A 230,686-nucleotide genomic window follows, 5' to 3' on the forward strand; every position below is an offset into this window, starting at 1 on the left:
AGCTGAGACGCCATCTAAGTTGGTGCAAGATGGTGCAAAACTGAATCTTGTTTCCGATATGTTTTCGTTTACCGAGGGGCCTGCTGTTAATAAAAGCGGCGATGTATTTTTTACAGATCAGCCCAACGATAGAATAATGAAGTGGTCGGCTTTAGACAATACAGTGTCTGTTTTTATGCAGCCAGCGGGACGTGCTAACGGCCTTTACTTCGACCATGATGACAATTTGTTGGCCTGCGCCGATGAGCAAAATGAGCTATGGAAGATTGATTTAAATGGTGAAAAGACAGTACTTGTCGACCAATTTAATAGCAAGCGATTAAATGGCCCAAATGACTTGTGGCTAGATGCAAAAGGGGGAATCTATTTTACAGACCCTTTTTATCAGCGCCTTTATTGGCAGCATGAAGAGCAAGAAATTACAGAACAAAATGTTTATTATATTAGTCCTGATTCTACTTCAATTGTGATAGCTGCGAGTGAGCTAGTGAAGCCAAATGGAATTATTGGCAGTGCGGATGGTAAAAGCTTATTTGTTGCAGATATCGGCGCTGATAAAACCTACAAATATGATATTGGTGAAAATGGTAAGCTGAGCAATCGACGATTGTTTACCGAGCTTGGCTCAGACGGCATGACTATCGATCAGCAAGGCAACCTATATCTTACCGGGAATGGCGTCACAGTATTTAACCCACAAGGTAAAAAAGTACTGCATATTCCAGTCCCTGAAGATTGGACAGCTAACGTGACCTTTGGTGGTTTAAATCAACGCACATTGTTTATTACTGCGATGGATTCAGTGTATACCTTACAAATGAACAGCAATGGTGTTCGTTAACTCTAATGTGTTTATACCCGAAAATACTGCTAACTTAGAATAACTATTCATCTGCAACTGCGGCTTGGATTAGCTCATATAGATCGTTTCGCAGACTAGAGTACTCACTTGCACTAGCCACAGGCCAGTTGGCGTTTATGGCTATAACAAGGTCATTTTTAGGGTCAATATAAATACCCTGCCCAAAAATGCCTCGACCGTCAAAGCTACCGTTGGAGTATATCCACCATTGATAGCCATAACTAAGAGTATCAGAACCAAAATCTGCTTGCTGACTCGTTGCTTTTGCTAAGTAGCCATCAGCAAGAATACTCTCGCCGTCGACCATTGCTCCTTGCGAAATAAAATGACCAAATCGTGCATAGTCACGAGTGGTAGCCTGAATACAACAACCGCTTATTTCATGTCCAGTGGTGTTTAGTAACCAAGAAGCGTCTTTTTCTGCACCAATATGCTGCCATACCTTTTCTGATAAATATTCAGTCAGTGGTTTTCCTGTCGCTTCGCTTACTACTAAGCCAATAAGATTAGTTTCTCCGGTGCTATAACGATACTCACTCCCCGCTATTGTGGCTCTTGGCAATTTACGCATATAACTTGCAACAACATCAATCCCATCGTCGGGTACATGCGTGTTAAAAAGGTTTACGTCTGAATTAGGGTCAGTATAACTTTCATTCCACGCCACGCCCGAGGTCATGGTTAGCAGTTGTTCAATGGTTACATCGTCGTATGCACTACCACGCATATCTGTAACGTAATTGGTCACCTTGTCATCTAAACTGTTAATGTAGCCGTCTTTAATCGCCGCACCTACCAAAGTTGAGGTGAAAGACTTTGCAACCGAAAAACTAGTCCATTTTTCTTCTACGGTAAAATCCAAGCCGTATTTTTCGAAACGCAACTCGCCTTTGTGCAATACCACAAGGCCAGACGCACGTAATTTAGAGAATAATCGCGCTAAAGTATCATTGTCGATATTCAAGGCAGGGCCATTTTTTAGAGGTGTTGTTTCACCCTTTTTTATGATTCGTAGAGGCAATATTTTGAGTTGTTCAGTTGCCCTAAATGCGGCATCTCGTTGCTCAGTCGTCCAAAAAAGCGGATTGTCTGAGCTGGGTTGATTCATTATCAAATAGCGAACGCTCTTATCAAGGCTAAACCAATAAGCGCTTACCCCTAGAATAAGCACAACAAAAAGACCAGCTATCCATTTCCACATAGTAATTATCCTAAGTTGTGTAATTAGCTTTTTTCGAGACGTCGCCTTTGCGATATAGCATACCTCTCACGTATATTAATAAAGGGAATTTCAACAATTCTATATAATCCTTCTGCTACCAAGAGTGTCAGGCTAAATGCCACTAAATAGTATACCGCCATAGGGGCGTCGGGTATCAAACGTTTGCATATGGCCAAAACATCCGGATGAAGCAAATAGATCGAATAAGAGCGGGTTGATATATGCATAATCAAACGATGCGCAAAAGGTAAACGCGTAATTGGTGAGTTGACAGCAGTGTAAACAAAGCCACCAAAAACAAGTGCTAACACTAGTGTAGATGGGTCAACGTAGTTTTCTACCGGGGGAAACCATCTGAAGAGGAAAAAACTAATATACAGCCCTGCGCATACTGTACAAATTACGGTTTTATACTTGGCAAATCGGTCCCATGTTTGTCGATATTGTTTTTGCATGTACGCGAGCAAGACTCCCATCAAACAGCAGTCCCATCGCACATGTGTTTGATTAAGTGACGTGTACATTTCTAAAAACCTAAATAAAGAAGGGAGCAATAAGAATAGGACTAAGGCCAACAGTGCAAACCAAGGACGTTTGAAAAATAATAATAGAGCGGTTAATGGAGCTATTACAAAGTAAAACTGCTCTTCAACAGCCAATGACCAACTCACATAAAAGTAAGGTAAATCAGAATAGTTTTGGGTAAACGTAAAATACGGTAATGGCGAAGCAACATTGTCTTTGGTCAAGTATAGTTGCAGCAATGTAAGCAGGAGCACGGTAAAATAGGCAGGCATAGTGCGTAGCCAGCGACGTACCCAGAATTTTCTAATATCGATGTTGCCGAATTTATGGTGCTCAGAAAATAACTGACTTCCTATTAGCCAGCCAGAAAGTAAAAAGAATAAATCGACCCCAGTGCCGCCAAACTGAAAGCCACTGCTAAATTCAGTGGCGCCATAACTTAAAATGGTATGTCCATTAAACACCAGCAATATGGCAATGGCTCTGAGAAGGTCCAGATAATAGATTCTTTCGCTAGGATTCATTTATTCGTTTTCTATTTCTTGTTTATGAGGGCATATAGTGCACCCTCGATATTGCTTTTACTAATGTTAGCTTGCAATTGATAATTAATAAACAGCTATTTCCTAGCTGGAATGGTTCTGCTTACATTGCAGATTTTTGTATGGTATGAATCCGTAACTTAAAGTAGTGCTGACTGCCATATTTTCAAAAGGTTTGCTTCACTAGCATAGAGTTTTTACCTCTTCATTAATATTACTCAAAGTATTCTTGGGGGTAAATGTGCTGGCATCGGCCTCCGCAAAATCGATTTCATATTTACTGGGGACTTTGTCTGTTAAAAATCCGCCTATTTCCATATGTGGAAATATTTCGTCATACCGTTTTACTTGTTCTTGGCTAACGCGTCTAAAAATATGTGTACGATTTAAGTTGCAAGGTGCTTTTAAGCCAGCGGAAGATACAATGTCTAAAGTAGCTTGCACCGTTTTGTGTTGAAATTGCTTTACCCTAACAGCCTTGTCTTTAGCCACTAAACCTTTTGATAATTCCGGGTTTTGTGTAGCAACCCCGGTCGGGCATTCATTGGTATTACAAGATAGCGACTGCACACATCCTAGTGCCAACATCATGCCGCGAGCACTGTTGCAGATATCAGCGCCTAAAGCCAAGTTTTTCACCAAATGAAAGCCTGATATTATTTTACCTGAAGCTATCACTTTGACTTCATCTCGAAGACCAAAACCGACTAAACAATCGTCAACAAAAGCTAAGGCTTCACGTAAAGGAGACCCAATAGAATTGGAGTATTCCAAAGGAGCTGCGCCTGTTCCACCTTCACCACCATCTACAGTCACAAAATCGGGTGTTATCCCAAGTTCTACCATGGCTTTGCAAATTGCCATAAACTCGCTGCGACGACCAATAGCGAGCTTAAAGCCAATCGGTTTACCCCCGCTAAGTTCTCTTAACTGTTGGACAAATTTAATTAGACCAATAGGTGAATCAAAAGCTGAGTGAGCAGGTGGCGAATCGACTTGTGTGCCCGGCTCTACACCTCGAATTTCTGCAATCTCTATGGTATTTTTGTTTGCTGGTAATATACCACCATGACCCGGTTTTGCTCCTTGTGATAGTTTTATTTCTATCATTTTGATATTGTCATGCTTTGCTTGGCTAGCAAATTTGTCTGCGTCAAAAGACCCTTCATCATTGCGACAACCAAAATACCCCGTACCAATTTGCCATACAACAGCAGCACTATGCTCTAGATGATAAGGGCTAACACCACCTTCGCCAGTATTATGATAAAACCCGCCGTCGCTAGCACCTTTATTTAAGGCTAATAAAGCTGGTTTGCTAAGTGAACCAAAACTCATAGCAGAAATATTGAGGATGCTAGCAGAATAAGGTTGTGAACAGTGTTTACCGCCAATATGCACGCGTGGTAGTTCTTCCATTTCAGAAATACTAAGGGCAGACAACGAATGCCCTATCCATTCATACCCAGTCTTATAGGTATCTATTTGCGTACCAAATGGAATGGTATCGCGACTGTTTTTTGCACGTTGATAGGCAATACTTCGGAACATGCGACTTATTGGCGCACCGCCGGTATCTGGTTCAATAATGTACTGCTGAATAAACGGGCGGATATCTTCTATTATCCAGCGAGCACGACCTACTAATGGGAAGTTACGCAAAATGGCATGCTTTTCTTGTTGGCTGTCGTAAAGCGCAATCAATAATAAAGGCAGGCTAACAATTAAAAGCCACATCAATGGTGTGAACAAGAAGCCTAAAATAACAACGCCCACGTTAACACCAATCAACCATTTGAATATTTTAGTGCGCATTTATACCTCATTTATTAGTAGTTAAGAGCTATGGTTAAAGCGGCAGTATGCATGCAATAAACTAGGCTCATATTTTTTCTTCGTTCAACAATAAAACAGACCGTCTATAAGTGCAAAACATTGCAAGACCATAAAAGTTATACTGCTGAGCTGAAAGTGTCATGCCTAGATTCACTTTTATCAGTTTTTTTTCTTTGGGTTTGACACGCAGTAGACAAGTATTCTAATCTGCTGATGAGAATTACTCGTCATTACAACGCTATAACAAGAATAAAGGCGTAACCAAGGTCTTCAAATGAAAAATATTACTAAAAATTCACGAGCGTTAACGCTTGTTGCTTTAGGTATTGCGGTTTCACTTAACAGCATCAACGTAAGTGCAACTATTGGGCAACAAACAACAGTTAACGTTGATACTCCCAAAGTGAAAATTATTCAGCCGGGAGCACCTGGTCAAGCTAGTAGGTCGCTTACCGCTGAAGATGCGATTGATATCGCAGACACTAGTTTTACATCAGATGATGTGAGTTTTATGCAAGACATGATACCGCATCACGCGCAGGCAGTTGAAATGGGTTTATTAGTAGATGGTCGTACTAATAATGCACAAATCATCGATATTGCGGGGCGTATAATGCGCGCGCAAGAGGACGAAATTGCCTTTATGCGATCGTGGCTTGAGGACAGAGGTCAAGCGACGGAAGGCCCCCATCACAATCATGTTGCTCATCATCTAGCTATGGGCATGGCAACGGCTGAACAAATGTCGCAACTGGCACAATCAGAAGGTGTTGAATTTGACCGACTCTTTTTGAATTTAATGATCCCGCATCACGAAGGCGCGGTGAATATGGTTGATGAGCTGTTAGAAAAATCAGGCTCGGCTTACGACCCTATATTGTACAACTTTGTGATTGATATCGTTAACGATCAAGAAGCCGAAATTGCACAAATGGACGCGATGTTAGCAGATCTATCGAGTGATGAACGAGTTGGGTTAACAGCGGGTTTTAGAGACGCTGGCGAAGCCATTTCAAATTTGAATTTACTTGCGTCTTTGCCCAAACCAGCTGGTTTTTTTGATCCTGAAAACCCTTCAAATTTGCCGCCTGTAGATGAAAGTGGCAGCGTTGACGGAGATGCCAATGACGAAGACGCCGAGGATTTAGAAGGCGGCGATATTAAAACCGAGTGGGGTGAACGTTGGCCTTTATTGAGCTTTTGGAATACCGATATGGCATTTTCAAAAGACATCTTAGCGGTGGGTAATTATCACGGTTTTAACCTTTACAAGCTAGATACGTCGGGTCTGCCCGAATTGACAAGTTCTATAGTGTGTCCTGGCGGTCAAGGCGATGTATCTATTGTCGGCGACTTACTGATCATGTCGGTTGAGCAAACCCGCGGCCGACTTGATTGTGGGTTGCAAGGTGTAAACGAAGACGTGAGCGACGAACGTTTCAGAGGTTTACGTATATTTGATATTTCTGACTTGTCTCAACCTATACAAGTTGGCGCCGTACAAACTTGTCGTGGTTCTCACACACATTCAGTTGTGTCTGCGAACGACAAGCGCATTGTGGTTTATAATTCAGGTACCGCTGGTGTGCGCGATGGTGACGAATTGGAAGGCTGTGTTGGTAATGTACCAGGGGATGAGCGTACCGCACTTTTTAGAATTGATATCATTGAAATTCCTGTTAAAAACCCTGCGCGTGCACGCATTACTTCTAGTCCAGGTGTGTTTGCTGACGACGACGGTCGTTTAGCGGGTTTATGGTTAGGTGGTGATCATGGTGAGGGCACACAAAGTACTAATGTGACCAACCAATGCCATGATATAACGGTTTTTCCCTCGGCTAAGCTTGCAGCTGGCGCATGTTCGGGTAACGGCATTATTTTAGATATTTCTAATCCTAAAAAGCCCAAAAGAATTGACGACGTGACCGACCCAGGCTTTGCATATTGGCATTCAGCAACCTTTAACAATGATGGCACAAAAGTGTTGTTTACCGATGAATGGGGCGGTGGCACACAGCCACGTTGCAGAGCATCTGATCCTGTCACATGGGGTGCCAATGCGATTTATGAAATCGAAGACGGCAAACTGGAGTTTAAGAGCTACTACAAAGTACCTGCTCCACAAACTGATACAGAAAACTGTGTTGCACACAACGGCTCTATTATACCGGTACCGGGTCGCGATATATTTGCTCAAGCGTGGTATCAAGGTGGTTTGTCGTTAATGGACTTTACCGATGCAGCAAATCCAATAGAAATCGCATATTTTGACCGCGGACCTATCCACGAAGAACGCATGGTAATTGGCGGTTATTGGTCAACATATTGGTATAACGGCAAAATTTATGGCACGGGTATTGTGCGTGGTTTAGATGTGTGGGAGTTAACACCTAGTGAATACCTAAGTGAAAACGAAATAGCGGCGGCTCAGATGGCCGATATGGGCGATACTTTTAATCCTCAGCAGCAGTTTCCTGTATCGTGGCCAGCCAATCCGGTCGTTGCTCGTGCTTATTTGGACCAATTGGCGCGACATAACGCTTTGTCAGATGCACAGCATGAGAGTGTAAAGTCGTTGTTGGCAAAAGTCGAAATCTTGTTAAATAACAATGATAGCGATCGTAAAACTTCACGCGCGCTAACTAAAATAGCTAAAACATTAGTAAGCGACAAAAGTGCAAAGGCTTCAAAAACAATCAGGGCCTTAAGCGATACGCTTAAACAAATGGCAAAAGAAATTTAAATGATAAGTAACGCCACCGGCTCTCGTTGCCGGTGGCGTTTCATTTTTAGACTCAATGACTACTTCATGCGCTCACGAACTTGATTGAAGTGCAAATAGGCCGGCACAATCACAAACGCGGCCATAGTGATTAATATCCATTGATAGTGTTCACCAAATACAGTCATATTTGACAGTGCATTGGCTGCTTCATTATTCACTTCAGAAGCATATGCAACTGGCCCAATAGCGGCTTCTTTCGCCATTGAAAAACCATTACTAAAAGCGCTTTCCCATCCCAAAGCAGATAACGAAGCATAAGCTTTATAGGCAACCGCCGACGCGCCAAAAGCAACAATACCAATAGCTACCGTGCCAATACTGAAGATGCCAACGCCCACAGCACCACAAGTAATTACGCCGACCGAAATTATACCTACACTAACTGGCGCTACTGCCAAGCCACCCCAGGCAAAAAGCAAACCATAAGCCTTACTCCCGCCAGCTATCCAGCCTTTTGCTGCAGGCTCATTAATTTCAGGTGTACCAAATTTAAAATGCACAAGCGGGTATCCAAATATGTGCAAGCTGCTTTTGTATTCGCGCTTTTTTGAAGATTGTTTATCCACTTCACGGGCAAAAGCTTCCGGATAAAAAATGCGCTCTTGTGCTCGTAATTCGGCAACTGTTTTGAATATCATTGACATCAACATTAAATAGCTAATAACAAATCCAAGCACTAATATTTGCGAGCTAACAGCAAAGGCTAGGTTGTAGTGTTGATAACTTGCCGATAAAAATTGCAGGCCATACATTGAGCCCACAAAAATTGCTGCAAAACTCATAAATAGCATAAATACTTTTTTTGCTAATTTGCGTTCGTTTTCTGTGCGTGATTGGTACAGACTAGCCTTTAAGCCAAAAAATGAACTGATAACCCCAGAAAACGCAGCAAAGATGGTAATTAGGCTAGTTGATTTAAAAAATGAACTGGTTTTAATAGAGCTTGCGCCTATAACTGCGGCCGCAGTGTGTTTCGACACATCTTCAAGCACAATAAACACACCTGCGGTAAATACCGCACCTGGTTTACTTTTCTCGAGGGCTTCTTCCATAATTGAGGTCATGGCTTTTTTCAATAATTTACGGCCCCTTGATAACCTTTGCTTGGCTGTATCAATATTCAAATCTAGCTGATTGGCGACATTTTCGACTGATTGTTGCTCACGATAAAACAACACTAAGGGTTCCCGATAGTTAACATCGATAGTACTAAGAGTATTCCACAATAGATTTTGCTGTTCTTTATCGATTGCCTGATCTTCCATACTAGACTCTGACACTTTGGATAAATTTAACGCGTCAATGTCATCCGCATTTTTAATCGCCTGATTTTTTTCGCTACGGCAATGATTACTGATTTTGAAACGCAAAATACCACATAACCATGACTTTAGCTTTGCAGGATCTCGCAAGGTATCGAGCTTTTGCCATGCTTCTACAAAAACGTCTTGGGCAATATCTTCGCTTTGTTTTAAGTCGCCTAAAGAGGCATATGCGACAGAGCATAATAAATTTTGGTAACGAGACACTATTTCACAAAATGCTTCTTTATCACCACCGATAGAAGCCAGAACTAAAGCTGGATCGTCCAGTTTTTTAAAGGCGCTTTTTTGTTTAAACATATGCATAAGTTGTTACCTCAATGAGTGAATAATTAATAAGTGGCAGTGGGGGAAGAAAAGGTGACACGTTTTTACATAAAAAATATTTTTGTCACCTTTTTTGACATCTACACACTTATTCATTAAGCGGTTATGCAATTTGTTATTAAGCATAACACGAGTCATTAATCACATTCCTATTGGAGAACGACCTATGCAACACGATTCTAAACGTACAAGATTTTTGCGTTTTGCCACCAAATTTACATTTATCATCGGTACATTGTTTGCGTTGATACTGCATTTTGGAGCGAGTGCCACTGAAAAGGTTTCAGCAAAACCTGCTGCTTTAATCGATAATTTCTCTAACAGCATAAATAACAACTTTGGCTATCCACGTCAGTTTATTAATGACACTGTGGTTGGTGGCAATACTCAAGCACAACAAGAAGTGAGCAATGGGAAGATACATTTGAGTGGTGAGGTTGTTCCACCTAGGGGTCAACCTGGTTGGGCTAGCACTGTTTTGTTACTAAGTGGAGAAGCTCAGTCAATTGATGCAAGTCATTATCAAGGTCTTCGCATACGAATCAAAATAAACACCGGCAGTGTATCTATTTCGGTTAACAGTAACGATGTTAAAAACTTCGATTATCATGCCACCGTTATCAATGCTGCTACCGACGGTAAGTATCATGAAATTACGATTCCTTTTAATTCTTTACAACGCATGTGGTCAGAACAGACACAACTCAATACAAAAGCCCTCAACAGCTTAAGTATTGTCGCATTTGGTCTCAAAAAAACCGCCTTCGATTTTGAAATTGACGAAATCAGTTTTTACTAGGGCATTAATTTAGACGCAGTATTCAAGAGGCAGCAATGATGGCTTATCAACACGATGAACGCTTAGACTATTTGGATGCGGTGCGTTGCTTCGCACTACTCATGGGGATTGTTTTTCATGCTTCTTTGTCATTTATGCCTATTTATATTGGTTGGGCTGTGATGGATGAACAAACAAGCGAAGTGGTGCCAAGCTTTGTGTTAATTAGTCATTCATTCCGAATGCCTTTGTTTTTTCTGATTGCAGGTTTTTTCAGCCATATGAGTTTTCATAGAAAAGGTCTGCATTCTTTTATCAAAAGTCGCTTAATGCAAATCGGTATACCGCTAGTTTTGGGGTGGTTTTTACTACGTCCTTTGCTCATTGCTGGCTGGCATATTGGTGCAGAAAGCATGCGGGGCGAAGCTGATATTTTAGTAGGGTTACTAAACGGCTTATCAAGTTTAAAAACTCTCCCACATGGTTTTCTTGTTGGCACGCATCTTTGGTTTTTATATTATTTGCTACTGATATCGGCCACTGTATTGTCGTTAAGGTTCTTGCTGGGTATAAACGAGTCACTTAAACGCAAATTAAGCGCTATATGCGACCGTTTTATTGAAAAAGTACTGATTACACCGTGGTTTGTTTTTATAATGGCATTGCCGAGCGCATTTGGCTTATGGTTCATGCAACATTGGGGCATAGATACCCCAGACAAATCACTAATACCGGTTTTTGCAGTCAGTTTTTTATATGGTTTGTGTTTTGCCCTTGGGTGGGTATTGCATCGACAAGCCGCACTTTTCGAGAGGCTGGCAAATCTATCGTGGACACAAAGTATTATATGTATTGCAAGTGTTTGCTTAACGCTAGTGCTGTCGCAATATGAAGGACAAATTAATCTTGTAAACTACGGCCTTATAAAAGTCACTTACATGTTTGTTTATGCTTTAACGATATGGTCCTTAGTTCGTTTAAGTATTGGCTTATGTAAAACGTTTTTGTCGAAGCGCAATGCATTGATGAGCTACATCACCGACGCCTCCTATTGGATATATCTCATTCACTTACCCATTGTCGTTTTTTTGCAAATTGCCTTTGCAGAGTTGCCACTACCTTGGCTAGTGAAATTATCCTCGATCTGTTTGATAACGTTTTTAATCACTTTGTTAAGCTACGATTTATTGGTGAGGGCTTCATTTTTAGGGCAATTATTAAATCATAAAAAGAAAGCTAGTGTCCTGTATAACCTTTTCTTGAAGAAGCTAAGGAGCGGGAGAGGCTTCTGAAGCAAATGTCTGTAGTAGAAAATGCTTGGCAAGACAGTGCAAAAACGATTTTGCATCTGTCTGTCAGGCATGTGCTAAGTGATCAAATATAAATTAATTGTTGTTGGCACTTTTATCATAATTCGCTGTTAAACAATGCATTCATGTCTAATGACGTTTCGCCAGCACTGAGTGCTTCAGCTATATCAGCTCCTCGAATAAGATAAGTCTCTCCACGAACGGCATCGCTCACAATAAGTTCGTTAAGACCATCTCCATCTAAATCCTCTAGGCTCGCTACTGTTGCAGCAAGGCTATCTTGAGCAGTAAGACCACTAATACTAAGCGTCTGGCCCGGCGCGCTAGCCGATAAATCAAAAGAGAATCCTAAATCTACTTCAGTCAGGGTTTCTCCTGTAATGACTCGTATTTCGTTAATGTCAGGGCTAACGGATGTGCGCAAGGTCAACACTAACTCGCTAAAGCCGCCGCCTGATAGGTCGTTGATTGAAGAGATAGCGCTACTAGTTAAATTGTTTGCGGTATCATCAACAAACTTTGAATTGGGAGTATTAGCGTAGGTTGAGCCAATTGCAACATTCGCGAGCCCGCCAATTGGCATCGACCAAGCTATTTCAGGAATACCATCACCTTCAAGGTCAAATGCTTGCTGGCTGAGTACTTCAATGCCTGAAGTTGCGTTTATCTCAATATCAAAACTAGTACCGATGTTTAAATTGCCTGCTGTGCGACCCGCTGCAATAGTAGAACTATGTACAACTTGCACCCACTGTGAACGAGTTAATACTAGTTCCGGAAGTCCATCACTATTAATATCTTCTACCGAGGCCATTTGTTCGCCGGCAAAAGGAAAACTTAAATAATCAATATTCAGATCTAGTACTTGGGTTTGTGACGCAGCAACTAAATCGATTGTCCCAGATTCTTTTGCACTTGCTAAAAAATCCCCAAATACAACAAAGCTTTCTTCAACTGGCGTTGGCAAGCCGAAGGCTATATCGGCAAGACCATCCCCATCAAAATCGCCGCTGGCAAAAGATAGCACTGAACTAATCTCTGATTGAAAAGATAATGGCAGTATTTGGTTAGCATTCAATTCATCCAGAATAAGCCCGCTACTTGTATTATTTTGTATGGTGCTTCCCCAAATCAGATAAGCCATTTCACGTTGTGATGTGCAGCCTTCACAAAGTGAATAAGCCACGAGAAGCTCGCCAATGTTATCACCATCGATATCACCAACGGCACGGGCCGTGAGAGTTTTAGACGAGCCACCTGCAGGCATTGACGCTGAAATTTGGACCGGCAGTACTTCTGTCTGCATGGCGGTGCTAGTGTCTAAAACCGCCGCAGGCATTGCATCTGCCAAATAGTCACCAAATACGACAAGACCTTCTAGGTCATCTCCCACTTGGGTCGTCATCCACAGATCATTTATGCCGTCACCATCAACATCGCCAATGGGTTCAATATTTACCGCGCCGCCAAGTAATTTAAGACCAGACGTTGCAGTTCCTATTAAATCGAGAACTGTAAATTCGGCACTACACATAACCTCACCAACCGATACACTAAGCTGCCCTACTGGATTGGTTAGGGCTTCAAAATCTATTGGATTCGACAGCGTTACTGCGCCAGTGCCAGAATCTAAACTTATACTGTCAAATAACAAATTTTCGGCTGTTACAACAAAATTTTCAAAGGTAAAGGCATCCCCTTCTGGATCTGTTGCCGTGAATCTGTAGATTTCACCGCTTGCATTTTCGGCTATTGTGAATGATTCAGCGCTTTGACATACTGGAGGTTCATCAACATTAGTAATGGTGGCAGTCAAATTGACTTCAATTGTTGCTTCAGAATTAGTAATGGAAAGGACTACCTCATACACATTATTCATATCAGCATCTGCCGGACTTTCAAAGTCGGGAGAATCGTTAAAATTAAGACCGCCATCAGCAATCGTAAATGCACCTGCATCGGCGCCACTAAGAGCAAACTCTAATACACTAGAATCATTGTCGGTAGCTGAAATTGCGAACCCAATTACCCCCTCTCCAGCCTCAAAGTCTGTAGCACCTAAATAACTGGGGGCTTCGACGACATTTGTTATAGTCACCGTGACTGTAGCAGTTACCGTTGTTGTACCATCATTCAAATTGAAGGTTTGGACATATACATTGTCGCGGTCACTGTCTAAGGGATCTTCAAAGTTAAATGCCCCATTTTGTGTTTGTGCAGTGACCTGACCAGTACTGGTATTTAATTGAAAAAATCCTCCGTCTCCTGTGCCTGCATCACTAATTGTGACCGTATCGCCATCGGGGTCACTCACTGAGACAACAAATTGCACAAGCTCATTTTCGGCAAAGGTAAACTCAGTAGGACTATTAAAGCTAGGGGCTTGGTTAGGTGGTGGCGTTGGGACTGGAACGGGAGTTACTCCACCGCCTCCGCCACCACCGCCGCAATTAATTAGAAAAGCACAGCATAAAAATAGTGTGAATAGTCGAGTTGGCATGATCTGCATTAAAGGACCTTTGTAATCACCCGGATTTTATATTCACGTTAACATTGGCGTTAAAATTTTTCCAATATATTTGGAAGATGATGTAGAGAAGAAAATGCTCGTGGCTGTGCAATCATCGGGCTTATCAAAAAGTCGGTGGGTTTCTAAATTGGTAAAAGAAAAAATCAATAATGAATGGCCTGATTTGGTGCGCGAAATGGCAGGCACTTGGGATAACTTTCACATTTAAGACGTCGACTGCGGAGTGTTTACATCAAACTCGGCAAAAATAGCACAATCGCTGGTGCGTATGTCACCAACACCAAAGCAATCAATAAAGCGATGATAAAAGGCCAAATTTCTCGCATAAAGTGAGCAACAGGTACTTTGGTGACCGAGCATGTGGTAAACATCATCGAACCAAATGGAGGCGTCACACCACCAATCATAATATTCACTATCATGATCATACCAAAGTGCACTGGGTCAACACCAAGTGCGACCACAACAGGTACTAGCAATGGCGCAATAATAATCAATGCAGCACCGCCCTCTAATACCATGCCAATTAATAACAAAAATACGTTAATAATACCTAGCATTGTGTATTTGTTATCGGTAAGGCTAAGTAGCATTTGGGTGAGCTCTTGCGGAATGCGTTCCCAGTTTAAGTAGTAACCGAAGACTGAAGCTGAAATGATAATTAACACCACGGTGCCTGTGCCGTAGATGGTGTCGAGTAAGATAGGCTTTATGTGACTAAATTTAAGCTCTTTGTAAACAAATATGCCAATCAATATTGACGCCAATACCGCCATGGCGCCGGCTTCAGTGGGGGTAAATAGGCCAAAGCGTAAACCTAAAATAATGCCAAAGGGCAAAGATAGTGACCAAATTGAATCTTTAAACTGTAAACCGATTTCACCCCAAGTAGCACGTTTGTCTCTGGAGGGTTTGTATTTTCGTCTACGCGAAATAAACGTAACTGTGAGCATGAGCGCACCGGCCATTAATAAGCCAGGCACGTAGCCGGCCACAAACAATTCAGCCACTGAAACTTGGGCAATAAGCGCATAAATAATCATGACTATACCGGGCGGAATTACTGGCGAAATAGCCGATGACGCGGCCGTAATAGCGGCTGAAAAAGGCCGGCTATATCCGCGCTTTTCCATTTGTGGCACCAATATTTTACTTTGCATGGCAGCATCAGCATTCGCTGAGCCAGAAATACCACCCATAAAGGTACTCAAGACCACGTTCACTTGAGCCAAGCCGCCAATTAGATGACCGGTTAGTACTTCGGCCATTTGCATGAGTTTTTTGCTTATCCCAGAATAATTCATCACCGAACCCGCCATGACAAAAAACGGTATCGCCAGCAATGGGAAAGAAGCTGCAGAAGTAATGAATTTTTGCAGTACTAAGTCGGGCGGCATACCGGCATCATAAAAAGTAAAATAGAAAATAGCTGAGCCAAACAGCGCATACGCAATGGGTATACCCAAAAAGTAGAGGACAAATAGAATGAGAATAGGTAAATAAATCATGCTGCTTCAGCCTTATTCAAAAACTTCAGAATGTCTCGATATAAAAATCTAATGGTATAGAAAGTAATTAGGCCAAAGCCTACTACCAGCGCCGAATTTAGCGCGGCTGAACTTATGCCTAATACAGCCGTAGGTTTGACCCAAGCAATTTTTGTAAACACGATGGCCATATAAAAAATGTAGCCGTTGAGTGCTAATAGCAGCAGCCCCGTGCCAAACCGAACCGCCTTTTCGATTGTGGGCGGTGTTTTTGTGATGAGAATATCTATACCCATATCCATTTTATGTTTATAGGTAGCGCTAGCTCCGACAAACACGCACCAAACAAAACAAATTGTGGCCACTTCTTCGGCCCAAAAAATAGAGTAACTAAACAGATAACGTAAAAATACATTAATAATCACTAGTGTGATCATGGTAACCAAAAAGCAACTGCATACAATTTCTTCAAAGTGCCTGAAAAAATACTTTAGCTTATTCATTATCTGCGGCCTTAGCTCTTATTTTGGTAAGCTCTGTTTGGATTTGCTCGTACATGTCGAGCGTAACGCCTTTTAATTCGCCGTCGTACAATGTGACGGTTCGGGCTTCAAAGGCTTCGCGGTCGATATCATTAAACTGTACGCCATTAGCTTCGAGGTCTTTTATTACTTGGGCATGTTTGTTTTTTAAATTGGCAATCATTTGTTCGGCCTCATAAGCAAACTCATGTTCAATGATCTGTTGATATTTAGGCGGTATTTTTGCCCAAACTTCTGTGGATATATATACGCCACACGTGCCTAAAAAATGATTAGTAAACGCCACATTTTTTTTACCCGTTTCGTATACCTTTGTGCCTAAATTAGTAAATTCTGAGCCTTCAAGGCCATCAACAACGCCCTGTTGCAACGCGCTGAAGGTTTCTCCCCAAGGCAAGGGTGTGGCGTTTGCACCCATGGCATTAATGGTTTGTATAAATAAATTACTGCCCGGGGTTCTTAGCTTTACACCCGATAAATCTTCGGGCTTGGTTACAACACGGTCGGTGATTAAATTACGAAAACCAAATATATATTGTAATGATAGAACTTTTATACCTTTGTCTTCGAGTTTATTTACCCAGCTTTTCACCATAGGTGTTTTGATAATTTCCATGTACTCGTCAAAATTATTATAAAGCATAGGGCCAACTAGCGCGGTAAATTCTGGCACATAGTCGCCAATGTATGATGGGTCTTCAACTGAAATAAAATAAGCACCGCGGGCGACCATTTCTACGCCATCTTTATAAGCCGCAATTTGTGCTCCCGGGTAGGTTAATACCCGAACGGCGCCATTGGTTTTGGTATGAATTCGCTCAGCGACCAATTCGATTGATTGCGCAAGCTCTTCGTTGACATTAAAAACATGACTCAAGCGCAAAGTAATGCTGAAATCTTCTTCGGTTTTTTGCTGCTGACAAGCACTGGTAAATAGTAAAAAACAAACAGTGACAGTGAACATGCTTAACTTTGTTATTTTTAGTAGCGTTATTTTTAACATCGTTATTCTTAGCGTCGCTGCGGACAAACATTAGAGAGTTGTACCACTAAGAATAGGTTACTTGGGTGTTTGATGCAAAGCTTGTCTACAAACAATAACAGTTCGAATACCTGATCCTTAATAAAAGAGCGCACATATCAATATCCAACTATAATGAGGGTCTGTTGACTCTTTCGATCAAGGAAACAAGAACATGCCAGCCCACTCTGCTTATCCACATTTACTCGAACCCCTAGACTTAGGTTTTACTACCTTGCGCAATCGTACATTAATGGGCTCAATGCACCTTGGTTTAGAGGAGCAAAAAGGCGGCTTTAAGAAGTTAGCGGCTTTTTATGCTGAGCGCGCAAGAGGAGGCGCTGGCTTAATTGTAACCGGTGGTGTTAGCCCAAATGTGGCTGGTTGGTTGGGGCCTTTTGCGGCACGTATGAGCAGTAGCCGTCATGCAAAAAAGCACAAGGTAGTTACCGATGCAGTGCACGAAGCCGGCGGTAAAATATGTATGCAAATTTTACATTCTGGGCGCTATGGTTATCATCCGTTGGCGGTTTCGGCGTCGGCGCAAAAATCACCGATTTCTCCTTTTAAGCCTAAAGCATTATCTTCACGAGGTATTAATAGCACTATTAAAGACTATGTTGACTGCGCAAATTACGCAAAAATGGCCGGTTACGACGGGGTTGAAGTGATGGGCTCGGAAGGTTATTTAATAAATCAGTTTTTTTGCGAACGCACCAACCAACGTGATGATGAATGGGGAGGAAATTTAGAAAATAGAGCTCGCATGGCGGTTGAGATTGTGCGACAAACTCGCGAAAAAGTTGGTAGCGACTTTATTATCATTTATCGCTTGTCGATGCTCGATTTAGTTGAAGGTGGCGCGCCTTGGGAAGAAGTGGTTTATTTGGCCAAACAAATCGAACAAGCCGGTGCTACCCTCATTAATACCGGCATCGGTTGGCACGAAGCTCGAGTCCCCACCATTGCCACCTCAGTCCCACGGGCAGCCTTTACTTGGATTACCAAACGCATGAAGTCAGAGGTGTCAATTCCACTAATTACCACTAATCGCATCAACACACCAGAGATTGGTGAATCGGTCTTGGCCGAGGGGCATGCTGACATGGTCTCGATGGCGCGGCCATTTTTAGCGGATGCAGAATTTGTCGCAAAAGCTATGCGTAACGAAGCCGACCTGATTAATACATGTATTGCATGCAATCAAGCCTGCTTGGATCATGGTTTTGAACGCAAACCAATAAGTTGTTTAGTTAATCCGCAAGCGTGTTACGAAACTGAGCTTATTTTTAAAACCGTTGCAGCACCTAAAAAGATTGCTGTTATTGGTGCCGGCCCTGCTGGCTTGGCCTTTGCAACTTATGCTGCGGAGCGCGGTCATCAAGTGCATTTGTATGATCAAGGGAGTGAAATAGGTGGACAGTTTAATTACGCTAAACAAATACCGGGTAAAGAAGAATTCTACGAAACATTGCGCTATTACTCACGACGAATTGAAGTCACTGGTGTGCATTTGCATCTTGAAACCACTGTCGATGCTGCACTTTTAGCCCCACTAGAATTTGATGAGGTAGTTATGGCTACGGGTATTAAACCACGTGAATTGACTATTCCGGGAAGCGAGCATGCCAAAGTCATGAGTTATTTGGATGTATTGCGTGACCATAAGCCTGTGGGTAAAAAAGTAGCCGTTATTGGTGCAGGTGGTATTGGCTTTGATGTGTCGGAATTTCTAGTAGAACAGCAGAATTTGACGACTGACCTAGATAAATGGTTAGCCCATTGGGGTATCGACAAAGAATATAAAAACCCAGGGGCACTGATTGAAAAAGACTTGCATGAGCCGCCGCGGCAGGTATTTTTATTGCAGCGTAAAACTACAAAAGTAGGTAAAGGTTTGGGTAAAACCACAGGTTGGATCCATCGAGCGTCACTTGTTAATCATAATGTACAAATGATGAATGGCGTCAGTTACGAAAAAATCGATGACGAAGGTTTGCACATCACGATTAACGACAAACCAAAAGTGCTTGAAGTCGACAATATAATTGTTTGCGCTGGGCAAGAACCCCTGCGTGACCTAAAGGAGAGTTTAGAAGCTGTGGGTCTGCACGTAAATGTGATTGGTGGGGCTGATGTTGCTGCCGAACTTGACGCAAAAAGAGCGATACGTCAGGGCGCTGAGTTAGCCGCTGCAATATAGTCAAACTGTGATTACATGCATGTATGAAGATTTTTTTGCTACTTTGTAGTAAATAACGAATACTACAAAATCTATAATAAAAAGAAAAAATACGCGGGTTCAATGCTAACGGAGTTACCATGTACAAGATGCCAATCATTTTAACCTGCCTTTTGGGAATGTTTGTTACTACGCTCGCTTATTCAAATGAGCCAGATGAATACACAGACCGTTTTTTAGCGGTAAAAAAGTACTTCGCAGATATTGAAAAAAAAGCACTTGCTGAACCCTTCAAGGGAGTAAGTACAAGCGACGGAATAGAAGCTGATCTATTTAAGGTTGGCGCGACAGGCGTCACCACAGCGCCTATTGTTAAAGCAGCTAAGGCCTATCTCCAACTACTGTCTACTCCTGAGTTGATACGTACACAGTTTGCTATTGACGACCCTGAATGGCGGCGATGGTTTAATGTTGATAATGGTATATATGTTCGTCAAGGATTAAGTTTAAAAGAGATGAATAAAGAACAAAAGGCAGCAGCTTGGGAAATCTTTAAAACATCACTGAGCGCCAAAGGACTTAGTTTGAGTAAAGATATAATGAAAACAGATAAGACTTTATCTGAATTAAACGGACATGGTTTTTTGGATGAAGATTTGTATTTTTTAACTATTATGGGGATCCCTGATAACAACAAACCTTGGGGATGGCAGTTAGATGGACATCACCTTGTGATCAACTTTTTTGTGTTGGGTGATCAGGTTGTGATGACGCCTACTTTTCTTGGCGCGGAGCCTGCAGTGGCTACTACTGGCAAATACAAAGGCAATAGCATTTTACAAGCCGAGCAAGATATGGGAATTGCTTTTATGCAGTCTCTTTCTGAGTCGCAACAAAAAATGGCTACGTTAAGTTCTCGAAAAGTCAAAGACGACATGCTTGCTGGCGCGCACGAAGATAATCTAGAGCTTGATTATGCAGGCCTTAAAGCAGCTAAAATGGAAAAGAAACACCAGTCAATGTTGCTAGATTTGGTACAATTGTATGTTGATAACATGAAGGAAGGTCATTCAGACATTCGCATGGAACAAGTGCGCTCTCATATTGACAATACATGGTTCTCGTGGATTGGCGAGGTTAAAGACGATAGTGTGTTTTACTATCGTATTCATAGCCCTGTTATTTTGATTGAGTTCGACCATCAAAAACCGGTAGGAACGAGAATGCTCAACGAACGAGGTGTCCCAACACGTGACCATATTCATGTAATAGTGCGCACACCAAATGGAAATGACTATGGGAAAGACTTGTTAAAACAGCATCTTAGCAACCATAAGCATTGATGCTAGTTGCAAAGACGCCGTCCTTAAAGACCCAAATGATGATTTTAGGCAGTCTTAAAGAATTCCATCAATTGATTCATGCCTTGAGCTTTATTTTTTAAGTTTTCACTCGCCGCAGTGCCTTCTTCAACCATACCTGTGTTTTGTTGAGTTAGCGTTTTGATAGACTCAACCGCTTGATGAATTTCTTTCACGCCCTGACTTTGCTCTGACGCTGCGTTTGAAATTTCACTCACAATTTGGTCAACATTTTCGACTTGTTGAATAATTTGATCCAAAGTACTGCCAGATTGGCTCACCAGCTCTGAACCCACATCGACTTTATCAACCGTATCGTTAATAAGACTCTTAATCTCTTTGGCTGCATTTGCACTTCTACCAGCCAGGTTCCTGACTTCAGAAGCAACTACTGCAAAGCCACGCCCTTGTTCTCCTGCTCGCGCCGCTTCAACAGCAGCATTAAGGGCTAACAAGTTCGTTTGGAACGCAATTGAATCGATGACGCCAATGATGTCAGATATTTTATTACTCGCTACATTGATATCCTGCATTGCGTCTATGGCTTGGGTAACAATTTGTCCACCTTTTACTGCCGATTCTTTGGCTTGATTAGCAATTTTATTGGCATGTCTTGCATTTTCTTCGGTATGCCTAACCGTTACCGTGATCTCATCCATACTTGAAGCAGTTCTATCTAAGTTGGATGATTGTTCTACAGTTCTATCACTGAGTTGATTATTACCTTGTAGCAATTCCATTGCATTGGCATTGACGGCACTAGAAGAGTTTGAAATTTCGCTCACTACCTCAATCAACTTATTTAGCGTGTTGTTGGTACTCGTTTTCAGATGATTAAATTGACCTGGGAAGTCTGTATTTATGCGTTCATAAAGTATACCCTCAGAAATTGCCGATAGTGCTGTTTCTGTTTCTTGGAATACTTTTTCTACGACACTTAATGAGGTGTTCACATTCTCTTTGATTTGTTCGAGCTGACCTGGCAAAGGTTTTTCAATACGCGATTTGAGTTGCCCTGCTGCTACATCAGACATAACGGTATCAATCTCCGTTACGGCGCTGTCTACTGCTTGCATGGCTAGATTTGCCTGCTCAACGAGGCTAGCATAATCACCTTGCAATTCGCCTTCGACTTTATACTTAAAGTCGCCTTTACTCATCGCTCTGATAAGTTCATTAATTTCCTGCATTGCTGATTTCATGCTGGTGATCGATGTGTTTACGTTGTCTTTTAAGGTACCAAGTTCACCGCTTAGTTCGCTGTCTATGGTTTGATTAAAATTGCCCATTGCAAGCGCGTTTACCACTCTGTTGACGTCTTTAATAGAGCCGCCCATTGCTGATGCACTATTGTTAACGCCTCGTTTAAGTGTGAGCAAATCACCTTTAAAGTCGGATTCAACGCGTTTACTAAAATCGCCTTGAGCCATTGCAGAAACGACTTGGTTAGTTTCATTTATTGAGGTTTCGATACTTGATAAAAGCTGATTGAAACTGTTAGCAGATTGACCTATTTCGTCTTCTCTATCAATATTAACCCGCTCTCCAAACACAGAATTTTCAGCGATATTGGTCATAGATGTTTGCATAGATGCTATTGGTTGGATTAGCTTGTCAGCAACACGAATCGCAAAATAAGATATAGCGATAACGGCTATCAAACATACAGACAATATTATCCAGATGAGTCGAGTGATTGATGCATAGGCTTCAGATTGTTCAATTTCGGCAATCATTGCCCATTGTAAATTACCAAAAGCAACTGGAATGTAGCCCGCAAGTACGTCCTGACCTAGGTAGTTAGTTTGTTCAATTACGCCGCTTTGATCGTCTAATGCCGCTTCGATTGCTTCTGACTCAACCGTATTTCCTGCTCTGAAAGCAACATCTACGTTATATTTTTCAGGCATTTTATACGAATCTGAACGTGGTAGCATGTCCGGACCAACAAGATAAACCTCGGCTGTTTCGCCCAGTCCTTTTCGTTGTGACATTATAGAAGAGATGGTATCAAGTGGCATTTGAAAAATCAGGCTACCAACTTGATTTCCGTATTTATAAACGGGTGAAGCAATAAAACTAGCCGGCGCTTCATACGAGGGAGTGTATTGAGCATAATCAATCAGTACGTATTGGTTTGGCCCTGTTAAGTCTTTGGAGGCTCTAAAGGCTTCAGCCAGACCGCTTTCGCGGTAAGGCCCACTTAGCAAATTAGTTGCATAGTCGAGTTCTTTATAAACTGAATAAACAACATTGCCTTTATTGTCTACAAGAAAAATATCATAGTACCCAAATTTGTCTAAATAGGGTTCAAACGTTAAATGGATTCGGTCGTGGTTAAGGTCATAGCTTAAATCTAATTTGGATTTGTACATTTCGTGTTTTGAGCCCAAGGGAGCTGGGTTATCAAAAATATATGCATGTTGCAAAGCCAGAGCGGTGTTGGTCAAGTTATTTAACAAATTCTCTGTATTGATGTTTTTACCGCTTGTTGAATCTCGATATTGCACAGCGAATTCGTTGTTATAATACTGAGCTAGATCTGCTCGTAATGCATCAGCATAAAGTTCTTCATCATAATCGTATTGTTCCATGTCGGTTTGATCAAAGGCATCATCAAACACTTCATTAAATGATCTTGATAAAATAATTAACCCGCTTACCGTGTTTGGATCTGCTGAAGCGGTCAAGACTTGATTTACTATAGTATCGCCGTAACTTTCGATAATAAACGCTTTGTTTTCTTTGATTGCGCTTAAGTTTTGATGCACCAGGTTGGTCGCTGCGCTAGACAAAAGCCACAACGCTATTACACTTATCAAGACCATCGGCACTAATCCCGCGATTAAAAATTTGAGCGTTATAGGCTTTTTTAATGATTTTTCTGAATTCAAAGTTTTGAGTGATGCTAATTGTTTTTGAAAATATGTCATTTTGTTTCCAACGAACGATCCGAAAAAGTGTGAGAAAGCGAAATTCTCGAGGCAACAAACCTCTCCTTGGATGGTATCGGCATAATATTTTTATTATTTAGCCCTATTCTTTGACTTTTTTAGGCTGATAACCTGCATTAACACGGTTTATTCTCTCACTCTTACTAAAGTTCACAAAGTATGCTCCGATAACCTTAATGCACGTAAATTCTAGTCTCCTATTAATCAAGAAACTGGGTTGACGGCAAAATAATGATTCAACCGATAGCACTTATTTAAATTGTTGGCAGGCTTCTACTAAGCTGACAGTTTTTTAACTTACTCAGGTATTTTTAAGTACTTAATATTTACAGAGAATATTCCAATGTCACATTTTAACACGCAAAAACCAATCACTTTTAGTGTTGTATTTTGGTCATTTATAACCTTGCTTTTTGTCCTCCCTTTTTCGATGAGTCATGCTCAAACTGCTGAAGAGTTTGGTAATGTGATTAATCTATCAGGTAAGCAAAGAATGCTTACGCAAAAAATGAGTAAAGAAGCGGTACTTATCGGACTTGAGATAAATACTGCTGAAAACCTCAAGAATTTAGAGAATACGGCAACTCTTTTTGATAAAACCTTAAAAGGCTTGCGCAGTGGAGATGCGAGCTTGAAATTACCTCCCACAAGCTCCCCCCGTATTTTGAAACAACTCGATAGAGTCGATGCATTATGGGCCGCCTATTACCCAATAGTAAAATCAATAATTACTAATAAAGCAGCTGACCCAAGTCAAATTGAACAAATTGCTGAACAAAATTTACCGCTACTTAAACAGATGAATAGAGCGGTTGGTGCTTATGAAAAAGAGGCAGCAAAAGGCGGGCTTAAGGCAAATCCAGGACTAGCTACTACTATCAATTTGTCGGGCAAACAACGCATGCTTACTCAGAAAATGAGCAAAGAGTTTTTTTTGGTGGCGCACCAACACATGGTAGCAGATAACAAACTGAACTTACTTGAAACCTTCACATTATTTGAGCGCACATTGCAGGGCTTAAAAGCGGGTGATGAAAGTCTTGGACTACCAATAACAAGCGACGCAACTATTCTTGGTCAGCTCGATAAGGTTTCAAATTTATGGCAAGAGATCAAACCTCTGTTTGAAGATGCGGTTGGTCAAGGTAGCCAAATTTCAGCAGAAAGCATTCAAAAAGTTGCAACACTCAATTTGCCTCTATTGAAAGAAATGAACAAAGCAGTTGGCATGTACGAAGCTCAAACTAAATAAATCGAAGCGCCGAGTTTTTAACACAATATATGTAAAAGGTGGCTATTTGGCTGACTACTAGTTTGCTGAACACCTTTTATGCTAGGAAAATACACTAGGAAAATTTATGCAAAACACATTCAAAAAACATATCAATATTCCAACAGGTTTGTTGGCTGTTTGCTGTTTAAGTAGCAGTTTACTATCGTTTGACTCACGCGCTGATTCAATTCACGAAGCCTTAGCAGATGGTAAGGCAATGGTCGATTTTAGATTACGCTACGAGGGCGTTGAACAAGATAACGCGGCACGTGATGCCGATGCCATGACCTTTAGAACTCGCGTTGGGTATAAGTCAGGTAGTTACGAAGGTTTTTCATTTGTTGTAGAACTTGAAGATAATAGAATTGCTCTGGGTCAAGGAGATTATACAGTTGGTCCTGCTGGCTATAATCCGGGTATTTATTCGGTTATTGCAGACCCTGAGTTTACCGAATTAGACCAAGGCTTTATACAGTATAAGAAAGACGATGTTACCGTTAAAGTTGGAAGACAAGTAATCACATTAGACGGTCATAGATTCATTGGACATGTAGGTTGGAGACAAGACAGACAAACGTTTGATGCTGCTACAGTGACCTTTAAGCCTTCTAAAGAGTTGAGTATGCACTACAGCTACATTAACCAACGCAATCGTATTTTTGGTGAATTTGCTGATTTGGACTCAAAAGACCACCTCATGAATGTTTCTTACAAAACGGAAATGGGCAAGTTGACCGGTTATGCGTATTTACTTGAAGTAGACAACGGTGTGACCAACGGCTTAGATACTTATGGAGCAAGTTTTCAAGGTAGCGTTAAACTAGAAGATTCTGCCATTTCATATCATGCTGAATACGCTACTCAAACGAGTGAAACTAGCACAACTGACTTTAGTGCTAGCTATTTGTTTTTGCAACTCGGGACGACAATTTCTGGTATAACCGCGAAAGTAGGTTACGAAAGCTTGGGTTCAGATGAGGGCGATTTTGGTTTTTCAACACCACTGGCGACCCTTCATAAATTTAACGGTTGGAGCGACCAATTTTTGGGAACACCTAGCCAAGGTTTAATTGACACTAGTTTCTCTGTTGCAGGAAAAGCGCTTGGTGGAAAGTGGTTAGCTGTATATCACAGTTTCAACGCTGACGATGCTAGTTCAACAGTTGATGATTTAGGTTCGGAAATTAATTTACAATATACAACAAGTTTTGCTAAAAAATACGCTTTTGGCATAAAATACGCCGCATATTCTGGTGAAAGTGGACGTGTAGATGCAGACAAAGTATGGGTCTGGCTCAGCACCAAATTTTAATTGAATATTAAGTCTGGCTCGCTAGGGCTTAGCAGTTAGTTAGGTCGACTTTGGCTCATGCCCTCTTAATTAGAGGGCATGTACCGCGCTCGTTTTTTAGGTTTTAAAAAGTCTATGTCGGCAATGACTAAGCCATCCACACAATTATTAAAAGTAGGATCGATATTAAAGTCTGCAAAGTGAACACCCCCAACTTCATAAGTCTCTGTGTATTGTTTATAAAGGGTGGGAACTGCCATACCCATATTCGACAGAAGATGTTTTAGTTGTATAAAATCAGCTTTGTAGTCGGTGCCTGAAAATGGATGCTCAAAATCCTTGGGTAAGACATATGCTTGTTTAGCAATTGCCGTTGGTTGGCTTTGTTTAAAATACAGTAAATAAAAAGCGATTAATAAATTTTTTGCCGCTTTGGGATAATGGTCGCTCATACTAACCGGACCAAATAGATAACGAAAATTAGGGTGGTGTTTAAGAAATGCACCAATCCCAAACCACAAATAATCAAGGCTGCGTTTGCCCCAATATTTAGGCTGCACAAAACTTCTACCTAGCTCTAGTCCATGCTCAAAATATTGCTTCATATTCTCTTGATAATCAAACAGACTTGCTGAATACAAGCCTTTAATAGACTTTTTGTTGATAATTGTTTTTGCGTCTCCAAACCGGTAAGCGCCAGCAATTTCTAAGTCATCTCTATCCCATAAAATAAGATGGTAATAATCTTGGTCGTAGGAGTCTAAGTCTCGACGTTTGTTAGTGCCTTCACCAACAGCACGGAATGAAATTTCTCTAAGTCGGCCTATTTCTCGTAAAATAATCGATATTTGTCCTTTAGCAGAATATAAAAACATCGCTTTGCCATCGGAGGTTTCTCCTAAGTGTACACATTCGTCTTTTAAAGCATGGAATAAAGCCGTTCGGTTTTCTGGTTCAGCAATGGCTGATTGGGTTTTAAAAATACCAGATTTATCTTGACCAATACGGTACAAATGCTTTTTGAATAGCTTGATTTTATGGGTGCGGCTTATGTTAAAGCCAGTGTATGATTCGTAAGGAATCACTTCCCCTACTCGCATCGGTATGTGCTTACGTTTTTGTTTAAACATCTCTTTAACCAATAACATAGTCGCCAAGGGCTTATATAACATCGATACGCCATAAAAAAGAGGGGAGTTTTTAGCATCAATGAATATGGGTAAAATCGGTGCTTTGGATTGGTTAGCGATTTTTAAGAAGCCGCTATGCCACTTGGTATCTCTTACACCTTGTGGACGCAGTCGGGAAACCTCTCCTGCTGGAAATACAATTACTACTCCCTCAGCTTGTAGATGTGTTTGAATATTGATTATGTTTTGTTTTGCCGTGCCACCATGCATATTGTTGACGGGTAGTAACATTTCATGCATTGGCGGTAACGCCATTAGCATGTCATTAGCCACAACTTTTGTGTCTGTCCTAACTTCGCTAATCAGTTTAATTAGGGCGAGCGCATCTAAAGAACCAATAGGATGGTTAGCAATAATAACGAGTTTACCCTCACTGGGGATACGTTCTTTTTCTATATTTCTTGCCGAGTAGCTTATATTAAAATATTCGAGAACTTGCTCCACAAAATCAGTACCTTGATGGTGTGGGTAGTTTTCAGCAAACTCCTGCATCTCTTTCTCATGCAACAAATGACGCAAAACAAAGGTAAACGTTTTTGACAAAAGAGGTTTTTTGGCTACGTTCGGATAATACTTGGCCAATACGTCAGAAACAGAAAACATAATAGTCCCCAGCAAATGAAACGAATGGCTAAGAGTAGTTTCTTTTTATGACTATTAAGTTTAATTTAAAAGTAAGTTTTGTGACAATATCCTCTCGTCCCTTTGCAGGGACTGCATCAGTAAACAAAGTAACTAGCGTAAATTAAATTTAAGGATACATCTCAAACCAAGCTAATATGTTTTCAATTTTTCCAACCAGGCGAGAGGGTCGAGACGCTATACCATGAGAAGCACCCGGGACTTTAACCAATATGGCGTCTATTTTACGTAGCTTTAAGGCTTGGTAATACTGCTCTGTTTCAGACATTGGCGTTCGCTTGTCTTCACTACCCGTTAGCAACATAGTTGGCGTCGTCACATTGCCTACTAGAGACAAGGGCGAACGCTCCCAATAATGTTCAACATGATCCCATGGCATGCCCGGGAATTGATAAGGTATTTGGTATAAACCGCTGTCGGCAGTGAGTACTTTTGATAGCCAATTAATCACAGGTTTGGCTACAACTGCTGCTTTAAAACGATCGGTAAGCCCAATAGCGTATGCAGTTGCAATACCGCCCGCTGAGCCGCCGGTAATATATAGTTTTTCAGGGTCAACAATGCCTTTATCGATAAGTGCATCCACCCCTGACATATGGTCAGCAAAATCATATTTAGACGAATACTTATTTTGCAGTAATAGCGCAAAGCGTTCGCCATAACCAGTACTGCCGCGGTGATTATTAAAAAATACCACATAGCCTTGTGCAGCCATTCTTAATAATTCGGATGAGAATTGTGGACCATAAGCTAAATGTGGGCCGCCATGTATCTCAAGAATCATGGGATACTTTTTACTGGCATCGTAGTCAGGGGGTAATAAATACCATCCTTGTATTTCTTCATCATCTATAGATGATTTATAAACAATTTCTTCTATTGAACCGAGGTCTTTATGATCAAACAAATCGCTGTTTAAAAATGTGAGTTGTTGTTCTTTTCGGCCTTTTTTCATATGAATATCTGCAGGGCGGTCAAAACGTCCTTTAGTAAAAGCAAATACACCGTCAGCAACGTCAAATGAACCGGTGGTATAGGGTCTGCCAAGAGTTTCACCGCCAAGTCCTTTAGTTATATTAGTGTGTTTTCCTCCCTTGCTGGCGATTGTGACATAGTCAATTTGCGTTTCGCCTCGCAGCATTTGTTGGTAATAAATGCCTTTATTGTCGTTCCAATGAAAATTACTCACCCTATTGTCGATATCTGCTGACAAACTCATATCGTTGCTACCGTCTACGTTCATTACATGTAGATATCGGTTTCTGTAAGCAAGCTTTTTGTCATCGTTTTTTGCATAGGCGATGAGCTGACCATTAGGAGATACTACTGGCGACGCTTGGCGGCCGGGCGCGCTTGTAAGCTGAGTTATTTCGCCATTTAAGCTTACTGAAAATATATGTGCAGTACCGGGAGTATATTCCCAATCATCGCTTCGGTTAGCCGAAAAATAGATTTTTTCACTAGTTGCGCCCCACGAAAGTGGTCCTCTGTGATGGTAATTACCCGAGCTCAATTGACGAGCAGTGCCACCCTCAGCCGGCACCACAAAAATATGAGTATATAAGGGTTCTAGAACCCCTCTACCATCGGCTTGATAGCGTGCTTTTGTGATATATTGAAACGATTCTGCCCACTTTGCCCCTTTAGGTTTGTTTGGCATGCTTACCTTGAAGGGCTTTTCTTTCGACTTCACATTCATAGTAAACGCAAGATGTTTACCGTTTCTAGACCATGCGATTGAAGATGGGCTATGGGCAACGTTAGTAACTAAGGCGTTTTCGCCACTAGCCACCCATCTTACATATATTTGCGTTTTGCCGTCTTGGTCAGAAACATAGGCTATTTTTTTACCCTTGGGCGACCAGCGCGGTGAAGAATAGTTTTGTTTTGAAGAAAGTAGCGGCTTGTGCTCACCAGAATCGACATCAATTAGCCATATACTGCTGCGTGTGCTGTCGGTCATTATGTCGTTAGTTCTTCGTACATAAGCAATGGTCTCACCGCTTGGTGAAACTTGTGGGTCGGTCGCGACTTCTAGTTCAAAAATATCCGCCGGCATAAATCGAGAATTATCAATTTTCTTCGATTCGGAATCACCCGTTTTGTCAGTTGCAAATGCAAAGCTACTAACAACAAGCATGGCACAGCAAAACGCTATGCTTAAGTAGTTTGACGATTTCATATTTTTCCTATTCATGAGAAGCCTTTAGAGTTTTTATTTGTGTTCAGCGTAAAGTGTACTTTAAATTTCTTTCATAATAATACCAGTGTTCAAAGACTTTGGCTCATACGCGACTTTCTTATTTTAAATTCACATATCAGCTGAACAATGAATTTTACGCTTATTATTTAAATTTTAGGTGGAATTTGATGATGAACTAAACAAGTTGCCGCGTAAAAACGATAGACGTTGCGGTCTCTTGTTAGATTGGTATTATTGATGCTCAAAGTGGAATCTATAAAGGTTGCGCCATGCCGTTTTATTATTTGGAAATTATCTCCCAATGTCCGGAAAACTTGAAATAGAAAAATATCGACCGAAATTAAAAATGGCCAATTTATTCAGTTTCGCGACTACTCATCCTGGCTTATTAATATTTGTCGTTTACGCAACCACCGCAATAGCTGGTTTTATTTATCTTATTACCTTCTATTCGTATTTTGCCTTAGAAGTTACTATCTATCTAGAAATAACCGATATTCTTGTTGCAGGCATTAAGGACCCAATGGTAATGTTGATGGTACTTGGTGCGTTTTCTATGGCCTTATTTGTATGGATTGTAGCTTATGTTCAGGCGCCATTAAGTGCTTGGCTAGACAACAAATTTGAGAAAGGTTTTCTTCGTATTATTCCTCTTTTTGTTGGGGTATCAGGTGCTCGTTCATTTTGGTGGATGACCTTTCTTGTCCTCGCTGTTTATTTTTATACCTTTATTAATATTCACTCTAAGAATAAAGCTAAATTGATTCTTGATGAAAAGCATGATTTAGTTTTTATCGATGCTGAAGCTACAAAAGGAAGTACCGATGAATATTCGCTGCTTGGTACTTCTATGAATTATGTATTTTTGTACAATCATCAAGCTAAAAGAGCACTGGTTTTGCCGCTTGAAAGTGTTAATTCGATTGAACCTAAAACTGCAGTGAAGGAATTAGTCGAGACATTGCCAGTTGATGTTGAGTTAGTTAACTAACTTTTTCCAACACTCACAATAGAGCGTTTTAGTCACTCGATTTAGTTTTGCCTTCAGCCGGTGGCAACTGCATTCGAGCACTTTCTACTAAATGCTGATTACGTGTGCGGTCCATCATTTTTACGCGATTATGCATAGCGGCTTTGGCTAAAATGTGTGCGGTCACAGGTGCGGTAATAACTAAAAATAGTGTGATCAATAGCTCGTTAATGCTCAAGAACCCCTGTTTGTGGTACATATAGATCATTGAACCAATCAAAATACCACCGAGGCCTAAGGTAGTAGCTTTAGTCGGGGCATGCAGACGCACGTATAAATCTTGTAAGCGCAACAAGCCGATTGAGCCGACCAAAACAAACACGCCGCCTAATATTAGGAATATCGATATAATTAGTTCTGCTGTAAAACTCATGGACATCTCCTATTCAATGATATCGCCACGTAACAAATATTTCGCAAAGGCTACGCTACTGACAAACCCGAGCATTGCGATAAGTAGCGCTGCTTCAAAGTACAAGGGGGATTTATTGAAAATACCATATAGCAATATTAGTGCAATACTATTTATGTACATGGTATCGAGGGCTAAAATACGGTCAATAATATGCGGGCCAATTAATAGGCGCCACAAATTAAGCACCAGGGCAATACACAGCATTACTGCTACTATCACAACAGCAATATCTAGCATCCAAAAATCTCCTTAACACGTGACTCATAACGTTGCTTGATTAAATCAATCACTTCTTGTTCATTGTCAGGCATATCTAATACATGTACATATAACCATTTTTTATCCGTTGACAGCTCACCGCTTACCGTTCCCGGTGTCATGGTGACCGTGCTGGCCAATACTGTTATGGGTAGAGTGTCGGTTAAATCCAAGGGTACCGCCACAAAGCCCGGTTTTATTTTACGCAATGGGCCTACTACTAAAAAGGCGACTTCAAGGTTGGCGACAACAATATCTTTTAGTACTACAAACACATAAATGATGGCTTTTATTGGGTGTTTTATTTTAGGCTGAGGAATTCTTAAAGGAGCACATATTAAAGGTATAACAACCGCTAGTATACTGCCTAACAGAATATGACCTAAACTCATGGTGGAGTTTAGCATTAGCCACACTATTAATAGCAGTAGGCTATGTGATGGCATAGGGAATAAACGTGATAGCATGCTTATTTTGCCTCTTCATTTAGGTTCATAATGTCAATTAAGTAATTGATATCATGCAGTTGCATAGCAGCACCGTTTGCATATTCAATAACGCTAGCACCAAATATTGTAAGTATTGGTGAGGCGCCCAATAGCATAAACGCTCCACAGAGCTGCCAGCGCGATACATGAACATTTTCATCACTATCGTTACCTTGAGCTGACCGCCAAAATAAGGTGGTACCTGCCCTAGATAAGGCAACAATGGTGATTAAGCTAGACAGTAAAATAACCGTCCATACCCATAATCGTTGGTCGTTTTGTGTCACCGACTGCAGAATGACTAATTTACCCAAAAAGCCAGAAAATGGCGGCAAACCAGCTACCGACATGGCTGCCACAATAAAGATAATTCCTAATAACGATTGTTGTTTAATTTTTCGAGCAATAACAAAATAGTCTAGTGCTTTACCTCGTTGCTGACTGAGCATATCTGCGACTAAGAACAAAGCGGCAGTCACGAGTGTACTATGAATTAAATAAACAAATCCTGCCGCAGCAGCTTGTGGCGTGCCTAAAGCAAAAGCGATCAACAAAGTCCCTACCGACACAATAACCAAATTACCGATTAGCATGCGAAGATTGGTGCTTGCTAATGCACCGATAGTGCCAGCAGCGACTCCCAATATGGCAAATACCCATATCCAGTCTCGGAAAACGTTTGCCAGTTCACCTGCTTGGTCTCCATAAATCACGGTGTAGACGCGGAAAATACAATAAACACCTACTTTGGTCATTATTGCAAAAAGTGCGGCAATTGGTGCGCTTGCAACCGAGTAAGTTTGTGGTAGCCAAAAATGCAGCGGTAACATCGCTGATTTTAAGCCAAAAACAATTAACATAAGTGCGCCACCGGCTTGTGCTATTAGCAAATCGCTGTGCGAAAGCTCACCTAATCGCATAGCCATATCGGCAATGTTAAGTGTACCTGTTATGCCATATAAGGTACCCAATGCAAATAAAAATAAGCTAGAGCCGATAAGGTTTAGAATAACGTAGTGTACATTAGCGGCTGTTTTTTGCTTGCCACCACCGTGTATCAATAGTGTGTAAGAAGCAATTAGTAGTACTTCAAAGAAAACAAATAAGTTGAATAAATCATTGGTTAAAAACGCACCGTAGATGCCCAATAACTGGAATTGAATCAAGGAATGAAAATATTTGCCTTCAAGATCGCTTCCACCAAAAGAGTATAGAGTCACGCCTAAGCCCAAAAAACTGCCCAAGGCAACTAGCATTGCAGAAAGCTGGTCAACATAAAGAATAATACCAAATGGGGGTTGCCAATCGCCCACCGCGTACATAATAGCTCCATTCGTCACTACACTTGTCATTAACACAACACCACAAGCTAATTGAGCCAACATTAAGAACAATGAGAACATTCTTCTATATTGGTATTTAGTGGTACCGGCAAAAGGCGGAAGCATCATCAACAAGCCACCCAGCATAGGAATTAAAATCGGCAAGATTGCTAAGTGTACAGTCATGCCTTTTCCTCTTCCTTTTTCACTAATTTATCGGTGTCGGGAGGTTCTCTACCATCTACAAAATCGTTACCTAAATCGGCGCGTGCTCGTATGGCTAAAATGACAACAAATGCAATCATAGCAAACCCAATAACGATTGCGGTTAATGTAAGTGCTTGGGGGAGAGGGTCAGCGTATTCATCAGCCATGCCTAAAATAGCAGCTCCGTTTAAGCTTAAACGTCCACTTGAGAATAAGAATAAGTTAACTGCATAAGAGAGCATAGTTAGCCCTAATACAACAGAAAATGTGCGTCCACGCAGACATAAAAACACGCCGCAAAAGGTTAAAACACCTACACATATTACATATACAGTTTCCATTATTCCTCCGCAGTTGGGCGATGAACAGAGGTTAGTTTACCTAAGTTCGCTAAAATCAGTAGGGTGGCTCCTACCACGGTCAGGTATACCCCTAAATCAAATATAAGCGCACTTGCTAATTCTATTTCGCCAATAAAGGGGATATCAAAATAGTCAAACCATGTGGTCATAAAAGGTCGGTCAAAGAACCATGAACCAACTCCAGTCAAAGCGGCTATCAACACGCCTAAAGCAATTAAGACTTGATAGTCCACTTTAATTCGAGGTTTAACCCAATCAACACCATGGGCAATGTATTGCTGAATAAGCGCGACAGAAGTTATCAGCCCAGCTATAAAACCACCACCAGGCATATTATGACCACGCAAGAAAATGTAGAAAGATACCAATAAAGCTAGGGGCAGTAAGCTTTGAGAAATCATAGTTAAAATAGGTGGATGGCTGTCTTCAGACCATGGCAGTCCATTTTCATTTGCAGAGGACATAGACAGGCGCACGCGTGAGAGTAATTTGAAGATACCCAAAGCGGCGATGCCAAGTACTAATATCTCGCCTAAGGTATCAAGCCCTCTAAAATCTACCAAAATAACGTTAACGGCATTAGTGCCGCCACCACCTGTTTTGCTATTGGCAAGGAAAAACTCTGAGATAGTATCTAGAGGTTGCGTAATAAAAGCGTAATTTATAGTGGCTACTAGCCCTGCGACCCCAGCAGCAATGGCCAAATCTCTAACAACGCGCGATGGTGCAGACTCAGAAGCGGTTTTTTGTGGTAAAAAATATAAAGCAAGCATCAATAGTATGACTGTTACTACTTCTACCGACAATTGCGTTAAAGCAAGGTCGGGTGCAGAGAAACGAGCAAATGCAATAGACGTAATCAGCCCAACAACCGAAATGGTAACAAGTGCTAACATTCGTTTTCGATGGTAAATAACAGTGGCAACAGCACTTAAACAAAGAATAATGGCTGCGGTAATTTCAACACCGCTTATAGCTTGGTCAGGCAGATGTCGTTTGACAGTATTGAGATTTAACAGAGGTACGGCAGTAATGGTTATTGCAAATACTAACATGCATGCTACATAACGTTGCAAAGACCCATTATTAAAGTACTCATGTATTGCGGTTGCTTTGTTAACCAAACGCTGAATAGTTTGTTCGAATACAAGTTTTTCATCAGAGTCCTTGAATCTAGCTTGGAACTTAAATAAATGTCTCCGATAGGTATAAACAAGTAAACCACCACAAATTGCTACTACACTCATCAGTAAGGGAAAATTAAACCCATGCCAAATGGCTAAGCTGTAATAGGGCAGCTCACCCACTATTACCGAAGATGCCGCCGATGATAATAAATTGCCTATTAAAAATTCAGGGAACATCCCCACTAACAAACAAAGCACCACCAATATCTCGATTGGGATCTTCATATAACGAGGCGGTTCGTGAGGTGTTTTAGGGAGGTCTATTGGTTCACCATTAAAAAACACATCGTGAATAAAACGCATTGAATAAGCAACAGCAAATATACCTGCAAGTGTGGCAAGCACCGGTATTACCCATGACAAAAACCCAAGGGCAGAAGAATGTAGGGTCTCGGCTAAAAACATTTCTTTTGACAAAAAACCATTGAACAACGGTACACCTGCCATCGACGCGGCGGCTACCATCGCCAAGGTTGCTGTATAGGGCATAAATCGCCACAAACCATTGAGTTTTCGCATGTCACGTGTACCCGATTCATGGTCAATTATCCCTGCAGCCATAAATAATGAGGCCTTGAAAACAGCGTGGTTCATAATATGAAAGATCGCAGCGACGGCCGCGAGTTTAGTATCAAGCCCTAAAAGTAATGTGATAAGTCCTAAATGACTGATTGTAGAATACGCCAATAAACCTTTTAAGTCGTGCTTAAACAAAGCGACATAAGCGCCTATCAACAGTGTGATTAGGCCGGTCATACTTACTATTAGGAACCACATTTCGGTTCCAGAAAGTACCGGATACATGCGTGCGAGTAAAAATATGCCGGCTTTTACCATTGTTGCAGAATGTAAATAAGCACTTACTGGAGTGGGTGCTGCCATGGCATGTGGCAACCAAAAATGAAAGGGAAACTGTGCAGACTTTGTAAAAGCACCAAGCAGTATCAGGATGAGAGCGACAGGATATAGAGCATGCTCTCTAATAAGATCACCGCTGGCTAAAATCACACTAAGCTCATAGCTGCCCACTATATCACCCACTAATAACAAGCCTGCGAGCAATGCTAACCCGCCCGCGCCGGTCACGGTGAGTGCCATTCGCGCACCTTTACGAGACTCCGTTTTAGCAGACCAAAAACTAATCAGTAAAAAAGAACTAATGCTAGTGACTTCCCACGCCATCCAAAGTTGTAGTACGTTGTTAGAGAGCACAATCGACAGCATCGCTGTCATAAATAAAATCAGATAAGCAAAAAAGCGACCAACAGCTTCCTTTTCCGATAAGTAGTAGCGCGCATATAAAATAATCAATAAGCCAATGCCCAAAATAAGCAGCGCAAAAATAAGCGAGAGACCGTCTAACCTCATTGAAAGTGAAAGCCCAATTGTTGGGATCCATTCAAGGTATTCAATAACAACTCCACCCGATAATACTTCGGGTAGTAAAGTCAATATATAAGTGAGTGCAACAGCGGGAGCAAACATAGTACAGATAGTGGTAGTGGTTCGGCCAAAACGTTCAGTCAAAACCGGCACCAATACACCAAGTAGTAATATTGCCGTTATCCAAAACAAGCTCATCGTGAAAGACTTCTCCGATTATTTTTAGGTATTAATTGAGCACTTAATTCGCATTCACTTTATATGCGAATAGGGACTTAAGATCCAGTAATCCTTACGGTTTTCAGTTAGCAAGGGATCTACTTATTATCAATTGTAGAAGGCAGGGAGTTTTATGCCAACTTGTTTGCTTATGTGAGGGAACAAATTTACAATCTTGCCCTAAGATATGAAGTTGTAATAAGCCTTAAGGGGTTCACACCTAAATGAAATATCAATACATCTTATTTGATGCCGACGAAACGCTATTTAGTTTTGACAATTTTGCTGGGATAAAACGTTTAATGGCTCGTTACGATACCCCGTTTACGCAAGATGATTTTGATATTTATCAAAAATACAACAAAGCACTTTGGCTACGTTATCAGCAGCACGAAATTGATGCCGAACACTTACAAGTTGAGCGTTTTGTTGCTTTAGCTAAGCAGGTAGGTGTGTCGCCCCAGCAATTAAATGACGAGTTTTTAGATACCATGGTGGAGATTTGCGAACCTTTACCCGGGGCAATTGATTTACTCAATGTACTTAAAGGCAAGGCGACACTGGGTATTATTACTAATGGATTGGCGCGTATGCAGCACAAGCGGATTGAGCATACTGGGCTCGAAGGACGTTTTGCTTGTTTGGTTATTTCAGAGGAATTTGGTGTGCCAAAGCCAAATGTCGCAATTTTTGAGCACGCCTTCGATATATTAGGTAATCCCGATAAAAGCAAAATATTAATGGTAGGTGATACTTTGAGCAGTGATATTGTTGGCGGGCAAAATGCTGGTATTGACACCTGTTGGCTGCAGCATCCTAATGTGCCTTTGTTTGATGATATTCAACCGACATATCACATAACTCATTTGCACCAACTGCAAACATTATTGCTTAATGCAGAATAAGTGCTTTTTTCTTCGGGATATACTCAAAAGGTTAATTACTAAAAATGCACCCATCAAAAACGATAATCCCGTAGGAAGTGGCACTGAACGAACCCCATCTGTAGTAATTCTCAACGTGAACGCTTCACTACCTGAACCTGCGAAAAGACCTTCTTGATCCCCATTTAGCGTTGTTGTAAAAAGCCGCCCACCAAACCCAAAATTTCCACCAATGTCAGCGTTTAGGGCAGAAATCCACTGCGGGCCCATAACATGTGTGATTGAACCACTATTTGCATCTGCTGGCGTTACCGTTGGCCCGCCCAAATTAATACCTGTACCCAAGTCGGAATAAAAGCCAGAGCCTTCAAAGAAAGTGCCATTAATAAGTTGATCCATACTGCTATCGGAGATTGAGTAAAATGCGACACTTTCGAACAGGTCGTCGCCGCGATAACCAAAAGTGGAGTCAATCTCGATGAAAATTTCCCCTGAAATAACGTTGCCAACTAAACCGCTGAGATCAAAAGCAAAATATGACCTGCGTATTTCACCTTCGAAAACTGATGAACCTTCACCAGTATAAAATATTCCGTTTGGGGTGCCAGAGCCACTACAAACCTCAGATTGACCGTTAAAACATCCTCGAGAGAAGGCATTTAGTTCGTAGGTTATTGCAGCATTAGCCGAGAGACTGATTAAAGTTGTAAGCATGACAAGGGTAGTTATCAATCTATTCTTAGCTAGCATAAATTGCTCCTTTATGATGTTGTATTAATGAAAAAGCCTATAGTCATAGCAAATGTTCTGACGCATTAACTATGATTTAAAGTGGACAGTGCTAACTCTATATAGCTTAACTCTTTATTCCGTCACATTATCACACCCATAAATTTTTCTTATGAGTGTAAATACTTAGTTTTCGTTTTTTCTTACTTATATTTCCGGCCTTTTAGATGGTCTTCTCTCTCAATAACCAGTGTAAAACGTTTTTTCAAACCAGCCTTAGGTTTCTCGATAGAAATCACAATAGGCACAATTCAATCTTTGAATGCCAATAGCCATTTTTTTAAAAAGTGCAAAAAAACGCTAAAGAAAGAAGATGGTCTGCCGTTACAGATGACGGGACAGTGTATTTTTTTGAAAAAAATCGCTAAAATATAATAATCCTGAACTTGGAATAGAACGTAAACATACGCCCGTTTCCGTCTTTTTCGAACTGAGATTACTAGATCAAAAGGAGAATGAGTATGTATATTCCTGCTCATATTTCGACTGCAAATACGCAAAAAACGAAACCTGCAAAACGTGCAGCGGTAACTTTAGACAAGGCAAAAGCAAACCAAGATACAACCAAGCAAGAAGTAATACATGTTGTAGATGCACCCGAAAAACGCGATGGTGAAGACCGCCGTCAACGTAATGAAAAAATATTGCTAGACACGCGTTCTGGAAGAGATCGACGCCATAGTAAAAATAGAATGTCCATCGATACCAAAGCCTAAACACTGCTGTGTGGCGTAACATCAAATCGTAATTTAGCTAAGGCTCTGCATGCAGTGCTTGCCATTTTTCGGCAGACATGACTGCCTTGTATTGTGCATTGAAACTAGTCTGTTTGTTGTTAGCTTTACTTTCGCTAAGGGTTATAAACAGTAAGTCTTGAGTTTGTTTATATTGTTCGATGTTGGCTTTAAATTCATCAATTTCACCTAGATCTAGCTTATCAAATGTCATGCTCATTATTTGCTGATGCGTTAACCCAAGTTGTGCTTGCATATTGACTAGTTGGGCAAGTAAATCAGAGGCACTGGATTGCGTTTGACGTGCTCGAGCAATATTCAATCTCTTGCTTTTCATCGCCATTGCTTTTTTGTCTGCTTCTTTTGTTAGTTGCGCCATGTCGAAAATCGCTTCGTTTGATGAGGGTTCATTAAGTTCTTCCGTTTCCGATGAACGCTCTATGTTTGTTGATGGGGCACTAAAAGGTGCACTTGCATACTTTTCAATATCTTGATTTGCAGGCTCATCCGAAAAGCTTAAAACTAACACCACAATGGCAACAGAAGCTGCTATTGAGCCACCAAACTGCCAATGTCGCCACTTGGTTAGACGCGCCGTTTGCGAGGCCTTATTTTTTGCAAATAATTCGGTTTTAGCCTGCTGTAAAATAGCAGCGTCAATGGCTAACGATGGCTCAGGTAGGTCACTATTTTGATATTGTTGGCTAACAAAGGACAGCGCTTCTTCATCTATGTTTGCTTTCTCATTGCTACTATTGGGTGGGTTTTGCTTATTCATGGAGCTTCCCTCCTCGTGTACTTTTCTCCTCGCGTAATAATGTCAGACACATCAATACGCTTTTCTAGGCATAGTTTCAGATTACTATAGGCCGAACGTAGTCTGCTTTTTGTTGCCTCAAGTCCAGCATTTACAATAATGGCAATATCTGACAGAGCCAAACCAGATTCCTCCCGAAGCAAAAAGCAATCTAGCTGGTGCGTAGGCAGCTTTTGTAAACACAAATCTATAGCTTGCCATTGTTGATTCTGTTGATGAATCGCTTCGGGTGTCGTTGATACCTTCGCAGCTTCCACTGTGGATTCGGTCCCTTGCTCGTTTTTAGGGGTTTCAATGATAGTGTCAACCACTTTTACATGACGTATATGGTCAATCAATTTATGCCGAGCAATTGTATATAACCAGGTTGAAAAACGAGAATTGGCATTGAAGCTATCAGCTTGCGTAATTACTCTACTCCAAACGTCTTGAAAAATGTCTTCAGTTAAGACTTCATTATGCAGTTGTCGCAATAAGTATCGGTATACCCCGCCTTTATGGCGTGTATAAAGCACTTCAAAAGCGCTATAGTCACCGTCTAAGTATTGCGACAATAAACTATTGTCGCTCGCTTTTTCAATCTTCATTGTGTTAACGACATCCTTATATGGCCCTCAAGACTTATTTTGATGCACTAGCGTAAGCGCTTTTAAGTTTCGCTTGTTAACTTTTAAATTTTCGATGCTTCTAGATTCAACTGCGCTAGAATCATCATCGCTAGAGTCGACAGCACTGTATTCGCTAAGTTCATTGGCGTTGCGAACTAATTGAATAAATTCACTACGGTAGCCATACTCATCGTTTCCTTTTGCCTGCTGTGCAGTTTCAGTAATCCATTGATAATCGATATCTTGTACATATTTACTCTTTTTCATCAATTGTGCAAAACCTGCAACCGCAGTAGCAAATTTAAAATCAGGCGTTTGTTCTGCAAAAGTCGTGATTTGTTGACGGCCTATGCTTTGTTCAATCAAGTCACTTTTACTTTCTTGCGGTTGTTTAAACCTCAATTTAATAAATGCCAATTCTTGGTTTAGCTGGGTAGTTTCAGTTTGTGCAGTTGATGTTTGATAACGTAGCTCATCATTAAACTTTTCTTTGCTATCGAGCAGGGTAAGTTCATATAGTGCTGTTACACTATGACCAGCTCCTATATCACCTGCATCAACTTTATCATTATTAAAATCTTCTTTAGCTAGCTTACGGTTTTCGTAACCGATTAATCGATACTCAGCCACCTGATTAGGGTTAAATTCGACTTGTATTTTTACGTCTTTGGCAATAATTTGCATGGTCGATTGTAGTTCATCTACTAGTACTTTTCGTGCTTCGTTAATAGTGTCGATATATGCGTAATTGCCATTGCCAGCGTCGGCTAGCTGCTCCATTAAATAGTCATTGTAGTTACCTTGTCCAAATCCTAAGGTAGTTAATGCAATGCCTTTTTCTCGCTTAGTCTCTATTAATTTAATTAAGGCATTTTGGTCAGTCATACCTACATTAAAATCGCCGTCGGTGGCCAATATCACTCGGTTAACGCCTTTTTCAACAAAGGCTTGTTCGGCAAGCCGATAAGCGAGTTGAATACCCGAAGCACCATTTGTAGAACCACCAGCACTTAATTTATTTAAAGCGGCCGTGATAGCTATTTTATTGTTACCCTTAGTAGGTTCAAGTACAACGCCCGACGCCCCCGCATACACGACAATAGATACACTGTCTTTTTCATTGAGTTGATTTGTTAGCATCGTCAGAGAACGTTTAAGCAAAGGCAATTTATTCGCCTGGTTCATTGAGCCAGAGACATCCAACAAAAAAACTAAGTTTCGGCCTATGTTAGCCTTAAGCTCTGGCTCATAGCCTTTTAGCCCAATACGTAATATGTGGCGCTCTTTATTCCAAGGTGCGACCGATATAGCTGTATTAACACTAAAAGGAGTTTCAGTTACTGTTGGGCTTGGGTACGCATAGTCAAAATAGTTGATAAATTCTTCTACTCTTACGGCGTCTTCTGGCGGTAAATAGCCTTGATTAAGTAGGCGGCGAGAATTGGTATAACTGCCGGTATCCACATCCACTGAAAAGGTCGACAAGGGGTTTTCACTCACAATATGCACACCATTTTCTTCAATATCTTGGTAATTTTCAGTATTCGGTATAGGGCCTATATGGTCCATTATTGGTGTTCGTATTCTCATAGCATGGCTGGTCATTGCCAGATTTTGAACATGTGCTTGCTTCGCTAACGATTCGTCTTTTAACGATCTGTTCTTAGGCGCTTCCACTTTATCGAGTTCAATCAATTCAGTCTCAGCTAGTGACTCATGTTGCGCCGCTGATTGTTCTTTTTTGGCTTGCTCACTTTCTTGAATTGGTCCTGCACAAGAAAATACGGTGAGTATGGTTAAACTAAGTAGGCTAAGTTTTAGGGTATTTGTAGGCATAAATATAATCCTTTTGTAAATTAGGCTCGGCCATTTAAATGGCTTAAGTAAAATGAGCTAGAGTAAAAACTAACTAGACATACCTTATTGACGGATGAGTTTACAAAAAGGGGTTTTTATTTTTAGATTATTTTTTCGACAAGCAAGTTCACGCCTAGTGGAGGTGTAGTATTTTCCTCTCATGCGGTTGTAAGTAAAATAAAAGAAAACAAAACGCCATTAGGCAGTTGTTTTGTAGGTTCTTTGCGCATATATTTATCGGCACCTCTAAGAAAGACAAAGAAGAAAAATACAGTGAGCTCAGTCAATACACGTTTATTAATATGCTTTGGTTTTATTCTCAGCTTGGCATCTTGTTCTAGTAGTGCCCCTATCAGCTATCAATTCGGTTACAAACAAGTTGATTTTGATAATTTAAAGACCTACAGATGGAAGAACAACAGCGCTAAGAGCGCGTTTCCAGAGTTGTCTTCTGCATTTGTATCAAACTTAAATGAGTCTCTTTCCACCAAGGGTTACCAACAGAAAGACCAAGGACCCGTAGACTTCTTTATAAGCTATGAAATTAAAGCGACAACGGATGTTAATCTGGAAACTTTTCAAACATACGAAGGCACCGGTTTGGCATTCAAATGGAACAGAAGCGATGGATTAAAAAGAGATCCGGTAAAAACTGGAGGATACGACACAAACGCAGAAGTATCAGGCAGGGGCACAGTGGTGGTTGACTTTATCGACCCAAACAACAATACGGTTTTTTGGCGAGGAGTCGCAGAAAAAGAGTTTGAAACAGATGCAAATAGTGGCTCACCGAACCGCCTAGTTGATGTCAATAAAGCAAAGAACAATATGAAAAAAGCGGTACACAGACTAATGGAATTTTTTCCACCCGAAAAATAAAAGTAAGCGTTTTGAAGCCGTTGTTGCAGATAATCTGACATTGTCTCTATTAGCTAAGAGTTCCTCTGAATAGTATGCGCGGCGAAATAGTGGTTTAAACCACGATAAAGTTGTCTATAGCACAATTTCGAAAACAAGTTGAAATGTAAGTTGTTGAATTTAATGACTTATACATTTGGCATTCAAATTGCTAAACCAAGTAGATAGAATAGATATTTAACGACTATGTTTAACTTGAAACTGCATAGAGTAAGTATTTTTAATATTAACGTTTAGTAGAAATGGATAAGGAAAAAAGATGAATATCGATTTATGGGGTTTTTTAACAGTTGCAGTGCTCGCCGGTATAGGCTTTTTGGTCATGATCATTATTACTGGCAATCAACGAAAAATGAAAGAATTAGAAGTAGAAGCTTTGAAGGTGCAAAATGTTAATTTAAAAAATGCTGTGGAAGATGCGGTATTGCGTCATATCAAGGATCAGAATACTAGAATTGAAGTTCTCGAAGCCATTGTTACTGACAAAAAGTATGACTTAAATCAGAAAATTACTAACTTAAAATAAAACGTATTTACGGAATTATTTCTGCTCTTTGCGTTCATCTTAAATAGCCTAATTTACCTGAAATCTAAAAATTATGTAGCGCAAATCGATGAATTCTTATTGAGAGTTCAAGTGAATATAAGGTGGGTAATTCACTGTGGATGAGGTAGCATATCAGGAATATAGATAGGCTATCAAAACAGATTTATGATCCAGAACCCAATTTTAAAAGGTTTTAACCCCGACCCTAGTATCTGTGTAGTGGGCGATGATTATTATATTGCCACCTCTACCTTTGAATGGTATCCCGGTGTACAAATTCATCATTCAAAAGATTTAACAAACTGGCGCTTGATAAGTCGGCCACTCAATAGAGCAGCTTTGCTCGATATGCGAGGAGAGCCTGATTCGTGTGGTATTTGGGCACCTTGTTTGACCTACTCAGATGGTTTGTTTCATCTAATTTATACCGACGTAAAACGGTTTGATGGTAATTTTAAAGATGCGCATAATTACCTCACTACTTGCGAGACTATTGATGGTAAGTGGAGTGACCCAATTTATATGAATTCAAGCGGTTTTGACCCGTCATTATTCCATGATGATGATGGTAAAAAATGGTTTGTGAACATGGTGTGGGATCATCGACATAAGCACAATTTTTTTGGTGGCATACTGCTGCAAGAATATTGCCCTGTGCAACAAAAATTAATTGGAGAGATTAAGAATATTTTTGCGGGTAGCAAACTTGCATGCACAGAGGCCCCTCATCTATATAAGCGTAATGGTTATTATTATTTATTAACTGCAGAGGGCGGTACATTTTACACTCACGCGATGACTATGGCTCGCTCAAAAAATATTGATGGGCCTTATGAGTTGGATCCATATGGCTACCTATTAACCGCCAAAGATAATCAGCATTTGGGCTTACAACGAACAGGCCATGGCGATATTTTTGAAACCGCCAAGGGTGAATATTACTTGGTACACTTATGTGGGCGACCTCTGTTGGGAGAGCGCAGATGTCCATTGGGCCGCGAAACAGGCTTACAAAAAACATACTGGACGGATGATAATTGGCTTAGATTAGAAAATGCTGAAACCGATGGTTTGCCAAAAATGCAGGTCGAGCCCCCTGAAGTACCAGAGCATCCTTGGCCGCAAATCAATGCACGCAACGATTTTGACAGCAACAACTTGCCTATTGAATTTCAATGGTTACGCACACCCTACCCAGAAAAATTCATGAGTTTAGAAACACGCAAAGGTTATTTGCGCTTAACGGGTCTTCAGTCTATCGGTTCTCTTTATGAGCAAGCTCTTGTTGCGCGTAGGCAGCAAGCCTTTGTTTTTACTGCTCAAATAGCAATGGATTTTGAACCAAATAACTTTCAACAAAGTGCAGGTTTAACTTGTTACTACAATAGTTATAAATTTCATTATTGCTATGTATCTATTGATGATGAGGGGCAGCGATTTGTCGATATTATGAGTTGTTTAGGGAATAGAGACCAGACCCTTACATTCCCGTTAAGAGAGGGCCAGCTTGATCCTAGTAAAACCGATATACGTTTTGTTTTACCTAAAACGGGTACGGTCTACCTTAAAGCAAAAGTTGATCACCATTCACTGATATTTTTATTTTCTACCGATGAAATATCTTGGCAAACACTGCCTGTGCATCTGGATTATACGGTTATTTCTGATGAAGCTGGTGGTGGTGAAGGCACTAATTTTACCGGTGGCTTTGTGGGAATGGCTTGCCAAGATGTTTCAGGCCAGCAATTGCATGCTGACTTTGATTATTTTGAGTATATCGAAGAATAAGCTCGCCTTGTTTTAATGTATTACTCTATTTTGTAACCAACGCCATAAATAGTGTGGATCAATTCGTCTTCAGACGCGAGCTGCTGATTAATTTTGCTACGTAAGTTCTTCATATGGCTGTCGATGGTCCGGTTGCTGACAATGCGTGAGTCTGTGTAGCTATTTTCCATGAGTTTTTCGCGTGAAAAAACATTCCCAGGTTTGGCGAGTAAAGTCTGCAATAATCTAAATTCTACTGGGGTTAATTCAATCGCTTTTTGATTAACAAAACAGCTATATTTTTGAGCATCTAGCACCAAGCCTTTATAGTGAAGTTCCTCAGTATTGGTATCTAGACTTTGCGTACGTTTTAGAATTGCATTCACTCTGGCAACCACCTCCCTCACTGAAAATGGTTTGCATACATAATCGTCGGCACCGAGTCCTAAACCCATTAGACGATCAATTTCATCAACGCGGGCGGTTAGCATCATAATTGGAACATTTGAAAATGTTCTTATTTCTTTGCATAACGTTAGGCCGTCTTTATTTGGCAGCATAACATCGAGTATCACAAAGTCAGGTTCAAGCTCCTCTATTGCCTCAATTACTGAAGCGCCATCGTGAAGCATTTTCACTTCAAAGTTGCTTGCACTCAAAAAGTCATTAAGTAAGTTTGCTATTTTTACTTCGTCTTCAACGACGAGGATTTTTTTGCTTGTTTCCATTCTATTAATTACCTACATGCTTTGTATGCTGAGAATGATAGATTGGCAAAGAAATACTCACCTTTATGCCTCCCAATACTGAACTTTTTGCCTCAATTTTACCATGATGTGCTTCCACAATTTTTTGACTTATCGCTAGCCCCAACCCAGCGCCACTGGCGTTTTTCGTTCGAGCGGCGTCCATTCTAAATAAGGGATCAAATAACTGTCGGCATTCTTGGTCACTGGCGCCGGGTGCCGAGTCTTCAATCGTAAATATTACAGTATTGTCGCTTTGTATTAATTGGCAAATTATTTTCCCTTGTGGATTAGTATAGGACATAGAATTGGAGCTTAGGTTAGTTAATAATTGGTTGATTCTTTCTTTGTCACCGTTAATCAAAATCTTATGTTGTATGTTGGCTTGTACCTCAATATTTTTATTAGCGCCGCTTTGCTCAAGTTGTCTTGCGATTTTTTCGCACATGGAAGAGATGTCTAGTGCTTCAAATTGATACCGAAGCGCACCAATGTCAGAAACAGATAACTGGTATAAATCATCAATTAGCCTTTTTAACACTAAAGCTTCGTCTTCAAGAGAAACTAGCTGACTAGGGTCTAATTTTCTAACTCCCGCTTTTAATGCTTCTAATTCACCAATGATGATAGTTAATGGTGTACGAAGTTCATGTGAAATGTCTGCAAACCAACGGTTTTTCGCCGCGCGAGTATTTTCCAAGACCTTTGCTAATTTATTTAGATCGTTTAATACCTGTCCTAGTTCGTCCTTTCGAGAATGACTTAGCTGTTTACCATAAATGCCTGATGTAAGATTATTCAAGCCTTGTACAATTTTAGAGATAGGTTTCAAGAGTGACTTTGACCAATATAATGCCAAGATAACGGTAAATAAAAGGCTGAATAGGCCAATAATCAAGCCTGTCACTAGTTGTTGTTGTGAAAACTCTTCAGCTATATCAGAGCCAAATTTACTATTATTCCAGCTTTGCAATTGGCCTATCACTTCACCTCTATAAACAATATCGTGAGTGTGTATATGTGTGCCGTCTTCCACTTGAGTATAATTGAGTTGCGCCAAGGTTTGGCCTTCCTGATCAACTAGTACCGTGCTTATAGGACTTCCTGGCCCTCTCATAACTTCCGGTGGCGGTCTATCCGTTGGTATTCTAGCTCCTGGCGGTGGGCGCCTAGGCGAATTTGGTCCTGGCGGCCTAGCTCCAGGTGGTGGCCTAGGTCTTTCAGAACGTGCTCCAGGCCCGCTTCTTGGGGCACTGTTTTCTGCCTGTTTTGAGGGGCCACCAATGTATTGTAAGAGAGATGTTTCGGCTAAATTTCCCCAACTTTCGCCTGCTTGCGCGTATTGCTGAGTAACATTACCTGCTAAACGTGCTAGTCGTTCTTGTTCTTGAGCATCTAAAAATTTTAAAAACCCTTGTTCAAAACTCCAGCGTGCTAGCAATAGTGTGGCAAGCAAAACAATTGATGTCAGGCTGAGTAAGGATAAAAATAGTTTTTTAGAAAGCTTCATAATAGGCATTATATGCTCGCATTTTCTGTGCGACTACAGCTGTTTAACAATTAACGGTAATCTTCATACAATTTGCGCAAGTTCTGCATATTTGCCTGCTAATATTTTTTCGTCCCTACCGCTTTAGGAGTAAAAAGCATATTTGGGAATCAAACTAACTTTTTCGGAGATGGAAAATGAAACAATTATTGAGTAAAACAACATTAATTAGTGTTGTTAGTTTAGCTTTTACCCTAAACGTATATGCCTTTGAAGGCCCACGTCCACATGAAAAGAGAAAGCCACCTAAAGAAGCATATGAGGCATGTGTTAATAAAGAAGAAGGGGAAATAGTCACCATCGAAACCCCAAGAGGCGATTTAATCAATGCAACCTGCATAATATTGGAAGAGGAATTAGTCGCAAGGCCAGAAAAAAGACCCAAAGAAGACCGGGAGTAAACTATAAATTAAGGTGTACCGGATTATTTTATCCGGTAAGACAAATTTACAGTATGATTTTAGGCTTATCAGGCTCATATTTTTGTGGTACTTGCCGTTAACTGATAGGTAACCAACTGAAATTTATAGAGTGAATTGCATTTGTTAGAATGCGGGTTTGTAAATAAAACGAAAGACACACGCAACATCTTATGGATGTTGTGTTTTTGTTGCTTGTTTTTTACTTCTGCCATGGCTTCAGATCGTGACATGACGTCAAGTGCTTATGGGGCGATTATAGAAAAAGCTTATGAGCTAAGAAGCGCCAATCCAAAAGAGGCCCAAAGGATAATAAAGTCGGTAAATCGTGACGACCTAAAAGGAATAGACCGTGATCGATTCGATTATATTCATGCATACCTTTTGTATATTACGGGTGATATTGCTTGGTCAATAACAGCATTTGAACGACTGGTGGTCGAAGCAAGTGATTTTGATCAACAGTTTGCTGCTTATGCATCGTTGGCCAATTTGTACGGTGGCACACAAAAGTGGGCAAAAGGCTTTAAAGCCTTAGAATATCTAAGCGACAATATTCAAAAGGTTTCAAGTATAGAAGCCGAAGAACACGGTCACATGGCCGCAGTGAACTTTTATACTGCCATTGAAGAAACTGAATCTGTTGTAGCCTATATTCAACCTTTACTAGAGGGCGATTACAGCTTACGGTTTTCTTGCATGATCAAGATGCATTGGATAAGTGCGGTAAATGAAGCTGATTATAAGAGTCTGAACGAAGAGATATTTACCGAATTACTCACACGGTGTGAAGAATTAAACGAACCTATTCTGCAACTTGGTACTTATCAAGAGCTTGCCTTTTACTACTTAAAAACCGAACAGGTTAATAAAGCCTTTTCGCTCCTATCTAAGCATTTAGATTTTGCAATTAATGTAGATTACAAGCCACTTAGCGACGAGTTTCACCAAATGCTGAGCATCGTTTATTTGAATTATGAAGAGTTTGACAAGGCAAAATTTCATGCCGAAAAGGTTCTAGAAAACCTTGATAGGGGGCTGTATTCAAATGCTTCAACTTCGGCCTACGAAACACTGTCTAAAGTTGCGGTAAGTGATGGAGATTATCGCCGAGCCCTTGAGTACTATAAAAAATATTCAGAGGCTAAATCATTTGTACTAAACCGTGAAAACGCAAAATTGTTCTCTGTACAAAGAGCAAAACAAGAAAGTGTTGAAAAGTCGAACAAGATAGCCTTACTCGATAAGGAAAACTCGCTTTTGAAAGCAAATGTAATGTTAGACGAACAATCTGAACAAAATCAGAATTTAATCTATATATTAATACTTGTCTTGCTGCTTTCGGCTGCTTATTGGATTTACAAAAGCCGCAGTAACTACCAGAAATTACAAAAAATTTCGAGGATAGATGGATTAACTGATATTGCCAACCGGCATTACTTCACAGATTATTCTATCGACATAAGCACACGTAATGCTAAAGATAATCGACCCGTTAGTTTTATTATGTTTGATTTAGATGATTTTAAAAAAATTAACGATACTTATGGGCATAGAGTCGGCGATGTTGCCCTAAAAAGCGCTGCTAATGCCGCAAAAATCGTTTGTCGAAAAGACGACTTAATTGGGCGTCTTGGTGGTGAGGAGTTTGGTATTATGTTATCTGACTGCACTATACAGAAAGCTGTAGCGGTTGCAGAAGCTTGTCGTACAGAAATTGAACGCGCCGCTGTTAGTGAGGAATTTGATTTCAAATTGACGGCAAGTTTTGGAATATCTGGCTCAGAGCTCGTTGGCTACGATTTTGATAATATATTTGATAACGCAGACAAAGCCCTTTACGAATCAAAAACCAAAGGTAAGAATACGGTATCAGTGCTTAATAAATAATGTACTATTGTTAAGCATATTAGATGATTATCTCGGTGCCCAGATATGAGTTCACAAGCGTTGACCTCTCATTTACCATTAATTGCTATATTACGCGGTATAACACCCCATAATGTGTTGTCATATGCAGATATGCTAATTACTGCTGGTTTTACTATGCTTGAGGTTCCACTTAATTCACCACAAGCTCTGGTCAGTATTCGTTTGCTAGTCAAAACCTATGGCAATGCATATTTGATTGGAGCAGGTACCGTGACTAATACGGAACAAGTTGAGTCTGTCATCAACTGCGGTGCCAATTTAGTTGTCACACCTAATTACAATGAAGACGTTGTTAAAATATCGGTAGCAGCTGGTTGTCATTGTTACCCTGGTGTTATTACGCCTACTGAAGCTTTCGCAGCAATTGCAGCTGGAGCAAGTGGGTTGAAACTTTTCCCTATTTCTATGATGGGTGTGGAGGGGTTTAAAGCACTAAAATCAGTATTACCGCCAGAGATAAAGTGTTTTCCTGTTGGCGGCATTACGGCTCAAGAGGAGAGTATGTACCCTTACTTAAGTGCTGGGGCACATGGTTTTGGGTTAGGCTCAGCCTTATTTAAACCCGAAATGACCCTACAAGAAGTTGAAATAAAAGCGGAAGCCTTTGTTTCTATTTATAAGAATTTTTTAAAAAGCTCAATCGTAAGTTAAATACATAACTAGTCGATAGACAAGCTAACACTTACAGGGCAATGATCTGAGCCCAAAATTTCGTTATATATTTCTGCTTGTTCAATCTTTTCTTTTAAACCGGCTGAAGCCCAAAAATAGTCTATTCTCCACCCTACGTTACGTTGGCGTGCTCCTGCTCGATAACTCCACCAAGTATATTTTTCGGTCTCAGGGTGTAGGTGTCGAAAAGTATCGGTATAACCAGCTTTTACCAAATTATCTAGGCCATCAATTTCGGCTTGTGTGTATCCTGCGCTTTTATTGTAGTTTGGTTTTGGGCGAGCCAAGTCAATATCTCGGTGAGCAGCATTTAAGTCGCCACATACTAGCACCGGTTTGGATTTTTCTAAGTGTTCAAGGTAGCTTAAAAAATCTGCGTCCCAAGTTTGACGATAAGGCAAACGTTTAAGATCGTTTTGCGAATTGGGTGTATACACGGTGACCAAATAGAATTCGCCAAAGTCGGCACAAATAACTCTACCTTCTTGGTCGTGTACCTCAATGCCAAGGTCTTTCGTAACTGACTTTGGTGTTATTCGAGTAATTATACTAGTACCAGAATAACCTTTTTTAACAGCAGAATTAGTATATATTTCGTAACCTTGCAAATCGGCAAGCGCTTCGAGTACTTGCTCGTCTTGAGCTTTTGTTTCTTGCAAACAAAGTACATCACAATCCATGCTTTTAAATGACGCCAAGAAATCTTTTTTCATGACTGCGCGAACACCGTTCACATTCCAAGAAACAAATTTCATTTATATCTCCTTTTGTTATTCAACTCATATTGGCTAAGTTGAATTTCGCTTTTATTGTTTTTCGTTAATTTTACACTATTTACCCCGACTATTGAGGGATGTTTCTTATTCAGTTGTTGGCTTATCTATATAAAGCTATTGATCTTTGCTCAAATCGTTTATTTCGATTTATAACTATTCGATTAAATCGAAAGAATTAGCGAATTTTTAGCAATATATCTTCAATTATTTTAAATATAAAATAAATAAAAATTCAAGATTGGAGAAGCAACATGCAATATATTAGAAGAGCAAACGAACGCGGTACGGTTGATTTAGGTTGGCTACAAAGTCAGCATTCTTTTTCATTTGGCCATTATTATGACGCTGCGCATATGGGCTTATCCGTTTTACGGGTCATTAACGACGATATTGTGCAGCCCGGTCGTGGCTTTGATACTCACGGCCACCAAGATATGGAAATTATTTCATATGTAGTTAGCGGCGCAGTTGAGCATAAAGATAACCAAGGTAATAAAACGCGTATTCCAGCGGGGGATGTGCAACGAATGAGTGCTGGCACAGGCATTATGCACTCAGAATACAATCCTTCTGAGAACGAAGAGGTCAATTTTTTACAAATTTGGGTTTTACCTGAAAAAAAGGGTTTGCCTCCCAGTTATGAGCAAAAAACGATAGAGCAGCAAACGCAACTAACGGCCCTTGTTACACCAACTGGAGATGCGGGTAGTTTATCAATAAATCAGAATATGAGCATGCATCGTTTGGTGTTGGGTGCCAATGAAACATTTACTTTGCAGTCGCAATTAGGCTTTGGTTATTTGCATATTGTAAAAGGGCAATTAAGTGTGGATAAAGACAGTTTCGTCAAAGGTGATGCATTTGCCACTAGCGCCAAAGAAGCGATAAAACTCATAGCAAACAGCGACCTTGAAGCTATTTGGTTTGATTTGCCAAGCCAAGTTTAATGTAGTTTTTGCTCCTAAAAATTTTCACGCCAATGCAGCAATCGTTCGTCGCCACGATAAATTCCGAAGGCGGCGATTGCTGACGGGTCTTCATCAAACACGCCGTCATTGTCCCAATCATACTCTAACCAATCATAAGCGTTATACAAAACGCCAATTTGTCCTTGGTTGCCAGCACCGCTTGCTTGATATTCAATGTCTTTTGTTTTGCCAGATATAAAGCCGCCGGTTCCTCCTAAAACGGCGGTTAAATTAGGGTCCAAGCTAATGTTGCTTAGCGTAATTCTGCTGGCATCATAGCTTTGGCAGTTATTATCATTACTGAGTCTAAAGCTGCCGCCATCATAGTGTTCGAGTTGCATCGCTTGGGATAAATTAGCGGTTTCTGGACCAAAACTATTTTCTAATACCAAGCGACCAAATCTTATTTCGATGCCGGTTGAAGAGACGTCAACAGTCGATGTTACGTTAACACCATCGGCGTCGCTAATGCCCGATATGATAAAATCAATGTCAGATGTAAAAGGATCTACTAGCGCATTTGGCGAGCGGTTATAATAAAAGTTATCACTGTCAGCAAATTGATAATGTAGCACCCCCCTAGCTAAAGCCACGGTATTTGGTAGGGCTGTCAAATCATTTTGACTTAAGGTTCCGGTATTCATATTTGATGTAATTGGCAACAAACTTGAATTTACTCCGGTGGCAACTTGATCAGTAGTAGGGCTTGTGATGGCTATATCGCTTGCGCTCAATTTCATAAAGTCGTTGGCACTTCCTTGGCTGTCTTGATAATAATTTTGCGTAATATTACCTTGGGTATTTCGCGCGGTAATAGCGATAACTGGGTTACTAGAATATGAAATAGCCCCTAAACTATTATTACTTTCGTCTCGTTGACCGCTATACGCGGTAAAGCTCATGTTGGCATTACAGATCGCCATTAATACGCCATTTTCTGCCACGGTTTGGTCAAAGTATTTAGGTATAAATCGACCAATGTTTATAGCTGTCGAAGACACAATAATACTCGCATTGCCATAATCACTGTCTTGTACCTCTAAATTAATGAGGCCTACTTCGGAATATCGCGCGGCATTAAAGGTAGATATGCCACTTGAAAACGTAGTTAAATTTACATCTTGGAAACTGGCACTTGTGCTGGTGGATAAAGATGCGCCACTAGCATAGCTCAAGCTGCCTTCTACGCTACCGCTATTCGTCGGCGCGGTCCTATTCAGGCTTAATTGTATTTGGCCAGGAGAATAATTGGGAGTTACCACCGAGGGTGTTGCGGCATTGACAGCGCTCACATTAAGTTCAAAGTTATCACCTGCGGCATGCACGGGCGTAGCTGTAGCGCTAGCACCATTTAAATCTATTCCACCTGCGCGCGCTGAAACAACTAGTTGAGCTGGGCTTACCCAAAAGGAATTACTCACCCCAGATAAACTCACACCGTCTACGTCGTAGTTTGCATGTAAACGAATTTGCCCTGCGTCGTTGTATACAGGTGATGGAATCGTTGCGATACTCTCGGCGCCAAACGTTAAGGCGACGCTACTTGAGCTGCTATGTTTTGCTATGCTGGATCCTGATACATCAAAACTCAGTCCACTAGTGCCACTTGGGTCAATATTTTCTTGTGACAAATCTACATTAACACTGCCATTAAACAAACCCGTACAAACGCCATTAGTGTTTTCTACGGCTTGTACTTTGAGTGCTTCACTAAATGCTGCGCCTGATGTTTGGTTGGGAATTGTTGTACTGTTGCTAGCACCCGACAAAAATCGAAAGCCGGCATCACTGAATGTAATATCACACGAACTACCACTACCATCATCACATTCAACAGGATTGCTTGCCGCAACCGACGCTTTTGTTATAGACAAAGTCACGGTTTCAGGCACAGTATAACTGCCGCTTATTGTGGTTGTGCCAATAAAGGTACCCGTGCCAAGTGCAGCACCATTACCGAGCAATTCTAAAGTAATCGATTCAGTACTTAAGCTTGAGCAATCTGCGTTAGCACAAGCATTAATCGTGATTGTTTCTGCCTCGCAGGTTAACGCTTGTCCGTCATGCACAATCTCGTAATGATGCACAACAGGAACAACGCTACAGGGATGACGTTCAGCCATAATTTCTTGAACTTGTGTTGTTGTCAATGTGCCATCGTAGAGTCTAAATTCATCAATCAAACCATGAAAATCATATGAACTAGAATTTGAGACGCCTCCAACTCGTAACTCGGTATTAACAACAGCATTGCTATTGTTGGGGGAACCTCTTCTTTGACTTAAACTTTGCTCTACCCCGTCTACATACATACGATTGCTTGCCACGCTTCCGTTAGTAAATTCCACCGCTATGTGGTGCCAACTATTTTCTAGGCCAGCACTGGCAATACCGTATATATCATTCCTCCACGTATTAAAGCCAATACTGCCGTCGATAATCCAGATATCATGAAAATTCCATCCCATTGGCATAGCACTATTGGTGCCGTCCCAATACATCCAGAAAGTGGCGGTAGTTTTAGCACCGTTTGAAGTATCAACCGGTAAACCTGTTACCTGAATTGAACCATCGTTTTGACTAGCATAACCACAAGTACCTGGGTCGCCCGTTAAAGCGGGAGTACTTGTTTCTGGTGTGGAACTTCTCACAATTCGACCATCGTATCCATTTCCGCTATTGTCAATAACTTCACCATTACTGCCATTCCAAGTATCTTCTTCGAAACGATATTCCAATATCAAGTTGGTGGTAGCAGGCGTTTCTGAGCATGGACCTAAGGTAACTGCGCCATTTAAAGCGCCTTCTCGCAAAACTTCGTAGTTCGACATATTGGTAGAGCTTTGGATAGTGTTTGCAATACCAATTTCCATGTAGTCACCGCCACCCCGCTCATGGAAGATGGTTTCAATTTCAAATACGGAATCTTGTGTCAAGGTAAATGAGCCGCCGGTGCGAGAGTTTGCGGTATTACGCTCAAATCTGAGTTCATTCGAAGCGCCAGCATTTGACCCGCCAAACTTATTAAAGGTAACGGTGTCACCAGACAGCGTATTTAATTCCAAATTAAAGCCGTCGTCACTTTCTACAAAAATAGTGTAGTCACCAGCGGGTAAATTTATTAAGCCGTTTGTTTTTACCAAAAAATCACTCTGGCCTTGATTGCCCACCGAACCAAAACCTGGGTACGGAAGGGTGCCTGAGAAGGTACGGCGTTGTCCACCAAAGTCATATCGGTCAGCTTTTGCGGTGCCGCTTTCAACTATATTGTATCTACCGCCATCTATTAAACCCGTTGCAGGAGAGCCATCAGCGACCCAAGCGTCATATATAGCCAAAGATGTCGTGCTATTATTAATTCGAGTAGTACTGCCTCCACTTCCTATTCGTAGGCCGGTAACATCTATTAAGCCTTTGTCATCACAACTGGTGGTTTCCCATGCTGCTTGAAAGCCCTCTTCGGTAACTGAAAAATCGGTATCATTCACCACTAACATCGCTCCCGATTTGGCAACAAGATCAGAAGGAATTGCATCACCGTCAAATGACCCTAAAAGTGTGTCTGATGTGGTGGTGCCATCATAAACACTTAAAGAATCAAAGTTATCTTCATAATCGAAGGCAGAAAACGAAAGTGTGACCCAGCCACCGCCGCTTGGTTGAATTAAAAATGAGCAGGTTTCATTATTTGAGTAGCTACCACTTGTGCCACCAGAATCAGTCAAAGCGCCCGTTACGGACGTCGATGAAGTATCGCTACAAATAATGTTTGTTGTTTGAGCTTGAACGCTAAAAATAGTGAACAATACAAATCCCGTCAACAATGCCCATATTGCGACTCTAACGCTTTCTTTGTATAAGTTGTTAGGTGTTAGTATTGTCCGCATTGTCGATACCGGTTTCTTCACTTTTCGCGTAAGCTAAAAATTTAATGACGTGGTATCTTTATTATCGTCAATATATAGGTTTTACTTAGCGAATAGGGCTATTGATTTCAATGTGTTAGTCACTTATTGTGAGGTATCTTTGCGCCATCTTCGAAATATACTGAAGGATTTTTAACAAATGTCTTTTACCGACATTAATATGTATCTCGTTATTCTGTTGACCATGATGGCCGGCATTGGCATTACTTTATTTTTTGTTGGCGCTTTAATCACGGTAGCATCAGCATTTGGTGAGGGTAGAAAATTATGGGGCATTTTTTGCATAATATTTTTACCTATATCCATTGTATATTGCGTCAAATATTGGACTAGCACTCAATATCCACGTAAGTACCTAGTATTCGGATTAGCCTTAATTGTGTTAGTAGCCTTGGTATTGCTACTGTTAAAACTTTTCTAAGGAAAAATAGTGCATAGAAATAACAACGTTAAATTCTTTTTTAGTAAAGCACATATGAGTATGTTGTTGTTACTTATTAGTGTCACTTTTTCACTAAATAGTCACGCAGATTGGCAAAAAACTGACTACAGCACAATGGGCACCAATATATTGGTTGAGGTGTATCACAAAGACGCGGCCCTACGCGAACAAGCAACAAGAGCAGTATTTGCCGAAATGGAGCGCATTAACCAACAATTTAGTACTTATATTGACAGCAGTGAATTATCTCAACTCAATCAAAATGCTTACAAAAATCGCGTTATCGTCAGCAAAGAGTTATTCGATTTATTAGTGTTGAGCGCTGAAATTTCCGAGCTTACTCAGGGCGCATTTGACGTGACCTATGCTAGTGTTGGTTATTTATATAGTTACCCAGATAAAGTGAAGCCTAGTGACGAAGAAATTCAACAGCGGCTCTCGGCAATCGACTATCGTTTACTAGAGCTTAAAAAAGATGACTTAAGCGTGCGTTATAAAAACCCTAATGTAAAAGTCGATTTGGGTGGTGTTGCCAAAGGATACGCGGTAGACAACGCCATTAAAATCTTAAAATCTCTTGGGATTGAACATGCTTTGGTAACCGCTGGTGGTGATACTCGTTTATTAGGAGATCGCTTAGGTAAACCTTGGATAGTAGGTATTCGTGACCCCCGTAACCGAGACAAGCAAGCGGTGTTAATACCTCTAGCAGAAAGTGCAATGTCGACCTCGGGTGATTATGAGCGTTATTTTGAAGAAAATGGCGAACGTTTCCATCACATCATCAGCCCTAAAACGGGTAAATCAACGCATGAGGTGCAGTCTGTTTCCATTATTGGCCCTGAAAGTGTCTATAACGATGCGCTTTCTACTGCCGTGTTTGTCATGGGCCTTGAAAAAGGTATCGGTCTTATAAATGGTTTACCTGAATTTGAAGCAATAGTCATGGATAAGCAACGGAGAATGCATTATTCCAGTGGTTTGGGTCAGTAAATTTATAACCACAGTGCAAGATCAAAACAAAGCTGACACTAAATAGCGGTATCGCTTTGTATATTGACCGACTATTTAACTTGCTCTTTTAAGTCTTCAATAGTTTTTATTACAAATGAGATATCTTCTTCAGCTACGTCAATGAGCCCTGCTGCTAAATACTCGGGAGTCTGATATAAATCACGAATCACGGAATTCGCTGTTTTTAAAAATACTGCAGAGGCCTTTGTTTTGTTGCACATCATATGTACTTTTGATACCGGTTCGATCCCAGCAATTCGATAAGACAACAGATTGAGAGACTCAGTATTGTTTTCATAATGATTGAGTTCTGCGGGAGGCAGTATAGCGAAGTCTGCCCTTGAACGCGTAATTAGCAATGCTAAGTTTAGATATGAAGTCATACCTTGAATAGATACTTTGTTCTTTTGCGCTATATTTTTTAATGCAGCGTCAATATGATCGCCTTGGCTTATGTTTTCCCAAAGCATCAATTGAGTATCGGGGTAGACCTCAAATAATGCCTCAATATTTTTTACAGCGCCTTCTTCGTTTAGCAGTGAAGGGTCCAAGGGTCCCATTTCTTCCCGCAAATAAAGGCGGTGAGTTTGCATTAAGCCAATTGGTAAAGAAAAATAATAACGTGAAGCACGTTCAGCTGATTTGAGCTTGAATAGTGCACATATCGCGTCATCAGTATCTTCTGAAAATTTGATAATAGATCGAGCGGTAGGCAAAAATTCTAGCGTGAAGTCATTCGGTAAATTATCCACCACTAACAGCATAGCTGCTGAAACGGCATTTTTGGGGTCTTTATTCTTGTATGCTTGAGAAAAATAGATGTCTTCGTAGTGAATATGTACCGATGCATTATTTTTAGCATCAGACTGAGTAATAAAAGAACTCATACAAAATGCGACAACGATTAAAAATAATGGACTAACGCTTCGTCTCAAAATAACGCCTTATGTTCGGCCATATCCTACGTATTCTGTTTGTATCGGCAATTTTTTCTGAATCGCTATAGAATACTGATGCTTATCTCTCAACATACTAGATTTATAAGCGCTTGTAAAACCAACTATAAGCTAGAATCTCGCTTACCCATCACCAAATATACAGGTGATAAAAACTTGATTTAAAACGCATTAAAAGGTTGATGCAATTATTCTTCATTTAACCATTACGAAGACTCTTTCAATAGCTGAGCAGGTTGTATTTTTAATTTTTGAAATAAGTATAAAGCGCCCAAACTAAAAACGATAACCGACGATATACAAGCTACTGCCATCCCCATCCAATATATATCCCAAGCGAACACTTTGAGTCTAACTTGCAACACTAAAGTCGCGATAATTAGTCCTAAGATAATGGAAAACAAACTCACCACTGTCGCTAAGAGTGAATATTCAATTATAATGGCTCTTCTTATGTAAGAAATACGCGCGCCTATACAATACAGAATAATGGCATGATAACTTTGTTTACTTCTGCCAGCAGCCATCACACTTGCCAACACCATTAGGCTGACCAATAAGCTAATAGCTGAAATTACGCTTAGCCCGCTAGTCCCTTTGTTAAGTAAATCGCTAGCGGAATCAATTAAATCTTTTGTACGAACAGTGATGATATTAGGATACGTGCGAGCTAATTGAGTTTGAAGGGCTAAAGCCTCTTCATCGTCCATATAAATTGTGCCGACATAAGCGTTGATAAAGTCATCCAGAGCGCCATCAGAAAATATCGCTTCAAACCAAAATCGCGTTTGTATACCTTGTTGACTATAAATACCAGTGAGCAGGCCGGTTCGTTCTATGCCGACTAAGGAAAATTGAACTATATCACCAGGAGAGAGGCGCATTTGTTGTGCTTCTCGGTCTTCCATAATAAAGGCAAAGTCAATATTAGGATTGGCTAATGAATTAGCCGAAAATGAATCATCCCAAATTGCGCCATCAACAATTTTTATGCCGTCGATATTGCCCGACAAATAACTCAATTTGTGCTCATCGCGTGCTTGATTTTGCCAATTTACATCATCATTACCTAGCTCCCTAATCGGCGTACCATTAATCGCAGAGACTCTTGCACGGACGTTGGGAGACAGAGTCAGTTTATTTACTGAGTCATACTGACTGGCGGCTTTATGTAAGCCTTCTTTTTGCTCGGATAATACGTCGTACAATACCAAAGCAGGTGATTCTTCAGGAATAGTGGTCTCTACTAAGCGAAGCAATGAAAACACAATGACCGTACAAGCAACAAGTAGTGTTAGTGCTGTACCCAATGAAAGAAGTGTAATTCTAAGTGGGGTTCCAGGACGGTGCATGTTGGCTAGAGCTAAACGAGTAGCCGCATGGCGCAATAACCATTGGCGCTGCTCCATAGTGCGTGATACCCAGCGTAAGCCTCTAACCACGACTTCAAAAAAGCTTAAGCAAATAATAACAGTTACCAGAAACGCCAAACCAAAAAGTACATTCGGGATGGCGAATAAAACAAGTATGGCTAGCATGATAGCAAAACCATAGCTTGCTATACGCCAGTGCACTGAAATTGTGTTTCCGCTTATGTTATTGGCTCTGAATAGATGCGCAACATCTACTTGTAAGGCTCGTCCTAAGGCAGGTAATGCAAAGGTAAATGCCGTTACAATACCGAAAAACCAAGCTGAAAAAGCGGCAACAATTGTGTCACTGGCTTGCAATACAAGAGGTAAGTCTTGTGATAATACCTGACTTCCAATTAAAGCAAGTCCGCTGCCAAAAAGTACGCCGATAAAACCTGAGACTGAAGCTAAAATAGCAATTTGCACGACAAAAATTTGCCCAATTTTGGCGTCTCTTAGGCCGCACGCTTTTAATGTTGCTATGGTTTCACGCTTGCTTTGTAAATACACTGAGATACTGTTAAAAATGCCCAGACCGCCAATGAAAAGGGTGCTAAATGCGACAATAAGTAAGCCAGAAGCAATTTGAGATAAGCGCTCAGCAATACGACGACTTCGATCTTTAAACGTTTGTATTTCCCAATCGGTGTCGGGGAATTGTGCAATAAAATTATCTTCCCACGTGTCTACCTTTTCAGAGGTGCGAATACGATACTCATATTCCACTCGGCTACCTGGACGTAACAAGCCTGACGCATTCATGGCTTCTTCAGAAATTAAAACAGGCGCACCTCGCCAATTAGCATTCAGTCTTCGGTCGGGTTGTGCTAGTACCAATGCCCTTATAACAAGTTCCAAATCACCAATATAAACGGTGTCACCCACTCTAAGTTGTGAGCGTTCGGCTAATATTGGATCCACAGCAACGCCCCATTGCCCTTCATCATTTGCTAATGCAGAAGATAAATTTTGCTCTGGTTGTAGCGTGAGCTCCCCATACAGAGGGTATGCATTGTCAATACTCAAAAGTTCTACCAAGGCAAATTCGTCGCCTTGGGTACTCATCATGGTATCGAGTTCACGCGTTAACGAAATATCACCGGTGCTCGCTAGCCAGTCTAAAACTGCCTGCTCAATTGGTTCACTTGACTCTATTTCAACATCGCCGCCCATTAGCGCTCGCGTATCCGATAACAACACTCGGTCGAGCATCTGATAAAGACTAGCCGCGGCCATTACCAAGCACACCCCAAATATTAGGCAAGCACAAAACAGCCAAAGACGTTTTAAACCTTGAACAAGGTCACTCCAAGCAAATTTAAGCTGAAAATTCACTATTTTCCTCTACTCGAAGTTTGCCAGATTCTAGCCAAAACAATCGTTTACAGCGTTGCGCCAAGCGCATGTCGTGAGTCACCAGTACCAATGTTGACTGTGATTGCGCGTGTAAATCGAACAACATGTCAGCAACACGCTTGCCGGTTTTTTCATCTAGGTTACCCGTGGGTTCGTCGGCTAAAATCAGTCTTGGCTCATGAACTAAGGCCCTTGCGATAGCAACACGTTGTTGCTCACCACCTGATAACTGTTGTGGATAATGAGTTGTTCTGTCTTTTAGACCAACTCGTTCGAGCATATTTATTGCGCGTTTGGTTGAATCTGCTTGACCAGCAATATCAAGGGGCAATGCGGCATTAGCAAGCGCCGTTAAACTATCGATTAAATGAAAAGACTGAAAGACGATGCCCATATTGTCGCGTCTAAAATCAGCCAGCTCGTCAGGAGATAGATGAGATAGCGCTTGGCCATCTAATTGAATACTGCCATGTGTGGGTTGTTCTAATGCGGCCAGAAGTTGGAGTAGCGTGGTCTTGCCGGAGCCAGAAGGACCAACAATAGCCACGGTATCACCACCATCCATACTGAAGTTTAAGTTGTCAAGGACACGCAATGGAGAATCTGCTTGTCCATACTCCATAGTAAGATTAGAAACCTGAATCAACTTAATCTCCTGCTACGATATTGTTTTAATTGATATCATACAGAAGTACGCAAAAGACCCTTAGGCAGACCATTTATACTCATCTATCCTAGGCCGCATTGCGGCAATTTATTGTGGCTTTGCAAGTCATTTTGCTTTCTGAATTCGGACGGCATCGCGCCGGTGATTGATTTAAACACGCGATTGAATGTAACCAGAGACGAAAATCCACTCTCCAATGCAACAACCAATATACTCCAATGTTGCGCATCTTGATCTAGCAGTATATTGCTTGCGTGTTTAACCCTAAACTGATTTACAAAGAGATTAAAATTAGAAGCTTTATAATGAATGCGGATTGCTCTACTGATTTTATATTCAGGTGTTTTTAATGCTTGTGCGAAATCGGCGATTTTGAGGTTAGGTGTTAAGTATATTTGTTGGTTATTGATTAATGCATTGATTCCACTAACAACTTTCATATCTACACACTCGTTCTTACTCGCACTCAGGTCAATAGTATGTTCCTGATCAGCGTTAAGTTGGTTTTGGGTATCAGTGCAAAAAGAAGCAAGACTTCTATCTTTGTTTTGCAAATAAATAACTAGCTGGACAGCAGCGACAATTAATAAGGCTGAAAAAGTCATTAACCAAGGAAAATATTGATCAATTTCAGTTGGTGTGAATAAAAATTTTGGCAAAATACTTGAATTGAAAACAGCCAAGCAAAAAGCGCTGGCAAATATAATGGACTGCAGACGCTCAGATTTATTTTTTTGGCTATAATTTCGAACGGCTTCCCAAAATGAAAGGGCTAAAATGCTTGAAGAAAGAAGCGTTGTTATTTCATTCATACCTTCTTTAATACGCAGCATACTGTCACTTGCAAGCAAATGTTGGATATCAATGGCAATCAATAAATGCCACGTTTGATTGAATACAATAAGCCCTGCTATGGCAGCGGCAAGCGCAACATGTCGTCTACTAATTGGATTGCTTTCTCTAAATAAGGTTCTTGCTATTAGCCAAACCACATTACAGGTTGCACATGTCGCAAAGCCAATAAAATATTGATATATACCTATGCTAGAAGCGCTTAATTTTTGCATGCCTACCATACACAAAGATGCGCAAAAAATAGCAAACAAGTAATTGATGAGGCTTTTGTCTTTTTTAAGAGCATGTTTAAACATGATGCCCATGCAAAAAAAGACTAAAAGATAGAAGGGGAAAAGGTCTGACATACTCTTCTTTATCCTTTGATTTGCAATTTTTACCCAGATTTTTAGTCTACGGAGAAAAAGTGAGCATAGCAAAAAGACTTTGTTAATGAATGTTTCTCAATTACATTATTTAGTTATTCAAATTCCGATTTTGACAAGTATTTTTTTGATATTGCTTTAGTCTTTGGACCGAGACGAACACTATAGGAAATAAGCATGTCGATTGCACAAACCACATCAAAATCACGTAGACTCTTCAATTTGAGCCTTAAATCTTGGTTCATTTGCTTGGTTTTAGCCCAAATTACTTTTGCTATATATCTAAGCTTCGGTTATGGCTTAACAAGCGTTACGTCGGGCTTGTCAGAATGGAATCGATTTAACCAGACAGCCTACGTGCCAGACGATAGTCTAGGAAACGCTATTTATGCTATTCATGTTTTATTAGCCATCATAATGATGTTAGGAGGAAGCCTTCAGTTTGTGCCTACTATTCGCAAACGCTTTAGCACCTTCCATCGCTATAATGGTCGTTTATTTGTTACGCTTGCATGCACTATTTCATTGGCGGGTATTTACTTAATTATAGTTAGAGGTACGGTAGGGAATACGCTTCTGCATTCTTTAACTGCCTTTAGCGGAGTTGTAATACTGGTAAGTAGCTTTTTTGCTATACGAGCGGCTAAAAACCGCAATTTCACCCTTCATCAAATATGGGCAACTCGTTTATTTTTAGCAGCAAATGGTGTTCTCTTCTTTAGGCTTATGATATTTGCTTGGATGGTTTCGTTTGGTGCTTTAGGCATAAATACCGAAGACTTTACTGGTCCCACAGTTGTGTCGGTAAGTGTATTGTCTTATCTTGCACCACTATTAATAGCTGAATTAGTGCGATATACAAAAAACAGCAATTCAGCTTTACTGTATATCGTTGGAGCTTGCTTGATGTTTGCAATCGCACTTGTATTTATCGGGGGTTTATTTGCTATCACTATAGCAAATTGGTACCCCCTTGTTATGTCATAGGCAGAGCGTTAGCGCCCTTTTTGTTGGGCACCAAATTACCTTATGCTTAACTACGAAATGCTAATACTTTGGCTGATGATGATTCAGAATGTTCATCATGAACATACTGTGTTGTATTGCCAATTGGGTCATTGATATTTAGGCAAAGATTGAGTTGATGTCTCATTTTTTCGAATGATTCATGCATCATTTTGCTAATTTCTATGCAGGCTCCCATAGGTGAATCTTTATGCACTTGGCGCTTGGCATCTACCTGAAACTGAATACCTCTAAGGCGTTTTTCGTTCTCAGGACCGGCACTTTGAATAAGTTTCTCTATCTCTGCTTCTCTAATTCTTTCAAACTCTTCTGGGTTTGTTTTAGCTAGTGAGCTTAAGTAGTTAAAATCAAGATTTGTAGACATGTACTTTTCCTTAGTCTTGTTCTTTTCCGTCTTTCAACAGGTAAAGCAAAAATAAGGCCAATCATAAAAAATCAATTAAATCATATATTTAAAGAAAGTTATTTTGTCTTAGATTAAAAGTTGTAAATTTTAGTGACACTTCAATATTACTCAAAACCTAATAGTCTGTTTCACTTCTAGTCAGCCCTTTTGTTGCAGATACAAATAAAGGGCTGTTGAAAACAATAGTACTCAATATGGAATTTGTTAATCTATTAAGCGAACGGTTTTTACATGTTCTACATTAGCGATTTCTTGTATAACATCGCCATTTTCCATTTGCTCTACATCTAGAATATTATAGGCGAGATCACCACGGCTCTTGTTCACCATGTCAATGACATTAACATTATTGTCGGCGAGCACTGAAAGTACGTTTCCTAGCACTTTAGGCACATTATTATTCGAAAAAATAATACGCTGGCCGTCACACCTTGCCATGCTGACCGCAGGGAAGTTAACCGAGTTTTTGATGTTACCGTTCTCTAAGTAATCAATGATTTGTTCTGCCGCCATTATCGCACAATTTTCTTCTGCTTCTGCAGTTGATGCGCCTATATGGGGCATGGCAATTACATCGCTTCTGCCATAAAAAACAGGCTCAGGAAAGTCACAAATATAGCCTTTTAGTTTAGTATTATCTAAAGCTGCTACAATAGCCTCAGGATCGACAATGCTCTCTCTAGCAAAGTTAACTAAGGTCATTCCTGATTTCGCTTGTGCAAGCGCTTCTTTATTAATCAAGTGATGAGTTGCTTCAATCGCGGGCACATGCAAACTGACATAATCACAACGCGCTAATAAAGCATGTAAGTTTTCAGCTTTTTGCACATTGCTAGATAGGCGCCATGCGGCTTCTATTGACAAAGCGGGGTCGTAACCTACCACTTTCATTCCAAGAGCCAAAGCCATGTCGGCGACCAATGAACCAATCGCCCCCAAGCCAACAATGCCTAAAGTTTTGCCCATGAGCTCATTTCCAGCAAACTGTTTTTTTTGTGCCTCAAGGGTTTTGTGTAATTCTGAGGCATCGGTCACATTATGCAATGTTTTAACATGGTCAATACCTGTTTTTATGCCACGCGAGCCTAGTAATAAACCTGCCAATACTAATTCTTTCACCGCATTTGCGTTAGCGCCAGGCGTATTAAATACCACAATACCTTTTTCACTATATTGCGCTACTGGTACATTATTGACTCCAGCCCCAGCGCGCGCAACGGCTAAAACAGTTGTATCTAAGGTTTCATTATGTAGTTTGTGGCTGCGAAGTAAAATAGCATCTGGATTGCCTATTTCAGAACCCACCTCATATTTAGCGCGGGTAAAACGTTCTAAGCCTTTTACTGATATTTGATTAAAAGTTTTAATTTTATACATGTTGTTGTTTGTGCCTATCAATTTTTATTTTTTAACTTGTTCGTAGCCCCAATTGAGCCACTCACAGAGAGTTTGTAGGTTTTGTTTTTCAATTGTTGCGCCACACCATATGCGCAAACCAGCAGGTGCGTCTCGGTATGCGCCAATGTCATAAGCAACCTTATGTTGCTCCAATAGTGTGGTTAAAGCTTTAACTTGTTCGGGCGATAAGTCGAGGCGTAAACATACACTAGTGTTGGAGCGAGTAAATTTATCTTGGGCCAGGAAATCAATCCAATCATGACTGTCCACAAATTCTTCTATAACCCTTAAATTTTCGTTACAAATGTTAATGGTGGCATCCACACCGCCAACACTTTCTACCCAACTTAAGGCATCAAGGTAATCAACTACACAGAGCATAGAAGGTGTATTAATGGTTGCGCCTAAAAATAGGCCCTCGATAAGTTTACCGGCTTTTGTCATGCGAAATATTTTTGGCAAGGGCCATGGCGGCGTATATGATTCGAGCCTTTCTACCGCTCGCGGACTCAGTATTAGCATACCGTGCCCACCTTCGCCACCAAGTACTTTTTGCCAACTGTAACTCACTACATCTAGTTTTTCCCAAGGTAAAGACTGAGCAAAAACTGCTGATGTTGCATCGCAAAACGTTAAGCCTGTGCGGTTCTCACTAATCCAGTCAGCATTGGGCACACGCACGCCAGAAGTTGTGCCATTCCAAGTGAATACAACATCATGAGTTGCATCTACTTGTGTTAAATCGGGTAAAAAACCATAGTCGGCAGAAAGGGTGCGAGAGTCTTTAAGTTGTAGTTGTTTGTTTATGTCGGTAGCCCAACCTTGTCCAAACGATTCCCAATACAATACATCAACAGGACGTTCACCTAACATAGACCACATTGCCATTTCTATTGCACCTGTATCTGAAGCTGGCACAACAGCAACCCTGTAGCCTTTTGGTAGGCCCAATATCCTAGCTGTGTCAGTACAAGCAAGCTTTAAGGCATCTTTACCCACTTTCGCTCGATGTGAGCGGCCGAGTACAGATAAATCAAGCTTACTAAGGTCATAGCCAGGTCTTTTAGAGCAGGGGCCGGAGGAAAAATTAGGGTTTGCAGGTTTTTTTGTAGGGCACACGTTTTCGTTCATCAATGTCTCTGTTATTGCGATTAGTAATTTTTTAAGGTGACATAACATACAAGCCTTTTTAGCGCTTGGCTAGACTGTTGTGACATAGATTATTCATTTGTTGTATTCAAGTGTTAGCGCCACAGTCATCTTCACGGTAATTGGAGTTATTGTATATTCAGTGTTTGGTAAGAGTTATCTGTTGGCAAAGGAGAGTGGCAAGTTAAAAAAACACCATGTTGATATCGTAAGTATTTTTACTATCGAATGGACATCGATTTTAAAGTAATTCTATAAAAAATAGTGTCAGTAATTTTTACACATTGATACGCCAAAAATTTAAAATCAAATAAATAATTGATAAATCATTAACTTAAATAAATATAATTCAAGGCATATATTTTGCTTTTCGAAATTTGAGCTCTGAAGAATGTTGTATTTTTAATTAAAGATTCTAAAGAAACAGATTGAGCAAGCATGATTCGTAGTCTATAAATGCTCATTGATTGCTATCATATAATTAATATAAAAGAGGACTTTATGAAACGCTATTTATTTCTCCTATTATTTTTAACTGGGTTTTCCAGTTTATCTCAGGCATCTTTGCTTTTTAACTTTGATGATGATGGACTCCAAAATCCTATTCCAACAAATTACAAAGGCCTTATCTTTAGCAATATTTTTGAATTTACCGCAAGCCAGTCGAATTTTGGAACTCCTTTGGCAAGCAATCCAGTAGGCAATATTGTGGGTTACAACGGATATGAAAATGATTCTAGTATAGGTATTGCTAGCGGAACATTTACTTTTAATGGAGGTTTGTTTGCGCGAGGATATCTCGATGATGTCGGTGCTACACTGTCCTTAACTGGCATGCTAGGCAATCAGACTTTGTATTCTTTCAATCAGGTCATTGATTCTACAAGTGTATATGACCTTACGCTAAACTGGACTGGAATTGACAAGTTGACAATATCCGGTAGTAGAAATTATGTCACTTTTGACAACTTGTTATTTAACGCACCAGTCACTCCAAATTTAGCATCTGCACCTTCCGTTTTGTCAATTTTATTGGTTGGGCTAGTGTTTTTGCGATTCAGAAAATCAAACTGATCCATTGATACTGACAAGAACAGACACGCAAGTATAAAAAATGGCAGACACACTTACTTAAATTGAAATGTTGTCTGCCAATACTACTTTCGTTTAAGTACTTGTTATCGTTTGCCCCACTATTATTAAAAACGACGATTCCCCGGTCACTGGTGGAGCAAATGACTTTTTGATAAATCAAGACTCTATGATAGGCAGTTTCTTAATCATTTTTTTAAACCTTGCTGGGTAATACTGCAATGCTCTGCCTGTTAGTGTATAACTACATCATCAATTATCTTGTAAGAGTCACATTATGAGCTTAGATATTTGGCTAATTTATATCGCCACTGTCTTTTTGTTTATGATCACGCCAGGGCCAAGCCATTTACTAATGCTTTCTAATAGCATGACCCACGGATATAAGCGCTCTTTAGCTACTGCCGCGGGTGATTTAAGTGCTAATGCTTTGCAAATGCTCGCTGCTGGCTTAGGCCTCGCCGCTATACTAGTGGCTTCACAGGATGCAATGACGATTATTAAATGGCTGGGAGTTAGCTATTTAGTGTGGATGGGCGTTAAAATGTGGCGACAAGCTGATACTGTCAAATCTGGGCAAAAGGCAGCGGGTTCAGCATCTTTAAAAGTGCTTTGGGCGCAAGGGTTTATTACCTCGGCGGCAAACCCTAAAGCGGTTGTGTTTTTTGCGGCACTCTTTCCTCAGTTCATAGATCCTAATCATGCATTTTGGCCTCAATTTTTAATCCTTTCTATCTGCTACATTATTATTGATGCATTGTTTTTGAATTTTTATGGCGCAAGCGCAAGCTGGCTAAGCCGCAGGCTAAAAGGCCATGCAAAAGTTCTTATCCATAAAATTGGCGCAGTGTTTTTAGTAGGAGCTGCCATTATTTTGAGTATGAAGACTTTACGAGATAGTGCGTGAATGTCATAGAAATGCAAAAGGATAGTGCTGTTAACACCAACACAATGTAAGGTAATTATAAATCCTCAACCAAAAAGCCCAAGTTAACATTGCGGACTTGGGCTTTTTATTATCTTTTAATTAGTGCTCTACGAACTTATAGTGCCATTTACAATAGGTTGGAATGCCGTCAACGAATCCATTAAGGTTGAACTTCCTAAACCATGCCCTGGGATGACGCTTTGCATCAAGCCCTGTTCGCCATGCAATGCTAAGTAATTCAGCACAACCGTTTCAACTAGCAGGTTGACATTGTTTGCCGCCGGAGTAGCGGCCGTTTCGACCGAGCCATCACGGCGCATATATCCGATTTGGCGGTGTCTTTCTTGTTCGTCTGCGTCGGCACCTATTAACTGTGGAGTGCCGCCTGGATTGTAGACCAAAAAGAATGAACCAGCGGTTGATGAGTTATCACCCGTCCATTGGCCTTTACCGCGTCCGTTCTCAGAATCGTCTATCATTCCATTAGAAAATACTGATCCATCACTCATCACGTACATCATAACGGGAACCCCCAAACGTGCTGCATATTCAAGAACCGCACCCATACAACGTCCCGCGCGTAAATCTCTGATTTCGCCCGTAGCTCTATTGCCAGTATGATAATCATAACCACCCATGGTGATTGTGCCAGCGCCAGCAAAACCATTCATAACTAGTTTCATTACCGATGCCGTTTTTCTAAATTCACGATCCGCGGCAAATTCTTCTGTGGTAAAAATACCCCCCTCACCTACAATTTCTGGATCCAATTCAGGATCAAGCGTGGTCGGGTCACCGAATCGGTCGGCAATATCAGCGCTTTTCACATAACCACAACGTACAAGGTCTTTAACTACTTCATCATTACTAATGTTGGTATCAACCTGGCCAAGTTTCATATCACTAATACGTTGAATCGATTCCATGACCGACACTGAGTCTTCTTGGCTGAGTAAGCCAATCAAATCACCTGTATCAACAAGACCTGTAACGTCTGATGGTCTGTCTACTTTTGTGGGGCGTTTAGCTGGATCAATTAAACGTTGAGGTGCCATTGAATTGCCACCTGAGTCGGTATTTTGTGAACCAATTAAGGTTAATAATGAGCCATCTGAACCTGCCCTGTTTATGCCGTACATTGGGTTATGTGGGTTGTTACCAGTGTCATTTTCTGAGCGAGCAGGGATCACAGCACCATTAACGTTAGCTCGATTACCTACTGCAAGTTTATCTTGAATGCCCCGCAAAAAAGGACTGTCAGCATGAAACCTTAAACCCAATTCTTCGTTAATAAAGTCAGATAACTCACCGTTTGGATTTGCAATTGATGGCAACATATCGGCGGGCAAGCCCTGTCTGTTGTACCCTTGCGCACTTAAAAAGTCCATTTGTCCATCGCGACCGCCAATTAATACATTAGAGCCAGCAATGTTTACACCACCTGCAAGGTCAAACACTATAAATGGGATTTTTCCAGCGCCTTGAGTGGCAATCCCGCAACCCGCTTTTAGGGCTTCTAAATCGGGTGATAATTCCGCCATTGCTTTGCGAGGATTTGCGAACATACTCAACACCGAAGAACCCAATACTGCGCCCGCACCAGCGTAAAAGCCTTGTGCGATAAAGTCGCGACGACTAGTGGGTTTGTCATGCTGATCATGAAACAAGGGCGCGTCTGCATCGTGCCCATTTTTTAATGCGTGTCTCTCAGCTAAATTTGCCGTTTGGGCTGAAGCCGACTTTTTACTAAAACTAAATATTTTCTTGCTCATTTTCAGCTCCTACTATTGCAATACTACAACTGCGCTACCTAAAATGGCGGCACAACTCGCTTTTGCGATGGTTTCTGTGGTGTCGGCAGAACAACTATTGTTGTTGCTACAAACGGCAAGTTTATCAATTAAATTACTAATTTCTTGGCCTACATCGACTGCGTTAGGTTGACTAGGGTCATTGTTAGTTAGCATACTTTCAGTCAAGGGGTCTATAAGTTGCTGTTTGAATTGGTCATCGATGCCGCTATTCACGTCGTAGGCAAAGTCTACGTTCGGAAAATACTCATTACGTAAACTAGTATCCTCAACCAAGGTGTCGCAATAGCGAATCGCCAACTGCGTGACCGCCATTTGATTGGACGTTAAATAGCTATCCATGTTGGTCACTGATGGCAGTTGTTGACGTAAAGTATTAAATGTTCCTAATACCTCATCACGATTGCTCGCAATACCAGTGAGTGTTGCCATACTGGCATTAATTTCGGCAAAATCACGTACACCAATTTCGGCTTGTGCTTCTATATCTATCGGCTCTGCCACAGTGGGAGGAGGCGACGCAGTACGAATAGAAGTTGCACTGGCAATTTCATCAAAAGTGAGGAAGAACTGGTCTAAGTCTGGGCCTTTTTGGACAGGAATAATGGTACCTTGACGCGATACCTGATAACCCAGGGTTTGTGCTGTTTGACTGCCATCTACAACCGTGTCTAGAGTGGCAAACACTTGTCCGGTTCTTTCTTCACGACCATTCACACCAATGCGCATTCCTTGTATGTCGATGCCATCCATATCAGCATTAGGATCCAGACTCACTACAAATGGTGTTGAAAATAAATAGGTATACGAATCAAACTGACTGACTTCAAAGCCAACATAAGCTTGCTCAACATTGACTAACTCGCTAATACCAAATAGTAAGTAATACTTTTCGCCAACACCGGCGTCAAAGTTGCCCGCTATCTGCTCGGGTGTAAGCACGCGGTTATGGATAGTCACCATGCGCAATATGCCATCAAAGTTAAAGCGTCCACTTACTTCGCTGCCTAGCACAAAGGCGAAACTGTCGTCCCATTCGCTCAACAACGCACCTTCTACAGAGTCTTCATAACCGGTGTCTTGACCATTGACAAAGATCCGGCGTCCGCCGGCACCATCATAATTAACCACTACATGTTGCAATGCGGCTTGCAGAACTTCGTCTGCATTCGCCGTGCTCAATGAAGGTTCACCGTTGGCATCGGTATTGTCATGTCTGACTAAAAAATCATAGTTGTAGAGCGTTTGCCCTAACATAAAGTTACGGGTATCGTCGCCGCCTGAGTAAGAAATTATTCTTGCTGGACCTTCTTGGGTTACGTTACCTGGCTGTACCCATGCTTCTATTGAAAACTCGCCAGTTCCAGAAATTAAATCGTATAATTTTTTACTGGTTGCGGTTGTGCCTTGGGCTTTACCATCATCAAAAAAGCGAACACCATTGCCACCTACCCATTGGTATCCACCTGAAATAGTTAAATCAATGGCAGGCGATAGACCACTAGTGTCAAACGCAATATTGCCGGCACCCGCTTTAAATTCCCATTTTGCTATCGCATTACTTTCAAAACGCCCACCGCTACTTGCCAAAATACCGTCTACAAGACTAGTCGCTTTTGAAGCAACCAAGTTAGCGTCTAATGCGGTTACTTCTATTTCGTCAGCCATTTGTTCAATACTGTTTTGCACTGTTAGACCATCAGCGGCGCAGTCTTCAGTCCAGCAGTTATGAAACTCATCTCTTAGGCGAGCAACCAATCGGCTTTCGCTGGGTGCATCTAAATTTATTTTTGAAATAGACGCTAAATAAGCTTCAGTAATATCGTTAGAACCAATATAAGGTGAAATAGGTACCGAAGCCGAAGACTGGTGACATTCACTACAATATAGTTCTAAAGCAGGATGCACATACTCAGCAAATAACGCTGGATCAGCAGGGAAGTTTTTGTTTTCACCTACATCTACTTCAGGTGGTGCTTCCAGTACTATTTCATTAGCACTTTCGTCGGTTGTTAACCAAGCACCAATCCATGTTTCCATTATATCGGTGCAGGCTTGCACGCTCGATAACCAACAGTTATGACCGCCAGCGACCTTGGTAATCAGCTCTGAATCTTTAGGACTCGATTTATTCACCAGAGTATTGGTGATTCTATATGCTTCGTTAATATCATCAAAACGTGCAAACGAAGGCGATTGTTGGTCTTGAATATGACAAGCACCACAATTGTCAGACGTCGCTAAGTTGTCCCACACATTAAGTTTGAAATTTTGCACATCTTCAGTTGCAGGAGGCGGGCCAGTATAGTTTACAGGTGCCTCAGTCTCAGGTGGCGGAATAGGTGTTTCTTCGACTGCTACGGGTGCATCGCTGCCACCACAAGCAGCTAAAATACTAATTGCAAACGCTAAAATAACAAGTCTTAAAAACATTGACGATAGCGGAGAATACTGGGTGTGTGAATAGTTAGATAAAGTCATCATTATTCTCCTTTGCAATATGCAGCGCTGCGAGCGAATACATCTTTCACTCGATAATTATTGCTAACAAAATGTGACGTCATCTCATCGATTGCGCTTCTGTCGGCGGCGTCTTGTGGTTGTCTCAAACAGACATTTTCAAATACTTTGGTTACCTGACATTGAGCAAAAACTTGACTATTAGCCAACTCTTCCCCCATTGATTTTGCGCCATTCCCAAATCCACTTAGTTGCTCAGACCATCCAAGTGTTTGGTTAATCCCCTCTCGCCAATAATTGTCCCAACGGTCATCCTCTATAATAAAACCAAACTCAAAGTTGTTGGCGTTAATTTGATGTTTGCGTGTGACTCGGCTGCCTGTGTCTGGATCAATTTGACCAACATTGTTGTAAGTCAATCGGCCATTTTGGCCGTCTGGGTCACCTTCAACATTATATTCGTATTCATAATAAGCAAAGGCTTGTGCTAATGGGTCCATGCCTGAATGGCAGCCAGAGCACGAATTGAAAAATATTCTACTATCACCGCCTGGGCTGCGACTTAAATCTTGTCTAATGCGGTCTGGGGGAAGACTGGTATCTTTTAATGGTTCTAAATCGCGGCACATATGATTAATTAAAGTGAATCTGAACATAGCGCGATTAGTACCATCTTTAAAAAATGACTTAGCCGCTGCGCGTGTGGTCATAACGCCAGCGGTCGCATCTGCCGGTAACCCTGTTGTGGCCGATTGCGTTGTTGCTTGCAATACCAAAGACAAATCAGCACCGATTGCTTCGAGTGACTCATAATGGTTGTTGTTACTCACAGAATAACTAGGCACATTTACACTGTTATTAGCGATGTATAATATATCGCCTGAGAGTAGTTCTCTAAAGTCAATATCATCACGAATCATTCCTATGACTGTCGCCGTATAATCATTCAAAGGAGCAAACACATCAGCTTCCTCGTTAGTCCAAGGCGTTATCCAATTTTTTAGCGTAACGTTATAAAAATAAGGTGATTCAAGAGCAATTTGTGCGGCGCCTAAATCGTCGCCAGCGTCAATAAGCGATGCCATTTCTTGTAGGGTTTGTTCACTTGGTGGAATCCCTGCGATCCTGTCATGCATTCTTTTTGCTTGGCTGACACTGTCAGCATAAAGATTGCCGGCGAACAATAAGCAAATTACCACAGCGTAACCCTTCAATATTGGCAATTTGGCTTTTCTTAAATCTTTTAACTGTAAGCTGAATATGTTTTGCAAACTTTTCATATGCTTCTCCCGTTTGCCATGTTTATACCCTTTATTAGACAGACCTTGGTTATATTTGAATTCTTAAAGTTGTTAAACCTCATAACCTTTGCCGAATTATCTCGTCTGGTTTTGAGCGTTTCCGAAGTGACTAGTAAAATTGGAAATGTTCAACTATCACGCCGCTTACATTAAGAAATCAGCTTAGCTATTGAGGTTATCTGTCAATAACAGAAATGCTTCACTACTAAATTGCAGATAAACCATGACTTATCAATAAATATGCCTATGTTTGTAACCAATTGAATTTAATAGTAAAATTGTATTAGTGTTGCAAATGATGTACATGTTTCGTGTTGATTTGTGTCTGTGTTTTTAGACACCAAGATGTCATTGTTCTTGACTAAAAAAGCACTAAAGCACCTAAAATATTCATTAAAAACAGTATGATAATAAAGTTATTGGAGTGGCAAATTTGGTTTATCACGGTAGTACAGTGCAGAATCCCCAAATTATTTTATAGAACAAATTAACAGAAAAATTAAGTTTTATATTCCAATAAGTAATTAAAAGCCCCGAAAGTGATTCTTTCAGTATGATTTCTCATGCCTATTTATAAACACCAGAATTGCTCTAATGATAAAGCACCGTATGCTGAAGGCATGCTTTTAGCAACAGTCAAGTAATAAGCTGCAAATAAAGCTCGTCGGTGTTTAGAGACACTATTTTGTGCAGACTGGCTCGCGTAATCTTTTGGTATGGAAAAATTTGGTTCGGTATTTGCTAGCGTTGTCACAGCAAGTTTACTGATTCTAAAAATGACACATTGGTGAACTAGCAAGATGAATTCAGCGCCAAGGTTTTTACATCAAAATAAGATTAATAAATATACGCGATAAGCCGATTTATATGACTGTCAAACGAGGAATATTATGTTTTTGACTGATCAATTTAGCACTGCATACCGGTTGACTGTTTGTCATTCGCTCTATACCTATGGTGTCAAGCGTCTGTCACTTGTCATTATCGCGCTAAGTTTGCTGGCGTCTTGTGGCGGCGGAATAGTTCCCACTGAAACACAAGAACCTGACCCTGTTGTTGTTGATGTGCCAATCGCTTACATCAAACGAGACTTGAACATAGAGGGCAGTGGCGAAGTGCGACAGTTATTTGCGCCTGAACAGTTTTTGCCTGGAGCGGTCTTGGTAATAAAGCCGCGCGCAAACGCGTCTGCCGAAGAAGTTGATATTTCAAGCACTGCTTTTGCCGAAATAGTCGACGATGAAGGCAATCCCTTGCCCTACGATATCAAAGATTTAGACAGCGACTACTCAGGTACAAAGTTAATTTTTGCTATGCGCGCACCAGAACAAGATGGAATGGACGAAGAGCCTACATGGAATATATGGGAATATGACACCGTTACCGAAATTTTACGCCGAGTGATTGAATCGGATCTGGTTGCCGAGAGGGGACAAGATACTGGCCCAACTTATTTAGCCGATGGCCGAATTGTATTTAGTTCAACTCGTCAACGTGGCAATCAAGCGCGTTTACTCGATGAGGGTAAACCGCAATATTCTGGCCTTGAAGAGAGTCGCAATAACGCCGCATCTGTTTTGCACTTAATGGATGAAGATGGCAGCAATATCCGTCAAATTTCGTTTAACCAAAGCCACGACTTTGACCCTGTTGTGCTGCCTAGTGGAAAAATATTGTTTAGTCGTTGGGATCAAGTGAATGGCAGCAAAGGCATTAATTTATATAAAATGAATGCCGACGGCAGCGATTTAGAAATACTGTATGGCCGACACAGTCATGATTCAGTTGATGGTATCGGTGATTTTCAATATGCGGCAACCAGTATTACTCCTGACAGTCGAATTTTAGCTGCGATTAATGGATTTACGGTCGACCGATTTAGCACTGATTACGTTGCGATAGATACCGACAATTTTATAGATAATGAAACACCAGTTGCTAGTATGGCAAGCTTAACGGGGCCGGCTCAAGAGCGAGCTCTTTTTGATAATATAGATTTGGTAGGTGATATAAGCCCAGGTGGCTACATTGCTGCTTTATACCCATTATGGGATGGTAGTGGGCGTATTCTATTTAGTTGGGATCAATGCCGTTTATTGGCGCCCTTACCAGAAAATGCGGCACCAGAAACCGAGCGAACTATTGCACCTTGTAACGACGAAAACATTGCGGATCCTGGGTTCACGCGGGCACCTTCTTTGTATGGACTATGGATGTTTAGCCCTGCAACTGATGCAACAGAATCTACCCAATTACCACTAAACGTTGCTAGCGAAGAAACCGTCATTACAGAAATTGTTGCGCTAGAATCAAGACCTTTCCCTGCTAATCCAAGCACAACAGTAGACAGTCAAGAAACAACATTAATTGAAGATAAGTATGGCGTATTGCATATTCGCAGCGTGTACGATATCGATGGACAAGATAGCAGTCCTAGTGGTCTTGTTAATATGGCAAATCCTCTAGCAGTTAGCCCAAGCCAGCGTCCTGCTCGATTTTTGCGGATAGTAAAAAGCGTGTCGATTCCAGACGACGATACCCTAGATTTTTCCAATCGTATTTTTGGCCGCAGTCAAGGACAACTATTTCGTGAAATTTTAGGATACACACCAATACAACCCGACGGTTCAGTCAAAGTTGCTATACCATCGGGAGTGCCTTTTGCAGTCAGTATTGTCGACGCCAACGGAAAACGCATCTCTGCGCGACATAATAATTGGCTGCAATTAGTGCCTGGGGAACAGAAAACTTGCATAGGTTGTCATGCCAGCAATAGTACTGCACCGCATGGCAGAACTGACGCACAACCAGTATCAATAAATACAGGCGCGCTAAGTACAGGTGTTCCGTTTCCAAATACTAACCCTGATTTATTTGCTGACGCAGGTGAGACAATGGCTGAAACTTACGCCCGCGTGGTTGGCCTGCCTAGACTTACCGCCGATATCATATTTGAAGATGTTTGGGCCGATCCAGATATACAAGCTCCCGCCGAATCGTTCACCTATGCCTATGCAGATATTGGTTTAAGCTCAGACGAGCTGCCAGTGACTGACGCATGTTTACGAGAGTGGACTTCTATCTGCCGCGCGGTGATTAATTATCCTGATCACATTGAGCCTATTATTCAGCGTTCACGTGTGCAAGAAGCTATCGCCGATGAAGAACCCATCGATAATACCTGCGTTGTTTGTCATAGCCCAATGGATGCCAATGGTGAGATTAGAGTGCCTGAAGGGCAGCTTGATTTGCGCCCCGACCAAGATGTAAATCGCATAGATTATTCCACCAGCTACGTAGAGTTAATGTTTAACGACAACGAACAAGAAGTAATTGAAGGCTCGTTGATTGACCGCAGAGTTTTAGTGTTTGATGGCAACGGCGACCCAGTATTTGAAGTAGATGAAGAAGGTGAACTTATTTTGGATGGAGAAGACAATCCCATCCAAGTTACTCGTTTAGTCGGTATCTCATCCAGCATGCGGACCAATGGCGCAAGAAATAGTAATCGTTTTTTCAGCGTCTTTGAACAAGGTGGTACCCATGCAGGTATTTTGTCTCCGGCAGAAATGCGGCTTATTGCCGAATGGTTGGATATTGGTGGCCAGTACTACAACAACCCATTTGATGCACCCCAGGATTAATTATGCAATTTAGCTTACGGCTTTATACCTTAGTTTTTGTTGTATTAGCGCTTAGCCATGTTTTTGCTTCGCCACTTGCTCATGCAGATGAGGTCGATTTAAGAGTAACCGCGCCATTTATTAACGTGCACTCTGGACCTGCGTCTGAGTTTCCAATATTCCATGTTTTGTCTGAAGGTGAAGTATTTACAGTTAAAAAAGAACGAACAGGTTGGTACAAAGTTGAGACAAAAAAAGGAATTGAGGGCTGGATAAGAGCACAAGACCTAGCCCAAACACAGCTCGTGGATGGTACTGAAATTCAGGTCAATAATGGCTCTTTCGAAGACTACCTAGAACGTACTTGGGAAATTAGCGCACAAGGCGGCGTGATTGATAAAACAACAGCAATATCTGTTAGCGGTACCTGGGTTTGGACTAAAAATTTAGCGGTAGAGGCGACTTTTTCGCAAGCATTAGGAAATTTTGCCGACAACAAAGTGTGGTCGGTAAGAATGCGCCAAACATTCTTTCCTGATTGGCGCGTGAGTCCTTATTTAGCTTTAGGTACTGGCGAGATAAGAACAAAGCCACGTTCAAATCTTGTGCAAAGTGGCGATGAAGTACGCAAGAGTAGTCACTATGAAGTTGGTATCGGCGCACAGTATTATTTTGCCTCGCAAGTTGTTGTTCGTGCGGAATACCGAGGCTTATTGGCATTAACTGACCGAGATGAGCAAGAACGTCTTGATCAGTGGATGTTAGGCGTAAGCGTATTTTTTTAAAATTGAGTCTTTAAAGGACATACAATGCAAAATAACAGCGTTAAATTGATTAACGAAAAACCATTGTTGAAAGTACTTTCGTCAGATGCTTATTCATCGGCTTTTTTGTCGACGGCATTGTTTTCATTGTTTGCTGCACTGGCGGTCTGTTTGCTGTTTAGTTTTTCAGGATATGCTACGGCGAACACAAGTGCGTTTGCACAAGACAGCGATGATGTACAAATTGATCCGAATATTTCAAGACGTGACATAGACGAATTTGATATCGACTCTGAAAATATAGAAATTGGTGTTTATGCTGGCATTATCAGCATTGAGGATTTTTCTTCTGATATTACCGCAGGTGCACGCTTAACATATCACGTTAATGAGAACTTATTCATAGAAGCCAATTATGCACAAGCTACAGCCGGTGAAACTAGCTTTGAAATATTGTCAGGTGGTCTACCCTTTTTGACCGAAGAACAACGAGAATATATTTATTACGATTTGTCGGTAGCATACAACTTTAATGGCGAACTTTTTCTAACAGATTCACTGGTGTTTAATACTGATTTTTTCATCATTATTGGTGCAGGTGCAACTGATTTTGGTGGTGACGAAAGGTTTACGGCCAATGCTGGCGTGGGTTACCGCTTACTTGTTACAGATTATCTATCGGTACGATTTGATGTACGTGATTACGTCTTTAATAGCGATATCATTGGACCAGAAAAAAGTGTTCACAATGTCGTGTTCACGTTATCAACTAGTTTCTTCTTTTAGTCTGGAGCCAATAATGTTGCAACAAACCATAAAAACTAAACTGATTTATACCCTTACCGCCATGGTCACAATGTTCTTTTTGAGTGGCATTACTTTTGGTGCAAGTTATTTGTACGCTAGTGAGCAAGCGCCTGACTTTACTCTGAAAAGTAAAGAGAATGGCAATATTCGCTTATCTGAACAACGCGGCAATATTGTGCTGGTTAATTTTTGGGCAAGTTGGTGTGGTCCATGTCGAGCTGAGCTACCTGAGATGGAAGCTTTATACCAAGAATACCAAGATTTAGGTTTTGAAATATTAGCAGTCAATGTTGACGACGAAGAAAGTAAAGCCGACGTATTGCTAGATGATATTGAAGTCACCTTCCCTGTTTTATACGACACCGCAGGCGATGTTAGTAAGTTATACGATGTTAATGCTATGCCGACTACGGTGATAATTGATCGCGATGGGAACCAGCGTTTACTGCATTTAGGTTACCGTGCGGGTGATGAAAAAAAATATGAAGAAGCGCTTAAGATTTTGATGAGGGAGTAACAAGATGAATAGAAAAACGTATACAAAAATTGGGCTCATTTTGGCAGCTTTTACACTAGGCGGATGCAATTCGACTATCAGTGAAACGGGCGATAGCATCGCTAATTTCAAATTAGAACCTTGGGTCAAGCCATATGAACGCAGTAACTTAGCAGATCCTATAATGAGTATGGGCAGAAACCCTGTTGCTCTAGCATTTGCTAAACACGTTGCTGAATCTCGAGAGGGCGCACGTGGCGCAGACGGCGGTGCCGGCGGTGGATGTGGGTGTAATTAATGCATTGTAAACAGCGCGACTTAACACATAATTCTTTAATAAAGCTATTACCTTTTATTGGGATGTTGGCTAGCTTAATTTTTGCTAGTTTTTTAAGTTACGCAAGTGTACTTCCAGAAGACCGTTCAGACGTGATGTACCATGCTTACGAAGGCGATGGGGTTAGCATAGATGGACCATCAATTTTGCTACGCAAGCAAATTGGCAATCATGTATCTGTGTCGGCAAACTATTACGCTGACACGGTTTCAGGTGCTTCTATTGACGTTCGGGCTACGGCCTCTGAATATCAAGAAGAACGCAAAGAAACCACCATTGGCACAGACTTTTTACACGAAAAATCCTTGCTCAGTTTAAGTTATACAAATAGCACCGAAAACGACTTTGTTGCAAATTCAGTTTATGTGGGATTAAGTCAATCATTTTTTGGTGATTTAACTACGCTCACAATGTCTTATTCCAAAGGGTGGGATGAGGTGATGAAACGCGGCGACGAAAGCTTTTTTGAAGAAGCTGACAGGCAAAAGTTTGGCATTGGTGTGTCGCAAATTATGTCCAAGAGTTTGATTGTTGGTTTTAATGCTGAGCATGTATCAGACGAAGGCTATTTAAATAACCCATACCGCAGCATTCGCTATCGAGATGCTGATAGTGACCGTGGTTTTAGTTTTACAACAGAGCTTTATCCAAATACACGCTCGTCAACGGCTTATTCAATAAATGCCAATTATTATTTACCTTACCGCGCAGCATTATATGCAGATGCTCGGATGTACAGTGATTCTTGGGGAATAGAAGCGCGTAACGGACGAATTGGTTATTTACAGCCTTATAAGAATTTTTTGCTCGATGTTTTTGTGCGCTATTACTCACAAGAAGGTGCAGATTTTTATCGTGATTTATTTGACCGTCCAAATCAATTTAATTTCATGGCCAGAGATAAAGAAATGAGCACGTATAATGGGCTGACCGCAGGTGTTAGTTTGTCATATGAATGGAAGTTTTCTGAAACTGCTACCATCAAAAAAAGTAGTTTTCACGTTGAGGTCGATTATATGAAATTTGACTACGACAATTTTAGAGATGTTACTGCCGATGCACCTATTGGTGAAGAACCTCTTTTTGGATTTAATGCAAGTGCGTTAAAAATATACGCCTCAATATGGTACTAATTATGCGCAGTCTATTTACTTTATTTTCAGTTTTATTTTTTTTAGGTGCTTTGTTAGTGCAAAACACTTTGCAAGCTCAAAGCTTGACGGAGCAGCTCGAGCAGGGCTTAGAGTTAAGCCCAAAACCCCAAACTAATGATGCAGTATCTCAATCTTCACAGGCACTAAAACCCCTAAATGATACTGCTAGTTCATCTCAAAATTTGAGCGAGCAAATTGAAACACTAAAACAAGCCATGATTAATCTTAATCGGGATTTATTCATTCTAGAAGAAGACCTGCTATTTCCTTCATCTACACAGGTAGCGGTTTATTTATCTATGGATGTAGGTGAGTACTTTGGCTTGGATGCGGTTGAAATACGCATCAATGGCGAAGTTAAAACATATTATTTGTATACCAACAGACAAGTTAATGCCTTGTATCGTGGTGGCGTTCAACGTTTGTATGTGGGTAACGTTGGACAGGGTGACCATGAACTAACCGCATATTTTGTTGGGATTGGCCCACAAAATCGAGAGTACAAAAGAGCCGTAAGTATCGAATTTGATAAAGATGAAGACCCAGTTGCTATTGAGCTGAGTGTGGTTGATTCCACAGCCAAACAACAGCCTACTTTTAGTGCGACTAAACTATAATTGTTCAAAAGGACACTGAGCTTGCTTCTGTCTAATATTTTTCATTGTATTGCTAAACGACATAGAGTTTTATCTACGTCGCGGACGTGCTTTGCAAATATACCAAGTAGTAAGTGTCTATTAGCCTTAGCTTTGATATTTGGTAGTGTCCAAGCGCCGTTTGCAAAAGATGAATTAGCGACTAATTTACTTCCCACACACAAAGCCGAATTTGGCGAACTAGTGTACTTATACTTTCAAAAAGACTATCAACAAGTGCTGCAACTTACCGAAGTAGGGCTAAAACAGCATGGCTTTACGGGTATTGACAAAGCCGATACCGATCGACTCAATTTGATGCAAGGTGCTTCTCAGCTTCAACTTGGATTATATGCTAAAAGCCAAGAAAAATTTGCCTCTTTACTAAGCCAAACGACGTCTGATTATGTGCAAGCAAAAACGTGGTTTTTTATGGCTAAAGCAGGTTTTAATAATAAACAAACGTATTTAAGCGAACAGGCTTATGCGGCTATTGCAAAAGACGATTTGAGAGATTATTTAAGTAATGAGCAATGGTTTGAGCTGCTCTATTTAACGGCTCATACTCGCATGCAAAACCAACAAGACTGGCAGAGCCTATTTGACAAAATTCCCAAGCAGAGTATTTTTGCGGCCTACTTGCTTGCCAATCATGCCACTATGCTTTTTAACCAGGGCGCCTATGAAGAGTCAAGTAATACCTTTATGCGGGCTAAGCAGGCACTCATTGCTCATCAAAATAGCGGTTTTTATATCGTAGAAGTGGCCACAGATGTCTACGACTCGATTACCTGGGCGATTACTCCTTGGCGCTGGTTCGACGAAAATGCAATTGCTCAGCAGGCCACGTTGGAAAGAGAAGAGCAGCAGCTAAGAACTGAGCAAGACGCATTGTTTGATCGCATAAATATTGGGCTGGGGCAAAGTTTATTGCAACAAGCCGATTTGGGTAATGCCATTGCAGTGATACGTAATATTGCTAGTGAAGGCGCCGAAGCGGATCAAGCTTTACTTGCTTATGGATGGGCGAACGCTAGAGAAAACCGTTGGCAAGAAGCCATGTCTGCTTGGCAATATATGCAAGAAAATACCTTGGGTTTATCTTCGTTACAAGCCAGCTATGGTTTGGCCTATGCTTACGGTCAACAAGATAATCTTGGGCGCGCATTTTTTGCTCTACAAACGACCACTGAACAAATAGATAATACCACTAATGCCTTAGAAATTTTTTCTAGTGAAGTTAATGAAGCAACTTTTTTTGATCAATACAACGAAAGGTGGCCTGCAGAACTTGCCGATTTGAAGCTCGATTTTTTTGCTCTTTCAGGTGACTTCGATGCCAAATATTTGCTAGACGTTCGGCAACAATCTATCGAAATTTTAAAGGATATTGAAGATAAAAAGTTACGCTTGAAGCAACTCGAACAAATGCTTGATGAGCGCACGCAGTCTTTCCAGGCTCGACAACAAGAACTGTCCTTAGATCAAGCACAGGCACAATTAGATCAGGCTCAACAAAATATTGATGCTCTGCATGCATTATTGGCAGTGAGTGACGATTTTGAATCTCAGTTAATGTTAAGTAAAAGAATGGCAAGTAATGACAGTCGAGCCCACATAGAAAGACTCGACAATGCTATTGCCCGACACACTCGTTTAAAAACCGATCCAGCGCAAAAACGTCCGGTAAGGCCTCGTTATCAAACTCGCCTAGATCGCCTTGAGGGTATCTTGATATGGCAACTAATGGACAATATTGTTGCTCAAAAATGGGAACATCAAAAGCTGTTGAAAGAAGCTGAAAATGCAATGGAGATTGCGAAGGCGCAGTATCAAAATTTGCAAGCAAAAAGCCAAGCACAAGATGCCTTTAGCGCCGAACGGCAACAATTTAAAGATATGAATGAAGCCCTAAATTTGCAAAGTCAATATGCTACAGACTTATATACCAACACAACCAAGCGCTTGTCGAGCAATCTACTCGCGCTGATAGAAGAGCGTCAATCACAATTACAACAACAAGTTGTGAATACACGCCTCGCTATGTTGCGCATTCAAGATTTGACTGAGCAGGGGGCACGATAATGAAAATAATCAGCCTCATTTGCATTATATTTATTTTATCGGCTTGTGCAGTACCCAGTATCAATCTGTTCAGCGACGATACTGACGGCCTCATCAGAGATGAAAATGGCAATATTGTTAACGAATTAAGCAAAGCTGAAAAAGCGAGACGTGATGCGCTTGTCGCAGGTAAAAGTTCTCGACCTAGTTTGGCTAGTCTCGATTTGCAACCGGCACGCATCGACGAAGTGGATATTCCAGAGTTGAGCTTAGTGGCAAAACGAGACCAATACGAAGCCTTACTTCCACTTATTAACGACCCAATACAAAAACAACAAGTTGCTTTTCGATTAGCAGATATCAAAATGTTGATTGCTGAACAGCAATTGGAACAAGGCATTGGCCTTGAGGATAGTGCAAGTGAAGCACTTGCCAATGTAAACACAGCACAAGATTCTCTCCAAGATTTAGGCAGTGTTGGCGGTGTGTTTGCAGATGCAATTAGTGATTACAAACTAGTATTAGAACAACACAGTATTATCGCGCCAACTTTAGGTCTTGCACTTACGCCTGAGCAACAGGCCTTAAATCGCAAGCAAATGGACGCAATGTACCAATTGACCAGAGCACTCGATTTGTCGGCGCAGCCAGATGAAAGTGTAAAAGTGGCGAAGCAATTCCTGACAACCTTCAACATTGAACAGTTTAACGTAACACCTTATCACTTAGAGTTGTATTTCCGAATTGGTGAATACTATTTTAATCGCCAACGTTTTAGCGAAGCGGTTGGCTACTATAGCCAAGTTGTCAGTTATGGCAATGCGGGTGCTCAATATCAAACTAATTTCTATGCAATATCGGCTTATATGCTTGGTTGGAGCCACTTTAAACTTGACGATTATGCAAACGCGATGGAAGGTTTTGCGACAATGCTCGATGCTAGTATTTCACAAATAAATCGTATCGACAGTATGAAGCTAGACGACCTCCCAATTACCAAAGGCGAACTTCGCTTAGTAAAAGATAGCATTAGAGTAATGGCATTGACCTTTTCTTATCAGGGTAACGCTGAAGCAATACAAGACTTTTTTACAGGATTTGGTAATCGAGAATACGAACAACTCATTTATAATGAACTCGCTCAACAGCATTTAGACAATGATCGCTTCCAAGACAGCGCAGATGTGTTGGTGGCCTTTGCAAACGAATATCCAGTGCATCCGCGAGCGGTCGAATTCTATATTCGTCATATTGATGCATTTGTACTCGGTGATTTTCCGGCCCGAGTGTTATTAGCAAAAGACAGTTTTGTACAAACTTATTCATTAGGCAATTATGGCAAAGGTGTGGTCCAAAGTTTAGATACACCTATTGGCAGAGATGCTGCTCCCTACTTGCGTGAATATATAAAACAATTGGCGCAAACTGAACACAGTATCGCCCAAGGTATCGATGCCATTCTTGCGGCACGAGCAAATACGAGCAGTGATCAACGAGCACCAAATAGTGGTTTTGTGGGTGAGCAAATCGATCAGGAACAAAGCGTAGGTTGGAAATTGGCCGATGCCCAAGATTTGCAAGAATTAAGTAATCAAGCGTATAGCAAAGCAAAAGACTATTATGAAAACTTTATTGCAACTTTTTCCCCAGATCCTGAAGTAGCTGAACTACGCTTTTATTTGGGCGAAGCGCATTTTGCGCTTGCCGAATATATCCAAGCGATAGAAGTGTTTGAAACTTACGCTTATTTCGATTCGCCTAATCCAAAAGCAGTTGAAGCAGCATATGCAGCTTTACTCGCTTACGAAAATTTACCCGCTATGACCCCCAAAGAGATGGAAATGGCAACGGCGTCGACGATTAAATATCAGGTTCCTTTGTTCCCGCAGCAACTCAGCCAAGCTAGATTTATTGAAACATTTGGCGAAGATGAACGAGCACCGGTAGTAGCATTAACCTTAATGCAGGATTTGTTTAAGCAAACAAATTATATACCGGCCCAAAAATGGGCAAAATGGTTGTTAGATGCTGCGTCAGATACTGGTTTTGCAAGTATTAGTACCGAAACGGTAACATCAGCCATGCTTGTCATGGCACATAGTCATTTTGCGATGGAAGGTTTTGCCGCAGCTGAACAAGCTTATCGAGAGTTGTTAGTGAGATTGCCCGATACTGATGAACGAAAAGTAGGTTTGAGTGACCGTTTAGCGGCTAGTTTGTATAAACAAGCTGAGAACTTATTGGTAACAGCTGGTTTAGATACAGCAACCTTGCAAACAAGAAATATTACTTCTAAAGCGCAACTAACTGATTTACAAATCGCGACACTAGAACAAGGCGTAGAATTACTGCAAAAGGTAGTTACCGATACGCCACTTAGTGAATTTAGACTAGCGGCTCATTACGACAGCGCAGTTTATTATAGCTTGCTAGAAAACTGGCCTCTAGCTATTGCCGGTTTTATTGATTTTAGAAGCCGTTATCCTGAGCACCCGCTATCGCAAGGTATTGAAGACCAGCTCTACTATGCTTACGAACAAACCCAAGATTGGCCAAAAGCGGCGGCTATCTTAATGACAAAATACAATCAAGCACCAAACACTGAAACAGGCCGACTCGCGTTATACCGCGCCGCTGAATATTATGAAAAAGCAGGCGATAGGAGCGAGTCACTTGATAAATTTAGAGCCTACGCCCACAAATATCCCCGGCCACTTGCCGATGCCAATGAAGCACGCTTTACCTTAAGTGAGTTTTACCTAGAAAGTGGTGAAGACAGTAAGCGTCGATTTTGGCTAAATAAATTGGTGCAAGCTCAAGAACAAGTCATGAATAGTGAGCCTGCGCTTAGTAGCCCACGTTCAGTTTACTTGGCATCAATGGCTGCGATGGTTTTTGCAAACGATGCCGATAATGCCTTTACCAAAATAAAGCTCTCTCAACCCTTAGCGCAAAGTTTGCAACGTAAACAAAGCGCGCTAAAAAAGGCGATACAAGAATACGACCGTGTCATGGCTTTTGGCAGCAAAGAATATGTTACTGCGGCAAATTATAAATTGGCTAATTTATATTTGACCTTAGCCGACGATTTAATGAATTCTGACCGCCCTGCAGACCTATCAGCCCTTGAGTTGAGCCAATATGAAATTTTGCTTGAAGAGCAAGCTTACCCATTTGAAGAAACAGCTATTGATTTGCACGAAAATAATATCACGCGTATTCAGAGTGGTTTATATGATGATTGGATAAAACAAAGTTTTGGTGTGTTGAAAAATGTTATGCCAGGACGCTACAACAAACCAGAAATATTGGCAGAGGTAAGTTATGAAGACTTTTAGTCATGCTGTGTTAAATCTAACTAAACTAGCAGGGATAGCGATTATTGTAGCGGCCTTGGGTGCCTGTTCTCAGCTACCTTCGCTATCAAAGGTGCCCGAAACAAGTAAAGAAACTTCTCCTGAAAAAAGCTCACAAGATTCAGTCGATGTATCTGCGTCATCGCCTATGGCCGAACCCCAACCCCTTACAGAAGAGCAGCAAGTGGCTAATGCCATTAACAGCAAGCCAGATTTGTTTTTAGCAAATAAGAAAATACTAGCGCCAGACATTAAACAAAGCATGCGCCCAATTTTAGACGCTTATCAAGCAGGTGATTATGCCTTGGCTGAACAACAAATGGAGCAAATTCTAAATAATGAGCTTAATGTCACTAGCCATGTTTTAGTGCTGGCAGGTGATATTAGTCGAGCGCTTTCCTTACAAGAGGCATCAAGTGGTATACCTGCCAACACACTCATTTCAGCTAGTGAACAAAAACTTAATACTGCTAAAAATCACTATCGCCGGGCATTATCAATTAATCAGCACAATGCAAAAGCCGCAAATCGACTAGCTAAGCTGTTACGTGAAGAAGGCGACTTTGAGCAGGCCCATGCACTTTATTCACAAGCTATTGTTAGCCAGCCGTCACATGCATACAGTTATCGTAACCGTGCCGTATTGAATGACTTATATTTAAATCGTAAAGCCGATGCTTTAAGCGACTATCAGACATACGCCGCTTTGTTAAAACATAAAGAGTCGATGCAAGCCAGCGAAAACGCCCAATTTGTATTAACAGAAGCGCAAAATAAAGCTTTAAAGAAAGATCTAAAAATGGTCGGACGATGGCTAGCCGATGTGCAGCGACAAGTAAATGCGTTGGCCCGAAATAAAAGCGAGAATAGTAATGGTAGCTAACATCAATATTGCAGAGAGCAAGGCTTTGTTATTAATAAAAATACTTATTTTAGGTATAAGCCTCAGCTGTTTTAACGATGGGTATGCACAAGATACGCAAGAGGCGCCAGAGCCGCAAACACCGAATGAGCAAGCAAATGACACGCAAACTCAGCAGGTGAGAAACAATTCAAATCAGCAACCCATTCTACGTTTAGAAGACACCATTAGAGGCAATAAAGAGCAGCCGCAAGTACTAACAATAGTGCCCTGGCAGCTTCCAGTGCATCAGCGTATTAACGAAAACGAAGAATGGCAATTACAAGTAAATAAACTTCCTTCCATTGAGCGAAATGCTTTTTTACGCAGACTCGCTGTCGTCAATGAAATGAAAGGGGTCCAACAAGCGCAAATAGCAAAAACTGCGCAAACGGATATTCCCGAAAAATAAAATACGAGCTTTAGGTATATTTTTTAGCCAAGTTTAATTAATTGGCATACATAACGATGCTAGTGGCTGATGTAGAGTAGTTACACGTCGTTAGCGTATCAATCATTGAACGACATTATTAACATCAAGACTGACAACATGCGGAGAATCAGTATATGGATACTGTGATTAGATTTTTTCAAGAAGGTGGCTCTTTCATGCTTCCAATTGCCATTGTTTTAGCGATTGGTTTGGCGATAACCCTTGAGCGATACATTTTCTTGTTTGTAGCTACGGCAACAAATAAAAGAGCGTTTAAACAAATAGAACCTTTGTTAGCAAAACAAATGTTTGACCAAATTATCAATATCACAGAAAAGAGCAAGGCGCCGATTGCCCGAGTGCTTGGGGCAGGAATTAGTCGAATCAGTGTGAGTCCTCGTAGAGAAGATGTTGAATACGCTATGGAAGAGGGCTTGATGGAAACAGTGCCACGTCTTGAAAAACGCACTCAATATTTGGGAACACTTGCGAACATTGCCACTTTGCTTGGATTGTTAGGAACCATTATTGGTTTGATAGCCGCGTTCAGTGCGGTCGCAAATGCAGACCCATCTGAAAAAGCGAGCCTTTTGTCGCAAAGTATTTCAGTCGCGATGAATACCACAGCATTCGGTTTGATTGCCGCAATTCCTTTGTTGTTGTTTCACTCATTATTGCAAACAAAAACCACTGAAGTCATAGACAGCATGGAAATGGCAGGCGTTAAGTGTTTAAACACCTTAATAGCCAAACAAAATCTAGATTCTAAAACACGTTTATCTGATTAATACGAATAACCAGAGGCCAGTGCTATGTTAGGCAGAAGCCGTAAAGGCAAGAAAAAAGAAGACGCCGAACTGGATATCACATCGTTTATGAATTTAATGATTGTGTTGGTACCAGTGCTCTTGATGATGATGGTGTTTTCTAGAATTACCGTGGTAGAGCTGAATTTGCCAACGCTTTCAAATGTGCCAGCTGGTGAATCACTAGATCAACAGATACTCGAAGTTGAAGTGAGTGATAGAGGTTTGGACATATTTTTTCCGCAGGGCTATTTAGTCAAAAATATTCCAATGATACCGGCGCCAATTGATGAAGATGAAAGCGCAACAAGTGGCGAAGGTCTTGGCTCTGAAGTCGTGCATGATTACGACAGCCTCCAGCAAAACCTAATTAGTATTAAACAAACCTTATTAGCCAACGGCACAGAAAAAAGAGACATCATTTTACTATTGCAAGAAGATACTGATTATCAAACTATAGTGAGCCTGATAGATAAAACACGTTCCTACAAGGACGTTGTTGTAACTTCTGTTGTAGACGCTGAACTTTTCCCTGATGTGTCTTTAAGCGATGCGCCAAAGCGTGTTAGCAGTAACTCTAACAAAAGTAAGAGCGCTGTTGGAGGGCAACAATGAAGCAGTCTTTACGCGCAAAACGAATGCAGCGAAGTCATAGCCGTAACTCAGGTCGTTCTAAGCTGAGCTTAGTTTCATTGATGGATATTTTCACCATTTTGGTATTTTTCTTGATGCTGAATGCATCAGACGTACAAGTATTGCAAGTGAACGATGCTGTTAAGTTACCAGAGTCAACGGCCAGTGCACCGGCTAAAGAAACACTTTTGCTAATGATCACCCAAAACCAAGTGCTATTGCAGGGGAAATTGATCGTCAATACTCAAGACTTGATTGACCAACAGCAAAATACCATTGCGTCGTTGTTAGAAGAGCTTGATTATCATACAGCGCGAAAAGGCGACTTGACGGAAGAAGCAAAAATGAGCCAAGCGATTACTGTGATGGGTGACAGTAGTATTCCATATATCGTGTTAAAAAGGATCATGCAGTCTTGTGCTCAGGCGGGTTATACCAGTATTGCTTTAGCCGTAGAAAATAGCACCGATAATGGTTCTGCGTTGACGTCACCAAACACCGCTCCTGTGCAAAGTGGGGGGCGTTAATATGAGCACTGCAAACTTATATTTTAACTCTCAATTACCATGGTCTAGTAGCAAGACCGAAAACGGTATATTTTTCAAAATCAGCATAGTTGTGCTCTTGATAACCTTGCTTTTTGCGGCTTATGTAATGATTACTGAATTACCTGAAGTACCGCGCGCAGAGCAAGAAAAATTACCGCCACAACTTGCCCAAATTATACAAGCAAAAGAACCACCGCCACCACCGCCGCAAGTTGAGCCAGAACCTGAACCTGAGCCTGAACCCGAGCCAGAAGAAGCTATCGAGCCAGAAGAAGTGCCAGAAGAACTTCCGCCTGAGCCTGTAGTGGAGCCAGAGCCGGTGGTACAAGAGCCTGAAGTAGTTGAGTTGACTGAGCAAGAGAAAGTTGTCCAGGCCCGCGAAACCGCCAAGAGCAAAGGTGTATTAGCATTTGCCGACACCCTAGCAAGCATGCGTGAGCAGCCCGATATTAGTAATTTAGCCGACACCAATTTGACAGAAGGCGGTGGCCAAGCTGAACAAACGCAGCGTGATATTATTGGTGCACCATCACTAAACACAAGTGGAGGCATACAAACCGGAAATCTAAGCTCCGATGTGGGCGCTGCGGGTGAGCTTGAAGGACGGCGCAACACAGAATTTGTTGCCGCGAGCCAAGGTGAAGCAGCCCTCGCAACTAAGCGTGTTGAAGAACAACAGCAAGTCATTGGTAGTCGTGATTTAGACCAAATTAGACAAACCCTCGATGCCAATAAAGGTTCGGTGTATTCGCTCTATCGCAGAGCCTTGCGTGAAGACCCAAGCATTGAAGGTAAGTTAACGGTTCGTTTAATTATTGAACCAGATGGCAGTTTGGCAAGTGTTGAGCTTATTGATAGCGAGCTCGATGCCGAAGAACTAGTGCAAAAGCTAATTGCCCGCATAGGCTTAATTAATTTTGGTACCGCAAATGTGACTCGTACCGAGCTAGAGTACGCCTACAACTTCCTGCCTTTCTAAACTCAGTAGCATAGAAGCGCAGGAAGCTTTAATCAGAATTGATACTTTCCTCCCAAAAAACAAAGTGGCAATAGCTCGCATAAACGTAGATAAAAATTAACCTTTGTGCGCATACTTGTTACAATTGTGTCATTAGAATTTTTAAAAGGGCACGTTAATATTCGCCGTGCCCACATTAAGGTTAATCAATGAAGAATGCCCTAATATTTATTTTAGTAGCTACCTTGTATGCGTGTTCTGAAGCGCCAAAAGATGCTGCAGAACAGACAGAAAATACACTAACGCAAGCAGAAACAGAATTATCGCAAGTGGCACCCGTTCCTTGGCAAGAAGGAAAGCATTATGAAGTACTTGATCAAGAAGCGACTGAAAATCCTGAGGTAAAAGAGTTTTTTTCGTTTTATTGTCCACACTGCTTCAGTTTTGAACCTTTTGTACAAGAAATGAAACGTCGCTTTGGTGACAGTATTCCGGTAGATAAAGTACATGTTGATTTTATGGGTTTTACCAATAGAGAGATCCAGCAACAAGTCAGTGTTGCGATGCTCGTAGCAAGGAATATGGGTATACAAGAGCAAATTAACCAAGCGATATTCAATCACATTCACATGGAACAAAAAGCGCTTGATACCCCTGCGCAACTTAGCCAATTATTGGCAGCCAATGGAATTTCGGCAGACGCATTTGACAGTGCAGTAACTGAGAGTGAAATGGTCGGGTTGATCGAAGAGCACTCACAAAAATTTGCAACTTATAGACCTGATCTTTCAAGCGTACCCACCTTTGTGGTTAACGGTAAATATAAAGTGTTGTTCGGTGCAAATTTAAATGCTGATGAGTTGTTGAGTTTAATTGAATGGCTCGCTAAGCAATCATAATGACGCACTGAGCTCGACTTGGGTATTTATTTCACTAGTTGCAGAATATCTTAGCTTTCTGTAATTAGCATCGCTAATCGAACAATGGGCAAGTAGTTTATATGAATGGAATAGTTACTTTTTTACGCAATGCCTTGGGCTGTGTCATTGTGTTTTTTGACTTAATTACGCGCGGTCGAAAGTTAAAAAGAAGTGCTCAAGCTCAGCAAAAGGTAGAAAGTCAACTTGCGTCACTGGCCTTATATCAGTTTTTTGCCTGTCCTTTTTGCATAAAAACTCGTCGCAAAATGTATAAACTTAACTTACCAATCGTAAAGCGAAGCATATCGAAGGACTCACCATATCGAGATGATTTGTTGCAAAACGGGGGTAAAATCCAAGCACCGTGCTTAAGAATAGAAAACCAAGGCGAAGTTACTTGGTTGTATGAGTCTAAGGCTATTATCAGCTATTTAGAACAACGTTTTGCGTAAGGTTCTAGGGTTCAGGGTCAACGGGGTCAGAGACCTTGAAACCTAATTTTCGAATGTTTATTTGGCTATTTGCATTCTGAGGTTGGAAGTAACGATTTAAATGGAAACGGACCAACGTCCGTTTTGTGCAAAAGATGGTAGATTAAGCCAAGCTTTTGAGTATTTTCTTTTAAAATGACTGACAAAAAACATCCAAAAGCAGATATAGCTATACCTCAAATTTATAAACATCCTAGGTCATTCCCACGAAAGTGGGAACCTCTAAAACAGCTTAATAAATATAAGAAAAGCCACTTTCAAAAAAGCTCAAATACGTTGTTTTTTATAAACCACGCCTTGATTGCGGGAGGTTCCCGCTTTCGCGGGAATGACGAGTGGGATGTATCTAATAAATAGTGCACAATCCGTCCGGAAACTGCCTCATAGCAGACCACCGACTGCGCCGTGGTGACAGGCAGGAAACAGGCTCTAAGGAGCCGTTTGCCAACCTATTTTCCAACCCGTGCTAGGTTCATTCAGATAAGTCAGAAAAAGCAATTTCCAACCTCAGAATGCAAATAGCCGTTTATTTTAAAAATGATTGTTATAGCGTTTATTTTAAAAATGATTGTTATAGCGTTTATAGAGAATATTGACGCGGCGTAGATACTCTCGCGTTTCGTTAAAGGGTGGTACCCCATCATGGCGCTTGACCGCATTTTCGCCTGCGTTATAAGCAGCAATTACGCGCTGTTTGTCTTGATTGAACTCTTTCATTAACCAAGCCAAGTATTCAACACCACCGTTTATGTTCTGTTGTGGATCATGAGGGTCACTAACACCAAATCGCTTTTGAGTTGCCGGCATGAGTTGCATTAAACCTTGTGCGCCCGCCCTTGATAAGGCAGCGGGTTCAAACCAAGACTCAGCGTGCATAATTGCTCTTATGAGGGCCTTGTCGACACCAAACACCTTAGCGGCGGCATTAACTTCTGTGGCATACATCTTTGGCTTTAGCGGCGTTATACTCCAATTCACCCCTGTCCGACAAGTGCCAAAGCAACCATGATTTTTCACATGGTAGCGAGTCATATCTGGCTTTTTATTGGTTAGCACCGTTATGCCATTTTCATCCGTGTAAGTATAAACTTGAGCCATTGTCGTAAAGCTACTCAACATCAAGAATATATTTAATAACAATACAACGAAAACTGTAGGCAAGATTCTTCCTTATAACATGTAATCTATATATCAGCAGCCAATGGATTACTCATATATCGATGATTTAAGGGTTTTACTTTAGTTTGTTGTCCACTGCCATGAAAAAGAAGATGATTTGAGGGCTATTGGCTATAAAGAAAACAAGCTAGGTTTTTGATTACGGGAGACCATGGTAGATTAAACAACAAGACGGGATTCATTTTTTCAAAATAAAATGATGAAGTTAAAATAAAAAACGTACTATTAGGTTTTTGTGTTTGTTTTATGGCGAGGGCAAAAGATAAACAACACTTGCGAAACATAGTACAAAGGAGCAAAGCCAATGTCAGTTCAAATTAAATGTCCTAGATTCATGCAAGTCGGCAAAAATGCACACCAACAAGTATGCAATATTATGATTGACATGGGCTGTAAAAAGCCGCTGATTATTACTGATAAAACAATGGTCGAATTAGGTTATGTTAATCAAATAAAGCAACAATTCAACAACGATTTTAAACCTTTAGCAGTATTTGATGAAACTATTCCAGAACCTACTGAAACATCAATTAAAGCGGCTGTTGAACTGGTAAAGCAAGGTCAATTTGATTGTTTAATTGCAATTGGTGGTGGCAGCCCAATTGACAGCGCTAAAGCTATTTCAGTTCTTTCTGTATTTGGTGGCGAAATGCAAGACTACAAGTTCCCTCATATCCAAAAACAATCTGGTTTACCAATTATTGCCATTCCAACAACTGCAGGGACTGGTTCTGAAGTCACAAAATTTACTATTATTACTGATCAAGATACTGACGAAAAAATGCTCTGTGCTGGACCAGCTTACGTGCCAGCCGCTGCGATAATTGATTACACACTTACTCTAAGCTTGCCTCCTCGTACTACTGCTGATACTGGTATTGATGCCTTAACCCATGCCATAGAAGCTTATGTCAGCAAAAAAGCGAACCCCTTTAGTGATAGTCAGGCACTTGCCGCGATGAAGCAACTGGCACCGAATTTGCGCACCGTTTTTACCCATGGCGACAATGAAGCAGCCCGCGAGGCAATGATGCTGGGCTCCTGTTTAGCTGGGCTTGCTTTCTCAAGCGCGTCGGTGGCCCTTGTTCATGGGATGAGTCGCCCAATTGGTGCTTTATTCCATGTGCCGCACGGCTTATCTAACGCGATGCTATTGCCTAGCGTTACTGAATTTTCAGTTTCAGCTGCTCCAAAACGATATGCAGAATGTGCCAGAGCAATGGGTCTCGCTACAACAGAAACCCCTGATGAAACGGCAATAAAATTGCTCTTGTCTGAGCTTAAGGCCTTGAATCACGATTTACATGTGCCGACACCAGAACAATACGGAATTGACAGGGCTAGTTTTTTTGAAAAATGTACTATTATGGCTGAGCAAGCTATTGAATCAGGCTCTCCTGGCAATAATCCAAGAATCGCTAGCGTCGAACAAATGGTAGCTATTTATCGAAGACTATGGGAATAACAAGCCAATAATCCAAGGTTTCTGACCCCTTGATTTGCTTAAACCAATAAAAATTTAGTGTCAGAGAATTTTACAATATCATTTGTAATGTTAATTGTGACTTCTTAACTTGCTGTTTTAATTAGTTAAATTATATGGCACATAATCTGCTTATAATATTCTCACCTGTATAAGACTCGCAGAGTCAATCACTTTAGTTTGATAGGATAATCTAGTATGAAAAAGCCACATTTTCTTTGTAGTATAGTTGTCGTCGCTTCGCTAGCGCTAAGTTCTGCCGCACAAGCGGCTCACATTGATGTTTCAGGACTTATTCACCTGTGGAATGGCAATGGTAATGCAGATGACTCTATTGGAAGCGCGGATGGTTCGCTAGGAGTTTCTACCCAGTTTAGTCCAGGTGTTAACGGTCAAGCGTTTGATTTTGATGGTTCGCAAGATTCAAACATAACACTACCCGTTGATATTAGCCCTTCGTCTTTGCCACAAATGACAATGGGTATGTACATTAATGTTCGAAGTATCCTCAATGATAGGGGATGGGTTATTGGTCACGACAATGGTGGCTACGACCGTTCTTTGATTATAAGCGATACGCGCTTTGGTCAAGGATTAGCAGCAGGTGTTGGTTCTACTTATACCTCGAGCTTATTTGACTTGGGTGATAACTTAGACAAGTGGTTTGGGATAGCCGTTTCATACGACCAACTTGCTTCTACTGCCACAGTTTATATCAACGATCTTGAAGGTAATAGTTTTACTCAAACAGTAAACACAACACTTGGCAACGGTCAGCCTAATGCCTCTGTTGGCGGCTTGAATGCGTTTGCTGGTCATGGCGTTGATGCGCTGGTTGACGACGTATTCATTTACAATAGAGCGTTAAGTCAAAGTGAATTAGATATCGTTTTCACACCAGTGCCTTCTGTTCTGGCATTGTTCGGCCTAGCTTTTGCTGCGCTGATTAGATTAAGAAGCGTTAACGCTGTCTCATAACAGGCCAATAATCACCAACAAAAGTTTATATACCTGCTAATTACTTTGTTGTCTGTTATTTTGATATAAATGAAACAAGGCTGAGCATTGATTGCTTAGCCTTTTTTGTATTAGGATCTAACGCATGCTTAAGCGCCAAAAGCAAAGCGCAACTATGACTATATTGATACAATTACTTAACATTAAGGAGGTTATCAATGCAAGAAAGGCGAGGCAGTTGTCATTGTAAGCAGGTAACATTTATAGTACACGCTGATGACAACCCAGAATGTGAAAATTGTAATTGCAGTGTGTGCAAAAAATCAGGCTTTCTTCATTTAATCGTGCCCAAAACGCAATTCCACTTATTGAGCGGTGAAGACAAGCTAAAAGAATACAACTTTGGTACTGGCGTCGCTCGTCATTATTTTTGCGAGAATTGCGGTATCAAACCGTTTTATATTCCAAGGTCAAATCCCCACGGCATTGACGTTAATATTAACTGCTTAGATGAACCACTTTCAAACGTTCATATTGTTGAATTTGACGGACAAAATTGGGAAGAAAATGCGCATAAATTGAGCCACAAAGCTTAGTTAAGTTAATCTAATCCGTTTAACGGATGCTATATTTTCTTCGACATTTCTAGTTGTTCGTTTCCTATTTGTCTTGCTCATAATCCATTACATCGTATTAACCTTTCTTTAACGAAGACCATGTGGAACAATCCAAAATGACCAAAAGTAACCAGAAACGAGAAAAAAAATGATAAATCGCACACATTTATTCTTGCGTATCTTACTACTAAGCTTCACGGGAGCATTTATTGTATCCTGTGGCGGTGACGTAGGTGAGACGAAGGACCCCGTTGAGACTGAAGCGTTTTTTCCAGCCCCTACTGAAGAGTGGGCGTTAGTATGGAGTGACGAGTTTGATGGTGACGCCCTTAACACTAGTAATTGGAATTACGACTTAGGCGATGGTTCTGATCGTGGGTTGGAGCGTTGGGGTAACAACGAACAACAATACTACACTGATCAAAACACAACTGTTTCAGACGGCACGCTTAAAATTACCGCTCGTGCAGAATCAGTCGCTGAAGGTTTCCCGTACACTTCAGCAAGGATCACCACACTAAACAAGCTCGATATCAAGTATGGTCGTGTAGAAGCATCAATAAAGACGACAACTGGTCAAGGCCTGTGGGGTGCGTTTTGGATGTTGTCTAGTGATTCTCCTTATGGAGAAGACGGATGGGCAGCGACTGGTGAAATAGACATCATGGAATCTGCTAACCCAGGCGTAGCGGATACTGAGTTTCTTGGTTCAACCATTTTCCACGGTTTCCCTTGGCCACTGCAGCAGAGCCTGTCTACACAAATGCCTACTGAGATCGATGCTTCTGAGTTCAACGAATATGCGGTTGAGTGGGAACAAAACGAAATCCGTTTTTTCGTAAACGATGTTCATTTTAGAACCATCACCTCAGATAGTTATTATTCGTACTACTATGACGAGAACGCGCAGCAGTATCAACTTGCAGTTGATGGCGCACCGTTTGACACTGAGTTCCATCTAATTCTCAACATGGCAGTTGGTGGCAATTTAACAGGCAACTTGGTTGAAGATTCTAGCTTGCCAGGTGAATTAGAGGTGGACTATGTCCGCGTTTATCAATGTTCATATGACAGACCAGACGGGAAAGGCTGTAATTCAAATGTTAACCCTGATTTAGAAACACCTGACCTGATTCGTCCTGGAACTGAATCGTTTGACATTTATATTGACGAAGCAGCAACCTATACATGGACAATCGTTGGTGAAACTTACGTTCGTCCATTAGCCTTGAATTCTTTCTTTGATAATGGAGGCGCATTAAGTTTTGCGGAAGTTGCTGCAGATGATCGTGGTAACGTGATTGAAGTTACAACTACTGGTGGCGGTAATATTTCAATCAACCCGACTGATGGCGACCCAATTGAACTGTTCGGCATGGGCAATAACCCAAGTTTCCGTGAGCTACACGCTGGTGAATTACGTTTCGACATATATGTGCGAAGTGCTGATGCGGGTAGTGAATTCCTTGTGAAAATGGACAGTGGTTTTCCTGCGCTTGGTCAAGTAGCTCTCGCTACAGACAACTTACCAAGAGATACATGGACGACAGTAAGCGTTAAGGTAAACGATTTACTTGCCTTCCGCGGTGATAATTTCAATCCGCTAGACACTGATAATATTCAGAGTATTTTTGTGTTCGAACCCACTGGTGCAGCGGACGTGTTAATTGATAATATAACCTTATCTTGTGGTAGCCCAGGCACTTGCGGTATTGTTCCTCCGGTACCACCAAGACCACCTATTGAAGGTCCATTCTCGATGGCTGGTATTTGGCAAATGGCACCCGAAGCCGGCTCATTGGGTGTTGGTCCAGTAGAAGGTGATATCACTTGGTTTGCGATTGATGATCAAGGCGTTTCTGACCGCGATTGTTTCTTCGACGATACCTATGTATTCAACGAAGACGGCTCATTCGAAAATGTGTTAGGCGATGATACTTGGATTGAACAATGGCAAAGTGGTAATGCTGAAGCGTGTGGCGTGCCTGTTTCACCTCACGATGGTTTAGCTCCAGGCACTTGGAGTTATGATGCAGACGCAGGTGAATTAGTTATTGACGGGTTTGGTTCTTATGTTGGTATCCCTAAAGCCGTAAATGCGGGCGAGTTACCTAACGTACCTACTCCGCCAAACGTAACCTACAGAATTCAAGAAGTCGGCAACGACAGAATGATCGTGACTATCGAATCTGGTGCTGGGGTATGGTGGCAGTCAACTCTAGTTAAGCTTGAAAGCTTCGGCGACCCTGGTGTTGTGCCAGAGCGTACCTTTGCCGGAACATGGCAAGTTGAACCACTAGCAGGATCGTTAGGTGTTGGCCCTGCACGCGGCGATATTTCGTGGTGGTCAATTGATGACGCAGGTGTTACAACTAGAGCATGTTTCTACGATGACGAATATACCTTCGACCGCGATGGTACATTCGATAACGTCTTAGGTGATGATACTTGGCTAGAAGCTTGGCAAGGCGTAACTGGTGAAGAATGTGGTGCGCCAGTTGCTCCGCACGATGGTGCAGGTGATTACACATGGACTTACACTGAAGCAACTGATGATGAAGGTTCGTTAGTGATAGATGGTCTAGGCGGCTACATGGGTATACCAAAAGTCATTAACGGCGCTGAATTACCAAACGCATCTGTTCCACCTAATGTCACCTATGAAGTGATTTGGGAAAACGACAATACAGTAATCTTAGATATTGAAGTAGCTGACGGTGGCTGGTGGAGATTCAGAATGGTGAAAACTGTTCAACCACCTCCTCTAGAGGGTGGCGGCGGTGATGCGTCTCCTGTAGTGGGTACTTGGAATGTAGCTTCTGAAGTCGCATCGCTAGGTGTAGGCCCAGCAAGAGGTGATGTTGGTTGGTGGTCTATCGATGAAGCTGGTTTAACAGCAAGAGCTTGTTTCTTTGATGATGACTATATCTTTATGGCAGACGGTACGTTCGATAACGAGTTGGGCGCTGACACATGGCTAGAAACATGGCAAGGTGTTGCTGAAGATTCATGTGGTGCTCCAGTCGCTCCGCATGATGGCGCAAGCGAATATACCTGGGACCTTGATATGGAAAATGGAATACTTACCATAAACGGTCTGGGTGGTTTCCTTGGCATAGCCAAAGCAGTTAATGATGGTGAATTAGGTAATCCTGACAATCCTGGTACTGCAACTGGCTCTACTGTCTACATGGTTGAGTTCTCTGACAATGACACTAGAATGGTAGTCGACATTGAGTCAGGAACCAACGTTTGGTGGCGCTTTGTAATGGAAAAGCAATAAGTCCTTAGCCAACAAAAGAAGTAAAAAAAGGTGCTGTTCTTAGAACAGCACCTTTTTCTTTGTAGCGTTTAAAAAAGGGTCAGTGTTAATTAGTTACTAATTGACACTGACCCTTTTTTCACTTTTTACCCGCTATAGCGCTGAATAAACTGTTGAACGTATTGAGAATGCATAGGGATGTTTGATAACTGTTTTTGTACGTTTGTCTCTTGTTGGCGCATAAACATATTCAAGTCGCGGTCGCTCATCATATCTACAATTGGGTGATATTGTTTGGGTGTTAAGCCTTGTCCCATCATTACCTGTACCCAAGAATTCTCGGCAAACAAGTCGTCTTGTTCTTCGATGATTGTGCCATTTCTTTCAAATAGGTCTAACATTTGTTGTAAACGGTCGGACACTTTCATTTCTCGTAAATAACACCAAAATTCGTGGTCATCACGTTGCTGCAAATGATAATGAAGCACTATAAAATCGCGTATAGTCTCTGTTTCAGCGGTCATTTGTTGATTAAAACGATTAACAAGATTTTTATCAATACCTTCGGTAGGGAATAAACTGATTAACCAAATAATGGATTGTTGTATCAAATGAATGCTCGTGGACTCTAAGGGTTCGATAAAGCCACTGGATAAGCCAACAGACACACAGTTTTTATGCCAAAACTCTTTTCTTTGCCCGGTGGTAAATTTAATTAAACGTGGGTCGGTAATGGGTTGACCATCTATCCCTTTTAATAGGTCATCAAGGGCGCTTTGTTCACTTTTAAAATTAGTAGAGAAAACTACGCCGTTGCCTACTCTATGTTGTAGTGGAATTTGCCAGCGCCACCCTGCATCTAGCGCAATCGAACGAGTAAAAGGCACCGCAGGACGATGAGATTCGGTCTGAACCGCATATGCTGCGTTGGCTGGGAGCATATCGCTCCAATCGTCATAAGGGACTTTTAATGCCTCCCCTAAAAGTAAGGATTTGAAACCAGTACAATCAATAAATAAGTCACCCTGAATGACTTTCCCTGATTTAAGTGATATCGATTTGATATGGCCTGATGTTGCATCAAGATTGACCCTATCTATTTTTCCTTCGGCTCGCGTGACACCGTGTTTTTCTGCTATACCTCGTAAAAATTGCCCGTATTTAGCCGAATCCAAATGATAAGCATAATTTAAGTTTGGTTCTTGCAAATGAGCAAACTTTCCTTTTTCAGCAGCTAAAGTCTCTAGACTATAACGTGAAAAATCCCCTGCCATCTTTTGCGCTTTAGCACGTGTCCAAAAATGATGGAATCCTGCTGCCCAACATGACAGTCCTGTTTTGCCAAAGGAGTGAAAATATTTATGATTTAACTGTGTCCAGTTTTCAAACATGATACCTAGTTTGTAGGTAGCATTAGTGGCCTTTAAAAAATCAGCCTCGTGGATTTTTAATAATTTATGAATGGTCAGTAACGAAGGCACAGTTGCTTCACCCACGCCAACAGTAGGTATGTCGTCAGATTCGATCAAGGTGATATCTAAACGTTTACCAATAGTAGCGGCAATAGTAGCTGCTGCCATCCAACCTGCAGTTCCACCGCCGGCAATAACAACTTTGTTAACTATATTCTCTTGGGTCATAGTATTTTTATTCACCATCGGCTATTTTAAATTATTGAGAAGTTTCGCTCGTAATTTTCGAGCGGTGGTTTCATCCATTTTGCTTTGTAATGCTTTTGTTTTTTGTGGCAAATGGTCATACATTTCATCGGATGACTCAAATACGTAGTGATTAAAAATGTTTTGCCATGCCTTGCGTTGCTGTTTAGGCAGTTGCCGAATACTTAATATCGCATGTAATAAGGCGTTATTTGGCACGCCTAAATAGGCTGGCGTATTGCGCCACCAATAGTTAACTAAGCCATTTAATGTACTTAAACTCTCTACTGCGTGCCACCACATACTTGGAATAAAAATAGCGTCTCCTGGCTGTAAAAGCGCTGTTTTAGACGCGTGTAAAGCCTCTGCAAATTTTGGATACTTTTCAAAATCAGTTTGCTTTAAGTCAACCATACTGATGGCTTGGCCTGCTGGTGTGAAATCTAGTGGGCCAACATATAAATTTTCAAGTTGTTCAGGCGGAAACAAAGTGAAATGTCTTTCACCAATCACACAACAGGCTAAATTGTCAGGAAAATCAAAATGCGGTGCAACTATGGAGCGATTGCCTAGCCAGATACTTTTACGCACAGAATCGTTGATTATTTCTATATGATTTGCATTCAACAAACCCGGTAGATGCTTATTTATTTCTAAGGAACCAATATAGAACATTGGTGGCTCGGGTTGATCGTTAAATTCAACTAACTTATTTAGTGCATCATCTAAATATACTTCCGATTGTACAAAATTAAAACCGTCCACATTTTCATTATAAAAAATACGGCCATTGGCCTCGGACTTTGCTAAAAACGCGCTGACGGGTGCACCGTTGTAATTCTCAACAAGATAGTTGACTACGCTCTGATTTGATTCTATTGAACGTTTTACTAGGGGCCAGTGTGATACTAGACCTCTAAGAACTAGAGGCTGTTCGAGCGCATAAAAATTGTCGGGAAGCACTCCCGATGAACAGTCTATCTCTTTAATCAGTTCTCCATAATCAGTCACGGTTTAACCGCCTTTTAGCCCAAGTGTGTATTTCGAATATCTACCAAATTCCCGAGGTTAGACATGGAAGCAATGATGTTCGTAATCGGCAACAACAACTTTTGATCGTTTAAGTCTTTTAAGGCTTCGGCAGATAAGCTTTCAAACTTGTCTTCTGCGACTGTGCTAAAACCGACTAATTCATAGTTGCTACCATCTTTTAAGGTGATAGCGATGGTACTTTCTTCTAACAATTCATATTTTACAAGTGCCTCAATCAATAGAGCATTTTGTTGATGCCCAGTATCAATTGACTCTAACATTTTTACGACTTGGTCGAGATAGGGCGTATAACCACCATGGTCATTGAATACGCGCTCCCCAATTTCTTTGTTCACACGAGGATGCAAAGGGTTAAAGGTAATGACTTGTTGTTTTTCAGATTGTCCTTTGACTTGCTGAAAACCAATAGAAAAGGGCTGTCGTTGGACCATAATAGGTATATAGCGAGCATTCCATCCATTATCTAAAAAAAGGTTCTCGCCTTCTTCAAAACCAAATAGTGCAATTGGAAAAATGGTATTGTTGTCTTTGTCTTGGTAAATCAGTATGGGGTAATGTGACAAGACAAGCCTAAACTCGAATGGATAGGTCATACAAAACATGACATCGTCACCATACTCTGGCGTTCGGTCGAGTTTAATTCGTAGGTCAGCATGTTCTACATTATTCAGCATTTCAAAATTTGACATTATTTAAATCCATTCATCCAACTGCGCTTTATATCAGCTAACAACTTTCGGTTAGTTGGGAGATGTTGATATAATTTTTGCAATTCAGTTTGTTTATTATTTAATAGCTTCTTGATGTATTCGCGTTCACGGCCAGCAAAGCGCCGTTCGGACAATCCATTTTTTGACTCAAAACCCATCCCATATAGGATATACTGATAACTAGCTGGTGGAAACATTGATTCTGCAACTTCAACATCGGCATGCCATGGCGCCCTATTTTTCCAAAGAGCGAGTGAGCGTTGTAAAGATTCCGGTATAGTGCTTGGATCACGATGATCTAGCCAATAATCACTGTCGGTTCTTTTCGATAGCACATAATGCAACTTGATAAAATCAATGATGTTTTTCCAATGTAAATTCATCCGCTTGTTGTACTTTTCCGACAAAACATTGAGGTCATTTTTATTAGCAGGCAAGTGCTCTCGCAAAAATTTTGCAGAGAACTCAATTAATACCATCGCGGTTGCTTCAAGCGGGTCAATAAACCCGCTAGACAATCCAACGGCAAGGCAGTTTCCTTTCCAGAACGTTTCTAAATGGCCCGGTTCGATAGTAATTTTATTGGGTGTTAGGTCGGCGACATTGATATGAGGCATATGTTGATTAATATATGCCTCGGCTGTATCAAAAGCCTGTTGTTCATCTGTGTAAGCGCTTGAGTATACAATCCCAATGCCTTTGCGGCTGGGTAGCGAAATGTCCCAAATCCAGCCGTTTTTGTGCGCAGTCGCATGTGTTGCAGAATTGATCGCTTCCTCACCACTTTGATAAGGAACCTGAAATGCCATTGCGCGGTCGTTAAATAAAACGTGTTTTTGACTCTTAAACGATACACCCAAATGTTGGCTTATCAACAAACGTTTAAAACCGGTACAATCAATAAAAAGGTCGCCAGTGATAATCGAACCATCCGATAAGGTAACAGATTCGATGGATTCACTGTTAACCGTTTTAACCTCATTGACGTCTGCAAGTACGTGTTTTACACCCAAATTGTTAATCGCATGATTTTTTAAAAGGCGAGCAAATTTTCCGGCATCTAAGTGGTATCCATAATTAACGACATTAGCGTATTCAGGGGTATTGGCTTGCTTTGGTGCTAAAAAATGCTGGCAAACACCAGTTTGCGCAGTTGAATATTCGTCAAAAGGCATTGTTCTATTAGATTCTAACCAATGGTCGACAATATTGACATCGTTGTAAGCTAAAGGTAATGAAAATGGATGATAATAGCTTTCATCTTTACCTTGACTCCAATTAATAAAGCGTGAGCCTTGCTTGAAACTAGCATCGCACTCAGCAATAAACTGGGCTTCAGAAATTCCGATACGTCTGAGTGTGGCAGCCATGGTAGGCCAAGTACCTTCACCCACACCGATTGTTTTAATATTGGGTGATTCAATGAGCGTAATGGTAAACTTGCTAGAAGTGTCAAAATGGGCAGCCAACACTGATGCCGTTAGCCAGCCAGATGTGCCTCCTCCAATAATAATAATGTTACTAATGTCAGAACTAATGTCAGAATTCATATGCCCAAAAAATTAAAAAAAAACTCACCTAAGACTACGTCGACGGTGAGTTTTTGGGTTAGTACTTTTGCTAATTAAAAGCTGTAACGGAATCCAAAGTTGTAACGTGGACCTGTTTGTGTCACGCCAGCAACTTGCAAGTCGTCACGAGCAAAGCCACGTGTTGTCTCATCCGTTAAGTTAATCGCTTCGAAGAATACGACTAATCCATTGGCAAAGTCATAACTTGCGTTCATGTCCCACTGCTCATAAGCAGCGACATAACCAGGTTGTCTGCCACCAGCAAATGATAACCATTCATCACGCCAGTTGTAAGCCAAACGAACTTGAATACCATCTTTGTCATAGTACAAAATTGCGTTTCGAGTATCACTTAAACCAGGCAAAGCAAACTGTGCTTCGTTAAGGAAGCGATTGAACTCTCTGTCAGTATTAGCAAACGTAGCATTAAGAATAAAACCGAAACCTGTTTCTTCGAAATCGTGTTGAAGTGCTACTTCCCAACCGTCTATTGTCAATTCTTCATCACTGTTAATCAGTGTATCTAAATCAAAAGTGGCTGGTTGGTCACGACCGACAATACCAGTTATGATACCACCACCGTTTGGATCGGCTTCTACACCCGCTTCACCACCACGATTAGCAAATATCCAATCACGGATTTCTTGGTTAGAAGGTGTTCCACCAAGCGCTGCTATTGCATCGGTGAACAACGGACCAAAACCAGGGAATGCTAAGTCAGGGAAAATCGCAACGTCTTCTCGTATTGTCGAAGCAATAAAGTTAGATACTGTTTTGTTAAAGTAACCAATCGAGAAATAACTTGCATCACCATAGTACCACTCGTATGACACATCATGGTTTTCAGATTCGTAAGGTAATAGACCAGGGTTACCGATACTACCTGTCGCTCTGTACAAACCAGATGAATTATACTGAATAAAGTTAGCGATATTTAAACTACCAATAAGTGAACCATAAGGTGCTCTTGCGATCGTGGTACTGTATGAATACCGAAGTTTCATATCTTCGTGAATTTCAGTATCAAAATCTAAGCTAGGTAGCCAATTGTCATAGGTAGCTTCTAGACCTGATGGTACCTCAGTATCGTCGTCACGAGCAATAAATTCGGTCGCTGCAACCCATTCAACACGTGTATAGTTACGTGATGCTGAACTCGACAATACGTCTGTTTCTTCATATCTCAAACCGAGTTGAAGGCTATAAGGATAATCGCCTATATCACCCTGTATTCTATATTGAACAAAGGCAGATACGGTTTCTTCTTCAAAGTTATTACCGAAACCTTGGTCAAAGTCTGGACAGAAGCCATTACCACAACTACCTAATGGATTACCGCTATCAGGTGCCAAGTATAAGGGATTACTTGGGTCAAGCGACTCTAGGAAGGCGGCGCGAGCAGCTACTTCGGTATAATCAAATGTGAAGAAATTATTATTAATCTGATCGCCAGCATCAAAGGAATCAAATACCCCAGATAAACTTGCAGGTGTCATCAAATCAGTCATAGAACCTAGTGCACTTGCCTGAGGCTCACCCCAAGTATTACGCTGAACTGAGCTACTTGATTCAAAGTTTGCTACTTTAGAAATGGCCGCGCCAAAGTCAATCGTTTGGTCGCTATCTAAGTGCCATTTACCAGAAAATTGCGTCTGTTCAATGTCCATACGTGCCCATGAGTTTGAGAACACACTACCTGTCAATCGCATATCATCTGGTGAAAGCGGATCGTTAGCAGTTGTTGTTGTCACAGGGATATCACCACGATAATCAATAGTGGTAGAAGCACGACTTGCGCCTCTTAAACCTGCAACCGTTAGGAACGAATTAGAACCACGTATTAAATCATCAGGTGAACGTTCAGAACTCGAATCATGATGGTCTAACGTTAATTTCAAATCGTCATTAACCCACCATTCAAGATTCAAACCTAAAGACTTCATCTCATTTTTAGAGGCGCCACCACCTGCAGCATGAGGAAAATCTGGTTCACGTTGGAACTCAGTATAAACAAGCGGTGATACGATAGGACCACTTGACCAAAGTACTTCATCTGGAACTTGAGCTACCCAGTAAGAAACGTCGTTATAGCTGTTCGATACTTCTTGCTTGGCATATGTATAATCTAATGTGACGGTAAAGTCATCGGTAGCTGCATATTGCAGAGTTAATTGCGCATTAGTACGGGTACGCTCTATTTCGCTCAATTGATAAACGATATTTCTTGGAATACCAACAATGTCGCCTTCAGTTGGTTGAGTACCATCAAGACTCACGCCATCACGAATTGTGGCACCGTCAACTTCTGAGAAGAAGTTAGTCGTTGCAGATTGTGCGCCGTTGTTTCTTTCTTGTATGCTACCTAGGAATGCCACACCCAATCTATCATCTAGGAAGGTATTACTGTAGATACCGGATACTTCTGGCGTAAATGCATCGCCTTTAATTGTTGACGTATCGTTAACAGCTTTTAATCCAAAGCTTGAATTAAGACCAGGGTTTTTAAGTGGTTTAACTGACAAAATGTTGATTGTCGCACCAATACCACCAGTGGGGACGAATGCCTTACCTGTTTTATAGATTTCAACGCCTGCTACACCTTCTGAAGCTAAGTCACCAAAATCAAATGAGCGACCTAAACCGGAGTTAGTTGGCAATTGACGGCCATTTAAAGTTACCAAGTTGAAGTCTGCACCAAAACCACGGACAGTAACACGCGAGCCTTCACCATTTACACGGTCAATTGAAACACCTGTTATACGCTGAAGTGACTCCGCCAAGTTTGTATCGGGGAACTTACCAATGTCCTCTGAGCTAATTCCATCAACAACACCCACTGCTTCGCGCTTTGTGTCCATTGCACGTAATAAACTGCCGCGAATACCAGTGACAGAAATGACTTCCATGCCTTGGGATTGTTCTTCGGCATTATCAGTCGCCTCTTCAGCGTCTTGAGCATATATTGGCGACATTAAGCCTATTCCGAGGGCGAGAGAAACTCCCTTTACAATAGGGCATTTTCGACGGTTTAGTTTTTGCATTTTGTGTGTGTCCCCAGCTTGGTTTGTTATCTGTTTGTTATCAAAATATTTCTTATTTTAACTTTCTCACAGGATAGAGACAAACAGAACCATGTTGCGATGAACTGGGTTTGCCTTGCGATAAATTGGAAGATCAGAGGACAATGTTATCTTACAGTGTAGATAAAAAGTCTCCAGAATTGAGCTAAGATTTATCTTTTGTTGCTAGCGATTGCCAACGTTGTGCTTCAGAATTATTACCAGCGATTGTCATTATTTGAGCCATACGACGGTAAAGAAGCGGAAACTCATCGACGCGATCCTGTTTTATGAGCATATTGGCGTATCGTTCAACTGCGTTTATATACCCGTACATATCTTTATTTTGTTTGTTTTCTTTGGCATATTTCACGAGCGTGCCATAGGCTCTCATGGTGGCAGATATTTGCTCAGAGTAGTCATCGATTATTTGCTCAAGGTATACTTTGCCGTCTTCATAGTCGTCTGTTCGCATATAATTTAAGCCGATCCAACCAATTGCTTGACTTGCTTTGTTACGGTCGTTTCTAACGTAGTATAGCGATTGTTTAAGCGGTGTTATTGCTTCTCTAAACTTCCCGTTCGCAGATAGAAATTCGGCAAGCTTGATATAGCTCTCATGATTGTGAGGGTGAAGTTTAATCAATTCGCTTAAATGAAAATAGAAGGCTTCTTTGTTGCGCAAAAAGCGATTCAATTCAGCTAACTCATAATGTATTTTCCAGTCTACTGAATTTTGTTCGATAAGCTTCTGACGCTTTTCAAGCATATCCTTGGGAGTACCTACTTCTACAGAAATTTGTTCTCGTCTACTTTCGGTGTGCGACTTCAACTCGGCAAAATTACTTTGATTAGTAAAAGGAGATTTTTGCACCATTTTCAACAAACGATCCATAACTTGATTGGTCTCATGATTTGGGAATCCAATCAATTCGGCGGCTTGTTCTTTTGGCATTGACGAATAGTTAGTTGAAGGCGCGAAATCAGCGAGTATTGCTTGCGTAAATGCATCTGCCAAATAGTAATTACCCTCGTAATCAAAATGCACATGCTCATGCAAGAGGTTCCAACCAGGTACATAAGGTTGACTTGCTTGGTTAAATATTGCCACGCTATCGACGAAGCTGAGTGCTTCTTTATCTTCATCACTTGCCATTTGCGAAACAATTTCATTGATCACATGGTTGCTTCTAAATCGCTTGGTATCATAGTGTAATGCCGCCTCAAAATGCTTTTTGGCTAGCGCATAGTCGCGCATATTCTCGAGCACAGTTGCTAAGCGAAAATGGCTTTCAGCATATTCGTTGTCTACTTTGAGTAACGCTTGATAATGGTCTTTGGCTTCAGGCCAATTTTTTCGGGTATAAGCGTTGTCAGCTTGCTTATTCAAAGCATTCCAAGACGACAATTCATCTTCGGTGATATCGCTTCTGTGAATTGAGCCGAAAGGAGCAGAATCTCTTAAATTCACGGGCACGGATGAGAGGATGACATGCATATTCTTGTCTTGCAGAATGTCTATTATTTCCCGAAGATTGTTTTCATAGTGACTGTAAACATCTTCTAATCGCTCGTCATTGTGTGGGACTGAAAATTCAGTAAACATTTCCATACCTTCCCACTCCATATCGGTTTTTCCACTCGCGGGTTGTACCTCTTGTACTAGCATAGCGATTGCTTGCCAAGTACGTGTTCTTTTTAATGCTTGCAAGGCTCTAATCATGCTTAGATTAGGCAAAAAGTTTTGACTAAAAGTACTTGGGCCATATGGGCCGACGACTTCGTTATTTCCCATCAGGATGATGGCATAGTCAGCAGAGTTGGCCGGAATAGTTCGGGCTACTTCATACACCACATGTGAGTTCACCGAAGTCATCGCAGTATTAATCACTTCAATCTTTTTGTCTGGGAGTGCCCTACGCAAGTGGGCCGACAGGTGACGGTCAAGCCCATGATTAATATGCGGGAAACCTTGCGCAGCCGATCCACCTAATACGAGAACCCGCACTTCATCTTTGTCACGACTGACACTAATCGTATTATTAAGCGGCGCTATGCCAAGCGAAGATGGATAAAATTGATTAGCAAAGGCTTTATTGTCTTGATAATGAAGCTCACCATTAATATTTATTTCATGAAAATAATCGTAATTAGTACCTACACCAAATAGTCGTAAAATTCCCTCTAGGGCTAAAAAAAATAGCAAGGGAATGCAGACAACTGCAATAAATGTGAATGTGAACTTTTTTATAGGTGACATATTATTTTTTTCCGTGGACTCCCACTTTGGCCATCTTTACTTTGTTTAAAAACTTAACATCAAAATTTAGCTTCAATATACGGTAGTCTAATTCCAAGTGATCAGTCAATGCTTCAATTTGGAACTTTTGACCACAGTAAGCAAGTAAACAAAAATCCATTAGTCACCCTGACAAAACTCTAGGGATAGTTTACTCTAATGGACAAATATCTACGATAATAGTCAGTATCAAGTTAATGACGTTCAATGTAAATCCAGCTGCGCAGCCCTATCTCAACCATGTCGGACAAGAAAAAACGCCGGTGTTCATACTCGACAATTTTATGTTGAATGTAGAAAATAGCCTGCTTAATAATATCGAACAAATCGCTTTTGACTCAGCGCCTACCTATTATCCTGGCATTCGCGCGAAGTTACCTAATGAATACATGCTGGCCGTTGCTAAAGCCGTCGTTCCTTTGCTATACAAAATTTATTCAATACCACAAGGCCACAAAGTCGAATTTTTCGATAGTTATTATTCGTTAGTGACCCATGCTCCCGATGAATTATCACTTGAACAACAGATCCCTCATTTTGATGGCACCGATACCTATCGTTTTGCCCTGTTACATTATTTGAACCCCAGTCAGCACGGTGGTACATCATTTTACAAACACACACCAAGCGGTATGGAAAGAGTCTATGAAAGCAATGTAGATGAGTACTTAAATTCGGTGAGTAATTATTTTCAACAAAATGGCGAACCTAACGGGCAATATATAGACAGTTCAAATGAACAGTTCGAAAAGATAGGTGAAATACCTTATGTCCAAAACAGGATGGCAATTTACCCGGGTAATTTGCTGCATTCTGGCTCTATTCTTGGCCCACAAGATATAGATCCCAATCCCAAATCGGGTCGTTTAACAGCTAATATTTTTTTACACTTTAAGCCGAGTTAACATATACTTTAAATCACTCAATATTCGCGCAACAAACCAAGGAAAGCGGATGCCAAAAGAAACAGCCATTCAAAGACGTCGTCGTCAAGCGGCTACCACTGGCGTCACCAGTTTCCGTTCCGACTTTAACTATATGTGTCGTCGTCATTCTAACCGTATTGGTATTGTAACAGAGGGCGATTCTTGGTTTGATTATCCGCGGAGATGGTTGCTTTTTGGGCCCGACATCAACGTTGTTCACCATATCGAAGCTAAGATCATTGGTACTGATAAAGTCAATCTGTTACGGATGGCGAGTAATGGTGACCGTGCGGAACAAATGATGTCAGGGAGCCAAAAAAAGGTGTTCGAAACGATGTTGCGACGCAACAGCAAATACATCAATTTGATATTATTTTCTGGTGGCGGCAACGATATTGTTGGCAAAAGAAATCTGCCGCCTCTTTTAAACGAATATCAAACAGGATTTACTGCGCACCAGTGCATAAAACAGGACGCCTTTGAAAAAAAGTTGAATAAAATATTTGAGGCATACGCAACTTTAATGGCTTTGCGGAGTTTGTATGTGCCTCATGCCAAAGTAGTCACTCATTGTTATGATATAGCCGCTCCAAGTGAGGCAGGTGCTCGGTTTTTATGGGGGTTAATTGATACTAAATCATGGATATATCCGTTTTTAGTTGAAAAAAGCATCCCTGAAGACTTACACATACCCATCGTCAAAATCTTGTTGGGGCGATTTAGAGAGCGTTTAATTGCGTTTACTCAACTTCCAAAATATCTAGAACAAATTTATATGGTCGACACTCAAGGGTTATTAAGGCCTGGTAATAGAGATGATTGGCTCAATGAAATTCATCCTACTGAATCAGGGTTTAAAACAATAGCAACTCCTATCTACGACAAAATGAAAGATCTATACCCAGACTTGCCCTGAAATTTAAGATACGGATGCGCATAATATTTTGTATCGAATATTATGCGTACCGTATAATATTTGATACAAAATATTAATGTAGATAATCGATCGTGCCGAAATAGACTTACCATATATTTTTACTAAAACTAAAAGCAGAGTTGCCTTTTTGTCTAGCTTCGTCGAGTTTGTATTCGTAATCATTGCCGCATTTTTTTTGCTGTGGTTTTTGTTTGGTCGCTCAAAAAATAGTACAAACAAAACAAACGAAGTGAATAGTTTGATATCGCATCGTAAAAAACGCGTCAAAACGGGTACGTTGAGTATTGAAATGCCAGACGTGGCGACAGCGCACCAACATGAAAGTAAACTTAAACCTATACCCGTACCTGAACATGAGTTTGAATTACCCCCCGGGTTTAAAAATTATAAATTATCAAAGGGTTTAAAAGCGGTCAGTAAGCAGAAAATTATCGACAGTATTCAAACTATCCGAAAACCACACCCTATGCTCAATGCTTTAGCAAGCACCGATCCGGATCCAAAACAATTATACGACATTGTACGCACCGACCCAGAGTTGGTAGCAAAGGTTATTAATGTTGCCAATTCACCTTTATTTGGTTTGTCAAAACCAATTACCAACGTAAATCATGCAGTTGTTTATTTGGGTGTTGTTCAAGTAAAAAATATAGCTACTCATTTCGCTTTACAAGAAACCACCAATTTTAAAAATGAGCAACAACGGAAAGCCTATGAGCGTATTTGGTGCGCTAGTTTTATTGCAAGCAACATTGCACTATTAATTGGTAAAGAGCTCAATTTTGAAAATCCTGCTGAGTTATCCACGCGTTGCCAACTAAGTTATTTAGGTGATATTTCTATATTATTTTCGCGAGCAACAACAGCAAAATATTATTTAACCGAAAATTTATCTTTGTACGAGCGCGTTAAACACGCTAAAAAGTCAGTGGGTGCAGATGCGGCAACCATTGGTAAACTTCTTGCGTTGCAATGGAAGCTGCCAGAATCGATCAGTCAAGGTATCGCTAATAGCTTGCTACCATTGACCAATCAACTGGATGACACTGAATTGAAAGAAGAGCAAATAAAAGAAATTTTATTATGCTATTACTGCTGTCGAATGGCTGACTTGTTAGTATTCAATCAAAAAGAAAGTATATTTGAGCTTACCGATTATCACTATGAACATTGTGGCATTATTGAGTTCTATCATTTTGAGGCGCAATTGGAACAGTACGGCATGCAGAGACTAGCTAATTTAATTCATTCAGCGGGTTTTAAGAAACGCATTCAAAATATCGCCAAAGAAACTAGTTTCACTTAAGGTCATGTCATCTAAGGTCAAAGTCAAATTCGTCTGCAGATATCACCATACTCGAAACATCTTCCGAATCGTCTACTAATGGGAATACTGCTATTGCCAAATCATCTTCAATTAGCCCCTGCGTCCAACGCTTGCGCCATGTAGTTAAATCGATAGCTTTTGATTGACATATTTCCCAGTCACCGGTTGCCCATTCTTCAGCAAAAGCCTGGCTTGGCCATACTGGGACGCAATCTTCGTCTTCGGAATTCAGCATAACGCAGCCATGTTCGTCGTTAAGAATCCACACTTCTTTGTTCAGTTTTACTTGCTTCAATAGGTACTGGTAACGTTGCTCTTGAGGTAAGCGCTTTATTTGCTTTAGGTCAGACATATTATTTCCTATAATTAGAGAAAATGAATGTACCTGTCCAAGCCCAGAATACCAAGTAAAATTATCTATGGTTTAGCGATTTTTTACAAATCACTACCATCAAGCTTAAGGGCTTGGTGGATGTCAATTTTACCCTCAAGCATTTTGACTATTGCATCCTGAGAAAGTGTGCGCATGCCGTCTTCTAGGGCTTGCTCTTTGATGTCTTTGATGGATGTTTGCTTATATATCATGCTGCGGATCGATACCGACATGGGAAGCAACTCGTGTATGCCTATTCTGCCTTTATAGCCGTCTTCGTTGCATTCGCTGCAACCATTAGCGCGATATAATTGCAAAGGTTCTACAATTTTAAGTTCATTGTAATAGGCTTCGCCGTATTGCCGTTTAATATAATCAATTTCTTCTGGACGAGCTTCATAACTTTCTTTGCAATGGGTGCATAGTCTGCGCACTAAACGTTGGGCCAGTATGCCAGTACACGCATCAGAAAAGTTGATAGGGTCAATGCCTAAGTCTAGTAAGCGAGTAATGGTTTCGGGTGCTGAGTTGGTATGCAAAGTAGACAGTACTAAGTGACCCGTTAGCGAGGCTTCAACTGCGGCAAATGCTGTTTCTTTATCACGCATTTCGCCAATTAAAATAACGTCAGGGTCTGCCCGTAAAAATGCCCTAAGCGCATTTGCAAAGGTAAAGCCAATTTTAGAATTAACTTGCACTTGTTTTAAACGGTGTTGAGTGATTTCAACCGGATCTTCGGCAGTCCAAATCTTTTTGTCCGGTGTGTTTAGTTCACCTAAAATGGCATGCAGGGTGGTTGTTTTACCAGAGCCAGTAGCACCTACCACCAGTAATATTCCATGCGGCAAAGTAATTAGGCTCTTACACATTAACATATTGCGTTCTGAGAGATCGAGTTTGTCTATCGACATTGCGCTGCCTGCAGCTAAGATACGCATGACTACGCCTTCACCCGCAATAGTGGGTACTGTAGCTACCCTTACCTCAACCTTTTTACGGTCCATGTTAAAAGCTAATTTACCATCTTGTGGCAAACGCTTTTCTGCAATGTTCAATCCAGACATGATTTTTATTCGGGCAACAATAGCGGCATGGTTTTGGGCGGCGATTTCGTTTATGTCTTTCATCACCCCGTCAATACGCATTCTGACCATAGTCGGGTTGTCAACTTCTGGGTCAATATGAATATCGGAAGCGTTGCTGCGTTTAGCTTGCACCAAAATACTAGTTACCAACCTGACAATGGCAGGTTCGTCCTCATTGGCAGACAGAAAATCTTCTTCTTTTTGTTTGTGAAAAGAATCTTCTGCATGAATCTCATCGATAATATCGTCAAACTCAGAAACAGTTGATCCCTGAGTCCTCTCGCCAAGATATTGCATAATTTGAGACGGCATACTAAATGCTAACTGATATTCCGCAGCTCCAAGAGCGCTTTCCAGTTCCATCAGTAAGGTCGAGTTTTCAGGTTCAAACATCAATATATAGATATTTTTTTGAGCGTCACTCAATACCACAACATTGTTTCGTTTTAGATAAGATACATTTAAATTTGCATCGGTACGCATTACATTATATTTGTCGGGTAGATAAGCGATGTAAGGCACTTGATGATAAATTGCCAGTGCCTCCCCGATTTGTTTTTCGGGGATTTTGTATTCAGTAGTTAGATTATGGGCAATGTGCAGCACGTTGGCTTCTTTCGTAACGTGTTCAAATAGTTTTGCTTCTACTGCACCAGTGTGAATTAAATAGTCGAATGGGCGTGAAACACCCCCTAATTCATATTTGAATACTGATCCAAATAAATCAGCAACTTCCATAGCACCGGCTAGGTCATCTGAGTCAAACGCTCCTTCGTTTTTGTTAATTAATTGCATAACGCCAAGGAGCACGCCCTTGAACATTATTGGAACACAAACAATATTTGTTGTTCTAAAATGACTTATACGGTCATATTTCTTCTCGAATTTTAATTTAAAGTGAATATTTTGCAGAGCTGCATCGTTATACGGATCATTCACTACCAACGGTTGTTGTGTCATTGCTACATAGCCTGCAATAGACATAGTGCTCACAGGCACTTTTATTTCTAAAAATTCTTTACCTGTTTTATATCTAGCAACTAAATCACGATGATGGGAGCGTCGCTGAAAAATAGATATACGCTGAACCTCAAAAGCTGACAACAAATCTGCTTCCAGCTTGGCGTACGCTTCGCTTATCATCGGAAATTCAGATATGGTCGCTTTTAATCTAGCAATTAATTCTGCTCGTTGAGCATCTTTTAACATAGGGGTTTATCCACCATCGGTAAATACAAACTTTATGGTTAGCGTTTGGGTTGTTTGCAGGTCTCGGTACTATTTTCGGTACTAAAGGTATTAACTGTAAAACATGGCCTAAACTTTAGTTTTATTTGTATTCAATATCGGGTTGATCAACCAAGGTTAATTGATTTGGATTTTCTATTTTTTCCATTATTGCTGGGTTGCTAGTTTCGGTTTCATTATCAATTTCCGGCATATCAACTTCAGGGATATTATCAAATGTGAGTTGTCTCTCATCTTGCGGCGGTTTAGCAATATTCGGTAAGCTATCGGCTAAGGTATCGCTAGATGGCGCTGCATCAATGCTTGGTGCAGTATCAAATGCAGGAGGTGCATCGATAGCAGGCGTTGCATCAATGTTTGGCGTTGAATTAAAGCTTGGTGTTTCATCAAATGCAGGAGGTGTATCGATAGCAGGCGCCGCATCAAAGCTTGGTGTTGCATCAAATGCAGGAGTTGTATCGATAGCAGGCGCTGCATCAATGTCTGGCGTTGAATCAAAGCTTGGTGTTGCATCAAATGCAGGAGGTGTATCGATAGCAGGCGCCGCATCAAAGCTTGGTGTTGCATCAAATGCAGGAGGTGTATCGATAGCAGGCACTGCATCAATGCTTGGCGCTGCATCAAATAATTTATCTATCCCTGGCATGCTTTCTAATGGTGGTTGAATTGCAGATTCGGTATCACAAACGTTTTCTAATTCTTCTATAGATTCAGGTTGTTCGACACTGTCGGTGTCAATCAACGACTCTAATACTTCAGCAAACTCTGGTTCTGTTTGGGTTTCGTCATCGACGACTGATTTGAGTATTTCAACACATTCTGGTTCAGCAGGTGCCTCTGGTTCGGTCGAAAGGTGAGTCCCTACTAATATGTCTAAGTCAGTCGTTAGCTCTGGCGCAACAAAACTGTCACTAGTCATAATCGTTGGCTCTTCCTGAGCACCTTGTGCTTGATCTGGGCTAGGCTCTGTTTCAATCAGATCCTCTATAACAGCAATATGCTCGTGCTCATCTGTTAAGGGCTTTACGATAATATCTGATATTTCATTGGCTGGAGCTGCTAACATGTCACTCGTATTTTCAGAGCTTTGTATTTCTTCGTTTTGCTCAGCTGCGTTGTGCATATCTGCGTTTTGCACATCTGCGTTTTGCACATCTGCGTTTTGCATATCTGCGTTTTGTGATTCTACATTTTGCAATTCTGGCGAAATAGCTTGGGTGTTAAAACCTGATAGTTCTGGTGAGAGAGGGTTATCATTTACAATTGGCGCTTCCTCGATTTCAGGCACATTAAAGTTTGCTTCAGGTAACATCGTTTGAGTGTCAAGTTCCCCATCGCTGTCACCGGTTTTGAGCATATCGAAATCAAATATTTCAACTTCATTCCCGCCTTTATGCTTAGCATGACTAAGCGCTTTTAAGGCATGTTCAACAGTTGTATCAACATCTACAATATCACCGGTTTTAAATTCAGATAATCCAATGCTTACCGTAATAGATTCTTGATCTTCTACTGTTGAATGCAAATGTTGTATATCTGCTAGGTTTACAGCATGTGTAATTTTTGTAATTAGGCCCAATGCTTGTGATGAAGTCGTATTGGGTAATATTAGTGCAAACTGCTCATCGCTATATCGATAAATATATTCTCCGCCGCGCGACACAATGCGGTTAAGCTTTTTCGTTATGGATTTTAAGCACTTTTCTGAGCGCTCCTTACCATAATGCTCAATATATTTGTCAAAACAGTCTAATTCAATAAAGGCAAGTGATAGGTTGGTACCAGAACGTTTTGCACGTCTCACCTCATTATTAATAATGAGATCAAAAAATCGTTTATTAAAAACGTGTGTTAAAGGGTCTTTGAAAGAGGCATTTGACAATGCTTGTTTGTAGCTTTTGGTTTGCTCAATGGCTTCCTTATGTTCAATTTTAAGTGTGAGGGCAAGTTGCATTCTGGCATGCAGTGAACGACCCATCGCTGAAAGGATGATTAGGTATAGAGCGAAAACGACGGCAATTTCGATCGAACTAGTGGTCATTAAACTCAATAAAACACCAATTACAGCTATGCCAATAGGCGCAGCCAAGGCAAGCAGTGTTTTCATAGAAGCTCGGCTCAATACCGTAAATATTGACAGCTGACTAACACTTATCATGACAATTTTAGACCAAGCTACTTCACCCACGTTTAATAATGCATAAGCATATGCAATCGCAAACGAAGTGCCGATACAACCAGCAAGCAAGGTGTACCTTGATTCCCACTTGCTTGCAGTTTTACTAATATCTTGGTTGCGTTCAAAAAGTGATTGAAACAGTACCCCCGCAAGCAACAATACTAGCGCAACGGCTCCCCAATGTTTTAAATAAGCTTGTGGTAATAAAGACCACATTAAGTAAACAAAAGCTGCTGACGCCACTAGATGAGTCGCGTTAATGAGTGGATTATTACTCAATAAACCGGAAACACGTAGGCTTTCTTTTTGTTCGGTAAGTTCTGATTTCGTCATAATATTAAGCTGTGGTATGTCAAAGTTATAATTGGATTTAACTTTATATCGGCAACTACAGCACATCCTTCACGTGGTTAATTTGCACGCTAAAACTTATAGCAGATGAAGGTCGAAGAGGGTGTGACAATTGACACTTGTGTATATCAAATAATACAACTTAAATAAGCTTACTCTGTGCGTTCAAATAGGCAGGCAAAAATAAGTATTAATTTTATGTCTTTTAGCTTAAAAACCGACTTTAGGTATTTTTTTTTATACGTTGTCTTTGGCAGGGTACTACCATCTTTTATCGTGCCATATATTCTGATGCTATCGAAGAAGTAATGTAAGCAATAATTAGACTGAACCAATACATGAATTTGTTAAATAAATCACTCATAACATGCCTCAGTAATGTAAAGCTGTGCAATGCATGTCATCGTTGCTTTTTAGCAATAGCAGCATTGATGTTGCCAATGCCTAGCATGGCTTTGGAGAACGTGGTGAAGAATTTAAGTCTAGATTCTATGGTGTTGGCGACATATGTGGGATTGGGCGTGATTTGCTTTTTACTCATATGGCTATTTGTTCAAGCTTTAGTAAATAAACGCCAAAAAATGCGCGATAAAGGTCGAGTAACCAGCAATGAAGAATTGATACAAGCGCTTCCAGTAGGTTTGTTGCACTTAAATCTGGATGGCAAAGTGGTTTACTTAAATAATCTTGCTGCGCATTTGTTAGGTCGCGATAGAGAGCATCTTACTCATTCAGACTTTGCAGCTTGCTTTAAATCTGAAGACCAAGCAGCACTTCGCCTAGCATTGAACTTAGCTCAAGATGCACCAGACTTGGCAAACTTACAATTATTAGCAAGATCCAGTAATTTGTTTTTACACATAGGTGTAGGCGATATTCATGCTGATCGTAAAGATCCGTTCAGGGTCATTACGCTAACGAATCAAAATAAGTTACAAAAGAACTTCTTGCAAGTGTCAAAGGAGCTTCAATTTCAAAATCAGGTTATCGATGGGCTCGACTATGCAGTTTGCTTGCTCAACTTGAAAGAAGAATCTTTTATGCATGACCAAAATTTTGCAGCGTTGACAACCTTTAAAGAAGTGGGCGTGGAAAAAAATTCAGCTAAGTTTGCTCCCGGTCAAGTGAGTTTAATAGATTTTTACAAAAGCATTCATCCCAATGATTTGGGTAATTGGAAGAGTGCGCTAGAGATATGCAAACGCGAAGGTCGAGCAGAGCTTGAATGTCGTTATCAGTTACAAAATGCGCAAACGCAAGATGGCGAGGAAAGATCCTCTAGCATTTATTTGCCGCTAAAATGCATATTTGTAAGTGAGCATTTACAATCTTTAAAGGATAGTAAAAACAACCCTAGCGCAGCAAAAATCGCAATAGATGAAACTGAAATATTGAGTGTTCTGATATACGAAACATCTCAGGCAGAAAAACAGTTAGAGCAACTTAATTTGTCACAATTGCAACAACAAGCTTGGTTGGCTGCAAGTATAGATCCTGTTTATGCCTTAGATATAAAAGGTAATATATTGTGGTCGAATGGACCGTTTAATCAACTGATAAGACGAATCCTACCTAAAGCAAAAGGTCGCAACTTACTGGCTTTAGATTTATTCCCGGAAGATATAAAGGCTTTACACAAAAATGTGCCCAATATTTCAAATCGCACCTATAACATTGAATTTGAAATGCACACGCCTGACGATAAACTGTTGTGGATAAAGCTAAGTTTGAGTTTTTACCATGTAAGCAATCGACTTAATGAAAAAAATGAAGTTGGTATGGTTGGCGTGCTGCAAGATATTAGTGAATTAACTGCTACTAAACGGGCGTTAAAACAAGAGCAAGACCAACGAGCTAATGTGTTGAGTATGGCGCCAGTAGCAATCGCCACAATAGACGCAGATGACAAAATCATCTCTGCCAATCCGACCATGTTAGAGCGTTTAAATTTAACTGAAAAGGATTTGCAAAAACGCACTTTTTACCAGCTATTTAGTGACCCAGCAGAAGCTGGAAAAGCGGCTAAGCTCATCCATCAAAGTGGCAAATTAAGAGATTTTGATGCTCAGTTAAAAGGCAAAGACAACAAACTTAACCCTAGCGCTTTGCATGTTGATTTACTCGATAAAGATAAGCAAGAATACTTGTGCTGGATAAGTGATAAGTCCGACGAACAATTTCAACAAGACAAATTTGAAAGCTTGCTTAAACACAGCACGATGCCCATGGCTATTTTAGGAGAAAATGGTTTTACTCAGTTGAACAAGGAGGCATGTAAATTCTTTTGTGTTGAAGATGAATATGACTTGTTTGGAATATCGCCATTTTCGGAGCGCTTAAACCCAAATCTGGAATCATCTAAAACGCTAGAGCAATTATTAGATAATGTGAAAATAAGCAGTAAAGCTAAATCACTCGAATGGGAGCATAAAGTCGGGGATCAAATTTTACCTTGCCATGCCACTTACGTTCCTATGTATAAAGGGCAGCACTTTGATTCTATCTTATGTATTTGGATGGATAAAAGAGAGATGCTCAAAGCTGACGAAGCCCGTCAACTTGCCATTAATCTGCATCAAGCGGCAGAACGTGAAATAAAAGAAAAGCAAAAGTTATTAGCTAATAGCCAAGATCAGCTTGCAACAAAAATGAGAACTCTTGCTGACACCGAAACCCGCTTACAGTCAGTACAAGAGGATTTAATTGAGACACAGTCAGAGTACACACATTTAAAGCAAGAACATAAAAATGTGACGCATAATTTACACCAGTTAAAAGAGCAATATAGCAATAGCAGAACAATGCTAGCAAATGCGCAGAAAGTAAATGCCGACTTAAACACCCAACTCGAAAATTCAACCCAAGAAATGCAGGGGTTAAATGCTCAACGAGACAAAATTGCACATGCACTTGCACAGAGCGAATCTAACTATAAACAAGCACAAAAAGATCTGTTAGAGAGCAAGGAAAATGCTGAGCAGTTAAAGAATCAGCAAGCGGAACAAGAACAGAAAATGTCTGCGCTTTTTAATCAAATCGACGACATGAAAGAGGCAGTTGAAAACAAAGATAAGCAAATTAATCAGGTAAGTAATCAAATTAACAATTTGCAAAGTCAGTTAAGTAGTTCAGCGAGCACAACTGAGCAACTTCGAGAACAGTTGATTAATCAGCGCAAAGCTAGCGAAGCTGCTGAACAACAAAGACGAGAACTTGAGCATACCTGTCAGTTAGCGCAAACAGAATTAAAAACTAAAGCTCGTCACTTAAACCATTTACAAAGCGAAATGGAAAAATTAGAAGAAATGTCCCACCAAGAAAAAGGCGACATGGAAGCCCAACAATCTCAGCTGAAACAAGAACTTGAAAGTAAATTAAGCCAGTTACACGAAACCCAAAAAGCGCTTGAGGTAGCTCAACAATCGGCAGAAAAAGAAAAGCAAGAGAAAGACAGCCAACAAGCACTATTGCAACAAGTCCAAAACGAACTGGCTGATATGGAAGAGCGTGCCCGTGTTAAACAAGAACAAATGGAAGAAAAAGAGAAAGAACGTCGCTTGAGTCAGAAGAAACTACAACATAAATTATGGCAAGAGCTTAAAGATAAACAAGCTAAATTGCAGGAAACCGAACAGATTTTAAGCCAAGCGAAGCAACAAACTGAGTCTGAAAAAGCTGAAAAAGAAAAGCATCGCCAGTTAATGGTGAAGTTGAAAAACGAGTTACAAGACATTGAGACGCGTAACGAAGAACAAAAAGCAAAAATGGAAGAAAGTGATGAGCGTTGGAACCGCAGTAAAATAGAGCTTAAAGACGAAGTCGAGGCGAAACGTGAGCAACTTGAGCAGACTAGAAACGCGCTGTTTGAAATTCAGCGTCAAGCAGATAAAGAACGCTTGGCCAGAATAGAGCAAGAACAAAAATTAGCACAATTAACGGTTGAGTTATCAGACGTTGAAACTCGGGCTAACAAACAAAAAGAGATGTTGGCAGGCAGTGACGAGCAATGGCGTAAGCACCATGCTGAAATTGAGCAACAGAAACAGGAACTGCAAAAAGCATTATTGAATGCGGAGCAACAAAATCATAACCTGCAAAATCAGTTGGCTACCAAATTAACTGATTTGCAGGCAGCAGAATCAAAAGTTGATAAAACCCAAAGTGGTGAAAAAGAACTCACAAATGAACTTGAGAAAGCAAGAAACCATGCAGAAGAATTAAGCTCGAAAATTTCGCAACAAGAACAAAAAGAAAAACAACTACAAAATCAGCTTAATGAGCACCAACAAGTGCTTGAATCAAAAGAGTCTTCAATTTCGGCACTTGAAAGTAAGCAAAAAGCGTTAACAGAACAACTTGCATCTGTGCAGCGAGAATATGCGAACAGTAAAGAAAGCTTGAACGTTCAGCAAGATAGTCATTCAACATTAAGCTCGCAAATGAGTCAGCTTGAAAATGCACTACAAAGTAGCAAACAAGCACTAGTTGAAAAAGAAAAAGCATTGCAAGCGGCGCAAGCGCAATTGAAAAACAGTCAGAACAAGCTATCAGAGCAAGAAGATGCCCTACTAACCGCGCATAAACAAGAGCTTGAAAACGCTACTCAAGAAAAAGCTGAAGATTCAACTATACGGCCTGATATTGAAAAGTTACCCATGCCTAACAAACCTGCCGATTGGTTCGATTTGTTACCATACCTACAAAACCACCCTAATATGGAGTCCTTACCTAAGTCTCTTTCTGCTTTGATGACGGAACTTGAAGAGGGTATTAATACAACAGAAGATGCACTGCAGCACAATGACATCAAAGCAGTGTTAGATTGCTCCAAAAAGCTAATTAAAATATCAGAAGAAGTAAATTCAGAGGCGCTTGGTTATTTAATGAAAAACATTCAGAATGATTGCGCCAATGGCATGGTCGATAACGTATCTATTCGCTGGCCAGTCACCAAACAAGGCTTCCAGAAAACCCTAAGAGTTGTGTATTCACATTTGCACGCCTAAACGCAATACTTATTTATTGTTCGCTAAGTACTTGGCGCATCCGTTCTTGGAGGACTTCGACCAACAAATCTGGTTGGAATTTTGAAATAAAGCGATTGCAACCCACTTTCTCAACCATGGCTTCGTTAAAACTGCCACTTAATGAGGTATTTAAAGCGATATAAAAGTTACTCATACGTTTATCATTTCTGACTTCGGCAGTAAGACTATATCCATCCATTTCCGGCATTTCTGCGTCGGTAAACATCATCAAAAATTCGTTGTTTATATTTTTACCTTCGTCAGCCAATGACTGAAGGTATCTCAGTGCACTTAAGCCATTTGATTTTTCAACAATTTCAACACCCAATTGCGATAACGTTTCTCTTATTTGCCATCGAGCAGTGGAGGAGTCGTCTACTACTAATATCTTTTGGCCGCTTAAGTGTAGGGCAATGTCTTGATCTAAAACCTCTTCAGAAATACTAGTATCGTAATCAACAATTTCAGAGAGTACTTTTTCTACATCTATAATTTCGACCAGCTCAGTCTTATCTTGTTCTTTGTGCTGAGTGATAGCTGTTAGATAGTTATTTTTACCAGCAGATTTTGGAGGTGGTTGAATGCTTGACCATGATGTATTCACTATCTTCATGATCTGACCAATTAGGAAGCCTTGCACGCTTCTGTTGTATTCTGTGATAATTACGTTTTCAGGGGTATAGTTTTCACTATTGTGGGAAATTGAAATTGCAGCCCTTAAATCAATGACGGGAATTGATTTTCCACGACTATTAATAATGCCTTCAATAAAGCCATGCGATCCTGGCATTCTGTTCATGCTTGGTACAGTGATGACTTCTCTTACTTTAAAAACATTGAGTGCAAATGTGTGCCTTGTACCTAATTTAAACATTAATAGTTCCAAACGATTTTCGCCCACTAACTGCGTTCGTTGATCTACGGTAGACATTAGGTTTGACATTTTTACACCTTCTTTTTTTGGCTATTCTTGTTTATCGGCAAAAAGCATGTCTTGTTAACTGCTAATCATCAGTTTATTCTGAGTATTGATTTATCGATGCCTCTTGCCAAGAATTGATAGGATTTACTGTTAAGTATTTTTTTCGTTTATCACTTTGCTCCGAGCGTGTTTAAAAATGGCGTGGAAACGTTTCGCTAATTTAGCCATTAGAAATTTGGGTAGAGTATAACTATTAAACAGATGAAACTGATTCGGGAAATATTCAATAGCGAAGCGTATGTCACGAGCATGCTCTTTCGAAACAAGTTTTTTCAATAAGTATAAAGACATGTCTATTCCAGCAGATACACCCGAAGAACTTACATATTTGCCGTCATGAACAAACCTTTTACGTTCGGGTTTAGCTCCCAACTTTTTTAACTCATCTAAACATGCCCAATGTGAACAGGATTTTATATCTCGTAGTATTCCAGTTTTAGCTAAAATTAAGGCACCGGTACAAACCGACGTAGTCAATATGGTCTGTTCATTCATTTGTTTTATCCATGCAAGTACATCGGTTCGTTGCATAACATAATGGTCGCCAGCACCACCCGGCACCAACAACACGTCGGTACTAGAAATGTCTTTAAAATAAGTGAGATCAGACAGTGCTAGGCTTTTCATGTCATTACTGATTGGGTCTTTTTCGGTACTTGCCCAGGTCAGATCTATAAATTCACTGTTGCCCAATATGTCGTTTGGACCAATTGCGTCAAGCATAGTCATGCCAGGATAAGCCAATATTGTTACCGTGTATCTTTTTTGTGTCTTTACAGTTTGATTTGCCTTACTTTGATTGTTCACAATGTTCGCCTATCTAGCATGTATTTATGGCTAATAGATTTTTCGATAACCTGATTAATTGCTTGTTGGAAAGTTGTATCTGCATTAGGGTTTTTGAGCAAGTTTTTAGCAATGTTGTGGGACAAGTAGTGGCCATAACACGCCTGAGCCGCATTTTTGGGGCATAAATCTAGATTAAATATGCCCTCATTTTGGCAGCGTTCAAACAAAGAGGCTATATAATCAAAAGTTCGTTGTTGTTGCTCAATAATCACTGTTTTAACAGAGCTAGTTTCTTGATCCTGAAATTCAGCAACGGCTTTAATAAAAGGGCAGCTCATCGATTTAAGCTTCGTTAATTTATAAACCCAGTTCATCCAATTATCAAAGTAACGTCTTAAGTTATCGAGTGGATCGATTGCGAGTGAAGGTTTGACAACTTGTGAGATAAAAATATCTTCACAATGTCGCAAAATAGCAATTTGCATGTCTGCCTTGTTTTGAAAATGCGAAATCACACCAGTGCGTGACATATTAGTGAGCTTTGCCACTTCACCTATTGTAATAGCACTCAGACCATATCGACAAACAAAGTGCATGCTAGCATTCAGAATAGCTTGTTTTGTCGCTTGTTTTTTTATCATCCTTAATACCACAGATATAAAATAGAACACATGTACTATAATGCATGCCAATAAATAGTACAAGTGTACTTATTTTCATTGTAAGTGAACAAAAAGAATTGCTTTCACAATAATTAAAGCTCTTTTGTGGCGTATTTAAAGATTATTTTAAGTGCTTATCTAAGAATGTCACAACTTCGTTAAACCAGTCACCGCGCATAAATTAAAATGGATTAACCGAATATCCCTGTTGTTGTAACAAGGCATGGGCAGTCATGGCTGATAATTCCGTTTTGACGCCTTTTACTAATTGTTCATGGGCGATATCGTAAGCTGCGGCTGTTTGCCCGCACAATATAATTTGAACATTGTTTTGCATAAGTACTTGTAAAAGCGCTTTATTGGGGTTGTCGGTTTGATGGGCTTTTTGATATGTTGGATTATCGAGTAGATCCAAACTTGCTTTTCCATGCACTACCAGTGCTAATTGAATGTTCTCGGTTTTGAGGCCGGAAGCAACGTGCATGTTGATAAAACGAGCTAAACTGTCAAACCTCCGGTTTATCGCACCTTTTTTGGCTGGTGCACCAACGTCGAAAGCAACTTTCATGATGGTATCTTTGGCAACAGTGGCGGTTTTCACCGGCGCATGTTTGCCAAAGCCTTTGATCTGAGGTCCATCAACAAACTCGCTCATATCTGCATAAACTGACGATATGCTAAATATAAATGTGAGGAAGCATAAGGTAAGACCTAATGTTGATGGCCGGTAAAAAGGCTTTTTGTGCTTCTTGTGGTTTTGCATTTTACATTCCTGTGTAGCCCTGAAATCGGGTTTAGTAGTTTAACAATAGCCGAATCAATCGCAGGGCTTATGCAATAAATGATTAACATGCTCAATGTTACCGTCGTTTATAGCGGGGTCAATTTTTAGAATACAAGCAATTAGACTGTAAACATCGATATTATCAAACGACTTATTATCATTTGAAGGCTTAAAAGCCGGGCCCGAAGCAATAAATTTGGCTTGCATTGTTGTATGCCGGTTATCGTAACCATGGGTTGCCATAAATGAACCCGAAGAAAAACGAGGTTCGGGTGGTTTTTTATGTTTACTTGCAAAAATTGACCAACCGGGTTCGGCTAATAACATTAAATCGGGCCCGCGATCAGGATGGTCAAAATGATAATGACTCGGAAATTCATCGCGTCGAAACACTTGCATCTGCGGATGTTTCCCCTTTAATTGAGCAGCAATTTCTTTAATAGCTCTTGCATCCCCATAAATATTCAAAAAGGGGGCAAACACAGTATCTCTGCTAGGGGCCCAATCAGGGACAATAAATGTACTAATATCAGCCCATTGATCAATGTTAATGACGCGGTCATCTGACAAATCAATCATGCCATGGTCAGAGACCAATATTAGATTTGTATTGTCATACATGCCCAATTTTTGCAGCCCCGCTATTAGTTCGCCAATGTGTTTATCGACTCGGGCAACCGCATTTACTTCTTCCTTCGAATTTACCCCAAAAGTATGAGCAGCAGAATCGATAGCCGAAAAATACAAAGTAATAAATTGTGGCCTCATTTTTTTTGGCATTGCTAGCCAAGCAAGCACTTCTTCAACTCTTTCCGTATAGTCTTTTTGTTGATTATAAGGTTTCCAAAACGAGGGTTGAACGCCGTCAATAGCAACTTCTGACCCAACCCAAAAATACGTCGCTGTTTTTATACCTTGTTTTTCAGCGCTTATCCAAATAGGTTCACCGCCCCACCACTTGGGGTCTTGCACATCAGTTCTGCGGTTAAAAGTCCGTCCAATTTTACGATCATAGGGGTAATTTGAAATTAAACCATGATGTTTGGGGTGCAAACCAGTGGCGAGTGAATAAAAATTGACAAAGGTTTTGGTTGGCATGGCTGGTACCATTGCCCTTTGTACGCCGCTCTTCGCCAGCATTTGCATATTAGGGGCCGCGATCGTATCGAATGTATTGGCACGTAAGCCGTCTATACCAATCATTATAACGGTATTATTATTTCTGCTTTTGTTTTCAAGAGCCTGTGTTGTAAACACTATTATAAAACTCAGAATCAAACTGAAAAGTAGCTGTGCAAAACGGGCGCCAAAAAAGGTCATATAAGTCACTTACTCAAAATTTGTACGTGCTGAATGTAGATTAGCATATTATGTTTGGTTTTGGCCTACCGAAATTAAAGCGCTTTACAACGAATATCTTTTATTTCGATACTCTCATTGGTGTCTTTGCGCTTTAACCAGCATGCCCCATCTTTAATCCACAAACTTAACTCAATAAAGTTGTTTGTTGTATCTATCACGCGTCCGTTGATAGGCCTTTGTTGCCGATCTGTTGCCGCAACCCGCTCAATTGACAAGGAGGCGTTTTCTAGGAATGCATTATTGCTAAGTTGTACGTCACGACCATACAACAATTTTGATGCAGCTTGTTGTAAGGTCTTTCTTTGATCGTCATTTGAGCCCAGTAATATTGCAGGTTCATACACAGGTGATTTGTCTTGTGAAGCGCCTGAATTGTCAGAAATAACCATGATACATCCGGTAATAAAGAATACACTTAGGCATAGGCTGGCAAACCTTATTTTAATACTCATTTTTCTTGAGACTCTAATATAGGTGTATTAATCGAGTTTTCGAGCATTATTGCGCGATATCTAGCATCAAAAACACTTAGTTTGTCATTTTCTTCATTAGAAGTTTTCTTGGTATTTGCAAATGATGATAAAACTTGATCATTGCTGCTGGGACAAATGCCTTCAGTCATTCGAAAAAGTGCCGCAGAAAGCATGCCTTCTTGCTCGTTCCCTAGTGGGTTATTGAAATCATCGCTTGCTACGCATCCTGGCAATTCATCATCAAATTGTGGCGACACTGTCGGTTTGAAACCGTCGGCATAATCACCAAAGTTTTTATTGTTTACACCTTGAAATTGTATGGTGAAATAAGTGGTACCACAATTACCTGTGGGATAAAATCCATAAGGCTTACCGCAAGTAGTGCCGCCAATTTGTATCACTTCTATATCAATACCTCTTAAGCTGTTGATTAAAGCTTCACTAGCAGAGCAACTGCTGTCGGTGGTAATGACGTATATTCTCGAAAGATTGACACTAGGAAGTTGACGATTGGTAAAAGTACTAGAATCCCAATCGATTTCACGATCATAAAAGGGCGTAGGACTTAGAGAATCTCCTGTAACCGGATTTGTATTGGTATATTTGTCATTAAAACGACTGGATTCAAAAATAGCGTTATTAGTTTGGTTTGGTCCAGCAATCATGTAGCCTAGTTGCGACGCCATTGCTAATAGTCCGCCGCCATTGTAACGAAGGTCCATCACCAATTGGGTAACGTTTGCATTAACAAAGGTTTGGAATGTATCGATCAAAGGTGTCTGTCCTGGCCGTTGAAATCCATCAAAGCGAAAATAGCCTACTCTGCCAGCATCAGTATCAATAATCTTGGTATTGTTAACAAATGACTTTTCAAAATTACCTGAGCGTAAAGTGAGAGTGACCTCGGTTCCGTCATTTCTTTCGAAAACAAACTCAGTTTCAGTATTTTCGTTTTCTGGAAAGAGCCCGTTATTGATAGCATCTACATCACTGCCATTAATAAAATCCACGCCATTTATGCTTAATAAAGTATCACCTCTTAATACTCCCGCATCAGATGCCGATGAGTTTGGCTCTACCGTGCTTACACGTAATGAACGCGGAGGAGAATTACGAATGAAACTCCAATTAATTCCGTAACCGGTTTGAGAACCGGATTGGGCAAAAGATTCATATTCTTCTGTAGACTGAGAAAAATGAAAATTGTCTTTTGCCGCTCCCGACGCCGTAAGCTCTTCAGTTTTAAGTACATTGAAGTACTCGATAGACGTAGAAAAACCTTGAGGATTTTGGTCAGTAATTTCGCTATACCATAAATAAGTGTCGTTACTCCAAGAGCGGAGCCACATTTGTTCATCGAAGGTAGTACCTTGTATATCTGGGAAAGTATTGCCATTGAGGTCAGTGCCCGTGCGTGGGACTTCGCATCTATTCTTGAATACATCCTCGCTAGCGAATACACCACTTTGCCACGTGCTACCACTGGGCGGCGTTACTGGTGGAGTTGTTGGCGTTTGATTTTGTGTTGTATTGCCACCACCGCCACCACAAGCCTGCAATAAAATAGTTAAACCAATAATCCCTAATACTCTCATTTTTTACTCCGATGAAATCTTCCCACTGTATAACTTACTTAAGCTTTCAACTTCGACAACAAACTACAGCAAGAGTTTAGCACCAATCACACTAATTTCACTAAGCTTGTAATTTAAGGTGGACACTTTTATTATCAAAGTGTATTGATTGATTTGCATGGAGGCATCGCTTATGAACAAGTTTACATTATTAACTCAATTCCTTGTGTTAGTGTTTTTAGTCGCCGCGATAACTGTGGCCAATGCACAGCAAATGGACGCTAAACTTAATATGGCTAAGCGTGAATTAATGAGTATTGAAAGCAAACTTAAAACCATTAAAACTGGTGATGTCAGCCAATACAATCGTATTAGTGAACAATTAACCAAAACCTCTAATTTACTGCAAACGACTGAATCTAAAACTCATCCCGATTATGTGGTGAGTGTGCAGAAATGGAGCAGCTTGCGACAAAATATGGTCGAAATAGCCCAGACTTGGCAAACTGCCCAGAGCGAACAGACTGCCCAGCGCCAACAAGCAACTCAAAAAAGTAAGCTCGATCTAGATAAGATATTAAGTAAATATCAGCGAGAAAATAGGCCTAAACTATCGCAAAACCCTAGCCCAAGTGAAGTAACACTATGGGCTCGCAAAATGAAGGCTCTGCAAACCGATATTCTACAAGCAGACCTTAGTATTTTAAATAAGTCTGATGGGTCTAACGCAGATACTCAGCGTGTGAAAGCTTGGATAAGTGGTAATTTTCAGGAACAAATCTCGCAAGATATTAATTTACTTATGCAACAGTTTAACAGCCAGATAGAAATGGCTGTGCAACTTTCGCGTCAACTCGAAAATATAAACAGCACCCAAAAAATGAAAGTATACAACTTCGCCTATGGTGAAAATGGGCAACGAAACGCTGCTACCTTACAGCAAGGTTTATTAGCCAGTGCAAACGGCAAGGTACTTGATGACATATTTCCTAATATAAAGAACCCAAATAGACAAGACCATTTGGCGCTTATTGCATTTAATCAACAAAATTTTGAAGTTTATCAAGAGCAGGCAGCACAAACACATATAGAGCTTGCATCTGTACCAAAGAAGAAAAAGCCGGTTAGAGAAGACTTTATTAAAGGAATTTATCAAAAATTATGGTATCGCGGGAGTGAGCTAGCTTCCATAGACCGCAAAGGTAGCATCTGGATGAATAACCGCGACGTTGGTGATGTGACGGCAAACGGAAGAATTTGGGTGGGCAGTAATGATTTAGGCTCCATAGAAAAAGACGGTAAGGTATGGTTTAGAGGACGGCATATTGGTACCCTAGAAGAGAACGGAAAAGTATGGCGTGGCGGAACTCAAGTTGGTTTGGTAGAACCCAACGGTAAAGTATGGGTAGATGGAAACTCAAATGGCGAAATTGTGCCATTTGAAGGAGAATGGAAACGCGCCGCTATTATCTATTTTTTTAGAGACATATTTGCCGAATAATTTTTCAAGTTAGAATTAAAGACATGATTTAGTTTAAACAAACAAAGAGGTCAAAATGACTAAGATAAAGTCATCAACAATAAAGATAGTATCACTCATCAGTTTATTTTTTAGTGTTTTACTGCTTAGTGCGTGCGCGCCTGAAGTGGGCAGTATCGAATGGTGTGAAAATCTAGAAGAAAAGCCCAAAGGTGATTGGACTGCAAACGAGTTATCTGATTATGCCAAACATTGTTTGATACCGAAATCTGAAGACTAAATTGCTATGCATGGACACATCTGTGCAAGGTGGTTAGCTCATTGGGCAATCCAACAACAATTATTACAATAAAAATACGACAGGTTAATGATGAAAAAAATTAAATTTTCGTTGCTCGCCGCGGCTGCGTTAATAGCCGGTGTTGCGTGCTCTCCAACTAATGATGATAGTAGCGCCAATAAGGCCCAAACTGAAATATTAAACGCTGCTGATGCTAAGGCATTTTTGAATAAATTTGAAGCTGAGATGGACAAAATATCCACGCCAGCCGCTCACGCAGCTTGGGCATATGCCACGCATATCAATTACGACACTGCAAAAGTAACAGCATATTTTAATGAACAAGTATCAGTATTACGCGCAAAATATGCGGTAGAAGCAGCTAAGTTTAACGATGTAGAAGTCGATGCTGATACACGCAGACAACTTGAATTGCTGAAAGCTTCGCTAGAAATAGCACCACCAGCGGATTCGAAAAAAGCCGAGCGTTTAGCGGCAATTGGCTCAGAAATGACCAGTATGTATGGCGCTGGGGAATACTGCCGAGAAGATGGTACTTGTTTGTCATTGGTCGAAATGAGTGCAGAAATGTCAACATCTCGCGATCCTGAATTATTAAAAGAGTACTGGCAAGGTTGGCGCGAAGTTTCTAAACCTATGCGCGACATATATACGGAACAAGTAGGTATTGCTAACGAGGGCGCCAAAGAGCTAGGTTTTGCTAATACCTCTGAGTTGTGGCGGGCAAAATACGATATGCCTGCTGCTGATTTTCCAAAAGAATTAGATCGTTTATGGGGTCAAGTACAGCCATTTTATAATGCTCTTCAGTGCCATGTACGCGCTGAACTTTCAGAGCACTATGGCGAAGATATTGTGCCCCTTAACAAACCGATACCCGCTCACCTGCTTGGCAATATGTGGGCACAGAGTTGGGGCAATATTTACGATATCGTCAAACCTGAGCAAGAAATGAACGTGCCCGATGTGACTAAAGCAATGGCCGAGCAAGGGTATGACGAATTGAGAATGGTCAAAGAAGCAGAGGACTTTTTTTCTTCACTAGGATTTGACCCACTTCCCGATACATTCTATGAGCGCTCTATGTTTCAAAAGCCAGAGGGGCGCGATGTTCAGTGTCATGCTTCGGCCTGGAATTTAGATGACAAGGAAGACCTGCGAATAAAAATGTGCATTCAGATCACCGGTGAAGAATTCAATGTTATTCACCATGAACTAGGGCATAACTACTATCAACGCGCATATAAGGACTTACCCGTTTTATACAGAGGCTCAGCAAACAGCGGCTTCCATGAAGCTATTGGCGATACAGTTGCCTTATCAATTACACCAACTTACCTCAAAGGCCTTGGGCTAATTGATGAAATCCCTGATGCATCAAATGATATAGGCATGCTGCTTAAAGTGGCTTTAGACAAAATAGCGTTTATTCCCTTTGGTTTAATGGTTGACCAATGGCGTTGGCAAGTGCTTGAAGGCAATATACCTCCAGAACAGTACAATAAACTTTGGTGGGAACTTCGCGAGAAATACCAAGGTGTTGCTGCTCCTGTTGAGCGCAGCGCAGACGCTTTTGATCCTGGCGCAAAATATCACGTGCCTGCCAACGTTTCTTACACGCGCTATTTTTTAGCACATATTCTGCAATTTCAATTTCACAAAGCGCTATGTGATATCGCGGGTAGCGAAGAGCCTTTGCATCGTTGTTCAATTGTTGGCAGTAAAGAAGCAGGAACTGCGCTCAACAACATGCTAGAAATGGGTAAAAGCCGTCCATGGCAAGAAGCTATGCAAACTATGACAGGCGCTCCCGATATGGATGCGTCTACAATTGAAGCTTATTTTGCTCCGCTTAAAGTATGGTTAGACGAGCAAAATGCCAACAGGGAATGTGGTTGGTAGCCGTTTTTATTTTGCAAGCTAAACAAAGCGACTTTACCCCAGCGAGCGCGTCTACCTTGTCGCGGCCTATCCTTATTATTGGCTTTTTACTCGGCTTCGCTTTTAGCATAGGTGTATTAATTGGTGACGATGCAGGGCGAGTAAGTTTGTTGGGACTCATGGTTGTTTATGCCTTTGTTCCATTGCTAGGGGCCTTACTGTCGGTGATTTCTTTGGTCAAAGGTAAAGGCATCAATTTTGCTCGCTTACTGAGTGAGTTTTTACCTTCCAAATCGCTAAAGTCATATCTGCATAAAGCACATCAGTTAAAAATGGATAAGCCATGGTTTTTCTTACAAAGCCAAGGGGCTGCGCTGGCCTATGCCCTTAGTTCATTTTTTGTTTTTATACTGTATTTATTAATTACCGATATGAACTTTGTATGGCGTAGCACTATACTTGGGGCCGAGCAAGTCTTACCCTTATTGGAGCTTATCGCCTTGCCTTGGTGGTTTGTAGAGTCTGCTCAGCCAAGCATCGAATTGATTCGCGCAACTCAAGATTCGCGATTAAACGAAAGTTACACAAATGTCGTCGTTTTTGGGCAATGGTGGAAATTTGTTTTAGCGACGATTTTTGTTTACTCCTTCGTTTTGCGAGGTGTACTTTTATTTGTTGCGAAGGTATGGCTGAAAAAGCTCGCTAGTGAGAATCGAAAAAATAACACAAAGAGCAACACTGTAAATATCACTGACGCATTTAACAGTAATATCGAAAAACACCGAAAAACAACCAAACTGTATAAGCTTGAGCCAGTTACGCAAACCTTACCGAAAAAGTATGCCTTGATGAATTGGGCAAGCTTGTCTCAAAAAATACTTTCGCAATTGAGATTGGAGCCAATTGAAGAGCTTCCCCAAGGGCCATTTATTTTTGATGTCGATTTACTTGAAAAACTGCAAAGCAACAGCACACAATTGCTGCTGGTAAAGGCTTGGGAGCCGCCGATGGGTGAACTTCAAGATTATATGGAACATACTCGAGGTTTGTTGTATCCGATTAATTACAAGAAGGACAAGGTCATTGCCCCATTACCTATCCATCTTGAGGAATGGCAAAGGTTTACAGCAAAATTGCCGAATTGGGGCATTTATCAAGCGGCTACTCATGAGTGTGAGATAGCGCAGGTTCAAGAGAATCAAGGTGAACAAAATGCCGAATAAGGCTTCTCCTGTATTCGCTGTGGTTGGGCATCCCAACAAGGGTAAGTCTTCAATTGTGTCGACACTTTCGCACAACGACAACATTCAAATTTCGAGCCGAAGCGGCACTACTGAAAACGCCGACCATTACACCGTTAATACCCAACAAGGCAGTTATGATTTAGTTGATACGCCAGGTTTTCAGAGGCCAGTAAAGGTATTGGCATGGTTAGAGCAACACTGCAGTAGTGCAAACGAACGAGCCCTAGCGGTTGCTATGTTTGTAAAAGACCCTGAATGTCAGCAATTATTTAAAGATGAAGTCGCTTTACTTGAGCCTATTGTAGCAGGTGCAGCGATCCTTTATGTCGTCGATGGTTCACGGCCTTATGGTGTTGAATATGAAGCAGAGATGGAGATTCTTAGATGGACAGGGCAGCCATCGATGGCGCTTATTAATCCTATTGAAAACTCAGACTATATTGAAGAGTGGAATAATGCCCTAGCTCAATATTTCAAGTCGGTTAGGGTATTTAATCCCATGAAGGCCGAATTTGAAAAGCATATTGAATTGCTACAAACCTTTACGCATTTAAATCCTGCATGGGCACAAACACTCAGCGAGATTATTCAAGATTTGCAGGATAAACGTTTGCAACAGCAAGCCTTTAGCGTCAGCATTTTATCGCAACTTATCGATGACTTATGCCAGTACGAAATATGTCAAAAAGTGCTAACGCAAGCACAAGCAAAAACTGTACAACCTATCCTCGACAGACAATATAAAGAATGGATGAAGCAGCGTGAACAAAGTGCAGTCAAAAAACTATTAGACAACTATGCGCATTTTCAAACTCAAGTGTCGCTTGAGCAATTTGATTTACCCCCTGATCTTTTCGATTGCGATCAGTGGTTTGCTTGGGGCCTAAATAAAAAACAACTAGTAGTAGCAGCAACCGCAGCTGGCGCCGTGAGCGGTGCCGCACTTGACGCGGCCGTGGCAGGGTCTAGCTTTATGTTAGGTTCTATTGGTGGGGGCTTAATTGGAGCCGGAAGTGCTTGGTTTGGTGCAGATAAAATTGTTGATATTAAAATCAAAGGCTTGCCTATTGGCGGATATCAAGCTTGTGTAGGCCCTATTAAAAATCGCAATTTTCCGTATGTTGTTATTGGACGTTTCATTCATTTATATCGGCAAATCTCTCAACTCAATCATGCTAATCGCCAAAATTTAAATATTAGTACCAGTGACTTTCAAGACAAGGTTGAAAGCCTCGAGAAATCAGCACAGAAAGAACTCAATCGCGCATGTGAAAGATTAATCAAACAAAAACCAGTAGATAATCTAGAAGCAATTCTTACCCCTTTATTTTCCACAAAGTAAGGTCAAAACCTGCATCATTCCTGCATTCACCCTGTCATTCCCGCTTTCACTCTGTCATTCCCGCGAAAGCGGGAACCTCTATACACATCAGCGCACACTCTGTCATTCCCGCCTTCATTCTGTCATTCCCGCGAAAGCGGGAACCTCACAACCAACAAAGTAGGCCCCAAAAAAGCACATTAAATTAAATCATAATATAAATCATTCCAAGCGGGATTCAATTTATTGATAAGTTCAATTTTCCAGTCTCTTTTCCATTTTTTAACTCTTTTTTCTCGAAGTATTGCGTTATTTATATCTTCAAATTGTTCAAAATAGATAAGCTTATTCAAGTTATACGTAGCGCTAAAACCTTTTACTAGCTTATGTTTGTGCTGATAAATACGTTGGACTAAATTACTCGTAACGCCAATATATAGTGTTGTATTATTACGATTTGTAATGATGTAAAGGCATGCTTGTTTCATTATTGAATTCCTTTTCAATTGGATAACAACCATATACAGCTTTGAATAAATTGAAAAGGCCAGTTTTTTAGGTCCCCGCTTTCGCGGGGATGACAGAGCGTTTGGGGATGACAGAGTGTTTGGGGATGACAGGGTGCATGGGGTTGGCCAAGGGGTCCCCGCTTTCGCGGGGATGACAGAGTATTTGGGGATGACAGGGTGCTTGGGGATGACAGATAGACCTGGGATACTTACCTAATTCAAATAAGCTTTAAGCATCCATACTAACTTTTCTTGTTCTTTAATATAGTCACTCATTAGGGCCGCAGTGCCTTCGTCAGAAGCGTCAGATGCTTGCTCAAGCAAGGCGCGCTGAGTGCTGATCAAAGTTTTGAAGCCGCTTAATAGGTTTTCAATAGCACTTTTACCATCGCTAATATTTTTAGCTTCTGCAATAAGTGAGTTGTTAGCGTAATCAGAATAAGCATGCAATGGCGCACCTTCAATGGTTAAAATACGCTCGGCAATTTCGTCGACTTTGAGTAATAGGTCGTTATAAATTTCCTCAAACTTTAAATGTAACTCGAAAAAGTTTTGTCCCTTAATGTTCCAATGAAATCCGCGAGTATTCATATAGTGGATTTGATAAGTGCTCAATAAGCCATTGAGTGAATCGACAAGTGTTTTGCTTTTTTCGGTGTTTAAGCCAATAGAGTTTGTGTTGTTCATTGCGGTCTCCTTGTTAAGATGTGACCATTATGGTCAGAAACCTTCAACGATTCCAACGAACAAATACTATCAATCTAATCTACTAAACCGAATCATAAAAGTTACTGTATCCACTTTTTCTTGTTCTGGCACATCAAGTTCATTATTAGCTTTCATGCTTTGTGAATCTTGTTCTCCGTTTTTGGAGATCTCCACTTGCGTGGAGATGACGGCAAGGGCGGTGGAGATGACGGCAAGGGCGGTGGAGATGACGGTGAGGGCAGTGGAGATGACTGGCTCAACTGCACTAGCTCACCACATCAAATCGTCGGGGACAACATAATCTGCATAGGGGTCATCTTCTTCGGCTATTTCTTCTTCAGCGACTTGAGTTTCAACAATAGCATCGGCGTCTCGCATGGCCACTTTTTTCGCTACAATACTCGGAATTACCACATAACTTTCTTCAAAGCGTGCAATCGATAACAGTCCATTTAAGAGTTGTTGTCTAAATAAGGAATTCACATACACAAATTTGATCAGCGTGCCGTCAGTAAAATTGTATTTAATATCACCACCCTTTAAATCGAGTTTATTTGCGCCTATTAATTGTTTTACCTGAGCCTTAATTTCTTTTTTTTGCTTTTCTTCTTGCTGTTGTTGATTAAGAGCACGGGCTTTTTCTGCTTCATTTTGTTTCTTTTCTTCTACACTGGCTTTCACCTCACGTGCTAATTCGCGAGATTTTTTGGAGCCCTTTTTAGCTTTTTTGAGTTTCTTTTGATTGACTAAACCCGCTTTCATCATTTGTTCTTGCAAGGACATTTTGGCCATTTCTTATCCTGATATTTTTTTATTAAGCATTTAATGTTGTGTATGTTACTCCTAAAAGAAACGCTTTAAAAGACGCCTTTCACTTGCTCATAATCACTATTTTGCTACTATGTTTTTCATAGATAGACTGTTCAGCGTTATCCATTATTTTTTTAGTTGTAGGGAAACACAATGCATATCATCTTGGGCTTACTTGGCGTAATAGTGACTATATTGGTGCTATTAAATAGACTCAATCAGGGCGGTATAGATATAGGGTGGTTAAATCCATTCTCTTGGGCTCGGCGACGCAAATTCAGGAAAGAATATGAGCTTCACCCGGCCTTCACATTAGAATCACCTTTGGATGTAGCTGCTCTTTTTATGGTCGCAGTGGCAAAAATAAATGGTGATATGAGCAAAGAGCAACGCTCGGTTATCTTGTCTTTGTTTCAATCTGAATTAAAGCTAGATGAAAAAAAGGCAGTAGAACTTTTAAGCGCCAGCGTGCATATTTTTGGTAGAGGTGATGATGTATTGGGGAATCCTAGTGGGGTATTAATCAGAACAATGGACAAATTCAGTCAAGAACAGATTGACTCGGTCATGTTTATGTTAAACAAAGTTGCCACTGCAGAAGGCGAGGTAAGTTTGCCACAACAAGACTTAATAAAGCGTATAAAAAAGGCTTTTCCTAGTGCGTAAGTTAGAAATTAAGTACTCACATTTGCGCGACTTGTTAAACAAGAGCGAGCTCAACATTGCTATAAAGGCAGCGATAGTCTGTGTTGTGCTATTTCTGAGTGCATGCGCCTCTCAAAATGAAAGTGTGGACCAGAGCCAACAAGTATTGAACTATCAACAGTCTGACCAAGACTATGCAGAAATAGTCGAAAAAATTGTGCAAGGTAGTGCCAATGCAAAAGACTTTGATCTACTGACCAGAATATTCCCATTAACTTCGTTTTATAAACCTAGCAGTGGCGCAGAACAAGCAGCCAAATTGCAGTCTCAATACTTCATGGAAAATGAGAATTGGCAAGCATGTTTGGAGGTCAACAATAAGCTACTGGAAATAAACTATTCAAGTTTGACTGGGCATTATGGCGCCTCAATTTGTGCCACTGAACTTGGTAATTTAGAAAAGGGTCGGTTTCATAACTTAGTGCTCGATAGTTTTATTGAATCTATTTGGCGAACCGGCGATGGTAAATCGCCTCAAACTGCGCTATATGTTACCAGCGCTAACGATTTGTATGCGTTTATTCAGTTGCACCAACTCGTTGCTGTTGGTCAATCTTTAGTTTATTTAAATAAATTACCCGTACAAGTCATTCAAGTGCAAGACCCCAAAACAAACCGCACAACAACTTGGCATTTTGATCTTACTTCCCAATTTAGAAGGGGTCTTATTGATCAACTTGAAGGCAAGCAATAACATTTATTACTGCTTGCCTTAACTCAAAAAATAAGCGGAGTTAGCGAGTGCTTGCTACATCCGCATCGCATTCTTGCTCGGTTCTGCTGCCATAATCATCATGTTCGGCATAAGTTTGGAAATTTTCCCATTTGACACCGCTAGGATCGGCGGTCCACGTTTTTTCTGATAGTGAATAACAACAAGCGGTTTTACCAATATCCATAACAGGAATATTCGCTTTCGTCAGTCGCTGCCTGATAGCATTAAGTTCATCTATGTCGTCTACCTGAATACCCGCATGATGGATGCCTTCTTCAGTGCTATTCTGATGTGTTTCGATGACAAAATTTACTTTAGGGTCATCTAAAAACCATTTTGAATAGTGTGGTTTTACTTTTGTAGGTTGGGCGCCAAATAATACGCTGTAAAAATCACGTGTTTTTGCAAAGTTTTCTTCTCTAACATTAATATGTAAATGTAGCCTTTTCATTTTTGTCTTCCTTTTGGTGATAAAAAGTTTACATTCATAATATATGTATGTTTGCACAAATATGCAAGTATAATGTAAAGGTTTAGGAGTCATACTCAGTTGTTACAACAGGCATCTAGGGCATCAGCAAGTCCTCGTAAGGTGCTGGTAAGTTGCCCACAATTAAGTGAGTAGTATACTTCACGACCCTGTTTCTCAGCGTTTAAGACCTTTGCATCCTTCAACATTTTTAAATGTCTAGATACTCCAGAAATATCAATTCCAAATTGATCGGCGAGCACGCCAACGGTAATTGGGCTTGTTTGAACCGCTAAAAATGCCACTATTGATAATCGGTTGGCATCACATAAAGATTTGAATAGTTCAGGTTGAAGATGGTTTTGTAATTCATCTACGCATTGCTTGGGGATTGTTGCTTGCTTATCCATAACTTATTTAAAAAGTAGTCTCAGTAAGTGTTAATAATACCACGGATAATAAGATAACTATCTTTTTCTAACAGGTTTATATTGCGTGGCACAATAACCCCTAGACACATCTGGGCTGCGAAGCTTTAAATGTTTAGTTTTACGGCCCGATACTCTGGCGCGCCAATTATTGAAAGTTTTTCGTTTAATATTACTACGCATCAATTCAATAACTTCTGGTTCACTTAGTCCATAAAGCTTTTCAATGGCTTCAAACGGAGTGCGGTCTTCCCATGCCATTTCAATAACGCGGGATTGGTCTTCAGCAGATAATAATTTACTCGTTTTCATCCGTTTAAATACGCTGCAACATTCTTTTTAGATTAGTTGGTGATGCCATGGTTTTATTCAGCTTGCGCTTTGAGTCTGGCTTGATTGATTAGCTTAAGTAATTCACTAGCGGCAAGTGCGTCTGACAACGCGCGATGATGGCGCTGCATATCAATATTAAAGTGTCGCGTTAAGTTAGCCAAAGAATAGCTTTTTAAGCCTTTGTAATGTTTACGCATTTGTTGCACAGTGCATAGTTTAGGACGTTTAAAATTACGTTCCAAGCTATCAAATTCTGTGCGGAAAAAACCATAATCAAAATTCACATTGTGGGCTACAAAAATACAGTTTGCAGTAAATGCTTCTAGCTCGTCGGCGATATCACTAAACAAAGGAGCGTCAGCAACCATGTCGTTATTTATGCCAGTTAGATTAGTGATCATTGGCGGAATTCGCCGCTGCGGATTAATCAAACTTTGCCACTGATCAACAATTTCATTGTTAATCATCTTTACCATGCCAATTTCAGTAATTCTATGCTTACCCACTCTTCCGCCGGTGGTTTCAATGTCAACAACAACGTAGGCTTGCATCGGATCAATTTTATAATCTACCGTGGTTACACCAACGTTTATACCAAAATAGCGAAGGCTTTCTATCTGTAACAGCTGATTTCGTCTTAAACTGTCGCCTTCACCTTTTATTTCTTCAAAGCGAAGTTTGTTGTTTTCCAACACCATAATATCTGGGTAACCGTCGTTGTATAGTTGCCAGTTTTCACACATGTGTAATAGCTGGCCTTTTAATGCGTTTATAGGAGTGTTATTCACGAGTACTTGCAGTGGATCAAGGATGTGCTTATGCCAATGAACAATACTCTGACTCTGTCCATAATAGACTGATGCGTGTTTGGTAAGAAGCAACATAAACTCTTTAGCAGTGTTCACGCTATCTAATCGAGCTGTTATTTGAGGTGCAGCAACATCAATGAATTGGTGATGTTTTAAACATGCCGGTAAATAATCAAAAGCAGTGGCTAACCCTAAGCCTTCAATTTCGAAAAGTTCTGGCCAAAAACACAGACCAAATAAGTTATGCCATAAATGATTTTCGGTACGCCATGCTTGTATGTCTCTGGCTTCATAATAAGCTATAACGCCACGCTCTACGTTTCCTTTAAATGTTTCGTCTATGCATAGATGACGGCTATTTTCGCGCAACATATCGGTAAGTTTACTGGTGCGTTTTTTGTGGTATTTGCGTGCAAGAAAGTCTTCTGCAAACGATAATAGTTTGTCGCTAATTGGTTTATCGATAATTGCATTTAATTTATTTTCGACGTTTTCTTTATAGCCTGCTTTATATGCTTGCCTGCACCAAAATTCTTGAGCCTCAGCGTTGTTTGTGTGTTCTGCAATTAATAATGCCTGTTCAACATTAAATGCCAACATTGCTTTTGCTAACAAATAACGAATATTTTGCAAAATAATATCACTTTGACCGCATTCCGACTTGGCCAGCTCGTCCAAATTATGGCGTATCGTTGCTTCATTTGAAAAATCGCTTCTTTTTATTCTGCTGAGGTCTGTCGCCATTTTGAAACAACATTGAGCGCTTTGTGCTGAAGCAAACCTTGATTGCATTTGTGCCTGTTTGTCGCGAGTATGCATAATGCCAAGGTCGCGCATCGAAAATTGGTTGAGTTGACCTTTGATATGACCAAAATATAAGAACAGAAAATAGTTAATCGAGTGGTCACAAGTTCTAATAATATAATTGTTGGCAATTTGGTTTTGAGCAATATCACATTCTGATATGTGCTGACAATAAGATAAGAATGTTGCTTTATTTGCGCTTTTTGGAGGGAGTTGAGTGTCGTCTGGGTATAGCGAATAAGCGAGTTCGAATAGCTCAGCTTTTGTGAGTACTTGTAACAGTGCTTGTTTATCTTGAGCCGAAAATGGCCGGCAAAATAGTGCGCGTTTATTTTGCTCAATGTTGCAAAGTTCTGACAAATCATCTTCAACATTTGGCAGCTCATCAAAATGTAATGTTCGTTTTTTAATGGCCGGATATTTTCGATTGAGCAAACGCACTAGCAAACATTGTTGAGGATGAGTAAGGTCGCGAAAAACTTGAAGAAATTGATGATGTTCTTTGCTTAACAAATGTGTGCAAGGGCCGCATACGTAGTCTAAAAACTCGATAAAATGAGTATGATAATAAAAAGTAGGTAAATCTTTGTAAGCCATTTTATCGTCATTCCTGGGGTATCAGGAAGCTCCTTAGCGCCTAGCCTTTGTATAAGACTGTCTAAATATACAGTATTTTTGTAATTTGTAATATTTTTTATTTACTAAGATTTGCCGACTTTTTGTTTATTGACCCATAAAAAGTGAGTTTGTAACTGCTTATCAGCTTTTATGCGTTCTACATTAAAAAAATGTTTAGCTAATTGCATTTCTGTGTAGTTTTTATGCAAGCCAGTATGACAAAGGCGGCAAATATCGATACCAGCAGCTAACTCTTTTTTCGTAAAATGCTTTTTGAAGAAAGTTCGACGGTGCATTTTTTTAGGGATCAGATGATGAAATGTCAGGTCTACTTCGCGCGAGCACAGTGGGCAGGTTCCAAAGCGGCTGCGGCGAGGGTATTTATGCGTCATGAAATTTTCAGACATAATTATTTTGTTGCAACGAAGTTGCGTACCTTTATGCGAGTTAACAAATCCAGTCAATGTGTTTTAGCGTATACTAAAACTTGAATGAATATAAAGAAATAACCATATGAGTTTATCGCGCGAAGAGCAGTTTGAATGCCCTTATTGTATGACTATCAATGATATCGAAATAGACGAAGATAACGATATTGGCCAACAGCAAATAGTAGATTGTCAAATTTGTTGTTCGCCAATAGAAGTATTGGTCGCAGATAATGGTTTTGGGCTAGAAATAATTGCTCGCAGGGATGATGAATAAGTAACTACGCTTGAAAATACTGCTAAAGGCAAAAAATGACAACAAAAGTATTCAGTGAACAATCAATTCTACAAATGCCCCAACGAATGCGGGCAAACTTCATTAATAGTTTGTCAGGCTTTAAAAGTGCAAACTTAATTGGGACATCAAGCGCCAAAGGCGAGCTAAATTTATCGATTATAAGTTCAGTATTCCATGTTGGGGCACATCCTCCCTTATTGGGTATGATCATGCGGCCACATACTGTCGTGCGAGATACACTTGAGAACATAAAACAAACAGGCATGTTTACTATTAACCATGTTCACGATGGCATCACAAAACAAGCGCATCAATGCTCCGCGAGGTATGAGCCGTCAGAAAACGAGTTTGAAGAAGTAGGACTTACGCCACAAATGTCGAATATGCTCCCAGTCCCTTTTGTTGCTGAATCACGAATAAAACTAGCACTAGAAGTTGAACAGGTAACAGTGATTGAATTAAATAAAACCGAATTGGTCATTGGCCGTATCGTTGAGGCGATTGTTGGGAATGAATTTTTATTGGAAGATGGTTATGTTGATATTGAGGAGGCTGGTTCAGTCGCTATATCTTGTTTAGATAGTTACCACAATACTGAGCGTATCGACCGGTTTTCATATGCTAAACCCAATGAAAAATTAGTTTCAATATGGGAGCAAGACAAATGATCCCAAATCTTGACCAATTATTACTCGTTTGCGGCATCTCTCTTGCTGCAGTGGGCCTAATAGTCTGGCTACTGATTAAAATTCCAGTCGATGACGAAAGGTCTGAACATAAAGATATTGATTAATTTGTCACAAATATCCGCTTTTTGTGGCTAAGTGTTCATTTTTGTTAACACAGATCAATAAACAAAAAGATATATCTTTACAAACCTTTCTGCTTAAGTAAGAGTATAAACATAAACGCAATCAAGATAGTATGTCGCCAATAAATGGTGGCTTGTGAAAATTAAGCAGTAAAGAACGAATTAAAGGCAATACCAAGTGCCATTTAGAGAAAGCTCGCCGATATTAGATCGCGAGCTTTTGTCGTATAAAGGGCTGTGTAAAAAAGAATTATTCTCATTTGTATTTTGTAAAAGGAAACATGAAATGAAATCAGTAAATCGTCGTAATTTTTTAAAGCTAACGGGATCCAGTCTTATTGGCTTAACGGTTGGTGGTGTTGCATTGCGTGCTAATGCCCAAGAGAAACTAGCTGAATCCGATCCAACAGCGGTTGCGCTTAAATATGTGCACGAATCAAAAGTAGAAGGACAATACTGCGAAAACTGCATGTTTATTCAGGGTGGCGAAGGCGAAGCGTGGAGACCTTGTCAAATTTTCCCTGGTAAAGTTGTTGCTGCTAAAGGCTGGTGCACAGCTTGGGCGAAAAAAGGTTAATTCGTTTTAAAACGAAAACGTAATATTAAAATAAAAACGGGGCTAGATGAACAGCCCCGTTTTTTGTTTGTTATTTAAGTGCCTTTGTTGCTTCTTGCAAACTCGCATGGTCATATGGACCTTGAGCAAAGCTAGGTGTTAGTATTTTTTTACTGGCTTGTTCGTATTGAAAAGCAGCATTTAACAGCACGCCGTCGTCAAAAGCTTTACCTATAAAGCTCAAACCCAATGGTAAGCCTCTCATGTCGCCCATTGGCACGCTTACGTGAGGGTAACCTGCAATTGCAGCCATCCAGCCAGCTCCAGCAAATCCGCCAGGAAAACTATCACCAAAAACCGCATCAATTAAAAAGGCAGGTGTTTGTGAAGGTGATACTAAAAAGTCGAGATTATTTTCCCTTAGCATCCGATCTATTCCATTGGTTCTTGTGGCTTGTCTTAAAAACTCAACAAGGGCTTCATACTCTTCGTTATAACCTTCTGTAGATTGGGCATCAATAAATAAAGATTGTCCAAATAAAACCAATTGACGAGGAGTTTTATTGTTAAAATCAATAAGTGCTTGCAGGTTGCGGGTGCTCACTGACTTGGGCGTACTCGCCAAGTATTTGTTAAGTTCGTGTTTAAATTCAATTAATAGCACTTTTAAAGACTTATCCCAAAACTTGTCGGGTGTTTTTAACTCGTTAATGTCAACTAGCGTAACGCCTTGTGACTCGAGCACTTTTAATGCTTCGTTAAACTTTGCAATTATATCGGGATGTTTACTTTGCGTGCTGCGCAACACCCCGACTCTTTTGCCTTTTAAGGGTGCCTCCAATAAATCAACATAATTTTGCTTTTTTGAATCGGCATGGAGAGTAGCGGGATCGTTTTTGTCGCTTCCTGCCATAATCGTCAGCATTAAAGCGGCATCTTTGACATTGCGAGTCATGGGGCCAGCCGTGTCTTGTGTGACAGAAATAGGCACGATGTGTGTACGCGACAACAAACCAACAGTTGGTTTTACGCCAACTATGCCATTCATAGTGCTAGGGCAAATAACCGACCCATTGGTTTCGGTGCCAATAGCGAGAGAAGCAAATTGAGCGGCGATTGCTGCCCCTGAGCCTGAAGACGATCCACAAGGTGTGCGGTCTAAACTATGTGGGTTACGAGTTTGACCGCCAACAGCGCTCCAACCGCTAATCGAATCGTCATCTCTAAAGTTAGCCCATTCAGATAAGTTAGTTTTGCCAAGAATGACGGCACCTTCAGCTTTAAGTTTTGCAATAATTGGTGCGTCGCGTTTAGTGTTGTTAGCGATTAACGCCATAGAGCCTGCTGTAGTTGGTAATTCACTTGTATCAATATTGTCTTTCACTACCACAACAACACCGTGCAGTCTTCCAAGGGTGCCGCCTTCTTGGACTTCTTTGTCTTTTTGTTTTGCTTCTGCAATGGCATTTTCATTTAACGATAGCATTGCTTGAACACGCGGCCCTTTTCTATCCATTTTTTCAATTCGATTCAAATAAGCAACAACCAGTTCTTCAGACCTTATGGTTTGTTTGGCAATAAGCTTTGCTTGTTCGTGTGCTGGCAATCCCACAAGCCAGTTTGCATTATGTTCAACGTTTGCACTTGCTAGGCTAATAGAGCCCAAGGTTATCCCCAATAAAATTAAAAGTGGCCTACATTTATAGATGTGTTGAAGTAATTTTGGTGTTGCTATAGAGAGTTTCATCATGTTTACTTTATTTATCCGTTGATGCTACGGCGTGTTTTGCCTGCCGTTTTGATAACTTCATTATCCAGAGTTCAATATTTATTAGCAAATCAAATTGCGCATTGATAAATTAGTAAACATAGCTTTGGCGACAGTATAGCCTTTTAAGGCTTCTGGTATTATAAAATCAAGAATGGTGACGCTAACTTAAATGGCTTTGCTTCAAATAAATAAAAAAGAGGTGTAGTTGTGGTCAAGATTTACGGGGATAAAAAATCGGGTAATTGTTACAAAGTGCAGCTCACATGCGAATTGTTGCGCATTTCTTATGAGTGGATTGATGTCGATATTCTGGCAAAAGAAACCCAAAGTGAAGCCTTTTTGGCGCTAAATCCAAATGGTAAAATTCCACTTTTAGTGACCGCCGACGAAAAAGTATTGAGTGAATCAAACGCCATTATCAATTTTCTCGCTACAGATAGTCACTTACTTCCTAACGATCCTTACCTCTTAAGTTTGGTGCAACAATGGCAGTTTTTCGAACAATACAGTCACGAACCTTACATTGCGGTTGCTCGTTTTATCAACAAGTACTTGGGTTTACCTGAAAACAGAAAAGCAGAGTATGTCGAGAAACAAATTGGCGGCAACAAAGCGCTAAGGATCATGAACGAACAGCTCAAAAAAACCGAATATTTGGTAAGCTCTAGTCTGACAACAGCAGATATTACCTTGTTTGCTTATACGCATGTTGCTCACGAAGGCGGCTTTACACTTGAGAATTATGAGTATGTAAGTGCTTGGTGTGAGCGTATTAAACAACATCCTTTATATATCAAAATGTAATTAAAAAATTATTTTATAGATTAAAAATTCTAATTGTTAACAAACTTTTAATCTTGTCTTGCGTAATTCTTATCATACAAAATTTTATTAGTATGTTTTTAATTTAGCAAAGTAAGGATCGAAGATGAAAAAGGTTATGTTAAGTGGCTTGTTAGTCGTTGCTAGTTTCTCCACTGTTGCTCAAGATGTTTGCGAAGGTTACGGCCCTCAGACGCCTCGTGATATAGATGCGCTTGGTGGCGAGAATAAAGTGATTTTCTCCATGGCACCGCCTGCGCAACAGATGAATTTATGTAATATTCATTTCCATAACGCGGCAGAACACAAAGCGAAGGACTTCTCAATTTATGTAGGGAAAGGCGATAATGGTTATGGTGGCGGTTATGCTTGTGGTATCTCTAAAGAGTTAAGCAAAGCTGAGCTAAAAGCGCCAGAAGGTAAAGTGTGCGGTGGCTTGAAACCAGGTGATACTATCGAAATGCATTGGGTGCATACTTCATGTGATGTTGCACCAGGGCCAGGTTTAGGCTCATGCTTGTCGGATGCATGCGCCAACCCAAACCTTCGTGTAGAAACCCAAGTATTCACGCTTGTAAATGATGCTAACGCGATGAGCTTTGACGACATGGACTACGATGGAAACCAAGTGAATGGGTATCATCAAGCAGAAATGATTCCAAACACGACGGGTGCGCCTGTGGAGTTTTTGGGTTCAACGACAGGCCCTAGCTTTACAGAGCAAGCTTGTTCACCTCTGCAAGTGAGCTGGTCGGTGCGTCCACAGTGCGCAAAACTAGATATCAATAGTTTACAAACATGGTGCGAAAGCAATGAGTTTGATGAAAAGAAAGCGCATGGTGTTCGCGAGTTGGTAACTGACAAACGTTTACTCTCTCATATCCATTAAAATATCGGCTTAACGCCTTTATTTTTACATTACTAAGAACCAGCCATTAGGCTGGTTTTTTATGTGACCTTGGTTATAAAAGGAATCTTTTTTTCGCTTTAGTATTGTTCGAAAGGTGCCGATAAAAAGCTACTCGCAGATAAAATATTAGTGATTATGTCGGTTATAAACCCCCAACTTAATTTGGAAACAATTCCACTCGAAGATGTAAAAATTGGCATGATGATCCATCAAATTGGAGAGCAAGCTGGAAAGCTAGTCGTTAAAAAGAAAGGTAGGCTAAAACATAAGAGTGTGCTTGAGCAATTAAGTATTAACGGAGTCAGGTCAGTGATTGTTGAGCTGCCTAAAACCGAAGATAATGTAAAACCTGAAGCCGAAAACCACATGCCCGCATACGACTTGTTTGAAGATGAGGAAGAAGAGTCGGGTATAGCTGCTCAGCAAGAGCAAAATCTAGACAAGCATGATAACAAAATAGCATCAGGTGACTTAGAGATTGAACTCGAGCAAGCCACAGTTTTACTCAAACAAGGATTCGCTATACACAAGGGCTACGCCGCTGACGCGAAAATTGGGTTGAACTTAGATTTTAGTTCAGCTCAACGCATGGTGGGTGAGATGCACGATAGTTTACAGAAAAACTCCAATGCTCTTTTATGTATGTCGACAATATTGCAGTCTCACTCATATTTAGCAGAGCATGCTTCTCGCGTTTCTATACTTATGTGCTTTGTTGCACAGCAATTAGGTATGTCTCAAGAAGATTGCAAACGACTCGGCTTATTAGGTTATTTATTTGATATTGGTATGGTCAAGGTACCTAAAACAATTGTTCAAAAAAGTGGCTCACTTGGTGAAGACGAGCGTAAAAAAGTAGAAGAACATGTTCAACATTCTTTAGAGTTGTTGGCACCGCTAAATCTAGATAGTGAAATGCTATTAGCTATTGAACAACATCATGAACGATTGCATGGAAAAGGTTACCCAAATGGGTTTGTTGGTGCAAAAATTCAAAAATTCAGTCGTCTGCTAGCTATTGCAGATTGTTATACTTCGCTCACTTCAGAAAGGCCCTATCGCGATGCTATGAGCCCCGCAGCAGCGATGAAAGTACTAAGTAATCAGGCTAACGGTTATGACCAAAAGCTGGTGATGAAATTTATACGATGCCTTGGAATTTATCCTGTCGGAAGCCTTGTTGCACTGTCAAACAATCGAATTGCATTGGTAACGCAATCCAATTCAAAAAAACCGAATTCGCCAGAAGTAAAAGTATTTTATAGTATTACGGGTAAGCATTATTTACCTGCTCAAACTATTAATTTGAGTACCCAACATAATTCATTGAAAATCAGCAAGCCGGTCCTTGCCAAAGAGTTTGATTTAAGTCTCGATAGAGTTGTAGGACTCTAATCCCTGTCGTTTTGGTATTTAAGGGTGGTTATTGAACTAGACTTCGATTTCGCGGGACAAACCTTGACCGCTTAAGCTTTTAATGAGTCCCTGAAAACTATGTGGCTCAGAAAATAGATGCCCTTGTACATAGCGACATCCTTTATCTTTGAGGTAATAGAACTGGTCTAAATTTTCAACTCCACTGGCGGTTACTTCTAAAGCATGCGCGCCAGCAATATCCATTATAGCTGCAATATACACCATAAGTTTAGTATCGTTATTCTTGATTGCTTCTACGAAGCTTCGGTTGATTTTAATTTTTTGAATTGGATAAGCGCTTAAGTGCTCAAATGCAGTGAAGCCATTACCAAAATTATCGATCGCGAGTTTAAACCCCATACTTTTTAGTTGGTGTAATGACTGCAGCGTTCTCTCTTGGTCAACAATGCCAGCAGCTTCACTTATTTCGAATTCAATCCAGCTAGCATCAATTTGGTTTTTGTACAGTTGTTGGCTGATATAATCAATCGTATTAGACATTTGCAGGTCTAGCGTAGAAATATTTATACTAAATATTATGTTCAAACTCTCAATCAATTTGCGGTTTTCACTGAGGTTTTTGAAGGTTGTGGCAATTACCCAAGTGTTTATAGTGTTAATGAGATTAAACTCTTCTGCAATATCGGTCATTTCTGTGGAGCTAAGCTTCTTAAGTTCGGCATTATTCACGTTTAACAATACTTCTACCGAATTCACACGTTTTGTGTCGGCATGAAAAGTAGGCATGAAACTTAGTTCAAATTCATTATTTTCTATTGCAGACGAAATTTCTCGTGCTAGCTGCTTGCGTCTAAAAAACGGATCGTCAATATTGTCTCTATAAACCTTGAACTGATTTTTACCCGTCTTTTTAGCCAAATACATTGCCATATCACCCTCTTCAAAGAGTAATTTTAGGTCACCACTTATCGCAGTTCCTGTCGATATACCTATACTTAAGCTGACAGAAAATTTGCTGTCTTCTAGGTCAATTGGCCTAGTCAATTCGTGAAAGAGATCATCAACGATTTTCACGCATATTTGTATATCAATGGTTTTTAATAAAATAATAAATTCATCACCCGACATCCTCACAAATAAACAATCAACGTTGTCGTATTGCTCAGCTCGCAGAACATGCCTCGTTTTTTTACTAAACTCTTTTAAAAGCAGGTCACCTACTTTATGCCCATATGTGTCGTTGATCTTTTTAAAGTCATCTAAATCTATATAAATAAGTGAAAAATCCACGGGATTAGTAATACTTGGATGGTTGGCATCTATCCAATCTTGTAAGCCTCTGCGATTAGTTAAACCGGTTAGTCTATCTTTAGTTGCTTGTTCAATTAAATGTTGGCGTTGTTTTACAATTAGCAAACTAATAACCAATATCCAAATCACGGAGTTGATAATAAGTAATTGCGTTAAAGAAAAATATTGGCCTTTTAATACCAGCGCGTTAAGTTCAAATATATAATCACCACCGGTTTTAGTGTCATGATGCAAAATATCAATTTTACTTACATTTCCAACATCAACTTGCGAGTCAGATATTGCAATTTTACGCTCGTTAATCCACCAAGTTTCAACATGCAAGTAGCTTATTGGCACTGTTGATTGGCGAGTATCGTTTGCGGTAACAATGATAGAGTTGTATTTTTGCGAGACTAAATCATCGGGAACAGAATAATTATCATTATAGTTTCTGAAGGTTAGTTTCATCTTGGGGTCTGAAATCGGCGCTGATGTCTTAAATTTAAAATCAATTTCAGTGAACGAACTTAGGTCGATACCTTTAGTGCTGTCATTAGTTAGTTCGATTTGTATGCCACAAAAATCAACATCTTGTGAACCTGGCATGCTACAACCAACAATATATTTTCCGTTCTTGGTTTCAAGGCTACCAATAGCCTTACCAATGGTCAATTTATCAACAAGGATATGCTGACTTTGATTGAGTAAATCAATCCTAGTTTCAAATAAGTTGGCAAAGTACGACAATATTATCAGGCATGAGCATATTAATAGCCCATTAATGATTCTTGTGTAATGAAGTGCTTTCACGTGTAGTATTTGCGTTTTACTTAAATGTAGATAGTATATTATCGGCTAGACTTTGCAAATAGTTAGATTTAACTTGTTAATTTTCTACGTAATTCAGTTAGTTGTGATATTTGCTTATCTTGTTTAGCTAGGCTTTGGGCCTTATCCAAAAATACCGGAATGTAATCAAATAATGAATGCTCAATGCACTTTTCAATTGTATTGATGCAAGAAGTAAACGAATTACTGGTAAACGCTAAAAATTTGATGGCTTGTTCAGCATTTCTAGTAGCAAAATAGTAGTTCGCAATGCTATTTATCATCCTTACTTGAGCGGGACTTAGCTTGTTAGTGGATTTGCTTTTTTGTAGGCCATTTGCCTCTAAATGAGCGATGAGCAGTTGATGGTATTGCTTTGACAATAGCGTGTCATCAGGGTCAATAAATTGGCCCGAAATATCGTCAAAGTCGACATGTACAAACTCACTTGAGTGCAACGCATATAAATACTCTGCTTTTTTTTGTGTTGGCCAAGTCACTTGTTTAAAGCAATGAAATAAATTGAGTTTTAAAACGTTAAGGCTTTCTAGACGATATTTGTAAGCATCTTCAATTTTCATCATAATTGTGTCATAGCGCCACAGCATAAACTCCGCCATAGAAAAAGCGGCATTATCGGGCAACAAATGAAAGACCGAGATAAGGTCGTTTATTTTTAAGTTGGCTTTCTCAAAGTAAGTTTTTACTTTTGTTTGCTGACGAATGTTTTTTAACGGCATGGCTTTCACCACTAATTTTTTTAATAGTGCCGAATCAATTTGTTCATGCTTTATATCTGCTAGCGCTAAGTACTTTAGTTGTTGTTCTGTATCTAACGTCATGAGCTTAAATAATTCATCTTCTAGCTCATTTCGAGGCATAGTGTTGATATATGCTTGGATGCGCTCCTTGCTGTCCCCTTGCTGCATTTTACTTAGGCGTTTATTTTGTTCATTTGCAAATATACAAAGCGCGACACAGTGAATGCAAAAATCAAAGTTTTCCGATTTTTCACAATTGCATGCACCTTCTATATTGCCTTGTAAGTTATACAGATTAACAATATAAAAATGACCATCTTCTATCACCGCAACAAGCTTTTTATCAGACTCTACAATAAATTGGATGTTTGCGATTACATCCAATGTTGCGGCCAAGGCAACACCTTCTTCAAAGGTCGCTGTTCCAACCTTTCTTTTGATGGCGTCCATGTCTATAAGGTAGGCACTTTTGGGGTAAGTGTTTATAGAGTCTTTTGGCAAGGGCGATACCTACAATCAAATATGATTTGAGTGTAATATGATACTTTCGTTTTGCAAGCCTTCATTCGTTGGTAGCATCTTGATCAAGCGGTATATCGTATTGTTCAAAAATATTCGCAATTTTATCATAATGATTTTTTGCCAAATCTCTCAGTAACTCAACATGGCTTGATTTAATGTTGAATCCACTGCTCAGTAATTTATCTACAAAATAAAAGTCGGTGTTTTGTGTTCTGACATTGTCTAAGGCAACATCTAAGGCGTCAAAACCTATTACCTCGGGTGGCTGCAATTGCACATTGTTTGCTATTAAAAAATCGAAACTTGTTTTTGCATTACTTTTAACCGCATGCCACAGCAAATTGCGGCCCGCCTCTTCTGTATAATTTAGATTAACGTTATTTTCAGCAAATAAAACCAATTCACTTGCGCGATTAGCCCCAATTAAATCCACCATGCGAGCAAAATTTGTCGCCGGGTTGCTTGAAAGAAAAGATTCAAAGTCGGTTATTTTTTGATCTAGACTAATCTGTAGATTCCATAAAAGTGACTGTCTATATTCTTCTGGGATATCTTCAGCATTTCTTAAGTAAACAAACACTTCATCAATGCCTTGGGATTCAACAATTCTGTCAAGCTCAGAAAACACCGTTCGTGAATCAAATTGCTCTGCCTGATTTCTTACCCTTGTGATACTTTTACGTTGGACATGTTCTTCCAAAGCTTGTTTTGCGGCATATGAACCCTTACTCATTAAGGAACTTACTATTTCAGGCTCTAAAGCGCTGTAGCGGTCTATTACTAAAAAGTTTACGTCATCATTCCAGGTCTCTAAAGCTTTATAAAGGCGATTAAGATCTTTTTTGTAAAGTGTTTGCTGAAGTGAAAACAAAGCCTTTGCATAATCAAGGTCGCACGCTTGCCTTTGAACTTGCAAGCTTTGCGGAAGTAGGTTTATGGCAGACCTTAAAAAGGTATTTAATATTGTGTTTGCTTTGTTTCGCTCGTCTTCTGATAGCAAATCAGTTTGTGTTTGTCGTGCCATCATTGCCTTGGCTTTTGATTCGCCAAAACGTTCTACTAAGTTATCTAAAAGTGAGGTTTCACCTCCTAACGGAGGGCGTCCACGTTCTTGTTCATAGCGCTTATTGGTAGATTCAGTGTTGACTACGTCAACTTCAAGATACTTATTATCTGCTGCTGATGTAAACAAAAACACCCCAGCATTAAGTAAATTTTCCAGCGCTAAATTAGCACTCGCACTTATTGGGAAATAGGGTATTTTTTGAGTTAAATCGTGTCTTAAATTAATATCAGTATTAAAGTCTACTCCTTGCGACAAAAAGTAATCGGCTAATTCGGCTTCTTCGTGGTGTAAACTAAACAACACTAAAGTCATAGTGTGTGCTGAATCAGGGGCAGAAAAGCGATAATTTAAGTCGTCGGTATAGGCATTAAGGGTTAACTGCTTAATGTTCTCATCCTTGCTAAACGAACTTACTATAAACTCGGTTAATTCGAGTAACTTTATTTTGTAACCTGCGTCTAGCAAAGCGTTAAGGTATTTAGCGTTGTCACGTTTTCTGTCTCTTTCCAACATAGCCCCAAAAAATGTTCTGCTCTCATTTCGCATTTGAATTTGCAGCCTATTGCCAATAGCAGAAGCAACAATTGGTTTTAATTTTTCTCTAATATTATCTAGGCTTTTCCCTCTATTGGTAAATAATATATCCATAGCTGTTTTGGTATTGATAATAGTCTCGGGTTGTTGTGCAGCAAGATCTATATTGATAGGCAAGCGCAAATGCCTTACAAATTCGATATCTCGATAAGCATATTGAAGCCCTATGCTTGCGGCAATTTTGTCCCTAACTTGCGTGCTCAGGTCACTATTTTTAAGGATCCATTGTTCAACCAAGTTAAGATGAGCCTGCCGTAAACTCTCAGAGTTTGGATAGATAGATTCAAGTGCTGTTTGAAATCCGCTACATTGACTAGTTAGCGCTTCATTATTTAATTCAGTTGCCTGTGTGCTGGGTGTTAGCACTTCATAATTGGGTGATTCTGTTATTTCTATATTACTAGTTGTGGTGTTTGTAAAAGCGCGGTCAGCAGAATAAAAATAAACAGAAAACACTACGTAACTTAGCAGTACAAGCGCGAGTAACAGTAGTAGTTTTCTTAATAAGCTCAATTTATTAATTAGCCAAATCAATCAAAATGTCATACTTAAGTGTCTGAAAAAAGATGATAAGATGCAAGCAGACTTCATCAGCTTGACTAAAAGAGCCACTCTGTGGCTGGAAAATTAATTCGAAGTTGCTTAGTATCTAAGAATGCATCGCTAAAAAGTAGTAGCGTTATTGTTAAAAAGGATTGATATGAAAAATTTCTTTCACGCTATATCTTATTTGCAGTACCCGCTGTTGTTGGTCATGATTTATTTTGTCGTCACCCCATTGTTCAACGACTTTGAAGAAGTATTTGTTTCATTTAATTTGGCGCTTGTTTTTATGGGCTTGTCTGTGAGTTTCTCGACCTTACAAGATACCAGTAAAACACAAAATAAAGCTTCGTTAAAAGTTTGGCAGAGCCCCAGAAAAGGTAAATTATTTTTGACTTTATTGGGTCTTCTCGCCATGTTTTTTGTTGTGATGGGCATTATGGGTATGCTGTTTACTTTCAGCACTATTTTAAGTCAAATTGCGCTTGGTATGGTGGTGACCGGTGTTAGTATTATCAGTATGTTAAAAGCCGCTTTGGAAATGTTCGAAAATCATCGTTTAGATAAAAACCCAGCATCAAGCGCCTAGCGCATTAACATGTGTCTTACTTCTAATTGTTTAGTAAAAATATGCTATGCAAGGAATAGTTTTGATCACATAGACTGAGCAATCAAATAACGCTTGCGAGCGTCTTCAAGCTCAGCTATTGCTTCATCAATATCTTTGTGACCCATAAAATCAGTGAAAATAATAGTAGCTGCGCTGGCCATCTCGGCATTTGTGTCGCGGTCAAAAAATTGAGAAAGCCCTTTCGCCTCTTGCAATAGTTTTTGACCTTCATTAGTGAAATAATCTTCGCTTGCGACATTGTCTGTAACAGGAGAAATCATACTTGAAGCATTATTTAGTTCGCTTAAAAACGCATTGCTTGTCAATGATAGCAAAACAGTTTCAACATCATCACTTAGCTGCGCATAATTTGGCACCATCATCAGATCAAGTGGAGCCTCTTCGTATCGGGGAATATTTTTCTCAATAATGGGGAAAGGCGCAAAACGAAAATCATCTTTTAAAGTTTGCGGTAAACTGCTGGCAAAAAAGTTTCCGATTAAGGTCATGCCTGCCATTTTATGATACAAAAATGGCATCGCTTGAGTCCAATCCCAGCCATTAAAGCGGTCAGTAAAACACCCGCTATCTAGCAACTCTTTCCATTTGCTAAAAACTGCTCGTACTTGCTTTGAATTGAACGAATGCTCCCCAACAAGTAACTCTTGGTGAAAAGTAAGCCCATTTATTCTCAAGTTCAAATAGTCAAACCAAGCTGCTGACGTCCATTTATTTGCAGCACCAATAGTAATAGGTGTAATGTCGTTTTGAAGCATCACTTTGCAGACAGTAATAAGTTCGTCCCATGTTGTTGGGGCTGTAATATTCAAACTTTCAAAAAGCGATTCACGATAATAAAGGCCCCACTGATAATAAGAAGCAGGTACACCGTACCTCGAATTATCGACAGATATAGCATCAATAGCTCCAGCACTAAATCGACTATTTAAATCATGTTTATCCCAAAAACTCGTGAGGTCTTTTACTTGGTCTTTTTTCACCAATTGAAAAAGACGTTGGCCACCTTGCCAAGTCAAAATATCAGGGCCTGAACCCTTGTTCAACCATTGGTTTAAATCTTGCTTGAAATCTGTATCTGACAAAAATTTGATATTTAGCTGAATGTTTGGGTGGCTTAGTTTGAGGTTTTTTTCATGTTTTGCATAAACAGCTCTTTGTTGGCTAGAGGTCGACAATACTGCAATTTCAACTGTTTCAGCTTTCGCAATTGGACTAAATGTAACATTAGTGCTTAGCATTATAAAAATGATGCCGTTAAGTATCAACAAAGCAGGATATTTTAACATTTATAAAAGTCCCCAAATTAAGTTAGAAATATGATGTGTTTGAGTCGTCATTTACATTTACTTACGGAGTAAACATGAACCTTAGAAAAAAACTCAGTTTCACTTCATTTGCAGTGGTTACGCTCGTTTTAATCTTTTCACAAGTTGTTATCGCCACAATTGAACAAATTAATTTGCACGAAAAAATGACGGTAGCAGCAAACAATACATCGACAAGAATGGGCGTAACATTAATTGATTCTATGTGGAACTATAATGTTGCAAGTTCTGAAAGTGTAGCAATTGCAGAGCTTGGAACAAACGCCTTGGTAGGTGTTAAAGCCTATAATCGCGAGAATGAACTCTTGTTTGAAAGATATTGGGATGAAGGGACGCAAGGATTAAGTGCTGAAAGGTTTTCGGGTGACATTTTTTTAAGCTTGCAAAGAAGTATTGAATTTATTGATCAAGGTGAGGCTCTAGAAGCAGGTAAAATTGAACTTATTTTTAGTTCAAAAGGGCTTGGTGATGCGCTTGTTTCCACCTTAGTTAATTCAATTATTCAAATTGTTTTGTTAGGTATTGCACTAATAATAATTTTAGGCTTTTTAATTGATAAAATTTTCTTGCAGCCCCTTGATACAATTAATTTGCGCTTAAAAGACATTGCCAATGGCGGAGGCGATTTAACCAAACGTTTAAACATCGTAAGAGACGATGAACTGGGTAAGCTTGGTACTTACGTAAATAGTTTTATTGAGCATGTTCATTCAGTCATTATAAAAGTAGTTACCGTTGCCAGAACGCTAGATGGCAGTGCACAAGCTAGCCAATACAATGTTGACAGACTAAATCAGCAAGTTGAATCACTTAATCAGCAAGTAGATAGTATTTTAAATTCCGTCGCGAATTTAGACGAAACCGCGCAAGAGGTGGCAGAACAAGCAGATACAACATCAAAAACCACAGCCGACACTAGCGATTTAGCCACTCAAGGCGTCGATAAAGTGCGTAGCTCTGCACAACTTATTCAATCGTTGGCGACCAATATGGAGTCGTCAACAAGTAAAACAGAATTGTTAGAAAACCATGCGCAATCTATCGATACCGTAATTCAAGTAATTAAAGATATAGCGGACCAAACTAATCTACTAGCTTTAAATGCAGCCATTGAAGCAGCGAGAGCGGGTGAGCAAGGCAGAGGTTTTGCGGTAGTTGCAGATGAAGTAAGAACCCTAGCTCAGAGAACGCAAGTATCTACCGGGCAAATCACCGACATTATTGATACCCTTCAAAAGCATTCAAAAGAAACACTGCATCTAATGCAAGAAGGCCAAAAAATGGTAGCTGCTAACGTAGAATCAGTGAATACCGCTGCAACCCAATTTGAAGAGATACATCAATCTGTTAAAGGCAATCAAAAAGGTGCCCAGCTAATTGCTCAAGACACAGAGAAACAAAAGAATAACTTACAAGGTATAAGGGCTAATATTGAAATTATTCGAGATACTAACGCTCAAACTTTACAAGTTGCTAAGCAAAGTTATGACGTTAACCAAGAAATAGTAAATATGAGCCATGAAGTCTTCGAGTTAGTCGAAGGGTTTAAGGTTGGTGAAGATATTAACAGCGAAGACGATGAGTTGTTTTAATCAATTATTGTCGGCGCTTTACTCAATCTATAAATGATAAAATGTTTTTTACTGTTTGGTAGGGGTCTTCCTCCTGCGGCACATGACCAAGTTTTCCAAATACAATTAATTCACTATTGGGAATGAGTTGATTAAACTCGTCACCTAGTGCCACTGGAATTAAATTGTCATACTCACCCCATAATATGAGCGTAGGTTGTTTAATCTCACTAACGCGCTTTGCAAAATCGTTCGCTTGCGTTTGTTTAAAACGTTGTTCCAGCGCGTCTCTATTACCTTCACGCAAGGTTAATTCAAAGTAACGCTTAACCAAGTCATCACTTATTTTGCTGTTATCGCTATATACATTTTCAATACTTTGTCGAATGACAAAACGCGGTAAAGTATTCCCTAATATCGCGCTCATAACAGGGCTACTTGCTATTTTAAAGGCTAGGGGTATCGATTTTGCTTTAAAAGGCAAACCACTAGCATCAATCAAAATGAGCCTGTCGACTCGTTCAGGAAAAATGACCGCCGTCGCCCACGCAACGTAACCACCTAAAGAATTTCCAGCGATAATTGCCTTTTCAATGTTGAGTGCATCCATCACTGCGCGTACGGTATTGGCATAGCTTTGAATGCTATAGTCATTATTGGGGTGCGGGCCTGTAAGGCCAAAAGCCTGCATATCAAAACGAACAATTCGGCGTGGCTGTGGAGACTGTTTTTTAATTTCGTCTACCCAGCCATTCCAAGTATGCAAAGATGCACTGGTACCATGAAGCAACAATAGCGGCACCGGGTCAGATTTAGGCCCTTGATCATTCACATGCACTTGCATACCGTCAATATTGATAAACTGTGAATGTTCGTCGGTCCACCGTTCAACTAGTTCAACAACTGGACGATCGGGTTCGTTATATATCCACATAAACCCAGCAATTGCTATGCACGACAGGGCTAATAATAAGCCGATTAGTTTTAAGAGTGTTTGCATTTATGGCCTATGGTTTTATGCACAATAAAGTGCAAGTTACGTCTTTTTATATACGCAGTAAAATGTAATTTCAATTAGAGATAAAATTGTAAGTCTGATCACAAAAACTAGCAAGGCGCTTAGCTGGTATGGTGAAATTAAGCCACTATTCTGTCGCGGCCTTCTTCTTTCGCAAAATAAAGTTTTTCATCACTTTGTTTCATCCATTGCTTCCATGTGTATTCAGGTTTTAACTGGGTTACACCGATGCTAACCGTGATTACTTTGTTTTCGAGCATATTGAGGCTCTTGATGGTGTCCCTAAGAGCATCGGCGGTAAGCTTGCCTTCTAACAAGCTAGTGTTTCGCATTAAAATGACAAACTCTTCGCCACCTACTCTAAACAATGTATCTTTTGAGCTAATTAAACTCTGAATATGTTTGGACAAATCAACAAGCACTTTGTCACCCATGTCATGACCATATTCATCATTAATCCGTTTAAAGTGATCAATATCGAGTACACAAAGCGTCGCATCTGTTTGATATTTTTTACACTCATCAATTGCGTTTTGTAAGCTTTGAGGCAAATCCACTCTGTTTAAAGCACCGGTGAGAGGGTCTGTCATCGCTTGCTTTTTCAATACGTTTTGTGAGTATGTAACTTCTTTCATCGACAAAAATATAAAAAAGCTAACCGCTGTCAACGAAACGATAAAGCGGAAAAACATCTCATTTTCTAGAGTGTGATAAGCAGCAGCAAAAATAATGATAAGAAAAATAACGTTGACAAATTTTGCTACTTTAAAGGGCAAAATAAAGTAGATACCAAACAAACACAAAGCGGGCCAATACGAGCCCATCACACCTAAAGAAAATAAACCGTTTGCTGAGCCCAATATAAATGCGGGCACAACGCCGACAATATTTAACCAGTAGAAATATCTACCACGATGGCAAGCAATCGCATTGATTACAAATAAACAACATGTAAATAAACCAAATGCTCCATCAAAATTACGACCATCGATAAAGCTATTAATACACAAGGGAAAAAGTAATAGACTAGACACAAGCGACACGCCAAATGTCGACCTAATCAAAAAGTCAGATTTAAACTCAGTAGAGTTTTGTGCGGGTTGTGTTCGAAACATGTAAGCTGGCTAGATCCCAAGAGCAATGTAACAGACTCCATGGAGTCTTGTTTTCGTCTCTCTTTATATCGCTAATTTGAGCCTTTTCTTTAGGGTTTGTTTATCGCTTTTTTATGCGAATATTTAATCAGATATGGTGTTAATTTAAGATTCATGGTTTTTTAAACATTTTGTTATAACTATCGTGTTTTCACCTACTAATTCAAAATCTTTTCAGAAATGTTTTTCAAGAACTCTGGCTCTATGATCACTCTATATTCTGGATCTGCTCACGCATTTGCTCAATCAGCACCTTTAACTCAACGGCACTCTGCGTTACTTGCGAGTTAATCGACTTTGACCCCAGCGTATTCGCTTCACGATTAAATTCTTGCATCATAAAGTCTAGTCTGCGCCCAACTGCGCCGCCTTTTTTCAAAATCTTGTTAGTTTCGCTAATGTGCGAATGCAGGCGGTCGAGCTCTTCGGCCACGTCAGATTTTTGGGCGATGAGGATCATTTCTTGCTCTACGCGGTTGTCGTCGAGCTCAATTTTGGCTTCGCTAAACTTGGTGCGTATGCGATCTTTTTGCCACTCGAGTATTTCTGGCATGTGGGCTTGAACTTGGTTTGCTTGCTCAGCAATAGCATTTAAGCGCTGTTCGATAAGGGCTTTCATGTTTTCACCTTCGCTAGCACGCGAGGCGATAAAGTCTTGAAGTGTCGCGTCAAAAAGATCGATTAATTCTTTTTGAATGCTGTCCATATCGGCTTCTTCAGTCGCCATTACGCCAGGCCAGCGCAGAATATCAGCAGGGTTCACAAGTCCGTCGGCTCCAGCTGATTGAGTCCATCTGGCGGCTTTAATAAGTTGATTAGCCAAGTCTTCGTTGAGTTTTAGCTCGCCTACATTCGACTCGTTAAAGTTAATGCGTAATCCGCATTCTACTTTGCCACGATTGAGCTTTTTGCGTAAGCGGTCGCGAAGGCTCGGCTCAAGTGCTCGGAAGTTTTCAGGTATGCGATAAAAAGTTTCAAGATAACGCTGGTTAACCGAGCGTATTTCCCATACAGCGGTGCCCCATTCTGCTTTTAGTTCTTTGCGCGCGAATCCGGTCATACTGTAAATCATGTTGTTGCTTCCTGTTTATGCTTTTCCGCGTGAATTCTACCTTAAGTTTTTTCTCTTTGCTTGAAAGACTTATGTGTTTAATGCTTTAAACAACGCATAAACCCAACATTACAGGCCTTTAGCACATGTAATCTTTGGATCTATTAGGCTATAATGCGCGCCTTAAGCGAAAGGCTAGTCATTGCACTTTTGCATCAATTATTCATTTAGTTAGGAGCTACACGCTATGCGCCCAAGCAATCGTACCGCGAGTCAAATTCGCCCGGTCACCATTACCCGAAACTTCACTTGTCACGCAGAAGGCTCGGTTTTAATTGAGTTTGGGAATACGAAAGTGCTCTGCAACGCGAGTGTACAAGAGGGCGTGCCGCGTTTTATGAAAGGTCAAGGTAAAGGTTGGATAACTGCAGAATACAGCATGTTGCCAAGGGCTACTCATACTCGCTCAGATCGCGAAGCCGCGCGCGGAAAGCAAGGCGGTCGAACACTTGAAATCCAGCGCCTAATTGCGCGTTCTTTACGTGCCGCTGTTGATTTGAAAATGCTTGGCGAAAACACGATTACGGTTGATTGTGATGTTATTCAAGCTGATGGTGGCACACGTACTGCTTCTATCACTGGTGCGTGTGTGGCATTAGTCGACGCGCTAAGCTGGATGCGCACTAAAGGTATTTTGAAAAATAACCCACTTAAACATATGATAGGTGCAATTTCAGTGGGTATTTATAAGGGCGTGCCTATCGCCGATTTGGAATACTTAGAAGACGCTGACGCAGAAACCGACATGAATGTGGTAATGACCGACACTGGCAAACTGATCGAAGTACAGGGTACGGCTGAAGGCGACCCTTTCTCGTTTGACGAGTTACAAGAGATGCTAGAATTAGCTCGTGTGGGCATAAAAGAGTTATTTGATATTCAGCGGACTGCGCTGAACTAAATATTGTCAAGTCAATCACACAATACGACATAACAAGAAGAATATTTCAAATAGAAACAACCACGAAAGGCAAAAAATGAAAGATTATAAACGCGAATTTGTTTCTTTTGCGATCAAGCGCAAGGTATTGCGCTTTGGTGAATTTGAGCTGAAATCAGGCCGCATTAGTCCCTATTTTTTCAATGCTGGTTTATTTAATACGGGTAAAGATTTAGAGACTTTGGGCCGCTTTTATGCAAAAGCTTTAACTAACGAAGGCGTTGAATTTGACGTTTTGTTTGGCCCAGCTTACAAAGGTATTCCCGTTGCCACCGCAACCGCTATTGCCATGTCTAATTACTATGGTGAAGATATTCCATTTTGTTTTAACCGAAAGGAAGCAAAAAAACATGGCGAGGGAGGGACTTTAGTTGGTTCTGAACTGAAAGGTCGCGTTATGTTGGTTGACGATGTGATCACTGCAGGTACCGCCATTAGAGAGTCGATGCAGATTATTGAAGCGAACAAAGCGAGTTTGGCGGGCGTATTGATTGCCCTCGACAGGCAAGAAAAAGGCACCGGTGAGCTTTCTGCTATCCAAGAGGTTGAGCGCGACTACAGCACAAAGGTATTTTCGATTGTGACTTTGGCTGATGTAGTTGAGTATTTATCTACCCATCAAGACAACACCGAAGCGATTAAGTCTATTAATCGTTATCGTGAAAAATACGGTATTTAAGTTGGTGAATAGAGAAATGTGGCATGTCAATTGAGGCACATCACGAATTAGACGCACTTGGGTTACGTTGTCCTGAACCGGTCATGATGGTGCGCTTGCAAGTACGAAAGATGGAAGACGGTGAAGTGCTCAAAATTATCGCCGACGATCCAGCAACTACTCGCGATATTCCTAGCTTTTGTCGGTTTATGCAGCATACTTTATTGCATAGTGACACTGAGCAGATGCCTTATGTTTATTTTATTCGCAAAGGGCTGGTCGAGAAACCAAACTAACTATAATGTAAAAATTTACAAGTTTATATGTTGGTGCAAGGTAATATAGGCTCAAGCTTTTTAGCATAGTTTTGACAAAACCTTGTTGCTTCTTGATGCTTACCGCTTCGTTTGAGTGACTCAACTAATAATGTAGACGCTTTGCGCTCAAACGGCACTAGCTCGAGCACCTTATTAGCCCATAGTTGTGCACTGTCTTCATTACCAACTACTTTATATCGGTTAGCGATTGCCAAGCCAAGTTCGGGTTGCCATGGTCCTACATGTTGCGGTTCTTCAATAAACTTTTGTTGCATTGCATCATAGGCATTGATGAATGTGGCTAGCGCTGCTTCATCATTTTCGGCCAGCGCATAAAGCTCACCAAGATTGATCAATGAGCGCCAAGCATGTTTGTCAATTTCAATTGCTTTGCGGTACACGTCAATTGCCCGACTAATATTCCCTTCTGCTGAATATACAAAGCCTAAAGATTTTAGCGCTTGAACATCATAGGGTGATTCTCTGACTGCTTTTTCAGCAATGAGCCTTGCTCGTTCTAACATTAGCTTAGCATCTGGCGTATTAAGCTGCCCTGATGATAAAGCTGAAGTCAAAGATATGCCCGAAATCTCTACACTATAGTTTTCATTCGGCCAACGAATCACGCGTTGCACAAGAGCATTGGCAACCCCAGCATTTGCTCTCGCATTATTGCTTTGTTTGTTTAACACTTTTTCATAAAGTGCAAGCGCAGACTCGTTGCTTTGTTCGTCAAATTCCATATATAAACTGTCTGCGCGGTCTAACATTGTAGAAACAGTCGAATCGTCATTTGTGTATCCAACTATCCAAAATAAAATGCTCACTAGCACACTTACAACAATAATCAGCACCAGCACAAAGCTTGTGCTAGGCAGTTTTATTATGTTTTCTGAGCTTTTTGCAGAGACTAAAAATTGATAGCCACTTTTGGGGATAGTCTTAATATAAATCGGGTCATTAGCAGAATCAGATAGTTGAGACCTTAACCTTGATACAGTTCTGGCAAGTGTATCTTCGCTGACTATAGTATTTGGCCACAAGCTATCAATCAATGATTCTCTAGATAGTACGGCACCATCCGCTGCTAGTAATAAACGCAACAACTCACTGATTTTGGGCTCTAAGTTCGAAGACTTGCTACTGATAGTATTGTAAAGTAAGCGTTCAGATGGAATGAATTCCCAATCGCCGAATTGTATAGGCATCTCTTTGTTATTACTGATTTTTTTCATTAATTAACCGTTTGTCAGGTTTTTGTCAGGTAAAAAAGAGTGTTTGGACATGGCCAACTGGTGATTCAAATGAGAGCCTTAAAATATCCCACAAACATTAATACTTACAATTATGAAAACATTTATTTTATTGCTATTAAGCATCTTAGTTCATTTACCTACGTTTGCGTCAAACACCACGCAAACAGTTATTTCTGCCCAACAATTACAGGAAGATTTTACACAACTTTACGATGATCTCAAAGCGTCACATATCAACCTTTTTGCTAACGTGACACGAGAAGAGTATGACAATAAGTACGCCCAAATAGCCAAAAAACTCAAACAACCACTTACCCAAATACAAGCGCATATTTTGTTTCAGACATTTGTTGCTTTTGGGGAGATTGCACATGCCAATATTGCTTTTCCAACTTCTGCATATGAATACTTTCGAAATAAGGGGGGTAAATCATTTCCGATTTACGTAGAAATACAAGATAAAAACTGGTTTGTTGCAGAAGATTATTCATCGCATAGCTTACCTAAAGGGACACAAATTTTAACAATAAATCAAATCCCAGTAAGCGATTGGCTTAAGAAATTACATCAATACATTTCTGCTGATACTCCCGCTATAGCAGCGTCACTTTTGGAGTTTCAGTTACCACAATACTTATGGTTGCACTTTCATAATATGAGCACCATACAAGAACGTGTAAAGATTACTGCGCTTCTAAACGGAAAGGAAATTACTCGGGAAATTTTATTCATCTCTCGTGAAACACTGCAAAATCGAATTGATCAAAACGCTAAAAGCACATCAAACGATGCCCCTAAGTTACGTGACTATCGCATATTATCGAAGGCTGTAGCATATATAAAGCCTGGCCCTTTTTACAATGCAGAAACACCTACGGATGTATGGAATAATGTGGCTTTTGTAAATTTTATAGATGAAGCTTTTGGGTATTTCAACGAAAATGATGTGACTAAATTACTGATTGATGTTCGGAATAACCCAGGTGGAACAAACTCGTTCAGTGATCCTTTAATTGCATGGTTTGCAGACAAGCCTTTCAAATTTGCCTCAAGCTTTTTAATACGGTCAAGTTTTCATGCTGAACAATCTAATAAACGTCGACTTGATACAAGTGCCCAAGGCACGGATGCAATATCACAACAACTTGCAGAGGCGTATAAAGCCAATCCACCTGGCAGTAACTTCGATTTTGAGGTTGAAGAAGTATTACCCAACAAGGGTAAACGATTTAATGGGGATGTTTATGTCCTTATTGATCGCACCAGCTATTCTAATGCCGTTTCGTTGGCCGCTATTGTCAAAGACTATGGTTTTGGCACTGTAATTGGAGAATCAAGCGTAGATTATGCCACTACCTATGCCTCGATGGAGACGTTTACACTAACCCATAGCAAAATCAAAGTAGGATTTCCAAAAGCCCATATAATTAGACCTTCAGGCGATACTATTGCTGGCCCGGTGCACCCCGATATTATATTGTCTGAAGTTACGATAGATGCTGCAGTTAGAAAGATTTTGTCAAACTAACCATTATAGTGGCGCTAAGAGCCGTTCTTTAGATAAGAATAAGGGCACCGATGGACGATTATCGACCAAGGTACCCTTTAGTTTTGTCAGATTAATTTAAATAGCTACTCAGGCTTTTTGAATTTGAGTGTCCAGCGGTCGGTATTACCGGTTACTGAACGCGCGCCCACTTCATATTCTAGTTCGTCGTCTTCTTTATAATGAAGGCTTGAATAATCGACTAAAATAAAGCCCGCGTCTTGTATCTCTTTTATTGCTTTGACAGGGTCAAATCGGCGGCGGTTACTGCTGTTTCCGGGTTCCATATGGCGAGCTGTGTGATCAAGTACACCATAGATACCGCCAGGTTTTAACGCATCAAATGCGAGTCTATTCATTTCTGCTCGACCTTGGTCACTAAAGTTATGATAGTTACGGAAGGTTAATACCATGTCGGCATTTTCTACGCCTAAGTTGTTAGCTTCTAGAGATAAAAAGCGTTCGCCTTCTTTACGTTCAATTTTAGCGTCGGTGGCCACAATCTTCATGCGCTCAAATCCGGGTAGCTCAGACAAATTGTTTTGAATACGTGTGGTGCCAATCGCACCGAAGTAGTTGCCTTTTTCATTTAATACAGGCACTAACAGTTTTGTGTACCAACCACCGCCTGGGATCAGTTCAATTACTGTCATATCATCGTTTAAGCCAAAAAATGCTAAGGTTTGTTCAGGCTTTCTGTTGCGGTCACGATCAATTTCACCGCTTGTGCGCACATCAGATACCATGGCTGCTTTTAGTTTTTCTGATACATCTGCGCTTGCTACCGTGCTAAGTGTTAGTGCCGAAGCGCTTATACAACATGCAATTGCTAAATTTACTATTTTTTTCATATCTGTCGCCTCTTGTTTATATGTTATTTGTTAGTATTAGGTTGAATTGAAATGCTCAAGCCGACCATATTCTATATGCAATAAAACCAGTTATCACAATAATACCTATTGCGCCTGTTTGCCATTTATACTTGCGCACTATTTTTTCCGTTTTGTTTCCAAAAAAATAAACTAACACGGCTAAACCAAAATACCGTATTATGCGGCTTGTGACCACGGCAAGCATGTAAAGTGCCAATGAATATTGTGAAATACCGGCAGCTAACATGGCTACTTGAAGTGGTATGGGTGTTACGCCGGTGCTAAATATAAACCAAAACCCGTCGCGTTGCATAGCTGCACTAAAGCTTTCTATTTGTGCTTCGCTAACCCAATAGGTCACTATAAGATCACGCAAAACGTCAAACAGAAAATAGCCAATGGCATAACCTACCAGCGCTCCGACCATGCACCCAATCGTAGTGACTGCGGCAATTAACCATAGCTTTTCTCTTCTTGCTTGCATCAGCGGAACAAGCAGTGTTTCAAGAGGAATGGGTACAATGGTAGATTCTAGAAAAGATGCTAAGCCAATACCGCTTAACATCTTTTTAGAGTGTATGAGTTTTTTTATGTGTTTTTTAATCGACATCAATTAATAAAACACGTTTATCAAAGCACTGTTATTGACATACTTATTATCAATAAAGCCATGACAGACACTACTCTCTATTGACAGCTAGGTAATTTGTCTTGATCAAAACACACTAGGGATTTGTGATGTTTTACGACTTTGCCATCTTTCATAATAAACTGTATATTTTCTAGTAATGTAATGTCTTGCAGCGGGTCGCCAGAAACAGCCACTAAGTCGGCTATTTTGCCTTCTTCAATAGTACCGAATTCGTCGTCAATTTTTAGTAGTTTGGCTGTGTTTAGGGTAGCAGAGCGAATAGCGTCCATTTCAGACATACCGGCTTCGACCATTAGTGCAAATTCTTTGGCATTATCTCCATGAGGCGATACGCCAGAATCAGTACCAAAGGCAATCGTTACCCCGTTTGCATGGGCTCTACTGAAGGTGTCTTGAATTAAAGGACCAATTTCGGCGGCTTTAGGGCGAACAATGTCAGGAAAATAGCCGTCAATTTTTGCTTTTTCTGCGACAAAGTCACCTGCGAGAATAGTGGGTACATAGACCACTTCATTTTTGCGCATAAGCTTGAACAAATCATCGTCCATATAGGTACCGTGTTCTATTGAATCGACACCTGCCATTATGGCTCTGCGCATGCCTTCTTTGCCATGGGCATGGACTGCAACCGTCATTTCATAGTCTTTGGCGGTTTGAACAATGGCTTCTAATTCGTCGGCCATAAATTGTGGGTTTTGCCCATTTTTAGCGACTGATAAGACACCACCTGTTGCAGTAATTTTAATTAAGTCGGCACCGTCTTTATAACGCTGACGAACCGCTTCGCGTGCTTCTGCAATACCATTAATAACACCGTCTATAGGCTCTGGTACTCGCATTAATTTACTGTTCAAGGAATTGGTAGGGTCGGCATGGCCGCCGGTAGTCGCGATAGACTTGCCTGCACTGTATATTCGTGGCCCGGGTACTTTGCCTGCATCTATAGCTTTGCGTAAAGCAATAGTTTCGTTTGAGGTATCGCCTAAGTTACGCACAGTAGTAAAGCCCGCCATAAGGGTGCGTTCGGCATACACAACCGCATTAATAGCATAATCGGACTCGTTGTTGGTAAAGCGTTTCATATAACCAGCAGGACCTTCTTGCTGATACGACAAATGCGTATGCATATCCATCAGACCCGGCATGATGGTATAGCCTGTCAAATCAATAAAAGTGTCGGTATCTGCACCAGTTGCTTTACCATCAACAATATCCACAATTTTATTGCCATCGACAATAATAGTTTTGTTTTTATGCACTTTGGTGTTGGCACTGCTGATAAGTTTACTCACATAAATATGAGTAGCGGCTTGAGCCGACGCAAGCAAACAGGCAGATATAAGTAGGGTAGAAGTTAACAAGGGGCTTGCAAAAGCACGGTATTTAGTCATGTATAGAACCAAAATTTTATTTTTATACACCATAAGACAATCTGTCTTTTAAATCAAAGGTTTGGACGGATATTTATTAATTGTGAAACTAATTTAACAATAGGAGGTATCTCTCTACTCAATAGTTAACCCATAGGGTATCGCATCTTCTCTCACAACAAGGCAGCACGGGTTTTGACCGCTCCAATAAGAAGTTATATTGTTTTGGTAATAGATAATAAAGGTCGAAACGCTGCTGTTAACGTGAAGATTGGAATAAATAACCTGTAAAAAACACAAGCGACTCGATTTCTCACTGTCAGGAAATTTTACATCAACTCATTCGCTTGTTAATTAAATTCAATAAAAACAATAAGTTAAATCGAGGTGTAAATCTTGCATGTAGTAAGTTTCTAAAAAAATCCCATGGAAATTATATGAAAAAGTTCTCCACAATAATGAGTGTCACTTTTGTTTGTATGCTCTTTTTTAGCGCTATGTCCGACGCACGTTTAATTGTTCGAGGTGGGGCCACTGTCGATATCGGTAGCGGTGAGACAAAACCCATGTCTTTGGTACCACTTGACCGTCCTCAATTTTTTGACGGAACAATGGTAGAAATACCTGATGGTATGATAGAAGATGAAAATATTGTTGATTCTCTAGGTTTAGGACCAAATAACCAGAAGTATGCGCCGATTCCCTATGAAAACAGAGCGAGTGAAGACGTTCCAGTCGCGGACCGATGTGACCCAAGCGTTTGTGAGTTTTCTTTTGATATAAACGACCCGTTTCAGTTACAAGGATTTGGCACGGCATTTGGGGTGGACAAAGGGGTTATTACATCTTACGAATGGTCAGTTTTTGAATTATCCGGCAGCAACGGTTCTACCGGCAATAAAATTGCTAGCTTTGATGCGACAAGCGTTTTAGAACAAGCAAACGGTATTTTCGATGTGTTTTTAGATGTCGCGTTTCCTGTTTCATTAACACCAGGTGCTTACCAACTAGCATTATCAACTACTTTTTTGGCGCCCTCAGGACAAGAGTTTGCAGTGGCAAGTCAGTCATTGGGAGTCGAAATTAATGGTGTTATTTATGATGTAGCAGATTGGGCTGTATTGGGTCAGCAATTTGAATTTGAGACTCAGCGTTATAATCTTACAATAACGCAAAATGCGGTAAATGCGCCGTCAATATTGATATTGAGTTCTATTATGATGGTACTTGTATGCGCTAGACGCCGCACTTAAATTTATTTAAGACTATAAGTAAAATGTAAGAAGCGGCCATTTCAGATTATCTATTGTTGGCCGCTTTTTTGTTAGTCATCAAAACGTTGTATCAATTTACGTTTTTCTTCTACTAAGTCTTGTTCAATACTTTCAAAAATAGCCAGCACTTGTGGGTCATTAGCAATTGGCTGAAAGAGCGGATCAAAAGCAGTCCAGTGTTCACGCCAACCTTGGTCATAAGCACTTTTTAATTTCATTTTTGCGAGTGTGTAATCACCATCTAAGATGGCTAGTCTAGCGCCTAAGTAATCTAAGGACTCATTAACTTGACCGGCTGCGATCGAATTTTCTAATAAGTTTCTACATCCACTTATATACCTAGCGGCCTTTTCGTCATCATCATTGAGAATGTGAGCAAATGCGATCTCCATGGCTGGCGGGCATAATGGTGGTAAAAACAATTCTTGCTCAGGAAATAATGATTCAGCTTGTAACAAGTATGCTTTTCCTTTTTGGGAGTCACCATACAAATATTGATACCAAGCAGCCTCATATAAATACCAAGGGTCATTAGGATTCGCCTCGACTTTAAACGCCATAATTTTATGAACTTCATCAAACTTTTGTTCAGCGATTAAGACATTAACGTCCCATTCCTTTGATTGAATAAAACGTTTAGCTAATTCCGGTGCCCGCAACTGAAATAAAACGCTAATTAGATTTATTCGGTATGATTCACTTTTAGGCGACTTTTCTAAAGCTTGCTTGTATTGAATTGCTGTTTCGGCTAATTCTCCTTCTGAAAAAGCTAGTTCAGCAAAGCCACGATGAGACAATGGGGAGTTGGGGTGCAAATCTAAAATATCTGTATATATGCTTCTTGCTTTTTCAATATTATCAAAATCATATTGTGATTTAGCGTAATTATAAGATACCAGCAAATAAGCAGGATCAAGTTCATAGGCTTTTGTTAAGGTATCATAGGCGTCGTCAAAGCGTTGTATTGCCTTTAAAGAAAGATATTTCCAGATAAATGCAGTTGCATAGTTAGGATTTAATTCTAATGCCTTATCGAAATAGGTAATAGCTTGATTGTGGTCTAATTCGTAAGCTAAAGCTCTGCCCATTACAGCATGTGCTTGGGGAAGTTCAGGATAGCGAGCCAATACCGGCTCTACACTTTGCTTAGCCAAACGAGTCGCGACTTCAGCATCGATTACTCCAAAACTACTATGGCCCTCGGCTAGCAGCAAAAACGTTTGCGCCAAGCCTACTTTTGCACTGGCATATTCCGAATCCAAGGCAATTGACTGTTCAAATAATTTACGTGCTTCTGTAATACTTTCAGTATTGCGTAAGCGCATTTTTTCGCGCGCCTTTAAATACAAAACCAATGCCAAAGAGCTTTCTGTTCGGCTAGTAACAGCAATATCTTTCTTTTCAAACACTTTATCTTGGATGATGTTAACTACGCTGCGGCTAATTTCTTCTTCAATCGCAAAAATATCTATTAACTGACGAGTAAAAGAGTTAGTCCATATCACTTTGCCATTGAGCCCATCTAATAATTCCACGCGCACTTTTAGACGATCACCATTAACACGGACGGTTCCGGCTACCACTGTGGCAACGTTCAATTTTTTAGCGACTTCGACCGGGTTACCATATTTTTCAAAGTAAGCGCTTGATGAAAAACTAGAAGCGACGACCAGGCCGGCAAAACTTGATAGTTTATTGGTGATTTCTTCTTGTATGCCAAAGGCAATATGTATTTGGTTACCTTCGGCACTGGCATCTTTAAAGGGCAATACAGCGATAGATTGAGCAAATTCGCGATCAGTATCAAAATTAGCTTCGGTAGAAACGTTGTTGATAGCTATTTGGTAACCATAAAACCCTAAAATACTTGAGAATACCAACATAACGGTAAATCCTAGCCAGTATTTGGGGCCAATTTTAGCGGGTTCGGTTTGGTCTTTGGCGGGGGTTAATTTTATTCCATCAAGGCTTATATCAAAATGCCAAGAGACAAAAAATATAACGGGGAAAAACGCTAGGAATAATACAGTTGCTAGCGTCAGTATCCAACTGGGTAAACCAATAGCTTGAGGTATAATGCTGAGCACTTGCACCAATACCCAACCGGCAACCGCATACGACGTGATTACAGTAAACACGTTGCGGCGGCTCATTTCCTTGAAGAATCCCATCACGATCGAAAACCAGTTTGCGCTAGTTGAATAGAATATGTGTAAATAACATACGCGTTTTTTGTTGAACGTACAACTTCAACGTGTCGTTAAAGGCTTATAAGTCAATCTATTAGAAGCGGCCAACAATAAATGAATAGTCACCGCTGTCCAGCGATAAAATAGTTTCATTGTCACATTCTTCGACATTGGCGGCATCTACCCAGCGATACAACACGTTTTGATGCACTCGAGCCCACAAATTGCGACGTATACAACAATAAGGTAGTAAGTTGCCGTCATATTCTCTAAGCTCAACAGGATGCTGCTCACTCAGGCTGACGCAATCACCCGTTTGCGTGGATACTTGCACCAAGCCGTTTACGACATTGGCATCAATAATAACAAAAGGCACATCTTCAACTTGAATGCCTATTTTCTCGACGGGGGTGACTAAAAAATAGTGCTTACCTTCTTTTTTTATCACGCTAGATAAAAGCTTAACTAATTTGGCGCGAGTAAATGGTGTACCTTCGTGCCACCATTCACCGCTGCGTTTTATGATTAAATTCATATTGCCGCAAAAAGCAGGATTCCATTTGTCGACAGGCGGGAGACCTTGGGTGTTGGCCTCGCTTGATTCACTGATTTGTTTTTGCAGCGCGTTAATATCCAAGTGGCTAGGTCCAGATTCTTAGTTACGCTCTTGAAACGCTTCTTTTAACTCGATTAGCACATCTTTGATGCGCCGCATGTTATACGGACCAGTCCGAATAAGCTGTTTTTGTGGGCCAGACAAAGCTTCTAAGCGTTCTTCTTTAAACTTGTACATAACGCTTTCGCTATACACTTCAATGGGCACCGGCACTTGTGGGGTATCGAGCAATTCATCAATAGCGGCGATCAAACTATCGTTAAAGTTAGTCCCCGGCCGACTTATTTCAGCGAACTTTTCTTCAATGGTCTTTTGGTAAGTCTCGAAAACGTCTAAAAGCTCGTCTATTTCCATTGACTCCAAAGCTTCGACATAAGGGGTATAGCGTTGGAAGCTTTTAGCATCAATCCAGGTACGGTCGGCCTGACGGTAAGTATTGAATTCACCCTGTGGTGGCACAACCAAGGCATCTTTGCTCGACATTTTAGCATCGGCCAAATTATTAACGTTAATGACAAACTTCTCTATTAGTCCTTCGTTGACCAATAGTTTTGCAAAGGTCGGAGAGGAAACTGCTATCGACATTAACGAACCTTTAATAGTGCCATCGCTAGTATCCAAAGGTTCTTCGACCGGAATTTCTTGTACGTCGAGTTCAGTTACTGGAGAGTCATCACCAATTGTGACTTCACTGGGGGTTTGGATAGGCTGAAAAACGTCGGTTTGTACATTATTGTTAAGTGCATTATTTTGTTCATTACCCAACACTGGCTTAGCGGATTCAGTATCAATGCTATTTGACTCAATAGGGCTAACCGGAACAATTATAGGTTCATCAGCTTTATCTGATGCAGGCCAGAAAAACACAAGCAACACAATAACAAACAACACTCCTGCAATAATCAGGTAGGGTTTCATTTGTTGAAGTTGACTGGTCTCTTGTGTCATATGTTGCTCCATTGCTCTGCTAATGTCTTATTTTAACTCTTTATACATAGTATTGACCGACAAATTTTCAATAAATTCGGATTATTTTAATTTTGAACTCAAAAACACTCTCAGCGTAAGAAACACTATCCTTGAACTATTAAACTCATGCCATATGCAAAAATATAAAATGTCGGATATAACAAAACAAGCAATCGTCATAGACAAACTTGAAGTACAGTCTTTTGAAATGAACGTTTACTTGGTTAAGCTACACACTGGCGATAAAAGCGGTTTTGTATACGACAAAAACGATCGGCCAATGCGCTTTTATAGCTCTCAACAAATTAGAGATTTATTTGACTTATGTACCGTTAAAAAAGCCGTCATGGTGCATGATTCTCCTTACGACGAGATGATTGGTAATCCGAATAAACCTGAGCCGTCAATGGAAATGCCTTTTTCTATGCAACAGCCCTATTAAGCATGTTCGTTTAACAATTCTTTCAGTTTGATATCAACGTCGAGTTTATTGGCAAGTAGCACAATACCCGCTACTTTTCTGTTGACCAATGCAACATCAAAATCGGGTGCGGCAATAGCATTTTCTTTATTCATTAGGGATTTGGTTTGTGCCTGTAAGCGGCTAATGATTTGTGCTTGTTTAAAGTTATAGCTTTCGCACTGGACACTTTCTGAGGCAGTTAAGCAGGCCTTAATAACAGTGCTTTTCATTTCTTCGCTATTGTTCTCGTTAAGTAAACCAAGCTTTAACAGTGAGCTCAGAATTTGAGCTTCGTCTTGCTTTTGCATTGCAAAGGCGACATTTTTATAGTCGTCACTAACACTATCGCGAATTGTTCTGCATGCACCAAAATCCAGCAGCACAACTTGTCTTGTATCAGGATTAAATAGGAAATTGGCAAAATTAGGATCGCTTTGTACAAACTTAAAGTGAAACATTTCCTCAAACAACAACTCGAATAAATGCGTCATTACCGTGTTTTTTGTATTTTTAGTTTCGTATGCGAGTTCTGCCATTGGGCGAGCATCAATAAATTCCATGCAAAGTATTTCGGTGGTACTTAAAGGAGAATAAGGTGTTGGCACGATGAACCTGGGGTCATCAGCCAGCAGCGCTTTAAACGTGCTTAAAAACTCGAGTTCACTCAAATAATCGGCTTCTTGTTTTAATTGCTGTTTGGCTTGCTGCAAAATACTGTCTATATCAATTCCTTTTGGAATGAGCCGAGTTAGCTTGAGCAAGCCCGCTACATTCTCTAAATCACTGTCGATCGAATTAGCTACGCCGGGGTATTGGACTTTAATTGCCAGCTCTTCACCTGTTTTGAGTCGGGCTTTGTGCACTTGTCCAATAGAAGCTGCTGCAATGGGTTCAAAATCAAAATAGTCGAAGTGTTCTTGCCAATTTGCCGTCCAATTGCTTTGCAGCATATCGAGCAGCTGTTGTTTAGGCATGCAGTGAGCTTTTTCGCGCAACATTGCCAAAATAGGTTCCCATTCGGCAGGCAATATTTCGCCAGCATCCATCGACAGCATTTGGCCTAATTTCATGGCTGCCCCGCGCATTTGTGACAAATGCTTAGTAACAGATTTTGCGTTATCGAGATGAAGTAATGTATTTTTTACTGTGGGTTTTTGTGCTTTAACGGCTGCACCAACGGTATTTTTGATTATATTGCCGGTAAGAGAACCCGCTAAACTGCCCAGCTTAGCCACACGTGAAAATCGGCTACTGGGCACTGCTTTTTCGTGATAGCGTGGTTTTTCATCGTCGGGTTCGCTCATAATTGCCTTTTTATTTTCTGCTACTTTAACAAGCACTCAGTTTTTGACTTGGCCGTGTACTATTTATATTTTGATGCATTAATGACAGCTTTGATTGCGTATGTCCAGCCGCTGTAGCTGTAGTATTGTGCAATTTACACTCCAAACATCAACAGACACTACTATCTTATGCAATAAAAATTGCCAAATACATTTAAAAAATGCATGGATTTAGTTTTGTCATGTAAGTAAACACGGTATTCTAAAGCTAGTGAATATTAACTCAATTTAAAGACCCTAAAATATGAAGATGGCAGAATGGCAGCGCGCTGTGATCAAAGTAGGAAGTGCTTTAGTTGCACCTTCCGGTGAAGGATGCAGCTCAAAGTACCTAAGTGCTATTGCCAACTTTATTTTGCAATGCAATGCTCAAGGTAAAGAGATAATTTTAGTGTCTTCAGGTAGTATTGCTGCGGCAAGAACCAGCATAAAGTCAGGTCACCATCCAAGTATTGCTGAAAAACAAGCCATGGCGGCCTTAGGGCAAATGCAAATGATGTCGGCATGGAGCGATTTGTTTTCGCCTAACTTGGCTTGTGCCCAATTATTGCTAAGTGCCGAAGATTTAGCTGATCGTAAGCGCTTTGTTAATATAAAAAATACCTTAGAACAATTGCTGCTGAACCACGCACTACCCATAGTTAATGAAAACGACACAGTGGCGGTTGACGAAATTAAGGTCGGGGATAATGATAATTTGGCCGCTCATACCGCTATTGCGGCACAGGCAGATTGTTTAATTATTTGTACTGACGTAAACGGTTTATATACAGCAAACCCGCGTACCAAACCCAATGCCACCTTAATAAAACAGGTCGATAAAATTGATACAAAAGTCATGCGGCTAGCCGGCGGTGCTGGCAGTAGCGTGGGTACCGGTGGCATGGTGACAAAATTAGAAGCAGCAAAAAAGTGCACACAAGCCGGTATTCAAACTATTTTATTAAATGGAACCGATGGGAAAGCATTTAGTAGTTTGGCTGCAGGCAATAATCCAGGGACTTTGTTTGCGCCTAATTTACAAAAAAGTAAAGCACGTCAAGATTGGTTGCGGCACACCAGTAAAGTCAAGGGTAAACTGTGGGTAGACAGCGGCGCCAATACTGCATTGTTAAAAACGGGTGCCTCATTATTAGCAGCAGGCATAGTGGCGATTGAGGGTAGTTTTAATGCTGGCGACAACATTGAAATTCATTGTCAACATGCAGTGCAAGAGGGCAGCCAGTCAACACTCGTAGGTAAGGGTTTAGTTGCTTATTCGAGTAGTGAACTCAAGCGTATTATGGGGTGCAATAGCCAAGACATTGAACAAATTTTAGGTTATAACGCAGGAGAGGCTGCGGTGCATCGCGATAACTTGGTACTGCATCAATCAATGCACGACTAACAAAGCTCGTTTAACTTGATAAACGATGCATTGCATAAACATTTAAGAAAATAGGAATAACAGTAAGCATGTCTCAAGATTTTAATATTGTTGATGCCGCCAAAGCTGCAAAAGCAGCCACGTCGAGTATTGCGAATTTAAGCCAGCAAGCACGTAAAAATTTGTTATGCAAAATTGCTAACTTACTGATTCAAGAAAAAGACAAACTCTTAAGCGCTAACGCAATTGATCTTGAAAACGCACAAAAGAATGCGCTGAGTGCGTCAATGCTTGACCGTTTAGCGATGACTGACGACAGTATTGAGCAAATGGCGAATGGTGTTTTAGAAGTTGCCTCGCAAGAAGAAGTCTTGGGTAATATTAATCAATTAAAGAAACTCCCAACAGGCATTCAAGTCGGAAAAATGCGAATTCCTTTGGGCGTGGTTGCCATGATTTACGAGTCGCGCCCAAACGTGACAATAGACGCGGCAGTGTTGTGCTTAAAAGCGGGTAATGCAGTGGTATTGCGCGGTGGAAAAGAAGCCCAAGCGTCAAACATGGCACTTGCTAAAGTGATTCACGATGCATTAAACAGTTTAGATTTACCGACAAGTATTGTCACCGTTATCCCCGACCCTGATAGAAAAGTGATGCAAAGGCTTTTGCAACTTAGTCAATACATTGATTTATTAATACCTCGAGGCGGTGAAGGGCTCATACAGTACGTAACAGAAAATAGTCGTATTCCAGTCATTCAGCATTTTAAAGGTGTTTGTCATTTGTATGTTGATAAAGACGCCGATTTGGATATTGCCATAAACTTACTAGAAAACGGAAAAACCCAGCGCACAGGGGTATGCAATGCGCTAGAAACTTTATTGGTGCATAAAGATGTAGTGGCAGCATTTTTACCAAAGGTAAACGCCTTGTTTACGCAAAAACAGGTTAAAGCGCATGCTTGTGAAGTAACGAAAGGGTATATTGACGGGGCTGAATTGGCCACCGAAGACGATTGGCATGCCGAATATTTAGCCTTAGAAATTGCCGTGAAAAAAGTGGATGACTACGATGCAGCAGTTGCTCATATTCAAGCTTATGGAAGTGGACATACCGAAGTTATCGTAACCGAAAAACTGGCCACATCGCAGCAATTTATAAAACAAATCAATTCGTCGGTAGTAATGGTAAATGCATCTTCGCGTTTTTCTGATGGTGGCCAATTGGGTTTGGGCGCTGAAATTGGTATTTCGACGAGTAAACTGCATGCTTATGGTCCAATGGGAGCGGCCTCGTTAACCACAGAAAAATTTGTTGTATTAGGCAATGGTCAAATTCGAAAATGACTCGGCAATAAGATATTTATAGTGCTGCTTTTGTTTATCAAAAAGGCTATTAGCTTGTATTAACGCTATTTATTGTGCAGACTGGCAAGCCGCGAATATACGGTTTCGCTATGCACATACCACGGGAATTAAAATGCCAGAAATACAACGTTTACTCGACAATAACAAAGAGTGGGCTGAACGCACAGCAGATGAAAACCCTGAGTTTTTTAGCGTATTAGCAAAGCAACAAACACCCATGTATTTATGGATCGGTTGCAGCGACTCCCGTGTGCCAGCCAACCAAATCGTCGATTTATTGCCGGGTGAGGTATTTGTGCACCGAAACGTAGCTAATATGGTGATACACACCGATTTTAACTGTATGTCGGTGTTGCAATATGCTTTAGATGTGCTCAAAGTTAAGCATATTATAGTTTGCGGCCACTACGGCTGTGGTGGTGTGGAAGCTGCTTTAAACGGCGCTACATTTGGCCTTATAGACAATTGGCTGCTACATATCAAAGACATTGCAAAAACAAAAAAAGAAGAATTAAGACAATTGTCACATCAAGAACAGGTTAACCGTTTGTGCGAATTAAATGTGCTAGAACAGGCCCAAAATGTGCGCGAAACGAGTGTCTTCAAAGACGCTATAAAACGAGGACAAGACGTTAAACTCCACAGCTTTATTTATAGCCTTTCAAACGGCAGAATTAAAGTGCTAGAAAGAGATTAACTGTGATTTGCATAGTTTGAAGTTAGAAGCAAAGTACTAAACGCTCTTAATCTGCATGGCAAATGGCCGCCATAGATCTTGTCATCTTTCTAATAAGAAAAGCCTAATCAATTGTCATCATCCTGTAATAAATAAGTGTTTTTCTACACCTAATGTGATTAGAGTATGATGAAATGATTGATAAATCGCAGCGTGTTGCAGCTCCTTATGTTAGGAAAACCCCTCGACTTTCCTATGTAGAACCTAATGATAGTTGGTTGCGTCAAAAGCTAATTGGCGCAATTGAAGTAATGCTGGGTCGAAGAAAAATTGAAGCGATCTATAATGATTTAAAAGAGCCTCCTTTCGAGGCGTCTGACTTTTTCCATAATGCGCTACAATCTGCAAATATACAGACAAACGTGACTAACGAGTCACTTAAGGCGATTCCTAAAAAGGGCCCATTATTATTTATAGCAAATCATCCTTTTGGCATAATAGATGGATTGATTTTGTGCGATTTGGCGTTAAAAACACGAGGCAATTTTCAAATACTTTTGCACTCACTGTTATGTCAAGATGAAGACTTGCTACCGCATTTCTTGCCGGTGGATTTTAATCAAAGCAAACAAGCGGCAAAAGTTAATATACTCACAAAACGAAGTGCAAGTAAGGCGCTAGAACAAGACATTCCAATACTAATTTTTCCGTCAGGGATGGTGTCAACTGCAAATCGTTTCGGATTTGGAGAAGTAAAAGATGCCCCTTGGAGCACGTTTGCCGCTAAATTAATTCGTGAATCAAAAGCAACGGTTGTGCCTGTCTTTTTCCATGGACGTAATAGCAGAAAGTTTCACTTGGCTTCACATATCGCAGAGCCTTTGCGTATGGCGTTAATGGTCAATGAAGCGCTGAATAAATTTAATTCGGTGATCGATTTAACCGTAGGCACTCCTATACCATGGAGTGATATTAGCGATATACAAGATAGAAAAGCCTTAACCGATTATATGTATGAACAAGTTCAAAAAACGGGATTGAATGCAGTGCGCTGAGCTTCAATTTGGTTTTTACAGTGCTCTGGAATTATAGATTAAAAGACAGATATCACTGTAAATTGTCGAATGCATAAAACAGCGGATAAAAAACATCAAAACCGTCGAGTTTTTTTACAATAATGTTAAAAATTATTAAAAAATTCTCCATCTCATTGAAAATTAAAGAATAAAAATATGGCATGTTAAATGCAGTACTGCACATGAAAGAATAATACGCAGTGGTAAAGCTTTTTTGTTTTGCCTTTATTTGAATCTACTTTTGATGGATATGTCATGAAATCACTTTACGTAAAAACGCTAATAACTGGAATACTATTAACTGCATGTAGCATTGTTAACGCCACACTTATTTTGGATGCTGGTGCCTCTTCTACCTCACAAAACTTTTCTGGAGGTAATTACTCTGCCGGAACAGAATTTACTCTTTCTACAGGGTTGTCAATTGATGGGCTTGCTTATATAGATGTGGGTAACGATGGTTTGTTAGAAAATCATGAAGTTGGATTGTGGAATAGCAATGGCGATTTGCTTGCTCAAGCAACTGTTAATAACGGAAGTACTATTTTCGCTAGTCAGTCTAGTCTCGGTCGTTGGTACGTTACGCAAATCAATGAGTTGTTTTTGTCCGCTGGAATATATCGTGTTGCGGGCATAGTCGGTAACGAAGATGTTCAAGCATTGTCGGGTGATAAAGTCAGCATCTCAGGAGTTAGTTTGAGCAGTGGATACGTAAGAACGTCTTTTCCATCAGGCGGCTTTAATTTCCCTGGTTTAAGTTTTTCTTCACAAGCAATCCGAGCAAGTTTAACTACTGGGGCTTTTTCAAACTCAATTGATGTGCCTACACCATCAATCTTAGCATTAATCACCCTTGCAGGATTTGGTTTGTTTTCTCGTCGGTTCAAAAAGTAACTATACGAGAAACAACATTGGGTTAAAAAAAGCACCACTTATGTGGTGCTTTTTTGTATAAGCGGAACCGTTTTTGCTTATGAAAGGGCATCTGGGTCAAAGTTAATCTGACGAGTTGCGCATGGCTGCCTTGAGCATATTGATTAATTCTTCTTCAGAGAAACTATATTCGCCCCATGTATTTAGCTGCACAAGTTGCTGAATTTTTGTGTTTATCGTCATAGCTTGTTCTTCAGCGTTAGGCACTACCATGTATCGGCGCATTGGGTTTTCGTCAAATAAAGCATGCATATAGGCTGCTGAAACGGGCTCTGGTATTTTATAAGAAAGTTCTCTTTTTTCGGTGGCTTTATATTGCGCAAGCATTTCTGGCGTAATTTCACCACCGGCAGCTTTTACGCGCTCGTGCATACGTTTAACAGCGCTACGTCTAATATGTGACTGAAAATTACCCGGCTCAATCACGCTCACCGATACTTCTAATGGCGCCATTTCAGCAGCGAGCGAGTCAGTGAAAGCTTCAATCCAGTGCTTGCTGCCGCTATAAGCACTTCCCCCTGCCCATGCCAGCGTGCCTGCAATTGAACCGGTTGTGGCAATGCGACCTTTTGACTCCGCAATCATGGGTATAAAGGCTTTGGTCACACGGTACACGCCTTCAACGTTGATTTGATACACAATACTTTGCACATCTACTGGCGTATCGGCAATAACACCTCCGCCACCAATACCAGCGTTGTTAACTAATGCATATAAACCTGTACCATTATTGCTAATTAGCTCAACTGCCGCGTCAACTTCACTTTGAATGGTAACGTCTAGTCGAATCGAAGTGATGTTTTCGATAGCATTTAGCTCGGCTAAATCACTGTCTTTTCTTGCACCGGCGTAAACATGGTAACCGGCATTTGCAAGAGTTTCAGCCAAATGACGCCCAATACCAGTGCTTGCACCGGTGATTAAAATTGATTTTTGATTACTGCTTTCGCCGTGATGATCTATAGAGTTATTTGTATGTGCAAGCGCATTTTTGCCAGTGAGCAAAATTAGCATCATGCTTGCGGTCAATAGAAGTTGGTATAAGCGTTTCATAGGTAGACATCCTTTTTTATGGCCAATAACACAGGTTAGCGCCATAATACTTTGCTTACAAGTTTTGGAGACATCTTATTTATAGTGCTACAGATTAGTTCAATTCAGTAGATACGATTATAAATTGCTTCATTTAAACTAGTTCATTACGATTAACTATGATAAATTCCCGCGCCTAATGTGTTTTTCCGCTCGTTTATACCTGTGGTACCACCCTTTTTTCAGCATATAAAATATAAAGTTAAGATAGAAATGGAAACACCAAAAGTCAGCGTAAATGCTGCTGCAGCAAGATTGCCATTAGTTGAATTTATTCTGTTAATGGCCTTAATGACTTCATTGGTAGCGTTAAGCATCGATGCGATGTTGCCTGCGCTAGATACAATTGGCGACGAGTTAAATAGTGCTAGCAATCAACAAACTTATCTTATTATTTCTATTTTCTTCTTTGGTATGGCATTTGGACAAGTGTTTTTTGGACCTTTTGCTGATGCGAGAGGAAGGCGCTTAACAATTGTTGTGGGGCTATTAATCTTTTTGTTCGGTACTGCCATTTGTTATTTTGCCAAGAGTATGGAAGTACTGTTGATTGGCAGAGTTATTCAGGCCTTTGGCGTATCTGGCCCACGAGTCGCATCAATGGCATTGGTGCGAGATTTATATGTGGGCGACGCTATGGCGAGGGTTATGTCTTTTACTACAGTCATTTTTATTCTAGTCCCTATGATTGCACCCTTAGTAGGTCAGTTGGTAATGGGTGTTTTTGGTTGGCGCCATATTTTTACCGTGTTTGCTATTGTTGCGCTTATTACCGCTATCTGGTTCTTCTCCAGACAAAAGGAGACACTTCCTCGGGCACAACGCGTAAAATTTAACTTTAGCGCGTTTTTTGATTCCATTATTTGGTTATTAAAACAACCCGCTGTGATGGGCCCAGCCTTGGGAATGGGACTGATTTTTGGCTCTTTTTTGGCCTATTTAAGTGGCTCTCAAACTATATTTCAGTCGATTTACGATACTGGTGAGTATTTTCCTTTGTTGTTCGCTACTTTGGCATTCGCAATAGGGGCAGCCTCGTTTTTTAATGGAATGATGGTAGTCAAAATAGGCATGATCAAACTAGTGAAAGTAGCGTTAGTGTTGTCTATGGTATTTGGCATGACTTTAACTTTGGTTGGATTGCTCTTTTCAGGTGTGCCGCCATTATGGCTCTTTATTGTAGTCATGTTTTTTGGGTTTTTCTTTCTTGGTGTTTTATTTGGAAATTTAAACGCTTTGGCGATGGTGCCTGTGGGTCATATAGCCGGTGTTGGTGCAGCTTTTATTGGGTCATTTTCTAGCATTTTAGCAGTACCTATCGCCTTGCTGATCAATATGTTTTTAAGCGATACTATAATGCCTATTGCGTATGGTTTTTTGGTTTTTTCTATCGCGACATATTTAACCGTCTCTTTAGGCATAAAATATACGCCAAGCGAAGGGTAAAATTTAAGTTACAATCCAAAAAAGCGTAAAGTGGGAGAGAATTTACATTGAACATCGACTTACAGAGTCTTTCAAGTACACAAATTTATCATTTGATGACACAAACCGTTATACCTCGTCCTATAGCTTGGGTATTGTCAAGAAATAACGATGATAAAAGATTTGATATGCTGAATTTGGCACCATTCTCATACTTTAATGCGGTTTCAAGCGATCCGCCATTATGTATATTATCGATGGGTAAAAAACCCGACGGCAAAGTCAAAGATACAGCGGCTAACTTGCCAGTTGGTGCGCATTGTATTGTGCATATTGCGTCTGCCGAGAATGCAAAAACAGTCACCGCTACAGCCGCTACACTTGATTATGGCGTAAGTGAACTTGAACAAAACAATATTAAAACTATTGATCATGAAAATTGGTTATTGCCGCGTATTGAAAACTGTCCAATAGCCTATTATTGCAAAGTTCATTCAACGCAAGACATTGGCAATGCGCCTCAGCGCTTGGTTTTTGTTGAAGTACTAGAAGTGTATGTGAGTGATTCAGTGAGCAAGCAAGATGATAACGGCCGCATTGTTGTAGATGCTATGGCAACAAATCCTTTAGCGCGTTTAGGGGCAAATCAGTACGCGATTCTAGGTAGTGTACTAGATAACAAACGGCCTAAATAAAAAAGCCCGACCAAAAGGTCGGGCAAAAAGGAGCTTAGTTTAAGCACCTAACGACAGAACTGTGTCGCAACTGATATGTATTTAGCTAACGATTGCTTTCATATCAGTCATGTAACCCCTCAGGGTTTCGCCAATGGATTCTACTCCATGACTACGAATTGCTTTATTGGCCTGTACCAGCTTCATATTGTCCACGCCATTTGAAGTTTCACTTAAACCACCACCTATATGCTCTAGGGTTATTTGTGACATAAATGATTCTTGCATAAGTGGCACAGCTGCATTGGCAAATAAGTAGTTACCATATTCAGCAGTGTCTGAAATGACCACGTTCATCTCATATAACCGTTTACGTGATATGGTATTCGAAATTAGCGGTGTTTCATGCAAAGACTCGTAATAGGCAGATTCAGGCAATATGCCAGCTTCTACCATTACATCAAAGGCAAGTTCAACGCCAGTTTTGATCATGGCGACTAATAATATACCCTTATCGAAAAATTCTTGGTCACTGATTGTACCGTCATAAGCCGGCGCTTTTTCAAAGCCAGATTGTCCAGTTTCTTCACGCCATTTTAATAAGTTAGCATCACCATTAGCCCAATCTTCCATCATGGTTTTTGAAAACTCACCCGACAAAATATCGTCTTGATGCTTTTCAAATAATGGGCGCATAAGTGTTGTTAGCTGATCAGATAGGTCGCATGCAACGAGTTTTGCTGGGTTAGACAAGCGGTCCATCATGTTTGTCACACCACCAATTTTGAGTGCTTCTGTAATGGCTTCTAAGCCATATTGAATTAGTGCACCAGCGTATGCGGCATCTACACCGTCTGCGACCATTTTATCGTAAGCAAGTATAGCGGCAGCCTGTTGCATACCACATAAAATGGTTTGCTCACCCATAAGGTCAGATTTTACTTCAGCGACAAAACTGCTTTCCAGAACACCTGCTCGGTCACCACCAGTTGCACTTGCTAGTGCCTTAGCGTAATCCCAACCCTTTTGCTCAGGGTCATTTTCTGGGTGCACGGCGATTAAGGTTGGTACTCCAAAACCACGTTTATATTCTTCTCTCACTTCGGTACCAGGGCACTTAGGTGCACACATGACAACCGTAATGTCTTCGCGAATTTTTTGGCCTTCTTCAACAATATTAAAACCGTGTGAATACGATAAGCTTGCGCCTTTTTTCATGAGTGGCATAACAGCTTCAACGACACTGGCGTGTTGTTTATCAGGCGTTAGGTTGTAAACCAAATCTGCATTTGGGATAAGTTCTTGATACGTACCTACTGTAAAACCATTGCCATCAGCACGTTGGAAAGAATCTCTTTTTTCATCGATCGCCGCTTGGCGAAGGGCATAACTTATGTTCAGTCCAGAATCGCGCATGTTCAAGCCTTGGTTAAGGCCTTGTGCGCCACAACCAACTATGACTATGGACTTGCCTTTAAGGGCATCACATCCATTTTCAAATTCGTCACGTTGCATGAATCGGCAACGACTGAGTTGGTCGCGTTGTATTCTAAAATCTAAACTGTTGAAGTAATTTGCCATATATTTTCCGAGCACTTAAACAAATATGCTTGTTTGTTTGCTACAAATTAAGGGTTACAAAATTCTTGAAGTAGTGATGAGTTATTTATCAAACTACTGCTAGAAAAAAATGCGTCTGAGACGTCTATTTGTTAATAATACAACAATAGTTTATTTAATAAATTGAATTAAATGAAAAACAATATTACAAATTATGAAACAAATCCTTTATTATTATCAATTAAACATCAAAGACCAACGATATGGATTTAAAAAGCCTTAAACAATTCCAGCACTTAGCGAGCACTCTACACTTCTCTAAAACGTCAGAAGCAATGTTTGTGTCGCCGCCTACGCTTACTCGCAGCATAATGCGTTTAGAAGAGGAATGCGGTGCTCAATTGTTTGTGCGTAATAATCGCAATGTAGCCTTAACAAAAGCGGGAAAAAAGTTACTCGCTTTTGCTGAGACTACATTGGCAAATTTTCATCAGTTACAACTGGATATTGGCCATCAAAAAGATGTGTTAAGCGGCGAGCTTGCTATTTTTTGCTCGGTTACGGCAGCGCAAACCTATTTGCCTAATGTGCTCGACAGCATGCGTGCAGAATATCCAAGTGTGGATATTAAGCTAGATACTGGAGACCATGCTATTGCCCTAGCAAAAATTACAACTCTAGAAGCTAACCGAGCAGATGCCGCAATTGCGATACACACGCCAGATTTCCCTTCTAACATTCATTTTCAGGCAATTGATAGCGTTCCTTTGACCTTAATCGTGCCAGCGCAGATGGACGTGAGTGTCGTTGAGGATATTGAATGGAACAAGACTGACGTGATAATGCCTGCTCGTGGCCCTTCAAAGCGTATCGTCAACCATTGGTTTGCTGAACACAATATTCGACCACGGGTGTATGCTCAAGTATCGGGTAATGAGGCTATAGTCAGTATGGTGGCTTTAGGTCTTGGTATAGGGTTTGTGCCGCGAATAGTGCTAAAAAACTCAACTGCTAAAGACAAGGTCCTGAGTATATCGGTTGGTGATATTGAATCTTACAAACTTGGCTTATGTTACTTAAAAGAACGCGCTAACGAAGCGCTTATTCAAGCGTTAGCTAGCTTGTTTTCAGTAAGAAGTTAGTCCTATTTGCTTGTCTATATTGTGATGATATTACTCTACCGACAATCTATTATAGATGCTTGTTGTTCACCGCTACTGAGTTAATTGCCTGAGCAATTTGTCAAAACCCCTATAAGAAAGCGCTTCGGATAGGTGCACTTTACTAATAACTTCTTCTGATTCCATGTCGGCGATACTTCGAGCCACTTTTAAAGTGCGGTGATAAGCTCGCATCGATAAGCCTAACTTGTCGATTGCGCTAGTAATGAATTGTCTATTGGCTTTTGACAGTTGAGCAACTTCGTCAAGCTCCTTGTTGTTTAAGGTAGCATTTAATTTACCTTGTCGATTTAACTGTGTCTGTTGCGCTTGTATAACAATAGCCTTAACTTGGTTGCTAGAGAGTGTGCATGTTTGTTGCTTATTTAAAGCTTTACTGATATCGATTTTAGGGACCTGAACTTGTAAATCTATCCGATCTAATAAAGGGCCAGATATTTTGTTTAAGTAGCGTAATATTTGGTCTGCATTGCAGCGATTGTCATTTACATCGCCGGTGGGACTTGGGTTCATTGCGGCAACGAGCTGAAATTGACATGGATACGAGGTTTTATGTCGTGCTCGCGACAAGTTTATTTCGCCAGTTTCGATGGGTTCGCGTAATACATCAAGCGTATGGCGGCCAAATTCGGGCAGTTCATCTAAAAACAAAACTCCTTTGTGAGCGAGGGTAATCTCGCCTGGCATAGGATAACTTCCACCCCCCACCAACGCAGCGGCTGAGCTAGAATGATGAGGCTGTCGAAAAGGCCGTTTGCGCCAATTATGAGGGTTTATTTGCTGACCCACTACTGACTGTATGGATGCAACGGTCAACGCTTCTTGTTCGCTCAAATCCGGTAAAATGCTGAGCAAGCGATTTGCAAGCATACTTTTGCCTGTGCCCGCTGGCCCAAACATCAATATATTATGCGAGCCGACAGCCGCAATTGCTAAAGCTCGCTTTGCGTGTTGTTGGTGAATAATATCGTCTAAATCGCCATATGTGCGAGATGAGTCAGCAATGTTGTCAATGCTTGTTGATACGTAAGCTTGTTCAAGTGTTTTTTTGTCGGTTAAATGTAAATAAACCTCCCATAGGCTTTTTGCTGAAAGTACTTTAGCTTTGCTAACAATGGCTGCTTCACTTGCATTAGTTTCGGGGAGTATTAATTCGCGTTTACACTCAGCAGCAGCAAAAGCCATGGGCAGGGCGCCTTGTATACTGCGCAGCTCTCCCGATAAAGCAAGTTCACCCACAAACTCATATTTTTCTAAACAACCCGCTCCTATCCCTTCATGAGCGCAAATTATACCCACTGCAATTGCCAAATCGAACTGCCCACCGCCTTTAGGCAAATCGGCTGGGGCCATATTGACAGTGATGCGCTTTGCAGGAAATTCAAAACCTGCGTTGATCATCGCGCTTCGAACTCTGTCCCTGCTTTCCTTGACAGTTGTCTCAGGTAAACCGACTAATTGGAAAGCAGGGAGGCCGTTAGATAAATGCACCTCAATGGTGACCAAAGGCGCATCAATACCAAGATTGGCGCGGGTATATACTAGGGAAAGTGACATGCTTGTCTTTTCTCATCCATGAGTTGTTAATCAACGTGGATGATTATTGGTAAAAAAGGACTTACAGGCAACTGGCTATCAGGCTAGTTTCTTTAGGTTCATGTAAGGTTCCAAAAAATCATAGCGTTTAACCACATTCTCGTCGGCTTTTGATAAGGCAATGGTTTGAAACCATGACTTGGCATCTATAATTTTAATCGGCTTTGTCAGTAACAGCACCCGTTGAAGCTGAGCTGACCGTTTTCGCATATTTGGCCAATAATCCACGCTTGTATCGTGCTTCTGGTTTGCGCCAATTTTCACGACGAGCTGCTAACACCTCGTCCGACACATTTATGTTCATCTGATGTGTTTCTGCGTCGATTGTAATGCTGTCGCCATTTTCAACGAGCGCGATTGGGCCACCTTCGTACGCTTCTGGTGTGACGTGACCTATTACAAAACCGCGACTACCGCCTGAAAAACGCCCGTCGGTGATTAAGGCCACATCATCTCCTAATCCTTTGCCCATAATAGCAGAAGTTGGACTTAACATTTCGCGCATGCCAGGCCCGCCTTTAGGACCTTCATAGCGGATTACAACTACGTCATTAGCGACTACCTCACCGTCAATTATTGCTGCAAAGGCTTGTTCTTCTGACTCATAAACCTTGGCTTTGCCGGTAAAACTTAATCCTTCTTTACCTGTGATTTTTGATACGGCACCTTCAGGTGCTAAGTTTCCTTTGAGAATAACCAAGTGACTGTCTTTTTTGATAGCTTTGTCGAAGGGTAGAATAATATCTTGTCCGTCAGGGTAATCACTCACGTTTGCTAAGTTCTCTGCCATTGTTTTACCGGTCACTGTCATGCAATCACCATGCAACATACCGGCGTCTAGCAAGCGTTTCATAAGAGCTTGTATGCCACCAATTTCAATCAGTTCTGACATTAGGTATCGACCGCTTGGGCGAAGGTCGGCTATTACTGGCGTGCGTTTACCAATGCGCACAAAATCGTCTAGTGTGACCTCAACACCTACGGCGTCTGCCATAGCAATAAGATGCAACACAGCGTTAGTGGAGCCTCCTAACGTGATAATTAGCGTAATCGCGTTTTCGAAAGCTTCTTTCGTCATGATGTCCGACGGTTTAATATCATGGTCAAGCAAATGTTTAATGGCTTTGCCTGCATTAATACAGTCTTCTTTTTTACTATCGGATACTGCATTTTGAGCAGAGCTATTGGGTAAACTCATACCCAGAGCTTCAATGGCAGAAGCCATAGTGTTGGCGGTGTACATACCCCCACATGAGCCAGCACCTGGAATGGCGGTTTTTTCAATATGCTCTAATTGCGTAATGGGAATATCGCCTTTCGCATGTCCGCCAACCGCTTCAAAAACCGACACAATATCGGTATGATTTTCACCTGGGAGTATTGTACCGCCATAAACGAAAATAGACGGGCGGTTTAGCCGAGCTAATCCCATTAAACAGCCAGGCATATTTTTATCGCAGCCACCAATAGCAATAATGCCATCGTGGCCCATACATGCCGAAACCGCTTCTATAGAGTCGGCAATCACTTCACGCGAGACTAAGGAATATTTCATACCCTCGGTGCCCATCGAAATGCCATCAGAAATAGTAATAGTATTGTAAATAACGCTCTTTGCGCCCGCTTCATCTACCCCTTTACCGACTTCTTCAGCAAGTGTATTGATGTGCATATTGCAGGGCGTGACCATGCTCCAAGTAGACGCTATTCCTACTTGAGATTTTTTAAAATCGTTATCACCAAAACCTACAGCCCTAAGCATTGAGCGACTTGGCGCTTGGGCAGTGCCATCGACTATTTTTTTAGAATATTTGCGGGCATTGTCAGAATTTGATTTTTGGCTCATAGCTAGACTCTTATATTGGATAATTGTGGGAAAACAATAGTAGTAAAATTAGTTGGATGTGAGCAGGTACTGGTCCATAGACACAATCAATTAAGTGCAACAGGGTAACGTTAGTTTTGTAATAGTCAAGATGACTGCATATTTATTCAAAATTTTTTTCGTCATTCCTGAATATTACAGAGAGGGAACAGCGCTATTGGCTAAAATAACTTTTTTGCCTTGTTCACTGTAAATATAAGCCAAAAACCTAAGGACATTGGGTGATGGACTTTTAGCAGTAATTAAAAAAGAGTCTCGAGTAAAAGGATAACGTTTATTGATTAGGTTAGTTGAACTAGGATTTATACCATTGATGGGTAAAGCGCTAATCGTTCCATCACTCTGCGTCACTCTAACTAGTGTTGTTATGCCAATAGCTCCTGCAGTTTGCGAGAGCGCTTTTGCCATTTGACCTGATTTTTTTTTAGTCTTTACATCTGGCGATAAAAGCAATCTTGAGAAGCAAGGGATTTGAGCAACAAGCACTTCTGTATCAACCTCATCGAAGGGCCTAACAAATGGCTTTATGGGTACTTTCTTCCCGCCAAGCTTCTGCCAGTTTTTAGTTTTTCCAGTGTAAATATCACACAATTGTTGATGTGAAATATTATCGATATTGACTTTAACGTTGACGCCTATCACTACCGCCATTTTAGCAAACAGATGAACCTTAAATCCTTGATCAGTAAGTCGTTCAATATCGACACCATGACTCGCCATAGCAATATCGATTTTATTCTCGACTAAAGCCTGAATTCTATCCTTTGGGTTTAGTCCTGAACCGATTTTAATACTTTGCGGGTGTGTCTTTTTAAAGTCTTTAACCAAAGCCTCAACAAGCGGTTTTACTCCGGTTGAACCATCGATTATAAGTTGGTTTTTTGCATAAGCTTTACAAGCAAGAAGGATAAAAAACAAGGCAAACGCATAGGCTTTTTTCATGTTCTTTGTTCGAATTTTTAGTGACAAGAATGGTGCTATAGTATCGTGTAAAAGTTGAATTGGGTATACAGCAATGCATCAAATTGTAAGTAACAGGCTGGCCTTATGTAAGACCAGCCGCTTAGACATTACTTAATTTACTAAACAGCATCCTTTAAGTGTTTAAAGTATGTTGTTAACGCGTGGCAGATGCTCCTGCTGTCCATGGACCACCTGTTTCAACTATTGCATTTTGCAGTGCAGGTAGTGTGGTTTCGTAAACAGTGTTGACACGTTTGCTTACCGCATCTAAGCCTTCGTTAGCAAAGCCTAATTGTTCACGGTGTTGCTGCGTAGGACCATAAGAAGAACGCATTGCCGACATCGCATAGCCCAACCTGCTATTGATATTAGCCGGTTTTGCCCCTTTACGATTTCTTGACTCAAGGCCATTCAACTCAAAATTGATGGCATTAATTTCTGATTGAATACTCGCAAACTGCGATTCCAATGCCGCAACATTTGAGGGTGTACGGTCGATTGCTTTGCGCACAGCCTGCATAGTCGAATCAATTTCATCAAGCATTAATGAGCTTATAGAAGAACGTTTTTGAGCAGCAATAATTGCATTACTGAAGTTCTCGATTTCCTGTTCATCTGGTCCCTCTAGGGCTTTTTGATAAATCGATTTCAGCTCTAGTTCGACCGGTTGGGCTAGCTGAGTCACATCAGCGCCAACACGTTTAAATAAGGTGGCTGTATACTTTCCTGGCATGGCAGTTAACCCTCTGTTACGCCAGCCGGACTCTTCTTTACTTGAGGTAACTGCCCTATTGCTTGCATAAGTCATGTCCCAAGTAATACGATGCAGACCTTTTTGCGATTGCCCCTCAATGCGGTTCACAAAATCCCCATCGTCATCATGTATTTCAATATAAACGGCAGGTTTGGCTTGCTGATTTTCTGCTTCGATGGCCTCCCAACTTGGATATTTAGGGTAATCTTCTTTTTTAACCATTTCCTTTTCAGCTTTTTGACGCAACTCTTTGGCAGTCAACAGACTATCCTTCAAGTAATAAGTCAAAGTTGCACCGTGCTCAGGGTTTTTAGCAGCATAACGGTCGTCACCATCGGTTCGGGTGTGGTTTCGATCAAGCTGGAACCACTTCACAGGACGACTCGGTGCAAATAACAGAGCGTCACTTTCCATAGATTCTTCGGTCAATTGACGCAGCGGTGCATAATCATCAAGAATATAAATACCACGTCCAAAAGTACCGGCAACCAAATCGTTTTCGCGGCGTTGGATTTTTACATCGCGAGTTGAAATAGTGGGTATACCGCCTTCAAGTTCTAGCCATTTTTCGCCACCATCAACTGTAAAAAAGATGCCAAATTCAGTGCCGATAAACATTAAGTTTTTGTTTACATGATCTTGAACAATGCGCCAAACTAAATGCTTGTCTGGGATAGTGTCGGCGATTGAAGTCCACTTTTTCCCAAGGTTGGTTGACTTAATAAGGTAGGGTTTAAAATCGCCATACTTATGGTTATCTAACGCAACATAAACAGTATTCGGGTCGTACAAATCAGCACGGATGTCATTCACGTAGGCGGTTTCAGGAACTCCTCTTACATCATCAAGGTCGATTTTTTTCCAATTTTTACCACCGTCTGTAGTTACCTGAATCAGTCCATCATCCGTTCCTACCCATAAAATATCTTCGTCTACTGGGCTCTCTGAAAAATTTGCGATAGTGTGGTATTCGGACATGGCATAGATATCCCAACCGGCTTCTACCGACCAAGTTCTTCCCATCATTGGCATGTGCATACGGTTTTCGTTTTTGGTTAAATCGCCTGACAATGGCGTCCAACTATCACCTCGGTTATCTGAACGCCACACTCTTTGTGAAGCAAAATAAATCCGCTTTGGATCATGGGTAGAAACATTAATTGGCGCATCCCAGTTATAACGTTCAGCTGGTTCACCCGGACGCGGTTGAGGTTTAATGTAAACGCCTTCTTTAGTTTTACGGTCAATACGAGTTAAGTTACCTTGCTGCCACTGAGAGTACATTATGTCCGGATTACCGGGTTCCGTAGCAGGTTGATGCCCATCGCCACCAAGTGTAAGGAACCAATCTTTGTTCTTGATACCTTCTGTGCGGTTTGTTCGTGATGGGCCGCCTTGAGTAGAGTTGTCTTGCGCGCCTGCATACACCATATAAAAAGGTTGTGAATCGTCAGCGGCCACTTTGTAAAACTGGGTCAATGGCAAGTTAGCAATAAAGCGCCAGTTTTCCATGCGATCGTGCGACATATAAATACCACCATCAGAACCGATGAGCACAAAATCTGGATCGGTGGGATGGAATGCCATAGCGTGATCATCAACGTGTTTACGACGTGTGCTAATAGGTGTCCAAGTTTCGCCACCATCATCCGACACTTTGCTGTAATTACTAGCAATATAGACGCGGTCAAACTGATGGCGGTCGGCAAAAATTTCTTGGTAATAGTGCGGACCTGTTCCACCGCCCACTTCGTCTGATAATTTGGTCCAACTCGCACCTTGATTATCGGAGCGATAAAATCCGCCTTTACGGTTATCGATTTCAATTGTTGCATAAACAACATCTGGGTTAATAGGCGAAATAGCCATGCCAATTTTACCCATATTTCCACTAGGTAAACCTGTTTTTAACTCCGTCCAGGTTTCACCACCATCGTCAGAAGTGTGTATGCCTGAGCCTGGGCCAGTCCCTACATAGGCCGCAACCGTGCGTTGACGAGACCAAGTCGCTGCATACAGCTTGTCTGGATTGCGCGGATCGATAAGTAACGACGTAACACCGGTCCATTCATCTTCGGGTGTTAATACTAATTCCCAATTTTTACCGCCGTCGCTTGTTTTGAATAGGCCACGTTCACCGCCACTGGTCCAAAGTGGACCTTGCACTGCCGCCCAAACCGTATTTGAATCATTTGGATGGATAATAATATCGGAAATGCGCTCGGATGCTTTCAAGCCCATATTTTTCCAAGTTTCACCACCATCTAAAGATTTGTAAATGCCGTCACCAAAACTGATATGACGACCACCGTTATTTTCACCTGTACCGACCCAAATAATATCTGAATTACTCGGATCAATCGTGACGTCACCAGTGGAATATACGGCCTGTTTGTCAAAAATAGGTGTCCATGTGGTACCCGAATTCTCGGTTTTCCAAACACCGCCTGAACCCACTGCGGTGTACCATGTTGATGGATTTTTTTGGTCAACTTCAATATCTGCAATCCGGCCAGACATATAAGCCGGGCCAATGTTGCGAAATTCCATCGATTTAAAGGTACTGCTGCTAAAGGCTTTGTCTTTTTTATCATCAGATTTGTCAGCTAGAGAAAAATTGCAAGATAGCATGAGAGACGCAGTTAGCGCCGCATGGAGAAATTTCTTCATATTATTTTTCCTATTTCGAAGATTCCGTTTTGTTGTCTAAATCATTCTACAAAATGAACAGACCCTGTTTTATACAAACAACGTTAAAACACAGTATACAAGTATTTGATATTTCAGCCAGTTTAAGCGACTACGATAATGTCTGTATATAAATGATAATCCAACAGCATAAAGCGAATGAGACTAGGATGTGCTTATCTCAACACTATTTTTAGATTTTTTATGAAAGAAGTAAAAGTATCCAGACAATGCAGCGCATGCGAAGAGTGCATAGCTTAAATAACCAAAAGCATCATTAAATGCATACACATAACTTAAGGAGTTTAGGTTTTCATTTGGTTCGCCATATGCCAAGTTGTCTAAACGATAGGTGTTAGCACGCGTGTTGATGTAAGCGGTTATGCCAGCTATGCTAAAAGCACCACCTAGAGTACGGAAAAAGCTATATTGTGTTCCCATGCTTGAACTTAATTCAGCTGGCGCGGCGCTTAACATTATCATTGATAAAGGTAACACTAACAGCAGTAAGCCTAAGGATCGTAACAACTGAACAGTCAAGAATTGATCGGGTCCAAAATCGACTCCCATACTGGAAAGCACTACACTCATAGCGCCCAGCACAACAAAAGCCAAAGAAATAAGTGAATAGGCAGGAAACTTGTCGCGGACTTTGATAAAAATCGGCAGTAATATAATTTGTGGTACTGCAGCAAATAATATTACTTTAAAAATGGTTTGCGGTGTTGCATTGTGCACAGTAATTAAATAATACGGTACTAAATACAACAAGCCATAAACAATCACGCCCATTAAAGCCGACATCATCAACACAGTCGCACTTTCTACATACTTAAACAATCGTAAGTCAAACAACGGTTGCTTTTGCAGGCTTTGCCATATTAGCCCCGCAATTGTGAAAGTAAGTCCGGCAAAAACGAGAGCCCTTATGTGTTTATCGCTAAGACCGTCCCATAAATAAAAATGTTCTAAAGCCCATACAATCAAACCAAAACCAAGACACAAACAAATAAATCCTGCTAGATTTGGATACGATAATTTATCGGGTGCAGACGAGACTTGTGTGTTTTTAAGCGCGTTGGATTTTACGAATAAGCAAGGCAGGGCAATAAACGCAATAAAGATAAACATATAAGAAATTAGCTCTACCGGCAATGATAAACCGACCAGCGGGCCTAAAATAGGGGCGGTAATGGTGAGTGCAGTAAACGCAGTTATCGCGCTTTTTTGCTGTTCATTATCCACTTGGGTTTTAATCAGAATGTATGGTAAAGGTAACAGTAAACCACCAAAAGCTCCCTGTAACGCTCTGACCAAAACAAAGCTATCTATTTGAACTACTGAGAAAGCTGCTAATGAACTCAACAAAAAACCGGCACCAGCCAAATTTAACAAACGCTCAGGGCTGAAAAATCGCAACCAAATGGGAATGGTTGACATAAAAGTAATTTCAGCAACTAAGTATATTGAAGTTGCCTTAGACATTTCTGGTAAGGTGGCAGCATAAAAGTTAGATAACAAAGCAGTGCTAGCGCTCACTGCATTAAGCGCAAATATAGCGGCAAAAGCGCCTAAAAAAGCCGCATAAACCGAAAACGGCAATGACATTTTCATTTTATCGAAACTTTAGCCGACATTCCCAGTGCAATATGTGTTTCTGAGGGAGTTTCAAAGGCTATGCGCACCGGAATTTTTTGCGTTAACCGGGTATAACTTCCCGAGGAATAATTAGGGGAAACTCCTGATACTTTTGCTCCAGCAATGGGCTCTATTTGAAGCACCGTGCCAACCACTGGGTCGGGATAAGCGTCGAATAAGATATCAGCCTCGTCGCCTATTTGTATCTGACTTAAATACGATTCAATAAAATACGCAGTAATGTAGAGATTTTGGTTGTCGATGATATCTATCATGGCATTGCCAGCAGTCGCAACCTCACCTTTTTTGACCATAATTTTATTAACTACACCGCTAATAGGCGACACGATAACATGGTCATTTTTTATTTTTTTATGTAAGTCTATTTGTCTATTTAACAGGGCTATTTCGTCTTTTATGTCTCTTTGACGTTGAGTTAATGAAGCGATTTGATTAAGCAAATCTATTTCTAACTTCTGATGAGTAGCAAGTTGTTGCTGCTGTGTGTTTAGCGCAAATGTGGTGTTGTCTACTACCGTTTGCGAGGCGTTTTCGCCTAATGTTCTAAATTGAGATAAACGCGATTGAGTGTATTCAATCATACTGGAGGTGTCGTTTACTGATTTTTCTACTCGCTCAGCTCTTGCTCTTAATCCGGGTAAATCGATTTCAGTATTGTTGAGTTCGTTAGTAAGTGTTAGCAATGAGGCAGTCAAACTCAATGTTACATTTTCATGTTTCTTTGTATCTAATACAAATAATTCTTGGCCTAGTGTAACCAATTCACCTTCTTTGACCGTCTGTTCAACTACCAAAGCATTGAGAACACTTGCAGGCCTATATTGTTGGCCATCGACAAAAGCGATATCGGTTTTAGGTTTGGTGTATATTCGCCAGTCAATAAACGTAACAGATACACCAATAATCAGGGTTATAACCAATAGAGCTATTCGGAACATTCGTCTTCTCGGTATCCCATAGCACAGGTATAGCCTTCACCTGGGTATTGTTTTTGTTTGTGTCGCATTAAATTTCCATCGTAAGTTGCGCGTGCCAAAGAGGTAACGGGCGTGTAACCCTGCTCGTTCCATAACAACATAAATCTTAGCTCAACACGCAACTTGTTGTCACTTTTTAATGTTGGATGAAATGCCGCATATTCAATTCTTTCTTGCAGAATAGAATTTTTAGGTGCTTGCTCTACCTCCTCTAAGCTAGGAGACAGGAATACTTCTTTTCCTCCAAAGCCATTAGGATGCTTAAGCACCATGTTGTTTAAATCAAACTCTTTGGCATTATCTAAGGCAAAGGTTTTTGGGAGAGTATCATGAGATATTCGACTTAAAGAGGCTTTATCGACCTTGTAATACCAAGCTGGATGGTTGAAATGGCTTATGTTTTTATGTTTTAGTAAATTCAGCAAAAGGGTCTGTTCGTCGTCGTTTAGAGTATGAAAAATTGAGCGGTGATAGCAGCGTTTGATACTTTGCACACCATTATCGCACCAATGCATCCATTTTCTTTTGTACGGGTATATGTCCAATATAGAACGAGGCGAAGCGATGTGTAAGCTGCTCATGAAATCGTCTGCTGTGCCTTGGCGAATAATATTTTGATCTAACATTACTAGATGGTGGGCAGGCAAACCATGCGTAATAGTGTCTTCGACGAGCTTGCGCCTAGTATGTGTACTTGTTTGGCAAAGTGTAGAATCAGGTGCATAGAGGTCTTCTAAATCTAACATTAGACTCATAGCTGAAGGGAAAGCTTGTGCCTCAATAAGCTTGATGTCGAGGTCACCATTTGTTTCTACTATTGCGAAATCAACGCTAAAGCAGTCGGGTGTATCAGTTTTAAGAGTTTTATTGAGTGCTTCAATGCCTGGAGAGTAAACTTTATTGTTGGTAAGCAAATCTGCAATTTGGCAGGCTTTTTTTGCCCAAGCATCCAGTTTTTTTTGCGCAAAAAATATCGGATGATGCAAAAAAATCTCTGTTGATGGGTGTGGCCATCGTTTAGCTATGCGTTTTGAATTTATTAGCGCTTGGCGTGAGTACGCCATGCAAAAATTGTCATACAACTGTTGTTTCTTCTACGTTCACGTTAAAGTGTTCACAAAGCGTTTGCAATGCTGCCTCGGGAAGGCGTTTTTTAGTTTTAGCGATCAAGGTATGCATAATTGTGCTCATCTCTACTTGCTCATACTGGTCATTGAATAAGCAGGCATTTTTGCCATCACGCATTGCAATCCACCGATTTTCGTTGATAAGGCTAGTAGGTGCTTTCCAATTTTCTAATACTGTGTTTTTTCGATGAATTTGTTCAACAACTGCAAACATAAGCGTTAGCATTGCACTGGCTAGCTGACTGTTAGCCTGCATATCCATATTGCGCACTTCGATAGTACGATAAACTGGGTGGTATCGCGCATCAAACCAAAGCTCGGTAGTTCGTTCAAGGACTTTTTGATTAACCAAATGATTCAGCTTCGCTATTTCACTTTTCGCACTGCTAATAACGTCAGGTATGCCGGTGCGAGGTAAGCTAGAAAATGCAGTCATGCGGTAGCATTCCATTCCGGTATCTCTGCCAGCAAATTCACGTGAGTTTGCACTCATCGCTAAAAAAATAGGCAAATAAGAACGCAAGGTATTGAAGACTCTGGGCATATCTTCTTCAGTAATACCACCAATGTGACCATGCATGCCAAACACTAATCCGCGTTTTAGTACTTCACCGTAACGCTCTAAGGTCTTTCCATGATATTCAGTGTCAACTAAAGGTTCGTTTTGCCATTTAAGTGTAGGATGCGTACCACCAGCAAAAACAGTGGCGTCGTGAATGTTTGCCTGGGCGTGAAGCCATGCTCGACTATTTGAGCAATGGCGTGCTACATCTCGAAATGAAGTGAGTATATGGCTTGAAATCTCAACGACACCCAAATGTGTCTCTTTGCTTAGCGAAAAATTTTCAGTTGGCGAATCCCAGACATCAAAAGGAGGGAGGGCAGATTGTCTGCCATCCCTACTTAACCACATAAATTCTTCTTCTATCCCGTATGTAAGCATATCCGTCCCCGAATGCTTTTTACTTATTATTTTGAGACTCTTTTCACTACAAAAGTCTACTTTATGGAACCTATTCTACGATATTTTTTTAATAAGGTATACTTTTTTATATCTAGGAATAATTTACGATACTTGACAAGCTTTAGATCTAAAATTTTTTTCAATAATTTCAAAGATGTTTTACATTCTAAGGTTTTTAACTATTTTAGAATAATTTTGTGTTTCAGGACACTGTTGGGGCTTCGCTAAGTAAGAGATTTCTTTTCTAAAACCCTATTTATGTTGGGCTTTTTTCATTATTGACGAATTATGTTCAAGTATCTAAGCCTGGAAATTAAAATTAAAAACAACAAGCGTTACCCACATTTAATGTTTACAATATCTTATAAATATAAAAAGGAGAGACTGATGCCAAATTTGGGTTCAGTAGTAGTATATATCCGCAACTTGATACGTGAGCAGAATTAGATGATGAGAACTGTTTCTGAATATTTGGTAAACATACTTAAAGCCCCAATTTACGATGCTGTTAAAGTAAGCGATACAAGCAAGCTCGAAAGCTTATCAAAACAGCTGGGTAACCATATTTTCTTAAAACGAGAAGACCAACAGCCGGTTAAGTCCTTCAAATTACGCGGAGCTTACAACTGCATGGCTCAGTTAAGCAATGAGCAAAAAGCCGCTGGCGTTATCGCTGCTTCTGCTGGAAATCATGCACAAGGTGTTGCATACGCAGCGAATGCGATGGGCATTAAAGCGACTATCGTGATGCCTGAAACCACCCCCGATATAAAAGTAAATGCAGTCAAACACTTTGGTGGGGATTTTGCGACTGTCATTCAGCATGGCACCAGTTTTGATCAAGCGAGCGCATATGCTAGTCAATTATGTACAGAAAAATCTTTGTCTATGATCCCTCCTTTTGACCACCCTGACGTCATTGCTGGTCAAGGGACTATTGCCAAAGAACTCCTAGAACAATTGAACCATATTGATATTTTATTTGTTGCTGTTGGTGGAGGGGGATTAGCTGCTGGTATGGCAGTGTTTATAAAACAAATAAAACCTGAAATTAAAATTATTGCTGTGGAGTCAGAAGAATCCGCTTGCTTAAAAGCTGCGCTCGAAGCAGGTAAACCTGTCATGCTTGATCATGTTGGTATTTTTGCTGACGGTGTTGCAGTGAAAATAATTGGTGAGGAACCATTTGAGATATGCAAGCAATTTGTCGATGATGTGATGACAGTATCAAATGATGAAATATGTACCGCTATTAAAGATATTTTTGATGACACCCGAGTGATTGCAGAACCTGCTGGTGCGCTGTCGATTGCCGCTATCCGAAAATATTGTCGAGAGCATGAGACAGTAGGTAAAAGCATGGCCGGAGTGTTATGCGGCGCTAATATCAATTTCCATACTTTGCGTTATGTGTCGGAGCGGTGCGAGCTAGGTGAACAGAAAGAAGCAGTATTCGCAGTAAAAATCCCTGAAACTAAAGGTGCGTTCAAAGCTTTTTGTACGCTACTAGGTGGAATAGTAATTACCGAATTTAATTATCGTTTTAGCGGTACCGAAGAAGCACATATTTTTGTGGGCGTAAAGCTACGAAATGGCGCTGAAGAATTTGCAGCTTTGATGAGTAAACTGACTTCCAAAGGGTATGATTGTTTTGATATGTCACAAAATGAACTTGCGAAATTGCATGTTAGACACATGGTAGGTGGCCGCCCAAAAGTACAATTTGAAGAAAGTGTTTTTAGTTTTTCTTTTCCTGAGTATCCTGGGGCATTGATGCACTTTTTAAATACTTTGGGTGAATCTTGGAATATTACCTTGTTTCATTATCGTAATCACGGCGCCGCTCAAGGCATGGTATTAGTTGGTTTTGAACTGAGTCATGAACAAAGAGCTAGTTTCCAGCGCTATTTGGACGAACTCGATTTTGACGTCCGAGAACATGTTAATGATCCAGCTTATGAGTTCTTTTTATCCGCTCGCTAGTTAGCCCCAGTAGAGGCATTTACATCTTGTTTGGATCAAACATTTCTTTCATTTGATTAGCAAATGCAATAAATTTTTCTTTCACAGTAGTGCGAATTTTAATCGTCAAGTCACTTAAAATTATTACGCCTTCCACAGTGATTGTTGGCGCTTGAGAAGGGGCTATAGACGCAGCGCGGTTTTTTACACTGCCCAATACGCAAACCGCCTTAGAAACAATATTAACGTTTTCGGGCACAAAAATTCGCTCGCTACCCATGAAGCTAATTATTTTAATACGCACATTGGGTGAGGAAAACCGAGCATCAGTGAAATCTATTTTTGCGCTACCAAGAATAGAGTACACTTTGATTAATTTGGGTACTTCCCATACACCGCTACGGTCAGTTTCAGAAAGAACACTTATCATGTTTTCGCTTTCTTCAACTTCATTGTTGGCATAATTGACCGAGAATTGTTTTTGCTTATGTTGTTTTATTGTGTCATCAGGAGCGTCTGATAAATCTTCGATTTCATCTAGCATTGCCTGATTACTAGTCGCCGCAATGACTTTATCGAGCCTGCGCTCAAACGCTTCATTTGAGATAAAACCATGACTGTAGTTATGAATGAGGGTATCGATAACTTCTTCTTTTACCTGTTCTCTTGGGCGATCTTCTAACTTTACAGTCATTTTTATGTCCTTTAATTCTATTGGCGATTTTAGGGGGTTATTTCAGCCATGAGTCCATTTAAAAGCATAGCGCGTGCCAAAAATAAAATGATTTAAAAACAATGACCTATGTTTTTTGGGATTCATTCTGTTGAGTAAAATCACTACAACTTAGTGTATTTCGCAAAAAAATATGAGTTTAAATGCGTTCCAAATGTTGAATAATTTCTGGCCAAACAAGAGGTTCAATTGCATCTTTCAAAGTCTTACTCGCATCAGAAAAACCTAAGCTACCGTCTTCGTGGCTTTCAACAAGCTTGTTTTCGCGTAAAGCATTTACAAAAGTACCCAATACATTCTTGTCATAAAACTCAGGCGAGTGCATTCCAAATAAAATAGACAGTCTTTCTGCAACAGTAGTTGATTGGCGTTCTAATTGTGAGCGGCCAATATTTTTTTCGGTTTCTAAGACCCTTAATACAACGGCATACCGCTGCCAAGTCTCTTGCATACTCCGACTCATTAACCAAGCACTGTGAAATCCCTTCGAGCTTGTTTCAGGTATGCTAATTAATTCGTCAGACTGCTGCAAAAAGCCTTGTTGAAGTAAGTAAGGTAATAAAGAATCAACGTATGCAATGGCTTGTTCTATGTTCATATGCATAAAAAACTCACGCTTTAGCATTGGATATAGATCTTGAACTAACCCTAACAATGCCGATTTGCTTAATTTCTTATGGGCGAATACAGCTGCCATTACCAAGCTAGGAAGCGCAAACATATGCATAATGTTATTGCGGTAAAAGGTAAGTAGTAGAGCATTGTCTGGTTTGGGAGAAACCATTTCACCATACTTATCTTGGGTTTGTTGAAAGCGATTTAAGGCTAAGGTGCGATTAACAATTTCGCTTGCCTCTGCACTAGGGAAAGTAGCATCATCACTATATGGATTAGCTTTGAATATTGCCAAAAAGTCAGTGACGGCGGTGACTAATTCGTCTTTACTCATAATTTGTGTTTTAGATGACAATAAGCAAAAGGCTAATAGTGCAGTCCCATTTAATGCCGCATTTTTATTAATTGTGGTCATTATTTTGGTGGCAAGATTATTCACGGTAGGTGTTAGCCATTTGGGCTTTTTGTCGCCTTCAGGAATTTGTTCACGCCAGTCAGATACTTGTTCATCTAAGTATGTATGCAAGGCGATAGGTTCGCCAAAATTGACATAGCCATGCCCATAGTTTTTTAATTTTCTGATAGCAGAGAAAACTTGAGTAGGTGACTCTTTCTTCTTGGATTTTCCTTTGAGTTCTTTTTGGTAACTCTTAACTTCCATAACGTGCTCATACCCAAGGTAAACGGGCACGATAGATACGGGCCTTTTTACGCCTTTGGTTACAGCTTGTATGGTCATGGCTAGCATGCCAGTTTTGGGAGGTAGTAAACGACCTGTTCTGCTACGACCGCCTTCAGGGAAATACTTAACGGAGTAACCTTTATTAAACAGTAATTCTAGATATTCTCTAAATATTGAACTGTATAGCTTATTGCCTGCAAAACTGCGACGTAAGAAAAACGCCCCGCAGCGCCTAAAAATTGGGCCAGCTGGCCAAAAATTTAAGTTAATACCGGCAGCGATATGTGGCGTGACCAATCCTTCATGATAAATCACATAAGTCAGCAATAAATAATCCATATGACTTTTATGACAAGGTACATAAATAATTTCATGTCCATTGGCTGCTAATTCGCGCACTCTTTCTGCATGCGATACATCGATACCGTCATATATCTTGTTCCAAATACGCGTTAATAATCGGTCGGCAAGCCGTATTAGACCTTCGCGATAATCGGCAGCTATTTCGTCCACATATTTAATTGCTTTCTGCCGGGCTTTTTCTGGGCTGAGTTTTTTCTGTCGACTTTCTTCTTCTATCGCTTGTTTGACCGCTTTTGCGCCAAGTAACGAGTTATGTAGTGTTTCTCGTTCTAATAATGTTGGGCCACTTAATGTTTGTCGTTTACGCTGGAAATGAGTGCGTGCCACTCTTATTAATTTGTGTGCTATTTGTTGGTCACTGCCTTTTAAAGAAGCCATTTCCCGAGTTGAAACCGGTTTTGAATAACTAACAAAGTTGTCACGACCAAAAAATAAAACGATAAATGCCTTACGCAACCAATTTGGAGAAGCTTTTATGGCTAAAAGCTGTGCAAATCCAGATTTTTCCTTTCCTGCTGAGCGACCCCAAGAAATAAAAACCGGTACGACTTGGGCATCAAGGTCTTCGAATTCTCTATGCAAGTTAAACATTTTGGTGAAATTTTCTTCGATCGTGGTTGGCTTAATACGTTTAGTAAGAAGACTTTGGGGACGATCTAAATAATAACTACGATTATGCTCTTGGTTGACTAGGGTTAGTGGTTTGTTAGGAGCGGGTAAACCTAGCGCTTCGGTTGACTTTTGCAGTGCTATAGCATCAGTAAAAGATTTGGTTTGTAACAAGTATACAATAGGGCGAGTTTTGTCTATCCCCAGTTCGTTTGATAAATCGTTTGGCACGCTTTTTACTGACACCATCCAGCCGATGGGGGCGGCGATCAGTTTTTTGAAAAAGAGACCTATCGAATTCATAACTACTCCATTGTCGCCTTTGTACAGGCCATTTATGCCCGATATATTAACAGGCAAAGCCGCCATCTGCCTAGTTATATGGGGCCAAGTTAACAAAATAGAATACCATGGGTTAAACATATTTTTGCTATTCAGCGCATGATTTGATGTTCGTTGCTTTATTTTGGGTGGAAAAATAAAGTTGCTTCTAAAGCAATACTGGATATACTAGCAACAACTGTATAGAAAAACAGGCTGTTTATGCGTCCACTAACACCACGACAACAAGAAGTTCTAGATTTAGTCAAAACAACAATGATTGACACAGGTATGCCGCCTACTCGAGCTGAAATTGCGCGGCAATTAGGTTTTAAATCTGCTAACGCAGCAGAAGAGCATCTAAAAGCCCTAGCAAAAAAAGGTGTGATTGAAATTTTGCCTGGTACATCTAGGGGCATTAAATTAAATGTTGATTTGGAAGATGAAGTTGAAGAAGGTTTACCATTGATCGGTCAAGTAGCCGCAGGTGAGCCAATATTGGCACAAGAACATGTCGAAAATCGTTTCAAACTCGATCCAGCCATGTTTCATCCTCGCGCCGACTTTTTGCTTAGAGTAAAAGGCGAGAGTATGAAAAATATTGGCATAATGGATGGCGACTTGTTGGCTGTTCACAAAACTGACCAAGTTAATAACGGTCAGGTTGTGGTAGCCCGAGTTGATGAAGATGTTACAGTCAAACGTTTTGAGCGAAAGGGTAGCGAAATTTTACTGCATGCAGAAAACGAAGAATTTGCGCCAATACGGGTAGATCTTGCTTCTCAATTTTTCACGATTGAAGGTCTTGCAGTAGGCGTTATTAGAGATCACGCAGGATTATAAAACATACTATTGAGTGTTAAAAATATTATTAGATCACAAGGCAACGATTAAAAGTTGCCTTTTTTGTACATAAAAGTTTCCTTCACCACGAAAAACTCGAGCAAAACAGAAGAAAAAAGTAACAAAAAACTAGACTCTTAACCTGATTTGTCCGATGATTATATAGGTATTTACATAATCAAAACAATTGCATTACTAGTTATTAATCTAAAGTCGAAAAAATACCATGAAAGCACTGCCGCTTTTTATGGTATTAGAGTTGTAATGCATAAATGGGAGTCCTAGTGTGAAGCTTGTAAAATTCATTTCGTGGTTGTCTTTGGCAACAGTCGGCTTTTCAGCAATTGCAGTCGAGACCGGAAGATCCGATCTTAACTTACGCAAAGGTGTGTCTGATATTAGTCATCAAGTTTATGATTTACATATGTTGATGTTCTACATCTGTGTAGTAATCGCTGTGGTCGTGTTTGGTGTCATGTTTTATTCCATGTTCGCTCACCGCAAATCTACAGGAGCGAAACCGGCTAATTTCCATGAAAGTGTGAAAGTCGAAATCGCGTGGACTGTCATTCCATTTCTAATTCTTATTTTTATGGCGGTTCCGGCAGCGAATACCCTAATTGATATGGAAGACGTCAGTGAAGCAGATATAACAATTTTGGTCACTGGTTCCCAATGGAAATGGCATTATGAATATCGTGAAAACGATATAGATTTCTTTTCTGTGCTAGCAACTCAGCCCGAGCAAATAGCCAATAAATTCGACAAAGGCGAAAATTATCTTTTAGAGGTTGATCGTCCCTTAGTTATACCAACTGGGAAAAAAGTCCGTTTTTTAATTACCTCTGACGATGTTATCCACAGTTGGTGGGTACCAGATTTCGCTGTCAAAAAAGATGCGAATCCTGGTTTTATCAACGAAGCTTGGACTAATGTAAACGAACCGGGTATTTACCGCGGTCAATGCGCCGAATTATGCGGCAAAGACCATGGGTTTATGCCGGTTGTAGTTATTGCTAAAGAACCCGCTGAATATGAAGCATGGGTAAACGAACAAGAAGCTATTGCGCGTAGAGCAAGAGAAGAAGAGCAACGCTTGCTTGCGATGAATATGAGCATGGAAGAATTAATGACCACAGGTGAGCGAGTTTACAAAGCGGTTTGCGCGGCATGTCACCAAGTCAACGGTGAAGGTTTACCCGGTGTGTTCCCAGCTTTGAAAGGCTCCAAAATGGCGCTTGAAGATATCGATGGTCACATCGATATTATCGTGAACGGTAGCCCGGGTACGTCGATGGCTTCTTTCGCGCGTCAATTAACGATGTCGGAAATAGCCGCAGTGACAACATACGAGCGAAATGCTTGGGGTAACAACACTGGCGATATGGTTCAAGCCAAAGATGTCAACGCAATTATGAATGGCGAGGAGTAGAGTATGTCAACTGCCACTGAAAATGTTCAAGATACACCTAGCACTGACCATGGTGCTGCCGACCATCATGATGACCACCATCATCATATTCCAAAAGGCATAACTCGTTGGTTATTTACCACTAACCATAAAGATATAGGCACTCTCTATTTGTGGTTTGCTTTTATCATGTTCTTGGTAGGCGGAGCCATGGCAATGGTGATTCGTGCTGAGTTATTTCAACCTGGTTTACAAATAGTAGAACCCAACTTCTTCAATCAAATGACCACTGTGCATGGATTGATCATGGTATTTGGTGCGGTTATGCCAGCCTTTACAGGATTGGCAAACTGGTTAGTACCGATGATGATTGGTGCGCCAGATATGGCGCTTCCTCGCATGAACAACTGGAGTTTTTGGATACTACCATTCGCTTTCCTAATATTACTTGCATCTTTGTTTATGGAAGGCGGCGGTCCGGCATTTGGTTGGACTTTTTACGCACCTCTGTCTACTACTTATAGTGGTGACAGTACTGCATTGTTTGTTTTTTCAGTGCATATCATGGGTATTAGTTCAATTATGGGCGCGATTAACGTTATTGTGACCATTTTCAATATGCGTGCTCCTGGCATGACATATATGAAACTACCGATGTTTGTTTGGACTTGGCTAATCACGGCTTTCTTGTTAATTGCGGTTATGCCAGTTTTAGCAGCTGCGGTAACAATGGTGCTTACCGATAAGTTCTTCGGTACCAGTTTCTTTGATGCTGCTGGTGGTGGTGATCCGGTAATGTTCCAGCATATATTCTGGTTCTTCGGACACCCAGAAGTATATATTATGATTTTGCCAGCTTTTGGAATCATCTCGCATATCGTACCAACCTTCTCGCGTAAAAAACTGTTTGGTTATGCATCGATGGTTTACGCTACGGTCTCTATTGCCTTACTTTCATTTATTGTATGGGCGCATCACATGTTTACTACTGGAATGCCAGTGTTTGCTGAAATGTTCTTTATGATAGCGACTATGCTTATTTCGGTGCCGACTGGTGTTAAAGTATTTAACTGGGTAGCGACTATGTGGCGCGGCTCTATTAGTTTTGAAGTACCCATGCTATTCGCCATTGCATTCATTGTTCTATTTACCATTGGTGGACTGTCGGGCTTAATGCTTGCAATAACACCTGTTGACTTCCAATATCATGATACTTATTTCGTTGTTGCTCACTTCCATTATGTATTGGTAACGGGCGCAATATTCTCGATTATGGCAGCTGCGTATTACTGGTTACCAAAATGGACGGGTAAAATGTTTGATATAGGTTTGGCTAAGGCTCATTTTTGGTGTTCTTTAGTGTCGGTCAACGTGTTGTTCTTCCCAATGCACTTTGTAGGTTTAGCTGGTATGCCTCGCCGTATACCCGATTACGCATTGCAATTTGCCGATTTCAATAAGTGGATATCGGTGGGTGGTTTTGCATTTGGTTTATCTCAATTAATCTTCTTATGGTTACTGATTAAAGCATGTAGAAAGCAAGGTGAACCTGTCTCGAGTCAAGTTTGGGAAGGAGCCGAAGGTCTTGAGTGGGAAATTCCTTCTCCTGCGCCTTATCATACTTTTGAAACGCCACCAGTGGTTAAGTAAGAATAGTTAACGAGTTAACAGTAGTTTCTATGACTAATCAAAAAATCGATATTAGTAGCGCTAACGAGCAAGAGTCTGGTTTAAATAATCAAACTCTTGTTCGAGAGCAGCCTAACCACAGTAAAACAGTTGGCAAAATACTGCTGGCAGTAGTGGGTATGTTTGGTTTTGGTTTTGCGTTAGTCCCCTTGTACGATGTTTTTTGCGATATTACTGGCATAAACGGCAAAACGAGTAACGAAGCTGCAGTTTATGAAGCAGTAGAAGTCGATACCAGTCGAATGATAACGGTAGACTTTATAACCAGAACAAATTCGGGCATGCCTTGGGAGTTTGAAGCTCAAACTCAGCAAGTGAAAGTCCATCCTGGTAAAATGAGTGAAGTTGCTTTTTATGTGCGTAATCCGACAAAACGAGACATAATCGCACAAGCTGTGCCATCTGTGTCACCGGGAACTGCTTCACTTTATATGAACAAAACGGAATGTTTTTGTTTTCAGCATCAACCTTTAAAAGCTGGTGAAGAAGCAATTATGCCGATGGTATTTTACATCGACCCTCAACTTCCAGAAGACATCACATTTTTCACATTACAATACACTTTGTACGACATTACTGAATCTGCTCAACCTGCAGACGTAGTGGCGATGAATTAAAGATAACGGAGAAAAACATGGCTCAAGAACAATATGAAAAGTACTATGTGCCCGAACAAAGCATTTGGCCAATCGTTGGTGCGGTAGCTTTATTCCTAATAGCGGTAGGAGCGGGTAACTTTGTTATTGAATCTACCAGCGATAAAACTGGCATTGGTGCTTATACCTTAATCGCAGGTTTAGCCTTACTGTTAATCATGCTTGTTGGTTGGTTTAAAAATCAAATTGACGAATCCATGAGTGGTATGTACAGCGCACAACTTAGCCGCTCTTATCGACAAGGGATGTCTTGGTTTATTTTTTCTGAAGTTATGTTCTTTGCCGCTTTCTTTGGCGCATTATTTTATGCACGTGCTATCTCAGTGCCATGGTTAGCTGGAGCGTCTAACAACGCAATGACTAACGAAGTGCTTTGGCCTACATTTGAAGCTATTTGGCCTTTGGTTACTACTCCAGATGGCAGTACCACACAAGCAATGCCATGGGGTTTACCAGCAATCAATACCGCCATATTGGTTGTGTCGTCAGTTACCTTGCATTTTGCGCATGTTGGTCTTGAACAAGTTAAGCGCACGCAATTAACGGTGTGGCTATCGGTTACTATTATTCTAGGTATAATATTCCTAGGTTTGCAAGGTTATGAGTATGTTCACGCTTATCAAGAATTAGGGCTTAAACTTGATTCTGGTGTTTATGGGAATACTTTCTTCTTGCTAACAGGTTTCCACGGTATGCATGTAACTCTGGGAACCATTATTTTGATTGTTCTTTTAGGTAGAGTACTGAAAGGCCATTTTACACCCGATGAGCATTTTGCGTTTCAAGCTGGCAGCTGGTATTGGCACTTTGTAGACGTTGTATGGATTCTCGTTTTCTTCTTGGTATATGTATTTTAATTTAGTATGGTCGCTGGTTTAGTTCTATTAGACCGGTGGCCATAGCAATCAATAATAAAATCATGATTGTGGCTGAGGCGATAACGCGTCGGCCAAGAAACTTGCTCATTGGCTCGGTAGATTTTCCCTTCAACATGATCATCATTGCTTTAAACAAGTTAAACACCATAAAAATTAGCAATACAATCAAGACTATTTTGATGACCACAGCTTTATCCCTTTTTAGTTCAGATATACTTTAAACCCTAGGTAATTGTAATGCCAAGCAGTAAAAATAGCCAAACATTCCCTTACATCGCTTGTGTGCTGGCGTTCATTGCGATTGCCATTATGATCGGTTTGGGTATATGGCAGTTAGACCGCAAGGCGGAAAAAGACGCACGCTTGGACCAAATCCAACAAGCACAAGCTCAAGATAATGTTGATATTGCGAAGGTCGCTGAAGAACCGTACTTATACGAAGACTTTATTGTATCTGCTAAGGGAAATGCGAATAATCAAATATTTTTTATAGACAATAAAATTGTGAGTGGAAAACCTGGGTACCATGTTTTAGTGCCTTTACAAACTAATCAAGGCATGGTGATGTTAAATCTTGGGTGGGTATCTTCTACAGGTTCTCGAGAAGTGTTACCTAAAGTGAAAATACCCATGCTGTCTGAGATTCAAGGTGTGCTTTATATTCCTACTCTCAACAAGATTATTACAGAAACTAATTCGCGTTATGGGCAGTTTCCCGTTTTATTGCAACAAGTTGATCTTGAAGAGATTAAAAAACACATAGGAAAACCTCTTCTACCCTTTGTTTTACGATTGACTGAATCGGCACCGCAAAGCGAGTCAAACTTTATACGCGATTGGCAAGTTGTTACAATGAGCCCTGAAAAACACTTAGGCTATGCTATTCAATGGTTTGGTTTGGCGATAGCTGCATTAACCGTTTTTTTATTAACAATGCTAAAATGGATGAATGGTCCTCAGCATCGCCTAGAACAAACAGAACAAGATTAAATTGTTTTAAATAGCATCATAACACCAGATATTTTAAAGGAATTATAAACAAGCATGAGCACCCAAAAAAATAACAAACGCGCTTTGATCATGATGATTTTGGTTTTTGTATTGCCTGTATTGCTTGCCTATATGGCTCTTCAATTTGATTGGTTTAACAAGGCGGCAACCAATAGAGGTGAATTACTTCAGCCAGTTATTGAAGCAGCAACAGTGCTAGATAGTAGTGATACAAAATGGCATTTAGTATATGTGTTACCTAATGTTTGTGATCAAGCCTGCGAAAATGCGATTTATAGTATTGAGCAAATATATACGGCTACAGGAAAGGAATCTGACCGTGTATCTATGTTGTTTTTACAAACTGAAAACTCTGCATCAGCGGCAATAGCAAAGGTGAACGAAAAAAACGGTACGTATTTGTTACAGCAAAGCCAGGAAAATGTTAATGATGTGTTTAAAAGCACCGATATAAATGCTATTTTCATTTCCGATACCTTGCACAACGTAGTTCTTCGATACCCCGTTACCGCAAATAAAGACGATGCCATTATGGATAGTAGAAACATTCTTGCTGATTTAAAAAAGTTACTAAAACTTTCACGAATTGGTTAGAACTAGGATATTAGAAAAATGAAGAAGTTAGTACTTGCCAGCATATTTTTAGCACTAGTTGTGATTATATTAGGCGCATACACGCGTTTAACGGATGCTGGCTTAGGTTGTCCCGATTGGCCTGGTTGTTATGGCCATTTAGGTGTCCCACAAACTGAGGCTCACATAGACGCAGCAAACGAAGCGTTTCCAGAGAGGCCAGTTGAGGCTGAGAAAGCTTGGAACGAAATGATACATCGTTACTTTGCAAGCGCGTTGGGCTTCTTTATTTTAGTTATTGCTATTTGGGCTGCAGTTAAACATTTTAAAGGTACAGCTGGTCCGGTAAAACTTCCCCTTTTGTTGTTAATTTTAGTGTGCTTTCAAGGAGCATTGGGCATGTGGACTGTCACACTAAACTTATTACCAGTTGTTGTGATGGCTCATTTGCTAGGTGGTTTTACGGTGTTGTCTTGCTTATTCCTTCTGTATTTACGACTCACTCCTTATCGAATACCTGGTGGTGATTCTTACATTCGATCAATGGCAAAATTTGGTGTGATTGGGATTGTATTACTTGTTGCTCAGATAGCTCTTGGCGGTTGGACATCAGCTAACTACGCCTCTTTAGTCTGTACCGAATTACCAATTTGCGAAGGAGCTTGGATAAACAAACTCGATTTTGCAGGTGCATTTTCAGTTCCCGACGCACAGAATTACGAATTTGGGGTGCACAATAATGATGAGCGTACCACTATGCATGTAATGCATCGCTTTGGTGCGATTGTAGTATTTTTGTATTTGTGCTGGTTTGCCATTGCACTCTTTAAAAAGTCCAGTTCTAGCATGGTGAAACGTTTATCTATATTACTGGTGATTGTTCTGGGTATCCAAGTGGCACTAGGTATTAGTAATGTTGTGTATATGTTGCCGCTTACAGTGGCAGTCATGCATAATGCAGTAGCGGCATGTTTGTTACTCGTAATGGTTTTATTGAGTTATACTATGTACAGAAAGTATTGATTATTGCTTAAATATTTACGCAAAAGTTGTACAAAAAAGAATAAAGGTATCAAGGAGTAGGGAATGAGTCGGGCAGCAGAGCTTAAGTCCAACCATCAGCAGGCACATACAAATAGTACGCAAACGGCTCAAGTAGTTAATGCGACTGAGCATATGCGAGCCAGTTGGCGTGATTATTATGAATTGACTAAACCTCGCGTTGTCATGCTGCTCTTACTTACCGCCTTGGTGGGTATGTGTTTAGCAACGTCTACTTGGGTTGAACCGGTAATATTGGTGGCAGGAATGTTGGGGATTGGTTTATTGTCTTCTGCGGCTGCTGTAATAAACCATGTTGTTGATCACAAAATTGATTCAGTAATGGCACGTACATTCAATCGCCCGGTTGCAAAAGGAAAAGTGTCAATTCGCAATGCCCTTATCTTTGCACTTGCTTTAGGCCTTGTGGGGTTTGTGGCATTAGCAGTATTTGTCAATATGCTCACAGCGTGGTTAACGCTGTTAAGTTTGGTTGGTTACGCCGTCATTTATACTATGTACCTTAAGCGCGCAACACCTCAAAATATTGTGATAGGCGGTTTGGCTGGCGCAGCACCTCCTTTGTTAGGTTGGACCGCAGTGACTGGTGAAATTCACGCTTATGGTTTGCTATTAGTATTGATAGTGTTTACCTGGACTCCCCCCCATTTTTGGGCCTTAGCCATACATCGTGAAAAAGACTACGCTAAGGCGAAAATTCCCATGCTTCCCAATACACATGGCGTAGATTTTACTAAAACATGCATTGTCTTATACACTCTGTTGTTATGTTTGATCTGTTTGTTACCTTACTTAACAGGCATGAGCGGCATGTTCTACTTAGTTGGTTCAAGCATGTTAAACGCTTACTTTATGTATTTAGCCCTAAAACTTAAATATAGGGCAAGTCCTACCACCGCCATGACAACCTTTAAATTTTCGATATTGCATTTAATGGTGCTATTTGTTGTTTTACTGATTGATCATTATTTGCCAATTTAGCAAGCAGAGATAACGCAGTTATGAATAATAAAATCCTTGGTGTTGTATTGGTGCTTGTGTTTGTTTTAGGTATTTACCTCGCATTAGTTATTGCACCACCTGGCTTTGATGATTCAGAAAGTGAAGATCTTACTGCACAAACCCAACATATGGTCTGGTATCCGCAAGCTCGTGCGCTTTCCGATTTTTCAATTACACAACACGACGGTAGTTCGTTCACAAAACAAAACTTAGTAAATAAATGGACGTTGGCCTTTGTCGGATATACATATTGCCCAGACATTTGCCCAGTTACTTTGTCCGAGATAAATAAAGTTTATCCACAACTGACAGAAAATGCTGTTGATAAACCATTACAAATTTGGTTTTTGTCGGTTGATCCAAAAAGAGACAGTATTGAACGTTTGAACGAATATATTAATTATTTTAACCCAGAATTTGTTGCCGCAACTGGGCCGCATACTGAACTTTTCCCCTTAGTACGTAGCATGGGCATGATGTATTCTTTAAGTGAAAGTACCGACCAACCTGACTATTTAGTCGACCATAGTGCTTCTATTGTAGTGATTAACCCAGATGGTAATGTGGTTGGTCGATTTAAACCCAAGCATGTACCTGGCAAACTTGCTACCAGCGATGTACAACAACTTTTAGACGACGTACCCGTACTTTTAGGTCACTAACTAAGCATGATTGAGCTAAAGAAAGGTACAGCAGAAGATTCGTCTTCGCTTGCCCCTTTAATCTTAGCTTCGGCGCCTGTACTTTTGCAATTTCTCTTTGGTTCAAGAGATGTTGCAAAACGCTTTATTGAACACGCAGCTAAGCAGATAGATGGACAATACAGTAGTACAAGACATATTATTGCAACGAACTCCAACTTACCCATTGCATGCATGACAGTATGGCATGCAAATATGCCAGAGTCTTTTAGGGCCGGCACTTTAGCAAGTCTTACAAAGTTTCTCGAACCATCGGTTCTTTCACATTTAATACGCATAAACCCTTTGTTAGAGGAAGTCTTTTTAGCACCCAAACATGATCAATTATGTATTGGGCATTTGTCTGTATCCGCAGAACATCAGGGTCAAGGTATTGGCAGAAAACTTATTGCCCACGCGATTAAGTTGGCAAAGCAGAGCTTATTAAACTCGATTGTTTTAGACGTAGAAGACAGTAATGAGCAAGCAATAAGTTTTTATCACGCTTGTGGTTTTATAGAAATCACGGAAACTAAGTTTTCCCCAACCGCGCAAACATTCGTACGAATGGAGTTCAGACTGCATTAGTCTAAAAATTTACCGTCTTGCGTAGACGTAAAAATAGGGTAAGAATACCAGTAAAAACGCCCTTTTTGCGACAAACTAGGTGCGGTGCAATTTATTCTTTGTCTACCTGGCGCAGTAAGATGATTTAGCCTTGCATTAACGCTATTATTACTTCGCTCTATGGCGATCGATTCTCCCTTAAAATAACAAGCAAAGTTAGCCATATTCAGGTCGTGGTCTTCTATTGTTAGGCTTAGCGATTTGATGCTTTCTTTGGGCATGTATTCAACACGTTTAGGATTTTGAGCGATGACAGGCATCGCCAAGCTATTTAACTTGGTTTTTAGCGTTTTTATATTCGCGTATATTCCGGCAGCGGGAAACCTAGGAAGAGCACCCGTATCACTAAAGTTACTAACAGCACCAGACTGCTGTCCAAAACCAATGTAACCTTGTTGTTGTAAACGTAATCTCAAGTCCTGATTAAATTCACCAAAAGGATAAGCTAACCACTTTTTGCTATACGAAAGTTGTTTTCTAATAGCATTTTCAGCTCTATTGATATTGTCCATCACTCTAATAAGCCATGCGCTTTCAGATTCTCCAGCTAGGCGTTCAAGTAGGTGCAAATGATCTAGTGTGTGATTAGCAAAAGTAGCCAAGGGCATCATAGATTTTATATCTTGCCACGTCATTTGGGCATTCGAGTTTCCGATTTCGTCAGGGTTTATGAATACAGTATATGGAAAGTCATATTTTTCTAGTATTGGCGTTGCGTTTTCAAATATATTTTTGTAACCATCGTCGAAGGTAATAACAACCGATTTATCTGGCAATGGCTGTTTATTTTTCAATTTACTCAGCGCGGTATCTAAATCGATGACTTGATGATGCTCTTTTAAATACCTCATATGCTCGCTAAATACTGAGGGTGAAATACTCGTAATACTTGGTGTGTTTGTGGCTACATGATGATATTGCAAGATCACAAAGTTACGTTCGTTAATCGGAATAATCGCATCCCTATTTTCACTAGCATCTGCTAGCACTGAATTCACCAGCATTATAAAGTACAGTAATAACACTCTTGCCATATTTCTATTTACACCTTTAATGAAGAGTAACTCTTAGCGCTAAAAAATAGGGTGTCAGCGGTATCGGTTCAATACCCCCATCTTATTTTTTCAACTATACTACTAATTCTTGTTTTGCACTTAGCTTTTAAGCTCAAAGGTATCTATCATTTTTGCCAAGTATTCCCATCACCGTTTATTAACACTCGCTTTTCCTCTTATTATTGCCAATATTACTACTCCTATTTTGGGCTTAGTCGATACGGCTATTTTAGGACGCATGGAACAGGTGCATTATTTAGCTGGTGCTGCTGTTGGCAGCCTTATAGTGACACAGGTATATTGGGTATGCGGATTTATTAAGATGTCCATCACCGGATTAAGCGCACAAGCCAAAGGCAAAAACCATTTATCCTCTTTAAAAGTGCTCGTTCAAGGCGTATTTGTAGCCTTAGTACTAGCATTTTTTTTACTGCTAAGTCAGGGTTTCATATTGTCTGGGGGACTATTTTTTGCCCAAGCTAGCCCTGAAGTAACAAGCAGCATTAGTGACTATTTTTCAACCCGAATTTTTGGTGCTCCAGCAGCACTAGCTAATTTGGTATTCATTGGATGGTTAATCGGGCAACAAAAAACACGTAAGGTATTGCTGCTACAAGTGCTCATAAATCTATGTAATATTTTAGCAAGTTTGCTATTTGTTTATGTATTTGGGTGGGGCGTGAAGGGCGTAGCGGCTGCAACCGTTTTTGCAGAATATTTTATGCTCTTATGTGCACTTGCTCTTGTAAATATATGGTCGAAAGAAAATGCAGATATAGGCTCAATTCAGCAGCTAATAACAAAAATAAGCGAATGGCTTAAGATGTCGCAACTGAAACCTATGTTGCACTTGAACAGTCATATTTTTATCCGTAATCTCGCATTACAATTCACTCTCGCTTTTATCACCCTAAAAGGGGTTCAATATGGGGCTTCTTTTGCTGCAGTAAACGCTATTATCCTGCAGTTCTTCGCATTAATCGCACTGGGCTTAGATGGCATTGCGAATGCGGTAGAAGCTTTAGTCGGTGAAGAAAAGGGTCGTCAAAATGCACAGGCCTTGCATCAGCATGTCAAAGTTGGATTGTTTTGGTCTAGCATGTTTGCACTAGTATATGCTGTCTTTTTCTATTTTTTAGACGACACCATCGTGGGTTTTCTTACACATCATGACGAAGTGAAAAGCGCTCTTGTTCCTTACGGAATGGTTATTTTACTCTTGCCATTAGCTGCACACTGGTGCTTTTTATTAGACGGTGTCTTTGTTGGATTAAGTGCAGGAAAACTAATGCGAAATAGTATGCTTGTGAGCACACTTTTCGCATTTTTACCCACTTGGTGGGTACTAAATGGCTTAAACAATATGTCGCTTTGGATCGCAATGTTGGTATTTTTAGCTTGCCGAGGTTTGGTCTTAGGAGGATATTATGTGTTTATTTACCGACAGGATCCCAACAAATTATTACGGATTGGTCGTTAAGGCTTCAGCCATTTCTCGCTAGATTTCCAATTTACTATCCACTTTGGAATATCATTAGCTTCCATAGGACGAGCGATGCCATATCCTTGTGCCAGTTCGCAACCAAGTTCTAATAAAGCAAGACCATGCTCGGGGGTTTCTACTCCTTCAGCGATTACCTCCCTTTGGAAGGTTTTTGCTAAACCAACTACACCCGAGACAATTGCCAAATCATCTTTATCTTCTAGCATATCGCGAACAAAACTCTGGTCAATTTTGATCATATGCGCAGGAAGTTGTTTTAGGTAAGTCAAAGATGAATAGCCAGTACCAAAGTCATCTAAAGCAAAATTGACACCTAAGTCTTGGCAGGTCTTCATAGTTTGAGAGACTTGCGCAGTGTCTTGTAAGGCACTTGTTTCAAGTATTTCTAGCTCTAAACAACTTGGGTCTATGTCGGGATAAGCCGCTAACAAAGCCGCTAAACAGTCGGAGAAATTATTTTGTTGTAATTGATATGCGCTTATATTGACACTAACAGAGAGATTTACGCCAACTTTTCTCCACTCTAGAATTTGTTTCAATGCCGATTCAATTACCCACTCACCTATATCCAAGCTAATAACATGCCCCTCAATAGCGGGTAAAAAATCCAAAGGGGGAATTCTACCTTTAGTTGGATGTTCCCAGCGTATAAGTGCTTCAGCGCCTATAATTTCACCACTGCGCATATTAACTTTGGGTTGATAATGCAATACGAATTCGTTTTCATTTAAGGCCGTTTTTATATCGTCTATACACTTACGTTGCGTATAAATCGCGGTTCCTTGTGCAATATCAAATAAATGGTAGTTGTTTTTGCCAGTCTGCTTTGCAATATACATTGCTTGGTCTGCATGCCGAATGAGTTGCTCCGCATTGACATCATCGAGCGGATACATAGTCACGCCAATACTAACGGTCACTTGGACAATACCGATAGAAATACTAATAGGTTGAGACACTGCCTCTAACAGGCGTTTCAATACAATTTCGCATTCTTCAAACGATTCTAAATCGCCCATCATAGCAATAAATTCGTCGCCACCTATACGGGCAAGTGTATCGTTTTCTCTAAGTGCTGCTGTCATATTTTGTGAAATAACAACAAGGAGTTCATCTCCTATATCGTGGCCGTACGCATCATTTATCGCCATGAAACCATCTAAATCCATAAACGCAACAGCGACAGATTTTTTATCTTTATGCTGTTGAATCATTGCCTGATTAATGCGCTCGACTAATAGCACTCGGTTTGGCAAGTTGGTCAGTAAATCATAGTGAGCTATTCGTTCTAACTGACTTTGGTTTTCTTTTATTGCGGTAATATCAGTAGACACAGAAATATAGTGTTGCACAAGGCCGTCTGAATTAGTAACGGCGCTAATGGTCAGCATTTCTGGATATATTTCACCATTACTGCGACGGTTCCAAATCTCGCCTTGCCAATGGCCATGCTTAATAATGTTGTCCCACATTTCGATATAAAATTCAGAAGAATGCCGGTCTGATTGTAAAATGCGTGGATTTTTTCCTAATACATCTTCTAGAGAATAACCGGTGATACTGCTAAAAGTGTCGTTAATTTCTATGATGTTAGCGTTGGCATCGGTAATAATTATACCTTCGTTTGCATGAGTAAAAACACTTGCAGCACGTTTCAAATTTTCTTCTGTTTGTTTTTTCTCTATCGCAATGCTAGCGAGTCCAGCCGTTCTGTCGATTACCGCCAGGTCATTTGGAGTTGGATGATTTACTTTACTGTGATAGATCGCGAATGTACCCAGTACTTTGCCAGAGGTCGAACGGATTGGTTCAGACCAGCATGAAGCCAATCCAGCTTCGCTAGCTAATTCTTTATATGCAGCCCAATATGGATGGGTTTGAATATCATCAACAATAACCCTTTTGTTGGTGTGCGCAGCTGTTCCGCAAGATCCTACCGCCTTTCCAATAGCGACGCCATTTACCGCCTCTGTGTAGAAGCATGGAAGGCTCGGTGCAACACCATCTACTAGATGTTTTCCCTCATCATCTAACAATAAAATACTACACATCATGTTTGGATTTTCTTGTTCAACAGCAGCAACGATTGCGTGCAGAATGATCGAAAGAGGTTCGCCTCTGGTGATTAATTCCAATACGCGTGTCCGTGTTTTTTCACGTAATTCAGATTGCGTGCTATCGGTAATATCGTGGATAACACCAACAATGTGTGGCTTTCCATTAACGTCGATAAACCGGGTCTTTTTAGTACGAAGTATCCTTGTTTGTTTACCGTTAGTTGTTAAATTTTCTTGGCAGACAATTTCTTCGCCTTTTTCTAGCACTTTCTTGTCGCTTGATAAAAAATGTTCGTATTCGGAAGATGGAACTTTTTCAGCCAGAGTCTTGCCAATAATATCATCTCTAACTAAGCCAAAAAGTTTACAAAATGCATCGTTAACAAGTATCAGTCGAAATTCGCTATCTTTAACGAAGATTGGATTGCTGGTAATATTTAGTATTGCATCAAATGTCTTTTCAATATCTACTTGAAATTCATCAGGTGAGTTCAAGGTCCGCTTCATTTTGTCAATATTACCGCTCATTTAAGCAAGCCCTCAGTCAAACCGATGTGCTCATAGTATGATTCACCAAGCACCTTATTGAATGCTTGGCTGTTAATATATGATTTAATAAAGGATGAGGTTTTCACTCGATACATTGCTATTTGAACTAAGGCCATAGGCAGGTATCGGCCTACAGATTAATAGCTGAAGCGCTAAGTTTGATTAACTAGTGTACCTAACCAATATAAATGTTCACCTAGTAAAATATAGATGATCAAAATCAGAGTCATCCGCAGATGAAAAGAAGCCAAAGATTGACACGCAACCTAAGGCCATGTTGTTCGTAAAAAGCTTAATGAAAGAATTAGTAGTAAGAATGCTCACCTGCTTCGTGTTCGGTAGCGTCTTTAACTTGTGTTATTTCGCCCGCAAACTGTTCAAGCATTTGTTTTTCTATGCCGTCTTTTAAAGTTACATCAACCATTGAGCAACCGTTGCAACCGCCACCAAATTGCAATAGAGCAATACCTTCTTCGGTAACTTCAACCAAGCTCACTTGTCCGCCATGACTGGCAAGTTGTGGGTTGATTTCAGATTCAATCATATAGTTGATTCTTTCTACCAAGGGTGCATCGTCAGCAATTTTACGTGCTTTGGCGTTAGGTGCTTTTAAGGTAAGCTGAGAACCCATCTGATCAGTAACAAAATCAATTTCAGCTTCGTCCAAAAAGGGCGCACTTTCTTCGTCAACAACCGCATCAAAACCATTAAAATTGAGCCTAATATCTTGTGCTTCAACAGCATCTGGCGGGCAATACGAAACGCCACATTCTGCTTTTGATGTCCCCGGGTTAATTACAAACACACGTATATTTGTACCTTCCTCTTGCTGAGAAAGTAATTTGCCAAAGTGGACTTGTGCACTTTCAGAAATGTTAATCATGATAACCTCATCGTATTCACTATTTCGGTATAATAACAAATATTACTTGAGTAAAACACTCAAGTATTAGCAAAAATCATCGATTTTCATTGTTTTTTTCATCGAAGTTATACTTTTAGTTATTTTTGAGCGACAATTAAGGGATTAAGTGCCTAATAATAATGAGAGCCAATATGCGGAAAGTCAGTCGTTTCAATCAAGTTTTCTTTATCTGTATCCTTTATATATCAACATCTTTTATAATAGCCACGGGTGCTAACGCACAATCTAGTGATATCGAATATTTGCCGAGTAATCAAAATTACGATCCAGATATTCCTCTTCCTGCTGATGTATTGGGTTATCCCGTTGGAACATGGCATGTTCGACATGACCAATTAGTTAATTATATGCGTTTACTGGCTGAAAAATCAGATCGAATTAGCATCGAAACCACCGGTTATACTCACGAGCAACGACCCCTTTTGTTGATGACTGTAACGGCTCCAAAAAATCATCAAAATATAGATACCATCCAAAAAGAACATATTGCTCGTATTAATAGCGGTGAAGCTGCAAAAGAAACAGATCCTCTCATTATTTATATGGGATATAGCGTACATGGCAATGAGCCATCTGGGGCAAATGCGTCATTATTAATTGCTTACCATTTGGCTGCTTCCAATAGCCCCGAAGTGTTAACTTTACTTAATGAAAATGTGGTTTTGCTCGACCCATCACTTAATCCTGATGGTTTATCAAGGTTTGCACAATGGGCTAATACACACAAAGGAAAGAACGTAGTGACTGATCCATTGCATCGGGAACATACCGAAGCTTGGCCTAGTGGCAGAACTAATCATTATTGGTTTGATTTAAATCGAGATTGGTTATTGTTAACTCACCCTGAATCAAAAGCGCGAATAGCAAAATTCCATGAGTGGCGACCTCATGTTTTGACAGATTTTCATGAAATGGGCACAAACAGTACATACTTTTTCCAACCGGGGGTCCCTTCGCGCAAAAACCCATGGACACCTGACCAAAACGTAACGCTCACCAATGCATTGGGCGAGTTTCATGCAAAAGCATTGGATGCTGACAAACAACTTTATTTTACGCAAGAATCCTTTGACGATTTCTACTACGGCAAAGGCTCTACTTATCCTGATGCTCACGGTAGTATTGGTATTTTATTTGAACAGGCTAGCAGCCGCGGACATGCACAAGAATCTATAAATGGTGTGCTTACTTTTCCAGCTAGTATCAAAAATCAAGTTACGACCTCGTTGTCTACTTTTGCTGGCGCGCTCGCAAATAAATCCCCTTTACTATCTTATCAGCGAGATTTTTACCGCGACACTCAAGCTTTAATCGATAAGGACAAAACGGCTGGATACCTTATTGCACAGGGTAAAGACCCTTCAAGATTTATAAGAATGCTGAATATTTTGAAAGCACATAAAATTGAGTTTAGCCTCATTACAAAAGATGTCGAAGTTGGTGATAAAAATTTTAAGGCAAACGAAGCATTATATATTCCACTTGATCAAAACCAATACCGGTTAATACGTTCACTGTTCAGTGAGCGTCAGCGCTTTGCAGATAATACTTTTTATGACGTCTCTAATTGGAATATAGGTCTAGCCTTCAATTTGCAGTACAGCGAAGTCAAGTCCTCAGTGGGGCGAAAACTATCATTAACTGACTGGGCTGAAGTCATGCCCGCTGTAGTAAATTTGCCTGATAACGCTTATGCCTATGCTTTTGAGTGGTTTGATCATCAAGCACCTAGCTTGTTGCAAACGCTGCTTGAAAAAAATGTGCAAGTGAGGGTTGCTGGTGATGCTTTTAGTGCAAAAACTAGTGCTGGTGTTACGTCCTTTGCTAAAGGCACCGTTTTAATCCCCTCAGCACTATCGCAACCTGATAATCTTGTAGATATCATTTCATCTGAAGCCGCTTACTTAAATATTAAAGTTCACAGCATTAATAGTGGGCTTACGCCAACAGGTATCGATTTGGGATCGAGACAAATGGCCAAAGTCGATAAGCCGGAAGTATTGCTGATAGGTGGAGTAGGTACGTCTAGCTATGAGGTGGGAGAAATTTGGCATTATCTTGATATTAGACTAGGCGTACCAGCAACACTTTGGGATGCACGGCATTTAAATACCAGAGCTTTAGACCGTTATACACATATTATTTTTGCGTCTGGTCGCTACTCTATGATCAATGAGCGTGGCGTCAATAGCATTGAAGAATGGGTAAAAGATGGCGGGGTGTTGATTGGCCAAAAAACAGCTTTGAATTGGTTCTCTGAAAACGCTTGGATTGATAATGAGCCTTTATCGAGCGATGCGGTTAAGGCGGCTTTCCCCACTAAAGATTTACAATATGGTGACCAGAGGGCGCTTGCCGCCAAAAAATTGGTTGCTGGTGCCGCATATCAGGCAAAAATTGATTTAACTCATCCTCTGTTTTTTGGCTTCGAAAATGATCTGTTGCCACTATTTAAAACCAACAATATGGTTTTGAAAACATCTGATAATCCATTCCAAGAAATTGCTAAATATACCGAAAAGCCGCTTCTTGCTGGGTATTCAGCTGACGAAATGCAAGATTTGATTAAAGAAACAACAGCGATTGTTGTAACACCTTTGCAACGTGGTCACGTGATAGGTTTTGTCGACAACGTTCACTTTAGAGGCTATTGGGATGGAACCAACAAACTAACGGCTAATGCGCTTTATTTGTCGCCATTGTTATAGAGAATATTAACTATAGAGAATATAAACTATAGAGAAATACTAGCGCTGATACATAGAGCAAACCTAAAAAAGGTTTGCTCTCTTTGTTTTGATGTTTAGTTAGCGTTGCCGTCCATATGTTTTTTAAGCTCTTCGTAATTCGCTTTTACTATGGCTATATCTGCTGCAGGCACTTTTTCTATTGCCTTCATGACTCTTATTGCACCTTCCATTTGCTGTCGCATAGACTCTGGTACCATAGCCATCATTTCAGGTGTCAATTCAGACATGTCTACAGGCTCTTTTTCCATTTCAATGGCCATCATCGCCGCTGAAACTCTGTCTCCTATTGATGCCCACTCTTTAATAGAGTCGAATCCTGCATCTTCGGCTACTTCGCTTATAGCATCCATTTGTGAACTGTCCAATTGACCAAGCATTTGACTCATTATGCTGATGTTACCATTGGAATCAGTATCAAAATTAAAATTCTGATTATTTTTAAAGGATTCTTCTATAGCCTTAATTTCTTTGTTGTCGGTATTCACAAACATATCGATCGATTTAATATATTTTTCAAGTGTTGACTGCGACAAACTTTGACTTTGTGCACTAGCAGCAACAAACAATAAAAATAATATAATAATACGATTAACGAAAGAGTGTTTCATGGTAAGTCCTTTTTTGTGGAGGTAGGCTGAATCTTAACTAGTTTTTTAAATAAGCACAAATACACGGTAAATCGCAGCTGTTTAGATGGCTGAAGATCCTGCTACATGAACAAAGTAATAGTCTTTTCCGAGCGCTCAAGCTACCTATTTAATTTTTTTCTGATTAGGTTTCAGATTACATGCCGTGTAAATAAAAAATGTAGGGTTTTTATAATACTTATTTTCACACCATGGTAGTCTAAACAAAATCACAATAATAGGAATCTGCAAATGGCATTAAAAGGCACTTTTCAAATTACAAACTGGGAAGAGAGTACCGACGACAAAGCCGACACATTAATTGATAAGACTAAACTCACAAACGCAACAGTGTCGCAAAGCTATATAGAGACTGAATCAACTGATAATGATTCTCTAATTGGAGAAAGTACGGTGCACTATACAATGCATTACTTTGCTAATGGAAATGCTTCTTTTGTTGGCCTTGAATATATAAACGGAAGTTTAAATAAAACACCATGTAAATTAGTACTTAAACACGATGGAAAATTTGAAAATGGCCAAGCTTCGAGCAAGTTCATAATTATTGATAGTGATAATGCAGATTTTAATAAATATACTGGTGGTAGTTTTGTATCTGGAGAAAATGGGCAAGCGAATTATTCTTTTGATTGAGTAAGCGCGTTACTCTTTGGCGGCTTCTATTAGATTTGAGTTTTTCCATATTATGCTTATTTTCAATCAGCGGTAAAATACTGCAACTGCAGAGATTAAAAAAAATTAACAGCCGTTAACTGAGCTTTTCTGCAAGAACTAACCTATATTTAAGGCAAGAGAAGAGCAAAACCCTTTTATGCTCATATAAACCATAGAGACTATAAAATGAAAAATAACGCAGTCTTGGTATTTGCTTTGACTATATTTACCATCCTATCTAACAATGCGATGGCACAAGCAGACGATATCGGCTTCACCTACATAGAGGGAGGAATTATCGGTGGCTTTGTCAACGATATAGAGACATCCGGAGCGGTCATGGGAAGTGACCCTCTAGATGTAGAGAGTGATGCAGACGGTGGAGGATTTATTGGCGGTGCATGGCAGTTTAGTAATCAAATGCACCTGTTTGGTGAGTATGCTTCTCTCGGTCAAGAACTAGAAATTCGCACCGACATCAACACCGCTACAGGAGAGTATGATGTGGTGCGTTGGCGCATTGGCGTTGGTTATCAATATAATGTCTCGGAAACGTTGGCTTACTATGGTCGCCTGAGTCTTGACCAACTAGAGCTAAAGGATGCGAATGTTGAAGGTTTCAATCTTGATGTCGACGCTGACGATAGCGGCATCGGGTCAGAGGTTGGTGTTATCTGGGCAGCAACTCCGACATTTCATCTTCAGGGTCATGCGCGTTATACCGCAGTTGGGGATGTCGCCTCTGGTGGTTCTGACCCCTTCGAAACCGATATCTTGCTCGGCGTGAACGCACGTTGGAACTTCCGTCCCAACATGGCGCTGGTAACAGGCTACGAGTTAGGAAAAATCACAACGTTTAACGTAGGCGTGCGCTTTGCTTTTTAGAGGTTAATCAAAATCCTTCGGAAAAATTGGGTGTCGCTGTTAGCTCAGGTTTTATTTAACGTCTAGTATCTAGAAGGAATAAATTTCTTTTGGCAAATTAACGAGCTATTTTGCATATAGATATAATTTGAGACTGACCATCAAGAGACCGGCAAGATCAATCTCGTTACAGAATAGTTCAGTATATCGAGTCATTTTATGCTAGTTTTTCACGCTTACTAAGCTATGTTCTAACGAATATTTAAAGAAAGCTTGATGTCTTATTCCCAAGATACTTGCTAAAAATTGTACTGATAGGAAGGCGGCGATGAAAACTTTATTAACGGTAATGTTGTGTTTATTTTCTTTATCCACAACAGCTCAAAATAACAAATACAATATTTCTTCATTTCAAGAAAAGGGGAGTAGAGCACCAAATACACATTACATCGGTGATGCTTGGTTAAGAGGCATAGTGGAAGCCAACGAAGAGAATGGTTTCAATGTGACAAAAGCCAAATTTAAAGCAAACTCTACCTTGGACTGGCACAA

General features: G+C 40.5%; 189 protein-coding genes (2 of these 189 cut by a window edge). 96 read left to right on the plus strand and 93 right to left on the minus strand.

Annotated features, from left to right (window positions below; all coding sequences use genetic code 11):
- A protein-coding gene (locus tag RM552_RS08920; protein ID WP_311368479.1) for an SMP-30/gluconolactonase/LRE family protein crosses the window boundary here: on the plus strand, positions 1 to 841 show its 3' portion. 425 nt of this gene lie to the left of the window's left edge; only the last 841 of its 1,266 coding nucleotides appear in the window; the start codon falls outside the window, past its left edge; it ends in the stop codon at positions 839 to 841.
- Positions 842 to 884: 43 nt separating this feature from the next.
- Here the strand turns inward: RM552_RS08920 and RM552_RS08925 are convergent, their stop codons facing one another.
- The 3 genes from RM552_RS08925 to RM552_RS08935 form a co-directional block, all read right to left on the minus strand.
- Entirely contained in the window at positions 885 to 2,063 is a 1,179-nt protein-coding gene (locus tag RM552_RS08925) for a serine hydrolase domain-containing protein (protein ID WP_311368480.1), read from the minus strand.
- Positions 2,064 to 2,086: 23 nt separating this feature from the next.
- Positions 2,087 to 3,133 (minus strand): acyltransferase family protein, encoded by a 1,047-nt coding sequence (locus tag RM552_RS08930; RefSeq protein ID WP_311368481.1) that lies wholly within the window; start codon positions 3,131 to 3,133, stop codon positions 2,087 to 2,089.
- 201 nt (positions 3,134 to 3,334) lie between these two features.
- A complete protein-coding gene (locus RM552_RS08935; RefSeq protein WP_311368482.1) occupies positions 3,335 to 4,966 on the minus strand; it encodes an FMN-binding glutamate synthase family protein in 1,632 nt (543 codons plus the stop codon).
- 295 nt (positions 4,967 to 5,261) lie between these two features.
- Between RM552_RS08935 and RM552_RS08940 the strand changes: the two genes are divergently transcribed.
- A complete protein-coding gene (locus tag RM552_RS08940; RefSeq protein WP_311368483.1) occupies positions 5,262 to 7,730 on the plus strand; it encodes a DUF305 domain-containing protein in 2,469 nt (822 codons plus the stop codon).
- A 59-nt stretch (positions 7,731 to 7,789) separates the two neighbouring features.
- Here RM552_RS08940 and RM552_RS08945 read toward each other — a convergent pair whose 3' ends face one another.
- Positions 7,790 to 9,400: an RNA polymerase sigma factor gene (locus tag RM552_RS08945; protein ID WP_311368484.1), complete on the minus strand. Its 1,611-nt coding sequence runs from the start codon at positions 9,398 to 9,400 to the stop codon at positions 7,790 to 7,792.
- 187 nt (positions 9,401 to 9,587) lie between these two features.
- Here RM552_RS08945 and RM552_RS08950 point away from each other — a divergent pair, with 187 nt between their 5' ends.
- Together RM552_RS08950 and RM552_RS08955 are read left to right on the plus strand one after the other, a co-directional pair.
- Entirely contained in the window at positions 9,588 to 10,220 is a 633-nt protein-coding gene (locus RM552_RS08950) for a CIA30 family protein (RefSeq protein ID WP_311368485.1), read from the plus strand.
- Between the two features lie 38 nt (positions 10,221 to 10,258).
- Complete coding sequence (locus tag RM552_RS08955; protein ID WP_432277206.1) at positions 10,259 to 11,491, plus strand: acyltransferase family protein; 1,233 nt, start codon at positions 10,259 to 10,261, stop codon at positions 11,489 to 11,491.
- A gap of 115 nt (positions 11,492 to 11,606) precedes the next feature.
- Here RM552_RS08955 and RM552_RS08960 read toward each other — a convergent pair whose 3' ends face one another.
- On the minus strand, positions 11,607 to 14,018 hold the full coding sequence (locus RM552_RS08960) for a hypothetical protein (RefSeq protein ID WP_311368487.1): 2,412 nt from the start codon (positions 14,016 to 14,018) through the stop codon (positions 11,607 to 11,609).
- Positions 14,019 to 14,118: 100 nt separating this feature from the next.
- On the opposite strand from RM552_RS08960, the gene RM552_RS08965 reads away from it, so the two are divergent.
- The gene (locus RM552_RS08965) at positions 14,119 to 14,247 is read left to right on the plus strand and encodes a hypothetical protein (RefSeq protein WP_311368488.1); all 129 of its coding nucleotides are present in this window, start codon (positions 14,119 to 14,121) and stop codon (positions 14,245 to 14,247) included.
- A gap of 19 nt (positions 14,248 to 14,266) precedes the next feature.
- Here RM552_RS08965 and RM552_RS08970 read toward each other — a convergent pair whose 3' ends face one another.
- Genes RM552_RS08970 through RM552_RS08980 form a run of 3 tightly spaced genes read right to left on the minus strand, consistent with a single transcriptional unit; the run spans position 14,267 to position 17,071 of the window.
- Positions 14,267 to 15,547, minus strand: a complete 1,281-nt coding sequence (locus tag RM552_RS08970) for a TRAP transporter large permease (RefSeq protein ID WP_311368489.1) — start codon at positions 15,545 to 15,547, stop codon at positions 14,267 to 14,269.
- The gene (locus RM552_RS08975) at positions 15,544 to 16,029 is read right to left on the minus strand and encodes a TRAP transporter small permease (RefSeq protein WP_311368490.1); all 486 of its coding nucleotides are present in this window, start codon (positions 16,027 to 16,029) and stop codon (positions 15,544 to 15,546) included. The genes RM552_RS08970 and RM552_RS08975 overlap by 4 nt, the downstream gene beginning before the upstream one ends.
- A complete protein-coding gene (locus RM552_RS08980) occupies positions 16,022 to 17,071 on the minus strand; it encodes a C4-dicarboxylate TRAP transporter substrate-binding protein (RefSeq protein ID WP_311368491.1) in 1,050 nt (349 codons plus the stop codon). The genes RM552_RS08975 and RM552_RS08980 overlap by 8 nt, the downstream gene beginning before the upstream one ends.
- Positions 17,072 to 17,264: 193 nt before the next feature.
- Between RM552_RS08980 and RM552_RS08985 the strand changes: the two genes are divergently transcribed.
- Positions 17,265 to 19,292 (plus strand): oxidoreductase, encoded by a 2,028-nt coding sequence (locus tag RM552_RS08985; RefSeq protein ID WP_311368492.1) that lies wholly within the window; start codon positions 17,265 to 17,267, stop codon positions 19,290 to 19,292.
- Positions 19,293 to 19,411: 119 nt separating this feature from the next.
- Positions 19,412 to 20,614 carry a DUF3500 domain-containing protein gene (locus tag RM552_RS08990; protein ID WP_311368493.1) on the plus strand — a complete coding sequence of 401 codons (1,203 nt, stop codon included), beginning with the start codon at positions 19,412 to 19,414 and terminating at the stop codon, positions 20,612 to 20,614.
- Positions 20,615 to 20,658: 44 nt separating this feature from the next.
- Here RM552_RS08990 and RM552_RS08995 read toward each other — a convergent pair whose 3' ends face one another.
- Entirely contained in the window at positions 20,659 to 23,565 is a 2,907-nt protein-coding gene (locus tag RM552_RS08995; protein WP_311368494.1) for a methyl-accepting chemotaxis protein, read from the minus strand.
- A gap of 364 nt (positions 23,566 to 23,929) precedes the next feature.
- On the opposite strand from RM552_RS08995, the gene RM552_RS09000 reads away from it, so the two are divergent.
- Both RM552_RS09000 and RM552_RS09005 read left to right on the plus strand, forming a co-directional pair.
- Positions 23,930 to 24,838 carry a type IV pili methyl-accepting chemotaxis transducer N-terminal domain-containing protein gene (locus RM552_RS09000; RefSeq protein WP_311368495.1) on the plus strand — a complete coding sequence of 303 codons (909 nt, stop codon included), beginning with the start codon at positions 23,930 to 23,932 and terminating at the stop codon, positions 24,836 to 24,838.
- Between the two features lie 106 nt (positions 24,839 to 24,944).
- The gene (locus RM552_RS09005) at positions 24,945 to 26,171 is read left to right on the plus strand and encodes an alginate export family protein (RefSeq protein ID WP_311368496.1); all 1,227 of its coding nucleotides are present in this window, start codon (positions 24,945 to 24,947) and stop codon (positions 26,169 to 26,171) included.
- 65 nt (positions 26,172 to 26,236) lie between these two features.
- Here RM552_RS09005 and olsF read toward each other — a convergent pair whose 3' ends face one another.
- Both olsF and RM552_RS09015 read right to left on the minus strand, forming a co-directional pair.
- Positions 26,237 to 27,943, minus strand: coding sequence for a bifunctional ornithine lipid synthase OlsF (gene olsF / locus RM552_RS09010; RefSeq protein ID WP_311368497.1), 1,707 nt, complete (start codon positions 27,941 to 27,943; stop codon positions 26,237 to 26,239).
- Between the two features lie 148 nt (positions 27,944 to 28,091).
- Positions 28,092 to 30,164 (minus strand): S9 family peptidase, encoded by a 2,073-nt coding sequence (locus RM552_RS09015; RefSeq protein WP_311368498.1) that lies wholly within the window; start codon positions 30,162 to 30,164, stop codon positions 28,092 to 28,094.
- A gap of 322 nt (positions 30,165 to 30,486) precedes the next feature.
- Here RM552_RS09015 and RM552_RS09020 point away from each other — a divergent pair, with 322 nt between their 5' ends.
- Positions 30,487 to 31,176 (plus strand): hypothetical protein, encoded by a 690-nt coding sequence (locus tag RM552_RS09020; RefSeq protein ID WP_311368499.1) that lies wholly within the window; start codon positions 30,487 to 30,489, stop codon positions 31,174 to 31,176.
- A 28-nt stretch (positions 31,177 to 31,204) separates the two neighbouring features.
- On the opposite strand, the gene RM552_RS09025 is transcribed toward RM552_RS09020, so the two are convergent.
- The 6 genes from RM552_RS09025 to RM552_RS09050 are packed head-to-tail and all read right to left on the minus strand — an operon-like array spanning position 31,205 to position 37,035.
- Positions 31,205 to 31,588 (minus strand): Na+/H+ antiporter subunit G, encoded by a 384-nt coding sequence (locus RM552_RS09025; RefSeq protein ID WP_311368500.1) that lies wholly within the window; start codon positions 31,586 to 31,588, stop codon positions 31,205 to 31,207.
- Between the two features lie 9 nt (positions 31,589 to 31,597).
- On the minus strand, positions 31,598 to 31,867 hold the full coding sequence (locus RM552_RS09030; RefSeq protein WP_311368501.1) for a K+/H+ antiporter subunit F: 270 nt from the start codon (positions 31,865 to 31,867) through the stop codon (positions 31,598 to 31,600).
- Positions 31,861 to 32,355 carry a Na+/H+ antiporter subunit E gene (locus RM552_RS09035; protein ID WP_311368502.1) on the minus strand — a complete coding sequence of 165 codons (495 nt, stop codon included), beginning with the start codon at positions 32,353 to 32,355 and terminating at the stop codon, positions 31,861 to 31,863. The genes RM552_RS09030 and RM552_RS09035 overlap by 7 nt, the downstream gene beginning before the upstream one ends.
- A 2-nt stretch (positions 32,356 to 32,357) precedes the next feature.
- The gene (locus tag RM552_RS09040; RefSeq protein WP_311368503.1) at positions 32,358 to 33,884 is read right to left on the minus strand and encodes a monovalent cation/H+ antiporter subunit D; all 1,527 of its coding nucleotides are present in this window, start codon (positions 33,882 to 33,884) and stop codon (positions 32,358 to 32,360) included.
- The gene (locus RM552_RS09045; protein ID WP_311368504.1) at positions 33,881 to 34,246 is read right to left on the minus strand and encodes a Na+/H+ antiporter subunit C; all 366 of its coding nucleotides are present in this window, start codon (positions 34,244 to 34,246) and stop codon (positions 33,881 to 33,883) included. Before RM552_RS09045 ends, RM552_RS09040 begins: the two co-directional genes overlap by 4 nt.
- Positions 34,246 to 37,035 carry a monovalent cation/H+ antiporter subunit A gene (locus RM552_RS09050; protein ID WP_311368505.1) on the minus strand — a complete coding sequence of 930 codons (2,790 nt, stop codon included), beginning with the start codon at positions 37,033 to 37,035 and terminating at the stop codon, positions 34,246 to 34,248. Before RM552_RS09050 ends, RM552_RS09045 begins: the two co-directional genes overlap by 1 nt.
- A 245-nt stretch (positions 37,036 to 37,280) precedes the next feature.
- Between RM552_RS09050 and yjjG the strand changes: the two genes are divergently transcribed.
- A complete protein-coding gene (gene yjjG, locus RM552_RS09055) occupies positions 37,281 to 37,961 on the plus strand; it encodes a pyrimidine 5'-nucleotidase (RefSeq protein WP_311368506.1) in 681 nt (226 codons plus the stop codon).
- On the opposite strand, the gene RM552_RS09060 is transcribed toward yjjG, so the two are convergent.
- Positions 37,941 to 38,690 carry a hypothetical protein gene (locus RM552_RS09060; protein WP_311368507.1) on the minus strand — a complete coding sequence of 250 codons (750 nt, stop codon included), beginning with the start codon at positions 38,688 to 38,690 and terminating at the stop codon, positions 37,941 to 37,943. The two genes, yjjG and RM552_RS09060, sit on opposite strands and share 21 nt — an antisense overlap.
- A gap of 500 nt (positions 38,691 to 39,190) precedes the next feature.
- Between RM552_RS09060 and RM552_RS09065 the strand changes: the two genes are divergently transcribed.
- The gene (locus tag RM552_RS09065; RefSeq protein ID WP_311368508.1) at positions 39,191 to 39,445 is read left to right on the plus strand and encodes a hypothetical protein; all 255 of its coding nucleotides are present in this window, start codon (positions 39,191 to 39,193) and stop codon (positions 39,443 to 39,445) included.
- Positions 39,446 to 39,482: 37 nt separating this feature from the next.
- Here RM552_RS09065 and RM552_RS09070 read toward each other — a convergent pair whose 3' ends face one another.
- Genes RM552_RS09070 through RM552_RS09080 form a run of 3 tightly spaced genes read right to left on the minus strand, consistent with a single transcriptional unit; the run spans position 39,483 to position 42,724 of the window.
- Entirely contained in the window at positions 39,483 to 40,241 is a 759-nt protein-coding gene (locus RM552_RS09070; RefSeq protein ID WP_311368509.1) for a hypothetical protein, read from the minus strand.
- A complete protein-coding gene (locus RM552_RS09075) occupies positions 40,238 to 40,867 on the minus strand; it encodes a sigma-70 family RNA polymerase sigma factor (protein ID WP_311368510.1) in 630 nt (209 codons plus the stop codon). Before RM552_RS09075 ends, RM552_RS09070 begins: the two co-directional genes overlap by 4 nt.
- 27 nt (positions 40,868 to 40,894) lie before the next feature.
- Positions 40,895 to 42,724 carry a vWA domain-containing protein gene (locus RM552_RS09080; protein ID WP_311368511.1) on the minus strand — a complete coding sequence of 610 codons (1,830 nt, stop codon included), beginning with the start codon at positions 42,722 to 42,724 and terminating at the stop codon, positions 40,895 to 40,897.
- Between the two features lie 294 nt (positions 42,725 to 43,018).
- On the opposite strand from RM552_RS09080, the gene RM552_RS09085 reads away from it, so the two are divergent.
- The 3 genes from RM552_RS09085 (at position 43,019) to RM552_RS09095 (ending at position 45,998) form a co-directional block, all read left to right on the plus strand.
- Positions 43,019 to 43,624, plus strand: a complete 606-nt coding sequence (locus tag RM552_RS09085) for a DUF4136 domain-containing protein (protein WP_311368512.1) — start codon at positions 43,019 to 43,021, stop codon at positions 43,622 to 43,624.
- A gap of 298 nt (positions 43,625 to 43,922) precedes the next feature.
- A complete protein-coding gene (locus tag RM552_RS09090; protein WP_311368513.1) occupies positions 43,923 to 44,189 on the plus strand; it encodes a hypothetical protein in 267 nt (88 codons plus the stop codon).
- Between the two features lie 186 nt (positions 44,190 to 44,375).
- Entirely contained in the window at positions 44,376 to 45,998 is a 1,623-nt protein-coding gene (locus tag RM552_RS09095; RefSeq protein WP_311368514.1) for a glycoside hydrolase family 43 protein, read from the plus strand.
- Between the two features lie 20 nt (positions 45,999 to 46,018).
- Here the strand turns inward: RM552_RS09095 and RM552_RS09100 are convergent, their stop codons facing one another.
- Both RM552_RS09100 and RM552_RS09105 read right to left on the minus strand, forming a co-directional pair.
- Entirely contained in the window at positions 46,019 to 46,705 is a 687-nt protein-coding gene (locus RM552_RS09100; RefSeq protein ID WP_311368515.1) for a response regulator, read from the minus strand.
- Between the two features lie 4 nt (positions 46,706 to 46,709).
- The gene (locus RM552_RS09105) at positions 46,710 to 48,233 is read right to left on the minus strand and encodes an ATP-binding protein (protein WP_311368516.1); all 1,524 of its coding nucleotides are present in this window, start codon (positions 48,231 to 48,233) and stop codon (positions 46,710 to 46,712) included.
- 176 nt (positions 48,234 to 48,409) lie between these two features.
- Between RM552_RS09105 and RM552_RS09110 the strand changes: the two genes are divergently transcribed.
- The 3 genes from RM552_RS09110 to RM552_RS09120 all read left to right on the plus strand — a co-directional run bounded on the left by RM552_RS09110 (position 48,410) and on the right by RM552_RS09120 (position 51,274).
- Complete coding sequence (locus RM552_RS09110; RefSeq protein WP_311368517.1) at positions 48,410 to 48,673, plus strand: hypothetical protein; 264 nt, start codon at positions 48,410 to 48,412, stop codon at positions 48,671 to 48,673.
- A 249-nt stretch (positions 48,674 to 48,922) separates the two neighbouring features.
- Entirely contained in the window at positions 48,923 to 50,581 is a 1,659-nt protein-coding gene (locus RM552_RS09115) for a tetratricopeptide repeat-containing diguanylate cyclase (RefSeq protein WP_311368518.1), read from the plus strand.
- 45 nt (positions 50,582 to 50,626) lie between these two features.
- A complete protein-coding gene (locus RM552_RS09120) occupies positions 50,627 to 51,274 on the plus strand; it encodes a 2-dehydro-3-deoxy-6-phosphogalactonate aldolase (RefSeq protein WP_311368519.1) in 648 nt (215 codons plus the stop codon).
- Positions 51,275 to 51,282: 8 nt separating this feature from the next.
- Here the strand turns inward: RM552_RS09120 and RM552_RS09125 are convergent, their stop codons facing one another.
- Positions 51,283 to 52,050 (minus strand): exodeoxyribonuclease III, encoded by a 768-nt coding sequence (locus tag RM552_RS09125; protein ID WP_311368520.1) that lies wholly within the window; start codon positions 52,048 to 52,050, stop codon positions 51,283 to 51,285.
- A 272-nt stretch (positions 52,051 to 52,322) separates the two neighbouring features.
- Between RM552_RS09125 and RM552_RS09130 the strand changes: the two genes are divergently transcribed.
- A complete protein-coding gene (locus tag RM552_RS09130) occupies positions 52,323 to 53,018 on the plus strand; it encodes a pirin family protein (protein ID WP_311368521.1) in 696 nt (231 codons plus the stop codon).
- A 14-nt stretch (positions 53,019 to 53,032) separates the two neighbouring features.
- Here RM552_RS09130 and RM552_RS09135 read toward each other — a convergent pair whose 3' ends face one another.
- On the minus strand, positions 53,033 to 56,926 hold the full coding sequence (locus RM552_RS09135) for a DUF6701 domain-containing protein (RefSeq protein WP_311368522.1): 3,894 nt from the start codon (positions 56,924 to 56,926) through the stop codon (positions 53,033 to 53,035).
- A 178-nt stretch (positions 56,927 to 57,104) separates the two neighbouring features.
- Here RM552_RS09135 and RM552_RS09140 point away from each other — a divergent pair, with 178 nt between their 5' ends.
- Both RM552_RS09140 and RM552_RS09145 read left to right on the plus strand, forming a co-directional pair.
- On the plus strand, positions 57,105 to 57,386 hold the full coding sequence (locus RM552_RS09140) for a hypothetical protein (protein ID WP_311368523.1): 282 nt from the start codon (positions 57,105 to 57,107) through the stop codon (positions 57,384 to 57,386).
- 9 nt (positions 57,387 to 57,395) lie between these two features.
- The gene (locus RM552_RS09145; RefSeq protein WP_311368524.1) at positions 57,396 to 58,400 is read left to right on the plus strand and encodes an FAD:protein FMN transferase; all 1,005 of its coding nucleotides are present in this window, start codon (positions 57,396 to 57,398) and stop codon (positions 58,398 to 58,400) included.
- Positions 58,401 to 58,471: 71 nt separating this feature from the next.
- Here the strand turns inward: RM552_RS09145 and RM552_RS09150 are convergent, their stop codons facing one another.
- The 4 genes from RM552_RS09150 to RM552_RS09165 form a co-directional block, all read right to left on the minus strand.
- Positions 58,472 to 59,356, minus strand: a complete 885-nt coding sequence (locus RM552_RS09150) for a hypothetical protein (protein WP_311368525.1) — start codon at positions 59,354 to 59,356, stop codon at positions 58,472 to 58,474.
- A gap of 227 nt (positions 59,357 to 59,583) precedes the next feature.
- Complete coding sequence (locus RM552_RS09155) at positions 59,584 to 62,124, minus strand: ABC transporter permease (protein ID WP_311368526.1); 2,541 nt, start codon at positions 62,122 to 62,124, stop codon at positions 59,584 to 59,586.
- Entirely contained in the window at positions 62,108 to 62,791 is a 684-nt protein-coding gene (locus RM552_RS09160; RefSeq protein ID WP_432277203.1) for an ABC transporter ATP-binding protein, read from the minus strand. Before RM552_RS09160 ends, RM552_RS09155 begins: the two co-directional genes overlap by 17 nt.
- Positions 62,792 to 62,874: 83 nt before the next feature.
- Positions 62,875 to 64,014, minus strand: a complete 1,140-nt coding sequence (locus RM552_RS09165) for a helix-turn-helix domain-containing protein (RefSeq protein ID WP_311368527.1) — start codon at positions 64,012 to 64,014, stop codon at positions 62,875 to 62,877.
- Positions 64,015 to 64,209: 195 nt separating this feature from the next.
- On the opposite strand from RM552_RS09165, the gene RM552_RS09170 reads away from it, so the two are divergent.
- Positions 64,210 to 65,019, plus strand: a complete 810-nt coding sequence (locus RM552_RS09170) for a DUF2306 domain-containing protein (protein ID WP_311368528.1) — start codon at positions 64,210 to 64,212, stop codon at positions 65,017 to 65,019.
- A 46-nt stretch (positions 65,020 to 65,065) separates the two neighbouring features.
- Here RM552_RS09170 and RM552_RS09175 read toward each other — a convergent pair whose 3' ends face one another.
- From RM552_RS09175 to RM552_RS09185, 3 genes are all read right to left on the minus strand, one after another.
- Positions 65,066 to 65,422 carry a DUF3135 domain-containing protein gene (locus tag RM552_RS09175; protein WP_311368529.1) on the minus strand — a complete coding sequence of 119 codons (357 nt, stop codon included), beginning with the start codon at positions 65,420 to 65,422 and terminating at the stop codon, positions 65,066 to 65,068.
- A 246-nt stretch (positions 65,423 to 65,668) separates the two neighbouring features.
- Entirely contained in the window at positions 65,669 to 66,841 is a 1,173-nt protein-coding gene (locus RM552_RS09180; RefSeq protein ID WP_311368530.1) for a 3-phosphoglycerate dehydrogenase family protein, read from the minus strand.
- Positions 66,842 to 66,865: 24 nt separating this feature from the next.
- Positions 66,866 to 67,981, minus strand: a complete 1,116-nt coding sequence (locus RM552_RS09185) for a phosphoserine transaminase (RefSeq protein ID WP_311368837.1) — start codon at positions 67,979 to 67,981, stop codon at positions 66,866 to 66,868.
- A 531-nt stretch (positions 67,982 to 68,512) separates the two neighbouring features.
- Here RM552_RS09185 and RM552_RS09190 point away from each other — a divergent pair.
- Together RM552_RS09190 and RM552_RS09195 are read left to right on the plus strand one after the other, a co-directional pair.
- Entirely contained in the window at positions 68,513 to 69,085 is a 573-nt protein-coding gene (locus RM552_RS09190) for a hypothetical protein (RefSeq protein WP_311368531.1), read from the plus strand.
- A 295-nt stretch (positions 69,086 to 69,380) separates the two neighbouring features.
- Entirely contained in the window at positions 69,381 to 70,010 is a 630-nt protein-coding gene (locus RM552_RS09195; RefSeq protein WP_311368532.1) for a LysE family translocator, read from the plus strand.
- 128 nt (positions 70,011 to 70,138) lie between these two features.
- Here the strand turns inward: RM552_RS09195 and RM552_RS09200 are convergent, their stop codons facing one another.
- From RM552_RS09200 to RM552_RS09210, 3 genes are read right to left on the minus strand one after another with little or no spacing between them, the layout of a single operon-like run.
- Positions 70,139 to 71,803, minus strand: a complete 1,665-nt coding sequence (locus RM552_RS09200) for a hypothetical protein (protein WP_311368533.1) — start codon at positions 71,801 to 71,803, stop codon at positions 70,139 to 70,141.
- A gap of 12 nt (positions 71,804 to 71,815) precedes the next feature.
- Entirely contained in the window at positions 71,816 to 74,326 is a 2,511-nt protein-coding gene (locus RM552_RS09205) for a LamG domain-containing protein (RefSeq protein WP_311368534.1), read from the minus strand.
- Positions 74,326 to 75,582 carry a hypothetical protein gene (locus RM552_RS09210; RefSeq protein ID WP_311368535.1) on the minus strand — a complete coding sequence of 419 codons (1,257 nt, stop codon included), beginning with the start codon at positions 75,580 to 75,582 and terminating at the stop codon, positions 74,326 to 74,328. Before RM552_RS09210 ends, RM552_RS09205 begins: the two co-directional genes overlap by 1 nt.
- Before the next feature lie 911 nt (positions 75,583 to 76,493).
- Between RM552_RS09210 and RM552_RS09215 the strand changes: the two genes are divergently transcribed.
- From RM552_RS09215 to RM552_RS09295, 17 genes are all read left to right on the plus strand, one after another.
- Positions 76,494 to 79,247: an HzsA-related protein gene (locus tag RM552_RS09215; RefSeq protein WP_432277204.1), complete on the plus strand. Its 2,754-nt coding sequence runs from the start codon at positions 76,494 to 76,496 to the stop codon at positions 79,245 to 79,247.
- Between the two features lie 2 nt (positions 79,248 to 79,249).
- Positions 79,250 to 80,011, plus strand: coding sequence for an SH3 domain-containing protein (locus tag RM552_RS09220; RefSeq protein WP_311368537.1), 762 nt, complete (start codon positions 79,250 to 79,252; stop codon positions 80,009 to 80,011).
- A gap of 24 nt (positions 80,012 to 80,035) precedes the next feature.
- A complete protein-coding gene (locus RM552_RS09225) occupies positions 80,036 to 80,776 on the plus strand; it encodes an outer membrane beta-barrel domain-containing protein (protein ID WP_311368538.1) in 741 nt (246 codons plus the stop codon).
- A 13-nt stretch (positions 80,777 to 80,789) separates the two neighbouring features.
- The gene (locus tag RM552_RS09230; RefSeq protein WP_311368539.1) at positions 80,790 to 81,314 is read left to right on the plus strand and encodes a peroxiredoxin family protein; all 525 of its coding nucleotides are present in this window, start codon (positions 80,790 to 80,792) and stop codon (positions 81,312 to 81,314) included.
- Positions 81,315 to 81,318: 4 nt separating this feature from the next.
- Positions 81,319 to 81,591 (plus strand): DUF4266 domain-containing protein, encoded by a 273-nt coding sequence (locus tag RM552_RS09235; RefSeq protein WP_311368540.1) that lies wholly within the window; start codon positions 81,319 to 81,321, stop codon positions 81,589 to 81,591.
- Positions 81,591 to 82,763 (plus strand): DUF3570 domain-containing protein, encoded by a 1,173-nt coding sequence (locus RM552_RS09240; RefSeq protein ID WP_311368541.1) that lies wholly within the window; start codon positions 81,591 to 81,593, stop codon positions 82,761 to 82,763. The genes RM552_RS09235 and RM552_RS09240 overlap by 1 nt, the downstream gene beginning before the upstream one ends.
- Positions 82,764 to 82,765: 2 nt before the next feature.
- Positions 82,766 to 83,401, plus strand: coding sequence for a hypothetical protein (locus RM552_RS09245; RefSeq protein WP_311368542.1), 636 nt, complete (start codon positions 82,766 to 82,768; stop codon positions 83,399 to 83,401).
- 21 nt (positions 83,402 to 83,422) lie between these two features.
- Positions 83,423 to 85,504 (plus strand): hypothetical protein, encoded by a 2,082-nt coding sequence (locus RM552_RS09250; protein ID WP_311368543.1) that lies wholly within the window; start codon positions 83,423 to 83,425, stop codon positions 85,502 to 85,504.
- Entirely contained in the window at positions 85,504 to 88,821 is a 3,318-nt protein-coding gene (locus RM552_RS09255) for a tetratricopeptide repeat protein (protein ID WP_311368544.1), read from the plus strand. Before RM552_RS09250 ends, RM552_RS09255 begins: the two co-directional genes overlap by 1 nt.
- Positions 88,808 to 89,722: a tetratricopeptide repeat protein gene (locus RM552_RS09260; RefSeq protein ID WP_311368545.1), complete on the plus strand. Its 915-nt coding sequence runs from the start codon at positions 88,808 to 88,810 to the stop codon at positions 89,720 to 89,722. Before RM552_RS09255 ends, RM552_RS09260 begins: the two co-directional genes overlap by 14 nt.
- A complete protein-coding gene (locus RM552_RS09265; protein ID WP_311368546.1) occupies positions 89,712 to 90,152 on the plus strand; it encodes a hypothetical protein in 441 nt (146 codons plus the stop codon). Before RM552_RS09260 ends, RM552_RS09265 begins: the two co-directional genes overlap by 11 nt.
- Before the next feature lie 155 nt (positions 90,153 to 90,307).
- Positions 90,308 to 90,961 carry a MotA/TolQ/ExbB proton channel family protein gene (locus tag RM552_RS09270; protein ID WP_311368547.1) on the plus strand — a complete coding sequence of 218 codons (654 nt, stop codon included), beginning with the start codon at positions 90,308 to 90,310 and terminating at the stop codon, positions 90,959 to 90,961.
- A gap of 24 nt (positions 90,962 to 90,985) precedes the next feature.
- Complete coding sequence (locus RM552_RS09275; protein WP_311368548.1) at positions 90,986 to 91,594, plus strand: ExbD/TolR family protein; 609 nt, start codon at positions 90,986 to 90,988, stop codon at positions 91,592 to 91,594.
- Complete coding sequence (locus tag RM552_RS09280; protein ID WP_311368549.1) at positions 91,591 to 92,139, plus strand: ExbD/TolR family protein; 549 nt, start codon at positions 91,591 to 91,593, stop codon at positions 92,137 to 92,139. Before RM552_RS09275 ends, RM552_RS09280 begins: the two co-directional genes overlap by 4 nt.
- A 1-nt stretch (position 92,140) precedes the next feature.
- Positions 92,141 to 93,139, plus strand: coding sequence for an AgmX/PglI C-terminal domain-containing protein (locus tag RM552_RS09285; protein WP_311368550.1), 999 nt, complete (start codon positions 92,141 to 92,143; stop codon positions 93,137 to 93,139).
- A 188-nt stretch (positions 93,140 to 93,327) separates the two neighbouring features.
- A complete protein-coding gene (locus RM552_RS09290) occupies positions 93,328 to 94,017 on the plus strand; it encodes a thiol:disulfide interchange protein DsbA/DsbL (protein ID WP_311368551.1) in 690 nt (229 codons plus the stop codon).
- Between the two features lie 101 nt (positions 94,018 to 94,118).
- Positions 94,119 to 94,490, plus strand: a complete 372-nt coding sequence (locus RM552_RS09295) for a glutathione S-transferase N-terminal domain-containing protein (protein WP_311368552.1) — start codon at positions 94,119 to 94,121, stop codon at positions 94,488 to 94,490.
- 597 nt (positions 94,491 to 95,087) lie between these two features.
- Here the strand turns inward: RM552_RS09295 and RM552_RS09300 are convergent.
- The gene (locus RM552_RS09300) at positions 95,088 to 95,690 is read right to left on the minus strand and encodes a lytic transglycosylase domain-containing protein (protein ID WP_311368553.1); all 603 of its coding nucleotides are present in this window, start codon (positions 95,688 to 95,690) and stop codon (positions 95,088 to 95,090) included.
- A 322-nt stretch (positions 95,691 to 96,012) separates the two neighbouring features.
- Here RM552_RS09300 and RM552_RS09305 point away from each other — a divergent pair, with 322 nt between their 5' ends.
- The 4 genes from RM552_RS09305 to RM552_RS09320 all read left to right on the plus strand — a co-directional run bounded on the left by RM552_RS09305 (position 96,013) and on the right by RM552_RS09320 (position 102,048).
- A complete protein-coding gene (locus tag RM552_RS09305; RefSeq protein ID WP_311368554.1) occupies positions 96,013 to 97,173 on the plus strand; it encodes an iron-containing alcohol dehydrogenase in 1,161 nt (386 codons plus the stop codon).
- 216 nt (positions 97,174 to 97,389) lie between these two features.
- Complete coding sequence (locus tag RM552_RS09310) at positions 97,390 to 98,169, plus strand: LamG-like jellyroll fold domain-containing protein (protein WP_311368555.1); 780 nt, start codon at positions 97,390 to 97,392, stop codon at positions 98,167 to 98,169.
- A gap of 197 nt (positions 98,170 to 98,366) precedes the next feature.
- Positions 98,367 to 98,744, plus strand: a complete 378-nt coding sequence (locus RM552_RS09315) for a GFA family protein (protein ID WP_311368556.1) — start codon at positions 98,367 to 98,369, stop codon at positions 98,742 to 98,744.
- 169 nt (positions 98,745 to 98,913) lie between these two features.
- Positions 98,914 to 102,048, plus strand: a complete 3,135-nt coding sequence (locus RM552_RS09320) for a glycoside hydrolase family 16 protein (RefSeq protein ID WP_311368557.1) — start codon at positions 98,914 to 98,916, stop codon at positions 102,046 to 102,048.
- 125 nt (positions 102,049 to 102,173) lie between these two features.
- Here RM552_RS09320 and RM552_RS09325 read toward each other — a convergent pair whose 3' ends face one another.
- The 6 genes from RM552_RS09325 to RM552_RS09350 all read right to left on the minus strand — a co-directional run bounded on the left by RM552_RS09325 (position 102,174) and on the right by RM552_RS09350 (position 112,338).
- Entirely contained in the window at positions 102,174 to 103,667 is a 1,494-nt protein-coding gene (locus RM552_RS09325) for a tryptophan halogenase family protein (RefSeq protein WP_311368558.1), read from the minus strand.
- A gap of 21 nt (positions 103,668 to 103,688) precedes the next feature.
- Positions 103,689 to 104,696, minus strand: a complete 1,008-nt coding sequence (locus tag RM552_RS09330; RefSeq protein ID WP_311368559.1) for a cupin-like domain-containing protein — start codon at positions 104,694 to 104,696, stop codon at positions 103,689 to 103,691.
- 14 nt (positions 104,697 to 104,710) lie between these two features.
- Positions 104,711 to 105,427 carry a SapC family protein gene (locus RM552_RS09335; RefSeq protein ID WP_311368560.1) on the minus strand — a complete coding sequence of 239 codons (717 nt, stop codon included), beginning with the start codon at positions 105,425 to 105,427 and terminating at the stop codon, positions 104,711 to 104,713.
- Entirely contained in the window at positions 105,427 to 106,998 is a 1,572-nt protein-coding gene (locus tag RM552_RS09340) for a tryptophan halogenase family protein (protein WP_311368561.1), read from the minus strand. The genes RM552_RS09335 and RM552_RS09340 overlap by 1 nt, the downstream gene beginning before the upstream one ends.
- A gap of 74 nt (positions 106,999 to 107,072) precedes the next feature.
- The gene (locus tag RM552_RS09345; protein WP_311368562.1) at positions 107,073 to 110,060 is read right to left on the minus strand and encodes a TonB-dependent receptor; all 2,988 of its coding nucleotides are present in this window, start codon (positions 110,058 to 110,060) and stop codon (positions 107,073 to 107,075) included.
- A 184-nt stretch (positions 110,061 to 110,244) separates the two neighbouring features.
- Positions 110,245 to 112,338, minus strand: a complete 2,094-nt coding sequence (locus RM552_RS09350; RefSeq protein WP_311368563.1) for a tetratricopeptide repeat protein — start codon at positions 112,336 to 112,338, stop codon at positions 110,245 to 110,247.
- Between the two features lie 236 nt (positions 112,339 to 112,574).
- Between RM552_RS09350 and RM552_RS09355 the strand changes: the two genes are divergently transcribed.
- The 3 genes from RM552_RS09355 (at position 112,575) to RM552_RS09365 (ending at position 115,546) form a co-directional block, all read left to right on the plus strand.
- Entirely contained in the window at positions 112,575 to 113,282 is a 708-nt protein-coding gene (locus RM552_RS09355; RefSeq protein WP_311368564.1) for a DUF6445 family protein, read from the plus strand.
- A 49-nt stretch (positions 113,283 to 113,331) separates the two neighbouring features.
- A complete protein-coding gene (locus tag RM552_RS09360) occupies positions 113,332 to 114,219 on the plus strand; it encodes a hypothetical protein (protein ID WP_311368565.1) in 888 nt (295 codons plus the stop codon).
- A 148-nt stretch (positions 114,220 to 114,367) separates the two neighbouring features.
- Positions 114,368 to 115,546, plus strand: a complete 1,179-nt coding sequence (locus tag RM552_RS09365; protein ID WP_311368566.1) for an HDOD domain-containing protein — start codon at positions 114,368 to 114,370, stop codon at positions 115,544 to 115,546.
- Positions 115,547 to 115,553: 7 nt separating this feature from the next.
- On the opposite strand, the gene RM552_RS09370 is transcribed toward RM552_RS09365, so the two are convergent.
- The 3 genes from RM552_RS09370 to RM552_RS09380 form a co-directional block, all read right to left on the minus strand.
- Positions 115,554 to 115,919, minus strand: coding sequence for a DUF2750 domain-containing protein (locus tag RM552_RS09370; RefSeq protein WP_311368567.1), 366 nt, complete (start codon positions 115,917 to 115,919; stop codon positions 115,554 to 115,556).
- Between the two features lie 83 nt (positions 115,920 to 116,002).
- On the minus strand, positions 116,003 to 118,234 hold the full coding sequence (locus RM552_RS09375; protein ID WP_311368568.1) for an ATPase, T2SS/T4P/T4SS family: 2,232 nt from the start codon (positions 118,232 to 118,234) through the stop codon (positions 116,003 to 116,005).
- 121 nt (positions 118,235 to 118,355) lie between these two features.
- Entirely contained in the window at positions 118,356 to 120,785 is a 2,430-nt protein-coding gene (locus RM552_RS09380) for a GGDEF domain-containing protein (RefSeq protein ID WP_311368569.1), read from the minus strand.
- A gap of 485 nt (positions 120,786 to 121,270) precedes the next feature.
- Between RM552_RS09380 and RM552_RS09385 the strand changes: the two genes are divergently transcribed.
- Positions 121,271 to 125,809 (plus strand): PAS domain-containing protein, encoded by a 4,539-nt coding sequence (locus RM552_RS09385; protein WP_311368570.1) that lies wholly within the window; start codon positions 121,271 to 121,273, stop codon positions 125,807 to 125,809.
- 13 nt (positions 125,810 to 125,822) lie between these two features.
- Here RM552_RS09385 and RM552_RS09390 read toward each other — a convergent pair whose 3' ends face one another.
- The 7 genes from RM552_RS09390 to RM552_RS09420 all read right to left on the minus strand — a co-directional run bounded on the left by RM552_RS09390 (position 125,823) and on the right by RM552_RS09420 (position 132,477).
- The gene (locus RM552_RS09390; protein ID WP_311368571.1) at positions 125,823 to 126,773 is read right to left on the minus strand and encodes a chemotaxis protein CheV; all 951 of its coding nucleotides are present in this window, start codon (positions 126,771 to 126,773) and stop codon (positions 125,823 to 125,825) included.
- 129 nt (positions 126,774 to 126,902) lie between these two features.
- The gene (locus RM552_RS09395; RefSeq protein WP_311368572.1) at positions 126,903 to 127,619 is read right to left on the minus strand and encodes a DJ-1/PfpI family protein; all 717 of its coding nucleotides are present in this window, start codon (positions 127,617 to 127,619) and stop codon (positions 126,903 to 126,905) included.
- Positions 127,616 to 128,242 (minus strand): TetR/AcrR family transcriptional regulator, encoded by a 627-nt coding sequence (locus tag RM552_RS09400; RefSeq protein ID WP_311368573.1) that lies wholly within the window; start codon positions 128,240 to 128,242, stop codon positions 127,616 to 127,618. The genes RM552_RS09395 and RM552_RS09400 overlap by 4 nt, the downstream gene beginning before the upstream one ends.
- Positions 128,243 to 128,444: 202 nt before the next feature.
- Positions 128,445 to 129,026: a DsrE family protein gene (locus RM552_RS09405; protein WP_311368574.1), complete on the minus strand. Its 582-nt coding sequence runs from the start codon at positions 129,024 to 129,026 to the stop codon at positions 128,445 to 128,447.
- Positions 129,027 to 129,080: 54 nt separating this feature from the next.
- Positions 129,081 to 130,367: an alkaline phosphatase family protein gene (locus RM552_RS09410; RefSeq protein ID WP_311368575.1), complete on the minus strand. Its 1,287-nt coding sequence runs from the start codon at positions 130,365 to 130,367 to the stop codon at positions 129,081 to 129,083.
- 74 nt (positions 130,368 to 130,441) lie between these two features.
- Complete coding sequence (locus tag RM552_RS09415) at positions 130,442 to 130,798, minus strand: hypothetical protein (protein WP_311368576.1); 357 nt, start codon at positions 130,796 to 130,798, stop codon at positions 130,442 to 130,444.
- Positions 130,799 to 130,857: 59 nt separating this feature from the next.
- Positions 130,858 to 132,477 (minus strand): S41 family peptidase, encoded by a 1,620-nt coding sequence (locus RM552_RS09420; protein ID WP_311368577.1) that lies wholly within the window; start codon positions 132,475 to 132,477, stop codon positions 130,858 to 130,860.
- Positions 132,478 to 132,649: 172 nt separating this feature from the next.
- On the opposite strand from RM552_RS09420, the gene RM552_RS09425 reads away from it, so the two are divergent.
- The 5 genes from RM552_RS09425 (at position 132,650) to RM552_RS09445 (ending at position 138,704) form a co-directional block, all read left to right on the plus strand.
- A complete protein-coding gene (locus RM552_RS09425) occupies positions 132,650 to 133,957 on the plus strand; it encodes a hypothetical protein (protein ID WP_311368578.1) in 1,308 nt (435 codons plus the stop codon).
- A 55-nt stretch (positions 133,958 to 134,012) separates the two neighbouring features.
- Positions 134,013 to 134,216, plus strand: coding sequence for a DUF3012 domain-containing protein (locus RM552_RS09430; protein WP_311368579.1), 204 nt, complete (start codon positions 134,013 to 134,015; stop codon positions 134,214 to 134,216).
- Positions 134,217 to 134,306: 90 nt separating this feature from the next.
- Positions 134,307 to 136,139 (plus strand): M2 family metallopeptidase, encoded by a 1,833-nt coding sequence (locus RM552_RS09435; RefSeq protein ID WP_311368580.1) that lies wholly within the window; start codon positions 134,307 to 134,309, stop codon positions 136,137 to 136,139.
- Positions 136,133 to 137,341: a DUF2868 domain-containing protein gene (locus RM552_RS09440; protein WP_311368581.1), complete on the plus strand. Its 1,209-nt coding sequence runs from the start codon at positions 136,133 to 136,135 to the stop codon at positions 137,339 to 137,341. The genes RM552_RS09435 and RM552_RS09440 overlap by 7 nt, the downstream gene beginning before the upstream one ends.
- The gene (locus RM552_RS09445) at positions 137,331 to 138,704 is read left to right on the plus strand and encodes a DUF3482 domain-containing protein (RefSeq protein WP_311368582.1); all 1,374 of its coding nucleotides are present in this window, start codon (positions 137,331 to 137,333) and stop codon (positions 138,702 to 138,704) included. Before RM552_RS09440 ends, RM552_RS09445 begins: the two co-directional genes overlap by 11 nt.
- A 179-nt stretch (positions 138,705 to 138,883) precedes the next feature.
- On the opposite strand, the gene RM552_RS09450 is transcribed toward RM552_RS09445, so the two are convergent.
- The 3 genes from RM552_RS09450 to RM552_RS09460 form a co-directional block, all read right to left on the minus strand.
- The gene (locus tag RM552_RS09450) at positions 138,884 to 139,171 is read right to left on the minus strand and encodes a GIY-YIG nuclease family protein (RefSeq protein ID WP_311368583.1); all 288 of its coding nucleotides are present in this window, start codon (positions 139,169 to 139,171) and stop codon (positions 138,884 to 138,886) included.
- 234 nt (positions 139,172 to 139,405) lie between these two features.
- Complete coding sequence (locus RM552_RS09455; RefSeq protein WP_311368584.1) at positions 139,406 to 139,879, minus strand: Dps family protein; 474 nt, start codon at positions 139,877 to 139,879, stop codon at positions 139,406 to 139,408.
- Positions 139,880 to 140,170: 291 nt separating this feature from the next.
- Complete coding sequence (locus RM552_RS09460) at positions 140,171 to 140,692, minus strand: DUF2058 domain-containing protein (protein ID WP_311368585.1); 522 nt, start codon at positions 140,690 to 140,692, stop codon at positions 140,171 to 140,173.
- A gap of 171 nt (positions 140,693 to 140,863) precedes the next feature.
- Between RM552_RS09460 and RM552_RS09465 the strand changes: the two genes are divergently transcribed.
- Complete coding sequence (locus RM552_RS09465) at positions 140,864 to 141,376, plus strand: TerB family tellurite resistance protein (RefSeq protein WP_311368586.1); 513 nt, start codon at positions 140,864 to 140,866, stop codon at positions 141,374 to 141,376.
- Positions 141,369 to 142,109, plus strand: a complete 741-nt coding sequence (locus RM552_RS09470; protein WP_311368587.1) for a DUF4919 domain-containing protein — start codon at positions 141,369 to 141,371, stop codon at positions 142,107 to 142,109. The genes RM552_RS09465 and RM552_RS09470 overlap by 8 nt, the downstream gene beginning before the upstream one ends.
- 40 nt (positions 142,110 to 142,149) lie before the next feature.
- On the opposite strand, the gene RM552_RS09475 is transcribed toward RM552_RS09470, so the two are convergent.
- The 5 genes from RM552_RS09475 to RM552_RS09495 form a co-directional block, all read right to left on the minus strand.
- Positions 142,150 to 142,581 (minus strand): VOC family protein, encoded by a 432-nt coding sequence (locus RM552_RS09475; protein ID WP_311368588.1) that lies wholly within the window; start codon positions 142,579 to 142,581, stop codon positions 142,150 to 142,152.
- Positions 142,582 to 142,676: 95 nt separating this feature from the next.
- Complete coding sequence (locus RM552_RS09480) at positions 142,677 to 143,009, minus strand: ArsR/SmtB family transcription factor (RefSeq protein ID WP_311368589.1); 333 nt, start codon at positions 143,007 to 143,009, stop codon at positions 142,677 to 142,679.
- A 57-nt stretch (positions 143,010 to 143,066) separates the two neighbouring features.
- Entirely contained in the window at positions 143,067 to 143,339 is a 273-nt protein-coding gene (locus tag RM552_RS09485; RefSeq protein ID WP_311368590.1) for a TIGR03643 family protein, read from the minus strand.
- Positions 143,340 to 143,392: 53 nt separating this feature from the next.
- Positions 143,393 to 145,570 (minus strand): exonuclease domain-containing protein, encoded by a 2,178-nt coding sequence (locus RM552_RS09490; protein WP_311368591.1) that lies wholly within the window; start codon positions 145,568 to 145,570, stop codon positions 143,393 to 143,395.
- 104 nt (positions 145,571 to 145,674) lie between these two features.
- Positions 145,675 to 145,998: a hypothetical protein gene (locus tag RM552_RS09495; RefSeq protein ID WP_311368592.1), complete on the minus strand. Its 324-nt coding sequence runs from the start codon at positions 145,996 to 145,998 to the stop codon at positions 145,675 to 145,677.
- A 106-nt stretch (positions 145,999 to 146,104) separates the two neighbouring features.
- Between RM552_RS09495 and RM552_RS09500 the strand changes: the two genes are divergently transcribed.
- From RM552_RS09500 to RM552_RS09515, 4 genes are all read left to right on the plus strand, one after another.
- Entirely contained in the window at positions 146,105 to 146,296 is a 192-nt protein-coding gene (locus RM552_RS09500) for a zinc ribbon domain-containing protein (RefSeq protein ID WP_311368593.1), read from the plus strand.
- Between the two features lie 35 nt (positions 146,297 to 146,331).
- Positions 146,332 to 146,985: a flavin reductase family protein gene (locus RM552_RS09505; protein WP_311368594.1), complete on the plus strand. Its 654-nt coding sequence runs from the start codon at positions 146,332 to 146,334 to the stop codon at positions 146,983 to 146,985.
- Positions 146,982 to 147,110: a hypothetical protein gene (locus RM552_RS09510; protein WP_311368595.1), complete on the plus strand. Its 129-nt coding sequence runs from the start codon at positions 146,982 to 146,984 to the stop codon at positions 147,108 to 147,110. Before RM552_RS09505 ends, RM552_RS09510 begins: the two co-directional genes overlap by 4 nt.
- A 304-nt stretch (positions 147,111 to 147,414) precedes the next feature.
- Positions 147,415 to 147,705, plus strand: coding sequence for a high-potential iron-sulfur protein (locus tag RM552_RS09515; RefSeq protein WP_311368596.1), 291 nt, complete (start codon positions 147,415 to 147,417; stop codon positions 147,703 to 147,705).
- Between the two features lie 70 nt (positions 147,706 to 147,775).
- Here the strand turns inward: RM552_RS09515 and RM552_RS09520 are convergent, their stop codons facing one another.
- Positions 147,776 to 149,434, minus strand: a complete 1,659-nt coding sequence (locus RM552_RS09520; protein ID WP_311368597.1) for an amidase — start codon at positions 149,432 to 149,434, stop codon at positions 147,776 to 147,778.
- Positions 149,435 to 149,662: 228 nt separating this feature from the next.
- Here RM552_RS09520 and RM552_RS09525 point away from each other — a divergent pair, with 228 nt between their 5' ends.
- The 3 genes from RM552_RS09525 to RM552_RS09535 all read left to right on the plus strand — a co-directional run bounded on the left by RM552_RS09525 (position 149,663) and on the right by RM552_RS09535 (position 152,582).
- The gene (locus RM552_RS09525) at positions 149,663 to 150,259 is read left to right on the plus strand and encodes a glutathione S-transferase family protein (protein ID WP_311368598.1); all 597 of its coding nucleotides are present in this window, start codon (positions 149,663 to 149,665) and stop codon (positions 150,257 to 150,259) included.
- Between the two features lie 124 nt (positions 150,260 to 150,383).
- On the plus strand, positions 150,384 to 151,166 hold the full coding sequence (locus RM552_RS09530; protein WP_311368599.1) for a delta-class carbonic anhydrase: 783 nt from the start codon (positions 150,384 to 150,386) through the stop codon (positions 151,164 to 151,166).
- 156 nt (positions 151,167 to 151,322) lie between these two features.
- Complete coding sequence (locus RM552_RS09535; RefSeq protein WP_311368600.1) at positions 151,323 to 152,582, plus strand: HD-GYP domain-containing protein; 1,260 nt, start codon at positions 151,323 to 151,325, stop codon at positions 152,580 to 152,582.
- A gap of 36 nt (positions 152,583 to 152,618) precedes the next feature.
- Here RM552_RS09535 and RM552_RS09540 read toward each other — a convergent pair whose 3' ends face one another.
- The 3 genes from RM552_RS09540 to RM552_RS09550 all read right to left on the minus strand — a co-directional run bounded on the left by RM552_RS09540 (position 152,619) and on the right by RM552_RS09550 (position 158,141).
- A complete protein-coding gene (locus RM552_RS09540; protein ID WP_311368601.1) occupies positions 152,619 to 154,604 on the minus strand; it encodes a putative bifunctional diguanylate cyclase/phosphodiesterase in 1,986 nt (661 codons plus the stop codon).
- Between the two features lie 131 nt (positions 154,605 to 154,735).
- On the minus strand, positions 154,736 to 155,947 hold the full coding sequence (locus RM552_RS09545) for an SWIM zinc finger family protein (protein WP_311368602.1): 1,212 nt from the start codon (positions 155,945 to 155,947) through the stop codon (positions 154,736 to 154,738).
- A gap of 61 nt (positions 155,948 to 156,008) precedes the next feature.
- Positions 156,009 to 158,141, minus strand: coding sequence for a hypothetical protein (locus RM552_RS09550; RefSeq protein ID WP_311368603.1), 2,133 nt, complete (start codon positions 158,139 to 158,141; stop codon positions 156,009 to 156,011).
- A 187-nt stretch (positions 158,142 to 158,328) separates the two neighbouring features.
- Here RM552_RS09550 and RM552_RS09555 point away from each other — a divergent pair, with 187 nt between their 5' ends.
- Complete coding sequence (locus RM552_RS09555; RefSeq protein ID WP_311368604.1) at positions 158,329 to 158,760, plus strand: hypothetical protein; 432 nt, start codon at positions 158,329 to 158,331, stop codon at positions 158,758 to 158,760.
- A gap of 65 nt (positions 158,761 to 158,825) precedes the next feature.
- Here the strand turns inward: RM552_RS09555 and RM552_RS09560 are convergent, their stop codons facing one another.
- A complete protein-coding gene (locus tag RM552_RS09560) occupies positions 158,826 to 160,088 on the minus strand; it encodes an ABC transporter substrate-binding protein (RefSeq protein WP_311368605.1) in 1,263 nt (420 codons plus the stop codon).
- Between the two features lie 74 nt (positions 160,089 to 160,162).
- On the opposite strand from RM552_RS09560, the gene RM552_RS09565 reads away from it, so the two are divergent.
- A complete protein-coding gene (locus RM552_RS09565; RefSeq protein ID WP_311368606.1) occupies positions 160,163 to 161,719 on the plus strand; it encodes a methyl-accepting chemotaxis protein in 1,557 nt (518 codons plus the stop codon).
- Positions 161,720 to 161,741: 22 nt separating this feature from the next.
- Here the strand turns inward: RM552_RS09565 and RM552_RS09570 are convergent, their stop codons facing one another.
- From RM552_RS09570 to RM552_RS09580, 3 genes are all read right to left on the minus strand, one after another.
- Entirely contained in the window at positions 161,742 to 162,698 is a 957-nt protein-coding gene (locus RM552_RS09570; RefSeq protein ID WP_311368607.1) for an alpha/beta fold hydrolase, read from the minus strand.
- 137 nt (positions 162,699 to 162,835) lie between these two features.
- Entirely contained in the window at positions 162,836 to 163,831 is a 996-nt protein-coding gene (locus RM552_RS09575) for a GGDEF domain-containing protein (protein ID WP_311368608.1), read from the minus strand.
- A gap of 247 nt (positions 163,832 to 164,078) precedes the next feature.
- Positions 164,079 to 164,942 carry a YicC/YloC family endoribonuclease gene (locus tag RM552_RS09580; protein WP_311368609.1) on the minus strand — a complete coding sequence of 288 codons (864 nt, stop codon included), beginning with the start codon at positions 164,940 to 164,942 and terminating at the stop codon, positions 164,079 to 164,081.
- Between the two features lie 226 nt (positions 164,943 to 165,168).
- Here RM552_RS09580 and rph point away from each other — a divergent pair, with 226 nt between their 5' ends.
- The 3 genes from rph (at position 165,169) to tusA (ending at position 166,875) form a co-directional block, all read left to right on the plus strand.
- On the plus strand, positions 165,169 to 165,882 hold the full coding sequence (rph, locus tag RM552_RS09585) for a ribonuclease PH (protein ID WP_311368610.1): 714 nt from the start codon (positions 165,169 to 165,171) through the stop codon (positions 165,880 to 165,882).
- Between the two features lie 76 nt (positions 165,883 to 165,958).
- Positions 165,959 to 166,600 carry an orotate phosphoribosyltransferase gene (gene pyrE, locus RM552_RS09590; RefSeq protein WP_311368611.1) on the plus strand — a complete coding sequence of 214 codons (642 nt, stop codon included), beginning with the start codon at positions 165,959 to 165,961 and terminating at the stop codon, positions 166,598 to 166,600.
- Positions 166,601 to 166,623: 23 nt separating this feature from the next.
- Positions 166,624 to 166,875, plus strand: coding sequence for a sulfurtransferase TusA (gene tusA / locus RM552_RS09595; protein ID WP_311368612.1), 252 nt, complete (start codon positions 166,624 to 166,626; stop codon positions 166,873 to 166,875).
- A gap of 23 nt (positions 166,876 to 166,898) precedes the next feature.
- Here tusA and RM552_RS09600 read toward each other — a convergent pair whose 3' ends face one another.
- Positions 166,899 to 168,131, minus strand: coding sequence for a winged helix-turn-helix domain-containing protein (locus RM552_RS09600; protein WP_311368613.1), 1,233 nt, complete (start codon positions 168,129 to 168,131; stop codon positions 166,899 to 166,901).
- 112 nt (positions 168,132 to 168,243) lie between these two features.
- Between RM552_RS09600 and RM552_RS09605 the strand changes: the two genes are divergently transcribed.
- Positions 168,244 to 169,680, plus strand: coding sequence for a S41 family peptidase (locus RM552_RS09605; protein WP_311368614.1), 1,437 nt, complete (start codon positions 168,244 to 168,246; stop codon positions 169,678 to 169,680).
- Positions 169,681 to 169,784: 104 nt separating this feature from the next.
- Here the strand turns inward: RM552_RS09605 and RM552_RS09610 are convergent, their stop codons facing one another.
- The 3 genes from RM552_RS09610 to RM552_RS09620 all read right to left on the minus strand — a co-directional run bounded on the left by RM552_RS09610 (position 169,785) and on the right by RM552_RS09620 (position 172,613).
- Positions 169,785 to 170,549: a class I SAM-dependent methyltransferase gene (locus RM552_RS09610; RefSeq protein ID WP_311368615.1), complete on the minus strand. Its 765-nt coding sequence runs from the start codon at positions 170,547 to 170,549 to the stop codon at positions 169,785 to 169,787.
- A 55-nt stretch (positions 170,550 to 170,604) separates the two neighbouring features.
- Positions 170,605 to 171,180, minus strand: coding sequence for a YqaA family protein (locus RM552_RS09615; RefSeq protein ID WP_311368616.1), 576 nt, complete (start codon positions 171,178 to 171,180; stop codon positions 170,605 to 170,607).
- 77 nt (positions 171,181 to 171,257) lie between these two features.
- Positions 171,258 to 172,613, minus strand: a complete 1,356-nt coding sequence (locus RM552_RS09620) for a metal-dependent hydrolase family protein (RefSeq protein ID WP_311368617.1) — start codon at positions 172,611 to 172,613, stop codon at positions 171,258 to 171,260.
- Positions 172,614 to 173,029: 416 nt separating this feature from the next.
- On the opposite strand from RM552_RS09620, the gene RM552_RS09625 reads away from it, so the two are divergent.
- Positions 173,030 to 173,845: a hypothetical protein gene (locus RM552_RS09625; protein WP_311368618.1), complete on the plus strand. Its 816-nt coding sequence runs from the start codon at positions 173,030 to 173,032 to the stop codon at positions 173,843 to 173,845.
- 71 nt (positions 173,846 to 173,916) lie between these two features.
- On the opposite strand, the gene RM552_RS09630 is transcribed toward RM552_RS09625, so the two are convergent.
- From RM552_RS09630 to RM552_RS09640, 3 genes are all read right to left on the minus strand, one after another.
- Positions 173,917 to 176,019: a tetratricopeptide repeat protein gene (locus RM552_RS09630; protein WP_311368619.1), complete on the minus strand. Its 2,103-nt coding sequence runs from the start codon at positions 176,017 to 176,019 to the stop codon at positions 173,917 to 173,919.
- Positions 176,020 to 176,149: 130 nt separating this feature from the next.
- Positions 176,150 to 176,692 carry a DUF1285 domain-containing protein gene (locus RM552_RS09635; protein ID WP_311368620.1) on the minus strand — a complete coding sequence of 181 codons (543 nt, stop codon included), beginning with the start codon at positions 176,690 to 176,692 and terminating at the stop codon, positions 176,150 to 176,152.
- Positions 176,693 to 176,710: 18 nt separating this feature from the next.
- Complete coding sequence (locus tag RM552_RS09640; RefSeq protein ID WP_311368621.1) at positions 176,711 to 177,619, minus strand: DUF3014 domain-containing protein; 909 nt, start codon at positions 177,617 to 177,619, stop codon at positions 176,711 to 176,713.
- Between the two features lie 154 nt (positions 177,620 to 177,773).
- Between RM552_RS09640 and RM552_RS09645 the strand changes: the two genes are divergently transcribed.
- Positions 177,774 to 178,082 (plus strand): DUF6482 family protein, encoded by a 309-nt coding sequence (locus RM552_RS09645; RefSeq protein WP_311368622.1) that lies wholly within the window; start codon positions 177,774 to 177,776, stop codon positions 178,080 to 178,082.
- Here RM552_RS09645 and RM552_RS09650 read toward each other — a convergent pair.
- Positions 178,079 to 179,407, minus strand: a complete 1,329-nt coding sequence (locus RM552_RS09650; protein WP_311368623.1) for an ABC1 kinase family protein — start codon at positions 179,405 to 179,407, stop codon at positions 178,079 to 178,081. The genes RM552_RS09645 and RM552_RS09650 overlap by 4 nt on opposite strands.
- A 283-nt stretch (positions 179,408 to 179,690) precedes the next feature.
- Between RM552_RS09650 and proB the strand changes: the two genes are divergently transcribed.
- The 5 genes from proB (at position 179,691) to RM552_RS09675 (ending at position 184,825) form a co-directional block, all read left to right on the plus strand.
- On the plus strand, positions 179,691 to 180,833 hold the full coding sequence (proB, locus tag RM552_RS09655; protein ID WP_311368624.1) for a glutamate 5-kinase: 1,143 nt from the start codon (positions 179,691 to 179,693) through the stop codon (positions 180,831 to 180,833).
- 68 nt (positions 180,834 to 180,901) lie between these two features.
- The gene (locus RM552_RS09660; RefSeq protein ID WP_311368625.1) at positions 180,902 to 182,158 is read left to right on the plus strand and encodes a glutamate-5-semialdehyde dehydrogenase; all 1,257 of its coding nucleotides are present in this window, start codon (positions 180,902 to 180,904) and stop codon (positions 182,156 to 182,158) included.
- Positions 182,159 to 182,291: 133 nt separating this feature from the next.
- Positions 182,292 to 182,876 carry a carbonate dehydratase gene (gene can, locus RM552_RS09665; protein ID WP_311368626.1) on the plus strand — a complete coding sequence of 195 codons (585 nt, stop codon included), beginning with the start codon at positions 182,292 to 182,294 and terminating at the stop codon, positions 182,874 to 182,876.
- 173 nt (positions 182,877 to 183,049) lie between these two features.
- Positions 183,050 to 183,910, plus strand: a complete 861-nt coding sequence (locus RM552_RS09670) for a lysophospholipid acyltransferase family protein (RefSeq protein WP_311368627.1) — start codon at positions 183,050 to 183,052, stop codon at positions 183,908 to 183,910.
- Positions 183,911 to 184,186: 276 nt separating this feature from the next.
- The gene (locus RM552_RS09675; RefSeq protein WP_311368628.1) at positions 184,187 to 184,825 is read left to right on the plus strand and encodes a hypothetical protein; all 639 of its coding nucleotides are present in this window, start codon (positions 184,187 to 184,189) and stop codon (positions 184,823 to 184,825) included.
- Between the two features lie 102 nt (positions 184,826 to 184,927).
- Here RM552_RS09675 and RM552_RS09680 read toward each other — a convergent pair whose 3' ends face one another.
- On the minus strand, positions 184,928 to 185,917 hold the full coding sequence (locus tag RM552_RS09680; RefSeq protein ID WP_311368629.1) for an SDR family NAD(P)-dependent oxidoreductase: 990 nt from the start codon (positions 185,915 to 185,917) through the stop codon (positions 184,928 to 184,930).
- Between the two features lie 252 nt (positions 185,918 to 186,169).
- On the opposite strand from RM552_RS09680, the gene RM552_RS09685 reads away from it, so the two are divergent.
- Both RM552_RS09685 and RM552_RS09690 read left to right on the plus strand, forming a co-directional pair.
- Positions 186,170 to 187,402: a multidrug effflux MFS transporter gene (locus RM552_RS09685; protein ID WP_311368630.1), complete on the plus strand. Its 1,233-nt coding sequence runs from the start codon at positions 186,170 to 186,172 to the stop codon at positions 187,400 to 187,402.
- Between the two features lie 47 nt (positions 187,403 to 187,449).
- Entirely contained in the window at positions 187,450 to 188,076 is a 627-nt protein-coding gene (locus tag RM552_RS09690) for a flavin reductase family protein (protein ID WP_311368631.1), read from the plus strand.
- An 81-nt stretch (positions 188,077 to 188,157) separates the two neighbouring features.
- Here the strand turns inward: RM552_RS09690 and ilvC are convergent, their stop codons facing one another.
- Positions 188,158 to 189,636 (minus strand): ketol-acid reductoisomerase, encoded by a 1,479-nt coding sequence (ilvC, locus tag RM552_RS09695; protein WP_311368632.1) that lies wholly within the window; start codon positions 189,634 to 189,636, stop codon positions 188,158 to 188,160.
- Positions 189,637 to 189,878: 242 nt separating this feature from the next.
- Between ilvC and ilvY the strand changes: the two genes are divergently transcribed.
- The gene (ilvY, locus tag RM552_RS09700; protein ID WP_311368633.1) at positions 189,879 to 190,757 is read left to right on the plus strand and encodes an HTH-type transcriptional activator IlvY; all 879 of its coding nucleotides are present in this window, start codon (positions 189,879 to 189,881) and stop codon (positions 190,755 to 190,757) included.
- Between the two features lie 72 nt (positions 190,758 to 190,829).
- Here the strand turns inward: ilvY and RM552_RS09705 are convergent, their stop codons facing one another.
- From RM552_RS09705 to RM552_RS09740, 8 genes are all read right to left on the minus strand, one after another.
- Positions 190,830 to 192,353 carry a YifB family Mg chelatase-like AAA ATPase gene (locus tag RM552_RS09705; protein ID WP_311368634.1) on the minus strand — a complete coding sequence of 508 codons (1,524 nt, stop codon included), beginning with the start codon at positions 192,351 to 192,353 and terminating at the stop codon, positions 190,830 to 190,832.
- A 193-nt stretch (positions 192,354 to 192,546) separates the two neighbouring features.
- Positions 192,547 to 194,238 carry a dihydroxy-acid dehydratase gene (gene ilvD, locus RM552_RS09710; protein ID WP_311368635.1) on the minus strand — a complete coding sequence of 564 codons (1,692 nt, stop codon included), beginning with the start codon at positions 194,236 to 194,238 and terminating at the stop codon, positions 192,547 to 192,549.
- Positions 194,239 to 194,412: 174 nt separating this feature from the next.
- Complete coding sequence (locus RM552_RS09715) at positions 194,413 to 195,219, minus strand: substrate-binding domain-containing protein (RefSeq protein ID WP_311368636.1); 807 nt, start codon at positions 195,217 to 195,219, stop codon at positions 194,413 to 194,415.
- 175 nt (positions 195,220 to 195,394) lie between these two features.
- A complete protein-coding gene (locus tag RM552_RS09720) occupies positions 195,395 to 198,664 on the minus strand; it encodes a WD40/YVTN/BNR-like repeat-containing protein (protein WP_311368637.1) in 3,270 nt (1,089 codons plus the stop codon).
- A gap of 183 nt (positions 198,665 to 198,847) precedes the next feature.
- Complete coding sequence (locus RM552_RS09725) at positions 198,848 to 200,296, minus strand: MFS transporter (protein WP_311368638.1); 1,449 nt, start codon at positions 200,294 to 200,296, stop codon at positions 198,848 to 198,850.
- Complete coding sequence (locus tag RM552_RS09730; protein WP_311368639.1) at positions 200,293 to 201,279, minus strand: HlyD family secretion protein; 987 nt, start codon at positions 201,277 to 201,279, stop codon at positions 200,293 to 200,295. Before RM552_RS09730 ends, RM552_RS09725 begins: the two co-directional genes overlap by 4 nt.
- Positions 201,267 to 202,382 (minus strand): hypothetical protein, encoded by a 1,116-nt coding sequence (locus RM552_RS09735; RefSeq protein ID WP_311368640.1) that lies wholly within the window; start codon positions 202,380 to 202,382, stop codon positions 201,267 to 201,269. Before RM552_RS09735 ends, RM552_RS09730 begins: the two co-directional genes overlap by 13 nt.
- Before the next feature lie 10 nt (positions 202,383 to 202,392).
- The gene (locus RM552_RS09740; protein ID WP_311368641.1) at positions 202,393 to 203,388 is read right to left on the minus strand and encodes a carboxylate-amine ligase; all 996 of its coding nucleotides are present in this window, start codon (positions 203,386 to 203,388) and stop codon (positions 202,393 to 202,395) included.
- A gap of 468 nt (positions 203,389 to 203,856) precedes the next feature.
- Here RM552_RS09740 and ilvA point away from each other — a divergent pair, with 468 nt between their 5' ends.
- The gene (gene ilvA, locus RM552_RS09745) at positions 203,857 to 205,392 is read left to right on the plus strand and encodes a threonine ammonia-lyase, biosynthetic (RefSeq protein ID WP_311368642.1); all 1,536 of its coding nucleotides are present in this window, start codon (positions 203,857 to 203,859) and stop codon (positions 205,390 to 205,392) included.
- A gap of 19 nt (positions 205,393 to 205,411) precedes the next feature.
- On the opposite strand, the gene RM552_RS09750 is transcribed toward ilvA, so the two are convergent.
- Positions 205,412 to 206,065, minus strand: a complete 654-nt coding sequence (locus tag RM552_RS09750; RefSeq protein ID WP_311368643.1) for a LiaF domain-containing protein — start codon at positions 206,063 to 206,065, stop codon at positions 205,412 to 205,414.
- A 178-nt stretch (positions 206,066 to 206,243) separates the two neighbouring features.
- Positions 206,244 to 208,676 carry a glycerol-3-phosphate 1-O-acyltransferase PlsB gene (gene plsB, locus RM552_RS09755; RefSeq protein ID WP_311368644.1) on the minus strand — a complete coding sequence of 811 codons (2,433 nt, stop codon included), beginning with the start codon at positions 208,674 to 208,676 and terminating at the stop codon, positions 206,244 to 206,246.
- A gap of 240 nt (positions 208,677 to 208,916) precedes the next feature.
- Between plsB and lexA the strand changes: the two genes are divergently transcribed.
- The 5 genes from lexA to RM552_RS09780 all read left to right on the plus strand — a co-directional run bounded on the left by lexA (position 208,917) and on the right by RM552_RS09780 (position 214,150).
- Positions 208,917 to 209,537 (plus strand): transcriptional repressor LexA, encoded by a 621-nt coding sequence (gene lexA, locus RM552_RS09760; protein WP_311368645.1) that lies wholly within the window; start codon positions 208,917 to 208,919, stop codon positions 209,535 to 209,537.
- Positions 209,538 to 209,850: 313 nt separating this feature from the next.
- Positions 209,851 to 210,969, plus strand: coding sequence for a cytochrome c oxidase subunit II (gene coxB, locus RM552_RS09765; protein WP_311368838.1), 1,119 nt, complete (start codon positions 209,851 to 209,853; stop codon positions 210,967 to 210,969).
- A gap of 3 nt (positions 210,970 to 210,972) precedes the next feature.
- The gene (gene ctaD / locus RM552_RS09770; RefSeq protein ID WP_311368646.1) at positions 210,973 to 212,598 is read left to right on the plus strand and encodes a cytochrome c oxidase subunit I; all 1,626 of its coding nucleotides are present in this window, start codon (positions 210,973 to 210,975) and stop codon (positions 212,596 to 212,598) included.
- Between the two features lie 29 nt (positions 212,599 to 212,627).
- Complete coding sequence (locus RM552_RS09775) at positions 212,628 to 213,254, plus strand: cytochrome c oxidase assembly protein (RefSeq protein ID WP_311368647.1); 627 nt, start codon at positions 212,628 to 212,630, stop codon at positions 213,252 to 213,254.
- A 17-nt stretch (positions 213,255 to 213,271) separates the two neighbouring features.
- Positions 213,272 to 214,150 carry a cytochrome c oxidase subunit 3 gene (locus RM552_RS09780; protein ID WP_311368648.1) on the plus strand — a complete coding sequence of 293 codons (879 nt, stop codon included), beginning with the start codon at positions 213,272 to 213,274 and terminating at the stop codon, positions 214,148 to 214,150.
- A 1-nt stretch (position 214,151) separates the two neighbouring features.
- Here RM552_RS09780 and RM552_RS09785 read toward each other — a convergent pair whose 3' ends face one another.
- Positions 214,152 to 214,358 (minus strand): DUF2909 domain-containing protein, encoded by a 207-nt coding sequence (locus tag RM552_RS09785; protein ID WP_311368649.1) that lies wholly within the window; start codon positions 214,356 to 214,358, stop codon positions 214,152 to 214,154.
- Between the two features lie 50 nt (positions 214,359 to 214,408).
- Here RM552_RS09785 and RM552_RS09790 point away from each other — a divergent pair, with 50 nt between their 5' ends.
- The 6 genes from RM552_RS09790 to RM552_RS09815 all read left to right on the plus strand — a co-directional run bounded on the left by RM552_RS09790 (position 214,409) and on the right by RM552_RS09815 (position 219,087).
- Positions 214,409 to 215,161 (plus strand): SURF1 family protein, encoded by a 753-nt coding sequence (locus RM552_RS09790; RefSeq protein WP_311368650.1) that lies wholly within the window; start codon positions 214,409 to 214,411, stop codon positions 215,159 to 215,161.
- A 54-nt stretch (positions 215,162 to 215,215) separates the two neighbouring features.
- Positions 215,216 to 215,776 carry a hypothetical protein gene (locus RM552_RS09795; RefSeq protein ID WP_311368651.1) on the plus strand — a complete coding sequence of 187 codons (561 nt, stop codon included), beginning with the start codon at positions 215,216 to 215,218 and terminating at the stop codon, positions 215,774 to 215,776.
- Between the two features lie 18 nt (positions 215,777 to 215,794).
- Positions 215,795 to 216,778 (plus strand): COX15/CtaA family protein, encoded by a 984-nt coding sequence (locus tag RM552_RS09800; protein WP_311368652.1) that lies wholly within the window; start codon positions 215,795 to 215,797, stop codon positions 216,776 to 216,778.
- A 63-nt stretch (positions 216,779 to 216,841) separates the two neighbouring features.
- On the plus strand, positions 216,842 to 217,798 hold the full coding sequence (gene cyoE / locus RM552_RS09805) for a heme o synthase (protein ID WP_311368653.1): 957 nt from the start codon (positions 216,842 to 216,844) through the stop codon (positions 217,796 to 217,798).
- A 20-nt stretch (positions 217,799 to 217,818) separates the two neighbouring features.
- Positions 217,819 to 218,481 carry an SCO family protein gene (locus RM552_RS09810; protein ID WP_311368654.1) on the plus strand — a complete coding sequence of 221 codons (663 nt, stop codon included), beginning with the start codon at positions 217,819 to 217,821 and terminating at the stop codon, positions 218,479 to 218,481.
- 6 nt (positions 218,482 to 218,487) lie between these two features.
- On the plus strand, positions 218,488 to 219,087 hold the full coding sequence (locus RM552_RS09815) for a GNAT family N-acetyltransferase (protein ID WP_311368655.1): 600 nt from the start codon (positions 218,488 to 218,490) through the stop codon (positions 219,085 to 219,087).
- On the opposite strand, the gene RM552_RS09820 is transcribed toward RM552_RS09815, so the two are convergent.
- Positions 219,084 to 220,160: a polysaccharide deacetylase family protein gene (locus RM552_RS09820; RefSeq protein WP_311368656.1), complete on the minus strand. Its 1,077-nt coding sequence runs from the start codon at positions 220,158 to 220,160 to the stop codon at positions 219,084 to 219,086. The two genes, RM552_RS09815 and RM552_RS09820, sit on opposite strands and share 4 nt — an antisense overlap.
- Positions 220,161 to 220,308: 148 nt before the next feature.
- On the opposite strand from RM552_RS09820, the gene RM552_RS09825 reads away from it, so the two are divergent.
- Positions 220,309 to 221,661: an MATE family efflux transporter gene (locus RM552_RS09825; protein WP_432277207.1), complete on the plus strand. Its 1,353-nt coding sequence runs from the start codon at positions 220,309 to 220,311 to the stop codon at positions 221,659 to 221,661.
- Here the strand turns inward: RM552_RS09825 and RM552_RS09830 are convergent.
- Both RM552_RS09830 and nfuA read right to left on the minus strand, forming a co-directional pair.
- Positions 221,658 to 224,270, minus strand: coding sequence for a bifunctional diguanylate cyclase/phosphodiesterase (locus RM552_RS09830; protein WP_311368657.1), 2,613 nt, complete (start codon positions 224,268 to 224,270; stop codon positions 221,658 to 221,660). The genes RM552_RS09825 and RM552_RS09830 overlap by 4 nt on opposite strands.
- Before the next feature lie 325 nt (positions 224,271 to 224,595).
- Positions 224,596 to 225,174: a Fe-S biogenesis protein NfuA gene (nfuA, locus tag RM552_RS09835; RefSeq protein ID WP_311368658.1), complete on the minus strand. Its 579-nt coding sequence runs from the start codon at positions 225,172 to 225,174 to the stop codon at positions 224,596 to 224,598.
- Between the two features lie 173 nt (positions 225,175 to 225,347).
- Here nfuA and RM552_RS09840 point away from each other — a divergent pair, with 173 nt between their 5' ends.
- Positions 225,348 to 227,924: a M14 metallopeptidase family protein gene (locus RM552_RS09840; protein WP_311368659.1), complete on the plus strand. Its 2,577-nt coding sequence runs from the start codon at positions 225,348 to 225,350 to the stop codon at positions 227,922 to 227,924.
- A gap of 95 nt (positions 227,925 to 228,019) precedes the next feature.
- Here the strand turns inward: RM552_RS09840 and RM552_RS09845 are convergent, their stop codons facing one another.
- Positions 228,020 to 228,574, minus strand: a complete 555-nt coding sequence (locus RM552_RS09845; RefSeq protein ID WP_311368660.1) for a hypothetical protein — start codon at positions 228,572 to 228,574, stop codon at positions 228,020 to 228,022.
- Between the two features lie 270 nt (positions 228,575 to 228,844).
- Here RM552_RS09845 and RM552_RS09850 point away from each other — a divergent pair, with 270 nt between their 5' ends.
- The 3 genes from RM552_RS09850 to RM552_RS09860 form a co-directional block, all read left to right on the plus strand.
- Positions 228,845 to 229,249 (plus strand): DUF3224 domain-containing protein, encoded by a 405-nt coding sequence (locus tag RM552_RS09850; RefSeq protein WP_311368661.1) that lies wholly within the window; start codon positions 228,845 to 228,847, stop codon positions 229,247 to 229,249.
- 207 nt (positions 229,250 to 229,456) lie between these two features.
- Entirely contained in the window at positions 229,457 to 230,155 is a 699-nt protein-coding gene (locus RM552_RS09855) for an outer membrane beta-barrel protein (protein WP_311368662.1), read from the plus strand.
- 307 nt (positions 230,156 to 230,462) lie between these two features.
- Positions 230,463 to 230,686: the 5' end (the start) of a cupin domain-containing protein gene (locus RM552_RS09860; protein WP_311368663.1), read on the plus strand. It continues 250 nt past the right edge of the window; 224 of the gene's 474 nt are visible here — the first part of the coding sequence; its start codon is at positions 230,463 to 230,465; the stop codon falls past the right edge of the window.

It is taken from the genome of Glaciecola petra, from assembly GCF_031846345.1.
Lineage (GTDB): Bacteria > Pseudomonadota > Gammaproteobacteria > Enterobacterales > Alteromonadaceae > Glaciecola > Glaciecola petra.

What these genes read in the sequence shown, in the direction of transcription:
- RM552_RS08925 (WP_311368480.1), bottom strand. Translation starts at nt 2,063, where the DNA reads ATGTGGAAATGGATAGCTGGTCTTTTTGTTGTGCTTATTCTAGGGGTA.
- RM552_RS08930 (WP_311368481.1), bottom strand. Translation starts at nt 3,133, where the DNA reads ATGAATCCTAGCGAAAGAATCTATTATCTGGACCTTCTCAGAGCCATT.
- RM552_RS08935 (WP_311368482.1), bottom strand. Translation starts at nt 4,966, where the DNA reads ATGCGCACTAAAATATTCAAATGGTTGATTGGTGTTAACGTGGGCGTT.
- RM552_RS08940 (WP_311368483.1), top strand. Translation starts at nt 5,262, where the DNA reads ATGAAAAATATTACTAAAAATTCACGAGCGTTAACGCTTGTTGCTTTA.
- RM552_RS08945 (WP_311368484.1), bottom strand. Translation starts at nt 9,400, where the DNA reads ATGCATATGTTTAAACAAAAAAGCGCCTTTAAAAAACTGGACGATCCA.
- RM552_RS08950 (WP_311368485.1), top strand. Translation starts at nt 9,588, where the DNA reads ATGCAACACGATTCTAAACGTACAAGATTTTTGCGTTTTGCCACCAAA.
- RM552_RS08955 (WP_432277206.1), top strand. Translation starts at nt 10,259, where the DNA reads ATGGCTTATCAACACGATGAACGCTTAGACTATTTGGATGCGGTGCGT.
- RM552_RS08960 (WP_311368487.1), bottom strand. Translation starts at nt 14,018, where the DNA reads ATGCAGATCATGCCAACTCGACTATTCACACTATTTTTATGCTGTGCT.
- RM552_RS08970 (WP_311368489.1), bottom strand. Translation starts at nt 15,547, where the DNA reads ATGATTTATTTACCTATTCTCATTCTATTTGTCCTCTACTTTTTGGGT.
- RM552_RS08975 (WP_311368490.1), bottom strand. Translation starts at nt 16,029, where the DNA reads ATGAATAAGCTAAAGTATTTTTTCAGGCACTTTGAAGAAATTGTATGC.
- RM552_RS08980 (WP_311368491.1), bottom strand. Translation starts at nt 17,071, where the DNA reads ATGTTAAAAATAACGCTACTAAAAATAACAAAGTTAAGCATGTTCACT.
- RM552_RS08985 (WP_311368492.1), top strand. Translation starts at nt 17,265, where the DNA reads ATGCCAGCCCACTCTGCTTATCCACATTTACTCGAACCCCTAGACTTA.
- RM552_RS08990 (WP_311368493.1), top strand. Translation starts at nt 19,412, where the DNA reads ATGTACAAGATGCCAATCATTTTAACCTGCCTTTTGGGAATGTTTGTT.
- RM552_RS08995 (WP_311368494.1), bottom strand. Translation starts at nt 23,565, where the DNA reads ATGACATATTTTCAAAAACAATTAGCATCACTCAAAACTTTGAATTCA.
- RM552_RS09000 (WP_311368495.1), top strand. Translation starts at nt 23,930, where the DNA reads ATGTCACATTTTAACACGCAAAAACCAATCACTTTTAGTGTTGTATTT.
- RM552_RS09005 (WP_311368496.1), top strand. Translation starts at nt 24,945, where the DNA reads ATGCAAAACACATTCAAAAAACATATCAATATTCCAACAGGTTTGTTG.
- olsF (WP_311368497.1), bottom strand. Translation starts at nt 27,943, where the DNA reads ATGTTTTCTGTTTCTGACGTATTGGCCAAGTATTATCCGAACGTAGCC.
- RM552_RS09015 (WP_311368498.1), bottom strand. Translation starts at nt 30,164, where the DNA reads ATGAAATCGTCAAACTACTTAAGCATAGCGTTTTGCTGTGCCATGCTT.
- RM552_RS09020 (WP_311368499.1), top strand. Translation starts at nt 30,487, where the DNA reads ATGTCCGGAAAACTTGAAATAGAAAAATATCGACCGAAATTAAAAATG.
- RM552_RS09025 (WP_311368500.1), bottom strand. Translation starts at nt 31,588, where the DNA reads ATGAGTTTTACAGCAGAACTAATTATATCGATATTCCTAATATTAGGC.
- RM552_RS09030 (WP_311368501.1), bottom strand. Translation starts at nt 31,867, where the DNA reads ATGCTAGATATTGCTGTTGTGATAGTAGCAGTAATGCTGTGTATTGCC.
- RM552_RS09035 (WP_311368502.1), bottom strand. Translation starts at nt 32,355, where the DNA reads ATGCTATCACGTTTATTCCCTATGCCATCACATAGCCTACTGCTATTA.
- RM552_RS09040 (WP_311368503.1), bottom strand. Translation starts at nt 33,884, where the DNA reads ATGACTGTACACTTAGCAATCTTGCCGATTTTAATTCCTATGCTGGGT.
- RM552_RS09045 (WP_311368504.1), bottom strand. Translation starts at nt 34,246, where the DNA reads ATGGAAACTGTATATGTAATATGTGTAGGTGTTTTAACCTTTTGCGGC.
- RM552_RS09050 (WP_311368505.1), bottom strand. Translation starts at nt 37,035, where the DNA reads ATGAGCTTGTTTTGGATAACGGCAATATTACTACTTGGTGTATTGGTG.
- yjjG (WP_311368506.1), top strand. Translation starts at nt 37,281, where the DNA reads ATGAAATATCAATACATCTTATTTGATGCCGACGAAACGCTATTTAGT.
- RM552_RS09060 (WP_311368507.1), bottom strand. Translation starts at nt 38,690, where the DNA reads ATGCTAGCTAAGAATAGATTGATAACTACCCTTGTCATGCTTACAACT.
- RM552_RS09065 (WP_311368508.1), top strand. Translation starts at nt 39,191, where the DNA reads ATGTATATTCCTGCTCATATTTCGACTGCAAATACGCAAAAAACGAAA.
- RM552_RS09070 (WP_311368509.1), bottom strand. Translation starts at nt 40,241, where the DNA reads ATGAATAAGCAAAACCCACCCAATAGTAGCAATGAGAAAGCAAACATA.
- RM552_RS09075 (WP_311368510.1), bottom strand. Translation starts at nt 40,867, where the DNA reads ATGAAGATTGAAAAAGCGAGCGACAATAGTTTATTGTCGCAATACTTA.
- RM552_RS09080 (WP_311368511.1), bottom strand. Translation starts at nt 42,724, where the DNA reads ATGCCTACAAATACCCTAAAACTTAGCCTACTTAGTTTAACCATACTC.
- RM552_RS09090 (WP_311368513.1), top strand. Translation starts at nt 43,923, where the DNA reads ATGAATATCGATTTATGGGGTTTTTTAACAGTTGCAGTGCTCGCCGGT.
- RM552_RS09095 (WP_311368514.1), top strand. Translation starts at nt 44,376, where the DNA reads ATGATCCAGAACCCAATTTTAAAAGGTTTTAACCCCGACCCTAGTATC.
- RM552_RS09100 (WP_311368515.1), bottom strand. Translation starts at nt 46,705, where the DNA reads ATGGAAACAAGCAAAAAAATCCTCGTCGTTGAAGACGAAGTAAAAATA.
- RM552_RS09105 (WP_311368516.1), bottom strand. Translation starts at nt 48,233, where the DNA reads ATGAAGCTTTCTAAAAAACTATTTTTATCCTTACTCAGCCTGACATCA.
- RM552_RS09110 (WP_311368517.1), top strand. Translation starts at nt 48,410, where the DNA reads ATGAAACAATTATTGAGTAAAACAACATTAATTAGTGTTGTTAGTTTA.
- RM552_RS09115 (WP_311368518.1), top strand. Translation starts at nt 48,923, where the DNA reads ATGACGTCAAGTGCTTATGGGGCGATTATAGAAAAAGCTTATGAGCTA.
- RM552_RS09120 (WP_311368519.1), top strand. Translation starts at nt 50,627, where the DNA reads ATGAGTTCACAAGCGTTGACCTCTCATTTACCATTAATTGCTATATTA.
- RM552_RS09125 (WP_311368520.1), bottom strand. Translation starts at nt 52,050, where the DNA reads ATGAAATTTGTTTCTTGGAATGTGAACGGTGTTCGCGCAGTCATGAAA.
- RM552_RS09130 (WP_311368521.1), top strand. Translation starts at nt 52,323, where the DNA reads ATGCAATATATTAGAAGAGCAAACGAACGCGGTACGGTTGATTTAGGT.
- RM552_RS09135 (WP_311368522.1), bottom strand. Translation starts at nt 56,926, where the DNA reads ATGCGGACAATACTAACACCTAACAACTTATACAAAGAAAGCGTTAGA.
- RM552_RS09140 (WP_311368523.1), top strand. Translation starts at nt 57,105, where the DNA reads ATGTCTTTTACCGACATTAATATGTATCTCGTTATTCTGTTGACCATG.
- RM552_RS09165 (WP_311368527.1), bottom strand. Translation starts at nt 64,014, where the DNA reads ATGTCAGACCTTTTCCCCTTCTATCTTTTAGTCTTTTTTTGCATGGGC.
- RM552_RS09170 (WP_311368528.1), top strand. Translation starts at nt 64,210, where the DNA reads ATGTCGATTGCACAAACCACATCAAAATCACGTAGACTCTTCAATTTG.
- RM552_RS09175 (WP_311368529.1), bottom strand. Translation starts at nt 65,422, where the DNA reads ATGTCTACAAATCTTGATTTTAACTACTTAAGCTCACTAGCTAAAACA.
- RM552_RS09180 (WP_311368530.1), bottom strand. Translation starts at nt 66,841, where the DNA reads ATGTATAAAATTAAAACTTTTAATCAAATATCAGTAAAAGGCTTAGAA.
- RM552_RS09190 (WP_311368531.1), top strand. Translation starts at nt 68,513, where the DNA reads ATGAAACGCTATTTATTTCTCCTATTATTTTTAACTGGGTTTTCCAGT.
- RM552_RS09195 (WP_311368532.1), top strand. Translation starts at nt 69,381, where the DNA reads ATGAGCTTAGATATTTGGCTAATTTATATCGCCACTGTCTTTTTGTTT.
- RM552_RS09200 (WP_311368533.1), bottom strand. Translation starts at nt 71,803, where the DNA reads ATGAGCAAGAAAATATTTAGTTTTAGTAAAAAGTCGGCTTCAGCCCAA.
- RM552_RS09205 (WP_311368534.1), bottom strand. Translation starts at nt 74,326, where the DNA reads ATGATGACTTTATCTAACTATTCACACACCCAGTATTCTCCGCTATCG.
- RM552_RS09210 (WP_311368535.1), bottom strand. Translation starts at nt 75,582, where the DNA reads ATGAAAAGTTTGCAAAACATATTCAGCTTACAGTTAAAAGATTTAAGA.
- RM552_RS09215 (WP_432277204.1), top strand. Translation starts at nt 76,494, where the DNA reads ATGTTTTTGACTGATCAATTTAGCACTGCATACCGGTTGACTGTTTGT.
- RM552_RS09220 (WP_311368537.1), top strand. Translation starts at nt 79,250, where the DNA reads ATGCAATTTAGCTTACGGCTTTATACCTTAGTTTTTGTTGTATTAGCG.
- RM552_RS09225 (WP_311368538.1), top strand. Translation starts at nt 80,036, where the DNA reads ATGCAAAATAACAGCGTTAAATTGATTAACGAAAAACCATTGTTGAAA.
- RM552_RS09230 (WP_311368539.1), top strand. Translation starts at nt 80,790, where the DNA reads ATGTTGCAACAAACCATAAAAACTAAACTGATTTATACCCTTACCGCC.
- RM552_RS09235 (WP_311368540.1), top strand. Translation starts at nt 81,319, where the DNA reads ATGAATAGAAAAACGTATACAAAAATTGGGCTCATTTTGGCAGCTTTT.
- RM552_RS09240 (WP_311368541.1), top strand. Translation starts at nt 81,591, where the DNA reads ATGCATTGTAAACAGCGCGACTTAACACATAATTCTTTAATAAAGCTA.
- RM552_RS09245 (WP_311368542.1), top strand. Translation starts at nt 82,766, where the DNA reads ATGCGCAGTCTATTTACTTTATTTTCAGTTTTATTTTTTTTAGGTGCT.
- RM552_RS09255 (WP_311368544.1), top strand. Translation starts at nt 85,504, where the DNA reads ATGAAAATAATCAGCCTCATTTGCATTATATTTATTTTATCGGCTTGT.
- RM552_RS09260 (WP_311368545.1), top strand. Translation starts at nt 88,808, where the DNA reads ATGAAGACTTTTAGTCATGCTGTGTTAAATCTAACTAAACTAGCAGGG.
- RM552_RS09265 (WP_311368546.1), top strand. Translation starts at nt 89,712, where the DNA reads ATGGTAGCTAACATCAATATTGCAGAGAGCAAGGCTTTGTTATTAATA.
- RM552_RS09270 (WP_311368547.1), top strand. Translation starts at nt 90,308, where the DNA reads ATGGATACTGTGATTAGATTTTTTCAAGAAGGTGGCTCTTTCATGCTT.
- RM552_RS09275 (WP_311368548.1), top strand. Translation starts at nt 90,986, where the DNA reads ATGTTAGGCAGAAGCCGTAAAGGCAAGAAAAAAGAAGACGCCGAACTG.
- RM552_RS09280 (WP_311368549.1), top strand. Translation starts at nt 91,591, where the DNA reads ATGAAGCAGTCTTTACGCGCAAAACGAATGCAGCGAAGTCATAGCCGT.
- RM552_RS09285 (WP_311368550.1), top strand. Translation starts at nt 92,141, where the DNA reads ATGAGCACTGCAAACTTATATTTTAACTCTCAATTACCATGGTCTAGT.
- RM552_RS09290 (WP_311368551.1), top strand. Translation starts at nt 93,328, where the DNA reads ATGAAGAATGCCCTAATATTTATTTTAGTAGCTACCTTGTATGCGTGT.
- RM552_RS09295 (WP_311368552.1), top strand. Translation starts at nt 94,119, where the DNA reads ATGAATGGAATAGTTACTTTTTTACGCAATGCCTTGGGCTGTGTCATT.
- RM552_RS09305 (WP_311368554.1), top strand. Translation starts at nt 96,013, where the DNA reads ATGTCAGTTCAAATTAAATGTCCTAGATTCATGCAAGTCGGCAAAAAT.
- RM552_RS09310 (WP_311368555.1), top strand. Translation starts at nt 97,390, where the DNA reads ATGAAAAAGCCACATTTTCTTTGTAGTATAGTTGTCGTCGCTTCGCTA.
- RM552_RS09315 (WP_311368556.1), top strand. Translation starts at nt 98,367, where the DNA reads ATGCAAGAAAGGCGAGGCAGTTGTCATTGTAAGCAGGTAACATTTATA.
- RM552_RS09320 (WP_311368557.1), top strand. Translation starts at nt 98,914, where the DNA reads ATGATAAATCGCACACATTTATTCTTGCGTATCTTACTACTAAGCTTC.
- RM552_RS09325 (WP_311368558.1), bottom strand. Translation starts at nt 103,667, where the DNA reads ATGACCCAAGAGAATATAGTTAACAAAGTTGTTATTGCCGGCGGTGGA.
- RM552_RS09335 (WP_311368560.1), bottom strand. Translation starts at nt 105,427, where the DNA reads ATGTCAAATTTTGAAATGCTGAATAATGTAGAACATGCTGACCTACGA.
- RM552_RS09340 (WP_311368561.1), bottom strand. Translation starts at nt 106,998, where the DNA reads ATGAATTCTGACATTAGTTCTGACATTAGTAACATTATTATTATTGGA.
- RM552_RS09345 (WP_311368562.1), bottom strand. Translation starts at nt 110,060, where the DNA reads ATGCAAAAACTAAACCGTCGAAAATGCCCTATTGTAAAGGGAGTTTCT.
- RM552_RS09350 (WP_311368563.1), bottom strand. Translation starts at nt 112,338, where the DNA reads ATGTCACCTATAAAAAAGTTCACATTCACATTTATTGCAGTTGTCTGC.
- RM552_RS09355 (WP_311368564.1), top strand. Translation starts at nt 112,575, where the DNA reads ATGACGTTCAATGTAAATCCAGCTGCGCAGCCCTATCTCAACCATGTC.
- RM552_RS09360 (WP_311368565.1), top strand. Translation starts at nt 113,332, where the DNA reads ATGCCAAAAGAAACAGCCATTCAAAGACGTCGTCGTCAAGCGGCTACC.
- RM552_RS09370 (WP_311368567.1), bottom strand. Translation starts at nt 115,919, where the DNA reads ATGTCTGACCTAAAGCAAATAAAGCGCTTACCTCAAGAGCAACGTTAC.
- RM552_RS09375 (WP_311368568.1), bottom strand. Translation starts at nt 118,234, where the DNA reads ATGTTAAAAGATGCTCAACGAGCAGAATTAATTGCTAGATTAAAAGCG.
- RM552_RS09380 (WP_311368569.1), bottom strand. Translation starts at nt 120,785, where the DNA reads ATGACGAAATCAGAACTTACCGAACAAAAAGAAAGCCTACGTGTTTCC.
- RM552_RS09390 (WP_311368571.1), bottom strand. Translation starts at nt 126,773, where the DNA reads ATGTCAAACCTAATGTCTACCGTAGATCAACGAACGCAGTTAGTGGGC.
- RM552_RS09400 (WP_311368573.1), bottom strand. Translation starts at nt 128,242, where the DNA reads ATGATAAAAAAACAAGCGACAAAACAAGCTATTCTGAATGCTAGCATG.
- RM552_RS09405 (WP_311368574.1), bottom strand. Translation starts at nt 129,026, where the DNA reads ATGCAAAACCACAAGAAGCACAAAAAGCCTTTTTACCGGCCATCAACA.
- RM552_RS09410 (WP_311368575.1), bottom strand. Translation starts at nt 130,367, where the DNA reads ATGACCTTTTTTGGCGCCCGTTTTGCACAGCTACTTTTCAGTTTGATT.
- RM552_RS09415 (WP_311368576.1), bottom strand. Translation starts at nt 130,798, where the DNA reads ATGGTTATTTCTGACAATTCAGGCGCTTCACAAGACAAATCACCTGTG.
- RM552_RS09420 (WP_311368577.1), bottom strand. Translation starts at nt 132,477, where the DNA reads ATGAGAGTATTAGGGATTATTGGTTTAACTATTTTATTGCAGGCTTGT.
- RM552_RS09425 (WP_311368578.1), top strand. Translation starts at nt 132,650, where the DNA reads ATGAACAAGTTTACATTATTAACTCAATTCCTTGTGTTAGTGTTTTTA.
- RM552_RS09430 (WP_311368579.1), top strand. Translation starts at nt 134,013, where the DNA reads ATGACTAAGATAAAGTCATCAACAATAAAGATAGTATCACTCATCAGT.
- RM552_RS09435 (WP_311368580.1), top strand. Translation starts at nt 134,307, where the DNA reads ATGAAAAAAATTAAATTTTCGTTGCTCGCCGCGGCTGCGTTAATAGCC.
- RM552_RS09445 (WP_311368582.1), top strand. Translation starts at nt 137,331, where the DNA reads ATGCCGAATAAGGCTTCTCCTGTATTCGCTGTGGTTGGGCATCCCAAC.
- RM552_RS09450 (WP_311368583.1), bottom strand. Translation starts at nt 139,171, where the DNA reads ATGAAACAAGCATGCCTTTACATCATTACAAATCGTAATAATACAACA.
- RM552_RS09455 (WP_311368584.1), bottom strand. Translation starts at nt 139,879, where the DNA reads ATGAACAACACAAACTCTATTGGCTTAAACACCGAAAAAAGCAAAACA.
- RM552_RS09460 (WP_311368585.1), bottom strand. Translation starts at nt 140,692, where the DNA reads ATGGCCAAAATGTCCTTGCAAGAACAAATGATGAAAGCGGGTTTAGTC.
- RM552_RS09465 (WP_311368586.1), top strand. Translation starts at nt 140,864, where the DNA reads ATGCATATCATCTTGGGCTTACTTGGCGTAATAGTGACTATATTGGTG.
- RM552_RS09475 (WP_311368588.1), bottom strand. Translation starts at nt 142,581, where the DNA reads ATGAAAAGGCTACATTTACATATTAATGTTAGAGAAGAAAACTTTGCA.
- RM552_RS09480 (WP_311368589.1), bottom strand. Translation starts at nt 143,009, where the DNA reads ATGGATAAGCAAGCAACAATCCCCAAGCAATGCGTAGATGAATTACAA.
- RM552_RS09485 (WP_311368590.1), bottom strand. Translation starts at nt 143,339, where the DNA reads ATGAAAACGAGTAAATTATTATCTGCTGAAGACCAATCCCGCGTTATT.
- RM552_RS09490 (WP_311368591.1), bottom strand. Translation starts at nt 145,570, where the DNA reads ATGGCTTACAAAGATTTACCTACTTTTTATTATCATACTCATTTTATC.
- RM552_RS09495 (WP_311368592.1), bottom strand. Translation starts at nt 145,998, where the DNA reads ATGTCTGAAAATTTCATGACGCATAAATACCCTCGCCGCAGCCGCTTT.
- RM552_RS09500 (WP_311368593.1), top strand. Translation starts at nt 146,105, where the DNA reads ATGAGTTTATCGCGCGAAGAGCAGTTTGAATGCCCTTATTGTATGACT.
- RM552_RS09505 (WP_311368594.1), top strand. Translation starts at nt 146,332, where the DNA reads ATGACAACAAAAGTATTCAGTGAACAATCAATTCTACAAATGCCCCAA.
- RM552_RS09510 (WP_311368595.1), top strand. Translation starts at nt 146,982, where the DNA reads ATGATCCCAAATCTTGACCAATTATTACTCGTTTGCGGCATCTCTCTT.
- RM552_RS09515 (WP_311368596.1), top strand. Translation starts at nt 147,415, where the DNA reads ATGAAATCAGTAAATCGTCGTAATTTTTTAAAGCTAACGGGATCCAGT.
- RM552_RS09520 (WP_311368597.1), bottom strand. Translation starts at nt 149,434, where the DNA reads ATGATGAAACTCTCTATAGCAACACCAAAATTACTTCAACACATCTAT.
- RM552_RS09530 (WP_311368599.1), top strand. Translation starts at nt 150,384, where the DNA reads ATGAAAAAGGTTATGTTAAGTGGCTTGTTAGTCGTTGCTAGTTTCTCC.
- RM552_RS09535 (WP_311368600.1), top strand. Translation starts at nt 151,323, where the DNA reads ATGTCGGTTATAAACCCCCAACTTAATTTGGAAACAATTCCACTCGAA.
- RM552_RS09555 (WP_311368604.1), top strand. Translation starts at nt 158,329, where the DNA reads ATGAAAAATTTCTTTCACGCTATATCTTATTTGCAGTACCCGCTGTTG.
- RM552_RS09560 (WP_311368605.1), bottom strand. Translation starts at nt 160,088, where the DNA reads ATGTTAAAATATCCTGCTTTGTTGATACTTAACGGCATCATTTTTATA.
- RM552_RS09565 (WP_311368606.1), top strand. Translation starts at nt 160,163, where the DNA reads ATGAACCTTAGAAAAAAACTCAGTTTCACTTCATTTGCAGTGGTTACG.
- RM552_RS09570 (WP_311368607.1), bottom strand. Translation starts at nt 162,698, where the DNA reads ATGCAAACACTCTTAAAACTAATCGGCTTATTATTAGCCCTGTCGTGC.
- RM552_RS09575 (WP_311368608.1), bottom strand. Translation starts at nt 163,831, where the DNA reads ATGTTTCGAACACAACCCGCACAAAACTCTACTGAGTTTAAATCTGAC.
- RM552_RS09580 (WP_311368609.1), bottom strand. Translation starts at nt 164,942, where the DNA reads ATGATTTACAGTATGACCGGATTCGCGCGCAAAGAACTAAAAGCAGAA.
- rph (WP_311368610.1), top strand. Translation starts at nt 165,169, where the DNA reads ATGCGCCCAAGCAATCGTACCGCGAGTCAAATTCGCCCGGTCACCATT.
- pyrE (WP_311368611.1), top strand. Translation starts at nt 165,959, where the DNA reads ATGAAAGATTATAAACGCGAATTTGTTTCTTTTGCGATCAAGCGCAAG.
- tusA (WP_311368612.1), top strand. Translation starts at nt 166,624, where the DNA reads ATGTCAATTGAGGCACATCACGAATTAGACGCACTTGGGTTACGTTGT.
- RM552_RS09600 (WP_311368613.1), bottom strand. Translation starts at nt 168,131, where the DNA reads ATGAAAAAAATCAGTAATAACAAAGAGATGCCTATACAATTCGGCGAT.
- RM552_RS09605 (WP_311368614.1), top strand. Translation starts at nt 168,244, where the DNA reads ATGAAAACATTTATTTTATTGCTATTAAGCATCTTAGTTCATTTACCT.
- RM552_RS09610 (WP_311368615.1), bottom strand. Translation starts at nt 170,549, where the DNA reads ATGAAAAAAATAGTAAATTTAGCAATTGCATGTTGTATAAGCGCTTCG.
- RM552_RS09615 (WP_311368616.1), bottom strand. Translation starts at nt 171,180, where the DNA reads ATGTCGATTAAAAAACACATAAAAAAACTCATACACTCTAAAAAGATG.
- RM552_RS09620 (WP_311368617.1), bottom strand. Translation starts at nt 172,613, where the DNA reads ATGACTAAATACCGTGCTTTTGCAAGCCCCTTGTTAACTTCTACCCTA.
- RM552_RS09625 (WP_311368618.1), top strand. Translation starts at nt 173,030, where the DNA reads ATGAAAAAGTTCTCCACAATAATGAGTGTCACTTTTGTTTGTATGCTC.
- RM552_RS09630 (WP_311368619.1), bottom strand. Translation starts at nt 176,019, where the DNA reads ATGAGCCGCCGCAACGTGTTTACTGTAATCACGTCGTATGCGGTTGCC.
- RM552_RS09640 (WP_311368621.1), bottom strand. Translation starts at nt 177,619, where the DNA reads ATGACACAAGAGACCAGTCAACTTCAACAAATGAAACCCTACCTGATT.
- RM552_RS09645 (WP_311368622.1), top strand. Translation starts at nt 177,774, where the DNA reads ATGCAAAAATATAAAATGTCGGATATAACAAAACAAGCAATCGTCATA.
- RM552_RS09650 (WP_311368623.1), bottom strand. Translation starts at nt 179,407, where the DNA reads ATGAGCGAACCCGACGATGAAAAACCACGCTATCACGAAAAAGCAGTG.
- proB (WP_311368624.1), top strand. Translation starts at nt 179,691, where the DNA reads ATGAAGATGGCAGAATGGCAGCGCGCTGTGATCAAAGTAGGAAGTGCT.
- RM552_RS09660 (WP_311368625.1), top strand. Translation starts at nt 180,902, where the DNA reads ATGTCTCAAGATTTTAATATTGTTGATGCCGCCAAAGCTGCAAAAGCA.
- can (WP_311368626.1), top strand. Translation starts at nt 182,292, where the DNA reads ATGCCAGAAATACAACGTTTACTCGACAATAACAAAGAGTGGGCTGAA.
- RM552_RS09670 (WP_311368627.1), top strand. Translation starts at nt 183,050, where the DNA reads ATGATTGATAAATCGCAGCGTGTTGCAGCTCCTTATGTTAGGAAAACC.
- RM552_RS09675 (WP_311368628.1), top strand. Translation starts at nt 184,187, where the DNA reads ATGAAATCACTTTACGTAAAAACGCTAATAACTGGAATACTATTAACT.
- RM552_RS09680 (WP_311368629.1), bottom strand. Translation starts at nt 185,917, where the DNA reads ATGAAACGCTTATACCAACTTCTATTGACCGCAAGCATGATGCTAATT.
- RM552_RS09685 (WP_311368630.1), top strand. Translation starts at nt 186,170, where the DNA reads ATGGAAACACCAAAAGTCAGCGTAAATGCTGCTGCAGCAAGATTGCCA.
- ilvC (WP_311368632.1), bottom strand. Translation starts at nt 189,636, where the DNA reads ATGGCAAATTACTTCAACAGTTTAGATTTTAGAATACAACGCGACCAA.
- ilvY (WP_311368633.1), top strand. Translation starts at nt 189,879, where the DNA reads ATGGATTTAAAAAGCCTTAAACAATTCCAGCACTTAGCGAGCACTCTA.
- RM552_RS09705 (WP_311368634.1), bottom strand. Translation starts at nt 192,353, where the DNA reads ATGTCACTTTCCCTAGTATATACCCGCGCCAATCTTGGTATTGATGCG.
- ilvD (WP_311368635.1), bottom strand. Translation starts at nt 194,238, where the DNA reads ATGAGCCAAAAATCAAATTCTGACAATGCCCGCAAATATTCTAAAAAA.
- RM552_RS09715 (WP_311368636.1), bottom strand. Translation starts at nt 195,219, where the DNA reads ATGAAAAAAGCCTATGCGTTTGCCTTGTTTTTTATCCTTCTTGCTTGT.
- RM552_RS09720 (WP_311368637.1), bottom strand. Translation starts at nt 198,664, where the DNA reads ATGAAGAAATTTCTCCATGCGGCGCTAACTGCGTCTCTCATGCTATCT.
- RM552_RS09725 (WP_311368638.1), bottom strand. Translation starts at nt 200,296, where the DNA reads ATGAAAATGTCATTGCCGTTTTCGGTTTATGCGGCTTTTTTAGGCGCT.
- RM552_RS09730 (WP_311368639.1), bottom strand. Translation starts at nt 201,279, where the DNA reads ATGTTCCGAATAGCTCTATTGGTTATAACCCTGATTATTGGTGTATCT.
- RM552_RS09735 (WP_311368640.1), bottom strand. Translation starts at nt 202,382, where the DNA reads ATGGCGTACTCACGCCAAGCGCTAATAAATTCAAAACGCATAGCTAAA.
- RM552_RS09740 (WP_311368641.1), bottom strand. Translation starts at nt 203,388, where the DNA reads ATGCTTACATACGGGATAGAAGAAGAATTTATGTGGTTAAGTAGGGAT.
- ilvA (WP_311368642.1), top strand. Translation starts at nt 203,857, where the DNA reads ATGATGAGAACTGTTTCTGAATATTTGGTAAACATACTTAAAGCCCCA.
- RM552_RS09750 (WP_311368643.1), bottom strand. Translation starts at nt 206,065, where the DNA reads ATGACTGTAAAGTTAGAAGATCGCCCAAGAGAACAGGTAAAAGAAGAA.
- plsB (WP_311368644.1), bottom strand. Translation starts at nt 208,676, where the DNA reads ATGAATTCGATAGGTCTCTTTTTCAAAAAACTGATCGCCGCCCCCATC.
- lexA (WP_311368645.1), top strand. Translation starts at nt 208,917, where the DNA reads ATGCGTCCACTAACACCACGACAACAAGAAGTTCTAGATTTAGTCAAA.
- ctaD (WP_311368646.1), top strand. Translation starts at nt 210,973, where the DNA reads ATGTCAACTGCCACTGAAAATGTTCAAGATACACCTAGCACTGACCAT.
- RM552_RS09775 (WP_311368647.1), top strand. Translation starts at nt 212,628, where the DNA reads ATGACTAATCAAAAAATCGATATTAGTAGCGCTAACGAGCAAGAGTCT.
- RM552_RS09780 (WP_311368648.1), top strand. Translation starts at nt 213,272, where the DNA reads ATGGCTCAAGAACAATATGAAAAGTACTATGTGCCCGAACAAAGCATT.
- RM552_RS09790 (WP_311368650.1), top strand. Translation starts at nt 214,409, where the DNA reads ATGCCAAGCAGTAAAAATAGCCAAACATTCCCTTACATCGCTTGTGTG.
- RM552_RS09795 (WP_311368651.1), top strand. Translation starts at nt 215,216, where the DNA reads ATGAGCACCCAAAAAAATAACAAACGCGCTTTGATCATGATGATTTTG.
- RM552_RS09800 (WP_311368652.1), top strand. Translation starts at nt 215,795, where the DNA reads ATGAAGAAGTTAGTACTTGCCAGCATATTTTTAGCACTAGTTGTGATT.
- cyoE (WP_311368653.1), top strand. Translation starts at nt 216,842, where the DNA reads ATGAGTCGGGCAGCAGAGCTTAAGTCCAACCATCAGCAGGCACATACA.
- RM552_RS09810 (WP_311368654.1), top strand. Translation starts at nt 217,819, where the DNA reads ATGAATAATAAAATCCTTGGTGTTGTATTGGTGCTTGTGTTTGTTTTA.
- RM552_RS09815 (WP_311368655.1), top strand. Translation starts at nt 218,488, where the DNA reads ATGATTGAGCTAAAGAAAGGTACAGCAGAAGATTCGTCTTCGCTTGCC.
- RM552_RS09820 (WP_311368656.1), bottom strand. Translation starts at nt 220,160, where the DNA reads ATGGCAAGAGTGTTATTACTGTACTTTATAATGCTGGTGAATTCAGTG.
- RM552_RS09830 (WP_311368657.1), bottom strand. Translation starts at nt 224,270, where the DNA reads ATGAGCGGTAATATTGACAAAATGAAGCGGACCTTGAACTCACCTGAT.
- nfuA (WP_311368658.1), bottom strand. Translation starts at nt 225,174, where the DNA reads ATGATTAACATTTCTGAAAGTGCACAAGTCCACTTTGGCAAATTACTT.
- RM552_RS09840 (WP_311368659.1), top strand. Translation starts at nt 225,348, where the DNA reads ATGCGGAAAGTCAGTCGTTTCAATCAAGTTTTCTTTATCTGTATCCTT.
- RM552_RS09845 (WP_311368660.1), bottom strand. Translation starts at nt 228,574, where the DNA reads ATGAAACACTCTTTCGTTAATCGTATTATTATATTATTTTTATTGTTT.
- RM552_RS09850 (WP_311368661.1), top strand. Translation starts at nt 228,845, where the DNA reads ATGGCATTAAAAGGCACTTTTCAAATTACAAACTGGGAAGAGAGTACC.
- RM552_RS09855 (WP_311368662.1), top strand. Translation starts at nt 229,457, where the DNA reads ATGAAAAATAACGCAGTCTTGGTATTTGCTTTGACTATATTTACCATC.